Source organism: Peptostreptococcus russellii (genome assembly GCF_900110295.1).
GTDB lineage: Bacteria > Bacillota > Clostridia > Peptostreptococcales > Peptostreptococcaceae > Peptostreptococcus > Peptostreptococcus russellii_A.
Genome location: NZ_FODF01000001.1, coordinates 1 through 230,686 on the forward strand (window position 1 = coordinate 1; position 230,686 = coordinate 230,686).

Here is a 230,686-nt window from a genome sequence, read left to right on the forward strand (position 1 = left end):
TTATAATATTATAAATTCATCAAGTGACGTTTGTCCGTATTTCTTTAAAGTAAATTTAAAATCACTAAAAAAGAGAATTCATTATGTAATTAACTCAATCAAATATAGCTATACCAATGCAGTAGTAGAAGGTAAAAACAATATGATAAAGGTTTTTAAAAGAGTATCCTTCGGATTTAGAAGCTATAGAAATATGAGAGCCAGAATACTTTTAAGAGAACGATTTGAGATAAAATAGGTAGCATAGAAAGTTATCTATGCTACCTATTAATTAGATTAAATTATATGATATTTTTTCATCAACACTATTTGACAAAGAACCTATAAAAAAGCAGATATTTTATCTGCTTTTTTATGTTATTATGAAAGTAAGTAATGAAACTATCAAAGATATATTCAAAATAGGAGGATATTGATGAGAACTTGTAAGGTAGGAAATATAGAAATTGGAAGAGGCATACCCAAAATATGTATTCCAATAGTAGAGAAAAGTAGAGATGAAATAATAAAATACGCTCAAAAAATTAAGAAGCACAATCCAGATATAGTAGAATGGAGAGCAGATTTTTATGAGGAAGTTTTTAATATAGAAGATATGCTAGAAGTTGCCAAAGATTTAAAAAAACAATTAAAAAATATTGCACTTTTGTTTACTATCAGAAGAAAAAATGAAGGTGGAAATTTGGATATTGAATCTGATAAATATCTGTCTTTAGTTAGGGCTATGTCAAAGAGTAAAAACATTGATATTGTAGATGTAGACATCTCTAGCTTAAGAAGAAAAGATAGACATATTATTTATGAAATAAAGGATAGCTCCAAGTTATTAATTTCATATCATAACTTTAAACATACTCCAAGTGTAGAGGCAATGGAGAAGATACTATTAAATATGAATTATTACAAGCCAGATATATATAAACTTGCGGTAATGCCCTTAAATAAATCAGATAATATAAATGTTCTTAAATTGGCAGTAGATGCCGAGCAAAATTTAGAAAGACCGATTGTAATTATATCTATGGGGAAAATGGGAATTGCAAGTAGAATATGTGGCGAAATATTTTCTTCATCTATAAGTTTTGCATCTTTGGAAAAAAGTTCTGCTCCAGGTCAAATAGAGATAGATGAATTGAGAGAAGTTCTAGAGATAATACATAAAAATTATACAGATGACATTTAAGAAAATTTAACTATTAAAGAAAAAAAGCGATTATTAAAATCGCTTTTTTCTTGTGTATTAATCAAATTATTTTTATATAAGAAGAATAGCTGTCAAGTTGGAATGTTTGCATCTCATTCCAACTATAAACGAACTATCATTCGTTAACTATATTATAAATATTCTATATTATATTTAAAAAAATAAGAAATTATAGAAAATAAGGCAAATTAAGTAATTTGAATAGATTATTTATCGTTAAAATATTATAAAAGTTGATAAATGTAAAGTGTTGTCAAAGTAACACTTTATTGTATTTAAATTTTCCTATTTGCTAATAACATATTATACTAGAAAAAATGATGAAATGCAACACTATAAAAGAAAAATCTAATTTTACGATATCGAGTATTAAAAAAATCTATAAATGATTTAATTTTCTAAAAATATGACTAGATTATTATGAAAAGAAAATGAAAATAATAGCAATAAAAAAATAAAAAATGTCCATAAAAAAAGAATCCTAACTAGGATTCTTTTTTTGTATATTTAAAATAAAAGTTATTTTTCTTCAAGATATGCTTGTATTAGTCTAAAGGTATTTTCTGCACCTTCTATATGGCTTCTTTCATATCCATGGGATGCGTATACACCTGGACCGATTAAAGCATGTTTAATATCGTTTCCAGCAATAAGAGTTGCCTCTACATCTGAACCATAGAAAGGATAAATATCTATTGCATATCCGATTTCATATTTTTCTGCCAAGTCAACAAGTCTATTTACTATTTCATAGTTATAAGGACCACCTCTGTCTTTAGCAGCTATTGAAACTTCTTTTTCTGTACAATTAAGACCTTCTCCAACACAGCCCATATCTACAGACCAAGCTTCCTTTACACCTTCAGGGCATGGAGAAGAGCCGCCATGACCTACTTCTTCATAGATTGTAAAGTGCATATATATTTTTCTATCTAGTTGAATTTTATTATCTGAAACATACTTAGCATATCCAAGAAGAACAGCAGCTGAAAGTTTGTCATCTAAGAATCTACTTTTGATATACCCAGATTCAGTTACTCTTGTTCTAGCTTCGAAACAAACATAATCACCAGATTTTATACCTAGTTTTGCAACATCTTCCTTGCTATTTACATCTTCATCTATTACTATCTCCACAGTATCCCAAGTACGTTCTTTATTGTTATATTCGCTATTTACATGAAGAGAAGCATTTTCAAGCTGACAAGTACCTTCATATATTTTACCTTTTCTAGTGATAATTCTTACATTTTCTGTTTCTGCATTGTTTGGGTTCATTCCACCGATATTAGTAAGTTTAAGTCTGCCGTTTGATTTTACAAGATGAACCATAGCTCCTAGTGTATCACAATGTGCTTCAAAAAGAAGAGCATTATCTGCATCTTTTCCGTCAATTTCCGCAACTACACCACCCTTAACTGTTTTTGTAGCTTTAACACCAATTCTTGATAGTTCCTTCATCAGATAATCCATAACCTCTTTACCATATCCTGATGGACTATCGATACTTAGTAAGTTTTTAGCCTGCTCGAGAATATATCCACTATATTCAGTATAGGCATCTTTGTTAAATCCGCTCATATCCTGACCTCCATATAAATTTTGTATTATTTTCAAAAATTCTGTTAAAAAAGAATAATCTAAAAGTAATACAAGTATATAATACTACATATATAGAAAAAAATCAGTAAAAAATGTCCTTTTTTATAAAAATACTAGATACAATTTAATTTTTAGTAGGAATTCCTTTTAATTAATAAAAGCTGTAAAACAGAATTTTAGAATGGAAATAAAAAGCCCTGAGAAATTTTATATTCTCAAGGCTGTAATTTTAATATTTAATTTTCTTTATCATTTTTGCTATCTTTTTTTATTAAAGTGTACTCATTTGTATTTTCCAAATTTACTTTGTCCGATTCATCTTTATGGAAATTATCACATATATCATCTTTTGCTTGCCCATCTTCTGAACATAGGTCATCGCTGTCGCAGTTGCAGTGAGAAGAACAAGTATTTTCAAGGCTATTCTTGTCTACTGCAAAATCTTCTGTTTTGCTACGTTCCATTTTTCCATGTGATGTTTTATCGTTTTCGTCTATTTCAAGATTTAAACTATTTAGAGATTCGTTCATTTCTTTACGATCTAGTATAAATCTATTTCTAGTTCTATTTTTTCCAAGATTAACCCAATTTTCATATTTAAAGGCGTCATTTCTCAGAAAAGCTCTCTTTAATTGGTATAAATTAAGAACCTTTGAAAGAGATGACATTACTAAAATTCCAAGGGCTATACCAACACTCATTATAACAGCTCTTGTTCCAGCTGTAGTAGCTTGTTCGTATTGCTTCTGTATAATATAGTAAACTGTATTATACAAACCTAAACCCGGAACTAGTGGAAGTATACCTGGAATTACAATAATAATCGCTGGTTGTTTTAACTTTCTTGCTAAAAACTCAGCTGAAAGTGAAACAAATGCTGCAGGTATAAATGAGAAAATCAAAGGATTTTCAAACTTTAGAGAACCTTCAACAAACATCAACCATCCTATACCACCTACAACAGATGCAAAGGGAAGTATTTTTCTTTCAACATTAAAGAAAATTGAAAAGCCGCCTGTGGCAAGTGCTGCAAATATAAAATGTTGCCACATAGGGACATCGTACATACTCATCCTATACACCTCCTATTCCAAGTACCAGGGCAACTCCTGATGCTATTGCTGTTACTATTACAAAGACTTCAAATAATCTTGAAGTACCAGAAAGAAGATTTCCAGAAATCAAGTCTCTCATGGATTTTACAAAGGCAACTCCTGGAAGTAGCGGCATAATAGAACCTACAATAAGAGCAGATGCTCTAGGAATTAATCCAAAATGTTTAAAAAGAACACCCATACCTGTTATTACAACAGATGAAAGCAGTATGGAAAACATTATAATAGAACTATATTTAATTGTTTTATCATAAACATAAGTGGCTACCATAGATACAAGTATTGTAAGGAAAAAAGTTTTAGGCTGATTACCACCAAGGGTAGCAGCAAAACTTGCCGAAGCTACTCCTGTACCTAAAAAATATATCCATGTAGGATAAGCCTTTAATTTATCTATTTTATGAAGTTCTTGTATTTCAGCATTAATATCTGGATCGACTTTATTAACAAATTCTCTGGAAAAACTATTTAAAAGAGAAATTTTCTCTAAATTTATACCTCTATTATCGATGGTTTTCATAAAGCAAAGCCCATCAAATTTATCGTCCGAAATAATAATTACAGTTGGAGTAGTAAAGCAATTAATATGATTATATCCTCTGGATTTACATATTCTTATTACACTATCTTCAACCCGGTAAGTTTCAGCGCCGTTTTTTATCAAAAGTTCCCCTAAAAATAGAGCCAACTTTATGGTTTCCATCTTGTATTCCTTATCTTCTAGTCTATTTACCACTTACGTCCTCCTTCCCACTATAGTAATACTTTTTCAGTGTTAATTTAAGAATTTATAAAAAGCAAATGACAATAAAAATTTGTTCATTTGCTTGAATACATAAATACTATACAACAAGTTATATTAAATGTACACCTATATTTAAAAAAATCTAAATCTATTTATTAACACTTAATAAAAATATAATATCTGAAAGTAAAAAATTAATAAATTATTATATATAAGATGAAATAAAAAAATATTAAAGCTATTAAAATAAACTTTTTTAATAAGAATTACCATAAAAAACATCTTGTTTTTAATAGGCATAAACAACAAAAAATAAAAAATCTTTTTTTGTGGTATAATTAATTATTACAGAAAAAGTTCTGTAAAAAGAAGTATCATTTTATATGTATTATTTTTAATACATTAGGTAAAAAATAGGAGGCGAAAATATGAAAAAGAAGTTATCTTTGTTGCTTTCAACTGCTATGTTGGCAAATGTGCTAGCATATACTGGAGTAGAAGTTTTTGCACAGGAAAGTAGTGAAACAACAACAAAACTTACTAGTGATGCAGTTAAGAGGGAAGAAGTCCTTCCAAGTATAATAAAACCGGGTGTGCCGGAAAAAATATATCTTGATATAGACTCATATCAAGATGCTATGGAAAAGATAAAAAAGGACCTAAATACAGATATAGATGTACCAGTCTTAATTGCTTCAGATAGTAGCGAAATCAAGGGAAAATTATTAAAGGGTGTAGGAGTTACTTTATATAAGCTTACAGAAGAAGAATCAAAAAACAAAAGATTCACTCCAGACAGTACAAATTTATTATCAGATAATAAGTATAGTATACCTTCAGAAAATGGAGAGTTTGTCGTTCCTTTCAAGCATGAAAATCTTAAACCAAAGGATAAGATAGGAATATGTATATCATACTCTATCAGAGAAGCAAACAATGAAGTTGTAAATAAAACATATGTTACAGAAGCTACTTATATTGGTGAGAATGCTCAAAAAATAGGAGTTAATGGTAAAGTAGATATTTCAAAGGTACTTGTAGGGCTACCTTCAGATGCAAAGGTTGAGGAAGTTGAAAAGATAGATTCTTCAACAGCAGGTGTTAAGGAACTTAAATTAAAGGTAACTTATGAAAATAAGGAGACTATATTCTCTATACCAGTTACAGTTTCAAATGAAGAAGTTCTAGATTCTAGTCTTAGAATAAGCGGAAATAACAGATATGAAACGAATATAGAATCTGTAAAAAGAAGCTTTAAAGAAAAAAATGTAGAAACTGTTATAGTGGCTTCAGGAAAGAGCTTTGCCGATCCACTTTCAGCAGGACCACTGGCTATGAAATTAAATGCACCTATAATATTCGCTGACCAAAACGGTCTAAATGAAGAAGCTATAAAGTTAATAGATACATTAGGAGCAAAGAATATTATTGTAATAGGTGGAAAAAATACAGTAACAGAAGATGTAGAAAAGCAATTAGAAGGTAAGAATATCAAGAGAATTGCTGGAGATGATAGATATGAAACTTCTAAACTTATAGCTAAAGAGTATGGAGCTTCAAGACATATAATTATTACTGATGGAAAGAAATTTGCCGATGCACTTTCAGCAACTCCTTTATCAAAGAAGATACAGGCTCCAATTTTATTAGTTAATAATGTAAACTCAATTCCAGAATCTATAAATGTTTACAACGATGCATATATAGTTGGAGGAAAGAGTTCAGTAAGTTCTGAAACAGAAAATAGAGTAAAAGAATACATGAAAAACAAGAATGTATATAGAGTATATGGAGCAAATAGATCAGAAACATCTACACAAGTTGCCTCACTTACAAAATTTGATGAAAATATTTTAGTAAATGGAAATAGTTTCCCAGATGCTTTAAGTTCTATAAATCTATTACATACAGGCGGGAAAAATCTTCTTCTTTCAGGGAAAGATAGAGCTGATAAAAATGTAAAAAAACTATTAGCAAATAAGGTAAACTATATAATAGGTGGTTATTCAACAGTATCAAAAGATATTTTAGGTTATTAATAAAAAATAAATTAATAATTTGTTAAATATATTGAAAATATATAAATATATGTAGTATAATTAATACTTAATAAAAAATTTAATTGCATAAAATTATTGAAAAGTGGGTTACTTTTATTTTTAAAAGAACCCACTTTTTTAGTTTGCAAGATGATTTTTCTTTTTTAAAAATCAAAAATAACTCTTAAAAATCAAAAAAATAGCAAAAAATTCATTCCGGTCTTTCTATCAAATAAATATAAAAAAAAGAATGGCTAGATATGCTTTAAAAAAGTTCGAATATATTGATTTTTCAATATATATATGTTAATCTTTAATTAGTAGGATAGAAATAATTATATTTTATAAAAACACTTTAAAATACAAAAATGATATCAGGTATTTATTTGAAAGGGATAATTTAATTATCTTCAATCTAAATTAATATCAATATCTTGGTGAAGGAGGAATCTATATGAAAAATATAAAAAAAATAACGACGGTAATGGTTTCAAGTATAGTTTTATCATCAGGTATTGTTCAGGCGACAGCTATGGCATATGATAATCAGATGGATCATGTTGCAGATATGATTAATCAGTCATCTGAGCTAAAAGTAGTTGGAAATGGGATTCATCAAAGAAAACTTCTAAATAGAAAAAGAATTCAGGAGATAGCTGATGTTTACAGAAATGCAAGCAAAAAAAAGGTAAGTGATGTCGATATAAAAAAATTCGATCTTATACTTGATTTTCCTAACGATGTATCGATTAAACTGGTATCAGACAAAGTCAATGGAATGTACATAGGACAGTGTTCAATAGGTAATAATTCTGAGTATTTTAGCAGTGAAGAAAATATATATGAAAATATTTTAAATATCATCAAAAATACTAATCAGTATGTAGACCTATATAAAACAGGAGAAATAATAAGGGAAGGTGATTATGCAGTTACTTCTGTTGAATTAAGTAAGGCGACCTATCCAAAAGCAGAAAATGTTATAATAACAGGTCCTAAAGGAACACCTGACACACTTTCATCAGCACCTTTATCAGGATTTTTACAAGCTCCAATTCTTGTTACAGATAGCAACAAGTTAAGAGATGAAGTAAAAGCTGAAATCAAAAGATTAGGTGCTAGGAATATATATATAACTTCTGGATTGGATGTTGTTAATCAATCTGTGAGAGATGACCTAGTAGCAGAAGGATATAAAATAGTAGATTTATCCTCAAATGACAGATATCAAACTTCAGAGAAGGTTGCAAGGTTTATAATAGAAAAAAATAGAAGTAATGGTGATGACATAGATAAAACGATTTTAATTAATGGTCAGAATTATGCAGATGCACCTTCAATATCTACATTTGCTTATAGAGAAAAATCACCGATATTACTAACAGACGGTAAAATTCTAAGAAAAGAAACTTTTGAAATAATAAAAAATAAAGAAAATCTTTTAATAGTTGGAGGAAATAAGTCTGTTCCTAAGGCTATGGAAGATAAACTTAATAATAACTATATAAAGATAGGAAGACTAGAAGGTAAGGATAGATATGAAACTTCTCAAAAAATAGTTAGCAGTTTGTTTGTTGATAATAATAAGCTTCTTATATCAGATGGAAAAGACGATTTAGGAGCTGGAATAATGGCTGCAGGCTATTGTTTTGAAAATGATAGACCGCTTTTAATGGTAAAAAAGGGTAATAAAATTAATGAAAATTTTAAAAAGAAAGATTTACTTTATCTTACAAAAAAGGCTTACGAGGATCTAAATTAAAAACTTTAGAAAGTCGTCAGTTTATGTCTTGCTAGTATCTAGTATAAAGATAACATAATAAATAAAAACTGATAAAACGGCTTATTGCAATATTTTGTAGTAGGCTGTTTTTTATATAAAAATAAATAAACGCAAGTTTATTTTTAGTAAACAATTAATTTTTGTTTTTAAACATATCCATTGAAATTATAAAAAAATAAATAGCTAAAGCCATTGAAATAGTTGGCATTAAGATTAAAAATAAAAAAGTAATAAAACAGTTGATTTTTTTAAAAAATGACGTTATAATAAATGTGGTTTATTTTTATTAAACAAATAGTTTAGTCTTTGGTAACTGAAATTCTATATCAAAGAAAAGCAAAATAAAAAGAAATTATAATTTATATAAGTTATATGAAACGGAGGAAAAAACATGGATATAGGTGAGAAAATAAGAAGGCTGAGGACGGAAAAACAATTAACTCAGGAAGAACTTGCAAATAGATGTGAGCTTTCAAAGGGGTTTATTTCTCAGCTAGAAAATGACTTGACCTCGCCATCGATTGCAACTTTAGTGGACATACTGGAGATATTAGGTACTAATCTGAGGGATTTCTTTGCAGATGAAGTAACAGAGAAGATAACCTTTAAAAAGGACGATATGTTTGAAACTGAAGACTTTGAACTAGGTTATACTTTTAAGTGGTTAGTTCCTAATTCACAGAAAAATGACATGGAGCCAGTTCTTGTGAAAATAGAGCCAGGCGGAAGATATAAAGAAGAAAAACCGCATGAAGGAGAAGAATTTGGCTTTGTTTTGAAAGGGACAATATGCCTTTATATAGGTGAGAAGAAACTAAAGGTTCGTAAAGGAGAGAGTTTCTATTATAAACCTAGAAAAAATCATAGTATAACTAATGAAGGGAAGACACCGGCTGAATTAATTTGGATAAGCAGCCCACCGTCTTTCTAATAAAAAAAGGGGTGGAAAATATTGAATAACAAACTTATAGAATTAAAAAATGTTACAAAATCATTTGGAGAAAATACTGTTTTAGACAACTTTAATCTTACAATTAACGAAAATGAGTTTTTAACTCTTTTAGGACCAAGTGGCTGTGGTAAAACAACACTTTTGAGAATAATAGCAGGTTTTGAATTTGCAGATGAAGGAGATGTTTACTTTGGAGGTTATAGAGTAAATAACGTTCCTGCATATCAGAGAAATATTAATACTGTTTTCCAAAAGTATGCACTTTTTCCACATATGGACGTTTACGACAATATTGCATTTGGATTAAAAATAAAGAAGTTAGATAAAAAGACTATTGATGAAAAAGTAAGAAGTATGCTAGAACTGGTATCTCTTTCAGGCTTTGAAAAAAGAGATATAAGTAGCCTTTCAGGTGGTCAGCAACAGAGAGTCGCTATAGCAAGAGCACTTGTAAATGAACCTAAAGTACTTCTTCTTGACGAACCTTTAGGGGCACTTGACTTGAAGTTAAGACAGGAAATGCAAAGTGAATTGAAAAAGATTCAAAAACAACTCGGTATAACATTTGTATTTGTAACTCATGATCAAGAAGAAGCTTTGAGTATGAGTGATACAATAGTAGTTCTGGATAAGGGAGTTATTCAGCAGATAGGAACACCAGTAGATATATACAATGAGCCAGAAAATGCCTTTGTTGCAAACTTTATAGGCGAAAGTAATATAGTAAACGGAATAATGCACAATGATTTTGATGTAGAGTTTTGCGGAAAAAGATTTGAGTGTGTAGACAAGGGTTTTGCAAAAGGTGAAAAGGTCGATGTAGTAATTAGACCTGAAGATATTGCAATGGTCAAAGCAGAAGAAGGAATGTTAAAAGGAGTAGTGAAATCTTCAGTGTTTAAGGGAGTTCACTATGAACTTGAAGTAGAAGAAAATGGAAATACATGGCTTTTACAGAATACCAAGACAGCACCTGTAGGAAGTATGCTGGGAATGTCATTCACGCCAGAAGACATTCATATCATGCACAAAGGAGATGCTTAATATGAAACCAAAAGTAAGAAAGAAAACAGAATCGGATAAAAAAGTAATAAAACTTGCCTATCCCTACACTGTGTGGTCAATAATTTTTATAGTAATACCACTTCTTCTAGTTGTTTATTATAGTTTTACTCAAACATCAGGAGATGGACATGTTAGCTTTACTTTAAACAATTACAAGGAAGTATTCAACCCCTTGTTTTATAAAGTGTTTGTAAGGTCATTTGCCTTATCAGCAATTGCGACGATTGCATGTATATTAATAGGTTATCCAGTTGCATATATAATTTCTAAGATGGACATAAGTAAAGGAGCAACGCTAATACTTTTGTTCATACTTCCTATGTGGATGAACTTTTTACTTAGAACATATGCTTGGATTGCTATATTAGGTAAGAATGGGCTTTTAAATAGCTTTTTAGGCATTTTCGGACTTCATCCTAATTCAATTCTTTATACAAGTTCTGCAGTTTTATTGGGGATGATATATAACTTTTTACCATTTATGGTACTTCCAATTTACACAACATTGCAGAAAATAGATAAAGACCTTGTAAATGCAGCAAGAGACTTAGGTGCCAATGGAGTAACAGTTTTTAGAAAGGTAATACTACCTTTAAGCATGCCTGGAGTTATGAGTGGTGTAACAATGGTATTTATGCCATGTGTAACAACATTTGCTATCTCAAGACTTCTAGGTGGTGGAAAGACTATGCTTGTAGGTGACCTTATTGAGCAGCAGTTTACAACTGTGGGTGATTGGAACTTTGGTTCAGCAGTTTCAATAATAATGATGTTGATAATATTAATTTCCATGGCAGTAATGAACAAGATGGACAAGGAAAGTCTGGAAGGGGGAGATTAAAATTTTAGGTAGGAAAAAAGGATTAAAGATATTTTCAAATATATATCTAGTATTGGTATTTATATTTTTGTATGCCCCTATATTGGCGCTTATAATATTCTCATTTAATGAGTCCAAGTCAATGGGACATTTGACTGGTTTTACATTGAAGTGGTATAAAGAGCTTTTAAGTAATGAAACAATACTTGGAGCACTTTATTACACAATTACAATTGCGATATTAGCTTCAATAATTTCAACTATATTTGGAACAATAACTTCAATAGGACTGTTTAAGATGAGAGGAAAGAAGAAAACAGCAATACTGAATATAAACTATTTACCTGTGTTAAATACAGAAATAGTAACAGGTGTAGCTATAATGAGTTTATTTACATTCTTTAGAATGAACTTTGGATTTAATACAATGTTAATATCTCATATTATGTTTTGTACACCGTATGTAATACTTTCGGTATTGCCGAAATTAAGACAACTTCCAGACAATATAGAAGAAGCAGCTTTAGATTTAGGTGCTACACCTTGGTTTGCAATAAGAAAGGTAGTAATACCACAGATTAGACCTGGAATTATTTCAGGATTTTTGATGGCATTTACAATGTCAATAGATGACTTTGTAATATCTTTCTTCAATACAGGAAATGGTGTAAGCAACCTTTCAATAGAAATATATGGAATGGCTAGAAGAGGAATAAAGCCAGAAATAAATGCGCTTTCAACATTGATGTTTGTAACAGTTATTGTTTTATTACTTCTTGCAAATAGAAAAGATTCTGTAATCAAACATGCAGCAAACGGAATGTAATGGGAGGACAAGTTTATGAAAATAAGAAAAATATTTAAAAAGGCTGTCGTCTTATCTCTTATATTCGGTATGGCGATAACATCTACTGCATGCGGTAATGCAGGACAGGACTCTTCAAAGGTTCTAAATGTTTACAATGTAGGAGATTATATAGATGAAAGCCTTATAGAAGAATTTGAAAAAAAGACAGGAATACCTGTTCAGTATTCAACATACGATACCAATGAAATGATGTATCAGAAGGTTAAAAGTGGAAGTACAAAGTATGACCTTATTTTCCCTTCAGACTATATGGTACAGAAGATGAGTAGAGAAGGTCTTTTGAGAAAAATTAATTTCAATAATATACCAAATTACAAATATATAGACAAGTCATTTTTACATCCTGAGTACGATCCAAAAGATGAGTATTCAGTACCGTATATGTGGGGTACTTTAGGGATTGTCTATAATAAGAAACTTGTAAAAGATAAGGTCGATAGTTGGGATATACTATGGAATCCAGATTATAAGAGAAACATACTAATGTTTGACTCTGTAAGGGATACTATGGGTGTTGCCCTTAAAAAGTTAGGATACAGTATGAATACTGTAAATCCTAAGCAAATAGAAGATGCTAAACAGCTTCTTATAAAACAAAAGCCATTGGTACTAGCCTATGTAAATGATGATGGTAAGGATAGAATGGTAGGAGATGAAGCTGCTATGGGAATATTCTATTCAGGGGACGTTCCTCTTATGAAGGAGGAAAATGAAAATCTTGAATATGTAATTCCAAAAGAAGGAAGTAATAAGTGGACTGATGCGATTTGTATTCCAAAGACAGCGGATAATCAGGAATGGGCAGAAGAATTTATAAATTTCTTATGCGACCCTGATGTAAATGCTCAAAATACAGAATACATAGGATACTCAACTCCTATATCAGCAGGTAGAGCCAAACTTCCTAAAGAAATGAGAGATGACAAGAGTCTATATCCTGATCCAGAGATACTTAAAAAGTGTGAGGCATTTTTGGACTTGGGAGATAAGATAAAGCTTTATGATAAGGCTTGGATACAATTAAAGAGCTATTAAAAACTCTTTATTAGCTATTTATATAGAAGATAGTTTTTTTAATATAAAAGATAAAGAACCTATAAAAGACCAAAGATAAGTCTTAGTGGGTTCTTTTTATTTAATATAAAAAACAAAAGTAACTAAAAATTAAGGTTCATTTAATATATTAGTATAATATTCATATTTCGAAGAAGGGAGTGATGGAGATAGGGAGAGTATCTGCAAGAAAAAGAAAAAAGATAAATAAGGCAAAAAACAATGCAAATTCTACAAGTGGAAATTATAAGAAAAGGCAGAAAAAAAGACCTAGAAAAAAATTGAGGAAATTACCTATTTTAATACTTCTAGTTTTTGCTTTTTTTATATATAGTATTTTTTCAATTGGCAATAAAATATCTCAGAATAAAATAGAAGAACAAAGTCTTTATAAAGAAGAATTCATTTCAAAAATAGAGAAAAACGCTGAAGAAGAATATACAAAAAATGGTGTCTTGCCGTCAATTACAATGGGGCAGGCTATTTTGGAATCTAATTGGGGAAAATCTAGACTAGCCTTAGAGGGTAATAATCTTTTCGGAATAAAAGCTGATAAAAACTGGAAAGGTGAAAGAATAAATTTCACTACAAAAGAAAACTATAAAGATTATATAAAGGCTGATTTTAGAAAGTATTCATCTTGGGATGAAAGCATTTCTGATTACGCAAGTTTTTTAAGGAATAATAAAAGGTATGAAAAACATGGAATGTTCGATAGTAAAGACTATGTCAAACAGGCACAAGCTCTTGAAGATGCAGGATATGCAACTGCAATAAATGAAAAGGGAGAAAAAATTTATGCAGATAGGCTTATTGCTGTAATTGAAAAGTACAATTTAAGAAAATATGATATTGAAGCTATTAATAAGGGATATTAAAGCTAATTTTTATTTATATAGAAATAAAAGCTTTATTTTTTTCATTATATATGATAAAATGTTTAAATGTTGAGTACAGCAGATGATCGCAGGTAGAAATACGTGAGGAAAGTCGGAGCACCATAGAGCAGGGTGCTAGGTAACGCCTAGTGAGAGCAATCTTAAGGATAGTGCAACAGAGAGATACCGCCAGCAATGGTAAGGGTGGAAAGGCGAGGTAAGAGCTCACCAGCATATAGGTGACTATATGGCTATGTAAACCCCACCTGGTGCAAGGCCAAGAACGGATTAAGAGATGTTGCTCGCATCTCCCAGAAGGTAGGCCGCTTGAGTCTATTGGTGACAATAGACCTAGAAAGATGATCGTCTAATACAGAACTCCGCTTACAGCTGTGCTTAATAAAAATAGCTACATTGAATTCAATGTAGCTATTTTTATTATTAAGCTAAAATAAATTACAGTAAAAAGTGATTTAGATATGCTAGTATAAGAAATACAGTAAAATAAATTTATATAGATTTATACTGCTAGATATTGTATAATAGATATGTGTAGAATGCAGTTTTTATGAAACTTAACTAAATAAGGAGTGAAGGTTTTGAATAATTATGGAAAGGGACTGATTCAGTCTGCTGTTGAAGATGTAGATAAAAAATTTATTAAAAATAAATATGAATTAAGCCGAGAATTAAATGATGCTTTAAAGAACAAATACAAAAAAGTAGAAAAGAACGAAGAAAAGTATATTGAACTATTAAGATTCAATATTATATATTATAAATCAATTATAAAAAAGCTTGAGACTATTGTTGATGTATGGATACAGAATGGGGTGATTTCAAGCTCTCAGTCTGTTGAAAAGAATATTGCCAACATAACAAATTCATCAAAGAATTATGTTAATAAGGCGATGAAAGAAGGAATTGACAAGTTAAATGAGAAGGACAGAAAGATATTTATATCTTATGATAAGAGTTCTGGTCTAGAAAGACTTGAAAAGATTGAAAATGATTATAAAATTCTAAACATCTATAAAGATGTTTTGGGTATGGTTATAACAGAAATCTCAAGTGATGTTGAAAAGTACAAAGCAATACTGGATATGAGCGTAAATGAAGCGAAAATAGATATTATGAATGAGATATTTAAGCTAGTAAATGAAATTTTATTTAGCGAAGATCCAAACACTTCAAATTTTGAAGATGAAGCTCTTGTAGGCGACAAGCAAATGAAGACTACAGATGTAGAAGACGCGGACAAGTGTATTAGTTTCAAAAAATACGCATCGATGATAAGCACTCCAGAAGTATTAGTAAAAATAAATGATGCTTTTACAACCGCAACTGAACTTGAAGGTGTAGAGGAAGAGGACGCATATGTATTCTCTACAGATATGAAAGATTATGTTTCTTGCATAGTGCTTCTTCTAGACTATATATCAAAAGAAGATAAGAGATATTTTGAAAATGTCTTTAGAATGTTTGTTATAGGAGAAATAAGTGAGGTCCAGTTTAAGGAACTTTGTGAAAGGTACATAAGAGAAAATTTATTTCTTGATTCTAAGACCTGGTTGGAGTGTCAAAAAAATGTGAAATCCAACTTTAATATGGAAAACAATAAATTTTTTGGAGATAAAAACTTAGAGCATAAGCCTGATGAAGATGATTTGTCTGTTACTCAGAGAATGAATCTTTTGATAAATCTCGATGAAGATACTACAGTTAGGAATGGTATCGAATATGCAAAAGATGGTATAGTTGCAGAAGAAGATGGAGAAAAGATCAGTGGCTTTGCTGAAAAGTTAAAAAAAGGAATTTCGACATTCTCAGATAAACTAAAGATGAATGAAGAATATGATGAAGAAGAGTATGAAGACTATGAGGATGATTACGAAGAAGAATACGATGAAGAATATTATGATGATGAATATGATGAGTTTGATGAAGAATTTATAGAGGAAGAAGAAAATAAAAAAGGTAAATTCACAAGCAAACTAAAGAGCTTTTTCAAGATAAATAATGAAGATGAAGATGAAGATGAAGAAGACGACGATGACGAAGATTATTATGATGAAGAAATAGAAGAAATTGAAATAGATCCGAATCTTTTCAAGGGAGATAAGACTATACAGGATAAAGAAGCCCTTGCAATTTTGAAGATGCGTGAAAAAAGCAGAATCAGAGAAGATGAAATGACTAAAAAGGAATATGACAAGTTGAGAAGAGAAAGGCAACTTGCTGAGGAAATTAATAAGTCAGGTGGGGCAGGATTTATAGAAGATGAGGACATAGTATTTGACGAAGAAGACTATGTATATAAAAAAGAACAAGAAAAGAAGGAAAGAAGACAAACAGATGTAAATAAAGATTTGTTTGATAATACTATCGATGGAAAAAATAATTCTTTTGTAATTGAAGATGGGGAAAGAAACGACAAGGAAAAAGAAGTTAAAAGAATAGAAAGAAACACAGAAAATAATGTGGATGAAGAAGATAATGATGATTTTAAGCCGATATTGGGAAGAACTCAGAGACTTCATGCAGATAAGATTAAACGTGCAACAGATAAAACTACTGTTATTGAACTTGAACATATTGACAGAAGTAAAAAGAAGAATAAAAACTTAGTTGAAAGAGAAGAAACTAGTTTATCAAAAGAAAAAAAGAGTCAAAATGAAGAAAAAAATAGTAGAGTATTAGAACTTGCCAAAAAAGAAAAAGCTTCTAGAGAAGAATCTGATAAAATAAGAGAAATAGAAGATGAAGAACCATGCGATACTGAATCTATGGAAGATGAACTTTTAGATGATGAAGGAAAGGTTTTTGAAGAACTTGAAGCAATGAAGGCAATGAAAACAGAAGGTATATCTGTTGCTCCTATAGATAAAGACAAAAAGGCTAAAGTAGACCTTTCATCATTTGGAAAGAAGAGTAAGTTTGAAGAATCTGATTCAGAGGATAGAGACAGAGAAGCCAGAGAAACTTCTTCTGATTCTGAAAAAAAGGGAACGCTAAAGGATAAATTCAAAAGCTTTGGAGATAATTTTAAGTTAGCTGGAAATGACGACGAAGTGATGTTCTCCAAGAAAAAAATGGTAAGAGATACAGTGATTATAATTGCTATTGTTGTTATTATATTCTTTGCATATGTATTCATTATAAAGGGATTCAAGGTTCCTTCAGTAGATGAAACAAATAAAAATGTAAAGGTAGTTCAAAGTAGCAAAGGAAAGTCAGATAAAAATGATAAAAAGGCTGATTCTCTAAACGAAGATACTTCAAAAGTAGCAAAGAAGACACAGGCTGAAAAAGAGAAAGATGAAGCGGAAAACAAAGCTAGTGAACTTGATAGAGAAGCAGAAAAGTACAAGGGACAAAAGGGTGTTTACTATACAGTTTTCGTCGGTGCCACAAAAGACAAGGATGGTGCTGAATCAGTAGCCTATAATTTTGCACAAAGAGGTGTAAAATCAAAGGTAATAAGAAATGGTGGATATTATATGCTTAAGGTTGGAGAATACTTTGACTATAATCAAGCATATGCGGAGTCTAATAGAATAAGTGCAAAGGGAATTCAAAATTATATTGCTTCAAGAAATAAGTATTATGATTTGAAGATGGCTGCATATCAGACAAGAATTCCGTATCTATCAAATGAGCAGTTAAAAACTGATTATAATGATTTGAAAAATCAAATCTCATCTACAGGCAAAAATGCACAGTATATAACAAATTTAGATGAAATATATGAAGATGCGATGAAAGATAGACAGTAAATAAACGGCATTGGAGGGATCCGGTTTTGCTAAAGCGAGATGAAAAAATAATATTTAGTATAAAATCTGGATTTAGTCTAAACGGTTTAAATGACTACAAGCTAGAAGATAAATGCTTACAATTCACAAACCTTGGGAATATTTATATTTCCAAGGTTGATTGTTTAGAAGAAGAATGTTCAGATTTTATTATGTATGACTTTGATGAACATGGAATAAGTCTATATTCTGAAATTGATAAAGAAAGTATAAATGTTGTTTCTGATTATATACCTTTTACGGTGTGTAAAAATGGAATAGAAAAAAGTGTAGAGCTATCTATATTAATAGTGTTAGACTTTGAAGAATTTTCCGAAATAGACAATCAAATTGAAAATATGATCTTTGATTTTAAACAAGATAATACCATCATGATTCTTGACGGTAGATATGCATACTCAGGTAGGTTTACAGGTGGAGACGAAAATATATTATTTGCCACAGAAAATTTCAATTTCAACTTTGACTTTAATGATGTTGAGGACTTTTCAGAAGAGTATAATAGAATTAAATTTAATGGATATTTCTATATAAATGAAAAACTTAATATAGTGAGAAAAGTATCTTTTGTAGGTAATTTAAGTAATTATAAGTTACCTTTAGGTTTTGAGTTGAAAGTAGAGAGTAATAATAAAATAGGATTTTTACCTTTTGAAGATAGAATGGTAGTTTGTAAAGTTACTGGGAAAATAGCTAATCAAGTTTATGATTCCAAAGAGGTGTTTTTGATAAAGCATAATGAAATGTATATTTTTTATGATAAGATTAAGAAGAAAGAAATCTTGTCTAGAAAAATAAGTAATTATTCAAAATATTTTTTAGGGAATGATGAATACATAATATTTGATGAAGAAAATGTATTTAAAATGGAAATTGGTGCAAAAAGCTTGCATAGAGTTTTTTTAAACAAATTAGCGATTATTACTAATAAAAATATTGGATATACAGATTCTGGCAATCCATTTTTTATTAGTTTAAATAAAGAAACTATAAAAATATCTAATTCAAAAAGTGACAGTGTATTGGAAATTGAGAAAGATCTGATATCCGATATAACTGTAGACGAAGAAGAAAGTATAGAAAATGGAGATCTAGTAAGTACTGAAATAAAATTTGCAGATAGAAAGATAAAAGTGAATTTAAAAAGAAGTCTTATAACAGAGATGACAGAAAATGTATTTTCAGACTATCAGATTTCCCTTTTTGAAAATGCAAGTATAGAAGAGGTTTATGAAAACTGGGTAAAGACAGTTTCGGACATGGTAGTATACAATATATTTGGAGAAGTATATCAGCTATGTTATAGATTTCTAAAACCCTATAGCTTTGAAGAGGACATAGCTGAGTGCATAGAGTTTATAAATAAATATTATGAAGAGATAGAAGAAGAAAAAAAGAAAATTGATAATATAACAGTTCATCTATCGGGAATATTGGAAAAAAACGAACTTAACTATTTTAGATCAATGGGAATAAAAAGCGATCTAGAATGTATGGAAAAAATAAGAAAGATATTTCTAGAAATAAGAAGTAGTATGAATTACGACCTAAATGAAGTAATAAATAAATTTGATACAGTTAATTATCTTATAATGCCGAAAAGTATGGTTGAAGAATTTTGTGAAAGATTAAGCGGGCATGATATGTACATTATAAAATACTTTGCCAAGCAGGGACAAAAATCTCTTGAACACTTTATTCAAGATTTGCTTCCTTTTTATGTAGAAAAAGTAATTGTAACTGTATTTGAAGTATATATGGATTTATATGGAGAATATAGTAAGCTTGAAGAAAAGGAATTAAAATATGAGCTTATGAATAGAATCAAATCAGCACATGTTTTTAAACAGTTTACTGTAGAAAGTGGTTCATCAATTTTGAGAAAAGAAGTGGTGGATGATCTTTACTCATTAGTTAAATTCTCTTCTATGAGGATAGATAGTGAATTTTATTATACAGGTGGGTACAATTAATTAATAGAAGAGAAAGTAGAAAAAAATAAAACTTTTGTGGAAACAATGAGGAAAATGTAGTATTATAGAAAGTATATTCTTTCTTTTAGTATATAGATAAGGATATATTAAAGATTCTTTTATATAGTATAGGGAGATATGAGAATGCTTATAAGTGATATAATGAATAAAGAGTACAGATTATGTGATTTCAATGAAAGGGAGAAAAGTGTAATTTATCGTGAAATAGATCTTGATACACTTTTACTTGAAGGAGCAGAAGAAAATGAAATTATGGAATAAGTTCATTCTCAATTAGATCAAGGGAATGAATTCAGATAAGAGGAGATGATAGATTTTATGAGTACAATCTTATTAGCAGGTGGGGCTGGATATATAGGTAGCCACACAGCTGTAGAATTGTTGAGTTCAGGACATGAAGTAATAATAGTGGATAATTATTCAAATAGCTATCCTGTTGTAATTGATAGAATAGAAGAAATTACTTCAAAGAGACCGAAAGTTTATGTATTGGACACAAGAAGCAAAGAATTTGAAAAAGTATTTATTGAAAATAAAATAGATGCAGTAGTTGACTATGCTGCTTACAAAGCAGTTGGGGATTCTGTAAAGAATCCTTTAAAGTATTATGATAATAATTTATTTTCATTATTAAATACATTAAGTTTAATGAAAAAATATGGAGTTAATAATTTTGTATTTAGTTCATCTGCAACTGTATACGGAAGTGTTCCAGAAGAAGATCTTCCAGTAGATGAAGATTATGGAAGAACAACTACAAATCCATATGGTAATACAAAGCTAATGGGAGAAGAAATCTTAGAAGACCTTGTATATTCAGATAAGGATTTTAATACAATTGTTCTTAGATATTTTAATCCGATTGGTGCTCATAAATCAGGGCTTATTGGAGAAGAAAGTACAGAAATTCCAGCTAATATAATGCCATATTTGACTAAGGTGGCAATAGGTGAGTTACCTTACTTGAGAGTGTTTGGAAATGATTATGATACAGTTGATGGCACTGGTGTAAGAGATTATATACATGTTGTTGATCTTGCAAAGGGGCATGTAAAGGCTTTGGAGAGATTATTAAACAATCATGTTGGTATAGAATACTACAATCTTGGCACAGGTAGAGGATACAGTGTTATGGAGCTTATTGAAACATTTTCAAAGGCTTGTGGAAAAGAGATTCCATACAAGATAGTTGAAAGAAGAGATGGTGATGCTGCGGCTTCTTATGCAGATTCATCAAGAGCTGAAAAAGTTTTGGGATGGAAGGCTGAAAATACATTGGAAGATATGTGTAAAGACTCATGGAAATGGCAAAGTGAAAATCCACATGGATACAACTGTCAAGCATAGTATACATAGCTAGGAGGAAAGATGATAAAAAAATTATTTTCTATTGTTATGATTGTGGCTTTAGTTATTTTGCTTCCAGCATGTGGAAAAGAAAAAAGTCTTAAATCAGATAACAATAAGGTTACTACTAAGAAGGCGGAAATAATGGTATACTTGCCTGAAGGACAGCAACTTGACAATAAATATTATAATGATAAAGAAGTTGCAATAAATTATTTACCAAATAATAAAGGTGCTTTTACAGAAAAAGAGGTAAATGATATTGTAAACAATATCGATAAACATGTAAAAGTATTAGTTATTACAACTGAAAAAACTGGCTTAGAAGGTGTCTTTAAAAAGGTTAAGGACAAACTTCCAGGTGTAATTACAGTAGCAGGTGATATTGGAGAAATGCATAATGATGAACTTTATAGCATATTGAAAAATCCAAAACTCGATGTTGCCTTTACAGTAGAAAACAATAAAAAGGGAGTAGAATCAGCTAAAATAGCAAAGCTAATGGGAGCTGAACAATATATATATTTAAGCAGGACAAAAAGTATAAATCCTGAAGTTAATGAAGATATGCAGGAAGTAAAAGAGTATTGTAATAATAATGGTATGAAGTTTGAAAATATTTCTGTTGATGAAAAAGCTCTATATTCAGATATTATTTCAAAAGTCAAAAAAACTGCAGCTGGGGCGATAAAGAAGACAGCAGTTTTCCCTTCAGATAAGTCTCTTTCTAAAGATGTTTTAGAAGGTGCTTTAAGTGAAGGCTATATGGTTCCTGATATAAATAGCGAAAATGATGGAAGACTTCTGTCAGAAGTGCTAAATATGACAAAAGATTATAAAAAGCTACCGAGAGAAGAGTTTGATTCAAAAGTATCTCAAAAGCTTAAAGAATATAATTTAAATGGAAAAATAGCAGGTATATCAGAAGGAATATACAGTATACCTTCTGAACTTACAATAGAAATAGCAAAGTTTATGTATGAAAAGAATTATATGATAGAAGAGTGCTATAGAGATGTGTCGGTAATTGCTAGAGGAAATAGGAATTTGAAACTTTCTATACTTCCAAAAGATATAGGTTTATCACTAGGTTATGCAAGAAATCTTCTTGTTACACCTAGAATTTATTAATGGAGGTAGACATGAGTAAATTTTTAAAGCGAATAATTACAGTATCTGTGTCAATTGTTTTTTTAACAGTTTTTCTTGTAGGCTGTGGTCAGGAAGAAAATAAGAAAAAAGCTGAAATTCTTGAAGACACAAAAGATGCGGATATAAAGACAATAATAGTAACTCAAAATGATAAAGAAAATAAATCAGCATTTGAAGCTGCCAAGAAGGAAAAGATGGATAATGAGTATAAGAGATTTAATAATTCAAAATATAAGAGTTATGTAGAACATTATATACTTCCTTCTGACTTTGAAGATAATAAAAAAACAGATGAAATGTTTAATAAAATTAAAAAAGATAAAAATGCAAAAATACTTATAGTTTCTGCTAACAAAGCAGGTTTAGCTGAAAAAGTTAAAAAACTAAAAAAAGAAAGAAGAGATATATTAACTATTTCTGCCGATTTAAATGAAGATGATCAAAAGTTGATAAAAGATTTTGATTTAAATTTCAAGACTGGAGATTTTGATCATGGTGAAAGAATTGTGGATTTGGCAAAGTCAATGGGAGCGCAGAGATTTATATACTTTGTAGGAAACAATGATCTTAAAGACAGCAAAAAAATGGAAATATTAGATGGTATGAAAAAAGAAAGCAAGAAGATAGATCTTCCAATAGAGGAAGTGAAGATACCTGATATGAATAATCCCTATGAAGAAAAAGCATTTGTTTCAAATTCTATAGATAGTTTGATAAAAAAATACGGAAGAGACATTAATATATATACTTTTGATAGCAAATTTGATGAAATATTAGCATCTAAAGTTTTTGATGATAAGTTCTTTATAGCAGAGTTTTCTGACAAGAATGTTTCGCCAGAACTGATGAAAGTATATGGATTAAAGTATGTTACTAGACAAGCAAATGATTATGTTTGGATGAATTCTCAAATTGGAGCGTATATTAAATTGAGTTCAGATATGGAAAGAAGGATTGGTGCTAGTGCATATAATCCGGAGTTTTATACAATGAAAATAGCTGCAGATGTTGGAGAAGTATTGAAATCAAAGAAAATGAATGTTAAAAAAGCATATAATTCTGTATTTCTAGAGAATATTTCAAATATGAAGAATAAGACAGGTTGTGGCTTTATCAACAAATATAAGGGTGTAGGAAACTATAAGATTATAGATGTTGATCAAATATTATATTAGAGATTAGTTATAGCGAGAGTTATAAATAAAATAAATTTTTAGGAGTGGTTAAATATGGTTATGATTATACCAGAAGATTACAAGTGTGATCTTGATGTACTAGAGACGCAGAAGGCGATAAAAAAATTAAAAGACTATTTTCAGAAAGAACTTAGTGAAGAATTAAATCTTTTAAGAGTTTCTTCACCATTATTTGTTTTACCTGAATCTGGGACAAATGACAATTTAAATGGGATAGAAACACCTGTAAGTTTCAATGTTCCTTTCCTGAATAAGAAGGCAGAAATAGTTCAGTCACTAGCTAAGTGGAAGAGAGTAGCTATTGAAAGATATAATATACCTATGTATGAAGGTATATATGCTGATATGAATGCTATTAGAAAAGATGAAGAACTTGATAATATACATTCATTTTATGTTGACCAGTGGGACTGGGAATATAAAATAAAGAAAAGTGATAGAAGTTATGAAAAATTAGTATGGATAGTTGAAAAAATATTTGATGTATTTAAGAGAACCGATGAGTATATTATGGGGATATATCCTGAATTTGAACCATTACTTCCTGAAAAGATAACATTTGTATCTACACAGGAATTAGAAGATGAGTGGCCAAACTTAACTCCTAAAGAGAGAGAAAGAAAAATCGTTGAAAGACATAAGGCTGTATTTTTAACAGGAATAGGTAAGTCACTTGAATCTGGAGAAAAACATGACGGAAGATCCCCTGACTATGATGATTGGGATTTAAATGGAGATCTTTTATTCTACAATCCAGTTCTTGATGATGTTCTAGAACTTTCATCTATGGGTATAAGAGTAGATGAAGAAGCTTTAGAAAGACAGCTTGAAATAGCTGGTGCAGAAGACAGAAAGAATTTAGATTATCATAGAGCTCTATTAAATGGTGAGCTTCCATATACTATAGGTGGTGGAATAGGTCAATCTAGAATTTGTATGTTCTTCCTTAGAAAGGCGCATATAGGTGAGGTTCAAGTAGGAATTTGGCCAAAGAGAATGATAAGCGACTGTGCTAAGGCAGGAATACATCTATTATAGAGTATATAAAATAAGTAGCTTCTTTTCATTATGGAAAGAAGTTGCTTGTGTTTTATTTTATAAGCAGAAATTGCTGAACATAAATTTATTTTAAAAGGAAGATGGTGGAAAAATGTATAAATTGGCAGGCACATTATTAAGCGAGGAAGAAATTAAGGCAAAGGTTAAGGAATTAGCAAAAAGGATTGAAAAAGACTATGAAGGTCAAGATATACTTCTTGTAGGAATTTTAAAGGGAGCAAGTGTATTTGTTGCAGACCTTATGAGAGAAATTAAACTTGATGTAAATATAGACTTTATGAGCGTATCAAGTTATGGAAGCGGAACAGTTTCTTCAGGTACAGTAAAGATACTTAAGGACCTTGATGTTGATATAGAAGGAAAGAATGTATTAATAGTAGAAGATATAATAGATTCAGGAGCTACTCTAAGTAATCTATATGATACTTTAATGACTAGAAATCCAAAGAGTTTAAAGTTATGTACACTTTTAGACAAGCCAGAAAGAAGAAAAGTACATATAAAGGTTGATTATGTAGGTTATGAAATAGAAGACAAGTTTATAGTAGGTTATGGAATAGACTATGATGAAAAATACAGAAATCTTCCATATATTGCTATAGTAGAAGAAGTTTAAATACTATAATGAGATTATGACATGGTGCATTTGTAGTTTCACATTTGTTTCCATGTCTTTTTTGTAGCTGAAATTTCAGAATTAAAAAATAAGTGATAATCAAAGACATGATAAAGCTTATATGTAATTGTTTTTAAGGAGTGAAAATATGGACAGAAAAAAATACTTTTTCTTTGATATTGATGGGACTATTGCAGTTGGAATGCCTAGATATGTTCCAAAATCAACTGAAAAAACCTTGAATATATTGAAAGAAGAGGGGCACTTTATAAGCATTGCAACTGGAAGGATGTACTCTATGGCTGTAGATTTTTGTGAAAAGTTTGGAATAAAAAATATGGTTACAGATGGTGGAAACGGAGTAGTTATAGACGGAAAAAAAGAAGTTGAAGCCCTGGATAAAAATATGATGGATAAAATATTAGATGTTTTTGATAAAAGGGATATTCCTTGGAGTATATGTGTAGATGATGAAAGAGTATGGTATACAAAAGACGAAAGATTTCCAAAAGCAATGGAAGGTGTAATAAAGATACCTAATTATATGACTACTAGAATAGATAAAAATCTAGATTTTAGAAAGCTAGATAAAATATATAAGGGATTTGCATATTTAGATATAGAAACAGAAAAAAGAATAAAAGAATTAAAAGATGTAAGTTATACTCGATATCATGATGAATATATTATTCTTGAGGCAGATGATAAATCTAAGGGAATAAAAAAGATAATGGAAAAAATGGGAATAGAAAATAGAGATGTTGTTGTATTTGGAGATAATACAAATGATATAAAAATGTTTAGACCAGAGTGGACTTCAATAGCTATGGGAAACTCTGTAGACAGTTTGAAAAAAGTAGCTGATTATGTTACTACTGATGCAGATAAAGATGGTATAGAAAATGCTTGTAGGCATTTTGGTTGGATAAAATAGTTTTTAGAAATGAAAAATATTTGTATCTAGAGACTAATTTATAAGAGAAAAAGTATATGAAAAAGGTGAGATAATGAAAAAAGTAGCAATAATAGGTGCAGGAGCAGCAGGTAGTATAGCGGCATATTTTGCAGCAAAATCAGGGGCAGATGTTACTATGTATGAAAAAAATAATATAATAGGACGTAAGCTTAGAATAACAGGAAAAGGAAGATGTAATATTACAAATGCATCTGATTTAGAAGATATAATTTCTAATATATATAGAAATGGAAATTTCATGTATAGTGCTCTATATTCTTTTAGCAATGATAATTTGATGGATCTTTTTAAAGAATACGGTTTGAAGCTGAAAATAGAAAGAGGGAATAGAGTTTTCCCTGAAAGTGATAAGGCTTTAGATGTAGTTCTTACAATTGAAAAAATGTTAAAAGACGCTGGTGTAAAAATAGAGTTTAATAAAAAGGTTGAGTCGATAATTATAGAAGATGAAAGAATAAAAGGTATAAAACTAGGAGATGGCAAAAAAATATTTGCAGACTCTGTAGTAATAGCTACAGGCGGTGTAAGTTATCCATTGACAGGTTCTTCAGGTGATGGTTATAAAATGGCAGGCAAGGCAGGGCACAACATAACAAGGCTAAAGCCAGCATTAGCTGGTCTTGAAACGGTTCAATTGCCTAGAAAAGAAATGATAGGTCTAAATTTAAGAAATATAGGGATTAGTCTATATGAAAATAATAAAAAGATATATGAAGATTTTGGTGAACTTGAATTTAGAAATTATGGTATAGATGGACCTACTATAAAGTCGGCAAGTTGCTATGTAGAAGATACACAGAAAAATACTTACTATATAGTTTTGGACTTGAAAGCAGCCTTATCAGAAGAAAAATTAGATCTTAGAATACAGAGAGATTTCAAAAAGTATATGAATAAAAATTTTGAAAATGCTCTGAATGATTTGTTGCCAAAGAGTATGATTGATTTTGTAATATCTTTAAGTGAAATAGATCGATATAAAGCCGTTCACCAGATAACAAAAAAAGAAAGAAGAAAACTTCTTGAAAGCATAAAGAAAATAAGATTTGATATTAAAAAAATAAGACCTATAGAAGAAGCTATTGTAACATCAGGTGGAGTAGAAGTAAAAGAAATTAATCCAGCAACTATGGAATCTAAAAAAATAGAAGGATTATATTTTGCAGGTGAAATAGTAGATATAGATGCTTATACAGGTGGATATAATCTGCAAGCAGCATTTTCAATGGGCTATTTAGCAGGAATTTCTTCGTCTAAGTAGAATATATATTTTAATCTAAATAAAAAAAATTTAAAATAATAAAAATAAGGGTCGAGAATCGACCCTTTAAAAAATTATCAAATAAAGTTTTTTGTCTTAAGCTAATAAATTATTGCTTTAATCCTGTAAAATATCCAATATTATGAATTGCTTTTTACGACATAATTGAATATTTTTTCATTGCCTAAATCAATGCTTCCTGTTTTAACAAATTTTTCTATACAATCTATATCCCACTGAGTTAAGTATTTTGCAGGAATAGATAAGTCGTACCCACAGTTGAGCAAGACTTCATTCAACTTGAAGATACTTGAACAAGAAGCCTTTTGAGTATAATATTTAGAATTATTCTTTCTTTTAGTCATACTCTCGTTCTGTATCTCGATCAAAGTATCTACATACTCTCGATAAGGAAATCTAAACTCAGAAATAGACACATCAATGTCTTCAAGTATATCGAGCATAGCATTATCCTTCAACATATTATTAACAAATTGCTCTGATGTAAGTTTCCCTGAAACAATACCCTTTTGGTATTTACGTAACACTTTCTTTGTTTGAGCATAGATTCTATAACGTGCATCTAAATTCAATTGTAAGAATTTCATCCGAATCACCTCTAATATAAGTATACTACATAATATAGTAAAAATCTATACCCTTAATAAAGTTGTTTGATATAGTCGAATATTTTGAAAATGGTTTTTATTGAAAAAATCATAAATATATAAAAACATAATTTAATATATACTTTTATTATATTATATATAGTATAAATAGAGAAATGATAACTATTATGAAAATGCTACAAAAAACATCTGTAATATAGTATAATTATAGTTATAGATTAATATGGAGGTCAGACTATGAGCGATGTAAAAAGAATGAAAAATCTTGTTGAGATATCAGAGATAGTAACAGGGTCAGATAATTTCTTTGAGATTAAAGATCAGGTAATAAACAAGATGCTTAGTGTTGTTCATCCAACAAAGGCATGTGTAAATTTATTTTATAATAAGGATTATAATTACTCTCATCTTGTATGTTCAGCAACTTTAGATTATATACCTAAGTTATTCCCTAAAAATGAGGAATACGGAGCAAAGGTTGATTTTTCTATTTATCCAGAATATATTCATGAGGCTGTCTTTGAAAAAAAGATAGTTATAGTAAAAAATATATTTAAGGATGAAAGAGCAGCTGGCGAAGAAGATATGGCTAAAAATGAAAACTATATAGGCCGTGTTGTATTGCCTTTTGTAATAAATAATGAAACGGAAGGTTTCATGACTTGTTATCTTCAAAAGGAAGATGATCTTAAACAAGAAGATATAGACTTTATGTCCCAAGTTGCATCACTTATGTCACTTTCAATTTCAACTACAAAGAAGAATAAGGATATTCACAGCCTAGTAAATAAGCTTAGAAACTCTATTGCCAATATAAACAAAGGTTCTATAATGTTGTATTCTTCAAAAGATATATACTATTATATGAAGAAAATGTCATGTGTTATAGCTGACACTACAAATAGTGAATATTCAATGATAAATATATATAATAGAGATCATAATGGCAAGATAGTAGGTCAGGAAGTAAGTATTGCATGTCCTGAAGAAAGTATCAATGGAATAAATGCCATTATGCCTCAAATAACAAATTCAAATAAAATGTTCGCCGTTGTAAAAGATAGTAAAATGAAAATAGCAGATAAAGAAATAAATAATTATATGTTTATGAGATTGGAAATTGATTCAAAAAGTGAACTTATAGTATTTTGTGGAGGAAACTCAGAGTATAGTATAGATGATCAAAATACAATGTCAATTCTATCTAAACAAATAAGAAATAGTATAAGAAGCTATGAATATTATCTGACAGAGGAAAAGCACAAAGAAATAGAAAATGATTTATCTATGTTAAAAAGACAGCAAAGTTTAATTATGAATAGCAGTAGCGATTTAGATGTTTTTTCAGATAATAGAATGTACTTTTTCCATAGGGCTGCGAGACTAGTTGGCGGAGATTTTTATAATGCTATAGATTTAGGAGATAAGATGGTATTTATTGTAGCCGATGTAATGGGACATGGTATTGTTTCAAACTATATTGTTGCTATAATAAAGGGTGCATTTGAAATACTTTCTAGATATTTAGATGATCCTGGAGAAATATTAGAGCAAATGAATGATTATCTGTACAATGAATTTGATAAAATGGGAATTTATTCGACAGCAATAGTAGGGGTTGTTGATAAAAATAATTTAAAACTTTCTATCGCAAACGCAGGTCATTATTTCCCGATAATAATATCAAATGATAATACAGCTAAAAATAATCAAGAAGGAGAAAGAGGTATTCCGGTAGGTATAATAGAAGAAACACACTACAGATCAGTAGAATACAATTTATCTGATGTAAAGGAGATGTGTTTCTTTACAGATGGTATACTTGAAATGAAAAATAAAGACGGTGAAGAGTTTGGAATAGAGGGTTTAACAAACTTTTTATTAGAAAACACTAAAAATAATAAAGAAACAACTCTTGGGAATGTTAGAGAAGAAATAAATAGTTTTGCAGAAAATAAAGAAAAATTAGATGATATCCTTTTGGTTTTTATAAAAAATACAGATGAAATAGAATAAAAAAAGGAAGTAGCAAAAAAATGGGAGGAAAATGTTTTTTTAATTAAGTCTTAAATAGAATCAATGTATTTTTTTTATTGATAAATTTTAGATTAAAAGGTTGGTAGATTAGAAAAAATGAAAAAAATACTAATAGACTTGATTAAAATTTTTTAAAAACGTTTTTTATATTAAAACATACAAAAAAAAGACTAATTTACTTTTGAAAATTAAAAAAGCTTTCAAGTTGATTTTTTTTATTTTTTTTAGTATAATTAAGTCGACAGTTGAAAATTACATAAAGAGGAAATTAGTTACTGAAGTATTTTCAATTAAAATTGTTATCAATAAATATTAAATGGATTGCTCTGAATTTTTAAAAACAATTTATTAGAAAATAAATTGTAGTTTTATTTCGTTAAGCAATTTATTTTATATTGTATACAAGAAACATTATAATTAAACAATTGTAATTCTTAAGGAGGAATTAAATCATGGCTAAATTTATGAAAACAGTTGATGGTAATACAGCCGCTGCTCATGTATCTTATGCATTTACAGACGTAGCTGCTATTTACCCAATCACTCCTTCTTCAACAATGGCAGAAGTTGTTGATGAATGGGCATCACAGGGAAGAAAGAATATCTTCGGACAGGTTGTAAAAGTTGTAGAAATGCAATCTGAAGGTGGTGCAGCTGGTGCATTCCACGGATCATTATCTGCTGGTGCATTAACTTCTACTTACACTGCATCTCAGGGGCTATTATTGATGCTACCAAACATGTACAAATGTGCTGGTGAATTATTACCAGGTGTATTCCATGTTTCAGCTCGTGCTCTTGCATCACAGGCTCTATCAATATTCGGTGACCATCAGGACGTTATGTCAGCTAGAATGACTGGATGTTGTTTACTAGCATCTGGATCAGTTCAGGAAGTTGCTGATATCGCTCCAGTAGCTCACTATGCAGCTATAGAAGGTAAGTTACCATTCATTCACTTCTTTGACGGTTTCAGAACTTCTCATGAAATTCAGAAGGTTGAATTATTCGAAAACGAAGACTACGCTAAGTTATTAAACTTTGACGCAGTTAAGGAATTCAGAGATAGCGCATTATCTCCAAATCACCCATTCACTAAGGGTACAGCTCAGAACCCAGACATTTACTTCCAGACTAGAGAAGCATCTAACAAGTACTATGATGACATGGTTGGCATAGTTGAAAAGTACATGGATAAGATGTCTGAATTAACTGGTAGAAAGCATAGCTTATTTGATTACTATGGTGCAGAAGATGCTAAGTATGTAATGGTAGCTATGGGATCAGTTACAGAAGCTGCAGAAGAACTAATAGACGTATTAAATGGTAGAGGCGGAAAGTACGGTTTAGTTAAGGTTCATCTTTACAGACCATTCTCAGTAGAACATTTCTTAAAGGCAATGCCAAGCACTGTTGAAAGAATAGTTGTATTAGATAGAACTAAGGAACCGGGTGCAAACGGTGAACCTCTATACTTAGACGTAAGAGATATATACTATGGTAAGGAAAATGCTCCTATGATAATAGGTGGTAGATACGGATTAGGATCAAAGGATACTATACCAACTGACTTAATGGCTGCATTCGAAAACTTAACTTCAGATGCTCCAAAGGATAGATTTACTCTAAGCATAGTAGATGATGTAACAAATCATTCTATAACTGCTAAGGAAGAAATCAAGATAGCTCAGCCAGGTACAGTAAGATGTAAGTTCTGGGGTCTTGGTTCAGATGGTACTGTTGGTGCTAATAAGCAGGCTATCAAGATCATTGGTGACAACACTGACAAATATGTTCAGGCTTACTTTGACTATGACTCTAAGAAGTCTGGTGGTGTAACAATGTCACACTTAAGATTTGGTGATACTCCAATAAGATCTACTTATCTATTAGATGAAGCAGATTACATTGCATGTCATAAGCAGTCATACGTATATCAGTATGATGTAATCAAGGGATTAAGAAAGGGTGGTAACTTCGTTCTAAATACTATCTGGACTCCAGAAGAATTAGATACTCATTTACCAGCTGCTCTTAAGAGATATATAGCAAGAAATGATATCCAGTTCTATACTCTAGACGCTGTTAATATAGCTAAGGAAATAGGATTAGGAAATAGAATAAACATGATCTGTCAGTCAGCATTCTTCAAGCTAGCTGAAATAATACCAGAAGAAGATGCTGTTAAGTACTTAAAGGATTCTATAAAGAAGACTTACGGTAAGAAGGGTGACAAGATCGTAAACATGAACTGTGAAGCAGTTGATCAGGGTATACATGCCCTAGTTAAGATAGACGTTCCAGCTTCTTGGGCTGATGCAGTTGATGAAGAAAAGGCTGAAGTTAGTGAACCAGCATTCATCAAGAATATATTAAGACCAATGACAGCTGTTGAAGGTAATAGCTTACCAGTTTCAGCATTCAATGAAAATATAGATGGTCGTTTCCCAGCAGGTACAGCTGCATATGAAAAGAGATGTATAGCTGTTGACGTTCCTGAATGGCAGGTAGACAACTGTATCCAGTGTAACCAGTGTTCAGTAGTATGTCCTCATGCTGCAATAAGACCAATTTTACTTACAGAAGAAGAAGCTGCTAACGCACCTGAAGCATTCGTTACAAAGAAGGCCGTAGGTAAGGGATTAGAAGGATTACAGTACAGAATACAGGTATCTGCTATGGACTGTACAGGATGTGGAAACTGTGCAGACATATGTCCAGCTAAGACTAAGGCATTAGTTATGAAGCCAATGGAAGAACAGAAGGAAGTTCAGGAAGAAAACTGGTACTTTGCAACAGACTTCTCTAAGGTATCTGCTAAGCCAGACGTTATGCCAGCAACTACTATAAAGGGTTCTCAGTTCAGACAGCCACTTCTTGAATTCTCAGGAGCATGTGCTGGTTGTGGAGAAACTGCTTACATGAAGTTAGCTACTCAGTTATTCGGACCAAGAATGATGGTTGCAAATGCAACTGGATGTTCTTCAATATGGGGTGCTTCAGCTCCAGCGACTCCTTACACTTACAACCATGAAGGTAAGGGTCCAGCTTGGGCAAACTCACTATTCGAAGACAATGCTGAATACGGATACGGTATGTACTTAGCTGTTAGTCAGTTAAGAAGCAAGGTTGAAGAATTAGCTAAGGAATTAGCAGAAGTTGTTACAGATGAAGCTGAAAAGGCAGTTGTAACTGAATTTATAGATAATATGTACAACGGTGACACTACTGTAGCTACAAGTGAATCATTCACTAAGTTAGTTGACAAGTACGCTGCAGAAGGTAAATACACTGAACTAGTTAAGGAATTAGTTGAATTAAAGGATTACTTCGTTAAGAGATCTCAGTGGATACTTGGTGGAGACGGTTGGTCATATGACATCGGTTATGGTGGATTAGATCACGTTCTAGCATCAGGAGAAGACGTAAACGTTCTTGTATTTGATACAGAAGTTTACTCTAATACAGGTGGTCAGTCTTCTAAGGCTACTCCAGCAGCAGCTATGGCTAAGTTCGCAGCTTCTGGTAAGAGATCTAAGAAGAAGGATTTAGGTATGATGGCTGCTACATATGGAAACGTATATGTTGCTCAGGTTGCTATAGGTGCAGATAAGAACCAGTTCTTAAAGGCATTAATAGAAGCTGAAAGATACGATGGACCATCTCTAATAATATGCTATGCTCCATGTATCAACCACGGAATTAAGAAGGGTATGGGTAAATCAGTAGAAAACGAAGCTGATGCAGTTAAGTGTGGATACTGGCACCTATACAGATACAACCCACAGCTTAAGGCTGAAGGCAAGAATCCATTTAGCCTTGATTCTAAGGAACCAACTGAATCATTCAGAGAATTCATCATGGGTCAGAACAGATATGCTGCAATAGCTAAGATGTTCCCAGAAGAAAGTGAAGAATTATTCGCAATGGCAGAACAGAATGCTAAGGAAAGATACGAAGGCTATAAGAAAATGGCTGAAGGAAAGTAATTAACTAACTAACTAATGTTTTCATAAACTAGCAATAGTTCATGATATAATAGTTATGATTTGATAAAATGCTCTTGGAGTTTTCTTCGAGAGCATTTTTTTTATAAAAATTAAGAAAAATATTGAAAGATAGTTTATTAGATTTTCATTTTTAGTAAATGAATTTTATAAATTAGTAAATACATTAAAAAGCCAATGTACAAATAAAAATGTACATTGGCTTTTTAGAATTATTCTGTTGCTAATTAAAATACTGCTTAAACTTATATTTGATATTCAATAATACTTCTATATAACTTTGAAATGGGAAGTCCCATTACAGTGTAATAATCCCCAGAAATATTTTTAATTAAAAGTGCACCCATATCCTGAATTCCATATGCGCCTGCTTTATCCATAGGGGAGTCACTTTTTATATAGTCTCTAATAATTTTTTCCATATTATCATCATAATCAAAGAACTCTACCTCAGTGTAGCTTGTAAATGTTTCAAGAGCTGTTTCATTTTTGACCAAACTTACACCTGTATAAACCCTATGCTTAGATCCACAAAGGCTTCTAAGCATTCTATATGCGTCTTCATGGTTATTCGGTTTGCCTAGAATTTCATTTTCGCTTACAACAACAGTATCTGAACCAATAATTATCTTATTCGGATTTTCCTTTGATATGGCATTTGCCTTGTTAAAGGCAAGAGCTGAAGTAAGCAAATCTGCTTTTTCGAACATGCTTTTTTCACTATTAGAGTAAATTATTTCGTTTTCTATTTCTTTTTCATTTATTTCAGAAGCTATAGTTAAAAAATTTATACTGCACATTTCTAGCAGTTCTTTTCTTCTTGGTGACGTACTTGCAAGTATTATTTCCATTTTATCCTCCCGTAATGTTATACAAACTTTCTAAAATTAAAAACATATAACTTAAACATAATATAATCTACATGTGTATATTAATACATATGTAGATAAAAATCAAAGGTAAATCATAAATATAAAAAATAAAAACTATAAAATATAGAAACAATATATACAAAAAGTTTTTTAATAGATTTTTTAATGATTTTTAAAAAAACTTTAAAATGTTGAAATTTTAATGATTTTAGCTATAAAAAAACTCCTTCTATAACAAAAAATGTTGAAATTATGGTATAATGAAACGGACGTCAAATTAAAAATTTTAGGTAAAATATTTTTTAAGGCAAAGGCCTATGGAGGAATTATGCATATTATTTTTAGTAGAAACTTAGTAGAAATGGTTATGTTTTTTTTCATTTACTCATTTTTAGGATGGGTTGTCGAAGTAGCATTTCACGCATTAAAATGTGGGAAATTTATCAATAGAGGAATGCTGGCTGGAGCGGTATGTCCTATATATGGATTTGGAGCAGTAATTATTATTTATCTTTTAGATCCAATAAAAGATAATTTACTCTTATTATTTCTTGGTTCAGCAATACTATGCACAATTTTAGAGTATATAGCAGGTTTGGCATTAGATAAATTGTTCCATAAAAGATGGTGGGACTATTCAAATGTTCCTTTTAATATAGGCGGTTATGTATGTTTACAGTTTTCGGTTTACTGGGGAATAGGTGGAATTATACTAGTTAGAGATATACAGGAGCTAATAAGTAATTTTGTAAATATCTTTAGCACAAAGGTACTTTTAATTGTAGACCTAGTATTTATAATTATGATGATTGTAGATACGCTAGCTACAGTAAGGTCAATAAACAAGATGAATAGAAAGTTAGATCTTTTAAGTGAGCTACAAAATGAGATTCATAAAATGAGTGACTTTATAGGAGAAAATGTTAGTGAAAAAACATTAGAAATAGCAGATAAGAGCCAACCTGTGATAGAAAATCTTGAAATGAAAAAAGCTGAAAGAAAAGCGAAGGCTATAGAAGCTAAGAAAGAAAGAGAAGAAAATACACAGAAGTTTAAAGAGTCTTTATCTAAAAAATTTAAAAATAAAGAAGTTAATATGGAAAGTGCTTCTGCCAATAAGATAAATAAGTTGTCAGAGTCTGTATATGGAGATAATAAGTTCATAAATAAGGATAAGTATACTATTGATGAATTAAAGAAGAAGAAACTTTATATACATAATAAACCAGTAAGTGGAGAAAAGAGACTTTTAAAGGCTTTCCCTAATATTAAAGAAAATAAAAGAAAAGAAGAATTTGATGAAATGCGTGAAAAATCTTTAGATAAAAATGAAGAAGCATAAGTTAGTTGTTTTTTAAAACTTAAACTATAAATTAAATATAGTGTTTTAGTTTATATAAGCAGTGCAATTTATGTCTATAAATCTTGCAAATATCATAAATTTAATATATCATTATTATGTATCTTTTAATAGGAGATGTTAATTTAATTAGTATGACAAAGATATTGCTAATTGATTTAATTTAATAAACAAAGAACAGAAGTAAAGCTTTAGTTTAATAATAAAAAAGAGGTGGACAAATAAGATGGAAAATAAGAAAATACAGCCAATATTATGCGGTGGTGACTTGAACTGCTATAGTGTTGCGAGAGCGTTTCACGAAGAGTATGGAGTTGCTTCAATAGCTTTTGGTAGATACTATTTAGGAGCGACAAATCATAGTAAGTTTATCGATTTTAGAGAAACTCCTGAAATTACTGACGAATCGAAGTTTGTAAAAATTCTACTTGAAGAAGCAGATAAGCATGGCGATGATGAAGTTCTAATTCTTATGGGATGTACAGATGAATATGCAGAGCTTATAATTGATCATAAGGATGAATTAAAAGAAAAGTTTATAGTACCTTACATAGACGCTGACTTGAAAAATAAGCTTGTTGAAAAAGAGTCTTTCTATGAAGTATGTGAAAAGTATGGTTTAGATTATCCTAAGACATACATATACAATAAGGGAGATGAAACTAGAGACTTTGGCTTTAAGTACCCTGTAATAGTAAAGGCTTCAGATAGTATATCATATTTCCAAAATCCATTTGAGGGAATGAATAAAGCTTATGTAGCTCATTCAGAAGAAGAATTTAACAATATAATAAATGAAATATACTCACATGGATATGAAAAGAGCATGATAATACAGGACTTTATACCTGGTGAAGATGATCATATGAGAGTGCTTACTTGTTACTCTGATAGATTTGGTAAGGTGAAGATGATGTGTTTAGGTCATGTTCTTTTAGAAGAACATACTCCTAAGGGGATAGGTAATCATGCTGCAATAATTACAGAGTATGATGAAGAACTATTAAAGAAGTACAAAAACTTCCTTGAAGATATAGGATATGTAGGATTTTCAAATTTCGATATGAAATATGATGACAGAGATGGAAAATATAAAGTATTCGAAATCAATTTAAGGCAAGGAAGAAGTAATTTTTATGTTACTTCATCAGGAAACAATGTTGCAAAATATGTTGTTGATGATAGAGTAAAAGAAAAGGATATGGAACTAAAGATTCAAAAAGATGAATTCTACTGGCATGTAATACCAAATTCAGTAGTATATAAGTATGTAAAGGATAAAGAACTTGTAAATAAGTGCAAGAAGCTTGTAGCAAGTGGAAAGAGTGCACATTCATATGAGTATAAATATGACTTGAGTGGAAACTTCAAGAGAAGTTTATATATCAAGTTATATAGTATAAATCAGATGAAGAAATTTAAAAAATACTGTAAATAGTTTGGAGTAATGAATATGAAAGAGAGTGTAACGGTAGGAGTATTAGGTGGATTAGGACCTATGGCTACAGTATATTTCTATGATATGGTTGTAGAGATGACTGATGCTAAAAAAGACCAAGACCACGTCGATATGATAATAATGAATAGGGCTACGACTCCAGATAGAACTGCCTATATAGTAGGTGAGTCTGAAGATTCTCCTCTTGAGTATCTAATAAGAGATGCTAAGAGACTTGAAGCTGCTGGAGCAGATTTTTTAGTTCTAACTTGTAATACAGCCCATTACTTCCACGAACAAATCAATAACAGTGTGGAAATACCTCTGCTAAATATGATAGAAGAAACAGTTGATTATGCAATAAAAGAAGGTCATTCAAAAATAGGAATCTTGGCGACAACTGGTAATATTAAAATGGAAAACTATCAAAAAATGTGCAGAGAAAAGGGAGTAGATTTCTATGTCCCAGGCAGTGAAATACAGAAAAAAGTAATGAAAATAATATATGAAGATGTTAAGGCTGGTAATAAAGCTGACATGAGTATATTTAATGAGATAGTTGAAGATTTAAAGAAAAATGGATGCGACTGTGCAATACTTGGATGTACAGAGTTATCTATAATTAAAAAAGATGAAAAATTGCCAGATGAGTTTTTTATAGATTCGTCAGAGGTTTTGGCGATGAATACTATAGTAAAGTCAGGGAGAAAACTCAAAGACAGAGTCTAATAAGAGGTGTATAATATGAAACTCAATAAGATAATAGAAGGGCTTGAGTGTGAAATAAGCTCAAGTATTTCAGAACTAGAAGGTTTAGAAATAGAAGATATAGTTTACGATTCTAGAAATGCTAAAGAAAAAACTATATTTGTTGCAATAAAAGGCGAAACAATGGATGGACATAGTTTTATAGCAAATGCTTATGAAAATGGATGTAGAGTATTTGTTGTAGACCAAGATGTTGAAGTAGAGAAAGATGCCGTAAAAATAAAGGTTGAAGATAGTAGAACTGCCTTATCTAAGATGTCATCTAACTTCTTTGGAAACCCATCTGAAAGAATAAAGGTAATAGGTGTTACTGGAACAAAGGGTAAGACTACTATTACTAATTATATAAAGACTGTCCTTTCAGAATCTGGAATGAATACAGGAGTTATAGGTACTAATGGTGTATTCTATAATGATGTAAAGGCAAAGACAGTAAATACTACTCCAGAAAGTTATGAACTTCAAAAAACAATAAAAGAAATGGCAGATGCTGGGGTAGATTGTGTAGCAATGGAAGTTTCTTCAAGCGGACTAATGATGAATAGGGTAAATGATATAAAATTTGATATAGGTGTTTATACAAACTTATCGCCTGATCATATAGGACCTAAAGAACATCCTACATTTGAAGATTACAGATATTGTAAGAGTCTGTTGTTCTCTCTATGCAAGCACGGTATAGCTAATTTAGATGATGACAATGCTTGGTATATGATTGAAAATGCAAAGTGCGACATTGCAACTTTCTCTATACATAAGGATAGTGATCTAAAGGCAGATAATATTAAGCTTACAAGAGATGAAAAGACTCTAGGAGTGGAATTTGATTATATTTATAAGGGAGAAACAAAAACTCATACTCACATATGTTCTCCTGGAGAATTTAGTATTTACAATGCCTTGGCAGTAATATCAGTATGTAAGTATCTAGGTATAGATAAGGAAAAAATGCTAAAATCCCTATCAAATGCAAAAGTTGATGGAAGAGTAGAGGTTTTACCAGTTCTTCCGTATGCAACTGTAGTAGTGGATTATGCTCATAACGGAATGAGTCTTGAAAATGTACTTAATACGCTTTTAATGTATAAACCAAATAGAATGATATCACTATTTGGATCTATTGGCGGAAGATGTGCAATTAGAAGAAAAGAGTTAGGTGATGTTGCAGCTGAACTTTCAGATATAACTGTTATCACAACAGATAACCCTGATGATGAAGATCCTATGGATATAATAAATGACATTGCCAAGTCTTATGAAAACTCAGACTGTGAAATATACAAAATAGTCGATAGAGCAGAAGCTATTTACAAAGCCCTAAGTATTGCTGAAGAAGGCGATATGATCCTTATAACTGGAAAGGGACATGAAAAGTACCAGATAATAAATGGTGAAAGAGTTTTCTATGATGAAAAGGGTGAAGTAATTAAGGCTGGAGAAAGAGTAAGAAAAGAAAAAGGTATAGAGTTATAAAGAAAGTGTATTTGAAAGAATGCATATATAAAATAAAAACAAACTTAAAAGTCTAAATAAAATGGCGGTATAGAATCAATATTATTTTGATTTTATACCGTTGTTTTCAATTAAAAAGATTTGATTGTGTTGACCACTTATTAATATCAAGTTATAATTAATCTGTAGGTATATTTTAAGCATTTACACTTTCAAACATTCAAATAAGGAGGTTTATTATGCAAAATTATATAATAGACGGCGATATAATTTTAAGTGCAGATAACAGAAAGAAATATGCAATATCAATTGGAGTATGTTTAGCTATTATTTTAATTACTTTTTTTATGCCCATAATATCTTTTTATGGACAATCAGTTAGCATTTTTGATATTTTCGGTATAGCGGGTACAGTAGACAGTCTTGCTTCTATAACGGGTACAAGTCAATATATAGGAAATAATTATAGAATGCTAATATTTATCATATTTTTCCTTCCAGTTTTAGTAGTTGGAATCGTATCCTTTATTAATCTTAAAAGGACGAGTAGATTTTATGCAACAGTAACAATAGTGGTATCAGTAGTAGGAGCCATTTATTCATATATATTAAGTATGGTAATTGCTGGAACAGCAGAGACTTTGTCAGCCTTTAGAATGGGACCTGTAGTTGTTCAAGTTATAGCTTATGCATTTATAGCAATATTTACATATATATTTATCAGAGAGCCTATATCAGCCCAAATGAAAGGTAAAATATATTATGGGGACCCTTCAGCTTTTGAAAATATAAGACAATCAAAGAAATCTAATAAGAGAACTCAGAGAAAATCAAGTAATTCAACAGAAAATGGAAGAAATATAAATAGAAGTTCAAAAATGTCAAAATTTGAATTGGAAAATATGAAACTTAAAGATATGCTTTTTTCTATAAAAAGAAATATAGGAGAATATATTTATAGCAATAAAATAGTAGACTCTAATACGGCTATATTAATAGAAAAAGTAGATGATTATTATGAAAAAATAGGTAAAAATATAGTTGAATTATTGAGATCAGACAATAAAAAAATATGTTCTGGATGTGGAAATATTTCTCCTACAGAAAGTAATTTTTGTAGTGAATGTGGAAAAAGATACTTACAAGATCAAAAGTACAGTAGAGAAAAATATATAGACTTTTCCAAAGGATTTATAGATATAAGAGCAAAGAATCAAATTATGGCAAATATAAAGCAAGAAAACCAAAGAATATTAGGAGAGATACAAGAAACTTTTGCAAATATTGGTGATGTAATCTATAAAAGCCAAAGCAATTATGGTGAAAAAATTGCGAAAGATATAGAAGAAATAAAATCAATAGAAAAGAAGATAAAGGAAAATAGAGATGCATATCTAAAAGAAAAGGGCTTGATAATTTGTAGTAACTGTAAAAGTGAAATCAAAAAAGATTCAAAGTTCTGTGATCAGTGTGGAGTAAAAGTAGTTTCAGATGAAGATAAAAAAGACAAAAAAATAAATATCGATAAAAAAACTGAAAAAAATATAGAAATTGAAAAAGAAGAAATAGAAGAAATAAAGGAAGAAGTCAAAGAAAAAACTAAAGAAGAAGTGAAGAAAGAAGTTGAGGAAGATAGCGAGGAATAAAATAGAAGCATTAACAAATAAAAAATAGAAGTAATTCAAATTGCCACAGAGAAATCTGTGGTAATTTTTTTGATTTGCTTAGTAGAAAAAGTCTTTAAGGGCTAATTTAAAGTTTACAATAAAAGATAAGTAGCCTACAATAGATAATAGGTTTAAATAAAATTTTTGAGAGGTTGAAATGAAAAGATACTTAGTTGTATACAATCCAATTGCTGGAAAAAATAATAAAAAAAACTGGGTGGATAAGCTTGTAAAAGAGATAGAAAAAAGTGGAGGTAGAGCAGACCTTGTTACTACGGAATATGCAGGTCATGCAAGGGAAATATCTTATAAATACGCAAAAGATTATGATGTTTTAGTATCTGCTGGTGGAGACGGAACTCTTAATGAGCTTGCAACAGGAATTTTGGAAGCAAAATCAAAAGTTGTTTTAGGAATACTACCAATTGGATCAGGTAATGACTATTATAGAAACTTTGCCAGCCCAAAGGACATTAAAAAGGCAATAGACACAATAATAAATGGCAAAATTAAAATGGTAGATATTGGAAAAGGCAATTCTGGTAGATACTTGTTAAATATAGCTAGTATAGGACTTGATTGTTTAACTGTAAAGAAGGCTAAGAAGTTAAAAAAAATATTTGGTGGTTCTTTAGGATACCTTTTTTCTTTGATTTATTCCATTGTAGTTTTCAAGAAACAAAATTTAAAGATAAATATAGATGATAGAGAAATAGAAGCTAAAAGTGTTTTATATTGTTTTGGCAAAGGTAAGAGCTACGGCGGTGGAATTAGAATAATGCCTTGGGTAGACTCATCAGATGGAGTATTTCATATGGTCAACATTGTTGACGTTAATAAATTTATTTTGATACTGCTTTCTCCATCTATAGCTTTGGGAAAGCATACAGTTTTTAAAAAGTATGTAAAAACCTACAATGCTAAAAAAATAAAAGTTGAATCCGAGAAAACTTATGATTTTAATTTAGATGGAGAAATTTTGGAAAACAGTAATTTTATTGAATATGAGTGTATTGAAAATGCCTTAGGCATACTTGTATAAAAAAAGACCCTATGAAAATTTAAGCACTTAGCTAAGTAAACTTATATATTTTCAAAGGGTTTTATTTATATAGAATTAATTAAGATTTCTAAATGACATATTACTTATTCTCTTGTCATTTCTTCCTGTGATTGCGAAGATAATGTATTCAATTCCTGAAACAAGGAATGTAACTCCTAGAACAAATGCTAGTGATATAGCAGCAACCCAAGGATTTATTATTATACATATTCCACCTATAAGTAAAACAATATTTGCGAGTATTCCTATTATGTAAAGACCTATATTTATATCCTTTAAAATTGAAATAGAAAGGAAGTTGTTTACAGAGTCATATATAAACCAAATTGCAAGAATATAGGCAAATACATTATTCGCAAACATAGGCTTTACTATAAATATTATACCGACTAATGAAAGAAGTATTCCTAAAACTAAAAAAGCATTTGCCTTAAATAAGATAATATTTCTAGTTTTAAAGTAAAGATATATAAAGTGAATACCCTTTACAATAGCAATTATTCCGATAAGGTAACCGAGCATTACAAAAGCTGTAACTGGTCTATTAAATATAAAGACAGAACAGACTATTAGTAATACACCAAGAATTAGTTCAATTAAGTTTCTTTTGTTCATAAAAATACCTCCCTAATATATTAATAATATTATAACATATATACTTTAAAATAAAGAGATATATAAGGAATAATTAAATGAAAAGACTATTCTTTAATATGTGTATAGATTTTAAGTAGGTAAAATAAAAATATTAAAAGATATAATCTATAATTAAACTTTTAAAAATAGAAAAAAACATTTATTATAAAAATTTACTTATGGTATGATAGAATATAAATATAGATGTTATTAAATAGTAATAAGACAGATATAAGAAATGTCTATGAATTTTAAGCTATTATATAGGTTAGAATATATAGCTATGTATTTAAAAATATTTTATTTTCATAGAAAATATATCTTGTATTTAGTAGAGGATTAAAGATATGAAAGTTTTTAAAATAATGATGTATATTATAGAGCTTTTAGGGGTTATTTTGTATTTTATAATAAATTATTTTGCAAATACTAATGTATTAGTTATGAAAGAAGCCTTGTATAGGAATAATATGATTTCAGCATATGATTTGTCAGGAAAGATTTCCTTTATTATGTTGATAGTATTCTTTATATTGGTAGCTGTGAATATGATTTTAATGTCAAGAAGAAGATATAAATGTGTACAAGATATCTATTTTAGTGTTTTGATATTAGTCTCATGTGCAGCTGCAGTAAAATGTTTCAATGTAAGGAACTTATTTACATATTATTATCTTTTAATTACAATGGCTATAATTTTAGCATGTGAGATTGCTAAAATATTTATTAATTTAAAGTATAAAGTATCTAATTGCACTAAAATATAAAATATAGAAATATGCTTACATTAAGAGGTTATCGTATTTGCGATAACCTTTTAAATTTGGATTTTATATATAAATTGAGCATATAATAAAAAGGGGCTATAAGATTGATTTTATAACGTCTTTAAGATATAATAAATAGTGTTGAAAAAAGAGAATTATAGTTTATGTATTTTTTATTAATAAAGTGAAAGATAAAAATAAGCGTAATTATATGAAAGAAATAGATTTTTGGAGGTAATAAATTATGAAATTAGGAATTGTAGGATTGCCAAATGTTGGTAAGAGTACTCTATTTAATGCAATTACACAGGCTGGAGCAGAATCTGCCAACTATCCTTTCTGTACAATAGATCCCAATGTGGGTGTAGTATCTGTACCAGATAGCAGATTAAATAAGCTTAAAGAACTTTATGATTCAAAGAAAATAGTACAGACTGCCATAGAGTTTGTTGATATTGCCGGTCTTGTAAAGGGTGCTTCAAAGGGAGAAGGACTAGGAAATAAGTTCTTATCAAATATCAGAGAAGTAGATGCAATAGTACACGTTGTAAGATGTTTTGAAGATACAAATGTAGTACATGTTGACGGATCTATAGATTCATTAAGAGATATTGAAACTATAAATCTTGAACTTATATTCTCAGATGAGGAAATATTAGATAGAAGAATAACAAAAACTACTAAGGCTTTAAAGGCTGATAAAAAACTTCAGTCAGAGCTTGATATTTTAAACAAAGTAAAGGCAACTCTTGAAGAAGGCAAAAGTATAAGAACTATGGATTTAAGTGAAGATGAATGGGCATTTGTAAAGACTCTAGATCTTTTAAGTTCAAAGCCAGTTATATATGTTGCCAATGTTTCTGAAGATGATCTTGTAAATGATGGCGTTGACAATAAGATGGTAAAGGCTGTTAGAGAATTTGCAGCTACTGAAAACTCTGATGTAGTTGTAGTATCTGCTCAGATAGAAGCTGAAATCGCAGAGTTAGAAACAGAAGAAGAAAAGATGGAATTTCTAGAAACACTAGGCTTAACACAGTCTGGTCTTGACAAGCTTATACAGTCTTCATATCACTTACTAGGATTAATTTCCTTCCTTACTGCTGGACCACAGGAAGTCAGAGCGTGGACAATAAAAAGAGGAATGAAGGCTCCACAGGCAGGTGGTAAGATACATTCAGATATAGAAAGAGGATTCATAAAGGCTGAAACAATTGCCTATGAAGATCTTATAGAACACGGTACGATGTCTGCTGCAAAAGAAAAGGGTCTTGTTAGACTTGAAGGAAAAGATTATGTAGTAAAAGACGGAGATGTAATACTATTTAAGTTTAATGTATAAAATTTAATATAGGAAAAGTATTTAGGTTATAACCTATAAAATGAAAAATTCTTGTCAATTAATATGACAAGAATTTTTTTATTATTATTTAACTTTTTTTCCATCAAGAAAAACTGCTTCTAAATCATAATTTTTATTTAAAACTACTAAATCAGCTTCTCTACCTATTGCTATTTTTCCACAGATATTATCAATTCCAACAGATTTTGCTGGGACAAGAGATGCCATTTGAATAGCTTCAAAAGGTGAAGCAATTCCCCAATTAATTACATTTTTAAGTCCGTCTTTAAGTTTAAGAATAGATCCTGCAAGATTTCCGCTTTCAAGTCTTGCTGTTCCATCTGCAACCTTAACATCAAAATGACCTAGCTTGTAGTCACCGTCTTTCATTCCGCCAGCCATCATACAGTCTGTAATAAGAGCTACACTTTGGCAACCTCTACATTTCATAACAACATCAGCTGCAGCAGGGTGAACGTGATGTCCATCACATATTAGTTCAGCATAAACATTGTCAAGTGTAAGCGCAGCACCAGCAACTCCAGGATTTCTATGATGAAGAGGGCTCATAGCATTGTAAGTATGTACAAAAATATTTGCTCCAGCGTCAACTGCTGATTTAGCCTGATCATAACTTGCATCAGTGTGTCCTATTGCTACATAAACGCCTATTTTTCTTGCTTCTTTTATAAATTCCTCAGAGCCCTCTAATTCTGGAGCAATAGCAATTTTTTTAATAAGACCACCTGAAAGTTCTTGCCATTTTTTTAGCTTTTCTATATCAGGGTTTGAGAAGCAATTAGGATCTTGAGCACCCTTGTATTTTAGTGAAAAGAAAGGACCTTCAAGAAAAATACCTCTTATTTTTGCACCCTTGCAATTATCTTTATTGTCACCTACAACCTTTACAGCTTCATTTAAATTTTCAGTTGTATCAGTAAGCGTAGTTGGTAAAAAAGATGTAACTCCGATTTTTAGAATTTCATCGCTGATAATTTCTAAACCTTTTGCATCTTTGTCCATTATGTCGTGTCCTGAATAACCATGGATATGTGTGTCTACAAATCCAGGTCCAATAATGGAGTCACCGTAATCAATACAATCTTCAAGCTTATCTGAGCTTTCAAGTATAGATTTTATTTTGCCATTATCTATTTCAAGTGCACCGTTTTCAAGGACTCTATCTTCTAGTACGATATATTTAGATTTTATAAACATTCCTCTACCTCCAAACCTTAAATCTCTTGATTTCATTATACAACCCATAAAAAAAAATTACAACATAAAGTGAATATATTTTTCATTTTGTATGAAAATAATAAAAAATAAAAAGAATATAAAATGAAATTCAGATAAAAAGAAATATTTAAGCCTAACTAAGCATGAAAATAGACTGTTTCAAGCAACTTCAAAAAAAGTTTGAAAAAAATAAAAAGTAAAAATTAATTTCAAAAAATGAATAGACCGTACTTTATTACAAGGATATTAATTAGAAATATATTAATAAAAAATATTATAAAAATATAAGTTTTGAAAAGTATGTATATATGTTAAAGAATTAAAATTAATAAATGAAAAAGAAATAATATTAAAGGTATATCTAATTAATATCAGGTATGGGTGAATTCACCTAAGCTAAAATTTATGATATAATAATATAATGGTTAAATGAGACGCATATATAAAAGAAAAATATTTATTTGTTGTTAGAGTTGTTAGAAATATGTGTCTAATAAGATTTAAAAATAAGGAGAATGGTAGTATGTCCGATATTAATGTATTTGACTTGGATAGAGGGGTTACACTTGCTCTTATAAAAAATCCAAAGTTTAAATCTAATTTAATTTCTATATATTTTGCTAGAAATTTAAAAAAAGAAGAGGTTACTAAAATATCTCTATTATGTAATATGATGTCAATAGGGAGCAAGAAGTATCCAACAATGAAAGAAATATCAAGAAAAATGGATGAACTATATGGTTTATCAATGAATATGGGAGTGAGTAAGCATGGTGAAAAATCCCTTACATTTTTCAAGTTTTTAAGTGTATCTGATGACTATTTAGATGAGCCTATTTTTGAAGATGTTATTGATTTTATAAATGAAATCGTAAATAGACCCTTTATAGTAGATGGTGAGTTTAATCCGTCTATGATAGAAATAGAAAAAAATGCACTAAAAGATGAAATAGAAGCTAGAATAAACGATAAAAAATCATATGCCTTGTTGAGATGTATTGAAGAAATGTGTGAAGGTGAACCATATTCAATAGATCAGACTGGTTATGTAGATGATTTGAAATCTATAACAGCAAAGGATATTGCTGATACATATTATGACTTTATCTCTACATCTAATATATATATAAGTATAGAAGGTGATTTTAATGAAGATAGAGTTTTAGAAATATGCAAAAATAAATTTAAGTTTAACAGAGGAAATATAGAAAGTATAAAAAGAGAAGAGATATTTAAAATTCCAGAAAATATTACTTATACTACAGAAATAATGGGTATGCAACAAGGTAAGCTAGTGATGGGCTATAGAACTATGGTCGATTATAAAGACTATAAGAAATATTATAGTCTAATGGTTGGAAATAGTATATTTGGAGGTGGACCTCATTCAAAGCTATTTAACAATGTAAGAGAAAAGGAAAGTATGTGTTATTATGCTCATTCAACTTTGGAAAAGTCAAAAGGTTTAATGCTTGTAAGTTCAGGTATAGAATTAGATCTTTATGAAAAGGCATTGAAACTTGTTACAAAAGAACTCGATGACGTAAAAAATGGCAATTTTAGTGATAAGGATATTGAAAATGCTAAGAAGAGTATATTAAATACATTTAGAGCTTCTCATGACTCCATTTCTGGAGAATCTGATTTTACTTATAATCAATTTATAAGCGATACGAATTTGAAGTTTGAAGAGGTTACAGATTATATATCAGGAGTAAGTAGAGAAGACATTGTAGAAGCAATGAAAAACATAGTAGAAGATACAGTTTATTATATAAAATAAATAGTATTCTAGGTTAGGAGGAAGTCTGTGAAAAAGATTTATAATGATGTTATAAATGAAGAACTTTATTATGAAAAAGCAAAAAATGGACTTGAAGTTTTTTTTATACCCAAGAAGGGTTTTGCAAATAAATATGCAGTATTGGGAGTGGATTTTGGATCAAATGATTTGGAGTTTATTCCGATTGGAGAAACAGAAAGTATTAGGGTAAATGAGGGAATTGCTCATTTCTTAGAACATAAAATGTTTGAACAACCAGATGGAAGTAACGCTTTTGGAAGTTTTGCAGAAAATGGTGCAAATGCAAATGCCTTTACTGGATTTGGAATGACAGCATATTTGTTCTCTGCTACGGAGTCATTCTATCCATCTTTGAAGCATTTAATTGAATATGTTCAGACACCTTATTATACAGATGAAAATGTTAATAAAGAAAAAGGGATAATTGCCCAAGAAATAAAAATGTATGAAGATGATCCGAGTTGGAATGTATACTTGAATTGTTTAAAGGCGATGTATTCTAAACACCATACAAATATTGATATAGCAGGAACAGTAGAAAGTATAAATAAAATAACACCAGAAGAATTATACAAATGCTATAATACTTTTTACAATCCTGCAAATATGAAGTTGTTTATTGTAGGTGATTTAGATGCTAAAATACTTATGGATACAATTAATGAAGTCAATAATTTGGAGATTAATTCAGATGAAAATATAGTAAGGATAACAGAAGAAGAGCCTGAAGAAATAAATAAAAAGTTAATTGTTGAAAAATATACAGTATCTATGCCTATTTTTTACATAGGCTATAAAGATAAGTTTGAAGATTTGGAAGCTAGAGATAGCTTGAAAAGAGAAATAGTTACAGATATTCTTTTCGATATTATTTTCTCTGCAAGTGGTGAACTTTATCAGCAACTTTATAATGAGGAATTAGCAGTTGGAGGAATTTCCGGTGGATATCTTTGTCAAAAGGATTGTGCATATGCAATAGCTGCAGGTGCATCTAGAGATCCTATAGAACTCAAAAAAAGAGTGGATAAATATATAGAAGAACTTAGAAAAACAGGTATAGATGAATATGAATTTGATATAACTAAGAAAAAGAAAATAGGAAAATTTTTAAAGTCTTTTGATTCAATTACATATATAGCGGATAATTTTTTAAATTATATGTTTAGAGGGATAAACTTCCTAGAATATCTAGAAGTTCTTAAAGAAGTTGAAATAGAAGATGTTACAGAAAGACTTGATGAATTTTTCAAAGAGGAAAGTAGCGTCCTTTCAATAGTAGAGCCTAGAGAACAGGAAATCGAAATAAAATAGAAAGAAATTTACGGAGGATATAGTTTGGATAGAGTAGCATTTTCCTTATTTGGGATAGACGTAATGTGGTATGGAATATTCATAGCCATAGGAATGATGTTAGCAGTTGGCATAGCAGTGAAAGAAAGTAAAAGAGTTGGCTTAAAAGAAGAAGATATAATGGATTTAGCCTTGTTTTTAATTCCTTTAGGAGTATTGGGGGCTAGAATTTATTATGTGATATTTAGTTGGGATCAATATTCTGGCAATCTTATGGATATTTTGAATATAAGAGGTGGTGGCTTAGCTATACACGGTGGAATAATAGCAGGAATATTAACTGGATTTGTATTTTCTAGAATCAAGAAGATAGATTTCTTCAAACTTGCAGATACCGTTGTTTTAGGAGTCCCACTTGCTCAATCAATAGGAAGATGGGGAAATTTTGTAAATCAAGAAGCTCATGGTGGACCAACAGACCTTCCATGGGGTATAATGATAGACGGTCAAAAAGTACATCCGACTTTTCTTTATGAGTCAATATGGGATTTACTAATATTTCTTTTTATATTTTTAAGAAGAAAAAAGAAAAAATATGAAGGTAGTATAATAGTTGAATATATAACACTTTATTCATTAGGAAGATTTTTTATAGAAGGTTTGAGAACAGATTCTCTTATGTTAGGTCCTATAAGAATGGCTCAGTTTGTAAGTCTTCTTGGAGTAGTTGTTGGAGTAGTCCTTCATATAATTTTATCAAAAAGGAGTAAAAATGGAATTTAAGCATGTTTCGGTACTTTTAAATGAGTGCATAGATAATTTAAATATAAAAAAAGACGGAATTTATGTAGACTGTACTATGGGTGGTGCAGGGCATAGTAAAGAAATAGCCAAAAGACTTTCAGGGAATGGTAGACTGATCTGCTTTGATCAAGATATAAATGCTATAAATGTAGCTAAGGAAAGACTTGCAGAATTTGGTGATAAGGTAACAATAGTACATAGTAATTTTGAAAATATAAAAGAAGAAATAGAAAAGTTAGGAATAGACGGAATAGATGGAGTTTTAGCAGATCTTGGGGTTTCATCTCATCAACTAGATGAGGCCTCAAGAGGATTTTCCTATATGAATGATGCGGCTCTTGATATGAGAATGGATAACAGATGTAAGTATTCTGCTTGGGATGTTGTCAATGAATACTCAGAGGAAGAACTTCACAGAATTATAAAAGAATATGGAGAGGAAAATTGGGCAAAGAGGATTGCAAAGTTTATAGTTGAAGCAAGAGAGGAAAAATCTATAGACACTACCTATGAACTTGTAGAGATAATAAAGAAAGCAATTCCTAAAAAAGCTAGAATAGATGGCCCCCACCCAGCGAAAAGAACTTTTCAAGCTATAAGAATAGAAGTAAACAATGAGCTTGGAGTTATAAGTAAGATGATAGACGATGCAGTATCTATAATGAATCCAGCTGGTAGAATATGTATAATTACTTTCCACTCACTTGAAGACAGAATTGTAAAGAAGGAATTTAAATATCTTAGTCTAGATTGTATTTGTCCAGCAGAGATGCCATTTTGTCAATGTGATAAAAAAAGTGAAGTGAAGATTATTACTAGAAAGCCTATACTTCCTACCGCAGAGGAAATAGAAGTTAATCCAAGGTCTAGAAGTGCAAAATTAAGGGTGGCAGAAAAAAAGTAAAACTGGTAATATAATATATGTTAAAAAACAGCTTTTAGTAAAAAAATATTGAAAAAAATTGCATTATTTAATAATATATGTATATGTGACTTTTGCAAAATAAGTTATTTAAAAGCGAAAATTAGGAGGAAAAGATGATTAGCTTAACAGTTGAAGAAATATTGAAATCAACAGAAGGCAAATTAATCTGTGGTGATAATAATTATGAGATCAAAAAAATAGTTATAGACAGCAGAGAAGCCGATGAAAGTTCAATGTTTGTAGCTATATTGGGTGAGAGCCAAAATGGACATAAGTATATAAAATCAGCATATGATTTAGGCTGCAGAGCATTTTTGATCAGTGACGAATCTTTTTTAACAGAAGAGTTGGAAGGCTCTTCAGTGATCAAAGTAGAAAATACTGAGATAGGACTTGGGAAAATAGCCAAGTATTATAGAGGTGCATTTGATATCCCAGTAATAGGAGTTACGGGAAGTGTTGGAAAAACAACGACAAGAGATATGATTTATTCTGTTGTTTCAAACAATTTCAAAACTCTAAAAAATGAAAAGAATTTAAATAATCAATTTGGTGTTCCGCTTACACTGTTCAATTTAAATAGAGAGCATGAGTGTGCAGTAATTGAGATGGGTATGTGCGGATTTGGAGAAATAGAATATCTTGTAGATATAGTAAGACCTAAAATAGGTGTAATATCAAATATAGGTATGTCTCACATTGAGCTTCTTGGTTCACAAGAAGGAATATTCAAAGCAAAGATGGAAATAACAACTTACTTTGATGAAGGATCTACCCTTATCGTAAACGGAGATGACAAATTCCTTTCACAAGTTTATAAAGATTATTTAGACGGTGATAAGGAAGGATATACTGTATATTCTTTTGGAAAAAATAAAAATAATACAATTTCTTTAGTGAAGACAGAGGTTTTGGGAGAAGAATCTACTGTGTTTACCGTTAAAATTGAAGGAATTGAAGATCAAATTAAATTTAAAATACCGACAGTTGGAGAACATAATATATATAATGCAATGTCTGCTATACTTGTTGGTATTGCAATGGGAATGAATTTTGATGATATAAGAAGTGGTCTTATGAATTTCACTCCTACAAAAGATAGACAAGATATAATTAAAACTGATAAATACACTATTATCAATGATGTATATAATGCAAGTCCAGATTCTATGATAGCGTCTCTTAAAGTTCTAAAGCTTTACGACACAAGGAGAGTTGCCATATTTGGCGATTGTCTTGAGATGGGAGAATTTGCAGAAGAAGGTCACAGAAAAGTAGGTCTTCAAGCTACAGATAAAGTAGATGTTATAATTACTACAGGAGAAGCAGCAAAGTTTATTGGAATAGAAGCAAAGGAAAGAGGCTTTGATTTAAGCAAGGTATATCACTTTGATACAAAGGAAGAGTTAATAGACTCACTTGATGGTATAGTGAAAGATGGCGATACTATTTTAGTAAAGGCATCAAGGGGTATGAAATTTGAAGATATAGTTAGTCATCTAGAAGGAGGTTGTAAATGCTAGGATTTAAAGAGTTAACACTGACAGCCATAATAGCATTTGTACTAGTAATGGCAATGGGACCTATAGTAGTTCCATTTCTACATAAATTTAAGTTTGGTCAAACGGTAAGAGATGATGGACCACAGTCACATTTAAAGAAAAATGGTACTCCAACAATGGGTGGAGTGATGATGATAATATCAATACTTATAACAACATTATTAAGAGCTAAGCTAAGTACGGAAATACTTATGGCTTTATTATGTATGTTCGGATTTGGTATGGTAGGATTTATAGATGACTTTATAAAGATAAAGATGACTAGATCTTTAGGTCTTACTGCAATCCAAAAAATAGTTTTACAAGTAGCCTTAGCATTAATTATTTCAATGTATAAGTTCAAAACAATAGGAAGTGGAGTTCAATTTGTAGTTCCATTTTCTCAAGCAGGAATAAATATAGGCATTTTCTATATTCCAGTTATGCTTGTAGTAATATTGGGAACAGTTAATGCAGTAAACTTAACAGACGGATTAGATGGTCTAGCTAGTGGTATAACGGCTATAGTTTCTACATTCTTCGTATTATTTGCATTTGTAATAGCTAATAATGCGGGTATATCTCAAATGGCAGCAGCCACTTTAGGAGCTTGTATAGGCTTTATGTGGTTTAACGTTAATCCTGCCAAGGTATTTATGGGGGACACTGGTTCTATGGCACTAGGAGGTGCTGTAACAGCTTTTGCTTTGTTTACAAACTCTGTTCTTATTATACCTATAGTAGGAGGTATATATTTTGCAGAGGCGCTATCTGTTATAATACAGGTACTTTATTACAAGAAAACTAAAAAAAGAATATTTAAAATGGCACCGCTTCATCATCACTATGAACAGTGTGGATGGCCTGAAACAAAGGTAGTATTCATTTTCTGGATAGTATCTGTAGTTTTAGCATGGATTGGTGTAGTGGCAATGTTTTAGGTAAAAATTCGAATAGAGGTGACATATTTTGTTTAGTAAAAGCAAAGTTTTAGTTGTAGGTATGGCAAGATCAGGAATAGCTTCAGCTAAGTATTTATTAAGAAATGGAGCCGAAGTAATAGTAAACGACTCAAAGGAAGAAGAAAAACTTGAAAATGTAAAAAATGAATTTAAGGATTTTGAAAATGTAGAATTTATATTTGGAAGAAATCCTAAAAGTGAAGATATAAAGGATATAGATTTCGCAGTAGTATCTCCAGGAGTTCCTCTTGAATTGGACTATATAGTTGAAATAAAGAATTTAGGAAAAGAAGTAATTAGCGAAATTGAACTTGCCTATAGAGTTGGAAGAGAAAAGAAGATTGATTTTATAGGTATAACAGGAACAAATGGAAAGACGACAACAACTTCAATAGTAGGAGAAATAATAAAAAGTGCTGGGTTTGAAACATATGTAGTTGGAAATATTGGAAGTCCTGTTATACAAGCAGTTGAAGAGGCAGGAAAAGGCGCAGTTATGGTAACTGAGCTTTCTAGTTTTCAGCTTGAAAGTGTATCAGAATTTAAGCCTAGAGTATCTTCAGTACTAAATCTAACTGAAGATCATCTAAATAGACATCATACTATGGAAAACTATGCTAAGGCGAAAATGAATGTCTTTGCAAAACAGGATAAAAACGATGTTTGTGTTTTAAATTATGATGATGAAATAACAAGAGGTATGGCCTTGTCATGTAATGCAAAAGTAATATATTTTTCAAGATTGAAGAAACTAGAAGAAGGTGTCTGTCTAGATGAAGAAAATAACATTTTAGTTAATTTAAATGGAGAGTCTAAGCTAGTAATGAACTCTAAAAAGCTAAGTCTTCCAGGAGGGCATAACCTTGAAAATTGTATGGCAGCTATGGCAATATGTTTAGAGTACGGTGTTGATATAGAAGTAATTAAAAATGTGTTGATGACATTTAAAGCTGTTGAACATAGACTAGAGTATGTAGATACTGTAGAGGGTGTAGTATATGTAAATGATTCAAAGGGAACGAATCCAGATTCTACTATAAAAGCAGTCCAGTCATATGATAAACCGATTATACTGATTGCAGGTGGATATGATAAGGGAAGCGATTTTAATGAATTATTTGAAATTGCAAAGAAGTTTGTAAGAAGTGTAGTAATACTTGGTCAAACAAGCGAGCTTATTGAAAAAACTGCAAAAAAGCACGGCATAGAAGATACTTACATAGTAGAAAATATGTCTGAAGCAGTAAAGAAGTCTCATGAAATTGCCAATAGAGATGAAGTTGTTCTTCTTTCACCAGCATGTGCAAGCTGGGGAATGTATAACAACTATGAAGAAAGAGGCGATGATTTTAAAGAAAATGTTCATAGCTTAAAAAATAACTAAAATCGAAATTAGAAGGGAAAAGATATGAAAGTTATATTATCAGGCGGAGGAACAGGAGGACATGTTTACCCCGCAATTGCAATAGCAAATAAGATAAAAGAAAAAAATCCTGATGCAGAAATACTTTTCGTTGGAACTAGAGAAGGTATAGAATCAGAAATAGTTCCCAAATATGGATATAATATAGAGTTTATAAAAGTTAAAGGATTTAAAAGAAAAATTGATTTTGAAAATGTAAAAAGAGTAGTGATGTTTTTAAAATCTCTTAAATCTTCAAAGAAGATAATAAAGAAATTTGAGCCAGATCTTGTAATAGGTACAGGTGGTTATGTAAGTGGTTCGGTAGTTCTTCAAGCAAGCAAGATGGGAATTAAGTCATGTATCCATGAGCAAAATTCATTCCCAGGAATTACAAATAAAATGCTTTCAAAGAATGTTGATTTTGTAATGACGAGCTTTGAAGATTCTCATAAGAGATTTCCAGAAGCAGCAGCAAAAAAATTGTATCTTACAGGAAACCCTGTTAGAGATGAAATATTAAAGGCTGATAGAAAATCTTCAAGAGAAAAGCTAGCAATCCCTGAAGATAAGAAGATGCTTTTAGTTGCTGGTGGAAGTGGAGGATCAGAAGAAATTAATGATGCTTTAGCATTAGCACTTCCAGAAATGATAGAAAAGGATTTTGCTTTTACAATATCGACTGGTAAAACATACTATGAAAAGTTTGTGAAGCAATACGGAAACTTGAACTTTAAAGAGTATCAAAGGGTAGTTCCGTATCTCGATGCAATGGCTGAAAATCTTGCAGCAGCAGATTTAGTTATAGGAAGCGCAGGAGCTATTTCTATGGCAGAAATGACTGCAGTAGGAATACCTGCTATAATAGTACCAAAGGCATATACTGCTGAGAATCATCAAGAATATAATGCAAAAAGTCTTGAAAGTGCAGGTGGAGGCGTTTGTATAACTGAAAAAGAACTTTCTCCTCAGAAGCTGGAAAGTACAATTTTTGATTTATTATGTGATGAAGAAAAGTTAAGAAAAATGTCTCAGTGCAGCAAAGAATTTGGAAAAAGAGATGCAATAGACTTAATTTACGATAAAATTATGCAAGAATGCTTCTAAAAATACATAAAATAATAAAATAATGAAAAATATTTAAAAATATATTGCAATAGTAGCCTTTTATAGGCTATTATAGAATAGATAGAATGATGTTTATTCGATGGTGGGGGTTATTTATCATTATTGAATAATCGGATATAATAAATTTATAGGAAATAATATTTTTTGATCAGACATAGACTATAGTGTGAATGGGGGTTTATAAATGTTGAACTTTGTAGAAGAGCAAACAGGCTCTGCCAATATTAAAGTTATTGGTGTTGGTGGTGGTGGAAACAATGCTATTAACGTTATGATAAGTTCTGGCGTTAAGGGTGTTGAGTACATAGCGGTAAACACAGACAAACAGGCTTTAGAAGCATCTAAGGCGGAACATATATTACAGATAGGTGAAAAGCTTACTAAGGGATTAGGAGCTGGAGCCAACCCTGAAAAAGGGAAAAAAGCAGCGGAAGAATCAGCAGATGAAATAGCAAATGCTATAGAAGGTGCTGACATGGTATTCGTAACTGCAGGAATGGGCGGTGGAACTGGTACAGGTGCTGCACCAGTAGTAGCTCAGATTGCTAAGGAATCAGGAGCTCTTACAGTTGCTGTTGTTACTAAACCTTTCTCTTTTGAAGGTAGAGTAAGAATGAAGAAGGCTGAAGAAGGAATTATAGAACTTAGAAAGAATGTAGATACTTTAATTACAATACCTAATGACAAAATTCTTCAGATAATAGAAAAGAGAACTACAATAACAGAAGCTTTATCAAAGGCTGATGATATATTAAAGCAAGGTATACAGGCTATTTCAGGTTTAATTTCTGAGGCAGCTCTTATTAACCTTGACTTTGCCGACGTTGAAGCTGTTATGAAGGATCAGGGGCTTGCACATATGGGTATGGGTACTGCTTCTGGTGAAGACAGAGCTTTAGCTGCAGCTAAGCAGGCTATAGAATCTCCATTACTAGAAACTACAATAGATGGCGCTAAGGGTGTATTAATTAACGTAACTGGTGGAAATGATTTAGGATTATTAGAAGTAAGTGAAGCTACTGAAATAATCAAGGAAAAATGTGATCCAGATGCTATGATTATCTTTGGTGCAGCTACTAGAGATGACTTTGGAGACGAAATAGTTATAACAGTAGTTGCTACTGGACTACAGGATGATTCTGATGACATATTCAGCACTCCATTGAGAAGACAGTCATCACAGCCTGTAACTCCTAAGTACAATGAAATACCAAGGGTAAAAGAGCCACAGAAAGTTGAGAAGCCAAGACAGGTAGAAGAAACTTTCTCTAACAGTTTTGACGATACTGTAACAGCAGGAGATGACGATATGGTTATCCCTACTTTCTTAAGAAGAAAGAAGTAAAAATATCAATATAAACAAAAAGGCTCAGCTTATGGTTGAGCCTATTTTATAATTTTTTAAAGTTTAGCTTATAAAATATGCTTATAAATTGAAGTTCAAAATAGAAATTTATTGTTTTAAAAATTCTATTTTTATTTGTTACAAGGACACCGTAATAAATAGATTGTAAAAAGATGAAAGAGGTGAGAAGTATGCTTTGTCCTTATTGTGAATGTAAAGAATCAAAAGTTCTTGATTCAAGACATATAGACTCTGCTTCAATAAGAAGAAGGAGAGAATGTGAAAAATGTAAGAAAAGATTTACAACATATGAAAAAATTGAGATGATTCCTGTAATGGTTATCAAAAAAGATGGAAGAAGAGAGGCTTTTGATAGAGATAAAATAAAGTTTGGACTAATCAGATCATGTGAAAAAAGACCTGTTCCGATATCTAAAATAGATGAGCTTGTTGACTCTATAGATGCAGAAATAAATAAAATGTATGTAGATGAAATAGAATCTACCAAGATAGGTGAAATGGTTATGGATAGATTGAAGGAAGTCGACGAGGTAGCCTATGTAAGATTTGCTTCAGTATATAGACAATTTAAAGATTTAAATACATTTATCAATGAATTGGAAAGCATACTGAATGAAAAAGGAGAGGAACAGGAAGAATAATAACCTTTAAAGTAAAGGGGGCTTATAATGGCTAAAATACTTGTAGTGGATGATGAAAGACATATCCTCGAACTTTTAAAGTTTAATCTTGAAATATCAGGATACGAAGTAATTTTCTCAGATGATGGTAAAGACTGTTTGGAGGTTTTAGAAAGAGAAAAGCCAGATCTAGTTTTATTAGACTGGATGCTTCCTGGTATGAGTGGAATAGATATTTTGAGAAGCATAAGGGAAGATAGAGAAAACTCAAAACTCCCAGTGATTATGCTTACGGCAAAGAATATGGAAGATGATAAGATAGAAGGTTTGGATAATGGAGCAGATGACTATATTACCAAACCATTTAGTATAAAAGAGCTTATGGCGAGAATAAAAACCGTCCTAAGAAGATATAAGGCAAGTGAAGGTATTAGCATTTCTGCTGGAGATATCACCTTGTATACAGACAAAAGAGAAGTATACAAAAATGGTAGAAAAATAGATCTTACTTTGAAGGAATTTGAACTATTGAGACTTTTGATACAAAATAGAGGGAAAGTTCTTACTAGGGAAGAATTATTAGACAAAGTATGGGGATATGAATTTTTCGGTGAAACAAGAACAGTAGATGTCCATATAAGATATCTCAGAAAGAAATTAGACAAGGATAGTTCTGAAGGTAAATGCATAGAAACTATCAGAGGTGTAGGTTATAAATTAGTTTAAACTGAAATAGTATTAAAATGAGTTTGGAAGTGCAAAATGGAAAAAATAAATCATATAATAACATTACTTGTAATACTATCGTGGATAGCTATTGTTTTCTTATACAAGGACATTGTAAATGTAAAAAGATTTATGCACGATGTTATAAATTCACTTAAAAAAGTAAAAAAGATGGAGTTTAATGCCAAATTAAGTTCTTCGTATTATACTGAATTTAACGGTTTTATAGGTGAATATAATGAGATGGTAGATATTCTTGAAAAATACTTTAATCAAGTAGAGGGAAAGAATATACAATTAAACTCCATATTAAAATCAGTATCTAATGGTATACTTGTTGTTGATATTTCTAATAAAGTATTTCTTATAAATGACAAGGCAAAAGAATATCTTGATTGTCCAGCTGATCTTCTAGTAGAGCATAAGTCTATTTATGAAGTAATAAAAGATAAGAAGATATTAGATTTTTTAAGGTACAATATTAGCTCTGATACTAATATTAGTAAGGAAATTAAACTAGAAAATGGCAAAATATACAATATAAAAATAGATCCAATAAGTATGGACAGTAGAAAAACTATACTTATTGCATCTGTAGTTAATATTGAAGATATAACAGAAAGAATAAAATTAGAAAATATGAGAAGAGATTTTGCGGCAAATGTAAGTCATGAACTTAAAACACCGCTTACTTCTATACAGGGCTTTGTTGAAACTTTGAAAGAAAATGATGAGACAATAGAGCCTGAAATGAGAAAAAGATTTTTAGAAATTATAGAGAATGAATCATATAGACTTAGAATACTGATAAACGATATACTTCTTCTTTCTTCAATAGAAGGTGATGAAGGACTTGAGTTTGAATGGGTTGATGTTAAAGAAGTAAATGAAAGGATATTCGGAATTTTAGATAAGAAATCTAAAAAGTATGGAGTAGATTTAATTTGCCAATATAATATGGAGGAAAATAGCCAAGGCGAAATTCTCCTATATACCCAAAAACAGTACTTTAAGGAACTTATTATAAATCTAATGACTAATGGTATAAAGTATAATAAAAGTGGTGGATTTGTAAAAGTAATATATGAAGAAGATGAAAAAAATTATTATATCACTGTGGAAGATAATGGTATAGGTATAGATGAAGAAGAGAAAGAAAGAATTTTTGAAAGGTTTTACAGAGTAAGCAAATCTAGGAACAAAGATATTGAAGGAACTGGTTTGGGACTTGCCATAGTCAAGCATATACTTATTTCTCTTGGAGGAAATATCGAGCTTGACTCTAAAATTGGAGAGGGTTCTTCATTCAGAATTAGTCTTCCCAAAAATATTAACACTACATATTTACACGAAAATAGGGTATAATAGTAAATTGGTTGATTTAATTTAAGAATAAAAAGAAACGGAATATGTTAAGAAAAGGAAGTGATATATTGAGTACAGAAAATAGACCGATTGTTGCTGTAGTTGGAAGACCAAATGTTGGTAAGTCTACAATTTTCAATAAATTGACTGGACAGAAAATATCAATAGTTGAAGATACGCCAGGAGTAACAAGAGATAGAATTTTTGGAGAAGTGGAATGGTTAAATAAGTATTTCACTCTAATAGACACAGGTGGATTGGAGCCTAAATCAGATGATATAATAATCTCTCAAATGAGAGACCAGGCTATGTTGGCAATAGATATGGCACACGTAATACTTTTTATAGTAGATGGAAAGGGCGGACTTACTGCAGCAGATAGAGAGGTTGCAGAGATATTGAGAAAGACAAAGAAACCCGTAATTTTAGTAGTTAATAAAATAGATTCAAGAAATCAGCAAGATAATATTTATGATTTTTATGAACTAGGTTTAGGAACTCCTGTAGCAGTATCTGGAGCAAATGCCATGGGACTTGGAGATCTACTTGATGAAGTAGTTGAAAACTTCCCAGAAGGAATGAACACAGAATACGATGAAGATATAATAAGAGTCGCCATTACTGGTAAACCTAATGCAGGTAAGAGTTCTATATTAAATAATATTCTTGGTGAAGATAGAGTAATAGTATCGCCGATTGCAGGAACAACAAGAGATGCAATAGACACTTACTTTGAAAAGGGAGATAACAAATTCCTTTTAATAGATACAGCAGGAATAAGAAGAAGAAGCAAAGTATATGAGAGGGTTGAAAAATTCTCAGTAATACGTTCTATGAATGCCGTTGATAGAGCAGATGTTGTACTTATAGTAATAGATGCAACTGAAGGCGTAACAGAGCAGGATACAAAGGTTGCTGGTATAGCTCATGATGAAGGTAAGGGATGTATATTTGTAGTCAATAAGTGGGATTTAATAGAAAAAGATAATAAGACTATGACAAACTTTAGAAATAAAATAAGAGAAAAATTCCCATTTATGAATTATGCTCCTATTCTGTTTGTTTCAGCAGTTACAAATCAGAGAATAAACAAGATTTTACAGACTGTTGTAGAAGTATCTCATGAACAAAATAGAACTGTTACAACATCAGTTCTTAATGAAGTTATAGGAGAGGCTGTAATGCTTAATCAGCCACCTTCAGATAAGGGTAGAAGACTTAAGATTTACTATGGAACTCAGACAGGAACAAAGCCTCCTACTTTTACACTGTTTATAAATGATATAAAATTGACTCATTTCTCTTATACTAGATATCTTGAAAATAGACTTAGAGAAAACTTTGGCTTCGAAGGGACTTCTATAAGAGTAGAGTATAAGCAGAAAAGAAGATAAATAAGGGGGAGGCAAAGTGCTTTTATTATATGTTTTAGTAGCAATATTAGCCTATTTAATAGGATGTATATCCAGTGCATATATAATTAGCAAAGCTTTATTTGGAGTAGATATTAGAACACAGGGTTCAAAGAATGCTGGAACTACAAATGCCTTGAGGACATTTGGTTTTAAAGCTGGATTATTAACTTTTTTAGGAGACTATTTTAAGGGAACAATAGCAGTTCTTATTGCAATGTTTATAGCACATAAGGGACATTTAGATGTTGACCTTGCAAAATATATAGCGGCTTTGGCAGTAGTAGCAGGACACAATTGGCCGGTATTTCTAAAATTCAAGGGTGGCAAGGGAGTTGCAACAACATACGGCGCTATGTTGGGTATAGCTCCTCTACCGACTCTTGCAAGTATGTTATTTTTTATAGTTTTAGTTCTTGTAACAAGATACGTTTCAGTTGGATCTATATTTGGAGTGTGTCTTTTCCCAATTCTTATGTATATGAGAAGTGACTATATAGGAATATGGGTTTGTATACTTTTATCTATTTCTGTAATATATAAGCACAAAGAAAATATAAAAAGACTTTTAAAGGGTCAAGAGAGAAGACTGGAATTAAAGAAAAAATAACCGAACGTAATGTAGACGAATAGGTCGTATTTCAAGGGAGGGTTATATATGAAAAAAGTATGTATGCTAGGTGCAGGAAGTTGGTCTACTGCTTTGGCTAAAGTACTTGATGACAATGGACACAATGTCATCATGTGGGCAAGAAGAAGTGAACAGTGTGAGGAAATAAACAAAAATCATACTAATAAAAAGTATTTGGAAGATATTGTTTTAAGTGAAACTATAAAGGCAACTACAGATATTGAAGCTGCTATCAAAGGTGCAGAGTTAATAGTTCTAGGTGTCCCTTCACAACAAGTAAGAAGCATCTGCAAACAAATAAAACCATATATTTCAGAAAATCAGATAGTTGTAAATGTAGCAAAAGGTATAGAAAATAAAACAGGTAAGAGAATTTCTGAAATTTGCTCAGAAGAACTATCAAATAACAAATATTGTATGCTTTCTGGTCCTTCACATGCTGAAGAAGTTTCAAGGGACATACCGACTGCAGTAGTTGCAGCTTCTGAATGTATAAAGACCTCTCAGCTTGTTCAAGATTATTTTATGAATAAAAATTTTAGAGTGTATACTAACAACGACTTAATAGGTGTTGAATTAGGCGGAGCTACAAAGAATATTATAGCTTTTGGTGCAGGTATATTAGATGGTCTAAACTATGGAGATAACTCTAAGGCAGCTCTTATGACTAGAGGTTTAACAGAAATCAGTAGATTTGGAGTTGCAATGGGTGCAGAGTTATCCACATTCTCAGGTTTATCTGGAATAGGGGATCTTATAGTTACATGTACAAGTATGCATTCAAGAAATAGAAGAGCAGGTATTCTGATGGGGAAAGGGTACACGCTTGAAGAAACAAAAGAAGAAATTCAGATGGTAGTAGAGGGTATCACAGCAACGATAGCCGTATATGAAAAATCAGTAGAATTGGGCATAGAAATGCCTATTACTGAATGTATATATAGGGTTATAACTACAGATCTGGATCCAAAAGATGGGGTATATGAATTAATGACTAGGTCAAAAAAACACGAAAACGAATATATCTTCAAAATATAAGATACAATTTTTAAAATAATACATACAATCTCGTAACTTTTTGATATAATAATATATATGTAGTATTATGCTTATTGAAAATTTATAGTTAATCGTATGTTTTTGACTAATACTATGATAGGAGTAGGTGGAAATATGAGTATAGCTAAAAATTTAGATAAGGTAAGACAGAATATAAAGGATGTAGCTCAGAAATGTGGCAGAAAGCCAGAAGAAATTTTATTGCTTGGAGTTACCAAGACAGTGGACATAGATGTTGTTGAAGAAGCAATTGAGTTGGGAATTACTGATGTTGGAGAAAACAAACCTCAGGAGCTTACTAGAAAGTATGAAGCTATTGGGGATAAGGTAAAGTGGCATCAGATAGGTTCTCTTCAGACTAATAAGGTGAAGTATATTATAGATAAAGTTGAACTGATTCATTCATTAGATAGAATCAGTCTTGCTAAAGAAATACAAAAAAGAGCTGAAAAGGAAGATTTAGATATAAATTGTCTTGTTCAGGTGAATGTATCAAAAGAAGAATCAAAGCACGGAATCTATAAGGAAGATGTTGAGAACTTTATTAGGGAATGTTCTTCAAACTATGATAGAATAAAGATAAAGGGATTAATGACAATGGCACCATTTGATGCTAGCAGAGAGGAAATCAGATCGGTTTTCAAAGATTTGAAAGATTTATCTGTAAAGATTTCAGATATGAACATTGATAATGTAGAAATGAAAGAACTTTCAATGGGTATGAGTGGAGATTATGAAATAGCTATAGAAGAAGGAGCAACAATTGTCAGAATAGGTACATCCATTTTTGGAAAGAGAAACTATAACAAATAAAAAGGGACATTGCTAGGAGGTAAATTATGGCAGGTTTTAAAGATAAAATGGGAAAATTAAAAGACTGGATGATAACAGACGACGAAAATGCTGAAGAAGAATACGATGCGTATGAAGAAGAGTATGAAGATTCATATGATGACTATGAAGACAATTATGAAGAATATGATGATGAACCAGAAGATTTAGGAATTTCATATTCATCAAGTTCTACAAGTAGAGTGGCTGACTATCCAGCTCACAATCAGATGAAAGTTTTAATAGTTGAACCAAGGGTTTATGACGATGCTCAGATGATAGCAGATCATTTAAAGATGAGAAAAACTGTAATAGTAAACTTTGAGAAAGTTACACAGCAGAGTACAAAGAAATCCATTTTCAACTTTATGAATGGGGCAGTTTATGTTCTTGATGGAAGTATTCAGGAAGTTTCAAAGTCAATATTCATACTTGCACCTAAGAATGTTGATATAGATTCAAGTATGAAGAAGGAATTAGAAAGTAAAGCAAGCTTCCCTTGGCAAGCTAGATAGTTAACAAGGAGAGAAAAATGAGTATATTAAAAGTTGCATTGCAATATTTAATAAACATCATAGTTTGGGTAATTATAGCAAAGTCCATATTATCCTGGTTTCCTGGAGCACAGGATAGTAAACTTTATACGGTTTTAGATGATTTTACAGAACCAGTTGAAGGTCCTATAAGAATGGTTTTCGGAAAGTATATGTCCGGTCCTTTTGATTTCACTCCGATGATTGCCATTATTTTTCTTATGATTATCGGCGGTTTAGTGTCGAGATTTTTATAGGTGACATATGGATAAACTAAGGGTTACAAATCATATAACTGATGATGATTTAAGAATAAAAATGTATAAAGTTGTTGATATTTGTAATATAGTATTAAAAAACTATGATATAAGACAGACGGAATTTTTGAATCCATTTGAAGTGAAAAATGCAGTTGCTATTGTCAATTCAGAACAGGATTTGTCGTGCAGAGTCGATGGCGGATATGACGGCGCTGAAAGGTCGGTAGTGTCAATATATCCATACTATATGGAAATAGAAGAAGACGATACAGAGATTAGATTTCTGCAAATTGAAGGCAATTTTAAATTTTCATCAGTATCCCATAGGGATTACTTAGGTTCTTTGATGGGATTAGGAATCAAAAGGGAAAAAATAGGTGATATATTAGTACATGACGACTATTGTCAGATAATTACTGATGCAGATATTGCCGATTATATAATTTACAATTTGACCAAAGTTTCTAATAACACTGTTAAGGTAAGAGAGATAGATAGAAATGAGTTAGGGATAGGAAGTAAAAACTTTGAAGAAAAATCTCATACTGTTTCATCTCTTAGGACAGATAATATTATATCCTCAGTGTTTAATATGTCTAGACAGAAGGCAGTTAAGTTGATAGAAGCAGGTTTTGTAACTGTGGATTATGAAAAGATTGAGAAACCGTCATTTATTGTTCCAGAAGGGGCAGTAGTATCAGTTAGGAAAAAAGGTAAATTTATCTTAAGTGAGGTCGGTGACCTGACAAGAAAAGATAAGGTGAAAATAAAAACAAAAAAATTCGTATAGGAAGTGATATTAATGATTACACCAGAAGAAATAAGTGAAAAAGAATTCAAAAAAGGTTTCAGAGGATATAGTGAAGAAGAAGTTGATATATTCCTAGACCAAGTTAAAGAAGATTATGAAGCTTTAGTAAAAGAAAACGAAGCTGTTAAAGAAAAAATATCAATGTATAAAGAACAAGTAAGTAAGTACTCAAGTATTGAGGAAACTTTAAAGGAAACATTGATCACTGCTCAGAGTGCAGCTGAAGACACTACAAGTGCCGCTAATAAGAAGGCTAGAGTAATTGTTCAAGAGGCTGAACTTCAGGCAAAGCAGATAATTGACAATGCAAACAACAAGGTAATAGAAATAAGAAATGAATATGAAGCATTGGTTAAGGAATTCAAGGTATTTAGAATTAAGTTTAAGTCATTACTTGAAGATGAAATGCAGAATGTAGATGATATATTCAGCGATTCAGTACAGGAACATGACGCATTTAACCAAGTTCATAATCCGACAACTTACGAAGCTACAGGCACTATGAGAATGTCTGTACTTGAAGATGTTCAGGAAGAAGAAGAAATTAATACTATGGGAATAAAGACTGCAGAAGATGTTCAGGAAGAAGCTGCTGAAGATACAACAGGTTCTCCAGAAGATATCTTTAAGATAAAATAGTTAAAAGTTTAGAAAATATCCTGCTTTTAAATATTAGAAGTCAGAGTTTAATTCTTAATAGTTTAGTATTAAAAAATTAAAATTTTTTGAAAATAGCAAAAAACTATTGACGATTTGTTTCTTTTAACATATAATCAATAGCAAATGATTTATAAAAGCGATGATGAAGAAAAGTAATATATATTAACCTTCAAGCGAATCGGGTTTGGTGTGAGCCGATAAGGAGCGTATATGTGAATATCACTTCTGAGCAGAAAGCCGAAAGTCTATGACGATTAAGCCTACCGGGTGGTTCCGATAGAGACTAAAGAGTGTCTGAATAAGTATTTTTATATTTTTCAGAAACTAGGGTGGTAACGCGATTTTAACTCGTCCCTTGCATTGCAAGGTGACGAGTTTTTTATTTTATCTGGATTTATTTTAATAGCTAGATACTAGAAAATATAATTTTTATAAAGGAGAAAAATATGGAAAAAGAATTAGTATTCGAAACGCTTTATGATGGCAGTGTATCAGAAGCGGAAGTTGAAACTTTGAAAAGATGGCAAGAAGATAATATTCTTGAAAAAGTTCTTGAAAAAGGTAAGAATGATCCAACATATGTATTTTTTGAAGGACCTCCTACAGCAAATGGAAATCCTGGTATACATCATGTAATATCAAGAACACTTAAAGACTGGGTATGTAGATATAAGACAATGAGTGGTTATAGAGTGCCTAGAAAGGCTGGTTGGGATACTCATGGTCTTCCAGTTGAGCTTCAAGTTGAAAAGGAATTAGGATTATCAGATAAAAAGGCAATAGAAGATTATGGTATAGAAGAATTCTGTGAAAGATGTAGAAATTCTGTATTTACATATGAAAAACAGTGGAGACAGATGACTGAAAGAATGGCATATGCAGTTGACTTAGATAATCCATACATTACACTAGATAATAACTATATAGAAACTCTTTGGTGGATACTTGATAAATTTAATAAGGAAGGTTTATTATACGAAGGACATAAGATACTTCCATATTGCCCAAGATGTGGAACTGGACTTGCTTCACATGAAGTTGCACAGGGATACAAGGAAGTAAAGACTAATACATTAGTTGCTAAGTTTAAGAAGAAGGGTACAGAAAATGAGTACTTCCTAGCATGGACAACTACTCCTTGGACATTACCTTCTAACGTTGCTTTAACTGTAAATCCTGATATAGAATATATAAAGGCTGAGAAAGATGGAGAGTTCTATTACTTAGCTAAGGCACTAGCAGATAAGCACTTAGGTGAAGGCGAATATGAAGTTGTAGAAACAATGAAGGGTAAGGACTTAGAATATCAGGAATACGAACAGTTGATGCCATTTGTTGATGTCGATGGAAAGGCATTTTTCATTACTTGTGGAGACTATGTTACAGTAACAGACGGTACTGGTATAGTACATTCAGCTCCTGCATTTGGTGAAGATGACTATACTATGGGTAGAAAATATTCACTTCCATTTGTTCAACCAGTAGATAGTGAAGGTAAGTTTACTGCTACTCCTTGGGAAGGTAAGTTTGTTATGGAAGAAGGACTTGATGTAGAAATAATCAAGTGGCTTGCAAAAGAAAACAAATTATTCTCTAAGGAAAAGATAGCACATAACTATCCACACTGCTGGAGATGTTCAACACCTCTTGTATACTATGCAAACCCTGGTTGGTACATAGAAATGACTAAGCTTAAAGACAAGCTTATAGAAAATAATAATGGTGTAAACTGGTTCCCAGAATTCGTTGGTCAGGGAAGATTTGGAAACTGGCTAGAAGAGTTAAAGGACTGGGCTATATCAAGAACAAGATACTGGGGTACTCCACTACCTGTATGGAAGTGTGAATGTGGAAATAAGACAACAGTAGGTTCAAGACAGGAATTAGCAGATTTAGCAATAGAAGATGTTGATCCAGAAACAATAGAACTTCATAGACCTCATATAGACAGAGTACATCTTAAATGTTCTGAATGTGGAAAGCCAATGACAAGAGTTACAGAAGTAATAGATTGTTGGTTTGACTCAGGAGCAATGCCATTTGCTCAGTGGCATTTCCCATTTGAACATCAGGACGATTTTGATACTTTATTCCCTGCAGACTACATTGCAGAAGGTATAGACCAAACAAGAGGATGGTTCTACTCACTACTTGCAGTATCAACATTTGTGACAGGAAAATCTCCATACAAAAACGTACTTGTTACAGACTTAGTTCTTGACAAAGATGGAAAGAAAATGTCAAAGTCAAAGGGGAATACTATTAACCCATTTGAAATGTTTGACAAATATGGTGCTGATGCCTTAAGATGGTATCTTCTATATGTATCTCCACCATGGACTCCATTAAGATTTGATGAAGATGGATTAAAGGAAATAATGTCTAAGTTTGTAGGAACTTTAAAGAATACATATAACTTCTTTACACTATATGCAAACACAGATAAACTAAATCCAAGAGACTTCTTTGTTGAATATGATCAGAGACCAGAGTTAGATAGATGGATACTTTCTAAGTTCAATAACTTAAAGAAGGAAATAGAAGAAAATCTTGAAATATTTGAAGTAAATAAGTCAATCAGAAGAATGACAGATTTCTTAAATGATGACTTATCAAACTGGTATATCAGAAGATCTAGAAGAAGATTCTGGGAAACTGAATTAAATGAAGATAAGAAGTCAGTATATAATACTACTTACGAAATACTTACTGAATACTGCAAGCTAATAGCTCCATTTGCACCATATCTATCAGAAGAAATGTATAGAAAGCTAACTGGTGAATATTCAGTTCACTGTGCTGACTATCCAAGATGCAATGAAGCATTAATAGATGAAGCACTTGAAGAAAAGATGGATCTTACAAAGAATCTTGTAACTTTAGGTAGAGCTGCAAGAGAAAATTCAAAGATAAAGGTAAGACAGCCAATTTCTGAAGTACTTATAGATGGTAAGTATGAAGAACTTATATCAGATCTTGTAGAACTTATTAAGGAAGAATTAAATGTTAAGGAAGTGAAGTTTGTAAAGGATCTTAGCGAATATATGAACTTTACACTAAAGCCTAACTTTAAGGTTCTTGGACCAGTTCTAGGAAAGAATGTAAATAAGTTTGGAAAGCTATTATCAACTCTTGATGCACATGAAGTTGTAGCTAAAGTTGAAGCTGGAGAAAAGGTAAAAGTTGACCTTGATGGAAATGATTTTGAATTTGGATATGATGATATCTTAATCAATATTGAATCTAAGCCAGGATTTAATGTTGCAATGGAAAACAATCTATTTGTAATTCTTGAAACAGTTCTAACTGAAGAATTAATTCAGGAAGGTCTTGCAAGAGAATTTGTATCAAAGGTTCAGCAGATGAGAAAGTCAAGTGGATTTGAAGTGCTTGATAATATCAATATTTATTACAGTGGTGATGAAGAAATAGATAAGGCTGTAGCAGCTTTTGATGAATATATTAAAAATGAAACTCTTGCAGTGAAAGTTGAAAAAACAGAAGCTCAAGATATGGAAATACAGAATTTAAACGATCATGAAACAAAAATGAAAGTTGAAAGAGTATAAGCTTTACTAAAAAAAATACCCAGAAAACTCGGTTTTCTGGGTATTTTTAAAAATTAATAAATATAGTTTTTATATAATTTTAAAAGAGTATTTTTTGAGATAGCCTTTATTAAGGAGGAAATATGTTAAAGATAATGTTTGTATGCCATGGAAATATATGTAGATCGCCAATGGCTGAAGCTCTATTTAGAGATATTATAGAAAAAGAAGATTTAAAGGATAAAATATATGTAAACTCATCTGCAACTTCCTATGAAGAAATAAGTAATCCTGTTCATATAGGTACAAAGAAAAAACTTTCAGAAAAGGGCATAAGTACAGATGGATTATATGCAAGTAAATTGAAAAAAGAAGATCTTCAAAATTACGATTATATATTTACAATGGATCAAAATAATATGAACAATATAAAAAGGGAGTTTGGCGAAGTAGATAAGGAAAAAGTTATGAAATTTCTAGATATCACAGATAATCCTAGAGATATTGCAGATCCTTGGTATACTGGGAATTTTGATGAGACCTATGATGATATATTAGATGGTTGTAAAGTTTTAATAGAAAAACTAAAAAAAGAAATATAAAATAAATAAAAAGTCATTTGGTTATATATAGCTAAGTGGCTTTTTTCTATTTCAAACTGTATAAAACTGTTAAAATAACATTATGGCAATATTAAGTTAAATTGAATTATATATATAAATAGAAAATAGTAAAATTATTTTTTAAAATTAAAGTAGTAATTTAATAAAAAAAATCAAGTTTAAAAGAGTATTAAAGTATAAAAAATATATAAAATAAAAAACAAATATAAAAAACAAGAAAAAATTCATATTAAATTCATGTTATAAAACTTTAAAATAAAAATACAATTTTTTATAAATCCCAACTATAAAAAGCAATAGATATACAGACTGTTTATTTAGGGGATTGATTTCTAATTAACATAATTTCAAAAGCATAGTATTATGTTGTAAAAACTTAAAATAAACTTTATAAATATAATAAAATTTATTTTGAATTAAATAAATTAGAAAAAATATAAACAAATCAATTACTTGTGTTAAAAAATAAATAAAAAGAAAATTCAGAATAATAAACTATCATTCCAAATTCAATTTGATGTTATACAATCAATATAAAGAAGGAGCTAGTTTTTAAGGATGTAAGATATTAAGAAGAAGGAGGTTTTCTTTATGACAACGGTACTAGCTATAAACAAAATGATTGGGGATGTAGTTTGGGGTCCGCCGATGTTAATATTGTTATTAGGTACAGGTATTTTACTAAGTTGTTTGACAGGATTTATTGTAATTAGAAAATTTGTCTATATAATGCGAAACACCTTGATGAAAATGTTCAAAAAAAGTGGTCATGGTGAAGGTGAGGTATCCGCATTTCAGGCAGTTTCTACGGCATTGGCTGCAACAGTAGGCACAGGAAATATTGCCGGTGTTGCATTGGCAATAGCAATAGGTGGCCCAGGAGCAGTCTTTTGGATGTGGTTGTCTGCAATATTTGGAATGACAACGAAGTTTTCTGAAGTAATATTGGCGATAACCTATAGAAAGAAAAATCAAGATGGATCTTTTTCAGGTGGACCTATGTACTACATATCAAGAGGTCTAGGTTATAAGTGGTTAGCAGGTCTGTTTGCAACATTTGCAATGATAGCATCATTTGGTATAGGCTGTATGACTCAGTCTAACTCAATAGCAGATGCATTGAAAGCATCCTTTAATGCAAATCCTTTTATTGTTGGTATAGTATTAGCAGTTTTATCAGGAATAGTAATATTAGGTGGTATTCAGAGAATAGGTCAGGTTACAGAAAAGCTTGTTCCTTTTATGGCATTATTTTACATAGTTGGAGCTTTGGCAATTATACTTATAAACGCAAAGCAAATACCTAGTGCTTTTTCAATGATTTTTAGTACAGCTTTTACAGGGCAAGCAGCTACAGGTGGATTCGCTGGTTCTACTATGATGATGGCACTTAGAAATGGTGTATCTCGTGGTGTATTTACAAATGAAGCTGGTCTTGGTAGTGCTCCTATAGCTCATGCAGCAGCAACAACTGACCATCCAGTAAGACAGGGACTATGGGGTGTATTTGAAGTGTTTATGGATACAATAGTTATTTGTACTATGACAGCTTTAGTAGTTTTGGTATCAGGTGTTTGGGATTCTGGTCTTCAAGGTGCAGCCTTAACATCGGCAGCATTTGATGAAGGGTTTAGAGGAGGTAAGTATATAGTATCTATTGGTCTAACGCTATTTGCTTTCTCTACAATACTAGGCTGGTCATACTACGGTGAAAAGTGTACAGAGTATATTTTAGGTAAAAAATTTATAACTCCATATAGATTAGTATATATTTGTCTAGTGTTTGTTGGAGCAATAGGTGGTCTACAGTCAATATGGGCTATATCAGATACTCTAAATGGATTAATGGCAATACCAAACTTAATAGGTCTAGTATTGTTATCAGGAGTTGTAGTAACGATGGTTAAAGATTTCTTTAAGGATCCAGATAGAATTAGAGAAAATGAAAAAGAATATCTTTCAGTTTTACCTGAAAAGTATCAACCAAGAAGTGTAGATAAGTAATAAATATTTATATAAATCGGGTAATATATAAGTTAAGGACAGGAGAATTTATTGATTTTCCTGTCTTTATTTTTATTGTTGAAAGTGTTTTTCTTAAAAACTATAAAAGAATATCTTCAAATATGGTATAATATAACTTAGTATATTATGCAGTTTGGTGGTGATTTTTTGAAAATAAGGGCTTTAGAAGTTACGGAATTAAATGAATATGTAAAAAGAATATTAAATGATGATCCTATTCTAAGCAATATAAAGGTTAAGGGTGAAATTTCAAATTTCAAAATACATTCATCAGGAAATGTGTATTTATCTTTAAAAGATGAAAAATCGAAAATAAATTGCATGATTCATAGAAATAATTTTGATAAAAAATTAGATTTGGACAATGGTAAAAAAATAATAGCAGAAGGATATATATCTTCCTATATAAGAGATGGTGTGTATCAATTATATATAAGAAAGATAGAAATAGAGGGACAGGGAAGACTTTATTTAGAGTTTTTGAAATTAAAGGAAAAACTTCAAAAGGAAGGTCTTTTCAATTTAGAACATAAAAAAAGTATAAAGAGATTTCCCAAGGCAATTGGAGTAATAACATCTCCAACAGGTGCAGTAATAAGGGATATTATAAATGTAGTTAAAAGAAGATATCCTAAAATTGATATAAAATTATATCCAGTCTTGGTACAGGGGGAAAATTCAGCCGATAATCTTGTAGAAGGCTTAGAATTTTTTAATGAAAGTAATAATGTAGATACCATTATAATAGGAAGAGGCGGTGGATCTCTTGAGGAACTTTGGTCTTTTAATGAAGAAAAGTTAGCTAGAGCCATATTTGCATCTGAAATTCCTGTAATATCAGCCGTTGGTCATGAAACAGATTTTACTATATGTGACTTTGTATCTGATATGAGGGCGCCGACTCCATCTGCAGCGGCTGAGATTGCCACACCAAATCTAGAGGATTTGATAGCTACTCAAAACAATATACTTAGAACTATAGAGAGATATGTAAATAATACTATAGTATATAACAGGCAAAGAATAGATTCTGATCTACATAGATTCAAATTATTCTATGAAAGGTCAATGTTTGATGATAGATATATGGAGCTTGACAGATTCAAAGAAAAAATAGATAATTTAATATCTTTGGTAATAAGAGAGGAAAAAGAAAAACTTAATATTTTTTCTAAAGGAATGGCAAATTTAAATCCATTTTCAGTTCTTGAAAGAGGATATACTATTGTTGAAAAAAATGGTTTAGCTATTACAAGTAAAGAAGAAGTTGAGCTTGGGGAAAGGCTGGATCTAATATTAAAAGATGGTAAAATAAAATGTGAAGTTGTTGAAAAATAGGAGATGTTTATGGAAAATACAGAAAAAATGGATCTATCCTATGAAGAGGCAATAACTAGGATGGAAGAAATACTAAAAAAGCTTGAAGTAGGAAATAATAAACTTGAAGAGTCGTTAAAGTTGTATGAAGAGGGTATAAAATTATATAGATACTGTAATGAAGTATTAAATAAGGCGGAACTTAGAGTTACAAAGTTTAACGATGAAAGAGAAGAAATAGAGGTGGAAATATAGTGGATTTTGTTTCAGAACTGAAATCAAAAAGTAAGTTTATAGAAGAAGAAATCAAAAAGTACATGCCCAAAGAAGAAGGATATCAGAAGTCTGTTTTTGAGGCTATGAATTATAGTCTTAATGCAGGTGGAAAAAGACTAAGACCCATCTTGATTATGGAGTCATATAAAGTTTGTGGTGGACAAGATGATATGTATTTACCTTTTTCAGCTGCTATTGAAATGATACACACTTATTCTTTGATACACGATGATCTTCCAGCTTTGGATAATGATGATTTGAGAAGAGGAAAAGCTACAAATCACAAGGTGTTTGGTGAAGCTATGGCTATTCTTGCAGGAGATGCACTTTTGAGTCATGCTTTTGAAACAATGTTGGGTGAAAGTGTAGATTCTGCATATCCTGAAAGAGGTTTAAAAGCAAGCTATGAAATATCTAAGGCTGCTGGGATATATGGAATGATAGCAGGGCAAGTTGTCGATGTAGAAAGTGAAGGTATTAAAATCGATAAAGATAAATTAGATTTTATACATAGAAATAAAACAGCGGCTATGATAGTTGCTTGCATGAGAGCTGGAGCAATGCTTGCAGGAGCAGATAGTGAAAGAGTAGAGGCTCTAACTATATATGGGGAAAAAATAGGATTAGCTTTTCAAATAGTTGATGATATTTTAGACATTGTAGGAGATGAGGCAACTTTAGGTAAGCATGTTGGTAGTGATATAGAAAATGAAAAGTCTACTTATCCAGCTATATTTGGAATTGATAAGTCATGGGATATAGCACAGGGGCTAGTAGATGATGCAAAAAATCAGTTGAAAATTTTTGATAAGAATAATGAGTTTTTATCAGATTTATCAGATTACATAGTAAGAAGAAAATATTAAGTTGGGGGGAAATAATGAGTTACGTTGTGGATTTTTTTGCAAATAAAACACTTTGGGTAAGTGTTTTATCCTGCTTTATAGCTCAGTTCCTAAAAATTTTTACAGGTGAAAAGAAAGTAGAGCTTTCAAGAGCATTTATTTCAGGAGGAATGCCGAGTTCCCATAGTTCATTTGTTTCTTGTATGTCTGTTATGATCGGGATGAAACATGGTTTCAATTCAGATATGTTTGCTGTTGCAGCAGTAATTTCTTGTATCATAATGTATGATGCATCTGGAGTTAGACAGGCAGTTGGAAAACAAGCAACAATAATTAATCAACTAGTTGAGGCTTGGCAAAATAAGAAAACGACTCAACAAGAAAAATTAAAAGAACTTGTTGGTCATACTCCTAAGCAAGTATTCTTTGGTGCTTTACTTGGGATTTTAGTAGGTATAATATTTTATTGATAAGGTGATAGATAATGTATAAATTACTAGAGGGTATTGATTCGCCCCAAGATATAAAAAAATTAAATAATCTTGAACTTAAAGAACTGTCAAAAGAAATGAGAAAATTTTTAGTTAAGAAAGTATCTCAAACAGGAGGTCACTTGGCTTCTAATTTAGGCGTTGTTGAGCTCACACTTGCTCTTCATAAAGTTTTTGATAGTCCAAAAGACAAGATAGTATGGGATGTTGGACATCAGTCATATGTTCACAAAATGATTACAGGTAGAAAAGAACAGTTTGACTCATTAAGACAATTTGATGGAATGTCTGGATTTCCAAAAGAAAGTGAAAGTGAACATGATATATTTGATACTGGGCATAGCTCTACATCAATATCTGTTGCACTTGGACTAGCAGCTGCTAGAGATATAAAAAAGGAAAAGTATCAAGTTATTTCTGTAATTGGAGATGGTGCAATTACAGGTGGAATGGCAGTAGAAGCCCTTAATAATCTTGGCTATATGAAAAAAAATATTATAATAATATTTAATGACAATGAAATGTCTATTGACAAAAATACAGGGGCATTTTCTTCATATATGTCAAAAATAATAAAAAATAGTGATGCTTTAAGTTTTAAAGATAGAGTTGATAAAATAATGAATCTTACATCGATGGGAGGGGCTTTGTCAAGAAAGGCAAATAAGCTAACTGACTCTATTATTACTAGCATATCTCCATCTGAATGTGGATTTATTGACGCATTGGGAGTGAAATATATAGGTCCAATTGATGGACATAATATCGAAGAATTAGTAGATATACTTGAATATGCAAAACACATAGAAGGACCTAAATTTATTCATGTTAAGACAGTTAAGGGTAAAGGCTATAGATTTGCAGAGAGTAGACCTGATGCCTATCATGGAGTTGGAAAGTTTGATTATAGAGAAGGTATAAAGCAGTCTTCAAGTAAATCAATTTCTTCAATAGTAGGAAAAACATTAGTCGAAATGGCTGATGTAAATGATAGAATAGTTGCCATTACAGCAGCTATGCCAACGGGAACGGGTCTTAATATATATGAGAAGTTCCATCCAGATAGATATTTCGATGTTGGAATCGCAGAACAACATGCAGTTACTTTTTCTGCAGGTTTAGCAAAAGCAGGTTTGAAACCATACTTTGCAGTATATTCTACCTTCCTTCAAAGAGCTTATGATCAGCTTATACATGATGTATGTATAACAAAAAAGCCAGTTACTTTTTTAATAGATAGGGCTGGTTTAGTTGGCAATGACGGTGAAACACACCATGGAGAATTTGATTTATCTTATTTAAATCCAATACCAAACATTACGGTAATGGCTCCGTGTGACACAAAAGAAATGGCTGATATGATAAAGCTATCTGAAAGTATGGAATATCCTGTAGCAATCAGATATCCAAGAGGTAGTGAATATTATTTTAATAAAGATAACTATAGCTTTATGAAAGATATTGAAATAGAAAATATTCCAATAAATATGGAGAGTATTTCGGAACCACAGATAATATACAGTGCTTTTGAAGATAATAAAAAGAAAATAGCTGTTTTTACAATAGGTAATATGTTAATTCCAGTAATGGAAGCTGTGGACTCTATTTTGAAGGAAAGAGATGATATTTCTTTTGAAATAGTAAATGCAAGATACTTAAAGCCTATGAATAAGGAAAAGTATAGTGAAATAATTAAAAATGCAGACAAGGTGTATACTGTTGAAGATAATGTTATAACAGGTGGTTTTGGAAGTAATATTGAAAATATAGCAGAGTCTTTTGAATTAGATGCTAAGGTTGAGAAGATAGGTATACCTGATGTATTTGTAACACATGGTAATACAGATATTCTTATGGATGAAATAGGAATGTCAGCAGAGAAATTAAAAGATAGAATAGGGGATTGTTAATGAAAAAGAGAATAGATGTTCTGCTCGTTGATATGGGTTATTTTCAGAGTAGAGAACAAGCAAGAAGACATATAATGGCTGGTAATGTTTTTGTAGACAATCAAAGAGTCGACAAAGCTGGAACTGCCGTAAAGATCGATTCAGAAATAAGAGTAAAGGGAAAACTTATACCATATGTAAGTAGAGGAGGTCTAAAGCTTGAAAAAGCCCTTAAAAACTTTGACCTTACTCTTGATGGAAAAGTATGTATGGATATAGGAGCATCTACTGGAGGCTTTACAGATTGTATGCTTCAAAATGGAGCTAGAAAGGTCTACTCTGTAGATGTTGGATATGGACAACTTGCATGGAAACTTAGAGAAGATAAAAGAGTCGTATGCATGGAAAGACAGAATATAAGATACTTGGACGAGGAACTTCTAGATGAAAAGCCTGATTTTGCTTCAATAGATGTTTCATTTATTTCATTAAGACTTGTTCTTCCTAAAGCATGGGAAATTTTAAACTCAAAAGGAAGAGTAGTAGCTTTGATAAAGCCTCAATTCGAAGCAGGAAGAGAAAAAGTAGGTAAAAAAGGTGTTGTAAGAGAAAAGTCAACACATATAGAAGTAATAGATACTGTTTCACAGATGGCAATTGGAAAGGGATTTAGAATTTTAGATCTAGATTTTTCACCAATAAAAGGTCCTGAAGGTAATATAGAGTATCTTATTTATTTAGAAAAGATAGATGAAAAGCTTGAAGAAGATGCAACAGTAGAAGAGGCGAGAGTATTTATAGAAGATAATAAATGTCTTGAAGGATTTAATAACTCATATGATTCATATTATGAAAAAATAAAGGAATTAGTAGAGGAATCTCATTCTTTAGATAAATAGTCTGGAGGAAGTTATGATACATGAATTATATATTAAAAACTGTGCTCTTGTAGAAGAACTAAGGGTAACTTTTGGGAAAAAACTTAATATACTCACAGGAGAGACAGGTTCGGGAAAATCTATAATTCTTGAAGCTTTGAATCTTTGTTTAGGTGGAAAATACGATAGAAGCTATCTTAGAAAAGGAACTGATTCAGGTGAAGTAGAAACAGTTATTTTTTCAGATAATACAGTTTTTCATGAGATGCTAAAGGATAGAGGTATAGAAGTTGACGATGAAAATATGATTGTAATTTCTAGAAAGCTGTATAGCGATGGAAAAACTGTAACAAAAATAAATGGTAAAAATATTAAAGTGTCTGATTTGAAACTTATTATGGCAAAAATAGTAGATATGCATGGTCAACATCAGAATCAGGCACTTTACAATAGAGAAAATCACCTTGAATTTCTCGACTTATTTGGAAAAGAAGAAATAAAAAAAGAGTATGAGATTTATAAAAAATGCTACAAAGAGTACAATGAAATAAAAAGAAAAATATTTAAACTTAATGACAATAAATCAGATATGGAAGTTCAAAGAGAAAAGGATCTTCTTAAATTTCAAATAAATGAAATAGAGGCTGCCAATCTAAATGTTGATGAATATGAAGAATTGAAATCAAGAAAGGAAATTCTTGAGAATGGTGAGAAGATTTTTTCTTCTCTAAGTGAAACGTATCAATTACTTCATGCTGGTCAGTTTAACTCAGAAGATCAAGTTGGAAATGCAAGTAATTTATTGTCATCTGTTTCCAAATATGATAAGGAAATAGAAAAAATAGAAGAAACAGCAAATAATGTTCTTTATGAAATTCAAGAACTTTCGAGATCTATCCGAGTATATCTTGATGCTATAGACTTCGACCCCAATACACTAAATGAGATACAGGAAAGATTATATGTAATAAATAATCTAAGAAGAAAATACGGTGATACAATAGAAGAAATTCTTGAGTATTATGAAAAGATACAGGAAAGATTAGACGACATAGAGAATAGAGAAGAAAAAAACTTGAAACTTCAGAAGGAACTATCTTTAAAGGCTGATGAATTAAATGTTTGTGCAGAAAATCTATCTAGTGTTAGAAAAGAACTTGCAAAGAAATTAGAGGATAATCTCTTAAAAGAATTATGCACACTAAATATGAAAAATACTAAATTTAAGGTAAACTTCAAAAAAATAGAGTATAATGAAAAGGGAAATGATGATATTGAATTTTTAGTATCATTTAACTTGGGAGAGGATGTAAATCCTCTTTATAAAGTGGCATCTGGTGGAGAAATGTCTAGATTTATGTTGGCATTCAAATCTATATTGTCAGACGTTGATAAAATAGAAACTCTAATTTTTGATGAAATAGATACAGGTATAAGTGGAAGAGCAGCTCAAACAGTAGGAGAAAAACTTTCTGCTATTTCTAAAGAAAAGCAGGTAATATGCATCACGCATTTACCTCAGATAGCATCTTTTGCAGATGAGCATTTTTATATTGAAAAAAATGTTGAGAATAAAAGAACATATACTTCAATAGAAAGGCTAGATAGAAGTTTAAAAAAGAATGAAATCGCTAGGCTTATATCTGGAACTATAATTACAGAAAAAACAGTAGAGCATGCAGATGAGATACTTGAAATTGCAGATGAAATAAAAAAATAGATTTCTTTACAAATATTTAATCGGGGAGGTAATGATGCGAGTAGAAGCAAAAATAAGAAAAGATAGAAAAACTAAAAAACTCGCAAAGAGAATAGCGGCAGGGGAAATTGCTGTTATTAATCATGTTGATATAGATGAAGTTGCAGCAAAGTCTTTAGTCGAAGCAAAAATCAGACTAGTAATCAATGCAGCAGAGTCTATCAGCGGAAGGTATCCTAATGCAGGACCTAATATTTTGGTCAAGGAAAACATATTAATAATTGATAATGTTGGAATGGATGTCTTTGATTCTCTTAATGAGGAGGATGTTATTTTAGTTGAAGATGGAAAAATTTATAGAAATGACGAGTTTATTGGCGAAGGTGAAGTAATGGATGCAGAGCTTGTAAAAATAAAGACCAAGCATGCATATGAGAATATAGGAGCTGAACTTGACAGATTTATAGATAATACTATTGAGTATGCAAAAAAAGAAAAAGGTATGATCTTAGGTGAAGTCGAAATACCTAAAATGGCTACTAAGTACGATGGAAAGCAAGTATTGGTAGTTGTAAGAGGTCATAATTATAAGGCTGACCTTCAAGCAATAATTTCCTATATAGAGGAAGTTAAGCCAGTTCTTGTAGGAGTAGACGGTGGTGCAGATGCACTTTTAGAATTTGGATACAGACCAGATGTTATTGTTGGTGATATGGACAGTGTAACTGATGAAGCTTTGAAGTCAGCTAAGGAAATAGTAGTTCATGCCTACACAGATGGTCGTGCACCAGGGCTAAAAAGAGTTGAGGATTTGGGACTTAAGGCGGTAGTATTTCCATCTCCGGGGACAAGTGAAGATATAGCAATGCTTGCAGCATATGAGTATGGTGCAGAGTTAATAGTAGCCTTGGGAACTCATTCAAATATGATTGACTTTCTGGAAAAGGGAAGAAAGGGAATGGCATCTACATTTTTAGTTAGATTGAAGATTGGTGCTAGACTAATAGACGCAAGAGGTGTAAGTATGCTTTACAAGAGTAGACTAAAACTTAAATATATAGTTGCTCTTGTAATTACAGCTCTTTTCCCAGTATTGATAGTGGCATCTCTATCACCTAAAGTTCAGACTTTTTTACAATTAATACAAATCAAGATGAGATTGATGCTTGGAATGTAGCAAGTCATGTATTAAAATAAATAACAGGAAGGTAAGAAAAATGCATATAAATTTTAAATATTTTATCGTTTCAATTGGTTCTATATTCTTAGCCTTAGGGATAGGAATTCTCATAGGTTCGGGTCTAGGAAATAACGAAACGATGCAAAAGCAAAATGAAGCAATAGTAAAAGATATAGATGAGCAATTTAATGTTTTAAAGACAAAAGATGAAGAACTTATAAAGGAAAATAAGATTTTGAAAGAAAATGCAGATTCTTATAGAAGGTATATTGTGAGCAATCAAGCTATTTTGACTGCAAATAAGCTATCTGGGAAGAATATAGGAATAATATCATTTGACGAGAAAGATGATACAGATGAAGTAGATTCATCCATAACTAGTGCTGGTGGAAATATAGCATTTAAAATAACAATAAAAGAAGCAATCTTTGAAAAGGGAAGTGCTGAAAAAATAAATGAAAAACTTCAAACTAACATATCTAGCAACGCAGAACTTATTAGTTTAATAACAGACTCAATTAAAAATCCAACAGGAAATGCAAGTCTAAATGCACTTTCAGAATTAGGATATGTAAAAGTTGATAAAATGGTTGGACAGTATGAATCAGTAAATAATATAGTATTTATAAATGCTGCAGGAAATAAAATGAAAAATAAGGTAAATGACCTAGAAAAACCTATTGTAGAGATTGTAAAGAATGAAAGACCTGTTGTAGTTGTTGAAAGTAGTGCAAATAGCAATGAAAGTATGGAAGAATTTTCAAAAATGAAAATAGCAACAATAAATAATATTGATCAGGCATCAGGACAAATTTCACTTGTAAATTGTCTTTCAAATGACAAGCTAACTGGAATTTATGGTAAGGATAAAGAGAATAATATAGTTACAATGGCTGTAACTAAGTAATGGAGGATAGACAGATGTTTACTAGTGTAATAATACCGGCATATAATGAAGGAGAGAGGATAAAGGATACTTTAGACAACATAGTCGACATCAATATAATAGATGAAATATTGGTAGTAGATGATGGTTCAAAAGATAATACGGCTCTTGTTCTTAAAAATTACAATAATCCTAAAGTAAAATACCATATACAAAATCCCAATCAGGGAAAAGGTAAAGCTCTAGAAAAAGGATTAGAGATGGTAGATGAAAAAAGCGAGGTAATTGTATTTTTAGACGCTGATGTAGGTAAAACATCATCTGAGGTAACGAAAATAATAAAACCAGTAATAGAAGGAGACTGTGATGTAGCAATAGCTAGATTTAGACCAGCTAAGAAAAAAGGCGGAATGGGCTTTGTAAAGAGACTGGCTAGGGATTCAGTTTATGAGCTTACAGGAGTTGAACTCAATGCTACAATATCTGGACAAAGAGCCTTCAGAAGAGAAGTAATAGAAAGATTTGACAGTATACCCGATGGATATGGAGTAGAAGTTGGTATGACAATAGATATTCTTAAATGGAATTACAAAGTAAAAGAATATATTGTAGATATGACTCATAATGAAACAGGTAGAGATTTAAGCGGTTTTATACATAGAGGTAAACAGTATATACATATAAGAAATATAGTAAACAAAAAAAGAAAAGAGTGGGGGAATTAGCATGTATGATTATTTGATGATATTGATGCTTTTCTGTATAGGAATAGCAGTTACTTTGCTGACAATTCCTATGATATCCAGAATGCTTGCTAGAAATGGTATGTTGAGACCCAATTATAGAGGTGAACAGATACCGGTGAGTATGGGCATATGCTTTATTCCTGCTTTGATAATTAATTCTATAATACTTCTTTACTGTAATGTAGATACAATGAGACTTTTAAAAATATTTATCTTATTGTTTGGTATAATGTCCATGGCTTTTGTAGGTTTTATAGATGATAGTATAGGGAATAGAGATGTTACAGGTTTAAAGGGACACTTTACTGCCTTGCTAAGAGGAAAGTTAACTACTGGTGGATTTAAAGCTGTTTTAGGTGGATTAGTTGGTCTTGTGATATGCGTTTCATTTGATAGAACAATTGCTGGAATAGTTGTAGGAACTCTTGTAGTTGCTCTTTCTACTAACTTGATGAATTTATTAGATTTAAGACCTGGAAGAGCTATAAAAGTATACTTATTTATCTCAATAATACTTTTTATATTTTCGTCAATGTTTGAAAGAGAAATGATAGCACTTATATTACCAGCTGTTATTGCTTATTTTTATTTTGATTTAAAGGCAAAAGCTATGATGGGAGATACTGGATCAAATGTATTGGGAATATCTATAGGTATATTTATTGTAACTTCACATAGTTTAGGAGTTCAGGTTTTTTGGCTTCTTCTATTGATAGTAATACATTTGGTTGCTGAAAAATTCTCTATAACAAAACTTATAGAAAAGAATTTTATACTGAATTATATTGATAAATTGGGAAGGAATTAGAATATGATTAGTAAAAAAATTGGAATAGTTGAAAAGATAAAAAGTGAAAATCCAGCAATACAGGATATTTTTGTAAATATAGATGGCAGTACAGAAAGAGCCTATAATTATATAGGCTTGACAGGAAGAGCCAAAATTGGTGATAAGGTAGCTTTAAATACAACAGCTGTGGAACTAAGTTTGGGAACAGGCGGATTCCATTTTGTAATATTTAATATGGATAATCCTGAGTCGACTTTTACAGAAGGTGGACACATTATGAAGTTAAGATATACACCTATGCAGATAAAGGTAGATTCTGTTGAAGAACAAGGCAGTAAATACCATGATGTATTTAACGACTTTGTATGTCTTGAGAAGATGCCTGTAGCAGTAGGGACACTTCATAGTATATTGCCACCATTTGCAGCGACATTTAAAAAACATTGTCCAGATAAAAAATTGGTATATATAATGACAGATGGTGCTGCATTACCTCTTGCCTTTAGCAAAAATGTAGAAAACCTTAAAGAAAAAGGTTTAATAGATGCCACAATAACATATGGCAATGCTTTTGGTGGAGATTATGAATGTGTAAATATATATACAGCTTTAATAACTGCAAAGGCAATATGTAAGGCAGATTGTGTAATAGTAGCTATGGGACCCGGTATAGCAGGCACAGGAACAAAATATGGTTTTAGTGGCATAAATCAGGGTATGATTATAGATGCAGTAGAAAAGCTAGGTGGAGAGTCTTTTGTAATACCTAGAATAAGTTTTGCTGATCTAAGACCTAGACACATAGGTATATCTCATCATTCAATAACAATTTTGAGTGAGATTACAAATAAATCGACTAATTTAGTCATCAATGCAGGCTATGATGAGTCTAAACTTAGAATCATAAAAGATCAGATTTTATGTAGTAGCATTGGAGAAAAACACAAAGTTTCATTTAAAAACTATGAACATACCAAAGAAGATTTAGAAGAGTTTGATTTAAAAGTAAAGAGTATGGGAAGAAACTTTGAAGAAGATAGAGAATTCTTTGTAGCAGCATCAACTGTTGCAAGTGAAATCTCGAAAGAGCTAAATGACTAGAAGCTGAAAAACATACTAAAAGCCTAAAAACAAAAAACAGTTAAAGTCAAAGCAAAAGAAATTAAAAATGAGGTGTTTTAATATGTATAGTAAAGTAAAAGAGAGTGTAGATTATATTAACAAGAAGATTGAAAAGAAACCAGAAATTGCATTAATTCTAGGTTCAGGATTAGGTGATTTAGCCGAAGAAATAGAAAATCCTACAATAATTTCTTACAAGGATATACCACATTTTAAGGTATCAGAAGTAGTAGGACATAAGAGTCAGCTTGTAATAGGTGATTTTTGTGGAAAGTGCGTTTTAGTAATGCAAGGAAGATTCCATTATTATGAAGGATATTCTCAGGCAGAGATAACTTATCCTATAAGGGTATTTAAAGAAATGGGAATAAATAAGTTGTTGGTAACAAATGCAGCAGGTGGAGCAAATAAGAGTTACAAACCAGGAGATCTTATGATTATAAAGGATCATATAAACTTCAGCGGTTCTAATCCACTTATTGGACCAAATGATGATAGATTTGGTGCAAGATTCCCCGATATGTCAGAAGCCTACTCAAAGGCTGGTAGAAAGCTTATAGGAGAATGTGCAGAAGAATTATCAATAAAGGTTCAGGAAGGCGTATATATGTTCTTCTCTGGACCAAACTATGAAACTCCTGCAGAAGTTAGAATGGCTTCAATACTTGGTGGAGATGCAGTAGGTATGTCAACAGTTCCAGAAGTAATAGTTGCAAATCATAGTAATATGGAAGTATTTGGTATATCTTGTATAACAAATATGGCGGCAGGTATACTTGACCAACCTCTAAACCATGAAGAAGTAATTGAAACTACTACAAGAGTAAAATCTGATTTCTCAGGATTAGTTAAGAAGTTCATAGAAAGAGTATAGTTTTAAATAGTATAGTTTGAAAGGAATGGGCCAGTGAGTAAAAAGAAGACGCAACCTAAAAAACGTAAAAAGAAACTTAGAGTGGGAAGACTACTTATAGTTCTTGTTTTAGTTATAGGTATTGCAGCCGGAATAGGAAATATTTATTACAGAAGTGCTTCAAAGGCAGTAGATCCTAAGTCTCAGAAAACTGTAATAGTAGAAATACCTGAAGGCTCTACGGCTAAAAAAATTGCTGCAATACTAAAAGAAAAAGATTTAATTAAAAATAAAAGAGTCTTTGTGAGCAATGTTAAAAATACTGACAAAGCAGAAAAAGTTAAAGCAGGAAAATATAAATTTTCTCAAAGCATGAATAATGACCAAATTATAGACAAGCTTATAAAAGGGCAAATTTATCAAGATGGTATAAAAGTTACAATACCTGAAGGTAGTGTATCTACTGAGGTGGTAGATGCTCTTGTTAAAAAGGGACTTGGAAAAAGGGAAACATATGTAAAGTTATTTAGAGACCCTAAACAGTTTTCAGATAAATACAAATTCCTTAATGATAAGAGAATAGTTACACTTGAAGGTTTCCTTTACCCTGAAACATACTTTTTCAAAAAAGGTACAAGTGAAAAAGAAGTTTTTGACAAGATGCTAAGTGAGTTCGAAAAAAAGTATAATAGTAAGGTTAAGGCTAGCGTAGAAAAGAATAAACTCAATTTTTATGACACTGTTATAATGGCTTCTATTGTTGAAAAAGAAGCTATTAAAGATAGTGAAAGAGATAGAATAGCAGGTGTATTTTATAATAGACTTGATAAAAAAATGAGATTACAATCAGACGCAGTTCTTCAGTATGCTTTGCCTGAGCGTAAAAGTAGAGTTATGTATAAAGATTTGAAGATAGAATCTCCATACAATCTTTATCTACATGATGGTTTACCACCTACACCTGTAGCAAATCCTGGTATAAAATCCTTGCTGGCGGCTGCAAATCCGGAAAAAACAGACTACTTATATTTTGTAACAGGAACAGATGGAGAGAACTATTATAGCAAGACTTTTGAAGAACACAAAGTACATGCAGATAAGTATCGTAAAGAACTTGATGAACAAGAAAAAGCAAAAAAAGAAAAAGTTAAACAAGAAAAAGAAAAATAACAGACTGAAAATAACGGGGAAAGTTTACTTTCCCTGTTTTTTAGGAAAAAAATAGTTGAGCATTTTGGTCATTAAACGTATAATAAATAGGTTAGTTAATTTTTATAGAAGGTGATAAAATGAGTAATATAGTATATGATGTAGTGGAAGATTATATCAGAGAAACACTTGAACAAAATACAGGACAAATAAGAGAAATGGAATTATATGCTGAAGAAAACAGTGTTCCAATAATACATAAAGAAGTAGCTGAGTTATTAAAGGTTATTTTAAAAATTCATAGACCAAAGAGAATACTTGAAATAGGTTGTGCTATAGGTTATTCATCTATTCTTTTCTCATCTATTTTAGATAATGATGTTGAGATAATCACAACAGAAAGAAATCCAGTAATGCTTGAAAAAGCAGTAGAAAATATAAAAAAAGCAGGATTAGAAGATAAAATAAAGATACTTGTGGGAGATGCACAAGAAACTTTAAAGGATATAGATGGCGAGTTTGACATGATATTTATAGATGCAGCTAAAGGTCAGTACAAGATGTTTTTCGACATGGTTATCGACAAGTTAAAGGTTGATGGTTTGGTCATATCAGATAATATTTTATATAAAGGTATGATTGCAAGTGATGATTTAGTGGTAAGAAGAAAAAAGACGATAGTAAAAAGAATGAGAGATTATCTTGACTATATTTGTCAGTCTGATTATTTAGATACATCTATAATACCTATAGGTGATGGATTAGCAATTAGTTATAAAAAATCAGAAAGTAAATAAAAGAGTTTTAATTTGAAAGGAGAAAAAATGAATAAAGTAGAATTACTAGCTCCTGCAGGAGATTTAGAGAGATTAAAAATTGCTTTTGAGTACGGAGCAGATGCAGTATATCTTGGTGGAGAAAACTTTGGTATGAGAACAGCTGCAAAGAACTTTAGTATAGAAGATATTAAGGAAGGTGCTGACTTTGCACATGAGAGAGGTAAAAAGATATTTGTAACTGTAAATATAATACCTCATAATGAAGATTTTGAAGGTTTTGAAGAATACCTTCTAGATTTGGAAAAGGCTGGAGTTGATGCTCTTATTGCATCAGATCCAGGAGTAATAGATGTAATAAAAGAAACTATTCCGAATATGGAAATACACCTTAGTACACAGGCAAACACAACAAATTATAAGAGTGCAAATTTCTGGTACAAGCAAGGTGTAAAGAGAGTTGTTATAGCTAGAGAGCTTTCATTCAAGGAGATAAAGGAAATAAGAGATAATGTTCCTCAGGATCTTGACATAGAAGCCTTTATGCATGGTGCAATGTGTATATCATATTCAGGAAGATGTCTAATCAGCAATTACATGACTGGAAGAGACGCAAATAGAGGTTCTTGTGCACAATCTTGTAGATGGAAGTATAGTCTTATGGAAGAAAAAAGACCTGGTGAATATTTCCCAGTGTATGAAGATGATAGAGGAACTTTCTTCTTCAACTCAAAAGACCTTTGCATGATTGAATATGTACCAGAACTTATAGAATCAGGTATAACAAGTTTAAAAATAGAAGGAAGAATGAAGACAGCATATTATGTTGCTACTGTCGTTAGAGCATACAGAATGGCTATAGATGAGTATTATAAAGATCCTGAAAATTGGAAGTTTAATCCAATGTGGCTTAAAGAACTAAAAAAAGGTAGTCATAGACACTTTACTACTGGATTTTACAATGACAAGCCTGGAACAGAAGAACAGAACTATGCATCTGCGTCATATGTAAGAAATTATGATTTTGTGGGTATAGTTTTAGAAGATGCAGATGAAAATGGTCTTGTAACAGTAGAACAGAGAAATAAGATGGTTATAGGGGATGAAATAGAAATAATGGGGCCTTATACTGAAACAATGACAACAACAATAACAGAAATGTATAATGAAGATGGAGAAGCAATAGAAGCGGCTCCTCATCCAAGACAGATTGTTAAGATGAAGCTTCCTAAGGAAGTAAAGACAAACTTTATGTTGAGAAAAGCAATAGAAGAAAAATAAATTAATAAAAAGACATTATAATCACGAGATGGTTTATAATGTCTTTTTTTATGCCTATATTAAAAATAGATAGAAAAGTTTATAGCTTGAAAATAAACAATAATAAGGAGGATTTTATTGAGAAGAAAGGGAAGTATAGGCATGGATGTTATTTTTTCTATTATGCTAACTTTAACGATAATAATATTTGTTGAAGCTTCGGTAAAGAATTCAGAAACAATATCCAAAAAAATGGACAATAGGCAGTTTACAAAGAGAATTTTAATAGATGAAGCAGAGAAAGAAAAAGGTATTATTTCCAGCTATGAAGGAGAGTTAGATAATCTAAGTGAAAAAGTAAGTTACAAAGATGGGAAATATGAAATAGAAAAAAACAGGAAAGTTTTAGATGCTAGATTTGGATACATACGTAGTCAAATCACAGTAAAAAATAATGCTACGGTAAAAAAGATTAAGGTATACAGTATTTTAGGAGAAGATGATTAATTTGAAAATTATAGTTTTTAAAAAAAGAAAAGCCTACATATCTATGAATATTTTATCATTGTTTATTTTTATCAGTTTAATATTTTCAAGTATATTTTTAATTGAAAAAAACACAGCGAGTTTTCTAAATGAAAATGCAGAGGCAATAAAGGCTGACTATATTTCAGAGCAAGCACTTAAAGTTGTGGAAATAAATTTTTATAAGGCAATAGAAAATTCTTTTTATGAATCTAGCAATGAAGATGAGTTTTTCTCATTGATGTCTTCTGTTAGTGGAAAAGAGTTTTACAAAGCAAAGGATATGATTTATTATAGTCTTCCCAATGTAGAAATTGAAATTTTAGGCGAAAATCAAAAAAGCCAGATTTCTGATGACAAAAGATATATGGATTTTATTATGCAGATAGTATACAAGGATGATAACTATATAAGAAATTATATAAAAAAAGCAAGAGTATTTAATCCATATAAAAAGATTCAAGCAGGAGATAAAAAACATAAGGATATAAGTTGTGAGGATTTGAAGACACTTTTTAAATATATAAAATAGGAGCTAGTATGAAAAGAAAAGGATATACTCTTTTAGAAATGGTAATTTCAGTTTCCCTTATAGGAATTATAGTTTTAATTTCCATACCTAGATTTAAAAGTAGAAATTTGAAATATGAAGAATTTATATTTGAATTAAAAAGTGATTTGAGGAATATAGGTTTGGCATCAAATAGTCGAAGAAATATTTATAAAATTGTATTTACAAGTCATGGATATAAAATATATAAGGATTCTAATAAAATAAAGTCTAGGAATTGCAAAAAGGGGATGCAAATTTTTAGTATGGAAAATAAAATAATATATTCAAGAAAATCAAGATCAGGTTCTCCTGAAAAAGGAAGAAGCATCTATGTGCTAGACAATAGTTCAAAAAAAATAGAAAGGATAACGATTATGCTTGCAAGCGGAAGAGTAAAATCTTATTCAGAAGACTATAATAGCAATGTGATTAATAAAAATAATAAAATAATTATAAAGGATAGAGAATAAAAAGTAGATTTAAAATTATAGACAAGATAAAGTTTAAAAGAAAACTGGTGATTAACTTTGAAAACAAATAGAGGTAGTATTTTTTTAGAAACAGTAATATATATAAATATATCTATAGTTATTTTATTTTTAATATATTCAATAGTGTACCTTTCTTTGGAAGTATATAGGAAAAATATGGCTATGTGTGAAATGAAAGAGATTTCTGAGGTGGTAGAGGATAGAATAAGATATGAAATTAAAAACTCTATGGGGATAGATTCTATAAAAACACTTTCTTTGGAAACATCAGATCAAGAATATACTAAAAATGGTTATAGCAAGGTAAGTAAAATATTATATACTTCTAACAAAATAGATGATATTAAAAATGACAATGTATTAAATTGGGGAGAAAGAAAAAATATATCTATAAAAAGAAATAATATCTATGTTGGAAGGTTAGGTGAATACCAAATAGGCAATTATGTGAAAAATCTATATGTAAAAGAAAAAAATATTAACAAAAAAACAGTAATATGCTTTATAATAGTATATAAAATAGAAAAATATAAATATGTAAGTAGTTTTTATGTATATATTTAATAGAATACATTTGTTTTTGAAGTAATTTAAGATTAGAATTGCAAATAGCTTATAATTGACTTGTAAAAATCTTCAAAAAGTGGTATGATAATAAAAGAAGATATTTTATGTGGGATGTGAGGCATTATATTGGCTCACATTTTTTATGCAAATTTTTTATAAGGCTTGAAGTTATTTTTCAAGCCATTTACAATTGAATATATGGAGGTGTTAGTTATGAAAAAAAATACTGCACAGAGAGTTGAAGAACTTGCTCAGCCGATAATTGATGAGCTGGGATACGAACTGGTAGATGTAGAATTTGTAAAAGAAGCAGGAATGCACTACTTGAGAGTAATACTTGATGATGAGAATGGCATAGGATTAGATGAATGCGAAAAAGTGAGTAGATTATTAAGTCCACAACTTGATGAAAAGAACTTTATAGAAGAAAATTACTTTTTAGAAGTATGTTCACCAGGAATTGATAGGGTGTTAAAGAGAGATAAGGAATTTTCAAAGTATGCTGGAAAGCAAGTGGATGTTAAATTATATAAAAATGATGAAGAACTAAAGACTAAACAATTCGAAGCCACTTTATCAGGTTTAGATGAAGATGGGAATGTAGTCTTATTAGTAGATGGAAACGAAAAGAAATTAACTAGAAAAGAAATAGCACAGATACGTCTGTCAGTTGTATTTTAAGTAATGGAGGAAGAAAAATGAATACAGAATTTATTCAAGCTCTTGATGAACTTGTAAAAGATAGGGGAATAGACAGAGATGTTTTATTAGAAACAATAGAACAAGCATTAATATCAGCATACAAGAAAAACTTCGGATCAGCTCAGAATGTTAGAGTAGACCTTGACAGAGAAAATGGAGAAATCAAGGTGTATTCTCAGAGAACAGTTGTTGATGAATCAGATCTTTATGACAATTTCCTTGAAATAGAACTTGATGAGGCAAGAGCAATTAGTCCGAACTATGAGCTTGGAGATATAGTAGAACATGAAGTAACTCCTAGAGATTTCGGAAGAATAGCAGCTCAAACAGCTAAGCAGATAGTTGTTCAGAAGATAAGAGAAGCTGAAAGAGAAAAAACTTACAATGAATTTGTTGAAAAACAAGATGAGCTTGTTACTGGAGAAATTTCAAGAATATCTCACAGAGATGACAAGCAAATAGTATTTGCTCAGGTAGGAAAAGGAGAAGGAATACTTCTTCAAAGTGAACAGATACCTGGTGAAGAATACACTATAGGAAAGATGATGAAATTCTACGTAGTAGAGGTAAATAAGACAAATAAGAATCCTCAGATTGTTTTATCAAGAAGCAACTACGGACTTGTTAAGAGATTATTTGAAATGGAAGTTCCTGAAATACAGGCAGGTATAGTGCAGATAAAGTCTATATCAAGAGAAGCTGGTTCAAGAACAAAGATGGCTGTTAAGTCAGTAGATCCTAAAATCGATCCAATCGGTGCTTGTGTAGGTACTCAGGGGTCAAGAGTAAGAAACATAGTTGAAGAATTAGGCGATGAAAAAATAGATATAGTAAAATATAGTGATGATATTAGTGAATTTGTAGAAGCTGCACTTAGTCCATCTAAGGTTACTGAAGTATTTGTAAATGAAAAGGAAAAGTCAGCAGTTGTTATAGTTCCAGACTATCAGCTATCACTTGCAATAGGTAAGGAAGGTCAAAATGCTAGACTTGCTGCAAGACTTACTAACTGGAAGATAGATATCAAGCCAGAGTCAGATTTCAGTGACTCAGATAGAGAAAAACTTCTTGCAAAGATTGCAGAAGATGATAAGACTTTAGAAGAAGAAAAAGAAGCAGCAATATTAGAAGCAGAAGCTATGGCTGCTGTGCAAGAAGCTGAAGTTGAACTTGATGAAATAGAAGAAAACATAGAAAATCTTGAAGAATTTGTCGATGAAGCAATAGATGAATTAATCGAAGAAGACTTTGAAGATGAAGAAAACTTTGATGATGAAGACTTTGAAGTTGAAGATTCAAAGGACGAAGAGTAATATATTTATAGGAGGTCTTAAATGAATAAAGTAAAAAAGACACCTCAAAGAAAATGTATTGCCTGCCAAGAAAGAGGAGACAAAAAAAGTTTAATTAGAATTGTAAAGAACAAGGAAAATGAAATTTTTCTTGATGAGTCTGGAAGAGCTAATGGAAGAGGCGCTTATGTATGTGCCAATTCAGAATGCCTTACAAAAGCTATAAAAAGTAAGGCTCTCAATAGAGCTTTTAAGATGAATGTTGAAGATGAAGTTTACAATCATTTAATAGATGAACTAGAAACAATGAAAAAGACTGAAGAAAGCGAGTAAGGATTATGGATAATAAAAAGATATATTCATGGCTAGGACTTGCAATGAGGTCAGGAAATCTTGTATCAGGCGATGATACAACTTTGAGAGAGGTAAAAAAGAAGCGTGTAAAGCTTGTTATAATAGCAAGTGACGCATCTAAAAATACGAAGAAATTATTTACAGATAAATGCAGCTTTAGAAGTATAGCACACTATGAATTCGGTGAGAAAAACGAACTGGGAAGAGCTATCGGAAAGAGCCCGAGAGCTGTATTGGGAATAGTTGATGAGAATATTGCAAAACAGATTAAAAATCTGCTTGAAAGTCAGTGTTCACAGTAGGGCTTATATTTAGGAGGTGTTGTTTATGTCTAGAACTAGCATAAAGCATATAGCCGAAGATTATAACATGAGTGAAAAAGAACTTATGGGAAAAATTAATGACTTTGGTATTGAGACAATTGATAACGAATATGTAGAAGGAGAAAATCTTGAACTTCTAGTAGAGATGTTAAATGAAGAAATAAGAGAAGCAAAGGGAAATGTAATTGAAGTAGACAATAAGATTACAGTACAGGATTTATCTACTAAACTTGGTAAATCTGCTTCTGAAATAATAATGCAGCTTATGAAAATGGGTACAATGGCTACAATTAACCAGGAAATAAGCTTTGATATAGCAGCATTAATATGTAATGAATTAGGCTATACATTAATTAAGAATGAAAGTTCAGAAATAGAAGAACTTGAAATAGAAGCTTTAATGGATATAGAAGAAGATGATGAAAAGGACCTTATGCCAAGACCACCCGTTGTTACTGTTATGGGACACGTTGACCATGGTAAGACATCTCTTCTTGATGCAATAAGAGATTCAAATGTTACATCAGGAGAAGCAGGCGGAATAACTCAGCATATAGGTGCTTCTGAAGTAATGATAAACGGACAAAAGATAGTTCTTCTTGATACACCAGGGCATGAAGCCTTTACATCAATGAGAGCTAGAGGTGCACAGGTTACAGATATAGCTATACTTGTTGTTGCAGCTGATGATGGTATAATGCCTCAGACAGTAGAAGCTATAAATCACGCTAAGGCAGCTAATGTACCAATAATAGTTGCTATAAATAAGATAGACAAGCCTGGAGCAAGTCCTGATAAGGTAAAGCAGGAGTTGGCAGATCAGGGGCTTTTAGTTGAAGACTGGGGTGGAGATGTAATCTCTGTAGAAGTTTCAGCTAAGAAGAGAATAAATATAGAAAACCTTCTTGAAATGGTTCTTCTTGTTGCAGAAGTAGAAGAACTAAAGGCTAATCCAAATAAGAGAGCTGTCGGAACAGTTATAGAAGCCGAACTTGACAAGGGAAGAGGTCCAGTTGCCACAGTTCTTGTACAGGGTGGTACTCTAAGAGTTGGAGATCCTATTGTTGCTGGTGTTGCAAGTGGTAAGGTAAGAGCCATGATTAACTACAAGGGTAAGAGAGTTAAGCAGGCAGGTCCTTCAACAGCAGTTGAAATACTAGGTTTATCTGATGTTCCATCTGGTGGAGATCAGTTCGTAGAAGTTCCAAGTGATAAGACTGCAAGATTGATTGCTGAAAAGAGACAAGAAATGCAGAGAGAAGAAATGCTAAAGGCAAGTTCAAAAATTTCACTTGACGACTTATTTGAACAAATGAGCGAAGGTAAAGTAAAGGATCTTAATATAGTAATAAAGGCTGATGTACAGGGATCTGTACAGGCAGTAAAGCAGAGTTTGGAAAGATTATCAAATGATGAAGTACAGATTAAGGTAATACATGGTGGCGTTGGTGCTATCACTGAATCAGATGTTTTATTGGCATCTGCATCAAATGCTATCATAATAGGGTTTAATGTTAGACCGGTTGCTGGAGCTGAGCAGTTAGCTGAAAAGGAAACAGTTGATATTAGAACATATACAATAATATACAAGGCAATAGAAGATATGAAGGCTGCTATGAGTGGTATGCTTGACCCAGAATATGTTGATGAAGATACTGGTAAGGTAGAAATAAGAGAAACATATAAGATTTCTGGAATAGGTACTATAGCAGGTGCATATGTTATTTCAGGAAAGATATACAGAAACTGTAAGGTTAGAATTGTTAGAGATGGTATAATTATACATGAGGGAGAACTTGCATCACTTAGAAGATTTAAAGATGATGTCAAGGAAGTTGCTCAGGGATTTGAATGTGGTCTAGGTATTGTGAACTACAATGATATTAAGGTTGGAGATATAGTCGAAGGCTATATTACAAAGGAAGTTGAAAGAACAATAGACTAATTACATTTCTATTTTAATTAAGAAAGAGGTGTATTTAAATGGCTTCAAATAGAATAAAGAGAATAAGTGAAGAGGTTAAAAAAGTTATAAGTACAATGCTTATAAACGGAATTAAGGATCCAAGAATAACATCTATGATAAGTGTTACAGAAGTAGAGGTTACCAATGACCTAAGATATGCTTTTGTATATATCAGTATGTTGGCTGGAGATAAAGAAGAATCTCTTGCAGGACTTAATAGTGCAAGAGGATACATAAGAAGAGAAGTAGGAAAAGCTGTCAAATTGAGATACGTTCCAGAAATAATCTTCAAGATAGATGACTCCATAGAAAAGGGAATGTATATGGATGAACTAATAAAGAGTGTAAACTCTAAAAATGATTAGTTTTAATAAACTAGAGATATTATAGTGAGATAATTTATATTTTGCTGTATAATAGATGATGTCAGTATTTCTTACTGACATCATTTTTATTTTTATGAAGAGGATGTGATTTAATGAATAGATTTACTAAAGAAATTGATAAGATACTTGAGTATATACAGTCAAACGACGATAAATTCTTAGTATCATCTCATGTAAGTCCAGACGGAGATAATATAGGGTCTTCCCTTTCAATATACAGTTTTTTGAAAAAATTAGGTAAAGATGTTGTCTATGTATTAGATGATGAATATCCTAAGAATTTATCATTTTTATACGATGAAAATATAAAAATGACTTCTAAAGATATAGATCAAAAAGAAAAATATACTGTAATTGCATTAGATGCAGGCGATTATTCGAGAATATGCGTTGATGATAAAATATTAGAAAATGCAAAAGGAATAATATGCATAGATCATCATATAACAAATGGAGATTATGGATTTTTAAAATATGTAGACACAGAAGAGTCATCTACTTGTGAGCTAGTATATAATATAATTATGAGATATGAATGTATAACAGACAATAAGATTATAGATGAGAATATAGCTACATATCTTTATACGGGACTTATAACTGATACAGGTAATTTCCAGTATTCAAATACGAGAGAATCCTCTTTTATAATGGCTGCAGAATTGATGTCTAGAGGGGCAAAAAAGAATTTAATTGTAGAAAAATTATTCCAAAATAACTCAGTTAATTTTTATAAGCTTCTAGGAGAGGCTCTAAATGGTCTTGAAATTATACAGTCACAGATATGTATAATAGCTGTTGCAAAAGAGTCTATGGACAAGTATGAAGTGGAATACGGTGATATAGATGCTATTACTCCATATACAAGAGATATAGAAGGGGTAGAACTTGGAATATTTGTAAAAGAAAAAGAAATTGGAGAAATAAAGGTAAGTTTCCGCTCAAAGAATTATGTAGATTGTTCTAAACTTGCATCTGAGTTTTCTGGTGGAGGTCATAAGAGGGCAGCTGGTTGTACAATAAAAGACTTAGATGTAGAATTAGCAAAGAAAATGCTTATAGAAAAGGCTATAGGGTATTTAAAATAAAGAGTATAAATAAAGTTTTAGAAGGAAGGAATTTAATGGATAGAATCTTTAATATAAATAAACCGACTGGAATGACTTCTCATGATGTTGTCTACAAGGTCAGAAAAATACTTAAAACAAAAAAAGTAGGTCATACAGGAACGCTTGATCCAGATGCACAGGGAGTCTTGCCTATATGCGTAGGAAGGGCAACTAAAATTAGCGACCTTATACTTAATAAAGAAAAAGAGTATATATGTGAATTGATTCTTGGAATTGAAACTGACACCTATGATAGCTCAGGTGAAATTTTAAAAGAATGTGATGTGAGGCATATTAAAGAAGAAGATGTCAAAAAGGCAATCGATTCACAATTAGGAGATATAATGCAGTATCCTCCAATCTATTCTGCTTTAAAAGTCAATGGGAAGAAAATGTGTGATCTTGCAAGAAGTGGTCGAGCCGATGAAATAGAGATTAAGGCAAGACCAGTAAGGATAAACTTTATAGAAATACTAAATATGGATATACCTAAAGTTAAAATAAGAGTTAGTTGTAGCAAGGGCACATATGTAAGAAGTATTTGCCATGATATAGGAGCTGTATTAGGTGTTGGTGCTTCTATGTCATATCTTCAGAGAACAAAGAGTGGAATATTCGATATAGAAAGAGCAATAACTCTTGAAGAATTAGAGAAATATAGGGATGAAAACAGACTAATGGAAGTTAGTTATTCAGTAGAAGAAGTTTTAATGGAGTTTCCTTACTTGATTCTACATGAAAATGCAGTGAAATATTATTCAAATGGTGGTAAAATAGAAGAAAGAAGGTTTATAGAAGGAAACTATAAAGATTCTTTATCTAAAAGGGTAAGAGTATATTCCAATGAAAAGGAATTTATAGGTGTTGGAATATTAAATAAAGAAGATAAAGATTTAATGGTAAAGAGTGAAAAAATATTCAAATTAGGATAATGGTGATATTATGAAAGTATACAAAAACTTGGATGATATAGATTTTCCTTTTGATACTTGTGTCACTATAGGAAATTTTGACGGTGTTCATAAGGGTCATCAGACATTGATAAATAAAACGATAAAATATTCCAGGGAAAATAATTTAAAAAGTGTAGTTTTTACATTCTCTAATCATCCAGTTAATTATTTCAAACCTGGACACGTAAAAAATATTATTTCGTATAAAGAAAAGTATGAAGTTATAGAAAGAATGGGTGTTGATATATATATTTCAATACCATTTGATGAAAGTATGACTCAGATATCTGCAGAAGATTATGTAAGTAAGATTCTTGTAGAAAAGCTTCATGTAAAGAAGATTGTTATAGGTCATGATTTTACTTTTGCAAGACAAAGAGAAGGTAACCCAGAAGTTTTAAAAGAATTGGCGAAAAAGAATAATTTTGATGTTGAAGTGGTAGATCCTGTTATTATGGAAGGCAGAAGGATAAGTTCTACTGATATAAGAAGGGCTATTACAGAAGGCGATGTAGTAGAGGCAGAAGAGCTTTTAGGGAGATATTTTGCAGTAGAAGGAGAAGTTATTAAAGGAAGACAAATTGGGAGAAAACTTGGATTTCCAACTGCAAATATTCAATATGATAATAATATGGTGATACCTCAAATAGGTATATATGCGACTTTTGCTGTTATAGATGGCGAAGTTTATTGTGGTGCCACTAGTATTGGTACTAACCCTACTGTAAATGGCAAAAATTTAAGCATTGAGACTTATATTTTAGACTTTGATGAAAATATCTATGGAAAAGATATGAGGGTTGAATTTATTGAAAAAATGAGAGATGAGATAAAATTTGACGGTGTGGAAGGTCTAAAACTGCAACTTGAAAAAGATACAAAATATGTAAAAGAAAATTATTTCGAGATTTTGAATAAAAATAATAATATTTCAGGTGATTATAAAGTAGTAATAGAAAATATTAGAAAGCAAATCGAGTCAAAAAAGTAAAATTATTTTCTTGAAGAGAAAAGATAACTATGTTATAATGATTAAGGTTGAAACCTAAGCTCAGCTTTCGAGTCTCCATTCAAAGCTTAGCTTTAGGCGATTATAAATTTTAGGAGGAAAAAATGATAAACAAAGAACAAATAATCAAGGATTTTGGAAGAAAAGAAGGAGATACTGGTTCTCCAGAAGTACAGATAGCTTTATTAACAGCTAGAATTAACGAATTAAATGAACATTTAAAGGTTCACAAGAAGGATCACCATTCAAGAAGAGGTCTTTTAAAGATGGTTGGTAGAAGAAGAAATCTATTAACTTACTTAAAGAGACATGATCTTGAAGGATACAGAGCTTTAATAGCTAAGTTAGGACTAAGAAAATAATTCTTTTTAAGCAGATATGATTTATTTCATATCTGCTTTGTTTTATAATTTATGAAAAAGCTTTTGTTATCATTTTCCATATAAATCTATTTTTATATTGTAAAATGTGATAAAATGTTTTTATAGTGTGTTGAATAAAAATCCCACTAATGATGCTTTTAAATAATAAGAGAGACATGAAAAATTCTGTAAATAATATCCCTATCTAATAAATAGAGCTATTATTTACAGAAAAATTTCAAGGTCTTGAGGCTAATTATTAGTTGGATAAAGACACATTGATATTAGAACTATTTTATAAAAGATAGAAGAAGTTAGGAGGTACTACTTTGGACATAAAATTAATATGTGACAGTTTATGTGATATTCCTGAAGAAATTCAGAAAAAGGAATACCTTGAGGTTATCCCTTTGACTCTTATAATGGATGGCAAGGAATATAAAGATGGTGTCGATATAACAAAGGAAGAATTTTATGATGTCGTTTTAAAGTCTGGAGAAATTCCAAAGACTTCTCAAGCAACATATATGCAGTTCAAAGAAGCTTTCGAAGCCGGAGTTAAAGAAGGTAAGGACATACTTTGTTTGACTGGTGCGTCATCTGCGACCGGTACATTCCAAAGTGCAATGTTAGCAAAAGGTGATATGGAAGAAGGAAATATCCATGTATTTGATACAGAAAACTTATCTCTTGGTGCAGGTCAGTTTGTAATTCGTGCGTGTGATATGTTAGAAGAAGGATTAAGTGTTGAAGAAACAGTTGAAAAATTAGATTCTTTAAGAGATAGCGTGAGTATATTATTTGCTCCAGCATCTTTTGATTTTCTTAAAAAGAGTGGAAGAGTTCCACTTACAACTGCAATAATCGGAAATATGCTTAACATAAAACCTATTTTCAAAATGGAAAGAGGTAAAATAAGCTTAGTAACAAAGGTAAGGGGTATAAAGAAGCTTGTTTCAAAGCTTGTTGAACTTACAATTGAAAACAATAGTGAGAGCCTATCAGATCTTACGGTTACTATGGGGCATGGATGCAATTTAGATGACTTTGAAAAGCTTAAAAAAGAAGTAGACGATAAGTTAAAAGACAAAGTAAAGAAAATAATGATTACAAAGGGTGGAGTTTGCATATGCTCACATACAGGCCCAGATATAATTGCAATCAGTTATTCAAAGTAATACAAACAAGGAGGAAGCTATGTTCGAACATAGAATATTTGAAACAGAATTAGCTGGTAGAAAACTATCAGTTGAAATAGGAAAGATTTGTGAAATGACAAATGGTAACTGTATTATAAGATACGGTGACACAATGCTAATGGTAAATGTAACAAAGTCAGCAGAACCGAGAGATGGGGTTGACTTTTTCCCTCTTAGCGTTGATTTTGAAGAAAAGTTATATTCAGTAGGTAAAATACCTGGTGGATTCTTAAAGAGAGAAGGGAAACCATCAGAAAAGGCTATACTTACATCAAGACTTATAGATAGACCTTTGAGACCACTTTTCCCAGAAGGATTTAGAAACGATGTACAGGTAGTAGCTACAGTATTATCTGTGGATCAAGATTGTACTCCTGATATTGTTGCAATGATAGGATCTTCTATATCTTTATCAATATCTGATATTCCTTTTAATGGACCAACAGGATCAGTTCTTGTAGGACGTGTAGACGGTGAATTTGTTGCAAATCCAAATCAGGAACAAAGAGAAAACAGTGATTTACACCTTGTAGTATCTGGTACTAAAGATGCCATCATGATGGTTGAAGCCGGTGCTGAAGAAGTGGACGAAAGTGTTGTTCTTGAAGGTATATTATTTGCACATGAAGAAATAAAGAAGATAGTTGCATTTATTGAAGATATAGTAGATGAAGTAGGTCATGAAAAGTGTCAGGTAGAACTTCACTTACCATCAGAAGAAATGACAAAGCTTGTAAATGATTTTGCAAGAGAAAAGATGCGTGAAGCAGTAAAGACTCCTGAAAAGATGGAAAGAACAGCAAAGATGGATGCAGTAAGTGCTGAAACTCTTGAACATTTTGAAGCTGAGCTTGAAAACTTTGAAGAAGTAGCTGGAGATATAGAAGATGTACTTCATGATATCATCAAGGATGAAGTTAGAAGTCTTATAGTTGATGACAATGTAAGACCAGATAATAGAGCTCTTGATGAAATAAGACCTATATGGTGTGAAACAGGTATGATACCAAGAACTCATGGTTCTTCAATATTTACTAGAGGTCAGACTCAGGTACTTAATGTAACTACTTTAGGTGCTTTGGGAGATGTTCAGAAGCTTGATGGATTAGATGAAGAAGAAGCAAAGAGATATATGCATCACTATAACTTCCCATCATATTCAGTTGGTGAAACAAGACCTTCAAGAGGACCTGGAAGAAGAGAAATAGGACATGGTGCACTTGCCGAAAGAGCCTTGTTACCAGTAATACCTTCACAGGAAGACTTCCCATATGCAATAAGACTTGTATCTGAAGTACTTAGCTCAAACGGTTCAACTTCACAGGCATCAGTATGTGCATCAACATTATCACTATTAGATGCTGGTGTTCCTATAAGAGATATGGTTGCCGGTATAGCAATGGGACTTATAAAGCACCACGATAAGGTGGCAGTTCTTTCAGACATACAGGGCATGGAAGACCATCTTGGAGATATGGACTTTAAGGTTGCAGGTACTGAACATGGTGTAACTGCTATACAGATGGACATAAAGATAGACGGTATAGATGAAGCTGTACTTAGACAGGCGTTAAAGCAGGCTAAGGAAGGTAGAATGCATATACTTGGAGAAATGAAGAAGGTAATATCTGAACCAAAGGATGAATTATCACCTTACGCTCCAAAGATTGTAAAGATGACAATTAATCCAGATAAGATAAGAGATGTAATAGGACCTGGTGGAAAGATGATCAATAAGATAATCGATGAAACTGGTGTTAAGATAGACATTGAACAGACTGGTCAGGTTTATATAGTAGGTGTTGAATCTGATATGATAGCTAAGGCTAAGGGAATAATAGAAGGCATTGTTGCAGAAGCTGAACCAGGAAAGATATATAAAGGTACTGTAACAAGAATAGAAAAGTTCGGTGCATTTGTGGAAATACTTCCAGGAAAGCAGGGACTTTTACATATTTCACAGATATCAAACAACAGAGTAAACAAGGTTGAAGATGTACTTGCTATAGGTGATGTTATTGATGTATTAGTAACTGAAATAGATGACAAGGATAGAATAAATCTTTCTGTAAAGGCAATATCAAATAAATAATACAATATTTATAAATACAGCACTGGAGTTAATATATTTCAGTGCTGTTCTTTTGTAAAGGATAATTTTAATTAAAGAGTATTTTTTAAGCCAGCTTTTGGACAGTTCTAAAAACTGGCTTGTAATTTTTGAAAAAACTATAAGTTTAAATTAAGAAAAATGTGATATTCTGTGGTATAATAGTAAAATATGCAAATTATTGAAGTGCTTTTAATAAATAATAAATTAAGTGCTTATAGATAAAATATACATATAAAATATAGTAAAAAGGGGTGAGTGTTATAGAGTATAGAAGATTGAAAAACGGATTGAGAATAGTTGCAGAGGAAATTCCTTATGTAAGATCTGTTTCTCTTGGAGTTTGGATAAATGTTGGTTCAAGAATGGAAGACAAGTCAAATTATGGAATTGCACATTTTATTGAACATATGCTTTTTAAGGGGACTAAAAATAGGACTTCAAGACAAATTTCAAATGACATAGACTACTACGGTGGAAATATAAATGCATTCACTACAGAAGATCATACTTGTTATCATGTTAAGATGCCGTCAAATCATATAGATATAGGTATAGATGTTTTAGCAGACATGATAAATAACTCTGAATTTGATGAAGAAAATATTGAAAAAGAAAAAACAGTTATTATAGAAGAGATAAAAATGTATCAAGATTCATCTGAAGATTATTTATATGATGAACTTTTGATGAGAACTTTTGACAACAAGGGTGTAGGAAGAAATGTTTTGGGAACTAAAGAGTCTGTATCTGAAATAAGCAGAGATAAGATAGTAGATTTCTTTGAAAAGTACTATGTTCCAAATAATGCAGTAATAGTTTTAAGTGGAAATTTTGTTTTAGATGATATACTTAAAAAAATCGAAGGTGGTTTCAAAACTTGGAAAAAGAAAGATTTGATACTAAAAAGAGAAGGGCAAGAGTTTAAAGCAGTAAGGTTTATAGAGGATAAAGATGATGAACAAGTAAATCTTGCAATGATTTTTGAATGTCCAGATGATTCTATTGATAAAGAGTTTTATGCAGTTAAACTTCTTGGAAATATACTTGGGAATACTCCAAGTTCTAGACTGTTTCAGCATATAAGAGAAGAAAAAGGCTTGTCTTATAGCATATATTCTTCAGATAGTTTTTATGTAGGATATGGAGAGTTTGGAATATTTTCAAGCATGGCATCTGAAAATCTTAGAGAAGTCTATGATTCTATTATTTATGAAATTGAAAATCTAAAGAATAATTATATTACAGAGGAAGAGCTTGTTTTTGCAAAAGAGCAGTATAAGGGCATGGTAATAATGAATCTTGAAGACACAGAAGATAGAATGATGCTAATTGGTGAATATGAAGTAGAAAATAGAAGGCTTAGAAATATAGAAGAGGTAATACAATGTGTAGATAGCATTGACCTTGATTATATGAAAACAATGATAGATAGAATTTTCAGCAAAGAAATGTCTGTAGGCATTACAGGCAAATCAGTAAAAACAATAATGAAATAGAGGTGGTCTAATGGCTAGAAAAACAAATTCAAGAAACCCAGGCAAAAGACCAACTAAGGGAAGAAAACCAGTAAAAAGAAAAGTAGAGAAAAGAAGAGGGTTGAGATTTAATTCTGAATACCATAATATAATAGTTATTTTTCTAGGTATGTTCTTTGCCTACGGTTTGTATTCAAATTCAGGAGCAGTGCTTCCAAAGGTAATACAAATGGTATTTAAAGGATTATTTGGTGGTCTTGCAATATTGCTTCCAATTGTAATGATTGTAATTGGAGTACTGGGATTTGTAGATGGAAATGAAAAAATTGATAGATTTAGAAAAACTAAGATGTTCTATGTTGCAATAGTATTTCTTATAATATACTATGGTCTAATCAATTATGCTCAGATACCATCAGATAGTATGCTTAGTGCTGATGTATTACAGGATACTATTAAGATGGGGGTAACAAGAGAGGGTATAGGATTAATACCTTCATTTATAACTTATTATCTGACTCATATATTGGGACTTGTGGGCGCATGGCTTTTAACTATATTTGCAACAATAATATCTGTACTTTACATATTCAAAATATCTATGCAAGATATTATGACTATGCTAAAAAATCCTAAGAGTGGGAAGGAAAGTATATTCTCAAAGATTAAATTTTTCAAGAAAAAGAATGCAAATGCTGAAGATGTAGATGATGCTACAATAGTAAGCAAAACAGGATTCTTTGATATGTTTAAAAGTAAACTTGGAAAGAATGAAAGTCAGAGTGAAGATGAAGAAGATGATGGAGATAAGACTATAAAAATTGTAGGATTTAATAAAGCTGAAGATGACTATCTTGAAATACTTGAGGGAACTCAGGGCTTGTCTGATTTGGAGATACTTCAAAAATTACAAAATGAAGAACCAGATTTAGGAGTTTTGCCAGAAGAAGATGAAGAGTTTAATAAGACTGATCCAGCAGAGACACTATTTGATGATCACGAATTTAGTACTCATGAAATAGTGTCAGAAGATGATTTGGCAAAAACAATGCCCAATAGTAATTTAAGCGGTATTTCAGATTTAAAGAAAAAATCCCAAATGTCATCAAGTGGATTGATTTCAGACGTAAGTGAAGCTATGTCTTCTGATGAAAATGAACATTTGAAATATATGAATTATAAAAAGCCACCAGTTTCTCTTTTGAATAGGGTGGTCAATAAGAATGATAAGAGATCTAAGCAAAAAGTGCTTGAAAATGCAAGACAGCTTGAACAGACTTTAAAAGATTTCGGAGTTGATGCTTCGATTAATCAAGTAACAGTAGGTCCTACTATTACAAGATATGAAATACAGCCTAGACCTGGAGTAAAGGTAAGTAAAATAGTAAATCTTACAGATGATATAGCTCTAAGTCTTGCGGCTAAGAGTATAAGAATGGAAGCACCTATACCAGGAAAAAGTGCAATTGGTATAGAAGTACCAAATGATGAACCACAGATGGTAAGTGCAAGAGAGATTATAGAAAGTCCTGAGTTTAACAACTTTAAGTCACCTTTAGCTATGGGACTAGGAAAGGATGTTTCAGGTAAAATAATTATAGGGGATATATCAAAGATGCCACATTTATTGATTGCAGGATCAACAGGTTCTGGTAAATCAGTATGTGTAAATACTTTGATAACAAGTATATTATATAAGGCAAAACCAGATGAAGTAAAGCTTATGCTTATAGATCCAAAGGTTGTTGAACTTGCAAACTATAATGGAATACCTCATCTTATGATTCCAGTTGTTACAGATCCTAAAAAGGCTGCCAATGCACTTTGTTGGGCTGTAACAGAGATGAATAGAAGATACAAGTTATTTGCAGAGGCTCAAGTAAAGGATATTTCAAGTTATAATGATAAAACAGATAATCCGCTTCCTAAGATTGTAATAATAATAGATGAGCTTGCCGATCTTATGATGGCAAGTGCTAATGAAGTGGAAGATTATATATGTAGACTTGCACAGATGGCTAGAGCAGCAGGAATGCATTTGATTGTAGCGACTCAGAGACCATCCGTAGATGTTATTACAGGTGTTATAAAGGCTAATATACCTTCTAGAATAGCATTTGCAGTTTCATCTCAGACTGACTCTAGAACAATAATAGACATGGGTGGAGCCGAAAAACTTTTAGGTAAGGGTGACATGTTATTTTATCCACTAGGTGCTTCCAAACCGAGAAGATTACAGGGAGCCTTTATATCTGAAGAAGAGTCAGACAAGGTAATAGAATATGTTAAAAAAGAAGCTGGAGATACAGGTGGAGCCAATTATATAGAAGAAATAGAAGAATCTATATCTAATATAGGAAGCATAAAATCAGATGATACTGATGAATTTCTTTATGATGCAATAGAGTTTGTTGTAAATAACGGGCAGGCTTCTGCATCTATGCTTCAAAGAAAGTTTAAAATAGGATTTAATAGAGCTGCTAGATTAATAGATGATATGGAGGAAAGAGGCATTGTTGGTCCAAGTGAAGGAAGCAAGCCTAGAAAAGTTCTAATATCAAAGGAACAGCTCTCACAATTACAGTAATGGAGGAAATAAAATTTTGAAAATAGCATTAGAATCATTAGGGTGTTCCAAAAACTTAGTAGACGCAGAAATTATGCTAGGAATGCTTAATAAAGATGGACATCAGCTTGTAGGTGATTGCCAAGATGCAGATGTCGTAATAGTAAATACTTGTGGGTTTATAGAAGATGCAAAGCAAGAATCTATAGATTCTATAGTGAGATATGCTGAACTAAAAAATGAAGGTATAATAAAGTATCTTCTAGTTTCAGGATGTTTAGCTCAAAGATACACAGAAGAATTGTTAGAATCAATTCCAGAAATAGATGCCATTGTGGGTACAGGAAGTTATGATAAAATAACAGAAGTAGTAGATAATCTTCCTGAAGACAAGGAAAAAGTAATAAGAATGGATGATATAAACTTTAGTTTTGATGAAACTCTTCCAAGATATGTTTCTACACCTCCATATCTAGCATATTTAAAAATAGGAGAAGGTTGTGATAACAATTGCACTTACTGTATCATACCAAAGTTGAGAGGAAAGTATAGAAGTAGAGATATAGAAGAGCTTATTAAAGAAGCAAAAACTTTAAAAGAAAATGGAGTAAAAGAACTTGTAGTAATAGCTCAGGATACAACAGTCTATGGAAGAGATCTTTATGGAAAGCCTGCTTTGGCAGAGCTTCTTGAAAGATTAGCAAAACTAGAATTTGATTGGATAAGAGTTCTTTACTCATATCCTGAAGGAATATCCGAAGAAATAGTAGATGTAGTGGCTAAGTATGATAATATATGTAGCTATTTTGATATCCCAATGCAACACGCAAGCAATAGAATACTTAAACTGATGAATAGAAAGACTTCTAGGGAAGAATTAAAGTCTAAGGTTGAAATGATAAGAAGTAAAATATCTGATGCCGTAATTAGAACTACATTTATAGTAGGTTTTCCTGGAGAAACGGATGAAGATTTTGAAGAGTTAATGGAATTTGTAGAGGAAATGCAGCTTGACAGAATGGGTGCATTTAAGTATTCAAGAGAAGAAGGAACTCCAGCGGATCTTCTTCCTAATCATGTTGATGAAGATACGAAAAAGGAAAGACTAGAAAGATTGATGATGTTACAGCAAGGAATTTCAGAAGAAAGAAATCAAGAAAACCTAGGTAAAACATTAAAGGTTTTAATTGAGGATAGAGTAGATGAGATTTTATTTATAGGAAGATCACAGAAGGATGCAGAGGACATAGATAGTGTCGTATATGTAGAAACAAGCGAAGATCTTCAAATCGGAGAAATGGTTGATGTAACAGTAGAAATAGCATATGAATATGACTTAAAGGGCAAGCTTGCCCAATAATATAATAAAGGACTGCCTAAAATTTATTTTGGCAGTCCTTTAGTTTTATACAAAAGCTAAAGATATTTGATAAAGAAAAACTTTATGAGTATAATTTTATTATTTATAAAAATACAAAATTATACCTATTAAAAGTGAAGTGTGATAAACTATATATAGAGCATAGAAATTTTAAAATTAAAATTAAGGAGGGTTTTTATGAATCTACCTAACAAATTGACTGTTTTCAGAATGTGTATGGTACCATTGTTGGTGCTTTTTATGTATTTGCCAATACCTGGTAAATATTTAATCTCTCTGATTATATTTGTAGTTGCGGCCATAACGGATGCACTAGATGGTAATATAGCGAGAAGAAATAACATGGTAACTGACTTTGGAAAATTTATGGACCCACTTGCAGATAAGCTACTTGTAATAGCAGCTCTTATTTGCCTTATAGAAGTAGGTTTGGTACCTGGATGGATAGTTCTTATAATAGTTGCTAGAGAGCTTGCTGTGAGTATCATGAGAGCTATTGCAGCAGCAGATGGCAATGTTATAGCAGCTGGAAATAGCGGAAAAATAAAAACAGTAGTGCAGATGATATCTATAATTCTTTTATTATTTGGTGCACATATAGATTCTTCAGGAGTAATTATGGCTGGAAAGGTGCTTATTTATATAGCAGCAGCACTTACAGTATATTCTGGATATGAATATTTTGCCAATAACAAATATTTATTTGAAGATAGATAATTTTAAATATTATTCGGTGAGCTTTTCCTCACCGAATAATTGTGTTTTATAAAAATAATGTAAAATATGTTTAAAAAAACTGTAAATAGACTATTAATATATGAGAGAAGTAAATAGGAAATCTACAAGAATAAAGAACGTTTGTTCTTGACTCTTTCAAATTCCTATTGTATAATATAAAATATAAAGAACGTATGTTTATGTTTTGAAACATGGAAAGGGAGAGAATATGGCAATAGATCAGAATAAAATGGATGCTTTAAATGAAGCACTTGGTAAAATTGAAAAAGAATTCGGAAAAGGTTCAGTAATGAAGCTTGGAGAGACAAGCTCACTTGAAATAGATTCAATATCAACAGGATCAATAGGTCTTGATATAGCATTGGGTATAGGAGGACTTCCTAGAGGAAGAATAGTTGAAATATACGGTCCTGAATCATCAGGTAAGACAACAGTTGCTCTTCATTGTATCGCAGAAGCACAGAGAAGAGATGGTATAGCTGCTTTTATAGATGCAGAACACGCACTTGATCCAGTATATGCAAGAGCATTAGGTGTTGATATAGACAATTTAGTAATATCACAGCCGGATACAGGAGAACAGGCTCTAGATATAGCAGAATCTCTAATAAGATCTGGTGCAATAGATATATTAGTAGTTGACTCTGTTGCAGCCTTAGTTCCTAAGGCAGAAATAGAAGGCGATATGGGAGATTCTCATGTTGGTCTTCAGGCTAGACTAATGTCTCAGGCACTTAGAAAGCTTACTGGATCCATTAAGAAATCAAACTGTGTTGTAGTATTTATAAATCAGCTTAGAGAAAAGGTTGGAGTAATGTTTGGTAATCCAGAAACAACTACAGGAGGTAGAGCTCTTAAGTTCTTCTCAAGTATGAGATTGGAAGTAAGAAGAGTAGAAACAATCAAGCAAGGAGACAAGATGCTTGGTAGTAGAACTAGAGTTAAGGTTGTAAAAAATAAGGTAGCGCCTCCATTTAAGCAAGTTGAGTTTGATATAATGTATGGAACAGGTATATCAAAGACTGGAGATCTTCTGGATGTAGCGGCTGGAATAGATGTAGTAAAGAAGGCTGGTGCATGGTATAGCTATAAAGACGAAAAGATGGGTCAAGGAAGAGAAAATTCAAAGAACTTCTTAGAAGAAAATGAAGATATAGCAAGAGAAATAGATGCTAAGGTTAGAGAGTATTATGGATTGGAATTTGACGAATCTGCATTTGCTCCAAAAGCAGAAGTGACAGCTGAAAAAAAGCCAGTAGAAGAGAAGAAAAAATAGCAATAGAAAAATAAAATAATTGAATTGTAAACTATAGAATAAATGTATGGAAAATCAGTATGGAAAAGGAAAGTTTTCTTTTTTCATACTATTTTTTTATTTTGAAAATAATATATAGTCCTTTAAAAAGTTCATATACTAACAGTTACGACTATTTTATATTATCAACAATGTGTTTATATAATTGACATAAGTCTTAAAAAATAATAAAATAAGTATATAGGATTACCCTATAAATAAATTTATGATTTTTTACAAAAGCTAGAGAGTATTTTACATAAAGTACTTATAACAGAAAATGAACTTTGAAAACAGAATAACACAAAGGAGGTGGACACCATTATAGTATATATTATATTGACAGCAGTTCTTGCTATTGTAATAGGACTATTAATTGGTTATGTTATCAGAAAAAACATCTCTGAAGCGAAGATTGGACAAGCAGAAAATCTTGCGAAAGAAATTGTCGAAAAAGCAAACAGAGATTCTGAAACAGTAAAGAAAGAAAAACTTCTTGAAGCTAAAGAAGAAATTCATAGATTACGTACTGAAGGCGAAAATGAAAACAGAGAAAGAAGATTGGAAGTACAGAAATATGAAAAGAGAGTGTTGCAGAAAGAGGAGAATCTAGATAGAAAGATTCAATCATTAGAACAGAAAGAAAACGATCTATCTAGAAAGAATGAAGTTGTAACACAAAAAGAGAAAGAAGTAGAAGAATTAAAGGAACAACAATTACAGAAGTTAGAAAGCATCTCAGGATTTACAACAGAAGAAGCGAAAGAAATTATTTTATCTAATGCAGAGAGAGATGTAAGAAGAGAAATGTCCCTTATGATTAAGGAGAAGGAAGCTCAGGCGAAGGAAGAAGCCGATAAGAGAGCAAGAGAAATTATAGGATATGCTATACAGAAGTGTTCAGCAGATCATGTAGCAGAAACAACAGTATCAGTAGTCAATCTACCTAACGATGAAATGAAGGGTAGAATAATCGGTAGAGAAGGTAGAAATATAAGAGCCTTAGAAACACTTACAGGAATTGATTTAATAATCGATGATACTCCTGAAGCTGTAATACTATCAGGATTTGATCCAATAAGAAGAGACGTTGCAAGAATTGCACTTGAAAATCTTATAAGCGATGGTAGAATTCATCCAGCAAGAATAGAAGAAATGGTTGAAAAAGCAAAGAAGGAAGTACAGAGTATTATTAAAGAAGCTGGTGAACAGGCTATGTTTGATACAGGTGTACACGGACTACATCCTGAACTTGTGAAATTACTAGGAAGATTAAAGTATAGAACAAGTTATGGACAAAATGTGCTAAAGCATTCTATTGAGGTGTCTATTTTGGCAGGTATAATGGCTGAAGAAATAGGTGCAGATGTTAAACTTGCAAAGAGAGCAGGTCTTGTTCATGATATAGGAAAGGCTGTAGACCACGAAGTACAGGGTACACATATAGAAATTGGTATGGAATTGTTGAAGAAGTACAAGGAATCAAAGGATGTTATACACGCAATGAGTACACATCATGGAGATTATGAGCCACAGACAGTTGAGGCAGTGCTTGTAACGGCTGCAGATGCAGTTTCAGCAGCTAGACCAGGAGCTAGAAGAGAAACTCTTGAGGCATATATTAAGAGACTTGAAAAGCTAGAGGAAATTACTAATTCATATGAAGGTGTAGACAAGTCATTTGCTATTCAGGCTGGTAGAGAAGTTAGAATTATGGTTAAGCCTGAGGAAATAAACGATGAAGAAATACATCTACTTGCTAGAGATATGACTAAGAGAATTGAGGAAGAACTTGATTATCCAGGTCAGATAAAGGTAAGTATTATAAGAGAAACGAGAGCTACGGATTACGCTAAGTAAATGTAGATAAGTAAATGAAAGCCCCAAAAGTATAAATACTTTTGGGGCTTTTTTTGTTTCAAATATATAAAAATTGGAAAAATATGATAGTATAAGGTATATAGTTTATGACAAATTATAATATATTAATATAGACGAAAATTTAGAAGGACTATTTTTATAAATAGTTACATAAGGGAGGAAGTTATGAATTTAAAATATATCTATCATAGTAGTTTTTATTTGGAATTAGAAGAATGTGCATTTATCTTTGACTATTACAAGGGGGATATACCTGATATAGACAAAGACAAGAAACTGTATGTATTCTCTAGCCATAGACACAATGATCACTATAATGAAAAAATATTTGATATTTTTGCCGATTACAATGTAAGCTATATTCTTTCAGATGATATAAAGGTTAAGGATAAATATAAGTTAGAAAATATAATATATTTATCTTCAGAAGATGAGTGTCAAATAGATGATATAAAGGTAAGGACTCTTGAAAGTACAGATGAAGGAGTTGCTTTTATAGTAACAGCAGAAGAAAAAACAATATATCATAGTGGAGATTTAAACTGGTGGACATGGAAGGGATTTGAAAGTGAAGAAGAATTTAATTCCATGACAGAAAGGTTTAAGAGGGAGATAGCAAAGATAAAAGGTTTAGAAATTGATCTTGCTATGGCAGTTCTTGATTATAGACAAAAAGAAAGGTATGACTGGGGACTTGTATATCTTCTTGAAAATACTAATATAAAGTATATTGCTCCTATGCATTGTTGGGAAAAATATGAGTTTATAGACAAGTTTAGAGAAGAACATAAAGATTTATTAAAAGATACTGTTTTGATAAATACAGATAAAATATCTAAAGAAGGTTATTTAATATAATTGTATTTAAAATTAGATTTTAGGAAGTTTGGAATATAGACTAAATAACAAAATTTTAAGAAGTTTGTAATGTCAGTGTAATTATTATATAATAATTATGCTGATATTTTTATTAAGCAAAATAAAAATAAGATATAATAAAAAATACGTTAAAAATAAATAAAATATAAGGGAATAATTAAATAAAATAAAAAACTAAAAATATATATAATTTAAAAATGGAAGGAGGTAATTATGAAAAATTTTATAGAATTTCTTGAGTCAATAGAGATTAGTAAAGAATCTTTGACAAAAGGTTTTGAAGAATTAATTATAGATAGAACTATATTAAAAAAGAAAAGCGGAATATGTGTTTTTTATTTGAGCTCCAAGTCTGTCGTTCTTCACGAAAGACTAGAAAATATAAGAAAAGAAATGGAAAAGAAACTTTGTCCTCCTATTGATTCAATCAAAGTTATTTTAAAAATAGAAGGATATGAGAAAAAGCCTTTAAAGAAGGTCATAAAAAAGTATTGGCCTAATATATTTTATCTTATCAAACAAAATTGCCCTTCTGTTTTGGCATATAGTAACGATTTGGAACATCTGTGTATCGATGATTTATTGAAAATAAAAGCTCCAAACGAATTTATTTTCAATAGACTTAAAGAAAAAGAACTAGATGAAAAAATTAAAACAATGATATTTGAGGAGTTGGGAATAGAAGTAAATGTTATTCTTGAAAAAGCTAAAGAGAATAAGCATGAAGAAGATGAAATAAAGAAAATAATAAGAGCACAAGAAATGGAAACTATGAAAATAATCTCTAAACTTGAGCTTGAAAATAATAAAAAAGAAATTGTAGAAGATGAAAAGTATGTTGTAGAATTTGAAGTAGATCCAGATATTATTTATGGTGAAAATGTATCGGCATTTTATAAGGATATAGAAGAAATAGATGAAAACAGCAGAACCGTTGCAATAATTGGAGAGATTTTTGATATTGATACAAAGGAACTTAGAAATGGTAAAACTTTGTATAGTATGTTTGTTACAGATTATAGCTCTGCAATCTCTTGCAAGGTATATCTTGATGATAGAACAAGAGAGAAGGTAATTTCTGAAACAAAACCTGGAACATATGTAAAGATTAAGGGAGATATATTATTCAATTCATATTCAGATGAACTTGAACTAAACGTTACAGGTATTAAAAGGGAAAAAAGAGTTGTGAGAAAAGATGAAGCTGATGAAAAAAGAGTAGAGTTACACCTCCACACCCAGATGTCTGCAATGGATTCAGTCGTACCTGTGAAAAAAGTTATAAACACAGCTATTGAATGGGGACATAAGGCTATTGCAATTACTGATCATGGAGTTGTTCAAGCCTTTCCAGATGCTATGAATGCATCTAAGGGAAAGGATATAAAGATACTTTATGGAGTGGAAGCCTATCTTGTAGATGACGATCAGGAGATAATAGCAGATGCTAACGATTTAGACTTTAATCAGAAATTCGTAGTTTTTGATATAGAAACCACTGGATTTTCTCCTATAAATGATAATATTACTGAAATAGGAGCCGTGCTTGTTGAAAATGGTACAATTGTTGAGAATTTCTCTACTTTTGTAAATCCTGAAATGGATATTTCTTATGAAATTCAAGGTTTAACAAGAATAACGAATGAGATGGTAGAAGATGCTCCTAAAATAGATGAGGCTTTAAAAAAGTTTATGGATTTTGCAGAAGGAGCAGTTTTAGTGGCACATAATGCAGATTTTGACACAGGTTTTATTTCTGAAAAATGCAAACTTGTAGGGATAGATTACAATCATGCTAAAATAGATACTCTTATGCTAGCTAGAGTTCTTCTTAAAAATATTAAGAAATTTAGTCTAGATAAGGTATGTAAGGAATTAAATATTAATTTATCTGGACATCATAGAGCTGTAAATGATGCAGCTGCCACAGCTGAAGTATTTATTAACTTTATAGAAAGGTTTAAAAAAGACGGCGCAGAGAAACTTTCTGATGTTAATAAAATATATGGTAAAGTGGACTATACAAAGTTGAGACCAACACATGCTATTATTTTTGCTAAAAATCAAGATGGTTTAAAGAGTCTTTATGAAATGATATCAGATTCTCATATAGAACATTTTTATAAAACACCTAGAATATTAAAAAGTATTCTTTTGAAAAAAAGAGAAAATTTAATAATCGGTAGTGCTTGTTCAAGTGGAGAACTATATAATGCAGTTCAGAGAAATAAAAGTGAAAAAGAAATTGAAAATATATTAAAACTATATGATTATATTGAAGTTCAGCCACTGGGAAATAATGAATACATGATAAAAAATGGCGATGTAAAGGATAAAGACGAACTTATAAAGATAAATATGAAGCTAATAGAGTTAGGGGAAAAGTATAATAAACCTGTAGTTGCAACAGGAGATGTTCATACAATGGAGCCGTATGAGTATATTTATAGAGATATTTTAAAGTACTCACAAGGTTTTTCAAAGTTGGATTCAAATAGTAGTTTATACTTTAGAACAACTAGCGAAATGTTAGATGAATTTTACTACTTGCCAGAAGAGAAATCAAGAGAAATAGTAATAGAAAATCCTAATAAAATAGTTGATATGATTGGAGATGTTAAGCCTATCCCAGATGAAACTTATCCACCGGTTATTGAAGGCTCAGAAGAAGAGTTGAGGAATATGTGCTACAAGAAGGCTAGAAGAATTTATGGAGATGATTTGCCTGAAATTGTCGAGGCAAGACTAGAGAGAGAACTAAACTCTATTATAGGGAATGGATATGCAGTTATGTATATAATTGCCAATAAATTGGTAGCAAAATCTCTCTCTGATGGATACTTAGTTGGATCGAGAGGTTCGGTAGGATCTTCTTTTGCAGCTACAATGAGTGACATCACCGAAGTAAATCCTCTTCCAGCACACTATATATGTCCGAATCCAGATTGCAAACATAGTCACTTTTTTGCAGTAGGTGAATGGGGATCTGGTATAGACCTTCCTGCTAAAAAATGTGAGAAATGTGGAAGTGAGATGATAAGAGATGGGCATGATATACCATTTGAAGTTTTCTTAGGATTTGAAGGTGATAAAGAACCCGATATAGATCTTAATTTCTCGGGGATATACCAGCCAGTAATTCATAAATATACTGAAGAATTATTCGGTGAAGGATATACATATAGAGCAGGAACAATAGGTACTGTAAAAGATAAAACAGCATTTGGATATGTAAAAAAATTCTCTGAGGAAAATAATTTATTTTTCTCAAAAACAAAAATGAGTTGGTTATCTCAGGGATGTACGGGCGTAAAAAAGACTTCTGGCCAACATCCAGGTGGTGTAATGGTAATACCAGATTATAAAGACGTACATGATTTTACACCAATTCAGTATCCAGCAAATGATAGCACTTCAGGAGTAAAAACAACTCACTTTGATTACCATTCAATAAGTGGTAGAATATTGAAGCTAGATATACTAGGACACGACGGTCCTACAATTATTAGAATGTTGGAGGATATGATAGGAATAAAAATAACGGATATTCCTTTGGATGATAAAGAAACAATGTCTATTTTTACATCTACAGAGGCTTTAGGTGTTACTGAAGAAGAAATAGGTACTCCAGTAGGAAGTCTTGCTGTTCCGGAATTTGGAACAAAGTTTACAAGGCAGATGCTTATTGACACAAAGCCTACTACCTTTGCAGAGCTTGTGAGAATTTCTGGTCTTTCTCATGGTACTGATGTTTGGGTTAATAATGCTCAAGATTTGGTAAGGGGAAATGTAGTTGGATTAAAGGAAGTTATATCTACTAGAGACGATATAATGAACTATCTTATATTCAGTGGACTGGAAGCTAAAATGGCCTTTACTATAATGGAAAATGTAAGAAAAGGAAGAGGTTTAAAACCTGAATTTGAAAAAGCTATGAGAGCTAATAATGTTCCGGATTGGTATATAAATTCGTGTAAAAAAATAAAATACATGTTTCCAAAAGCTCATGCAGTTGCCTATGTAATGACCTCTTTTAGAATAGCATATTGCAAAGTTCATCATCCTGAGGCATTTTATGCAACCTACTTTACGACAAAGGTTGAAGATTTTGATATAAGTCTTTGTACAAGTGGAATAGATGCTGTAAAAAAGAGAATGCGAGAGATAGAAGAACTTGGTAACAAAGCTACAGCAAAAGAACATAATCAGTATACTATTTTAGAGGTTGTAGTAGAAATGTATGCAAGAAAAATAGAGTTTTTAAATGTCGATTTATATAAATCTCATGCCTATGAGTTCCAAATTGCAGAGAAGGGGAAGATTCTTCCTCCAATGGTTTCTCTTCAAGGTATGGGGCTAAATGCTGCAGAGAGTATAGTGGAAGAAAGAAAAAATGGAGAATTCCTTTCAAAAGAAGATCTTTTGAAGAGAACTAAAATATCAAAAACAGTAGTTGAAAAACTGACTGAACATGGTACTCTTGCAAATATGAGTGAGAAAAATCAGGTTTCTTTCTTCTAGAAGTAAAGAAATTAGAGAGAGTAAGTTTTTAGTATTGTTTAAAATTTTTTAAAAAAGGTGGAAGAGATATGAGTAGAAAGTTAAAAGTTAATTTATTTAGTTTGGGGACAATATTTTTTTGGTCTCTAGCATTTCCGTTTTCAAAGCTTGCAATGGAGCATTTTACACCCTATACCCTAGGGTTTTTAAGGGTTTTGATTGCATCTGTAACACTTTTGATTATAGGAAAATTCGCCGGAAATAGATCTCCTAAAAAAAGAGACCTGCTATGGTTTTTACTATCTGGTGCGTGTGGATTTGGATTTTACTTATTTGCATTTAATAAAGGAATTCAAACTTTGACATCTGCTTCTTCAAGTATAGTAATAGCGATGACACCTGTGTTTACAGCTGTAGCTGCAAATTATATTTATAAAGAAAAGCTTAATATCATAGGTTGGGTAACGCTTATAACGGCTTTTTCTGGGGTAGTAATAATGATGCTTTGGGATGGAGTATTATCCATAAATGAAGGTATCTTTTGGACTTTGGGAGCGTCTATTTTATTTTGTATATACAATTTATTAAATAGAAAACTTTCAACATTAGGATACAAGGCTATAGAAATAGTTACTTATAGTATGATGGCATCGGTTTTAGTTCTTTCACCTTTTGCATTAAAGGGAGCAAAAGAAGTTGCAACAGCTGATATTAGTCAATTGACAGTATTGCTTATACTTGGTATATTTAGCAGTGCGATTGCATATTATTTATGGAGTTTGGCACTTTCAATAACAGATAATATAAGTGATGTTACAAATTATAGTTTTGTAACACCTTTTGGAGCAACTATACTGGGATCTCTTATTTTAAAGGAAGTTCCTGGCATTGGAACTTTAATAGGTGGGGCGATTATTATATTAAGTATAATAATTTTCAGTAAAAAAGGGAAAAAAGCTTTCAACCCAAATCAAATAGAAAAATTAAAAGATGACTTTGAAAACTGATAAATTTAAGAGAAAAAAGAAAAAATATATAGATTTAATAAATACTTTAAAAAAATTAAATATATAATTATATTATTAAGATTTATATAAAATAAAACAATAATAAAACAATTCAAATCAAGCATTATTAAGCTATGATATAGACAAATTAAGTCATAACGTGATATAATTAATTGGATAATTATTAATATAATAAAATTATATGATAAATTGGAGGAATAAGTATGGTAACAGCAAGTGATTTTAGAAAAGGTGTAACATTCGAAAAGGATGGACAGCCTTGTCTAGTAGTTGATTTCCAGCACGTTAAGCCTGGAAAGGGTGCTGCGTTCGTAAGAACTAAGTACAAGAATTTATTAACAGGAGCAATAAGAGAAGAAGCTTTCAATCCAAGTGATAAGTTCCCAAAAGCTAATATAGAAACTAAGCAGATGCAGTATTTATATAACGATGGTGAACTATACTATTTCATGGATGAAGAAACTTATGATCAGATACCTCTAAACTATGAACAGGTTGAAGATGCTATAAAGTTCATGAAGGAAAATGAAGTTGCTACAATAAGATTCTATCAGGGATCTCCATTCCAGGTTGAAGGACCTAACTTCGTAGAATTAGAAGTTACTGAAACTGAACCAGGTATAAAGGGAGACACAGCAAGTAATGTTACAAAGGCTGCTACAGTTGAAACAGGAGCTGTAATTCAGGTACCTTTATTTATTAACGTTGGAGACAAGGTTAAGATAGATACTAGAACAAGTGAATATCTATCTAGAGTAAACTAGTTTAAAAATAAAAATACCTGTTGATACACAGGTATTTTTATTTTTAGAGATGTACTATAAAAGAATATCTATTTGAAGAGAAGTCTCTTCTCTTCAGTTAGGTGTTCTAATTATTTTTTAATTAAGGAGTGGTGAGAGTGTCATCGTTTGAACATGCAATTAACGACAATATAAAAGAATTTGAGAAAAAAATAGGTTATACTTTTAAGAACAAGGAATATATACAAATAGCACTTACACATTCGTCTTTTGCCAATGAACATAAACAGTTTAAATACAACGAAAGATTAGAGTTTTTAGGTGATTCAGTTTTGGGTCTAGTAGTGAGCGATTATCTGTTTAATGTAAGAAAAGATCTTCCAGAAGGAAAATTGACAAAATTCAGAGCAAATGTGGTTTGTGAAGAATCTCTTAGCAGAGTAGCTAGAAAACTTGATATTGGAAAGTTTTTATTTCTAGGTAAGGGAGAAAAAATCTGCGGAGGAAGAAATAGAGACTCTATACTTGCAGATGCTACAGAAGCTATAATTGCAGCAATATATCTTGATGGTGGTCTTGAACATGCTGAAAAATTTATATTGCTAAACCTAAGAGATATAATATCAAATACGATAGATGGAAATATCTTCAGAGACTATAAGACAATTTTGCAAGAAATAATACAAAAAAAGAGTGGAAAGGTTTCTTACAGACTTGTAAGTGAACACGGTCCTGATCATAATAAGGAATTTGAAATGGTAGTAAAAAGTGGTCAGACAGTTTTAGGAAGTGGAAGAGGAAGAAATAAAAAAGAAGCAGAAAAAGAAGCAGCTAAGAATGCACTTATAAATATGGGAGAAGAAATATAAAATGAAGAAGAAAATAATACCTATTTTCGTGCCTCATCAAGGTTGTCCTCATGACTGCATATTTTGCAATCAGAAAAAAATAACTGGAGTATCTACAGATATGACAGGAGAAAAAGCAAGAAATATCATTGAAGACAGTTTGAAAACAATAGATAGAGATGCAGAAGTAGAGATAGCTTTCTTCGGTGGAAGTTTTACAGCAATTGATAAGGATAAACAAATAGAACTTTTGTCAGTTGCAAAAGAATACAAGGACAGAGGACTTGTAAAAGATATTAGAATGTCTACAAGACCTGATTGTATAGACGAGGAAGAACTTGAACTTATAAAAACTTATGGAGCTACTATTATAGAACTAGGAGTTCAATCAATGGACGAAAAGGTTCTAATGGAAAGTTTAAGAGGGCATGAAAGAGATGTAGTGTACAAAAGCTCCAAACTGATAAAGGACTTTGGTTTTAGGCTTGGTCTTCAGATGATGATAGGTCTTCCTACAGACTCTGAAGATAAGTGTATATATACAGCTAGAGAGTTTATAAAGATAAAACCAGATTTTGTAAGAATATATCCAACTTTGGTTATCAAAGATACTGGTCTTGAAAATGCCTATAATGAAGGATATTATAAGGCTTTTACTCTTGAGGAAAGTATAGATATAGTAAAGAAATTAATAGTTCTTTATGAAATAAACGAAATAGGAATAATAAGAGTTGGTCTTCAGGCAACTGATGATATACAGTTGGGAATAGATGTTATTACCGGTCCTTATCATCCAGCTTTTAGAGAGCTTGTAAAGTCAAGAATGATAAGGGATTATCTTGAAAGTATACTGCCAAAAGATTTTAAGACACTAGTAATCTATACAAGTAACGAAAATATATCAACAGTAGTTGGAAATAAAAGATCAAATAGAATCTTTATAAATAAGAGTTACAATGCTAAATTTAAAACAAAAGTAGATGAAAGCTTAAAAGATTCTATAAAAATAGAAGTAGATGATAAAGTTATCAAAATAATAACATTTAAAGAAATGATATTGGAACTTGAAAAAATATACGGCTTGTGTTAACCGAAAGGAGAAAGAATGTATTTAAAAAAGCTATCATTAAAGGGATTTAAGTCCTTTCCGATAAAAACAGAGATATTCTTTGAACAAGGAATTACTGCGATAGTGGGTCCGAATGGTAGTGGAAAAAGTAATATTTCAGATGCTATAAGATGGGTTCTTGGAGAACAAAGCATAAAAAGTCTAAGAGGAGAAAAGATGGAAGATGTAATATTCTCTGGAACAGATAGCAAGAAACAACTGAACTACTGTGAAGTATCCTTGACATTAGATAATACACTTGGAGAAATAGATCTAGATTCAGATGAGATGATTGTAAAGAGAAGAGCTTACAGAACAGGAGAATCTGAATACTTTATAAATGGGAAGGCTTGTAGATTAAGAGATGTAAAAGAAACTCTTATGGATACAGGTATAGGTAAAGATGGATATTCGATTATAGAGCAGGGAAAGGTAGAAGAAATTTTAAGTAACAATCCAGTCAATAGGAGAAAAGTATTTGATGAAGCTTGTGGAATAGCTAAATACAGATATAGAAAAAATGAGGCTGAGAAAAATCTTAAAAAGAGTAGTGAAAATCTATCTAGAATAGTCGATATATTTACAGAAATAGAAAAACAGATTGGACCACTGGAAAAACAACAGGAAAAGGCTAAGAAGTATTTAAAAATAAGTGAAGAATTAAAAAAGTTTGAAGTAAATGATATTATTAAGCAAAATGAAGACTATGAAAATGCAATAAATGACTTAGTTTTTCAAACTAATGAAGTAACTAAGGAAATAGAAGTATTGGAAAAGGAAAAGGTTGAATTAGAAAAGGAAATTTCGGAATTAGAAAAAGACATAAATTCTATAGAGATATATACAGATAAGTTAAATTCTGAAATGATGGAGCTCAATAATTTAATTAATAGTAATAAGACAGATGCTGAAATAACAGCTGAAAAAATTAAAAATAACAAGCAAGAAATTGATAGAAAAAAAGAAGAAACAGAGATATTAAAGAAAAAGTTGCTCCTAGCAAATAGAGAGTTTAAAAAAGCTAATGATAAAACTAATGAAAATTCATATATAATAGAAGAATATGAAAAACAGCTTGGAAATAGTTTTGAGAACAAAAGAAATACGGAATTAAAATTAAATGAAATAAATAAAGAAATAGACGAAAATAAAGAAAAATCTGTTGAAATTCTTAAAAACAGAGAAGATATTTCAAATAGTATTACAAAACTTACTGCTAATATTGAAAATATGATGACTAAAAAGTCGGAAATAGAAGGAAATATATCCTCTATTAAAAATTCTATAATCAAATTAGAAAATGAAATATCAGATAAGAAACAAAAAGAAGAAAAACTTATAGAAGAAATTGATAAAGAAGAAAAGAAAGTAATTTCATTTAATGAAAAAATAGAGAGAATAAATACAGATGCAGCAAGATTTAATGAAAACTATCAAAAACACAATATGCAGATAGGTTCATTAAATGCCAAGAGAAATACCTACATGGATATGGAAAATCATCATGAAGGATTTAATAGAGGTGTTAGGGAAATTCTTAAAAATAAAAATATCGAAGGCATACACGGTGCATTTGGAGAGCTTATAAAAGTTCCTCAAAAATATGAAAAGGCAATAGAAGCATCATTAGGTGCTGCTATCCAAAATGTTGTAGTAGAAAATGAAAATATAGCTAAAGAGTCTATTTCTTATTTGAAAAAGAATAATTTAGGAAGAGTTACCTTCTTGCCGATGAATATAATCAAGGCTACTAGATTTGATGTAAAAACAATGAAATCTACTGTAAAAGCAATAGGAATTGCTTCTGAACTTGTGAATTTTGATAATAGGTATAAGAATATAGTAGATAATCTTTTAGGAAGAGTAGTTGTAATAGAAAATATAGATCAAGCTATTTTATTTGCAAAAGATACACAGCATAGATATAAAATAGTAACTTTAGAAGGAGAGATACTAAACCCTGGCGGTTCAATGACCGGAGGAAGCCTAAAGTCTAGCGGTAATATTCTTTCAAGAAAGAGAATAATAGATGAGTTAGCAGAGGAAATAAATCAGAAAACTGTAATATTGAAGGATATGCTGATTTCAATAGAAGATTTAAAAACATCAAAGCAGAATACTAAGATTGATAGAGAAAAAAGCTTTAATAATAAAGCTCAACTTGAAAAAGAAAGAATAACTATTAATACCGAACTAAAAATGCTTGTTGAATCTCTTGAAAAAAGCAAGAATAGTTTATCGAAAAGCAAGAGCTTAATAGAAAATACAGATGAAGATATAGCAAAAAGTAAGCAAGTATGTGATCTTCATAAGGAAAAACTAAAAGAACTTGAAACTAAGGAAGGTGAGAAAGAATCTAACTTAGAGCTTCTTTTAGAAAAAAAACTTAAATTAAAGGGTGAGTATGAAGAAGCAGTTAGAACTTATAATGATAAAAATCTTGAACTTACAAGATTAAAGGCTTCTTTTGAAAATGAACTTACAGAGCTAGAAAGAATATCTTCAGAAATAAAGGATGGAAATAAAAAGATAGAAGATATTTCCAAAACAATAGAAGAAAAGAAAAAAGAGCTAGAAATACTTGCTGAATTAGAAGAAAAGTATAAGTTAGAAATAGAAGAAAATAGCAAAAAATATTCTCTTCTAGAAGAAAAGATGAAAGAAAAGAAAGAAAGTAAAGAAGTTATAAAAGAAAAGTTTGAAGAAAAGAAGTCTATTTTAAGGAATAAGGATAGAAAACTTTTAGAAAGCAATGAAGAAAAGTTTAAATTGGATTCAAAATTAGAAAGAAATAAAAATTCCAGGGATAACTTGCTTTCTAATCTTTTTGAAAAGTACGAATTAACATATGTTCAAGCTTTGGAGTTTAAAGACACTACTATAAGTATAGATCGAAAAAGAATAGAAAAACTGAAAAGAGCTATAAAGGAGTTAGGAAATGTCAATATAGATTCCATAGATGAATATGGAGAAGTGAAGGAAAGACATGATTACTACAAGGAACAAAAAGAAGATCTTGAGCAGTCAATAATCTCATTAAATGAATTAATAGACGATCTTGTAAGTAATATGGAGAAGGAATTTGTTGAAAAGTTTAAAGTTATTAATCAGAACTTTAAGAAAGTATACCAAAAACTATTTGGTGGTGGTAATGCAGAACTTAGACTAACAGATATGAAGAATGTTCTTGCATGTGATATTGATATTACAGCACAACCACCTGGAAAGAAGATGAAAAACTTGTCATTGCTTTCAGGTGGAGAAAAGGCATTAACAGCAATTTGTATACTGTTTGCTATACTTATATCAAAACCTACTCCATTTTGTATCCTAGACGAGATTGAAGCACCTCTGGATGATGTAAATGTATATAGATTTGGTGAGTATTTAAGAGAATTAAGCAAAGATACTCAATTTATAGCAGTTACTCATAGAAGAGGAACTATGGAAGTCGCTGATTATATATACGGAGTAACAATGCAGGAAAAAGGTGTATCATCAGTTATTAGCTTGAAGCTAAAGGAAGCTACTGAAATAATTGAAAAGTAGCGAATAAACTACTATTCTAAGTAATGAGACAGGAGGAAGTATGTTTAAATTTTGGAAGAAAGACAAAAAAGAAGAGGAAAAGTTAACAAAAGAAGTTGACCAAACCATAGAGAAAGTTGAAGAAAAGGAAGATGCTGATAAAGTAGTAGAAGAATTTCTAGAAGATATTGAATCAAAGGAAAAAGCAAAAGAAGAGAATATTTTAAATGAAGAGATAGAAGAAATAAAAAAAGAAACTTCTGAAATAGAAAGAGAAGCAGAAGAAATGTTCGAAAAAGATTTAGATCTAGAAGAGCTAGAAAATAGAGGGAATGATAAGCCACAAATGGAGAAAAAAGGTTTATTTTCTAGGCTTTTGGAAGGTCTTTCAAAAACAAAAGATAATATTACAGGAAGAATAGACAGCATACTTAATTCCTACACTAAGATAGATGAGGATCTTCTTGAAGAACTTGAAGAAATTCTTATTACTGCAGATGTTGGTGTAAATACTACTATGGTAATAATAGATAAATTAAGAGAACTTATAAAAGAAAGAGGGATAAAAGATCCTTCAGAAGTTAGAGGACTTTTAAAGGAGATAGTAGAAGAAATTTTAAGTGAAGGAAATAGTAAGCTAGATATAGAGCCTGCACCAGCTGTAATAGTAATGGTAGGAGTTAATGGCGTTGGTAAGACTACAACTATAGGGAAATTAGCTCTAAGATACAAAGCTGAAGGTAAGAAAGTAATGTTAGCTGCAGCAGATACATTTAGAGCGGCGGCATCAGAACAGCTAGATATTTGGGCTAAAAGAGTAGGTGTAGATATCATTAAACATGGAGAGGGAGCTGACCCTGGAGCAGTAGTATTTGATGCTATTAAGGCATCTCAAGCAAGAGGAGTAGATCTTCTTATATGCGATACAGCAGGTAGACTTCATAATAAGGCTAATCTTATGAATGAGCTTGGAAAGATATTTAAAATTCTTGATAGAGAATACCCAGAAGCTAAAAGAGAAGTTCTTCTTGTAGTAGATGCCACAACAGGTCAAAATGCGGTATCACAGGCAAAAACTTTCAAAGAGGTTGCCAATATTACAGGTATAGCGCTTACGAAACTTGATGGAACTGCAAAGGGTGGAGTAGTATTAGCTGTGAAATCTGAAGTAGATGTACCAGTAAAGTTGATAGGTGTTGGAGAAAGAGCTGAAGATCTTCAAGATTTTGATCCAATTGCTTTTACAGAAGCTCTATTTGGAGAAGAATAATAGTAAATAGATCAAATAGTTTGCGCCGTAGAATGTATTATGTAGCTTTCTACGGTGCAATTTAAAAGCTTTAAAAAATATTTTTATAAAGATATTTACTGTAAGGTAAAAAAACCTTACAGATGTGAAAAAAACTGTTGACTTTTTACTGTTGATGTTATATTATATTATTTGTGTAAAGGACAAAGCCTTTACAGGGAGGAGGAACTATGAATATTGATAAGATGGTAGAAATTGAAATTTTATATTCACAGTATGCTTCTCTGTTGACAAAAAAGCAAAGAGAAATAGTTTCCATGTATTATGAAGAAGATTATTCTTTGGGTGAAATTAGTCAGATCTTAGATATTTCAAGGCAAAGTGTTTATGATAGCTTGAAAAGATCTGAAAAAGCACTTAATGATTATGAAAAGAAATTAGGAATGGTAGAAAAGCTTCACAAAGTAGAAGATTTGCTAAATAAACTAGAGGACAAAATTCATGGTTTTTCAAAGGATTTTGACAAGTGTAATGCTGAAGATTCAACTCAGCTTGAGTATTTAATAGAAGAAATTAGGGAGTTGTTATAATGATATTTGAAGGATTATCAGATAAATTACAAAATGCCTTTGGAAAGTTAAAATCTAAAGGAAAGTTGACTGAAGCAGATGTTAAAAGTGCAATGAGAGAAGTTAAAATGGCACTTCTTGAAGCTGACGTTAACTATAAAGTTGTAAAAGACTTTGTTAAAAAGGTACAAGAGAGATGTGTTGGTGAAGATGTAATGAAGAGTCTGACACCAGGACAAATGGTTATAAAAATAGTAAACGAAGAATTGACTTCACTAATGGGAGATGTTCAAAGTAAGATTACAATAGCACCGAATCCACCAACTATAGTTATGATGGTAGGTCTTCAGGGTGCAGGTAAGACTACAACATCAGGTAAATTGGGAGGATATCTTAAAAAGCAGGGGAAATCACCTTTATTGGTTGCCTGTGACGTTTATAGACCAGCTGCAATCAAGCAGCTTCAAGTAGTTGGAGAAAAGCTTGATTTACCAGTATTTGCAATGGGAGATAAGGAATCACCTGTAAATATTGCAAAAGCTGCTGTAGAACATGCAAAGAAGAATTCTAATGATATAGTAATAATAGATACAGCAGGTAGACTTCATGTTGATGAAGTTTTGATGCAGGAACTTAAGGATATTAAGACTGAAGTAAATCCTCAAGAGATACTTTTAGTAGTAGACTCAATGACTGGACAGGATGCTGTAAATGTTTCAGAAAGTTTTAATGAAACATTAGGAATTGATGGTATAGTTCTTACAAAGCTTGATGGTGATACTCGTGGTGGTGCAGCCCTATCTATTAGAGCCGTAACTCAAAAGCCTATAAAGTTTATAGGTATGGGAGAAAAACTTGATAATCTTGAACCATTCCACCCAGATAGAATGGCATCTAGAATATTAGGTATGGGTGATGTTCTTAGTTTAATTGAAAAGGCACAAGATGCACTTGATGAAGAAAAAACTAGAGCATTAGAAGAAAAGCTTCGTAAAAGCGAAATGGATTTTGAAGATTTCTTGACTCAATTAGAGCAAGTACAGAATCTAGGACCTTTAGATAAACTGTTAGAGTTAGTTCCTGGAATGGGAAGCATTAAGGGACAACTTGGAAATATAGATACCAATGGTAAAGAAATAAAGAGAACTAAGGCTATAATACAGTCTATGACAATTGAAGAGAGAAGAAATCCTCAGATAATCAATGGTTCTAGAAAAAAGAGAATTGCAAAGGGGAGTGGTACTTCTGTACAGGATATAAACAGACTTATAAAGCAATTCAATGAAATGAAAAAGATGATGAAGATGTTCCAATCTGGAGGAATGATGAATAAGATGAAGAAGGGTGGTTTCCCTAAACTTCCTAATTTACCTTTCTAAAGAGAATGTTGAATTTGTCTTTAATAGAGTAAATATATTATTTACAAAATAAAAAAGTTATGATATAATTTCTGAGTGTTTTGTTTAGATATTCTAGAAAAGTTCTTAGGAATTATCTAATAAATAAATTAAAATGAAAACTAATTAAATTTTGGAGGTATTAGAAATGGCAGTTAAAATAAGATTAAAGAGAATGGGTACTCATAAGAGACCTTTTTACAGAGTAGTAGTAGCAGATGCTAGAGCACCAAGAAACGGTAGATTTATAGAAGAGATAGGATACTACAATCCACTAACTGAACCAAAGCAGGTTAAGATAGACGAAGAAAAGGCTGTTAAGTGGTTAGTAACTGGTGCTCAGCCAACAGAAGTTGTTAAGAAGTTATTCGCATCAAATGGTATAACAGAAAAGTTCGAAGCTGCAAAGATGTCTAAGTAATCCTTTTTGGAGATGATTAATATGAAGGAGCTAATTGAAGGCATAGCTAAAGCTCTTGTTGACAACCCAGATGAAGTGGTTGTAGAGGAAATTGTAGACGGGAAGGATATTTTACTAAAGCTGAAGGTTGCAGATTCAGAAATGGGTAAAGTAATTGGCAAAAAAGGTAGAATAGCCAAGTCTATGAGAACTGTTTTAAAGTCAGTTTCCAACAAGAAGAAAGTAAATGTAACTTTAGAAATAGTAGAGGATTAGGCATTGCCTAGTCCTTTTTGGTTTTTAAACAAAAATGCTATTCTTTATAGAACATTAGCAGTTGTATAAAAAGGATATTGTAGTTTTAGAGGAGAAAATAATGGAAAAGAAATTAGAATATTTTAAAATAGGTAAAATAGTAACTACAAGAGGTTTAAAGGGAGACTTAAAGATATATTCTCACACAGATGAAATTGAGAGATTTCTTGAGCTAGACTATTTTTACATTGGAAAAGACAGAGAAACAAAATACTATATTGAAAAAGCATCTGTAATAGCTGCTAATATGGCAGTTATTAAGATAAAAGGTTTTGATACAGTAGAGTCAGTACAAAAGTTTATATCAAAATTTATGTTTGTAGATAGAGATAATAGCTATGAACTATATGATGATGAAATGTTTATAGTAGATATGATAGGTATGGAAGTAAGAAAAGATACAGGAGAAATAATAGGAGAGTTAATAGATGTGTTGCAATATACTGCCAACGATGTATATGTTGTAAAGTCTGAGGATGGAAAAGAATATCTTATTCCAGCTACATATGAAATAGTTCCAGAAATTAATCAAGAAGAAAATTATATGATAGTAAAGCCTATTGTAGGACTTTTGGATTAGGTGAAGAAATGAAGATAAGTGTAATGACACTTTTCCCTGAAATATTTGAATCATATTTAGGGGAAAGCATGATGAAAAGAGCGATAGATAAGGATATATTAGATGTTGATCTTTACAATATAAGGGATTTCTCTGAAAACAAGCATAAGAAGGTTGATGATTATCCATTTGGTGGAGGAGCAGGTATGGTAATGACTCCACAGCCAATTTACTCTACATATAAGAAAATACTGGAAGATAATAACATTGAAAAAGCTAGAGTAATATACCTTTCGCCTAAGGGAAAAACCTTTGATCAAAAAATGGCAAAATCTTTGGCAAAAGAAGATAATATAGTATTTTTGTGTGGTCATTATGAGGGTATAGATCAAAGAATAATTGATATGATAGTTACAGATGAAGTATCAATAGGAGACTATGTTCTTACTGGAGGTGAACTTCCAGCTCTTGTAATGATAGATTCTATTTCGAGGTTAATACCCGGAGTTTTAAACAGAACTGAGAGCTTTGAAGATGAAAGTTTTGAAAATAATCTTTTGGAATATCCACAGTATACAAGACCTAGAGAATTCGAAGGTCTAGAGGTGCCAGAGGTTATACTTTCCGGTAATCATGGTAAAATAGATGAATGGAGACTAAAAGAAGCAGAAGTTTTAACTGAGAAAAGAAGACCTGACTTGTGGAAGTTATATAAAAGCAAAAAAATGGAAGAAGAAAGGCTTAAAAAAAGGAAAAAGAGAAGAAGACGTTAAAATAGAAAATTATATTATTTTAAGTTTTTAGGATATGGCATGATTTTCTAATACAAATTTATAGTTCAATATATCAAAGGCAGTTGCTATGGATATAGCAACTGCCTTTTAAGTATAAATATTATAGAAGGGGAGTTAATTATTTATACTATTAAGCTTTTCCATTCTTCCTCTTTAAATCCTACAAAAACCTTATTTTCACTAACAAGAATAGGTCTTTTTACAAGCATTCCATCACTTGCAAGTAGTTCTAGCTTTTCATCAAGACTCATATCATTTAATTTATCTTTTAGAGAAAGCTCCCTATAAAGTACACCACTTGTATTGAAAAATTTTTTTATGTCAAGTCCGCTCATTTCATACCATTTCTTAAGTTCTTCTTTAGTAGGATTATTGAGTTTAATATCTCTATCCTCAAATTCAAACTTATTATCATTAAGCCACTTTTTAGCCTTTCTACAAGTTGAACATTTTGGATAATTAACAAATAACATATATTTCCTCCAATTAAATTATTCTATATTATTATGATACCACTTAAACAGTAGATTAATCAGTAATATATAAAGAAAAAAATTAAAAAGCTTTTATAGTAAAATACAGTTTATTTAAATAGTGAAAAAGTAAATATACCTATATAATTAGACCAAATCAGTACTATAACTGTAGATAGTGTATTTTAAACTTAAAATAAATAGAAAAAAGAATAAACTTCAATTGGGAAAAAGAAATGGAAGAACTTATTAAAGATGGTGAAGGAAAATGATTTATATATAAAAACCGACCTAGAAAATCCAGATCGGTTTGTTTTATAATTATTATTATTTCATTATTGCCTTGTGATAAGTTTTTTTACCCTTACGTATTATAACCTTGTCTTCAAGCATTTCCTTGCTTATTTGAAGTCCAAAATCATCAACGTTTTCGTCATTAATATATAGACCACCTTGCTTGATTAATCTTCTAACTTCACTCTTTGAAGGAGCTAGTTCACATTCAAGGATTAGATCCATAACATTTATAGCACCGTCTACAAGAACTTCTTCTGAGATTTCAGTAGTAGGCATATGTGTATCATCACTTCCGCCTGCAAATAGAGCCTTAGAAGCTGTTTCTGCCTTCTTAGCCTCTTCTTCTCCATGAACAAGAGCAGTAAGTTCGTATGCAAGTATTTCTTTTGCAGTATTTAGCTGAGAACCTTCCCATGATTTCATTTTATCAATTTCATCTAATGGAAGGAATGTAAGCATCTTTATGCACTTAAGTACATCTGCATCAGCAACATTTCTCCAGTACTGATAGAATTCAAATGGAGAAGTTTTCTCAGGATCAAGCCAAACTGCACCATTTGCTGTTTTACCCATCTTCTTGCCTTCAGAGTTAAGCAAAAGAGTAATAGTCATAGCATAGGCATCTTCACCTAATTTTCTACGAATAAGCTCTGTACCACCAAGCATATTTGACCACTGGTCATCTCCACCGAACTGCATATTACATCCGTACTCTTTATATAAATGATAGAAGTCATATGACTGCATCAACATGTAGTTAAATTCAAGGAAAGATAGTCCCTTTTCAAGTCTCTGCTTGTAACATTCTGCTCTAAGCATATTGTTAACAGAGAAGTGTGGTCCTATTTCTCTTATCATTTCAATATAGTTAAGCTTTAATAGCCAATCTGCATTGTTAACCATTATAGCCTTTCCCTCACCGAACTCAATAAATCTCTCCATCTGTTTCTTGAAACAATCACAGTTGTGCTGAATTGTTTCAGGAGTCATCATATTTCTCATATCTGTACGACCTGATGGATCACCGATATACCCAGTACCTCCACCTACAAGTACGACAGGTGTGTTACCAGCCATCTGAAGTCTCTTCATTAGGCATAATGCCATAAAGTGACCAACATGAAGTGAATCGGCAGTTGGATCAAAACCTATATAGAAAGTGGCTCTACCTGTATTGACTAATTCTTTGATTTTTTCTTCGTCTGTAACCTGTGCGATTAATCCACGGGCTACTAATTCTTCGTAAATTCCCATTTTCGACACCTCTTTCAATTTTTTTGGTAATATCGTTACCATATTTTATTATAATAAAAGGATTAGTTTGAATGCTTTCAATCTTATCCTTAGATATCGTTAAAATTTATATAAAACTAACTACTATTATACACTATATAATTAAAAAATAAAAGTAAAAAAGCCCTTTTTTTAAGGCTGGAAATAGTGTATAATTTATGAATGCAATAATTGTTATATATGTTAATTTTTTTGATAAAAATATTGACAATACAGTAGATTAAGGGTATAATTTAATAGTTATTGAAATACGGGCGTACCTCTGTTACAAAGGTCAAGTTTTAAGTACGTCTAGGACTAGGAGGAAAAAATATGAACGAATTAATTAAGGCAATTGAAGCTGAACAGGTAAAGAATGATGTTCCTAACTTTGGACCAGGGGACACAGTAAAAGTACACGTTAAGATCATTGAAGGAAAGAGAGAAAGAATCCAGATATTCGAAGGTGTTGTTATAAAGAGACAGAATGGTGGAATCAGAGAAACTTTCACAGTTAGAAAGAACTCTTTCGGTGTAGGTGTTGAAAGAACTTTCCCAGTTCATTCACCAAAGGTAGAAAAGATCGAAGTTACTAGACACGGTAAGGTTAGAAGAGCTAAGATCAACTACATAAGAGGTAGAGTTGGTAAGGCTGCTAAGATCAAAGAAGCTAGAAACGTTAGATAATCTAGTTGAATATCGTTTAGAAGGATGTCTCTTTGGACATCCTTTTTTTTTTAAACATAGAGATATTAAAGTTCGAAAGGAGGACAAATATGAGTTATAACGAAGAATATTTAAGAGATGACAATTTGAATATCAACTGGTATCCAGGTCATATGAAAAAAACAAAGGAACTTGTACAAAAGAATCTGAAATTAGTAGACGTTGTAATAGAACTTTTGGATGCAAGAATTCCATTTAGTAGTAAAAATCCTGACATTGACAGGCTTGTAGGAGATAAACCTAGAATGGTTCTTTTAAATAAGGCTGACCTTTGTAAAAAGGAAGATTTAGATTTATGGATAGCCTATTATGCTAAAAAGGGGATTAAGGCTATAACTATAAATTCTATGACAGGTGCGGGAGTTAATAAAATAGCTGGCGAATGTAAGAATCTTACAAAGGATATGAGAGAAAAGTTTTCTGAGCAAGGAAGAAAAGCAAGAGGAATAAGATTGATGATAGTAGGTGTTCCAAATGTTGGTAAGTCTTCTCTTATAAATAAGCTTTCAGGAAGAAGAAGTGCACAGACTGGTGATAGACCTGGTGTTACTAAGGGTAAACAGTGGGTTAAAATAAGAGGTAATATGGAGCTACTTGATACTCCAGGTATTTTATGGCCTAAATTTGAAGATCAGGATGTAGCATTAAACTTAGCCTTTACAAGAGCTATTAAAGACGAAATTTTAGATATAGAAACACTAGGCTTAAAGTTAATAGAAAAACTAAGTGACATAGCAGCTGATGAGATGATGACTAGATATAAGTTAGATGAACTAGGTCCTATGGGAATTGATACAATGGAAGCAATCGGTAGAAAAAGAGGTTTCCTGATGGGAAATAGAGAGATTGATTATACAAGAGTTGCAACTACAGTATTAAATGAATTCAGAGAAGGTAAAATAGGGAAAATAGCTCTTGAAAAGCCAGAAGATGTAAAATAAACTATAAATAATAACATAAGCATAACAAACTTTAAGTTTTTTTATAGAAAACCTTATATATTTCAAATTAATATTAAGTATAGATACTTATTAAGAAAATATTAAAAAAATCATAAGGTAATTATGTATGATATAAAAAGAGAAACATAAAAAAATATAAAAAAAGTAAAGAATTGATAATGCTTAATATAAAAATTTAATTTGTGATATAATATAATCTGTACGAAAAATATTTACATATTCGTACAGATTTTTTATTTTAAAATTGAAATGTTAGTTAAGAAAGTATAAAAATTATTAAAGTTATTTATAAAATAGAATGATTAACCTACTATAATAAAAACTTTAAAACATTTAATTGACTTTTTAATTTAAATTTGAGAATAATGGAGATAGTTATGTTAAAAGATTATGCAATAGAAGATGTGTCCAAGATGAAAATAAAGGACATTAAAGAAATTTCAGATCAGATCACAGAAGATGAACATCTTGAGTTTTTAAGAATATTTCAATCCGATTCAAGAAAATCCGTTCAAAATATTTGTACAAGAGTAGAAAAGAAGATTCAAAAGTTAATTCTTGAAGATGAGAGATTAGAGAGAATTAATAGTTATGAAGAAAGTGCCTATAATGAAGGTTATATGTATATAGGTGGAGTGGATGAAGCAGGCAGAGGACCACTAGCAGGTCCAGTAGTTGCAGCAGTTGTTGTATTTGATAGGAATACAAAGATAAGATGGATAAACGATTCTAAGAAACTTTCAGAAGCAAAAAGAAATGAATTATATAAAATTATTATAGAAAATGCAAAAGATTATGGAATAGGTATAGCAGACAATAAAGAAATTGATAATCTGAATATACTTAATGCTACTTACCTTGCAATGAAAAGAGCAGTAGCAAATTTAAAGCAAAGACCAGATTGTCTTTTAAATGATGCAGTTACTATTCCAGGACTAGCTATGAAGCAAATTCCTATAGTAAAGGGAGATGCAAAGTCTATATCGATTGCAGCAGCTAGTATATTGGCAAAGGTTACCAGAGACACTATGATGTATGAGTATGATGAGAAATATCCTGGATATGGATTTGCATCTAATAAGGGCTATGGCACAAGTGAGCATTACAGTGGAATAGAGGCAAATGGAATTACAGATATTCATAGACATAGTTTTCTTAAAAATATTAAATATTAATCAGTAAAGCGAGGTTTTAAAAATGAATTATGAAGATGTTTTAAAAAATGCTAGAGAAAAATTTAATGGATCATGTAGAGTTTGTAAGGTATGTGATGGAGTTGCATGTAGAGGCGAAGTTCCAGGAATGGGTGGTAAAGGAACAGGAAACGCATTTATGGAAAATGTTAGAGCTTTAGATAAGGTAAAGCTTAATATGAGAACTATTCATGATGTAACAGATCCAGATACATCTCTAGAACTATTTGGAGAAAAGCTATCTTTACCAGTAATGGCAGCACCTATAACAGGTACTACACTTAATATGGGGGGCTTAGTTACTGAAAGAGAATATATAGAACCTGTAGTTTTAGGATGTAGAAACAAGGAAACTTTTGCTATGGTTGGAGATACTGCCATACCACAGTTTTTACTAGATAACTTGGATGTAATGAAAGAAAATAAGGCAAAGGGAATAGTCTTTATTAAGCCTTGGGAAAATAAAAATATAATAGCTAAGATTAAGGATGCAGAATCTGCAGGTGCAGTGGCTGTAGGTGTGGATATAGATGCTTGTGGATTAGTTACTTTAAATATACATGGAACTCCTGTGCAGGCAAAAAATGTAGAAGAAATAAAAGAACTTGTAAAGTCTACTAAGCTTCCATTTATATTAAAGGGGATAATGACTCCAGATGAAGCCGAAATGGCTGTTCAGGCAGGTGTATATGGTATAGTTGTATCAAATCATGGTGGTAGAGTTCAGGACTGGACACCAGGTACAGCAGACGTTTTAGAAGACATAGCAAAGACTGTAAACAAAAGAATAAAAGTATTTGTAGACGGTGGAATAAGAACGGGAGTAGATGTTTTAAAAATGCTTGCATTAGGTGCTGACGCTTGCTTAATTGGTAGACCTTTCGTAACAGCATCTTTTGGAGGAGAAACAGAAGGTGTAGAACTTTATATAGAAAAGTTAAAATCAGAACTAAAAGGGGCAATGACACTTACAGGTTGTAAGGATCTAAACTCAATTAGTCAAAGAGTAATATATGGAAAATAAAAGTAAATTATAGTCAGATAGCTAAATCTACTTAATAAATAAAATGTTTAAATATGTGCGATAGATGATATAAATATAATAAGACTTGTCTATCGCATATTTTTTATAAATTTATACAGATTTTATACAATATAATATCTTTTTAGATGATATATTATTATAAATATACATACAAAATAAATATATTTTACTATATAAGACATATAGACATAGTTTAAAAGAGAAATATAGGAGGTAAAAAAATGAGATTTGAACACTTTAATTTCAATGTTTTAGATTTGGAAAAAAGTCTTAAATTCTATGATGAAGCGCTAGGGTTAAAGCCTGTTAGAGAAAAGAATGCAGAAGATGGCAGTTTCAAACTAGTCTATCTTGGAGATGGACAAACAGATTTTCAGCTAGAACTAACTTGGTTAAGAGATAGAGAAGAAGCATATAATCTAGGAGAGTGCGAGTATCATCTGGCTCTTAATACTGATAAATATGATGAGATGTTTAAGAAACATACAGATATGGGTATAGTTGCCTTTGTAAATGAAAAGATGGGAATATATTTTATAACAGATCCTGATGGATATTGGATAGAAATACTTCCAGAAAAAAGATAGTAAATAATAAAAAGCGACCTTATGGGGTCGCTTTTTTATTGTGAAAATTAAAGTGAATTTTAGAGTAGGTATTTGAAATGTTGAACTAAAAGTTAATTTTAAAAGATTTGTTTAAAGTATCTATTTAAAATCTAAAATGTCTATATTAGATTAAAAGAATAATTTAATATAGAGGAGTTTTTTATGAATAATAAGGAGATAGGGAAAATAGGAGAAGATTCGGTAGCCTATTATATTGATAAAATAGGTTGCAATATATTAGAGAGAAATTACAGAATTGAAAGCGGCGAAATAGATATTATTTTTCTAGAGGAAAATTGTCTAGTTTTTGGAGAGGTAAAAACTAGACAAACAAGAGCATATGGAAGACCTTGTGAGGCTGTAAATGAAAGAAAAAGAAATAAAATAATATCGGTGGCAAAACATTATGTCATAAGTGAAAATAAATTCAATATGGATATAAGATTCGATGTTTTTGAGGTATATTTTAAAGAAAGAAAAATACACCATATTAGAAATGCATATTATGCTACTTAGTTTTGAGACTGTATTTAGAAAGAATTTAAATAATTTTTGCTATTTTAAGTAAGATTATTTGTAAAAATGGTTATTAGTTAAGAATATACTTGAGGTGAAATTATTTGATGGACAAAAGGAGGATATTATGATAAATAAAACAAAGTCAGGCATTTTAAATGGAGTAACTGGATATCTAATTGATATAGAAGTTGATATTTCACAGGGAATGCCATATTTTAGTATAGTTGGTCTTGCAGGTACTGAGGTTAAGGAATCTAAAGAAAGGGTGAGATCTGCTATTACAAATAGTGGCTATTTATTCCCTATGAAAAGAATAGTAGTCAATCTATCTCCAGCGGACTTAAGAAAGGACGCATCTTATTTGGATCTTGGAATATGTATCGGTATGTTAAGATCCAAGTTAAATCAAGACAAGGATTATTTTAAAAAGACTGCTTTTTTAGGGGAGCTTTCCTTAGATGGAACAGTAAAAAAAATGAGTGGAATAATATCAATAGCTATATCACTTTCTAAAATGGGAATAGAAAACTTGTATATACCATATAATAATTACATGGAATGTAGTCAACTGGAATCTATAAATATTATTCCAATAAAGTCTGTTAAAGATTGTATAAAAGTAGTTAATATGGATAAGATTTCTTTTGAAAAATATATGAAGAATATTAAGGAAGAAATAAATAATAATGTATATAAAAATAAAGAAAGTAAAAATAAAGAAAATATAGCAGAAGAAGATTTTATGTTTATTAAGGGAAATAAAATTGCAAAAAGATGTGCAGAAATAGCTGTAGCAGGTGGTCATAATCTTCTTATGATAGGTCCTCCAGGCACTGGAAAAACTATGATAGCAAGAGCTGTTAAAACCATACTTCCAGAGGTAGACAAGGAAGAGTCTTTGGAGATAACACAAATATATAGTTCAGCATCTATGTTAAGGGAAAATTCGACTATGGTATCAAAAAGACCATTTAGAAGTCCTCACCATTCTTCAACGATGATTTCAATTATTGGCGGAGGAGCAAGTGCAAGTTTAGGAGAGATTACTTTAGCTCATAAGGGTGTACTATTTATGGATGAACTTCCAGAATTTCCTAAAAAAACAATAGAGGCTCTTAGACAACCACTAGAAGATAGAGAAATAAATATTTCCAGAATTAATAGGAATGTAATTTATCCTGCAGATTTTATTTTTTTAGCAACAATGAATCCATGTAAATGTGGATACTATAATAGTAAAAAAACTTGTACATGTTCACCATCTGAAGTTGATAGATATAGAAATAAAATATCTGGTCCTATTTTAGATAGAATAGATCTATTTTGTGAAGTTGGAGAAATAGATTTTGATGAATATAGCAAGATGAACAGTTTTGAAGAAAGTTCCAATGAAATAAAGAAAAGAGTAGACTGGGCTAGAAAAATACAAAAAAATAGATTTTCGAATTTAGATATTAGTACAAATGCTCAAATGTCATCAAAAGAAATTGAAAGTTTTTGCAAGCTTTCTAGCTCTGGAGAAGAAATAGCTGGTATATTTTTTAATAAGTTTCATTTAAGCAATAGAAGCTATATAAGGATTTTAAAACTAGCTAGAACAATAGCTGATTTATCTGGAAAAGAAAATATAGATGACAAGGATATAGTAGAAGCTTTTGCATATAGAAAAACTTATTATAAATATTTTTCTAGGGAGGGATATTAATGTATAGAGAGTTTTACCTTTGGGCAAATTCATCGCTTCATATGTCGGCAAAAGTGATGAAAAGAGTAAGAGAAAGATTAGCAGATAAAATAACAAATTTTAATGAAGTAGTCTATGAGGAGATATTAAGAGAATCTATAATGGATAAACATGTAATGGAAAGGTTTAGAAAGTTTCCTTACAATAAAGAAGATATTTATGAAAAAGAATTACTAATGAAGAAAATGAATGTATCATACATTACAATAGATGACAGTGATTATCCAGAAAAATTAAAAGAAATATATGATCCGCCATATATTCTATACTATATGGGCAACATTGAACTTCTGAAAGATATTTCTTTTGCCGTGGTCGGGTCAAGAAAAGCAACAGATTACGGTAAAAACGTTGCAAAAATAATAGTTAGTGATTTAGCAGAAAAAGGATTTGTTATAGTAAGTGGAATGGCTAGAGGAATTGATTCTTGTGCTCATAATTTCTGTATGAAAGCTCAAATGCCAACGATTGCAGTAATGGGGACTTCAATTGAAAAATCATACCCTAAAGGTTCTGTAAAGCTAAAAAAAGAAATAATAGAAAGTGGAGGTTTGGTTTTATCAGAGTATTTTATAGGGGCGAAAACAGAAGCGGTATACTTTGCAATGAGAAATAGAATAATAAGTGCCTTATCAGAAGGAGTTTTAGTTGTTGAAGCTGCTGAAAAGAGTGGGGCTTTAATTACTGTAGATTGTGCTCTTCAGCAAAATAGAAACGTTTATGCAATTCCAGGAAGTATATTTTCTGAAAATAGTAGAGCTTGTAATAATATAATTTCAGAAGGGGCAAAATTAGTCCAAAAAAGCGAGGATATTTTGGAAGATTTTGAGTCAATTTTATATAATAAAATTCTACTAAATAAAAATAATAATAAAAAAATTTATAAAAATAGTGGAAAAACAACTAGCACTTGTGTTAATATAAGGTTTGATGATATAGATAGGGAGAATATTTCAAAAGAAGAAATATTTATCATTAAAATATTACAATCAAAAGGTGTGTTGGATATAGATGAACTATCTGTTATAACACGGTATGAATTGACCGACCTGATATATTATGTTAACAAGCTTATTTTAAAGGGCTTCGTTGTTGAGGCGGGATTTAACAGATACGCACCGAATATAATAAGATAACTGGAGGTGTTGCCTGTGCCAAAGGCATTAGTAATAGTTGAGTCTCCTGCAAAAGCAAAAACAATAGAAAAATTTCTTGGTAAAAGCCATTATGTGGTAAAAGCATCAGTTGGCCATATCAGAGATTTACCGAAAAGCAGATTAGGTGTCGATATAGATAATAACTTTGAACCTGAATATATCAATATCAGAGGTAAAGGCGACGTAATAAAAGAACTCAGAAAAGAAGCAAAAAAATCTAAAAGAGTATATCTTGCAACTGACCCCGATAGAGAAGGTGAGGCTATTTCATGGCATTTAACTTATATATTGGGTATGGATGTAGATTCAGAGTGTAGAATAGAGTTTAATGAGATTACAAAAGATACTATAAAAAAATCGATTAAAAACCCTAGAAAGATTAACAAGGATCTTGTTGATGCACAGCAGGCTAGAAGAGTTCTGGATAGATTACTTGGTTATCAGATAAGTCCTATATTATGGCAAAAGGTCAGAAGGGGACTTAGTGCAGGTAGAGTACAGTCTGTAACAACAAAAATTATTTGTGACAGAGAAAAAGAAATTGAAGATTTTATTCCTGTAGAGTATTGGACTCTAGATTTAATTTCAAGTAAAGATGGAGAGAACATTACTTTTTCTTTTTATGGAAAAAATGGAGAAAAAATAGATCTTTCTACTGAAGAACAGGTAAATGAAATATTAGAAGCTATAAAAGACAAGAAAATGGATATTGTCGACATAGATACGAAGAAGAGAAAGCGTTCAGCTGTTAAACCTTTCACTACTTCTGTTTTGCAACAGGAAGCAGTAAATAAATTAGGATTTACTACAAAAAAGACAATGAAGATAGCTCAGGAATTATATGAAGGTGTGGATGTATCTGGAGAAGGGACTGTAGGTCTTATCTCATATATAAGAACAGATTCACAGAGAATTTCCGATGAAGCAAAAGCTGCTGTTGATGGATTTATAGAAGAAGTATATGGAGATAATTACCTATTCAAAGGAAAGAAAAAGGCATCTAAATCAAAGAAAAATACACAAGATGCTCATGAAGCAATCAGACCTACGTCTGTAATGAGACAGCCAGACAGTATAAGAGATTCGCTTTCAAATGATCAATATAAATTGTATAATCTGATATGGAGAAGATTTGTAGCAAGTCAAATGTCAGATGCAGTTTATGAAACACTAACAATAAAAGCAAATATAGAAGAGTATATATTTACAGCAACTGGATCAAAGCAAATATTTGATGGTTACACAAAAGTATACAATTTCTCAGATAGGGAAGATAGATTACTTCCTGACATAAAGGTAGCAGACAAATTAGATATAGAGAAAACTGAACCTATACAGCACTTTACACAACCACCTGCTAGATATACAGAAGCAAGTTTGGTAAAGACATTAGAAGAGCTTGGAATAGGTAGACCTTCAACATATGCACCTACTATTGCAACTATATTTAATAGAGGTTATGTTGAAAAAGAAGGTGCTGCAATAAAACCGACAGAATTGGGTACTATTGTAACAGAAATTTTAGAGGATAACTTTGAAATGCTTACAGATGTAGATTTTACTGCTAAGTTGGAAGATAGACTAGACGAAATAGCAGAGGGAGATCTAGAATGGAAGAAGGTTGTTGAAGAATCATACAGACCATTAGAATCATCTATAAAAGAAGCAATAGATAAAATTGAAAAAATCAACATGGATATCGAAACAGATGAAATTTGTGATGTTTGTGGAGCAAACATGGTAATAAAACATGGTAGATTTGGGAAATTTATGGCATGTAAAAATTATCCTGAATGTAAGAATACTAAGCCTATAGTAGAAAAAATAGGTGTAAAGTGTCCAAAATGCAAAGATGGAGATGTAATTATACGTAAAACTAAAAAAGGAAGACAGTTTTATGGTTGCAGTAATTATCCTGAATGTGATTTCGTTGAATGGAAGAGACCAACTGGGGAAAATTGTAAAGAATGTGGATCCTATATGGTAGAGAAGGTTACTAAAAAGGAAAAGAAAGATATATGCTCGAACAGTGAGTGCCCAACGAATAAAAAGTAAAAAAACGGGTTTTTACCCGTTTTTTTAAGTGTGAAATAAGAATTTAAATAAGTCATACTATAATAAAAATTATGCAAATAAGTAAAATTATTTAAAAACTTTCTAACTTTATAGAAAATTAGTATTTTATTTCAAAATTACGAAAATTACAAAGATTATAAAAAATATATTGAAATTATTTAGAAAGTGTGTTAATCTTTGTATGTAGAATATTGTTGGAAAGGTATGTTTATTGCAAATATTCGAGACTTTTATTATATATTATGAAAAAATTAATTAGGAGGTAAAAAATGACTAGCGAATTATTAAAAAATACAAGAAGAATCAATAGAACGCTTCAAACCAACGCTGGAACGGCTGTATCCTTTAATCAGCTTACAAGTGTTTTAGGTGAAGTTTTAGACTCAAATGTTTATGTGGTTAGAGTAAGAGGGAAGGTTTTAGGATGGCACTTAGTGAATCCTGAAGATAGTTCTGTTGTACGTGACGAAGAAAAGAATCAGGCAATGTTCCCAGAAGAATATGTTGAAAGTTTATTAACTATTACAGAAACAAGAGAAAACATAACAAACGATGAAACATTAAAGTTATTCCCATCAGAAAAGGACAGATTAGAAAAATATACAATTGTTGTTCCAATTTGGGGAAGTGGAGAAAGATTAGGAACACTTATTCTTTCAAGATATGACAGGCCATATACAGATAATGACATAGTTGTTGCTGAATACTCAGCTACAGTTATAGGTCTTGAAATATTAAGATCAATAAGCGAAGAAATGGAAGAAGAAATGAGAAAGAAGGCTGTAGTACAGATGGCTATCGGAACTTTATCATTCTCAGAATTAGAAGCTATTGAACATATTTTTAGAGAGCTTGATGGAACAGAAGGTTTATTAGTAGCAAGTAAGATTGCTGACAAGGTTGGAATCACTCGTTCAGTAATAGTAAATGCATTAAGAAAATTTGAAAGTGCAGGAGTAATCGAGTCAAGATCATTAGGTATGAAGGGGACTCATATTAGAATATTAAATGACAAGTTATTAGATGAACTAAACAAGAACAAAACAAACTAGTTGATATAAATCAAAGGACTGCATTTTTTGCAGTCCTTATTTTTTGGAGGAATAGATTATGCCTTTAGCTGATAAATATAGACCAAAGTCAATAGAAGATGTTGTAGGTCAGAAACACATAATTGGAAAAGATAAAGTTATTAATAATATGATAGAAAAAAAGTTTTTCCCAAATATGATATTTTTTGGTCCACCAGGTGTAGGTAAAACAACTGTGGCAGAGATAGTATCAAAAGTAGCAGATAAAAAATTCTTTAAGATAAATGCTACAAATTCATCTTTGGATGATATAAAAAAGATAATTGCAGAAATAGGTACTTTGGGTACAGATAACGGAATACTTTTGTATATAGATGAAATTCAAAGTTTTAATAAAAGACAACAGCAGTCTATTTTAGAATTTATAGAAAGTGGAAAAATTACATTAATAGCAAGTACTACGGAAAACCCATATCATTATATTTATAAGGCTATATTAAGTAGAAGTATTGTTATGGAGTTTAAAACAATATCTAAAACAGACATAATAGATGGGCTAGTAAAATTAGTTGATAGATATAATGAAGATAGTATTGCAAAGTTGAAACTAGATGAAAAAGCAAGAGGAGCTATTGCAGATGTATCGGGTGGTGATATGCGTTCGGCTATAAATATACTTGAACTTGCTATCAATGAATCAAAACTTGATTCAGATGGAAATTTGTTGATAGATCAAACTGTAATCGACAAATTAAATATAGCAACAGTTTATAACTTTGATATGGATGGTGATGTTCACTACAATCTATTGAGCGCCTTTCAAAAATCTATAAGAGGAAGTGATCCTGATGCCGCTATTTATTACCTTGCAAGATTGATAAAAGGTGGGGATCTAATAAGTATATGTAGAAGGCTGCTTGTAATTGCATCTGAAGACATAGGTATGGCATATCCGAATGCAATTACTATAGTAAAGTCTTGTGTGGACTCTGCAATGCAATTGGGATTTCCTGAAGCTAGAATAGTATTGGCACAAGCTACAATTGTTTTGGCAAGCTCACCAAAATCAAACTCTTCATACATGGCAATTAATTCTGCTCTTGATGATATAGATAGTATGGTTCAAGATGATATACCAGATCATTTAAAGGATAGTCATTATTCAGGAGCTTCGAAAATGTCATATGGAGTAGATTATTTATATCCACATAACTATCCAAATAATTATGTAAAACAGGACTATCTTCCTGAGAATATGAAAAGTAAAAAGTATTATAAAGCTCAAGATAACAAATTTGAAAATAGCATAAAAAAATATATGGAGGCTCTTAAAGGCTCAAGGTAAGTTTATTTTACATAATAAAGATAAAGAAAACATTTTTCAAAAGAAGTGAACAAATGATAAGAAAATAAGTGAATAAATTATAAGATTGTTTTTGAAATATTTTGTTAATCTTATAAATTAATCTTGACATTTTTACTCGGATATAATAATATTAACTTATAGTTAATTCATAGTTGTTTACTAGGAATTAATTTTATAAAGGAGTGATGGATTTGAAACTTTCCACTAAAGGAAAATACGGATTGAAGGCTATGTTTGAATTGGCTTTAAGCTCCAATGGTGAACCTGTTTCCTTAAAGTATATAGCTAAGAAACAGGGAATGTCAGACCAGTACCTTGAGCAGATATTTTCTATCTTGAAAAAAGCGGAACTTGTAAAAAGTGTTCGTGGGGCACAGGGTGGATATTATATTTCTAAAGAAGCAAGCGAGATAACAGTAGCTGATATACTGAAAGTATTAGAGGGAGATATGGCATTTACAGAATGTTTACTAGATAAAGATTTATGCGGGAACTTTGATTCTTGTGCGACGAAGTATGTGTGGGCAAAGATAAAAGAAAGCATAGAAGAGGTAACTAACTCTATATCACTTCAGGATATGATAGACGATTACAAATCAAATTTTAAATATAGAGATGACGACATTATTAAGGATATGAAGAAGAATAAATAGATTTCTTAAATCAGAAAATGAGTTTGACTCTAAGTTCGAATTTGTACACAATATATTTTATCGATCAAAAAAAGAGCTTGTAAGCTCTTTTTTTACTTTAAAGTTAATAAATAGAAATGTAAATAATATTTTTAAACAGTAATTCGATATTAAAAATATTGCCAATTTTTATAGATTGCATTTTGAAGTGTGATAAATTAAACTAATTTTAAGAGGTGTTTGTTGCAAAATAAGTTTTAAATAATAACTTGAATAAAATGATAGATTTTAAAGATAGATGCTTTAATTAGTAAAATAATATATAAAGGAGAAGATGTAACTTGGAAAATAAGAGAGTGCTACTTGGAATGAGTGGCGGAGTAGATAGTACAGTAGCTGCTTACCTATTAAGGGAAGAAGGCTATGAAGTAGTAGGAGCAACAATGAAGCTATGGGTTCCTGAAAATGTAGAAAATACAGCCATAGTAGATGCAAAGAAGATGGCGGATAAACTAGGTTTGGAACACCATGTAATAGACTTAGAAGATAAATTTAAAAGTACTGTTGTAAAACATTTTATAGATGGATATTATGAAGGTAGTACACCAAATCCATGTATATTTTGTAACAAACATATTAAGTTCGATTTAATGTTTGATGTTGCAGATGAACTGGGATGTCAGTATATAGCAACAGGTCACTATTGTAGAATTATTAAAAATGAAGAAACAAGTAAATATGAACTTATAAAAGCAGTTACGGATAAAAAAGATCAGTCATATATGATGTATAACCTTAACCAAGAGAAACTTTCTAGGATACTATTTCCTATAGGAGAATATGACAAGTCTGAAATAAGAGAGATAGCTGAAAAGGTGGGACTTGAAGTCTATAATAAACCAGACAGTCAAGATATATGTTTTATACCTGATGGAGATTATGAAAAATTTCTTGAAAAATATTCTGGTAGAAAAGATAAGAAGGGTAAGTTTGTAGATTCAAAAGGCAATGAAATAGGAAATCATCAAGGTATAACTAGATATACAATTGGTCAGAGAAAGGGCTTAGGCATAACTTTTGGAAAGCCAGTATATGTTATAGATATAAATGGAAAAGATAATACTGTCACATTAGGTGAAAATAATGATCTTTTTAAAAATGAATTAATAGCAAGAGATGTAAATTTCCTAGACTTTTCAGTAAAAGAATTGGATAAGCCTTTGGAAGTCCAAGCAAAAATCAGATATTCTTCAAGTCTATCAGATGCATTAGTTACAAAGATAGATAACAATAGAGTAAAAGTTGTATTTAAAGACTCTCAAAGAGCAATAACAAAGGGGCAAAGCGTCGTTTTCTATGAAGGAAATAAACTAATTGGTGGTGGCGTTATAGAATAGTATTTTAAATAACCTCAAAATTCCTCCAAGTTGAAGAATAAAGACTTGGAGGTGAATTATTTTAAATAAAATTTATATTATAGATATTACAATTAACAAGTATTTGAAATAAAGTACAAAGATGAAAAAATAAAGAATTTATAGAAAAAAATTAAACTTAACTTTACTGAAAAAACCATAGTTTTATAGGCATAAAAGTTATTTAAATAAAGAAAATAGAAAATTTAAAAAGGTTTAGCATAAAAAAACATCTCTCAGTATGATAAAAAAGAATAATATAAACTTGACAATTTTACTAGGGTATAATAAAATTATTTCAGAATGAAATCCGAGTTAAATGGTATGGATTGATTTAACGGGATATTTAAGAGGTGATGTTAATATGAAACTTTCCACCAAGGGTAAGTACGGTTTAAAGGCTATTTTTGAATTGGCGCTAAGTGATGGTTCCGAACCGGTACCCCTAAAACTTATAGCAAGTAAACAAAATATTTCTGATCAATATCTTGAGCAGATTTTTTCAGTTTTAAAAAAGGCTGGACTTGTTAAAAGTGTAAGAGGAGCTCGAGGTGGCTACTATTTAAATTCAAGTCCCTCGGATATTACAGTAGGTAATGTTTTGAGAGTTCTTGAAGGTGATATGAAACTAACAGAATGTCAACTAGATGAAGATTTATGTGAAAACTCAGATTCATGTGCCACTAAGGTGGTATGGACAAAACTTCAAAAATCTTTAGAAGATGTTGTAGATTCTATTACGCTTCAGGATATGCTTGACGACTACAATTCAAAATCGAAAAAGCTGGAAAATGATATAACGGACAGGTTGTGTAAATAGCTTTTATTTAAATGATAGCAAATCATTATTTTAAAAAATATAAAAATGGAGATGAAAAGTTATGGAAAACAGAAAAATATATATGGATTATTCAGCAACTACACCAGTGAAAAAGGAAGTATTAGATGAAATGCTTCCATACTTTACAGAGCATTTTGGAAATGCATCTAGTCACTATTCATTTGGTGAAGAAGCTAAGGCAGGTCTTGAAAAGGCAAGAGAGCAGGTTGCGAGTTTAATAAATGCGGAAGCTTCAGAAATATACTTTACTGCAGGTGGCTCTGAAAGTGATAACTGGGCAATAGAAGGAGCAGCTTTAAAGTTAAAGGAAAAGGGAAATCATATAATAACATCAAAAATCGAACATCATGCAGTTCTTCACACATGTGAATATCTTGAAAAGAGACATGGATTTGAAGTTACATATCTTGATGTAGATGAAGACGGTAAGATAAGCCTTGATGAGCTTGAAAAGGCTATAAAAGATACAACAGTTTTGATAACTATAATGTTTGCAAATAATGAAATAGGAACTGTAGAGCCAATTAAGGAAATTGCAGAAATAGCAAAGAAACACAAGGTGCTATTCCATACAGATGCAGTTCAAGCATTAGCAAATATAAACATAGATGTAAAAGACTTAGGAATAGACATGATGAGTATGTCAAGTCATAAGATATATGGTCCTAAGGGAATAGGTGCTTTATACATTAGAAAGGGAGTAGTAATTGACAACCTTATTCATGGTGGAGCACAAGAAAGAAAGAAAAGAGCTGGTACAGAAAATATACCTGCAATTGTAGGTTTCGGTAAGGCTTGTGAGCTTGCAGAAAAGAACTTTGATAATCATGTTAAGCATCTTACAACTCTAAGAGATAAACTAATAAACGGAATTGAAGAAGCTATACCATACATGAGAGTAAATGGTCATAGAACTGATAGACTTCCAGGAAATGCAAACTTTGCATTTAAGTATATAGAAGGAGAAGGTATGCTTTTACTTCTTGATCATGTAGGAATAGCAGGTTCAAGTGGATCAGCATGTACATCAGGGTCTCTAGATCCATCACACGTTCTACTTGCAATAGGTCTACCTCATGAAATAGCACATGGTTCACTAAGACTTACAGTAGGCGACTTTACAACAGAAGAAGATATAGATTATATAATAGAACAACTTCCTATGATTGTTGAAAGATTGAGAAGTATGTCTCCACTTTATGATGAAGCAAAGGCAAATGGAGAAGTAAAATAAATAGAAATTAATAAGAAGATTAATCGGAGGAAAACAATGCAATATAGTAAAAAAGTAATGGATCATTTTATGAATCCTAGAAATATGGGAACAATAGAAGGTGCAAGTGGGGTAGGAGAAGTTGGAAACCCACAGTGCGGAGATATAATGAAGATATATCTAGATATAGACGATGAAGGTATAATCAAAGATGTTAAGTTTAAGACTTTTGGATGTGGTTCAGCCATAGCAAGTTCTTCAATGGCTACAGAAATGATAAAGGGAAAGACTATACACGAAGCATTAGAACTTACTAATAAGGCTGTTGCAGAAGCATTAGATGGTCTTCCACCAGTAAAGATGCACTGTTCGGTGTTAGCTGAGCAAGCAGTTAAGTCAGCACTTTTAGATTATGCAAAGAAGAATAATATAGTAATACCTGAACTAGAAAACTATGAATTTGATGATGCTCACGAGCATGAACATGAGGAAGAATAATAGATATTAGTTTATAAGAGAATCAAAGAAACTAAGTAACTTTGGTTCTCTTTTATTTTTTAATAAGCAAAACTATATTACATAAAAATGAAAAGATATTTTTCTTATTTTTTTCTATAAAAAATATTTGCAAGTTTTTTCAAAAATAAAGAAAAAATTCTATTTTTTATTTGCAAAATATCTTTTTATTTAGTAAAATGATATGTAGATAAATAAATGCAATGAAGAGAAGTAGTAGCTGGAAATGTATTTTCAGAGAGTGAACGTTAGCTGTGAGTTCATATTGTCAGCCAGTGAAGCAGTCTTGGAGCAGGTACTTTGAAATTAAGTAGGAGTATTCGTTCGCTGCGTTAAAGCAAATGAGATGTCGTTTTTACGATAATTAGGGTGGTACCGCGGAAATTCGCCCCTGTATTTATACAGGGGCTTTTTATTGTTATTAAAAAGAATTTTATTTATATTGGAGGTAAAATAAATGGAAAAACTAGGTTTAAATGAAATTAGAAGAAGATTCACAGAGTTCTTCAGAACAAAGGATCACTATATTGCAAAGTCACATTCACTAATACCAAGTAATGACAAGTCATTACTTCTTATAAATTCAGGAATGGCTCCACTAAAAAATTATTTTTCAGGTGTTGAGACTCCTCCTAAAAAGAGAATGTCAACTGTTCAAAAATGTATAAGAACAGGAGATATAGATAATGTTGGTGTAACAGCAAGACATGCTACTTTCTTTGAAATGATGGGAAATTTCTCTTTTGGAGACTACTTCAAGAAAGAAGCTATTACTTGGGCTTGGGAATTCATTACAGAATGGCTTGAAATCCCAGAAGATAAAGTTTGGGTAACAGTATATGAAAGTGATGATGAAGCTTATGATTTATGGAAGAATATGATAGGCTTTCCAGAAGAAAGAATAGTTAGACTAGGTAAGGAAGATAACTTCTGGGAAATAGGTTTAGGACCTTGTGGACCATGTTCAGAGATATATTTTGATAAAGGAGAAAAATATGGCTGTGGATGTGAAGATTGTAAGCCAGGTTGTGACTGTGATAGATTCTTAGAATTTTGGAATCTTGTGTTTACACAGTTTGATAAGCAAGAAGATGGAAGCTATGGAGATCTTGAAAATAAGAATATAGATACAGGTATGGGACTTGAAAGAATGGCTTGTATAATGCAAGACGTAGATAATATATTCGAAGTAGATACTATACAAAGTGTTTTAAAGAAGGTTACTGAAATAGCAAATATAGAATACGGAAAAGATTCAGTTACTGATAAGTCTGTAAGAATAGTTACAGATCATATAAGATCAGTTGCATTTATGATTGGTGATGGAATACTTCCTTCAAATGAAGGTAGAGGATATGTTTTAAGAAGACTTCTTAGAAGAGCTGCAAGACATGGAAAACTTTTAGGAATAGAAGGACCATTCCTAAATCAACTTCTTGATATAGTTATTGAAACTTGTGGAGAAGCTTATCCAGAATTAGTAGAAAAAGAAAGCTACATAAGAAAAGTAATAGGTATAGAAGAAGAAAAGTTTGCTGAAACATTACAGCAAGGTTTAGATATACTTCATTCATATACAGAAGAAGTTAAAAAAGAGGGAAATAACATGATATCAGGAGAACAAGCATTTAAGCTTTATGATACATATGGATTCCCTCTAGATCTTACAAAGGAAATACTTATGGATGAAGGGCTAACTCTTGATGAAGAAGGATTTACAAAGGAAATGCAGATGCAGAAAGAAAGAGCAAGAGCTGCAAGAGGTAATAGAGAAGGAGACGCATGGAAGGAAGATCCACTAACTCTATTAGATGATGCTAAAAGTAAGTTTGACGGATATCATGATTTAGAAAAAAATGCCAAGATAAAGGCAATAGTCTTAGATGATGAAGTAGTAGAAGAGATAAATGAAGGTGATGAAGCTATTTTAGTTCTTGATGAAACAACATTCTATCCAAATGGCGGTGGTCAGGTAGGAGATAAGGGACAGATAGTTTCAGACATAGGAGTATTTGAAGTTAAAGACACTGTAAAGGGTGCAGGAAGCAGTATAAAGCATATTGGTACAGTGGCAAGTGGAACATTCAAGAATAGCGATGCTGTTGAAACAAGAGTAAATAAGACTCTTAGAATGGATGCAGGAAGAAACCATACTGCTACACACTTACTTCACAAGGCTTTAAAGCTTGTGCTAGGAGAACATGTAAATCAGGCAGGATCACTTGTTGAACCAGAAAGATTGAGATTTGATATAACTCACTTTGAACCAATGACTAAGGAAGAAATTGCTAAGGTAGAAAGAATTGTCAACGAATTTATCTTAGATGCAAGTCCTATAACTGCAGAAGTTATGAATATAAATGATGCAAAGAAAATGGGTGCAATGGCATTATTTGGAGAAAAGTATGGTGATGAAGTAAGAGTTGTAAAGATGGGTGACTGCTCAATTGAACTTTGTGGTGGTACACACCTTAATAATACTTCAGAAGTAGGTATGTTTAAAATTTTATCTGAAAGTGGAGTAGCTGCTGGTGTAAGAAGAATAGAGGCTATTACTGGAAGAGCAGTATATGAATATATACTTAAGAAAGACAATTTAATATCAGAAGTAGCAGAACTTCTTAAAGCAAGAGAAGATAATATACTAAATAAGGCTCAGACAATGGTAGAAGAAACTAAGAGTCTTGAAAAGGAATTACATGATATAAAATCCAAGTTAAGTATGCAAGATGCAGACTCAGTTCTTGATTCAAAAGTTAAAGTAAATGGTGTAAACCTTGTAACTAATAAGTATGAAGGTATGGATATGGATACATTAAGAGAAGCTGCAGATGCATTAAGGGATAAACTTGAAAATGGTGTAGTAGTTCTTGCAAATGTATGTGATGGAAAGATAAACTTCGTTGCAACAGCAAGTAAAGAAGCTATAAGCAAGGGTGCTCATGCAGGGAATCTTGTCAGAGAAGTCGCAAAGATTGCTGGCGGTAAAGGTGGCGGAAGACCTAATATGGCACAAGCAGGAGCAAGCGATGAATCTAAAATAGATGAAGCACTTGCACATGCAAATGAAGTATTAAAATCTCAAGTAAAATAATAATATTGTTACAAAGGCTCTCTAAGGCTGACTATAAGCCATAGAGAGCTTTTTATTTATTAGATTACTTGATAATTTCCATAAATTAATGTAAAATCTAATGTAAGCAATTTAAAATTGTTAAGTGGATAGGGAGGTAATTGTTATGGAAAACAATATGGATTACACTGTAAAGTTTGAAGGAATAAATGATGACAAAATGGATGTAGCAGAAACAATAAGCTATGTTTATGATGCGTTATTAGAAAAGGGATACAATCCGGTTAACCAGATAATAGGGTATTTATTATCAGGTGATTCTAGTTATATAACTAGCTATAAAAATGCAAGAACAGCAATAAAAAGATTCGAAAGAGATGAAATTCTTGAAGAAGTAATTTCAAAGTATCTAAATATCGAGGAGTAGGAAAATGTCAAAGAGAATTATAACTTTTATAATATCTCTCATGCTTGTTTTTTCATCGGGATTTTCAATATTCGCTAAAGACAAATCTGCTAACGATCTTATGTTCGCCACTGAAATGGAAATGTCAAAAGGAGAAAAAGATAAATTAGCAGATTCTGCTACGGCTAAAAACGGAGGCAAGGTAATAGTAATAGATATTAATAGAACCAGCCTTGAAAATTTTGAAAATATTAAATTTCTAAGAAACAAGATGGAAAAAGAGGGATATATAGGCCTTATGAATATCAGAGGTGATAAAGGCTATGATGATAGAAGAAATTATGCGACCTTTGGAGCTACAGGAAGAGCAGATATAAATAGCGATATTCCAATAGACTTTAAAATGGCAAACAAAAAAAACATAGGAATTTATGAAGCGGCAACTGGACAAAAAGCAGAAGCTATAAATCTTATGAATATTAACGACTTAGATCTTTTTAATCAAACAAAGGGTGATTATAAATCTAAATTAGGTTATCTTGGTGATACACTTGTTTCAGACGGAAAGAAGATATCAGTTCTTGGAAATAGTGATTATTATGATAATGAAGGCAATTATGTTAAAAATAGAGATTTTTGTTTGAGCGTAATGGATAGCAAGGGAAGAATTGGATCAGGTGAAATTGATAAAATAAATTATTCAAATGTTAATTTTCCATTTGGAATATCTTCTGACTACAATAAATTAAAAGAAAAGACAGATGAACTTTATAAAGACTCAGATCTTCTATTTGTCGATTTGGGTGATACATATAGACTGGATATGTATAAGACAAATCTTAATGAAAAGACATATAAAAAAATGAAGTTTGCTATATATAATAAGGTAAGTGATTATATTGAACACGTTTTCGATATAGCAGGGCCAAATGATACTATATATGTTATGTCAAGTTTTCCAAGTAAATTAGATTACTCTAATAACAGAAGACTTGCACCAGTAGTAAGGTTTGATATGTCTCAAAAATCAAGAGGCTTGCTTCAGTCTTCAACAACGAGAAGAGATGGAGTAATAGCCAATATGGATATAGGTGTTGATATCCTAAATAGATTTGGAATTAAGAACAAGGAAATGGTAGGGAAAGTTCTTACTGAAAAGAAAATGGATGGAAATTTAAACTATATTTTTAAGGAATATAAAAAGATAGTAGCAGTTTCCTCTATAAGAATGAGCATAATAAATATTTATGTAACATTTATATCTGTTTCTTGGGTAGTTGCAGCACTTGCTTTATGGCAGAAGAATAGACTTCCAGCAAAATATAGAAATAAAATTTTGTTGATGCTTAAAGAATTAGTTAAATTTGGGCTAATAATGCCATTGGCATTTTTAACAGCTCCAATTTTACATCCATCATCAGAACTTCAAATAGCCTTGGTTATTATTGCGGTTTCAATAATATATTACTTGATAGCAAGCAAGCTATTTAAGGGCGATGATATAATGCAGATAGGATTCTATTCTCTGGTGATGATATTGTTAATAACAATAGATTCAGCAATTTCAACACCTTTGATGCAGAGCAATATAATGAGTTATGACCCTATGATAGGTGCAAGATACTATGGAGTAGGTAATGAATATGAAGGTGTAACAATAGGAAGTGCAATTCTTGGATTTGCAGTTCTTCATGAGAAAAAGAATTTCCCTAAATGGCTTACAGCATTATTGCTTGCAGTAATATTATTTATTTCTGCATCTCCTGGTATGGGGGCAAATGTAGGTGGAGCTATATCAGAGTGTATTGCGTATTTAGCTTTTGTTCTATTGATATTTGGCGTAAAGATAGACTTTAAGAGAATGATAGGAATACTTGTAGCTACAGTTCTTTTAGTCGCAGCTTTTGCTACTGCAGATATTTTACTTGGTATGCAGTCTCACCTAGGAAATTTTGTAGAGCAGATTAGGATAAATGGTCCAATGGAAGTAGTCTATGTATTTGCAAGAAAAATAGCTATGAATGTACAGCTTGCTCAGACAACTGTTTGGGTAAACATACTTTTAGTAGGTCTTGTGATACTTGCTATTACAATATTTAGACCAAATAGAAATTTCTCATTAATGAAGAAAAAATACCCTATTATATATGATGGATTTTTAGCTACAATAGTTGGATGCCTTGTAACACTGCTAGTAAATGATTCAGGTATCATAGCAGCTGCTACAGATTCGATTTACTTGCTAATACCTATCCTTATAATATTGATAAATAAAGGAGTAAAAAATAAAATATGCTAAGTGGCAGAATAATGGGTTTAGATGTAGGCGACAGAACAATAGGAGTTGCTGTTAGTGATCTAATGGGAATAACAGCACAAGGTGTTACTACAATTAGAAGAGAAAGTAAAAAGAAAGATATTGAAGAATTAAAGAAGCTAATAAAAGAGCACAATGTAAAGTATATTGTTTCTGGACTTCCTAAAAATATGAATGGTACAATAGGACCTCAGTCAGAAAAAGTAATAAAATTCTGTGATATTTTGAAAGAAGAAACAGGAATGGAAATAGATTACTGGGATGAAAGACTTACAACAGTTTCAGCAGAAAAAATGCTTATTGATGGAGATGTAAGTAGAAAAAACAGAAAAAAAGTAATAGATAAATTAGCAGCTGTTTTGATACTGCAAAATTATCTTGATTTTAAGAAGTTTTAGTATGAAAAGAAGGTGTTTTTAACACCTTCTTTTTTATTTACAAAAACAAAAAAAGAATATAATTTACAGTATTGACATAAAATAAAATATGGTCTATATTTATATTATGTATTATCAATTGAAAAGGGTGATTTTATTATGGAAAACACGATGTCAATTTTAAAAGAAAAGCTTAAAGCAACAGGATTCAAGATTACACCTCAGAGAAGAGCAATAATAGAGGTATTAATTGAGAATGAAAACTCACATTTAAGCAGTGAAGAAATATACGACAAAGTAAGGGTTAACTGTCCTGAAATTGGTTTGGCTACGGTGTATAGAACAATGCAGCTTTTAGATGATATAAATGGAATATCAAAGCTTAATTTAGATGATGGTTGCATAAGATACGAGTTAAATCTTGAAGGTGAAGATACACATCACCATCATCATTTAATATGTAAAGAATGTGGTTCTATAACAGAAGTTAAAGAGGACCTACTTGAAGAAATAGAAAGTAAGGTAGAAGACAGATATAATTTCAGAATAAAAGACCATGATTTGAAGTTTTATGGCTTATGTGAATCATGTGCAAGCAAAGGGAAGTAGTGTAAAAATATGGGAAACTGGAGTTTTCCATATTTTTTTATTCAAATTTTATAATTTAATTTATATAAGTAGAGCATTTAATATTATCAAATATACTAAATAAATTAGTATGAAAGTTAATTCAACTAAAAAAGTCGACCACGTGGACGACTTTTTAGTATATGTGCTCTAAAAAATTATGAATTATATATTTAGCTTTTTTAAAAAACTTACTAATATTAAAATTGATAGTATAATAATAACAAGGTATTCTACTAAATTACATAAAAAACTACCAACTCTTAAATTAGCTAGACTAAAGTATTTTTTAGAGAAAGGATAAAAAATAGGTATTCCTCTTTTTGTTATAATATCGCACAAAAGATGTGAGATTAAAGCTGTGCTAGCTATAATTGCCAAATCCTTAATATGTAGGCTATATTCTATATACTTAAGTATACTAAAAATTAGTACAACAATAAGAGCAGAATGAGTAAGCGAACGATGATTTGTAATAGGAAATAGTGCAATTAAAAATGAAAGTACAACAATTCCAGCATTGACATTGTATATTAGTAGGGTCGTAGAGATAAGCAACATCACAAGGGTTAGGATAATAGACCGAGTGTGATTCACGGTAATCTTTTTTTCAATAAATGAAATTGCTATAAGCGAGAGGACCACTCCTATATATACGCTTTTTTCTGTCTTTGTATATAAGTAAAAACAAGCAATAAGCATAGTAAATATCAATGTACTATGTATTTTTTTTGTTGTTTTCTTGCTAACTAATTTATCTAAAACTTTGGAATTTGGTTCATCAATGTCTGGAGCTACAGATAGAAAGGCTGCTGTAGCTACTGTAATAGGATTAAGGCTCAAACCCATTAAAAGAGATATCTCTACAGCTGATAAAGTTCCAATAATTAAATGTGCTTTACTTTTCATCTCTCCTCCTTTAAATGTATATTTTTTTCATAATATCATTAATTAATATTATAAGTCAATCATGTCTTGCTTTTATAAAAAATAAAAATAATTTTTAATTGAATAAATAAGTGTAAAAATAAAAAATAATGGTATAAATATAAGCATAAAGAAAGATATAATGAAATAGAATAGTTATGAAAATAAAAACGTAAAAGAAAAACATTTTTATAAACAAATTATAAGTTTTTAGGTATAAAAATCATATTTAGTAAAAAAAATATTTATTTTTAGGAAATATGTGGTATTATAGTAATAACGGTATTTTGTGTTCGTGATTAAAAAATAAATGAAAGAAGAGGAGTAAGAAAGTTTGGCAAAAAATAATAATGATAAAATAAAAGTTATACCACTAGGCGGGTTAAATGAAATCGGAAAAAATATGACCGTAATAGAGTATAGGGATGAGATTATTGTAATTGATGCCGGTCTATGTTTTCCAGAAGACGAGTTGCTAGGGATAGACATAGTAATACCGGATATTACATATCTTGTAAAGAACGTAGATAAGGTTAAGGGTATCTTTATCACACATGGTCATGAGGATCATATTGGTGCGATACCATACTTATTAAAGAAGCTTAATGTTCCAGTATACGGATCAGCATTGAGCATTGAGCTTATAAGAGTAAAGTTGAAAGAACATAGGATAACAAATGCAAAATTAAACATTGTTAAACCTAAACAGCAAATTAAACTAAAGAACATGAGTGTTGAGTTCATCAGAGTAAACCACAGTATACCAGATGCTTATTCAATAGCAGTCCATACAAATCAGGGAGTAATTTATCATACAGGAGATTTTAAGATAGATTTAACTCCTATAGATGGAGAACAGATGGACATACATAGAATCTGTGAGATTAGCGACAAAGAAGGTATATTGTTGATGATGGCGGATAGTACAAATGCAGATAAGCCTGGAATGACTATGTCAGAGAAAAGCGTAGGAGCAGGTCTTGAAGATTTGTTTAAGAAGGCTCAAGATAGTAGAATTATAGTAGCTACATTTGCATCTAATATACATAGACTTCAGCAAATAGCCGATGTTGCAAAGATGTATAATAGAAAAGTTGCTGTATCAGGAAGATCTATGGTTAATATTGTAGGTGTAGCAAAAGAACTTGGCTATTTAAACACAGATGAACATATAATTGATTTAAACGACATACACAAATACAAAGATAATGAATTGGTAATAATCACGACGGGATCACAGGGTGAACCGATGTCAGCCCTTGCAAGAATGGCTAATTCTGAACACAAAAAAGTTGAGATAAAAAAAGGTGATTTAGTAATAATCTCAGCTCATCCTATTCCAGGAAATGAAAAAACTGTATCAAAGGTAATTAATTTCTTGTTAGAAAAGGGTGCCGATGTTGTATCAAGTGATATAGCAGATATACATGTTTCAGGACACGCTAGAAGAGATGAACTTAAGTTAATGCAAGCTTTTGCAAAACCTAGATTTTTCTTACCTATTCACGGTGAGTACAAAATGTTAAAGAGACATTCAGAACTTGCTAATGAAGTTGGTATGAAGGAAGAAGATATTTTTATAATATCTAATGGTGAAATACTTGAGCTTGATAGAAAATCTGCCAGAAAGGCAGGCAGAGTTCCATCAGGAAGAATTTTGGTAGATGGACTAGGTGTAGGAGATGTAGGAAATATAGTTTTAAGAGATAGAAAGCATTTATCTGAAGATGGTCTAATGACAATAGTTGTTACTCTATCAAAGGAAGACGGAAGTATTTTAGCAGGACCAGATATTATATCGAGAGGTTTTGTATATGTAAGAGAATCAGAAGGTCTTATGGAAGGTGCAAAGGAAATTGTTCTTAAGATATTTGAAACATGTGATAGTAAGAAAATCAAAGAATGGGCATATATCAAGAATAATATAAAAGAAGAGTTAAAAGAGTACCTTTATATTAAGACTAAGAGAAATCCAATGATTCTACCAATACTTATGGAAGTTTAATAAAAAGGGAGGATTTTCCTCCCTTTTTATTTTTAAGATTAAGTATAAATTAATGTAAAGAACATAATATATATGTAAATTAATTATAGGAGGTAAAAAAGTGAGTTTTGACTTTTTAAACAGCGTTTCCGATTTTTTAATATCCTTATTAGCGATATTATTTGCAATATCTATACATGAATTTGGTCATGCATTTGTTGCACATTTAAATGGAGACGACACAGCTAAAAATGCAGGAAGAATGACTATTAATCCTGTGAATCATATAGATCCTTTTGGTATGATTATGATGTTTTTAGTTCATTTTGGATGGGCTAAACCAGTTCCTGTAAATCCTTATAATTTCAAAAATGAAAAAATAGGAAATTTAACGGTATCTTTTGCGGGGATATTTTTCAATCTAATATCAGCGATTGTATTTGCATTGATAAACAAATATGTTCCAATGGTTTCAATAAAGGCAGTTACATATTCTCTAGTTATGTACAATATAGGTTTTGCTGCATTCAATATTTTGCCTATACCACCTTTAGATGGTTGGAATATAATAGCTACATTTTTACCTAGAGAAACAGTAAATAAGATATATGAATACTCAAGATATACTACAATACTATTTATAGTACTTATAATGACAAATGCCTTTAGTTTTATATTAAATCCTATATATGGATTTTTCTATAGAATAGTAATGCTGTTCTTATAAGCAGGAGGGAAATATGGAGTATAGTATTCAGACAAAGAAGTATGAAGGACCTATGGAACTACTTCTGGATCTTATTAAAAGAAATAAAATAGATATATCTGATATATCCATTGTTGAAATAACTGAGCAATATGTAGACTACGTAGATAATATGGATGAAATGAACCTTGATTTTGCCAGTGATTTTATAGATATGGCAGCTAGACTTTTGGAAATAAAGTCAAGGTATATTCTTTATTTAAAGTATAACTCGGAAGACGAGGAAGATCCTAGAAAAGAACTTGTTCAAAAAATAGAAGAATATAAAAAGTTTAGGGAAATAACTGATAGTCTAAGAGATAATATTAAAGAGTATGATAATAGATTTTATAGAGAAAAAGAAGAGTACTTAGATGAAGATGACGAACTTGATTTATCTGATATAACAATAGATGAAATAGCAAAAATTGCTTTAAAGATATTTAGGACAATAGACGATAATGAAAAGTCAGAAGAATTTCTTGATAAAAATGAAAAATTAAAAAGTATTGTAAGGCAAAAAAATATAAGTGTAGAATCTAGAATCGACTCAATAAGAGAAAAAATAAAAATAGAGAGTAAGGTTAAGTTTTCAGATATACTTGAATCAAAAGAAAAAAGAGAAGTTATAGCAAGTTTTTTAGCTGTTTTAGAATTAATAAAGATGAAAGAAATAGTTATAAGGCAAGAAGGTGTTTATCAGGATATAATAATAAGGAAAAAAGATGAAAATGAAGATATTATTATTAACGATAAAGCAGATAAAGAGTATGAGAAGCTAGAAAAAAAAGCTTCTAGAAGAATGGAAAGAAAATTTAAAAGTCAGCAATAAAGAAAAAGATATTTAAGTTATAAGTGGAAAAAATATATAAGAAAAAGACTAATAATAGGAATAAAAGATAAAAAAGTAAATATTTATATTAGACAAAAACAAACTAATACATTGGAAATCTTTTTACATTCAAAAAAAGAAAAATGTAAAGGTGGTGTAAAAATGGAAAATAACAATCTTAAAAGAAGTGATATAAAAAATATAATTGAAGCAATTATGTTTTCCTATGGAGAGCCAGTAAGTATAAGGGACTTAAACCTTGCAATCAATGAAGAGTTGTCACCAAAAGAAATAGAAATTATGTTAAATATTCTAATTGGTGAATATAAAGAGGCAAATCGTGGTATACAAATAATAAGATTGGGCGATAAATACCAAATGTGTTCAAATCCGGAGTATGCAGACTTCATAAAAAAGATTATGGAGCCTTCTAAAAAGAAGTCATTGAGTCAAGCCACACTTGAAACATTGATTATAATAGCATATAAGCAACCTATTACAAGAACTGAAATAGAAACTATCAGAGGGGTAAAGTGTGATAGAGTTGTAAATACTTTACTAGAAAATAACCTTGTATATGAAGCAGGAAGACTGGACAAAATTGGAAAACCCATAATATATAAAACGACCGATGAATTTTTAAAGCTTTTGGAAATAGAATCATTGGAAGATTTGCCCGATAAAGAACAAATTTCTTTAAAATAATTTTTTTGTATTTAAATAAAATGTTTCAAATGTATATATTAAAAAAAATACATATTTTTTATAATTAAGTTGCCTATTAATAAAAAAAATATGATATAATATTATGTGTATGAAAAAATTTACTACATTTAATGCTATTGTGTAGGTCTTTAAATATTTTCTAATCATATTTTTAATAAATAAAATATGGTAGATATATTTATCTGCTTGTTAAAAGGAGTAGGAGGATAATTATGGAAGATAAGGAATTAGCATTACTTTTGCTTGAGAATTTTAACATATTCGACAACACGATAAAGAACGTAACAGGTTCAGGGATGAAGAAGATTCAGAAGTTTACAACTAAGCAATTTTTTACACTTGAACAGATGAAGAAATATGATAAGATTGAGCTAAAGAACCTAAGTAAGGATTTATATGTATCGACATCAAGTCTATGCATATTATTAAACAAGTTAGTAGATTGTGAGTATGTTTTTAGAGAGGAAGATCCTAAGGACAGAAGAAATACTTTCTACGGTTTAACTGAAATGGGTAGAGAAGTACTTGCAGAGGAAGAAGATAGAATTGCTTCTGTATTAGTTAAGAACATGAATGGTTTTGATGAAAAATTTAAGAAAAACCTTGAAAAGAGTTTAATGGTGCTTATTAAAGCAGCTGAAAAATTATCATAAGGATCATGTTGAAAGGTCGGTATGTATTTTTACATACCGACCTTTTATTATATAAAAATATGATTACATTTTAAAGATATAGCCATCTACAACATTTTGATGGGGCTATAAAAGTAATAAGTATAAAATCTAATTTTTAAATTATAAATCTACGACCTTACTAAGAACGGATGCAATAGAATCATTTATTACTAAATCAGCCTTTTTGTCCATAGCAGTAGAAGTTTTATTGATCAATACTAAATGCTTACCATGGAAATAATCTAAAAAGCCCGCAGCTGGATAGACTACAAGTGATGTTCCACCGACAATGAGCATATCAGCTTCTGAGATAGCCTTTATAGACTGAACTATAGTATCTTCGTCTAAAGACTCCTCATAAAGAACAACGTCTGGTTTAACGCGAGAGCCACAGATAGGACAAGTAGGAATATCGCCTTTAAGAGTTAGAAATTCCTTGAGATTAAACTTTTCTTTACAATTTTCACAAGTATTTGAGTGTATGCTACCATGTAGTTCATAAACATTCTTGCTTCCTGCAGCTTGATGAAGACCATCTATATTTTGAGTAACAATAGCTCTAAGTTTACCTTCTTTTTCAAGTTTTGCAAGAGCTAAATGAGCTTTGTTTGGTTTTGCATTTTCATAAACCATATTTTCCTTATAGAATTTAAAGAAATCTTTAGGGTGATGAAGATAAAAACTATGAGAAACAAGTTGCTCAGGAGAAAAGTGTTTGTTCAAGTTTTTATTAAAAAGTCCATCTGAGCTTCTAAAATCAGGTATATTAGATTCAGTTGAAACTCCAGCCCCACCAAAGAATACGATATTATCAGATTCATCGATATATTTTTTAAAAAGATCTATTTTTTCATTATTCATTTGAATACCTCCTTTTTAATAATTATAACACAGTATAAATTTTATTGAGACACTGGACTTATAAAGTCGTTACTTTTAGAATATGTAATGAAAGTAATAAATAAAAAACAAAATAAAAATACCGCCATAAAGACGGTATAAAAATTTAATATATAAGTGTTTAGGAAACTGTTCCTATTTTACTAAATATTGAAGTTTTCTGATTAAGTTTTTGAAAAACAAGTACTCCTATAATTGTAACAACTACCTGACCTGCAAATACGCTTAGTCCAGTAATTAGAAGTGGTGCTTTAACTACAAAATAAAGCTCTCCACCTACAAATATTCCACAAAGCACAGAATATATAAGGGCATTAATATAAGCATTCTTTATAAAGTAGCTTATAGAGTATGAAATTACACAAATTCCAACTCCAACGAAAACGTCTACTAGTCCAAGCTGGCTAAATAAGTTTGCAATTAATACTCCGAAAGTTACACCAGGAATGTACTTTCTGTCAAAAAATGGCAACACAGCCATAACCTCACTAAATCTAAACTGTATGGCACCGTAGCTTAGTGGGTTTATTAAAGTTAAAACCACATAGATGGCACATACTAGAGCATTTGCCACCAAATCCTTTACATTTAATTGTTTCATATAAATTCCTCCTAGTTTTATTTATTGACAGGATGGTTTCGAACTGTCATATATTAACTATTAAAATAGACAAATATCATTATACACAATTTTGAAAGAAAAAGAAAGCATATAAGAATTTTTATAAAAAGAAAAAAGATTCTAAAAATATTTTTATGGAAATAACTAAAGAATAAATAAAATATATAGGAAAAAGTTGTATAATGAATATTATCAATATAAATTTTAAAAAATAAAATTATTTATATAAGGATAAATAGTTACAGTAAAAAGGTAAAAGTTACAAGGAACAATTTTTATAATACTTGAAAGCAGATTAATCTTATTAAGATTGCCTATAAGCTAAAGAGGTGTGTAACTTTTTTGTAACTTTTAATAAAAAATATTTACAAGGTTGTAATTATTTGTTATAATAAGTTTATTAAATTTGCATGAGGAGGGATAGATTTGAAAACGAAATTAGCATTATCGGCGTTAGCGATACTTCCTGTTTTAGGTGGAGTTGCTTCTGCAGATAGTTTTGGAATAATAAATTATGAATTTGTTAATATAAGAGTAAACCCAAGTATGAATGATGGAGTAAAATTCGTTCTAAAAAAGGGAGAGAAGGTACAGATCCTATCTGAGAAAGATGGATGGGTAAATATCAAGTCAGGAAATAAGTCGGGATGGGTACAAAGTGCGGCTGTTTCAAAGGAAGAAGAAAAGACAAGTAATATTAAGAAGTCATCAAAGTCAACTGTTATGTATGTAGACAATGATGCTCTTAATTTAAGGACTTCACCAAGTACAAATAGTAAAATATTAACTGTTCTAAAAAGAGGAGATAAGGTAACTGTATTACAGGAAAGTGTAGGTTGGTCAAAAGTAAACTTTAACGGACAAGAAGGTTATGTTTCTACAAAGTTTTTAGCAGCTGGAAACGCATCGACTTCATCTGTAAAGATTGTAAAGTCAAACACACTTAATGTTAGAAAAGAAGCAAATGTTACAAGTGAAAAAGTAGTATCACTTAAAAAGGGTGATAAGGTAAAGTTTCTTTCAGAAAACTCTGGATGGACAAAGGTAGATTATAACGGAAAAGTAGGTTATGTTTCATCATACTATCTTGAAGATGGTGTGGATGATGTAGATGATAGCAATACAGATAGCGATATAGAAATAGAAGACACTAATAACGATGATAAGACTTCTATAAAGGGAACTGTTGAATACAAGGATATGGGAATAAGTTTATCAGATTTTGCTGATATGCAGCTTTCTATGTCACTAAATGTTAGTTCGCTTTCTGGATGGAGTAAGGTTCAAAAGAATGAGTTGATGAAATATATGGACCCTAATAATTTCACTGATGAGGATGGAATGATGCAGTTTGCATTAGTAGATAGATATACAGATGATATAACTCCAGCACAACTTAATAGCTATCTAAGTACAGTCTGCAAGCCAGGAAATGTATTTTACAATCAAGGAGCAGCGTTTATTAATGCAGCTAAGAAGAACAATATAAACGTTCTATATCTTGTTGCTCATTCAATGATTGAAACAGGAAATGGTACTTCAAAGCTTGCAAATGGTGTTAAGTATAATGGAAAGACTGTTTACAATTTCTTCGGAATTGGCGCAGTAGATGGGAATGCTCTTGCCGGTGGTGCAGCAACTGCATACAAGAATGGATGGACAAGCGTTGCATCTGGAATAGACGGGGCTGCAAAGTGGATTTCTGATAAGTATATACACAACAGTCAGTTTAAACAAAATACTTTATATGGTATGAAATGGTCGAAGGATTATATATGGCATCAGTATGCAAGTGATATAACTTGGCCTAGTAAAATAGGAGCTAAGATGAACAGTATAGCTAGATTTTCAGACAAAACTGGATCTATTAGTTACTTAGTTCCAAAATATAGATAAATTTAAAGAAAGTAGATAATAAATTCTTTATATTAATATAAAATAAAGGAAATAGTTAGCTATCAAATTAGTAGCTAGCTATTTTTTTATATGACTTAAAAAATAAAAAAATAAGTTATTTGACAAGTGTTATTTTAATCATTATAATTCTATGTAAGTGCTTTTTTGTTAAAAAATCAATAAGAGGTGAAGTAAGTGGAAGATTTAGAAATTAATAAAGATAATAGTGTTGAGAAAGAAGAACAATTTAGTGATGCAAATTTTAATGAATCTAGAGAAGTAATTAATGAAATAGTTGTAGAGTTGTTCAATAATATAATGATGATTGAAGAAAAAGCTGTAAGAATGAGGGGAATATCTAATCTTACAATGAGTGAAATTCATGCCATTGACGCAATAGGAATAGGCGATGGAAAGATGATGTCTGAGGTAGCTGAGCAACTTCACATTACAATGGGTACACTGACTTCAACTATGACAAAACTAGAGAAAAAAGGTTATGCAAAAAGAACTAAAGACCCTACTGACAGAAGAGTAGTTTTAGCGTCTTTGACAAGGAAAGGTGAGTTAGCCTATAAGATTCATAAAAACTTTCATGATGAAATGGTAGACAGGGTGATTTTGGATCTTAATCTTCATGAAGATAAGGTTCTTATAAAATCACTTAGAAATATTAATGAATTTTTTTTAAAAGAATATTTAGAGGATTAATAGTTTTAGAGACTAAGGAGAATACAGAGTATTCTCCTTTTTATATGCAAAGATAACTATATATTAGAATGCTTTTAAATCATCTTCAACGGATGTATATTACTTTTAATAAAGTAATATTTAAAAATAAAGATTAGATTAATAAAAATAAAGGGGTAAATTAACAAAATAATTTAAGATATATCTTTTATTGCTGTTTTAACCAATAAATAAAACTTTATGATAGTTAAAAATCTTTATAAAGTTATTATTGTATGGTATAATTATGGGATGTATAGAAATATTATTTGAATAGGAGGTAGGGGTAACCCAAGAAATTATGAGTAAAGAATTAGCTGAGTTATTATTCCCAGATATTGATAAAACAATAGAATATTATGAAGAACTATATCCAAAAAGAGAGCTGGAAAAAAAGGCAAAGGTTACTAGATTGGGACCAAGTCCAACTGGATTTATACATTTAGGAAACTTATATGGTGCTCTTGTAGATGAAAGAATGGCACATTTAAGTGGTGGACCAATGCTTCTTAGAATAGAAGATACAGACCACAAGAGAAAGGTAGAAGGATCAGAGGAGCTTATTATAAACTCACTGAAGTTCTTTGGTATAGAGTTTGATGAAGGTGTTACTCTTGACGGCGAAAAAGGAATTTACGGTCCTTATAGACAGAGTGACAGAAAAGAAATATATCAGACAGCTGCAAAATATCTTACAGAAAAAGGATTTGCATATCCTTCTTTCATAACTGAGGAAGAAATGGCAAAACTTAGAGAGCAGCAAGAAAAAGAAGGTGTGAACACTGGATATTACGGAAAGTGGGCTACAGACAGAAATCTTACTTTAGAACAGATAAAAGAAAAGATTGATGCTAATGAACCATGGACATTGAGACTTAAGTCAAGTGGAGATCCCGAAGTAGCAATGAAGTTTAAAGATGGTATACGTGGTGAGATAACTGTTAGACAGAATAATCTTGATGTTGTAATTTTAAAGAACAATGGAATACCTACATATCATTTTGCTCACGTTGTTGATGATCATTTTATGAGAATAACAGATGTTGTAAGAGGTGAAGAATGGCTTTCTACTTTACCAATACATTTAGAACTATTCTATGTAATGGGATGGAAGAGACCTAACTACAATCATACTGCTCATCTTATGAAGATAGAAGATAGTGGAAAGAAGAGAAAGCTTTCAAAGAGAAAAGATCCAGAACTTTCTTTAGAATACTATATGAGAGATGGTTATTTCCCAGAAGCTGTAACTGAATATCTTATGACTTTAATGAATTCAAATTATGAAGAATGGAGAATGAAAAATCCAGATGCAGCATATACTGATTTCAACTTTAAGACAAAGAATATGAGTTCTTCAGGGGCTTTATTTGATTTAAATAAGCTAAATGATATATCAAAGGATGTTCTAGTAAAGATGTCTGTAGAAAAAATAATGGACTTTATGCTTGACTGGTCATCTAAGTTTAATAAGGATGCTCATGAAAAGCTTACAAAGTATCATGACGATTTAATAAAGCTTCTTTCAATAGGAAGGGGTGGGAAGAAACCTAGAAAGGATCTTATGAATTGCACTCAGATAATGGATTTTATAGGATATTATTTTGATGAAGGTTTCGAACACAGAGATTCACTTCCAGAAAGAGTTTCTAAAGAAGATGCTAAAAATATAGTTACAGAGTATCTTAAAATGTATAATCAGGAAGATACAAATGAAGAGTGGTTTGAAAAGATAAAAGAAATAACAGATAAAAATGGATTTACATCAAACAATAAAGAGTTTAAAAAGAATCCAGAAGCCTTCAAGGGAAATGTTACAGACGTATCAACAGCAGTTAGACTAGCAGTAGTTGGTAGAACTCAGTCACCTGACTTATGGAGCATACAGCAAATAATGGGTGAAGAAAGAGTTAAGGCAAGAATTAGAAAGTTTCTTGAAACATTATAATTTATAAATAGAAAAAATGACATAAATAAATATGTAGAAAAGAAGAGTTCATATTTTTGGCTCTTCTTTTTTATATTTATTATATTATAGAGTTAACTATCGATCTATTTTTACATTGTAGATACTTTTAAAATAACTTTTAAAAAATTATGTAAGAAGTTTGCATTTTTTAATTTTATAATCATTAAATAATATCCATATATTAGAAAATACGTACAAAAACTTTACAAATGAACAATAAAATTCAATAAACAAAAACAAAATACGAACAATAAATAGGCAAAATAGGTTGTATAATTCGATAAAAAGGCTTTTTTAAGGGGTATTTATAAAAAAAATAAAAAAAAATACGAATTTACTATTGCAATATTTTACAAATACGAATAAAATAGAGATGTAAGGTAAAAAACATACGAATTTTTTATTTTTAGAATATTATTATATAGGGAGCTGATATCATGGAAAAATTAGAGCAATTATATGAAGGAAAAGCAAAGAAGGTATTTAAAACAGATGACAAGGACTATTTAATAGTATCATATAAAGATGATGCAACTGCATTTAACGGTCTTAAGAAGGGTACAATAATGGGTAAGGGCGTTATAAACAATCTTATGTCTAATCAGTTATTCCAGTACCTAGCTGAAAATGGAATAGAAACTCACTACGTAAAGACTTTAAATGACAGAGAAACTGTAGTGAAGGCTGTAGAAATAGTTCCACTAGAAGTAATAGTAAGAAACGTTGCAGCAGGAAGTTTTTCTAAGAGATTAGGTGTTGAAGAAGGTGTAGTATTCGAACAGCCTACAGTAGAGTTTTCTTATAAGAATGATGATTTAGGAGATCCACTAATTAATGATTCATTTGCGATCGCTCTAAAACTAGCAACTCAGGACGAAATAGATAAGATAAAATCAATGGCTTTAAAGGTAAATGAATTACTAAAAGCATATTTTTTAGAAAATAATATAAAATTAATAGATTTTAAGTTGGAGTTTGGTAGATTCCATGGGGACATAATATTAGCTGATGAAATATCTCCAGATACTTGCCGTCTTTGGGATAAGGAAACAAATACAAAGCTTGATAAGGACAGATTCAGAAGAGATATGGGCGATGTAGAGGGTGCATATCTTGAAGTAAGAAACCGTCTAGGATTTTAGGAGAGCATATGAGAGACGATATAATGACTGGTTTAAAAGAAGAGTGCGGAGTATTTGGTGCATATGATTTTGACGGCGAAGATATAGCATCATATATATACTATGGTTTATTTGCATTACAACACAGAGGGCAGGAAAATGCTGGTATATCTGTAACTAAGACAGCTGAAGATTGTAGAAATGTAACTTTTCATAAGGGACAAGGTCTTGTTAACGAAGTATTTGATAAAAAGACACTAAATTCTTTAAAGGGGAATTTAGGAGTTGGACATGTTAGATACTCTACAGCAGGTGGTCTTGGTATAGAATGTGCTCAACCTTTTGTTATACATTATATAAAGGGTATTCTTTCAATGGCACATAATGGTAATTTAACAAATGGTGCAGAACTTAAGAATGAGCTTGCTATGACAGGAGCGATATTTCAGACAACTACAGATTCTGAGGTAATAGCTTATCTTATAGCTAGAGAAAGATTACATACTTTATGTATAGAAGATGCTGTAAAGAGCGCAACTCAGAAGCTTCAGGGGGCATTTTCATTAGTAGTTTCTAGTCCAGCTAAGCTTATAGGTGCTAGAGATAGATTTGGATTTAGACCACTATGTATTGGTAAAAAAGATAATACTTATTTCCTAAGTTCTGAATCAGCAGCTTTAGACACAATAGGAGCTGAATTTATAAGAGATGTAGAGCCTGGAGAAATTGTTACTATAAAGGATGGAAAAATAGAATCAGACTATTTTGCAGAATCAAAAGAAAAGGCTAGATGTATATTTGAATATATTTATTTTGCAAGAACAGACAGCTGTATTGATGGTCAAAGCGTTTATTCTTCAAGAGTAAGAGCAGGGGAACTTTTAGCTGAAAACTATCCAGTAGATGCAGATCTTGTAGTAGGAGTACCTGAATCAGGTCTTGCAGCGGCAGTAGGCTATTCTCAAAAATCAGGAATACCATATGGTATGGCATTTTATAAGAACAGTTATGTGGGAAGAACATTTATAAAACCTAAGCAAAATGAGAGAACAGCAGGGGTAAAGGTTAAGCTTAATGTTATTACAGAAGTAGTAAAAGGTAAGAGAGTAGTAATGGTAGACGACTCTATAGTAAGGGGTACAACTATAAGAAATATAGTAAAGATGCTTAAAGAAGCAGGTGCTTTAGAGGTTCATGTTAGAGTGAGTTCTCCACCTTTTAGACATCCTTGTTATTATGGAACAGATGTACCAAGTAGAGATAATTTAGTTGCTGTAAATCATACAATTGAAGAAATAAGAGAAAGTATTGATGCAGATTCACTAGGATATCTTGATGAAAAAGATTTGCCAGAGCTATGTCCAGGATTAGAATTTTGTGACGCATGCTTTACAGGCAAATACAAGGGAGGAATTCCTTCAGACCCATCAAAGAGCGGTTGTTGTTCCTCAAAGTTAGTTTAAATTACAAATAAAAATAAAATATATTTTAAACCACCTAATTATTAAGTTATTAGGTGGTTTTTTATTATAGAAAAAAATATAGTAATTGTATAGTTAAGTCAAAAAAACTATAGCTAGATATATATTTTTAAAAAAATTTATTATATACATATTATATGATAATATATGGATATAGATAAGTAGGAGGTAGACTATGAAAAAGTTAATACTTGCTGGCGGAGGACATGGCCATATAAATATTTTAAAAGAGCTTATAAAAAATCCTTTGAATGATTATGAAATAATTTTAATAACTGACTATAAAAGGCAATACTATTCAGGAATGCTTCCTGGATTTATAGAGGGGATCTATACAGAAGATGAGATATCTTTCGACGTTGAAGATCTATGTAAAAAAGCAGGCGTTAAATATATAAATGAAAAAATAGTGAAAATAAGTGCAGAGGAAAAGTCTGTAACAACAATTCCTTTAAATAATGAAAAACTAAGCGATATTTTAGAAGGTGAGAACAAGAGAATGTATAAATTTGATTTTATATCTATGAATCTTGGATCATATGCCAAAAATACCTATCAAATAGCAAATAGTGCAAGTTATGTAAAGCCAATTTTTAGCGTGGTCGAATTTATGAAGAAAATTGATAGAGATATAGATAAGGAAAAAACAAAAAAGAAGAAAATGATTATTGTAGGTGGTGGTGCATCTGGAATTGAATTATCATATGCTTTTAGAGAAAGATATCCTAACTTTGAAATAGAAGTGTTTTCAAATAGTGATATTTTGCATAGATTTAATAAAAATACAAGAAAAAAGGCTAAAAAAGAACTTGTGCAAAAGAAAGTACTACTGCATACATATGAGCCTATAAAATCGGTTTCTAGCAAAGAAATCCTTACTAGTAGGGATAAGTATCAATATGATTATTTAATTGTTTCAAATGGTGTTACAGGGACTCCAATTGAATTTGAAGGTTATGAAGTAACAGATGAAAACTTTTTAAAGGTAGAAAATGATTTATGTGCAGATGAAAATAGTATAGCTATGGGGGATATGGTTTTTCTAAAAAAATACCCAAAAACTCCAAAAGCTGGGGTATTTGCTATTAGACAAGCACCTATTTTATATAAAAATCTTAGAAATATGTTGGATGGTATAAATGAAAGAGTGGAATATACTCCACAAAAAAAGTACTTACAGTTACTTAATTGCGGTTCTAGAAATGCAATTTTAAATTATGGAAAAAGATATTCTTTTAAAGGGAAAATTCCTTGGAAGATAAAAGACTATATAGATAGAGAATACATGAAAATATAATTTAATAAAAATCCCCTAACTTTAAAAAGAAAGGGGATTTTTTATATATTTTTATATATTAGTTTTAAAAATTACTTAATTACTGAGTTTATAAAATTTTTACTAATTGAATCGTTTCCACCAATGATATTTATATTTTTTATACTAGAATTTTGCAATAATTTGGATGTTGAAATATCATTTTCATTCACAAGAATTAGAGGCATATTAGTTTTTGGAATAATGGCACCTGATACAAGAGCATCAATACCTGTTACACCATTAGCAATATGTATAGATTTTGCATTGGGATATGCTAAGTTAGCTATCATTCTTGAAGTTTCATATCTATTCTCTCCAGCAATTCTGTTTGTTTTGAATTTGTTTAATGAATTTTCTACATTCCTGCTTACTGAGTTTGTTCCACCTATTATATGAACTTTTTTGATACTTTTAGTATTCATAAAATCAATGGCAGATTTATCTATTTTTTCTGGACTTGTAAGTATTACAGGTGCATTTACTTTAGTTGAAAAGTTTGCAACAGAAAGCCCATCTGCAATATTTGTTCCATCAACGACAAAGACTTCATCATATTTTGAGTCTTTGTACATCTGTTCGGCAAGTTTTATAGAAGTTTTATATCTATCTTCACCTGCAATTCTATTTACCTTTATTCCATTATTTTCAAGTTCCTTAACAACGTTTTCTCCTATAGAATTTTCTCCACCAACTATATCTACAGAACTTGTATTTAGTCTCTTTAACTCATCGAGAACGGATTTATCCAGAAAATCTTTACCTGAAAGTAGAATAGGAGAATCCAATCTCTTTGCATGAACAGGAGAAATAAGTGAATCCGCTAGTTGTGTTGATGAAACTAGAATCACTTTATCTGCATTTTTAAAATATTTTTTAGAAATTTCAGTAGCTGTATGAATTCTCGTTTTACCTTCAACACGAGAAATAGTTTTATCTTTACTATTTACTGAATTTGAATTGCCTGATGAGCTATGAGAAGGCGTTTCTATAAAAATCTTTTGCATTTCGTTGCTTTCAAATAACTTAGCATGTTCAGGATTACGAGATATAAGCTTTACAGTTACAATATTTTTTTCAGTATCCATATTATCTTTAAATGCCGCTTCGTCAAGTTTAATTAATGAATTAGGTAATTTAACCGCTTCTAAAAGACAACTTTTAAAAGCTCCATATTCTATTTCTTCTATGCCTTCTTCAAGTATAAGTTTTTTAGTATGTCTGAACTTTACATTTTCTTCAAATGCGAGTTTTCCAATCTTTTTTACACTTCCAGGGATTTTAATCTCTTTACATCTTTGTCCTGAAAATGCTTTATATTCAATAGTTTCAACACTAGATGGAATATGAAGTTCTGTAAGAGGAGCGCCAACGAATGCAGATTTTCCTATTCTCTTTACAGTATCAGGTATTTCAATATTCTTAAGATATATATTTCTTGAAAGAATACCATCAGGTATTTCGTCCATTCCTCTAGAGAACTTTATATTTTCTATAAGGTTAAGAGAGAAACATCCTGAACCCATCTTTGTTACTGAATCTGGAATTTTAAGATCCTTAAGTTGGTTTGCGTTGAAAGCTGAGTCTCCTATAGTTGTTAGAGACGAAGGAAGATCAACGTGGCTTAAATTATTTTGCCTAAAGGCACTATCCTCAATAACTTCTACTTTATCTGGTATTTTTACAGTTTTAAGTCCAAGTGGAGAAGATACGTCATCTGTTCTGTAAACAACACCTTCTGTAGTCATAAAGGCTTCTTTTCCTATAGCAGTAACAGGTTTTCCATCAGGAGTAGTGTCTGGTATTATAAGGAATTTATTAACCTTATACTTTTCAGCGCCTAATTTAGAATATCCTGTAATTTTAGAGCCTTCGTATGTGAAGTCATCTTTAGTCCATTTCATTTCTTCTTTTATTTCAAGACTTTTTATTGAATTTTTAAGTTCAGAAAGAGCATTATCTACATCAGTCTGTTCAGCATCGTCATTTTCAAATATCTTTTGAGCCTCAGCAAGAGCAGTCTTAAATTTGCTCCAGCTTTCTGCAGTATAAAGTTTTTCATTATAATCTCTGATATCCTTAATCTCATTTTCAAGACTTGTTTTTATAACATTAGCAGGCGAAAGATTCTTAATAGCATCATTAAGTTTCTTATTTGCATTGTCTATTTCTTTTTGATTAGAAGCTTCATTTTTAAATACTTTTTTTGCTTTATTAAGAACTTCATTCATTTTATTCCATGATTTTTCTTTGTATTCTTCAGGAATCAAGTTTAAAACAGATCTTATAGTAGAGAATAAAGGCTCTCTATTTATATTACTAGATACAAGGATAAACTTCTGGTATTCACTTGAGTACATATATGTGTCAGAAGTAAGATGCTTAGGATTTCTTGTATATAAATATACTTGTCCCTTTCCATCTTTTCCAGGATTATCCTTAAATACATAGTGTTTAATCTTAAACACACTATAAGGAATATGAACTTCCTCAAGCTTGTTATTCATAAAACTGTAGTTATCAATTTGAATTTTGGAAACATCATCGCTAATTTCAAGTTCAGAAATTTTATTGTTTTTAAAGGCTTCACTTCCTATTTTTAAAACAGATGCAGGAATATAAAGCTTTGTTATATCATTGTTTGCGAAAGCAAAAGTATCAATGGCAAATACACCATCTGGAATATGAAGCTCTGTAAGTTTATTATCTGCAAAAGCACTTGAATCAATGATAAATTTACTGTATCCATCTTTCATTTCAGGTAGAGTAAGTTTTTCAATTCCGAGATTGTTGAATGACTCTTTTCCTATACCCCTTATTTTCTTAATAACAGTTTTATCATTTTCTTTGATTTTAACTTCATAAGGTATTACAAGATGTTTTTCAGTCTTGATTTTTTCATGACCCTTCTTAGAAAGACCTGTTATAGCAAAGTAAGTAGGAGAATCTAATATTGTAGAAGGAATGTCTCCGTATGTGAAATCTTCAGAAGCCCATACTGATGATTCAGTATCAGATTTTGCAGCAATCTTGATTTTAACTGTAGTACTATTTGGATCAGAAGGGTTTATATTTGTTTCCAGCTCATTGGATTCATTAATATCAAATCTATCCAAGTTCCACTGAGGTTTTTCCTTAGAATCAACGATAGTATTTCCGTCTTTGTATGTTGTTGTTCCATAAGAGAATGGTATCTTCTTTAGCTTTTCTTCTAAATCTTTTTTAGAAATATTTTTATCTACCTTTAAAATACCAAGATCAACTACACTATTTTCAATTAAAAAAGATGTCTTAGTTATGAAAACTTCTCTGCTAGTTGGAACATGAAGAGGGGAATTGACTGAATTTATATTTCCCTCCATGATTTTAACTGGAGCACCTGCTTTAGAAATATTTAGCTTAACTTTTGGAGAATACTTAAGTGCTGAAGAACCAAGAAGTTCAAACTTTTCTCCAATATTCAATGTTCCTTCGAGGTTAGAACAGTTTTTAAAAGCGTCTCTATCTATTGAAAGAAGTGAATCTGGGAAGTTGAATTCAGTTAGACTTTTACAATTAGTAAAAGAATTGAACCCGATTTTTTTAAGTCCTTCATTGGCAACTATTGTTTTTACAGTAGAAGCTACGAAAGCAAGGTTATCAACTTCTTCTAATTCTTTGTTGAAGGTTACAGAGTCAATTTTGCTTTTAGAAAATGCCTGTTTACCTATTTTTTCAACAGTTACACCATCGATTTTTTCAGGAATAACTACGTCTTTATCAGTACCATTATACTTAGTAATAGTTTTTGTATCTTTATTAAAAATAAAGTTTGAAGCATCGGTTTCTTTATTTGTAGATACTGGATTTAATTTTATATTTATTTTTATTCTATCCAGTCCGCAAGTATCGCATCCTTCAAAATGTCCTGAAATGGTATTAGATTTGGATAAATTAAAATCATCAAGTTCCCATACAAGTGTATATGGTAAAGTAGAAAAGTCGTTTGTAGTGGAACCTATTTTGAAAGGAATTTTTTCAAGTTCTTTTTTCAACTCTTCTTTATTGATACTTTCTTTAACATCAATAGTTCCTAAATCTACTGAATAATTATCTTGATTACTTCCCTTAAAAGCACCTGAAGAAAGAAAAACATCTCTTGTATTAGGTAGGGAAATAGGAAGGTTAATATCATACAAATTATTTTCGTAGATAGCAATAGGAATACCCTTGTTAGCTATAGTAATCTTCATATTATTGCAACCTTTGAAAGCAGAGGTAAGGACTTTTTCAAGATTTTCCCCTAAAATTATTTCTCGTGAGATTTTAGTGCAATTTAAAAAAGCATATTTTCCTATGGATACTAAAGAATTTGGAAAATTTATATTTTCCAGGTTGGAGCAGTTAGAAAAAGCCCCATCACCAATTTTTTCTAGACCTTCGTTAAGAGCTACTGTTTTTACAGTAGAAAGTCCAAAAGCCCCATCACCAATTTCTTTCAATTCTTTGTTGAAGGTTACAGAGTCAATTTGGCTTTTAGAAAATGCCTGTCTACCTATTTTTTCAACAGCTACACCGTCAATTTTTTCAGGTATGACTACATCTTTGTCAGTACCTTTGTATTTTTTGATAGTTTTTATTCCTTTATCGAATTCAAAACTATCTTCAGATGTTTCAGCTTGTTCTGAAACAAGTTCATCTGTTATTTGTGAAAGATTTTCTTCAGCAGCAAATGAACCGACTGGCATCATTGAAATTGTTAACAATAATGACAGCAACGTTGTTGTAATTTTTTTCATTTTAATCCCCCTAATAATAAATTTTTTGAAAAAGTTAGAAAATATATATGATCTTCATAAATATTATAGTATATCTAAAATATAATAGGTGTATTTACATATAAATATACTTATATATAGAATAATTAAATGACATAACACTATAAAATAGAGATATTCTATATAATGATTATTTAATATTAAAAAAATAATAATCTTATCTATATAATTTGACATTTTACTCTGCTATAAATAAAATGATAAAATTGACTATATATCTAAAAATAGGTTATAATAAAGTTTAGTGTAAAATTAGACTAGGTACAGTAAAGAGAGGTAAAGCAATGATTTTGATTTTAGCAGAGAAACCTTCTGTAGCTAAAACTATAGCCTCTTTTTTAGATGCAAAAGCTAGGAAAGATGGTTACTTTGAAGGCAATGGTTACATAGTTACTTATGCAATAGGTCATCTTATATCGCTATATGATATGAAAGACTATGACAAAGAAAAGTATTCTGGATCTTGGAAGATGGAAAATTATCCATTTATACCAGCAGATAGGTTTAGATTTAAAGTAGATAAAAGTAAAAAGAAACAATTTAATATAGTAAAAAGTCTTATTAAGAGAAATGATATTGAGTATATTGTAAATGCTACGGATAATGATAGAGAGGGAGAACTTATATCTTTCCTTATTCTTATGATGGCTAAAAATAAAAAGCCTGTTAAACGTATACTTGTGAATGAGTGGACTCCAGAAGATATTACAAGAGGGATGTCTTCCCTGAAGTCAAATGAAGAAATGCGCAATATGCAGGCAGCAGGGTATACTAGACTTCTTACAGACTGGCTTATAGGAATTAATTTTACATGCATTGCTACATTAAAGTATGGAAATGGGAAAATGCTTAATATAGGAAGAGTTATTCTTCCAACTGTAAAATTAGTTTATGATAGAGATATGGAAATAAAGAATTTTGTTCCCAAAATCTACTATGAAGTAGAGGGAAAGTTTATGTCAAAAAATGGAGAATATATAGGTAAGTATCAAAAAGGCAAGGAGAATAGATTTGATACAATTGAAGATGCAAGAGCCTTAGTAGAAAGTATTAATTCTAAAAAGGCTATTATAAAATCTAAAAAAGTAACAAAATCAAAGGAGTTTTCTCCAAAACTTTTCTCACTTACATCACTGCAGGGATATATAACTTCTAAGTACGCTTCATTTACTTCAGATAAGGTTTTAAGTGTCTGTCAAAGTTTGTATGAAGGTAAGGGGAAAGGTGGTTTTATTACATATCCAAGAACGGATTCAATGTATTTGGAAGATAGTTTAGCAGGTAAAGTTGAGAAAACACTTAATATACTTAAAAATGGTCATCCATGTTCTGAAGAAATAAAGTTCTCTAAAAGCAAGAGAGTATTTGACTCATCTAAGGTAGAAAGTCATAGTGCAATTATACCTACATATATAGTTCCGAATTCTTTATCAGGGGATGAAAAAATAGTATACGAAGCAATTAGAGATAGATTTCTTTCTAATTTTATGCCTCCAGCAGAGTATGAAAATACAGAGATAAAAACAGATGCAGCAGGCAATGAATTTATTTCAAAAGGGAAGGTTCTTGTAAAAAAAGGATATCTTGCACTTGAAAATAAGGAAAGCAAGAGCAATCTCTTACCTAAAGTTGAAAAAGGAGAGGAAGTAGATATTATTGAAATTAAACCTGTTGAAAAAACTACTTCCCCACCTAAGTCATATACAGAAGATACTCTTCTAAAGGCAATGAAAAATTGTGGTAAAAATGTTCCAGAAGATGATACGACAGTTCTTTCTGGTTATTCGATAGGAACTTCTGCTACTAGGGCAGATGTATTGAAAAAAATTAGACAGGTAGGCTATGTTAATAAAAAGGGAAAGAGTTATTATATTACAGATTTGGGTATTAATCTTGTTGAGATTTTTCCTGTAAAGACACTTTTTGATGTTGATTTTACGGGTAAACTAGAAAAAAATCTTTTAGATATACAAAAGGGAACATTTAATAGAAAAGAATATTTAAATATGATTTGCAAGTTTGTATATGAAAATGTAAACAATATTAAGATGGGACCTGATGCAGCCATCAATACAGAAAAAATAGTATACAATCCAAAAACAAAGAAATTTGTGAAGGAAAGTGCTATGAAGATGAAGAGTAAATATTCAAACAAAATATCTACTGCATCAAGTGGTATAAAAAAAGAAACAGAAAATAATAAAAGTAGTAAGAGTAAAAAAAATATAGATGAAAAAACGGGACTTGAAATAATAGCAAGATGTCCTGAATGTGGTAAAAATATATTGGAGTCTAAGAAGGCATTTGCTTGTGAAAACTACAAAGAATGTGGATTTACCGTATGGAAGAATGATAAATTCTTGGCTTCTATGAAGAAAAAACCTAACAAAACTTTTATTAGGGCTTTATCTAGCAAAAAAATAGGAAAATTAAATGCTTTAACAGATTCAAGAGGGAATAAGTTTGATGCTAAATTTACCTATGTTATAGATGAGGGAAAAAGGCTAAGTCTTCGTATTTTGACCGACTAAATAAACTATGATATAATATTTCTGAAAAATTAAGGAGGAAGTATGGCTGAAAATAAATTAGCAGGAACAGGTTGTCAAGCACCTATTCCTGATGGAGATAAAAAAACACTTAAAGAAATAGAAAAAAGTATTACTAAAAGATATAGAAAGAAAATATGGTCGAAATTTATTAAGGCTATAAAAACATATAATCTTGTACAAGAAGGAGATAAAATAGCAGTTGCTATTTCTGGAGGTAAGGATAGTATTCTAATGGCAAAGATGTTCCAAGAGCTTCATAGACACTCTCCAGTTAACTTTGAAGTTGTTTATATAGCAATGGATCCAGGTTATCATGACAGTATTAGAAAGTTACTTGAAGAAAACTGTGAATATTTAGATATACCTATAGTTACCTTTGAATCACAAATTTTTGAAGTTGCAGATAGAATAGCAAGTGATTATCCGTGTTATATGTGCGCAAGAATGAGAAGAGGAGCTCTTTATGGAAAGGCGGAAGAATTAGGTTGTAATAAGTTGGCTTTAGGACATCATTTCGATGACGTAATAGAGACCACAATGTTGAATCTACTGTGTTCAGGCAACTTTAAAACTATGCTTCCTAGACTTCAATCTACTAATTTTAGTAATATAGAGCTTATAAGACCACTTTATTATATTAGAGAAGAAGACATAATAAAATGGATCAAATACACAGGTATATGGCCTTTAAATTGTGCTTGTATGGTCGCTGCAAAGAAAACAGGAAATAAAAGGTTTGAGATAAAAGATTTGATAAAAGATTTATCAAAGGACTTTGTTAATGTTGAAAAATCGATATTTAGAGCGGCTGAAAATGTGAATGTAGATTCTATATTAGGTTGGCAAATAGATGGAGAGAAACATAGTTTTATGGAAAGATTTACAGATGATATTAGCTTTGAAGAGGCAATGAGCAATAGAAAAGAAAATAAGTAATAGATAAAAATGATTTGTGAAGTTCAGTTTTGCAAGTAAATCTTTGACAATCATTATAGATGGAGGAAAAAATGAATTATTTTGAAGATGAATATGTAGTAGTTGATCTTGAAACAACAGGTTTAAGTCCATATAATGGCGATGAAATAATAGAAATTGGAGTAACAGAGATAAAAAAGGATAATATAAAACTTAATTACTCAAAGCTTATAAAACCTAGAGGTATAATTTCATCTACAATTACAAATATAACAAACATTAGCAATGAAATGGTTGAGAATGCAGAATCAATAGAAAAAGTACTACCTAGATTTAGGGACTATATTGGAGATAGAACAATGATTGCCCATAATGCAAAGTTTGATGTAGGTTTTTTAAATCATTATCTTGAAAAAATGAATCTTGAACCTATAAGAAATTACATATGCACAATGGAAATGTTAAAGAAGAACAGAAGTTATGGTGGTAAAAATAAGAAACTTGCTACTGCATGTGATTATTACGGTATAGTCAATGAAAATGCACATAGAGCGGATTCTGATACACTAGCAACTGCTAAGTTATTTCTAATTATAAGAGAACAGATATAATAAATACTAGATTGATTCTGATGTATAGGATATAATGTTTTTAAGGAATAATTTAAAATTGTATGGGAGGTAGCATGTCAGATAAGAATGATAATAATAAAATAAGACGAAGAACTATTTCCTCTACCGGTTCTAATCAAGCTGATAATAAAATTAATAATTCAAAAAGATATAGAGAAGATTCTTATGAAAGAGATATAAATAGACAAAGAGATTCTTATAGAAATTCAAATGATGGAGAATATTCATCTAGAGATAATGAAGATATAAAAATGTATAATCCAAGAAGATCTACAAGAGAATCTAGAGTAAAAGTCATAAGAGAATCTTCCTATAGAAACGATGATAAAGACTTGAAAATGTATAATCCTAAGAGAGCACAGAGAAAGTCTTCTGTATCAGATGAAAGATCAGAATCATCGCCTAAGAAAGGCAAGATAAGAATTAAAAAGCAGGCAAGTAGTGGCTCAGGTGGAAGATATAGTTCACAAAATGATGGTAAAAATAGATATAATGATAGAAATAAGGTCATTAGATTTAATCCGTCAGATATAGATGATGATTATGATGATGAAGAATATTATTATGAAGAAGTCCCAATAAGAAAAAAAAGAAAAAGAGCAAATAAATTATTTAAGAGAATAATAACTACTATTTTGATACTTTTTATTGTTGCAGGTTCAGCAGGGCTTCTTTATGTAAGAAGTATAATATCGGATATGCCTGTTCTTACTAAAAAGATGGTTTATGAAAGTTATATAAATAAGGATCCAGTTCCTCTTTCAGAGATACCTAAGACCTTACAAAATGCTGTAGTGGCTGTTGAAGATCAGAGATTCTATAAACATGGAGGAATTGATGGAAGATCTGTAATAAGATCTTTTGTAAACAATCTTACAAGTGATATGATTCAAGGCGGAAGTACTATAGATATGCAGCTTTCAAAGAATCTTTTGACTAGTAATGAAAGAACGATTAAGCGAAAAATACAAGATATGTATAATGCTATCATGCTTAATAAGATAATGACAAAAGATGAAATTTTGGAAGCCTATCTTAACAATATATATATGGGAAAATCTGCCTATGGAGTTCAGGCAGGCGCTCATCTTTATTTTGGAAAAGATGTATCTAAGTTGAATTTTGGACAGTGCACAATGCTTGCCGGTATAACTAATAATCCAAAGTTATATCAAGATTATGAACAAGCTAAAAAAAGACAGGCTGTAGTTCTATATAAGATGTACAAGCTAGGTTACATAAAGGAATATGTATACAAGGCTCAGCTTTATAGGGATACACCATTTAAGTCTGAAATAGATAAGTAATATTGAGAACCTACATATATGTAGGTTCTTTTTTAATATTATCCTAAAATAGGAGTGTAGAATTTCTACACTCCTATTTTAGGATAATATATTGAGATTGCGTGAAATAACTTTATAAATCTAATTTATAATCTTCATCTTTTATCCAAGATTTTTGCTTCATTATCTTGGCAACTAGAAGAGAAATTACTGCTGGAAGTATAAAGTGTAGAAGTATTATCTCTACAAATAAAATTGACTTATCCACACTTCCAGACATAGTTTGCCAAGTCATAAGCTGACCAACAAGACCAGAAGTACCCATACCAGCACCAGCGGGATTATTCTTCATTTTAAATATAACCGTAGATATAGGACCTAAAATAGCACTTGCAATAATTGGAGGAATCCAAATTATAGGCTTTTTCATTATGTTAGAAACTTGCAACATTGATGTTCCAATACTTTGTGCCAAAAGTCCATTCCAACCATTTACCTTGAAACTAATAACAGCAAAACCAATCATTTGAGCTGAACAACCTACTGTAGATGCACCTGCTGCAATTCCAGATAAACCTAGAATAATAGATATAGCAGCAGAACTTATAGGAAGTGTCAAAATCATACCCATAACTACTGATACAACTATTCCCATAAAGAAAGGTTGAAGTTCCGTAGAAACTTTTATAAAGTCTCCAAGAGACTGCATAGCATTAAATAAGTGAGGTCCAATTAGATATGCAATAATAGAACCAGAAATTATAGTCATAAATGGAGTTATTATTATATCTACTTTTGTTTTTCCAGATACAAGTCTGCCGATTTCAGAACCTATAACAACAGCTATAAAAGCTCCTAGAGGATCTCCTGGTCCTGAGACTATAATTTGTCCACTTTGAGAAATCATATTGCCATTAAAAAAGGCAGAACCAAATGCACCGATAAACCCTGTTACACCAGAGGCTAGTATTACTAATTTAGGTGAATTAAGTGCGTGTGAAACACCTATACCTATAACAGGTCCAGTAAGTGAAGTGGCGATAGTTGCAATTGTAATTAGAAAAATAGATATGTTTCCAGAAAGGCTCATACCTATTTGTTTTATTATTAGACCGATTATCAGGGTGCAAAAAAGCCCTAAAGCCATTCCATTTAGACCTACAATGAAATATCTATGGAATAGTTTCCACAGTATATTATTTTTTTCTTTTGACATTTTGTCCTCCTTTTATTTTCAATGTGTAATGTCAATTATTTTGAACTTTGGAAATAATATATGTCTTGACATATGTATGTATAATATTATATATCAATATATCTTTTTATTCAATTTAAAATTTATTATTTTAGGATTCTATAAAAAATTATTTACTATTTATAAAAAAAATTATATTTCTATATGTTTGATTAAAGTAATACTTTGTTATATAATTTTTTATATATTCAAGGAGGTATAATAAGATGGATTTTGAAGATATAAAATATGAAAGAATAGATTATAATGAAAGTAAAGAAAAAATAGAAGAGCTTACAAAACTAATGGATAAAAGCAATTCTTTTAAAGAATTTGAGAAATACATGAATGAAGTAAATAAAATTAGAAAGCATATTTTGACAATGAATACTGTCTCCAGCATAAGATTTTCTATAAATACAAAAGATAAGTTTTATAAAAATGAGAATGCTTACTGGGATGAAACTTCTCCTTTATTTTCAGATTTAGATATGCTTTTCTATAGAAGTATACTAAACTCTAATTTTGAAAAAGAAATAGTAGAAAAGTATGGAAAGCAATTTTATAGATATATAGAAACTCTTGTAAATTCTTTTTCAAAAGACATAATTCCTATGCTTCAAAAGGAAAATAAATTGATGTCTGAGTATACTGAACTTTTGGCTTCAGCTTCAATAAACTTTGATGGAAAAATATGTAATCTTTCTGATATGTATTCTTATATGGGAGTAGAGAATGAAGAAATAAGAAAAAACGCAATTAGATTACATACGAAGTTCTTTGAAGATAATGAGGAAGAGTTTGACAGTATATTTGATAAACTTGTGAAAATAAGAGATGAAATGGCAAAGAAAATGGGCTTTGAGAATTTTATAGAGTTAGGTTATCTTAGAATGAATAGAACAGACTATGATGAATCTATGGTGGAAATATTTAGGGAAAATATATACAATAAATATCTTCCAATAGTAGAAAATCTTTATCTGGAGCAGGCAAAGAGAATAAATGCAGAAAAAATAGATTACTATAATGAGATGTTAGAATTTGTAGATGGAAATGCTAGGCTTCAAGGAGATGGAGATTATATTATGTCTCAGGGTAGAAAAATGTATAAAGAAATGTCCCAAGAAACAGGAGAATTTATAGATTTTCTTATGGAAAATAATTTATTTGACGTTCAGGCTAGAGAGGGTAAGGCTATGGGAGGATATTGTACGATAATTCACGATTATAACGAGCCTTTTATATTTGGGAATTTTAATGGAACGGTAGATGATGTAGATGTTTTGACTCACGAAGCGGGACACGCCTTTCAAGTATATATGTCTAGAGAATTAGACATGCCGGAACTTATATTCCCGACTTTAGATAGTTGTGAAATATTTTCTATGAGTATGGAATTTTTTACTTATCCATGGATGGAATTATTTTTTGGCGATGACGCTGAAAAATATAAAAAATATCATTATGACTCAGCTCTTAAATTTTTGCCATATGGAATACTAGTAGATCATTTCCAGCATGAAATATATAGGAATCCAAAAATGAGCCCAAAAGAAAGAAAAGAAGTTTGGAGGAAATTGGAGAAAAGATATTTACCTTACAGAGATTATTCTGATTTAGAATTTTTAGAAAGAGGTGGATATTGGTTTAGACAAGGACATATATTTAAGAATCCTTTTTATTATATTGATTACGTTCTTGCTCAAGAATGCGCTTTGCAATTTAAAAATTTAATGGAAATAAATAGACAGGACGCATGGAATAGATACATTAAAATAAGTAGTTTAGGTGGAAAGTATTCATTTATAGAATTAGTTGAAAAGGCAGGACTTAAAAATCCATTTAAATAAAGAAATAAAAAAGCTTGGAGATTTTTTTCTCCAAGCCTTTAATTATTAATTATAAGTTTTTGTTGTCTTTTAACAATACATCGTGTGCTCCACCTTCTACAATAGAAGTTGAAGAAACTAATGTTAACTTAGCCTTTTTCTGTAATTCTGGTATTGAAAGAGCTCCACAGTTACACATAGTAGATCTAACCTTTGATAAAGTAAGATTTACATTGTCCTTTAAAGAACCTGCATATGGAACATATGAGTCAACACCTTCTTCAAATGAAAGTTTCTTGTCTCCACCTAGGTCGTATCTCTGCCAGTTTCTAGCTCTTGCAGATCCTTCTCCCCAGTATTCCTTCATATAAGCACCATTTATATTAACCTTATTAGTAGGAGATTCATCAAATCTTGAGAAGTATCTTCCTAACATTATAAAGTCAGAACCCATTGCTAATGCAAGAGTAATGTGATGATCATAAACGATACCTCCGTCAGAGCAAATTGGAACATAAACTCCAGTTTCTTCAAAGTATTCATCTCTAGCCTTAGCTACATCTATTACTGAAGTAGCCTGTCCACGACCAATACCCTTTTGTTCTCTTGTTATACAGATAGATCCTCCACCGATACCTACCTTAACGAAGTCAGCACCAGCTTCTGCAAGGAATCTAAATCCTTCCTTATCTACAACGTTACCAGCACCTATTTTTACAGTATCACCGTATTCTTTTCTTACCCAAGCTATTGTTCTAGCCTGCCATTCAGAGAAACCTTCTGAAGAGTCTATACAAAGAATATCAACACCAGCTTCTAATAGAGCAGGTATTCTTTCTTCATAATCTCTAGTATTGATACCAGCACCTACAACGTATCTCTTCTTAGCATCATGTAATTCATAAGGATTTTCCTTGTGAGAGTCATAATCCTTTCTAAATACCATATAAAGAAGTTTTCCGTCATCATCAAGCACTGGTAAAGAGTTTAATTTGTTGTCCCAGATTATATTGTTAGCTTCCTTTAGAGTAACATCCTTAGGAGCAAAAACAACTTTTTCTATTGGAGTCATAAATTCACGAACCTTAGTTTCACGGTCCATTCTACTTACTCTGTAATCACGACTTGCAACTATACCTAAAAGTTTACCATGACTAGTACCGTCATCAGTAATAGCTACAGTTGAGTGACCTGTTTTAGCCTTTAAGTCAAGTATATCCTGTAGGGTATTTTCAGGAGTAAGGTTTGAATCACTTACTACAAAACCTGCCTTGTGAGCCTTTACTCTAGCAATCATTGCTGCTTGGTTCTCAATTGTCTGTGAACCGTATATAAAAGATATACCACCTTCCTTAGCTAGTGCAACAGCCATTTTATCATCAGAAACAGCCTGCATAACGGCAGAAACCAATGGTATATTCATCTTAATTGAAGGTTCTTCACCTTTCTTAAATTTTACGACTGGAGTTTCCAAACTTACGTTAGCTGGTATACATTCAGCTGAAGAGTAGCCTGGAACTAATAAATACTCACTAAATGTTCTAGATGGAGTATCAAAATAAAAAGCCATAATTTCATCTCCTTTTTTAACCAAAATATGTATAATTTACATTATATCAAATTTATTCAAAAAATTTAATATTATATAAACAGTTAAAGAAAATTTTAACACCAAATCTGAAAAAAGTCTACAAAAATCTTAAAAAATTTAAAAATTCGGGTGATATGTCGAACAAAAATATAAATTTTAACTGTAAAATATGGAAAAAGAGAAATATATGATATATAATATATGATGAAGTATAATATAAGAATTTTTAAGGTAATATTTGAATTAATGAAAGGAAATTTTATGGAGTTACTAAAGAATAAGATTTTAACTGATGGAATAGTTAATGATGAAGAGGTTTTGAAGGTGGATAACTTTCTTAATCATCAGATAGACGTTACTCTTTTAAATGAGATAGGAAAAGAGTTTAAAAGAAGATTTTCTGATGTGAAGGTAGATAAGATTCTTACAGTTGAGTCTTCAGGTATTGCTATAGCAGTTATAGCAGCACAGTATTTTGACAATGTGCCTGTCGTATTTGCTAAAAAGCAGGAATCAAGAAATCTTGATCCAGAAATATATAAATCTAAAGTATATTCTTTTACAAAGAACAAAGAATATGAGATTATGGTATCTAAGAGATATATATCAAAAGGTGAAAAGGTTCTTATAATGGATGATTTTCTTGCCAAAGGAGGAGCTGCACTAGGAATGATCGATGTAATTGAACAGGCAGGTGCAGAGCTTGTGGGTGTAGGAATAGTAATAGAAAAATCATATCAAGATGGAAGTGCCATTTTAGAAGAAAAGGGTGTAAGAGTTGAATCTCTTGCACGTATTGAATCTTTAAAGGATAAAACAATAAGATTCAAATAAAACTATTAAGTGTTTTAGACTATAATTTAAATTTAATTTGGGGGTATATTTATGAGATTTTTTATCGATACAGCTAATATTGAAGAAATAAAGGAAGCTAATGAACTCGGAGTTGTCTGTGGAGTTACAACTAATCCTTCTCTTATAGCAAAAGAAGGAAGAGATTTTACAGAAGTAGTAAATGAAATAGTAAAAATAGTAGACGGTCCAATAAGTGCAGAAGTTTTAAGTATGGATCATGAAGGTATGATAAAGGAAGCTGAAAAGCTTGCAAAGATTCATGAAAACATAGTAATTAAGATACCTATGTGTGCAGAAGGTTTAAAGGCTGTAAAGGCTTTATCTGATAAGGGAATAAAGACAAATGTTACATTGATATTCTCTGCAAGCCAGGCTTTATTAGCAGCTAGAGCAGGAGCATCATATGTTAGTCCATTTGTTGGTAGACTAGATGATATATCATTTGACGGACTTTCTCTAATTGCAGAAATAACTGAAATATTTGCGGCAAACTATATACCAACAGAAATTATAGTTGCAAGTGTAAGAAATCCTCTACACGTTATAGAATCAGCTAAGATGGGTGCAGATATAGCAACAGTACCATTTAAGGTAATAATGCAGATGATCAAACATCCGCTAACTGATAGAGGTATAGAAGCATTTAATAAAGATGCTGAAAAAGCTTCACTTAATATAAAGTAAAAATATAAAACTAAATGATAGGGTGATATATGCGTAAAATTTATATTTTACGCATATATATTATTATAGAAAATATTTATTGAAAAGGAAAGAAAATGAAACAATTACACGAATTACAAAATGGAACAGACGTAAGAGGAGTAGCTTATAAAGATGAAAATAGTAATCTTGATATTACTCTATCAGAAGTAGAAGTAAGACTTATAGCAAAGGGTTTTGCAACATGGCTTACAGATAAGTTAAAGAAAAAGAACATAAAGATAGCAATAGGTATGGATTCAAGAGTTACAGGTCCAACTTTTAGAAAAGCATGTAGAGAAGATTTAGTAAGTGTAGGAGTAGACGTTTTAGATTGTTCATTGGCTACTACGCCAGCTATGTTTATGTCTACAATAATGGATGGATATAATTGTGATGGTGCTATTATGTTTACTGCTAGCCATATGCCATACATATACAATGGTATGAAGATGTTTACAAAGAATGGATGTCTAGAAAAAACTGATTTAAAGGAAGTTCTTGATATAAGTATGTCAGGAAACTTTATATCTTCAGAAAACAAGGGAAATGTAGTAGAAAAAAATCTTATAGAGGACTATTCTGAAGTATTGGTCGACAAAATAAGAAAAGGAGTTTCATCGGAAGAAAACTATGACAAGCCTTTACTAGGAATGAAGATAGTAGTAGACGCTGGAAATGGTTCAGGTGGATTCTTTGCAGAGAAAGTTCTAGGTGAGTTAGGAGCAAATACAGAAGCTAGTCAATTCTTAGAACCAGACGGAATGTTCCCAAATCATATACCTAATCCAGAAAATAAGGAAGCTATGAAAAGTATTTCAGAAGCTACAGTAAAGAATAAGGCAGATCTAGGTATAATATTTGATACAGATGTAGATAGAGCAGCTATAGTATCTTCTGAAGGACAGGCAATCAATAAAAATGCTTTAATAGCAGTAATATCAAAGATTATTCTTGAAGAAAAGCCAGGAAGTACAATAGTAACAGACTCCGTAACTTCTAATGGACTTGCAGAGTTTATTGAAAAAAATGGCGGCATACATCATAGATTTAAGAGAGGATACAAAAATGTAATCAATGAATCTATTAGATTAAATGATGAGGGAATAGAGTCTTCTCTTGCAATAGAGACATCTGGTCATGCTGCACTAAAAGAAAATTATTTCCTAGACGATGGTGCATATCTTGTTTCAAAGATACTTGTAAAGGCAGCAAAACTACATTCTGAAGGAAAGAATATAGCAGATAGTATATCAGATTTAAAGGAAGCTCATGAAGGTGCTGAATACAGAATAAAAATAAATAAAGATGAATTTAAATCATATGCTAATAATATAATAGAAGATTTGAAAGAATTTGCTAATAAGGTGGATTCTTGGACAGAGGTTGAAAAGAACTATGAAGGAGTAAGGTTTAATTGCAATGGAGAGAATGAAAAAGGCTGGTTCCTTTTAAGAGTATCTCTTCACGAACCATTATTAGTTCTTAATATTGAGTCAGATATAGAAGGCGGATGTGAGAATATTTATTCTATATTGAAAGATTTTCTTTCTAAATATGAATTGTCGCTATAAAAATTAAAAATATGAGAACTCTAAAAGCTAAAAGTTTTTAGGGTTCTTTTTTATTGCAGTTAATTTGTTGTAGTTAAAAAGTATCCTTAAAATTAAGAATAGAAGTATTTGCAAGTGTAAATGCTTGAAATAAAAGTTATCTAGAATTATTAACATAAATAATAAGTTTAAGCATGGCTTTAAAGAAACAAAAAAATTACGAATATATTTTTTCAATAACAATTAGTAACAGTTAGACATAAGTTTTTCTAATTATTGTAACAATTCTGTAAAGATATTAACGGCCTTGTAATCACAAAGTTTCAGAATATGTGGTATGATATAAATATAGAGATAAATAATATAAATTTTAAAGAAAAGGAAGTGATATTATGAAGAAGAATTTATTTGCTATAATGGTGGTACTTGCTGGTGCGTTATCAATAAGCCCTTTAAGTATTGCACTTGAAAATACGGAAAAAGAAGATAATCTACCAGACGTTATGTATGTTTCTAATCAAAATACGGAGGTTGATGGTTCGCTGACTGAAGATAGCAATAACAATGAGAATGTAAATACTGATTCTAATATTGCTAACGACAAGTTTGCTAAGTCTGATGAAGAAATAAGAAATTCTTCAGATAAAATTGGAAATACAAATCAAAATATGCAGAATGAAAAAAAGTATACTGTAAGAAACAATGAGAATATAAACACTAGTGATAGAAATTCTCAGAGACAAGTTTCTCAAGCAAGACCTTACAGTTCAAATAAGACAAATCAGTATTCAGCAACTGAAAATACAACTGTTAATCAAAATGTAAATAGTAATGCTGAAAACAAGTCTCTTAATAGAGATGAGGCACTTCAAATTTTAAAGGACAAGAATAACAAGTGTGATTACGACTATATGGGTGATGAAAATACATTCAATGTTCTAAAAGAAAAAGGTCAAGAAGGTTATGTATTCGTACCTGATGTACAGACTGACTTAGGTCTTTTTGTAAATAAGAACACAAAGGAAGTTTATACTTTCCATCCATCAGGAAGTTTAGATATTTACTAAGAGACATATAATTTAGCTATATAAAAATAAAAATACAGTAAGAGCTGTATAAATATCCATTTATGAAATAAAGCACTCAGGCTTGTATTTTGGCTGTGGGTGCTTTTTCTAATAGTCTTATTGAATGTAATATAATTTTATGCTATTATAAAATGTGAGTAAAAATATTTATAATTATGTAAATTAATTAAAGTATTACTAATATAAACATAAAGTAAGGAAGGAAAAGAATATGTGCGGATTTGTTGGATTTTTTGATAATAACGAAAACAAAGATGTCATTTTAGAAAAAATGATGAATAGAATCATTCATAGAGGCCCAGATATGGGAGGAAAGTTCTATGATGACGATGCAGCCCTTGGTTTTAGAAGACTAAGTATACTAGACTTATCTGAAGCTGGAGCTCAGCCACTATACAGTGCAGATGGAAATAAGGTAATGGTTTTTAATGGAGAAATATATAATTATCAAGATATAAAAGATGATTTGATCTCAAAAGGCTATGAATTTAGAAGTAACACAGATAGTGAAGTTTTAATACACGGCTATACAGAATATGGTGAAGACTTGGTCAACAAACTTAGAGGTATGTTTGCCTTCTGTATATGGGATAAAAAGGGAAAAAAGGCTTTTGGAGCAAGAGATCATTTTGGTATAAAACCATATTATTTCTATAATTACAAGCAAAATGGAAAAGAAAGTTTAATGATTGCCTCTGAAATAAAGAGTTTTCTTGATCATCCAGATTTTAAAAAGGAAGTTAATGAAAAGGCTTTAAAGCCATATTTAACTTTCCAGTATTCTTCACAGAAGGATGAAACATTCTTTAAGGGAGTACAGAGATTACAACCAGGACATTATTTCACTTTCCAAGATGGAAAAATGGAAATAAAGAAATATTGGGATGTAAACTTCAATGACCAACACAATAGCGTTGAAGAAAATATAAAGAAGATAGAAGATGTTGTAGAAGAATCTGTTAGACTTCATAACCATGCAGATGTTCCAATAGGATCATTTTTGTCTGGAGGTATAGATTCAAGTTATATTACAGCTTGTTTGATGCCAGATAAAACTTTCTCTATAGGATTTGAGCAGGAAAAGTTTGACGAATCAAATCTTGCAGCAGAGCTTTCAAAAATATTAGGAATAGAAAATGTTAGAGAAACAATAGATGGAGACGATTGTTTAGGTATGCTTCCAGAAATACAGTATCATATGGATGAACCTCAGGCAAATCCATCAACTCTTCCTCTTTATTTCTTATCAAAACTTGCACATGATAATGGTGTAACAGTAATATTATCAGGTGAAGGTGCAGATGAAATATTTGGTGGATATGAATGGTACGATATAGATGCTGGGCAGAAGAAACTAAAGAAACTTCCAGGATTTATAGTTAAGGGTGCAGCCGCAGTAGCAAAGCATCTTCCACAGTTCCACGGGAGAACAACTCTTTTGAGAGCAGGTAGACCCGTAGAAGAAACATTCATAGGGGAAGCTATGATATTTGAGGAAGACGAAGCTAAGGATATATTAAAACCTAAGTTCCATAAATCTAGAACAGTAAGAGAAATAACTCAGCCTGTTTACGATATGGTTAAGGGAAAAGACGATGTTACTAAGAAGCAACTTATAGATATCAAGCTTTTCATGGAAGGAGATATTCTTCAGAAGGCAGATAAGATGAGTATGGCACATTCACTTGAACTTAGAGTTCCATTCCTTGATAAAGAAGTTATGAAGGTTGGAGAAGGCATAGGTTCAGATCAAAAGATATGTAATGGAACTACAAAATACATACTTAGAAAGGCAGCTGAAAAGAAGCTTCCTGAAGATTGGTCAAAGAGGAAGAAAAAGGGATTCCCAGTTCCTATAAAGCTATGGTTTAAAGAAGAAAAATTCTATAAAATGGCTAAGGAATATTTCAATGCTGACTTTGCAGGAGAATTCTTTGACATAGAAAAGATAAATAAGCTATTAGACGATCACTATAATGACGTAACAAACAATGCAAGAAAGATATATACTATATTAGTGTTCCTTGTATGGTATAAGAGATACTTTATAGATGAAAACAGCAGTGCAAAATAGACTGTAAATTTAAGTTCGCCTAAAATGGAGTGAGGATTATGAACAAAAAGAAAATAATTACGATAATAGCGATTCCACTACTTTTAGGAACTTTGTATTCTGGTCTTAAATGTGGATTTATAAATCCAATGGTAAAAGGATTAGATGTTCATATATTAGGTGGTACTTTTATCACTAATATTAATAAATATGTAATAAAGGTAGGAGATAAAGTCGGGCTATCAGCAGGAGATTATGTTGTTGTTCCGGCTTTCTCCAAAAAACCAAATTTAAAATTTGCAATATTAGATGACAATGGAGTATTGAGTATAAAGGGCAATGATGTAATAGCAGAAAAAGAAGGTATTTCTTCTGTAGGAATTCTAAATAAAAATAGAGTTCTTAGAAAAGTTACAATAATGGTTGTAAATCCAAAGATAAATAATATGGACATAAAACTTAGCAATCCAATAAAGTATTATGGAGATATTGCAAAGATTGAGAGTACAGTAAAGATAGATGATTTTAAAAAACTAGAAAAAGGATATAAACTCAACTATTCTACAAGTAACCCGAATATATTGAAAATTAATGGAGATACTGTTGAAGCTGTCGGATTAGGTGAAGCAAAGTTAATTAGTAAGTATGATAGAAAAGAAATTCAAACGAGTTTTAATATACTTCCTAGAGTAGATAGTATAGAAATTAAAAAAAGGTATGAGTTAGAAGAGGGGCAATCAGTTGATATAAGTCCCAAGATTAAAACAAGTCCTAAGGATTCGCGTGTAGATGTGAAGTACAGGGTTCTTGATAAAAGCAACTATAAGAAATTCAATGAAAAAATATTTGATAACAATAAAGTCAAGAAATTTGGAGACAGTGGATTAGAAGAAAGTAAGGGAATTGATATAAGCAAAGATGGAGAAATAAAGGCTTATAGAGAAGGAAACTACCTTGTAGAGGTGTCTTCTGGAGAAATTAAGAAAAGGACTATTGTAGATGTTAGAGAGAGATCATTTAAAAATATAGAAGTTGAAAATCTTCAATACATTTTTAATAGGGAAAAATCTCTTTTAGAAGTTGAATTGGGATGGGATTATAATGATAGAGTAGAAAGATATAGAGTTTATGTGAAGCCAAAAGATGGAGAGTTTTCTTTATTCACAACATTCTTGACTGGAAAGAACACAATAACAAATGGAAATAGAATTTCTGAGATTATTAAACTGGATATAGATAAAAACAAAGACTATGACTATCAGATTTATGTAGCCGGATTTAATGGCGAAGAAGAAACGAAAAGAAGCAATATTATTAGAATTAGCAACAATACTACAACTGACTTCCAAAAGAAGAAAGTTAAAAAGATGAAGTATAAGGTTGATAGAGAAAATAGCACTATAGCATTTTTATGGACTCCAATAGAAGAAAATGAAAACTGTACATATAGGATATACTCGAAAGACCTTGATTACAAAGACTCTAAGTACAAATTAGTAGCTAAAAATATAAAAAATACTTCTACTATTATAAAAATTAGAGAAAGCGCTATCAATAATAATTATTATATAGTTGCAATAAATCCTGATGGCCAGATTTCAGGCTTTAGTGAGCCTGTAAAAATTAAAGAGAACTTCTCAGATTAAATAATATGGAGATGATGAAATGAGTATAATAGGTAATATAAATCGGCCTAAGTTTAGACCTACGAAATCGGATAAGCTAATAATGAAATACATGCTGGACAATATAGATGAAATACCGTATATGCAAATATCTACAATGGCACAGAAAATAGGAACAGGAGAAGCTACAATTACAAGATGCGTAAAAAAGTTAGGTTGTAATGGCTTTCAAGAGTTTAAGTTGGGACTTGCAAAGGAAATTACAATAAGAGAACAGAACAATATCTTGGATAGTAGTATAAAACAAAATGAGCCAGCTACTGAGACTGCATCAAAACTTATGTCTGCAGACATGAAGGTTTTGGAAGAAACATTAAAAATAGTTAAAAGCAGTGATATTGAAAAAGCTGCAAAAATGATTCTTTCAGCAGGTAAGGTTTGCTTTATAGGAATTGGTTTTTCTGGTATAGTATCACTAGACTCAAGTTATAAATTTATGAGAATTGGTATTGACTGTACAAGTTATGATAATAATCATATGATGGTAATGATGGCATCAATTATAAGAGAAGGCGATTTAGTTGTTGCGATTTCAAATTCAGGAGAAACTTCCGAAATATTAAATACAGTCAAAATTGCTAAAGAAAATGGTTCGAAAGTTATTGCTATAACAGGTAATCAGCAGTCATCTTTGTGTAAGCTAGCTGATTTATGTGTTTATCACTATTCTGATGAAAGTCTTTTGGAGACTGGTTCTATGCCTACTAAGATAGCTCAGTTATTTGCAGTTGAGTTAATATATACAGAAGTAGTGAAATATAATATTATAGAATCTACAAATAATAAACTAAGAACAACAGACGCTATAAAGAAGCTAGATATAGAATATCGCAAATAAATTTATTATATTGACAAAAAGTTATAAAATTGATATACTCATATACATATTGAATTGAATATTAAAACTAAGAAGAGAAGAGTAGCTATTTATCAATTATTCAGCGAGCCGAAGTTGGTGTGAGTTCGGTATAAAATAAATAATGAAGAACATCTCGGAGTTTCTGACCGAACGATTTTTATTTAGTAGGCTCAGACGGGTGGAACCGTTAAAATCCTCTAAGAGACCGTTAATCGGTAATTAGGGTGGTACCGCGATTATTTACACACATCGTCCCTTTGTTTGGGACGATGTGTGTTTTTTTATTTTATTATAAATGAATATTTATTTTTCAGGAGGAATTATGCAGAAAGAATTTTTAGAAGTTAAAAAGCTATATAGAAATAGCGAAGAATTTATAGGGAAAACAGTTCATGTAGCTGGATGGATGAGAACATCAAGAATATCTAAAAAGTTTGGATTTATAGAATTGAACGATGGTTCATTCTTTAAGAATATACAGGTTGTACTTGATGAAGAGAAGTTAGACAACTTTAAGGAATTATCAAAGCTTCCTATTTCATCATCTTTACTAATAGAAGGTGAATTAGTAAAGGTTGATAATCCTAAGAATCCAATAGAAATACAGGCTACAAAGATTGAAATAGAAGGAGTATCAGATTCTTCTTATCCATTACAAAAGAAAAGACATACTTTGGAATATCTTAGAACAATAGCTCATCTAAGACCAAGAAGTAATACATTCTCAGCAGTATTTAGAGTGAGATCAGTAGTTGCATATGCAATACACAAGTTCTTCCAAGAAAGAAACTTTGTTTATGCACATACACCATTAATAACAGGTAGTGATGCAGAAGGTGCAGGAGAAATGTTTAGAATAACAACTCTTGATATGAAGAACCCTCCACTCACTGAAGATGGCAAGATCGATTATTCACAGGATTTCTTTGGAAAGGAAACAAACCTTACTGTATCTGGTCAGTTAAATGGTGAAATAATGGCGCTTGCCTTCAGAAATATATATACATTTGGTCCAACATTTAGAGCAGAAAATTCATATACAGCAAGACATGCTTCAGAATTTTGGATGGTAGAGCCAGAAATAGTATTTGCAGATCTTGAAGACAATATGGATTTAGCAGAGGATATGATAAAATACATAATCACTTATGTTCTTGAAAATTGTCCTGAAGAAATGGAATTCTTCAATAAGTTTATGGACAAAGGTTTACTTGAAAGATTAGATAAGCTTGTAAACTCAGAGTTTGTAAGAATTACTTATACAAAGGCAGTAGAACTTTTACAGGAATCAGGGCACAAGTTTGACTATCCTGTAGAATGGGGATGTGATCTTCAGACTGAACACGAAAGATATATTACAGAACAGATATACAAAGCCCCAGTATTTGTAACTGACTATCCAAAGGACATCAAGGCATTCTATATGAGAATGAACGATGATGGGAAGACTGTAAGAGCCATGGACCTTTTAGTTCCAGGAGTAGGAGAAATAATAGGTGGTTCTCAGAGAGAAGAAAGATATGATGTTCTTATGAGCAAGATAAAAGAAATGGGTCTAAAGGAAGAAGATTATTGGTGGTATCTTGAACTTAGAAAGTTCGGTACAGCTACACATTCTGGATTTGGACTAGGATTTGAAAGAATTATAATGTATTTAACAGGAGTTTCAAATATAAGAGATGTTATACCATTCCCAAGAACACCAAAGAATGCAGATTTCTAAACAATAATTGATAATATTTTTTAAATACAGCATCTAAAAGAAATATCTTTAGATGCTGTAATTTTTTCAATTTAACAATATCATTTTAAAAATAAGAAGGAAGGAAAAAGCATTTATCTAGATTTATAATGATAGATATCGTATAATGGATGTAGGAGAATAAGTTTAGGTGGTGGTATATTTGAAAGAGATAAAAGAATCTAAAATAAGAATAAAAAGAGACAAGAAAAAGAAGGACGATTACGATACATTAGGTATAACAAGAGAACTAGAAAAATCTTTGAGAATAGATGATGAAGTAGAGAAAGAAAAGCATAGGGTAAAGGAAAAAGTTAGAAGGAAAATAACTAAAAATGTTATTGCAGTGTTTGGAGTGTTGGTAGCAATATCCATAGTTGGATTTTTTGTTTGGCTAAATGATACTTATAAAACTAATGAATATGCTGCACACTATATGATTTCTACACCTCATGTAGAAGTTGAAAATGAAAAAAATGGAACATTAGTGTTTAAGCCAAAGTCAGGAGCAAGCAAGACAGGTGTTATAATATATCCTGGACAGAAGATAGAGCCTAAATCATATGCTAGACTGTCTAATATGATAGCAAATAGCAAGTATACAGTATATGTTCCTAAGTTGAGATTTAATTTTTCTTCATTTTCATCAAATCTTGCAAGCAAGATAATAAAAGAAAATCCAGAAATAACAAAATGGTATTTAGTGGCACATTCTACTAGTGGTGATGTGGCTCTTAATGAGGCTGCAAATCAAAAGAAAATTTTAGGAGTTGTGTTTTTAGGAACATATCCTAGTGGAGATGATTTGAAGCTTATAAACAAACCAGTTCTTTCAATATGGGGAACGAAGGATGGAATACTTGATTTTACTAAGTTTAATGAATATAAGAATAATATGCCTTCAAATGCACATTTTTATGAAATAGTTGGTGGAAACAATACTAATTTTGCTGACATAGAGACGATACCAAATGATAATAAGTCTATAATAAGTGCAGAAGAACAGCAGATGCAGGCTGCAAATGAAATAGTAAGCTTTATAAAGGGGTCAGAAGAACAGATTAAAAATTAGGAGAGAGCTATGAGTGAAAAGTATATTATGGCACTTGATGCCGGAACAACAAGCTGTAGAGCAATTCTATTTAAAAAAGACGGTACTATACATAAAATTTCCCAAAAGGAGTTTAACCAATATTATCCAAAATCTGCTTGGGTAGAACATGATGCAATGGAAATATGGGGTACTATGATGGGAGTTATGAGAGAGGTAATAGAGATGTCTTTCATATCTCCCCAAGATATATCCTGTCTTGGAATTACAAATCAGAGAGAGACGACTGTAGTATGGAATAAACATACAGGTAAACCAGTATATAATGCTATTGTGTGGCAGTGCAGAAGAACTGCGGATTATTGTGAGGAACTAGAAAAAATGGGTTATTCCGAAATGATAAAATCAAAAACAGGTCTTAAAATAGACGCCTATTTTTCTGCAACTAAAATAAAGTGGATTTTGGACAATGTTAAGGGTGCAAGAGAAGAAGCGGAAAAAGGAAATCTTCTTTTTGGTACTATAGACACTTGGATTATATGGAATCTTACAAGAGGTAAGTCTCATGTAACTGATTATACAAATGCTTCAAGAACAATGCTATTTAATCTTAATAGTCTTCAGTGGGATGATGAACTGATAGAGCTATTTGATATACCAAAGTCAATGCTTCCAGAGGTATTGCCATCTAGTGGTATTTTGGGACATACAGACAAAAAAATGCTTGCAGGAGCCGAAATAGCTATTTCAGGATGTGCTGGAGATCAACAAGCATCTATGTTTGGACAAGCTTGTTTTGACCTTGGAGATGTGAAAAACACTTATGGAACAGGTTGCTTTGTTATGATGAATACTGGAGATAGACCTATTTATTCAAACTACGGTCTTCTTACGACTATTGCATGGGGAATAGGAGACAGGATAGAGTATGCCCTTGAAGGGAGTATATTTATTGCTGGCTCTCTGATACAGTGGCTTAGGGATGAATTGAAAATGATAGATACATCTGAAGATAGCGAGTATTATTCAATGAAAGTAAAGGATAATAATGGAGTATATATAGTTCCTGCATTTACAGGACTTGGTGCTCCATATTGGGATATGTACGCCAGAGGAACAATAGTAGGTCTTACTAGATCATCTAAGAAGGAACATATTATAAGAGCGTCCTTAGAAGCAATAGCATATCAAAGTAAAGATGTAATAATGGCAATGAATGATGATTCAAAAATTAATATAAATAAACTTAAGGTAGACGGTGGTGCTAGCAATAATGGTTTCTTAATGCAATTCCAGTCTAATATACTGAATATAGATGTCTACAAGTCAAAGCTTTCAGAGAGTACAGCTCTTGGAGCAGCTTTTCTTGCAGGATTAGGTATAGGTATGTATAAAGATAAAGATGAAATCAAGAGCATCTGTTCATATGACAAAGTATATAGAGCAGATGATGATAGAGAAAAATACGAAAATTACTATAAAAATTGGAAAAAAGCAGTAGGGAGATCATTTAGCTGGGCAAAATAAGCAATAAGGTGGTGATATATTTGGTTAGAAATAAACATTACCATAGACACTATGCTTTAGCTGAAAAATATTGGAAAGATCTTTTAGGTGATTATATTACTCTAGCAAGAGTTCCTAATGATTTTCTAAAGGAAGATAATTGCAAATTCAATATGATTCAGAAGAGTGTAAAGAAATCGGTATATAACGATATATTAATATATTGTGATGAAAATAATCTTTCTCTTGAAGCGGTATTAGATACTATTTATGGTATAGTTCTTCAGAGATTTACATATGAAGATGATGTTGTTTTTGGAAAAGGCCATACTCTAATGCCAATTAGGATAAGGACTAAAAATCCAAAAGAAAAATTTGTCGATTTGTGTAGAAAAGTAATGATACAGTCAGAAGAATCAAAGGAATACGATTATTTCATGCTTTCTCAAGAAGGTTATAAAAATGCTCTCAATGACAAATTAGTCAATACGGGTTTTATAGTAAATATACTTGGAGAGAAGAAGACAAAATCTGAGCAATTAAAAAGAATAGATATGTATATGAAAATAACTGTTTCAAATGGTCTTAGAATAAAGTTCATGTACAAATCATGTTTCTATGATAAAAGAACTGCAAGAAGTGTAGTTTACTTATTTAAATATATTTTAAGACAAGTTATTTACGACAAAGATATAAAACTTGATGAAATTCAGAATATGAAAAAGGAACATAAAGAAAACTTTTCTCATATGTTCGATAAAAATAGATTTGATTTCGATATTAATATTGATTATGTAGAACTATTAAAAAATCAAGTTAAAAAGACTCCTGACAGAATTGCGATTTCTGATCATGAAGCCAATATAACATATAGTGAAATGGACAGAATAACGGATAAAATAGCAGCTTATTTGAATCATATCGGTATAGGAGAAGGTGATACAGTAGCAGTTCTTCAGCAGAGAAACAAAAATGTAGTTCTATCTGCAATAGCTACTTTAAAGGCAGGGGCAATTTTCTTTCCTATAGATAGAACTAATCCAGATGAAAGATTAGGTTACCTTCTAGAAGATGGAGAAGCTAAAATTATATTGGCATGTAAATCAATGATGCCGAGGATAAATAAGAGATTTCCTGATTATAAGGTATTGAGTATAGAAAATGAAGACCTTATAAATCATGATTATGAAATAACAGGCAAGATATACCCAGAAAATGAAGCCTACAGAATATCTACTTCAGGCACTACAGGCAGACCGAAATGTATAAGCATAAGACATGATAGTCTGATGAACATGTGTTATTATTCTATAAATTATGTTAAAGCAAATAAAAATGATAGGTGTGGAGTTTATTTAAGTTTCAGTTTTGATGCAATAATGAAACAAATTTTTCCATATCTTTTGGTGGGTGCTTGTGTAGACATACTTCCAGAATACGCAAGAATAAATGAAAAAGAAGTAGAAGGATATTGCCTGAGAAAAGGGGTTACAATTCTTGCCCTACCAGCAATAATGGGTAAACTCTTTATGATGAATTGCCCATGTCCAGGACTAAGGGTTCTTCAAGTTGGTGGAGATAAATTTAAGGGCTATGTTAAGCGTGACTATGAAATATATAATGAATACGGTCCTGCTGAATTTACAGTTTTATGCACTCAGTTTAATGTAGATAAATATTATGACTTGGTACCTGTAGGCAAACCTATATATAATACAGAAGCATACATACTTGACAAGAACAATAATGTTTGTGCAATAGGTGTTCCCGGAGAACTATGTCTATCTGGAATACAGATTTCTAATGGATATTTAAATAGAAAAGAGCAAAATGATATTGTATTTGTAGACAATCCTTTTGCCCATAATAAATATACTCAGAAAATGTATAGAACAGGTGATTTAGCAAAGTGGATTGATGAAGATGGAACTATAGCTATACTCGGAAGAATGGACTCACAGATAAAAATAAATGGTATTAGAATAGAAATTTTTGAAATTGAAAATATGATAAATATGATACCTGAGATAAAAAATAGTGTAGTTGCCAAAAGAGAAGATGAAAATGGAGATAAGTACCTAGATGCCTATTTTGTTCCATATGATGATTATTATGATCCAGAGAAAGTAAGAAAATTCTTAGAAGATAATCTTCCTCCTCATATGATTCCTAAAAATATAACAAGATTATGTGTTATGCCAGTAACTCCTATTGGGAAAGTAGACAAAAAGGCATTACCAATAGTAGACTCAAACTAACCGTTTTATATTTAGAATTAATATGAGATATATCCACTATAAATTTAAAATATATTGAAATTAAAAACCCTCTATAAGGATATTGAATTAATATTTCAAATCTATATCCTGTTATAGAGGGTTTATTTTATATTTATAAACTTGTTTCTATTAATTTGTCAAGAAGTTCAGAATAGCTAATTCCTCTTGCATTGGCGCTCTTAGGTATTAGACTTGTTTCAGTCATTCCTGGAAGAGTATTAAGTTCAAGAAGATATATATCATCATCTTCTGTAATGATATAATCAACTCTTACATATCCCTTACAATTAAATGCTTCCCAACACATTTTAGAGCTTTGCTTAAGTTTCTTGTCAAGGTTTTCTGGCAATTCAACAGGAACTTCTTGTGCTCCATTAGTAGTAGAGTATTTTGCTTCATAATCAAAGAACTCATTGTCAGAAGTTATTCTAATAGTAGGGAATATCTCTCCATTTAATATAAATGAAGTGTGTTCTACACCCTTAACATATTTTTCTATCATTACTATTTCATCATATTTTAAACCTTCTTCTACGGCGTACTTAACATCTTCTTTCTTTTTTACACAAAATGTTGCAACACTAGAACCACCAGAATTAGGCTTGATAAATACAGGGTAGCCCATTTTGTCTATTGCATCATAATCAATTTCTTCTACGCTTTTTACTGTAAGCCAATCTGCAGTAAGTATTCCATTAGCTCTTGCAATTGTCTTTGTAAAATTCTTATCCATAAGAACAGCACTTGTAAGAGTATCACATCCACAGTATTTGATTCCCATAGCTTCAAGTATAGCTTGGATACGTCCATCTTCTCCAAACTTACCATGAAGACCTATAAGAGCAAGATCAGTATCAGCATCCAGTTTAAAAGCATCTGTCATCTCATCTATTTTAAAATCAACAACATCGTATTTGTTTCTATCTAGATTTTTTAGTATTGCTTTTCCCGAGTTTAAAGATACTTCTCTTTCTGAAGAAATACCTCCGTATATAACTGCAACTTTCATAATTTATGCCTCCTAAATGTGAATAAATCTATAAATTAAAATTTTTAGACTAAAATCTACATACATAATTATATACATAATAAGTCAATTAATGCAAGAAAAATTTAAAAAAATAAGTAAAAACTTTCTTAAATATCTTTAAGGCATATGTTCGTAGGTTTAAGATGGCTTTTAAATTAAAATATTAAAAAACAGTCTTTGCATGATATAAAAGCATATAAAAATCATTATAAAAAATTTCAAATTCAGATAAAAAACAATAAAAATTTCAATTAAACAATTTGTATAAATTGGCAAGAAGAAAGTATTTTTTAATATTTATAAATTTAATATATCAGAAAATTTTTTATAGTATTTTCTCCAAGTATAGAGTGAAATATTTTTATTAGACAAAAATAAGCTAAGTGAATTTCCATTTATGATTTTTAAAGGGTTTCTTTTCTGGGTAAGTTAGACTTAAGAAAGAAAATAAATATTTACTAACTAGTATAATCTTAAAAAAATTTTAAAAAGAAAAATGTAGATATTTCAGTGCCTTTGGCCCTATGCTTGATAATGAACAGATAAAATGGTAAAATAATAATATTGTAGTTAAATATTAGGAGGATTTCAGATGAATGTTGAAATTATTTCTGTAGGGACAGAACTATTATTGGGAGATATCTTAAATACAAATGCACAATATCTTTCAAAAGAACTTGCAAATTTAGGTTTAAATGTGTATAAACAAGTAACTGTTGGAGATAATATAGATAGACTAGTAAATTGTTTTAAAGATGCTTTTGAAATATCTGGAGCGGATATGGTGATTACTACTGGTGGACTTGGGCCAACAGGAGATGATATTACTAAAGAAGCAGCAGCCAAATATTTTGGACAAGAACTTATTTTAGATGAAAAGTCATGGGAAGAAATAAAGGAAAAATGTGCAAAATTTAGTGGTGGTATGGATAAAATACCAGAAAATAACATCAAACAAGCGATGTTTCCTAAGGAAGCGGATATTATAAAAAATGATCATGGAACAGCCCCAGGTGCTTTATTTAAAAAAGATTCTAAAAAAATTCTAGTAATGCCTGGACCACCTAGAGAAATGAAGGCGATGTTTGTAGAACAAGTGCTTCCAATACTACAGGGAAATTCCAATGTAATACTGAAATCAAAATACATAAGATTTTTTGGAATAGGAGAATCAGCTCTTGAAATAGAGTTAAAACAAATTCTCGAAGAACAAACAAATCCTACAGTGGCTCTTTATGCTAAAGATGCAGAAGTTATGATAAGAGTTACTGCAGGTGCAGACTCAGCTGAAGAATGTGATAAACTTCTTGATAGTAAAATAAAAGAAATATCTGATATATGCGGAAAGTATATATACCTAATAGGAGACGATACTATTTCATCATCTCAAACTGAAATGGACAAAGTTGTTGCAAAACTTCTTGTAGAAAAAGATCTCACTATATCAGTTGCAGAATCGTGTACAGGAGGATTAGTGGCGTCTAACCTAATAAACTACCCTGGAATATCTAAAGTTCTTCTTGAAGGCTGTGTAACGTATTCAAACGAAGCTAAAATGATGAGACTTGGAGTAAAGAAAGAAACACTGGACAAGTATGGTGCAGTAAGTAGTCAGACAGCCAAGGAGATGGCCGAAGGGATAGCGAAATCTTTGAACTCAGATATAGGCGTTTCTACTACAGGTATAGCTGGACCAGATGGTGGAAGCGATGAAAAACCAGTGGGACTAGTATATTTTGGTATATACTATAAGGGAGAAACTTTTTCAGTGAGAAGGATATTTAGCGGAGATAGAATAAAAGTAAGGGAAAGAGCTGCAAGGGAAGCTCTAAATCAAGTTCGACTTTTACTTTTAAAAAATAAAGAACGATAATTGGAGGTAATATGATAAAGCATATTTTTTGTGACCTGGATGGAACACTTTATAGAGATGGTATAACAGAGAAAGATAAGGAATCAATTCGTCTAGCTCAAGAAAACGGAATAATGTTCCATATAGCAACAGGAAGAGTGTACAGTCATACTGTCTCAATAATTGAAGAAGCTGATGTAAAAGGCTACTCAATATGCGAAAATGGATCATTTATTTATAATAATGATGGAGAGTGTATCTATAGAGGAACACTTGATGATATGCAGATAAATAAGATAATTAATCTGTATAACAGTCTTGATTATATTGAAAAAAACGATGATATTATATATTTCAAGTACGATGGGAAGATTATTGTAGCCGTTGATGGTTCAGCTGTTGAATATTTTTCAAGAGGCTACACAGTAGAAAGTGACATATTAGAGAGAGATACTTATAATTCGGCAGTAGGTAATATAGGTATTCTTTCAAATAACCATGAAAAGCTAGAAAAGCTTGTAGAAGATTTTAAGGCGCATTTTGGAAGTGATTTTGATATTTATATTTCAGGACCAACAACTATGAATATTGTTCCAAGGGGCGTATCGAAGTTAGAAGCAATTAGAATAGTTTGTAAGAGACTAGGAGCTTCTCTTGATGAAATAATGACTATAGGAGATTCACCTAATGACATATGCATGCTAAGAAATATAAAGATGAGTTTTGCTATGTCAGATTCAAAAGATAGTGTGAAATCTGAAGCTGGATTTGAAACACCATCTGTAGCAGATGCTGTTAAAATGGCAATAGATTTTAACAACGAAATGGCGGGAGTTTAAATAATTAAGACATTGGATACATAATCAATTGTATTTGTATTTTAAGATAGGTGGTTGAATAAAATGTTTTTTAATTTTAATTTGAATGACTTGTATAGAAAAGAAAATAGCAAAAAGCTTATAATTCTCGGAGTGATACTTCTTGCAATAGGCGCTAACTGCATTTCTAGGAAAACTATGGGACTTCGTGTTTTTTCATGGGGAATTGCCATAGCATTTTTATATGGTGCTTGGATTTGTCTTAAAGAAGTAAATCAGTTGAGAAGTTACGCATCGAAAAAAGAAATAAATAGATTTAGAATAACGGGGATAATACTTTTAGTAGTTGCTATTTTACTAGCTGTATTTCCAGTTCAGGTAAATATATTGCTTTCTATGGCTGCAGGTATATATATACTTATATATGAATTTTTAAGCTATAGAAGAAATAGAAGATATGCTTATTATAGTGTAGGACCATGGAAGGTTACGAAGATAGTTATAGGAATATTATTGCTGGTATCTCCGCTTTTCCTTACTAGATTTTTAGTTGTAATACTTTCTATGATTTCTATTATATTTGGTATAAACTTCTTAACCGCTGGATTGGGTATGAGAAGTAATAATGAGAGGTTTTAAATGGAAGAATTTAAGCATAAGATTGAAAACAAAAGATACCATACATGGAACTATTATTTGAGACAAAAGTTTGGATGTAAGGTTTTTAAAGTTTCAATCAATGCAGGGTTTACATGCCCTAATATAGACGGAAAAATTGGATATGGAGGTTGTACATATTGCAGCAAAGAAGGTTCAGGAGACTTTGCTGGAAACCCTAAAGATAACCTTGTAAAACAGTTTTATGATATTCGTGAAATGATGAGTAAAAAGTGGAAAGATGCTAAATATATAGGTTATTTTCAGGCATTTACCAATACATATGCTCCAGTTGATGTTTTAAGAGAAAAGTTTGAAACTATACTAGAACAGGAAGATGTAGTAGGCTTATCTATTTCTACAAGACCCGATTGTATAGAAGATGATGTACTTGAGTATCTTGCGGAATTGAATACTAGAACAAATCTTTGGGTAGAACTGGGTCTTCAAAGTGTCCATGAATCCACATCTAAAATAATAAATAGAGGGCACGATTTCAAAGTTTTTGAAGATTGTGTGGAAAGACTAAGAAAACATAATATAGATGTTGTAGTTCACATTATAGATGGTTTACCTGGTGAAACTCATGACATGATGATTGAAACTGCAAAGACTGTGTCTAAGATGGATATTCAAGGTATAAAGATACATCTTTTACACGTAATAAAAGATACACCTATGGCAAATATGTTGGAAAAGGGCAATATGAAACTTTTAGAAAAAGATGAGTATGTAAATATTGTATGTGACCAGCTTGAAATACTTCCACAGGAAATAGTAATTCATAGACTTACAGGTGATGGAAAGAAAGAAAACTTAGTAGGTCCTTTATGGAGTTTAAAAAAATGGGAAGTTTTAAATGCTATAGATGACGAATTAAAAAGAAGAAATAGTTGGCAAGGAAAATACTATAAATAGCTTTTTCTTTTTGTTATTTTAAAGAAAATAATTATTTATTGAAAATGAAATTTAAAAAAACTGTATAATTTGAGTTTCTTAAGAATTTATTAAGCTAAAATTTATAAAAATATAATGTTGAAACTATTGAAAAATCATGCTTTACATATTACAATCATATTAGAGACTGAAATCTCATTATATTTTGAAATGAAGGTGATGGACAATGATGATGAAGACGCATATAATTATCTCTAAATCATTATTAGACAATATAGACGATAATAAACAGTTTTTTTTAAATAACAAAAGTTTTATATATGGTAATATAAAACCAGATATTTTCTCTAAATATAAATTGCAAAAGCATTATTTAGATGAATCATATGACATGGTAAGAAGCAAAATCGAGTATTTAAGCAACTTGGATCTAGATACACTCGAGAAGTACTATACAAAAAATGAATTTTCTCAAGAAATGGGAGTTGTATGTCATTTTTTAGCAGACTTTTTTTGTGTTGCTCACAGTGAAAGATGGGAGTTTAAACACAGTTTGAAGATTCATGTAAAGTACGAGAATGGTCTTACCAAGGTCGCTAAGGACTACAATTTGAAAAATGATAGAAGACAGTATGTCGATGATGTAGATTCTTTCTTTGAAAAGCTGTATCGTGAATATAAAAATAATGGTAACTTTGAAGAGAATGATTTAAAATATGCAGCGTATATATGTAATACTGTTACAAATTATGTTCTAGAAAGGATTTTAGACAATACTATAAAATCTCACACAGTAGCATAAGATGAAAGTTTAAGGAGGATTTTTATCCTCCTTTTAAATTAATATAGGTATAAATATCTTTCTTAAAAAAGAGGTGATTATATGATGCAATATATTGAACATATACTATATCTAGCTAAGGACTACTGGTTGCTATCAATTACACTGGGTTTTTTAGCAGCCTTTATAGAGAGTTTTATTCCAGCACTTCCATTGATGGCTATAGCTGCTATTAATGCTGCTATTAATGGTTTTATAGTAGGTTTTATAACTTCATGGTTAGGATCATGTGTTGGTACAATAGCTGTTTTTTTTGTTATAAAAAAAGTATTTGATACTGAATTTTTTCAAAAACATTGGTTGCTCAAGGCAAAAGATAAGCTAGATGGTATGATAAAAAAGGTGCAAAACTCTGAATTTAAAGCACTTTTTGTTTTTTATGCAATACCTGTTCTTCCAAGCTCACTTCTTACCCTTGCATCTGCAATGTGTGAGATAGAGTACAAGGTTTTTATTCCACCTATGATGTTTGGTAAGTTCCTTATGATGTTCTGGGTAAGCTATGTAGGTAGCGATATTACTGGATTTTTAAAAAATCCGCTAAAGATAGCAGTTGTTTTGGCTATGACTGTAGGATCTTATATTATAGCTAACAAGATGAAAAAGGATATGGAAACACATGAAGATGCTGCTATGATAGAATACAAAAGAATAAAATACAAAAGAAGAATTAAAAAAGAAAATGATAAAATGCTAGTAAAGCACACAAATGAAAATAAATTAACTCCAAAATATGTTCCAGATTTTTTTATGGATTTAATAAGAAGATTATTGGAGTTTTTTAAGAGGTAGAGAGGTAAATATGGCAAAACAAAAATATTATGCAGTAAAGAATGGAAAGATAAAAGGTGTTTATTTAACATGGAAGGATTGCCAGTCTATGGTAATAGGTTATCCTAATGCTGTATATAAATCTTTTGAAGATCCACATGAAGCGATGGATTTTTTAGTAGGGGAAAAAACTTCAGTTAGAAAAGATAAAAAGCTTGATAAAGTAGAAAATATAGACGATGAAGTTTTGGATAAAGATAGAGATGAAAATTATGAATTTACTATAGATAAAGATACGATAGAAGCATATGTAGACGGAAGTTTTGATGCAAGTCAAAAAAAATATGGTTCTGGTGGAGTTTTGATAAAAAACGGAAAAGTTATAGATAGTTTTTCTAAAGAAGGTAAAAATTTAGATAGTGTATCTATGAGAAATGTAGCTGGTGAAATAGAAGCATCTATGTATGCAATGGAATATTGTGTAGATAATGGTTATTCAAAGCTTGTTTTGTATTTTGATTACAATGGAATCGAAAAGTGGTGCACTGGAGAATGGAAAGCAAATAAAAAAGGAACAAAAGATTATAAGAAATTTTACGATGAAATAAGTGATAAACTTGAAGTAAAGTTCGTAAAAGTAAAAGCACACACTGGCGTTGAATATAATGAAATGGCAGACAAGTTGGCAAAAGAATCTATTTTTGGTAAATAAGTTGAAAAATAATTAGATTTAGGGCGTAAATAACTAGCTTAAATCAAAATTTTTAAAAATTTGTTAAAAATATTAAAAAATTAATTGATAAAAGTGTCATAATTTGATATTATAATAGTAGTGGTGAAATTATGACACTGTTTTGTGTTATAAAACAAATTTTGAACGAAAGGATGGTGAAAATATTGAAAGATATAATTATAAAGATTACTAGTTTTTTTAGTCGTGCAATAAGATACTTCGTATTTTCAACATTGTTGTCGTTCAGCGTATGCATAGTTCTTATAATAGCCAATTTCTTTATGGGAGTAAGGGTATCAGTAGGTTTCTACTTTATGCTTACAGCTTTATTTGACTTGGCGCTGACTGCTTTACTATGTATCTACAACAGTCACAAAATGTTTATTCCAATTAATAAGCCTCTCATTAAGAAACTTGAAAGAGAAAAGGTTGAGAGAGCGAGAAGGGCAAAAAGAGAAAAGAGAAGAGGCAGAAACGCTTCTTAAATATAAGGCACAGCTTAGGTTGTGCTTTTTTTATTTTTAAAATAAGAAAAAATATTATTTTGTTAGCAAATACTTATTGTGTATAAGTTATTTTTGTCTAGTTCTAATAGTTTCATATAATTATTTCTATTATACAATTTTAAATCATTAAAAATTTAATATTTTTTGAAAACAGAAGAAATAGAATAATCAGAGTTTAAACTTAAAAGAACGTATGTTCTAAAATAAAACATGTTAAATATAACTAACGGATTTTGTTAAATATGTTAAATATATTGTAAACATATGTTCTTAAAATGAAAAATAAATGCGAACGTTTGTTTTATCACGGATTATATCTTTTTTAAATACGCTATCTAAAAAGTTTTTATTATGAGAAAGCTTGATAGAATATTATATTTGATATTTCGATAAAAGATGTCAATGTATTAAAAATAAATAAAAATTAATCTTATAACAGAGAAGATAAGTAGCTTGCCCTTAAAAAGCTCCAAGAGTCTATATAAGACATTTAATTATCTGTACAGTGCATTTCATCGAATAGCTAAAAAAACTTGTTAAAATCCTTGTAGAGCTTTTAAAAGTGTCTTTTAATTTTATATCTTTTAAAAATAATAGCTATTTTGAAAAAATATATTTATAAGTTTTTATTTAAACTTTAATTTTTAATATTTGTAAAAAAACAGAAAAAAAGAATTTAATTAAAAGAAAAGTATTATAAAAACACAAAAAAATAAAAAAATATTCCTTATAGACTAATATATAGATATTTTTTATTTAAGAACTTTAATTTTGGGGAATAATTGTAGTAAGGAAAAAGTATAGGTTAAAGTATGAATGTATTGATTACAGCTAGTTTAATATGGTATAATTATTACCGTTAAAGTGTTTTTAAGCGAATACTTTTTATACTTAACCATATTGAAAATAAAAGGGTAAATTGCTTAAAAACATTCCGAATTTTAAGAAAGGAGAGTCTATGAATAAATATTTTGTTTTAAAATGTTTATCTACATAGAAAAAAATGGATGAACTTTTTCAAAAGAAACAAGAAAATGATAATAGTTGCGTCGACGGTTTTAGCTGTTTTGATGATAGCGACAGGAGTATTAGCTTCACAAGCTTATTCAGATAAAATAGCAAAAAATGTAATTGTAGCAGGTGTTAATATAGGTGACTTGAATAAAAAAGAGGCTTTGAATACACTTAAAAAAGAAGGTAAGTTCAAAAATATCACTTTGAAATACAAGGATCAAAAATGGACTGTTCCTGAAAGTGATATTAATCTAAAGATAGATTTCAATAAGACTGTGGAAGATGCATACAAATATAATAAGGGAAATGGATTTTTTACTGATCTTGGAAGAACTTTAAAATCAGACTTTGGGCATGAAAATAAAATAAACTTGTCTATGGAATATGATAAAAAAGCTCTTGAAAATAAAATGAATGAAATAAAAGGAAAGTTAGACAGTCCAGTAAAGAATGCTACTGTAGATATAGTAGATGAAAAGGTTAAGATTATTCCAGAAGAATCAGGGAGAGATATGAATGTATATTCTTCCCTTAACAAAACTGTAAATAATTTAAAGAAAAATATCTTTGAAACTGAACTTGTTGTGAAATTAAATCCAGCAAGTTTAAAAGCTGCAGAGTTAAAGGGCATAGATACTCTATTAGGTTCTTATGAAACAACTTATGGTGGGATGGAAAATAGAGATTACAATATAAAAAAATCTACTATTGAATCAGGTGGAATGCTTTTAAAACCAGGTGAAGAGTATTCTTTTAATGGAATTACTGGAGAAAAGACTATAGAAAACGGCTATAAAAGTGCTCCCATAATAGAAAGTGGTAAACTAGTTCCAGGAATTGGTGGAGGAGTATGTCAGACTTCTTCTACAATTTTTAATACTGCACTTCTTTCTGGTATGGAAATAACAAATAGAAGAAACCATACAATTCCTTCAGACTATGTAAGTTTAGGAAGAGATGCAATGGTAGTAGACGGAAATCCAGGGCAAGATTTTAAATTTAAGAATCCATTTAAGCATCCTGTTTACATTAAAAACTATGTATCAGGGAACAAAATTGGTTCACAGATTTTTGGATTTAAAGAAGATAAGCAAAATATAAAAATAAGTACAGAGATGCTGGGTTCATTTGGAGGTGGAAGTAAGACTATAACAGATCCATCACTTCCAGCAGGTAAGAGAGTAGTTGAAAAGCCTGCAAGATCTGGATACAATGTAGTAACATATAGAAGCTATTTAGATGAAAATGGTAAAATTATAAAGACTGAAAAGGTAGCCAATAGCAGTTATCCATCTCAAACAGGTATTATAAGAGTAGGTGCTGCTGTTAAAAAAACACCGACGCCAAGTGCTAAACCTTCAAAACAGGCTAAACCAGCAGTTAATCCTCAGCAACAAGCTCCACAAGGGGCTACTCAGCAAACACAAGCTAGATAGTTTTTTAAATTAAATGCTTTTAGCAGAATTTGTTAAAAATCAACAACTTTGTTAAAAATAGCAGTATAAAAAATAGAAAATGAAAAATAATATTTTTATATTTAAGTAAATTAAAAAAAGATATGAGATAAAAAGCCTAATTTTAGGCTTTTTATTTTTGTAAAAATTGCATAATTTTTTGCAAAATCAAATAAGATGGTATAAAATATAAAAGAGATATTTATAGAATTTGGAGGAGAATATGAGCCAGGTTAGAGATAGGTTGCGTGAGCACCCAAGTTTAAGAGTTGGAACAATGGTATTAGGACTAGTCATTTCATCAATAGGTGTAAATGGTTTTTTAAGACAAGCACACCTTTTAAGTGGTGGAGTTACAGGATTCGCTACTGCGATTAACTATTTGACGGGACTAAATGTAGGTCTTATGACTTTTATACTTAATATTCCAATATTTGTTTTAGGTTTTATATACCTAAAGAAAGATTTTTGTATTTTAAGTTTGATCAACATGGTGATTTATTCACTGATTTTAGGACTTACTCAGGATATAGGTCATTTTATACCTGTAGACGATAAGTTTCTGCAAACAATATACGGAGGCTTTATGAATGGTCTTGGTATAGGTCTAGTATTTAGAGCTAGAGCATCTACTGGAGGAACTGATATAATAGCAGCAATTCTTAAAATAAAAAAGAATTTAGAAGTTAAAAATACAAGTTTTGCTGCAAATGTAGTGGTTGTTCTTTGTGGAAGTATGATATTTGGATTGGACTTAGGACTATATACATTGATAGGATTCTATGTAAGCTCACTTGCACTTGGATTTATTAAAGATGCAATGAACTACCAAAAGGCTCTTATTATAATATCTAATAAACCAAAAGAAATAGCAGATGATATTATGAAAGAACTAATAAGAGGTGTTACTTTCCTTCATGCAGAGGGAGCATACACAGGAGAAAGTAAGAAATTGATATATACAATCGTATCTTCTAACGAGATACCAAAAATAAAGGAAATAGCTTTTAAACATGATCCGAAGGCATTTGTTACCATTAATGAAGTTAATGAAGTTAAGGGGCGAGGGTTTAAATCAAAAGACTTATAAAAAAATTAAGACCAGCATATAAAAGCTGGTCTTATTTTTTTTAGTAATGGACTTGATTTAAAAAGATATAATAATAAAGAGATAATAAATATATTATATCTTATGCTATTTAAGAAAATTTTAAAAAACAAAAAAATAAAGTAGGAGTTGTAATGTTTAAAAATTTCTTTACTGTAATAAGCATATAAAAAATTGCTATATGCTTACTATATGATAAAAAAAAGTAATAAACATTAATAATATTTATTAGAGAAGTAATATGTACAGCAAACATTTATATACCTTAGCGGCAAAATTTATGGTACAATAGATATATATGACATTTTGTTTACACAAATTTAAGAATGGAGGGAATTTATTTGAGCTTATCAAAGAACTATGTAGAACTTTATAGCAACTATTTTAAAGAAATAGATGATATAAAGAAAAGTTTAAAATTGTTCAAAACAAAGAAGAATAATGCTCTGAAAAAAGGTATTTTTGCTTCTGATGAAGAAGTATACAAACTAGAAACTCAATTACTGGGTGAACCTTCAGATAAGATAGAGAAACTTATAGAAGAAAAAAAAGCAGATAACGAATACGTAGAGTTACAAAAAGAAGAAATATCAAAGAATAAAAACTTAGCTGACGTACTTAATATATTAGAAGACTCAGAAAATGATAGATTAGAAAAAGCAAGAGAAAATGATATGGTACAGATATACAGATTCAAAAATGGAGATATGTATATTGGTAGACTTTTAGATGGAAAGATGACAGGCATTGGTTCATATATATTCTCGCCAGATAGTGATGAAAATGATGGAACAATAAATACTGAATATATAGGTAATTTCTTAAATGGAATAAGAGATGGTAAAGGTGTTTTTACCTTTTCAAATGGAAATGAATATATAGGTAACTTCAAAAGTAATAAGAGTAATGGTGTTGGAAGAATGAAGTACAACAACGGTGATGAGTACTTAGGAAATTGGGTTGACGGTAAGAAAGATGGACTTGGAATTTACACATGGAAAGATGGATATATCTATATGGGAGATTTTAAGGACAGCAAAATGGACGGAGTAGGTTCGTGTTTCAACTCAAAAGGTGAACTTGTATACGATGGAGAATGGAAAAGAGGTCAGATACACGGAAATGGAAGGTATATCTGGAACAAAAACAAGTGGTATGAAGGAGAGTTTCAGCAGGGACAGAAGCATGGAACAGGAACTTTCTACTTAAATAATGAACCAGTTTATACAGGAACATGGAAGTATGACAAACCATCTATTTTTGATAAAAGCTTTGATGAAATTTTTGCGAATTTCTAAAATATACTTAGGAGGCAGTTAAATGGATAAATTGATTTTGAAATCATGTAAGTTTTATGGCTATCATGGTTCAGCCGACGGTGAAAGATTGTTCGGACAACCTTTTGTAGTCGACATTGAACTATATTTGGCTAGTAACATTGCAGGAGAGACGGATTCATTTAAGGACGCTGTTGACTACGGAAGAGTTTATGATATAATTGAAGACTATGTTGAAAACAAGTCTTTTTCCTTAGTAGAATGTCTTGCAGAAGAAATTGCAAAAGCAGTTTTTAAAGAGTTTGATATTATTAGAGGACTTAAGTTAGCTATTAAAAAGCCACAAGCAAAACTTGTTGGTAAGTATGAGTATGTAGCTATAGAAATAGAAAGATTCAGAGACTAAAGTCAAGAGGTTTCATGTTATTCATTTAGGAAGCATGAAACCTTATCAATTTTATGTGATTATTTGTTAAATAGAATTGTTGAAGTAATGTTTATTTTATTTTTTAGAGCATATTATAAGGAGTTTTTAATAGAACAAAGTTTTAAAAAAATATAAAATTAATGCTTTTAAACAGTGTGATTATAATACAATTAGAAAAAAAATAAAAATAATTGGAAAATAAAAAAGGAGTTTCGAAACTTTTGTCGAAGTATATATACTATAGCCTTGACAAATATTTTGTTTAGTGTGACAATATAATGTTGTCGGTAATAAAGGATGATATTAATGGATGATTTGAAAGATGTAATTGAAGAAATTAAGGTCAGAAATGATATTTCAGAAGTGATTTCTGATTATATTCAACTTAGACCTTCGGGGTCTAATTATAAGGGCTTATGTCCTTTTCATAATGAAAAGACACCTTCATTTCATGTAAGTACATCTAAACAGATATACAAGTGTTTTGGATGCGGTGAAGGTGGAGATGTTATTTCCTTTATAATGAAAGTAGAAAATCTTGAGTTTATGGACGCGGTGAAATTTTTAGCCAATAGATGTGGTATAGAAATCAATACAAATATTGATGAAAATACAAAGAAGAAGTTGGAAAAGATAAAAAGGTTTCAAGAAATCCACGTAGTAGCGGCAAGATTTTTTTATATTAATCTAATGCAAAAAAATAATACGGGATACAAGTATCTTATTAAAAGAGGGCTTGATGAAAAAACTATAAAAAGTTTTGGACTAGGTTATTCTCTTGATTCTTGGGATTCATTGAAGAATTTTTTGCTAAAGAGTGGATATTCTATTGAGGAAATAAAGGAATGTGGACTTGTAGGTCAAAGTAAAAAGAATAACAATTATTTTGATAAATTTAGGAACAGGGTCATGTTTCCTATTTTTGACTACAAGGGAAATGTAATAGGGTTTGGCGGTAGAGTTTTAGATGATTCTTTACCAAAGTATCTTAATTCAGAAGATACAATAATATTTAATAAGAGATATAATTTGTATGGTCTTAACTTTGCTAGGAAACATATAGGTAACAGTAGAACCCTTATTCTAGTAGAGGGATATATGGACTTAATATCCATGTATCAATACGGTGTTAAAAATGTAGTTGCAACGCTAGGAACAGCACTTACAGATGCACAGGGACAACTTATTAAAAAGTTTGCAGATAATGTAGTTCTTTCTTATGATTCTGACCAAGCTGGAATAAATGCTTCTCTTAGGGCTATAAATATATTAGAGAAGTGCAATTTAAAGGCAAAGGTATTAGATTTAGGAAAAAGTAAGGATCCAGATGAATTTGTAAGGGCAAATGGACTTGATGAAATGTTGAAAAAAGTGGAAAATGCAAGTGATGCATTAAAGTTTAGGTTGGATACACTCTATTCTTCTCATGATCAATCTAATCCTGAGGAAACAATGGAATTTCTTCAGAAGGCTGTAAATATACTTAGTTATATAAAAAGTCCCATAGAACTTGATTTTTATATTAAGTATCTATCAGAGCTTACTAAGACTGCTCCAGAAGTAATAAGATCAGAACTGAATTTAACTGGAAAAAGAAAAACATCAAAAGAAAAATTTAAAAAACAAGAATTTGTTAAAATAAAAAAAGAAAAAGATGTTGAAGATGGAAACATTTTTATTGAGAGAAATCTGATAAAGGCCATGATGGTAAGTAAGAAAGCTAGAGAAATAATACCACTAAAGGTAGGTATAGATCAGATTATTGACGAAAGTGATAAAAAAGTGTATTCTAAAGTTTTAGCATCAAACAAAATGGGCATGATAAGAATAGAAGACTTAAATGATACTTCTTTAGATGTCGATTACTTGAGAAAGCTTGATGCTGTAGATTTGTCAGAAATAAATCTTGATGACGTACACGAAATAAATAAAATAGTTAATCAACTTTTGAAACTTAATTCAAAAGAAAAAATAAATAAACTATCTAAGAGACAAAAAGTTCTCGAAGATAGGAGAAAGACAATAGAAGATAATACAGAGGAAGCAAAAGAGGTAGATTTGGAAATTATGAAAATAGCTTTAGAGATAGTATCTGAAAACAAAAAATTGAAATCATTTTAGGGGGGAGGTTAATTATGTCTGAGAAGAAGAAAAAGGTGGTTATAAATAAGGTAGCCCAGAAAAAACTTTTTGAAAAAGGTAAAAAAGAAGGGACTGTTACACTTATGGATATCATGGAAGCATTTCAGGATAGCGAAATAGATAAGGACGTAGCAGAAAATCTTTATGAAACACTAGGGAGTCTTGGGATAGAGGTTGTCGATGGAAAAGAAGCTAAGGCAAACATAGATTTAACTGAACCCGACGATTTAGACATTAAGTCAATTGACAAAGAAGAAAAACCAGAAGAGGAAGAATCTGATGGAAAGAAGAACAGCAAAACTGCTGAAATTGCTGTACCAAAAGGGGTTAGTATAGATGACCCTGTAAGAATGTATCTTAAGGAAATCGGTAAGATACCATTGTTAAAGCCACATGAAGAAGTCGAATACGCAAAGAGAATGGCTGAAGGCGATGAATATGCAAAGGAAAAGCTTATAGAGGCTAACCTTAGACTTGTTGTTAGTATTGCCAAGAGATATGTAGGTAGAGGAATGCTATTCCTAGACCTTATACAGGAAGGTAACCTAGGTCTTATAAAGGCTGTTGAGAAGTTTGACTACACAAAGGGCTATAAGTTTTCAACTTATGCAACATGGTGGATTAGACAGGCAATTACAAGAGCTATAGCAGACCAAGCTAGAACAATAAGAATACCTGTTCATATGGTTGAAACTATAAACAAGTTAATAAGAGTATCTAGACAGCTACTACAGCAGCTAGGAAGAGATCCAAAGCCTGAAGAAATTGCAAAAGAAATGAATATGACTGAAGAAAAGGTAAGAGAAATCATGAAGATTGCTCAGGATCCAGTTTCTCTTGAAACTCCAATAGGTGAGGAAGAAGATTCACATCTTGGAGATTTTATTCCAGATGAAGATGCTCCAGCACCAGCTGAAGCAGCAGCTTATTCACTACTTAGAGAACAGATAGCAGTAGTGCTTGAAACTCTAAATGAAAGAGAACAGAAGGTACTAAGACTAAGATTTGGTCTTGATGATGGAAAGACAAGAACACTTGAAGAAGTTGGTAAGGAGTTCGATGTTACAAGAGAAAGAATCAGACAGATAGAAGCAAAGGCTCTTAGAAAGTTAAGACATCCAAGCAGATCTAAGCTAGTAAGAGACTTTTTAGATTAAAAATATTAAATGTTTAGTCAGGTATATGCTTGTTTTGTTACAGGCATATACCTTTTTACAGTTAAAAACGATGGAGGAAATATGAAACTGACAAAGCGTTTGGAAAAAATAGCATCTTTAGTAAGTGAGGATATTGTCCTTGCAGATGTTGGGACTGATCATGGTTATATACCTGTTTTTCTTTTAGAAAATAAAATAGTAAAAAGAGCCATTCTTTCAGATATAAATAAAGGTCCCTTAAATAATGCAAGAGAAGAAATTGAAAAAAGAAAACTTGAAGAATTCACAGAACTTAGGTTAGGTGGTGGAGTAAGTATTCTGCAAGCTAATGAAGTAGATGAGATTATTATTGCAGGTATGGGTGGCATACTTATTTCTGAGATTATTAGAGATGGATTTGAAGTATGTAAAGCAGCAGGCAAATTGATACTTCAACCTATGCAGGCTCCAGAAGAGCTTAGAAAATATCTTTATGAAAATAATTTCGAAATTATTGATGAACATATAGTCAATGAAGATTTTAGAATATATGAAATAATAGAAGCGAGATATAGTGACAAAACAATCGATGATGTAGATGAAATATATTACGAATTTCCTAAAAAATTGGTTGAAAGAAAAGATCCTCTTATGAAGGAACTTATTATAAAAAAAATAAATCAATGTCAATCAATACTAGAAAAAATAGGAAATGTTCAAGGAGAAGCTATAGAGTCAAGGAGAAATGAAGTTCGTGAAAGAATAGATGCTTTAGAAGTTCTTATAGATAAAATGGAGGATTAGCAATGATTTTAAATGATATTTTAAAAACTGTAGAAAGTAAGTATCCTTTATCACTTCAATACAATTGGGATAACTCTGGGTTAAATATTGGAGACGAAGATCAAGAAGTAAAAAAAATAATGCTTACTTTAGATGTAACTGAAAAAACAGTAGACGAAGCAATTGAAAAAAATGTAGACCTTATAATTTCACATCATCCTTTCTTGTTTAGTAAGATAAATAAAGTTAACAAGAAAGATATAAAGGGAAAGCTTATATATAAGTTAATAAGTAATTCAATATCTGTTTATTGTATGCATACAAGCTATGACTTGGCATTCGACGGCTTAAATGATTATTTTATGAAACTTATTGATGCGAAAACAGAAGAAATTTTAGATGTAGAAGGTAGATTAGATTCTTATTTGGAAGGTAGAAACTATGGTTTAGGAAGAACAGGTAAACTAAATCAAGCGATGAAAATAGAGGATTTTATAAATCATTTAAAAGAAAAGTTGAAAATTCAACATTTAAGATATGTTGGTCAAGATAATATAGAAATAAGTACAATTGCAGTGGTAACAGGAGCCGGAGCAGAATTTTTTCAAAAGGCTAAAGATATAGGGATAGATTTGCTTGTAACAGGTGATATGAAATATCATCAAGCAATGGACGCAATGGAGATTAATATGCCAGTAGTTGATTGTGGTCATTATGGAAGCGAGCATATATTTGCAGACTCACTTATTGATTTCTTAGAAAGTAATTTAAGTGAAGTTGATGTTATAAAAAGTGAAAATATAGTAAATCCTTTTAAAGAAATATAATATTATAATAGAATATTTTTATATTAGCTATAAATAATATCTCTTTACTAATTAAAATAAAAAACAAAGCTAGTTTTAAGATTTTAAATCTTTTAATAAAATGAGAGATGTTTTATTAGAAAAAAATTATTGGGAAAAATATTGAAAATAGAAAAAACTTTATGTTTTTATATGAAAAGTGTTGACAAGCTGATATATATATAATATTATAGACACATAATAATTAATCCATTGAAGAGAAAGAGTAGCTTACGAAATTCTTTTATAGAGAGTCGATGATGGTGGAATATCGGCAAAGTAGAGTGAGTGAATGGGTCTCAGAGGAGTGAATCGAAATAATAGTAGACTTCACCGTGGGCTGCACGTTATAGCGGATAGGGAATCATGTCGTTCCTGAATTAGAGATGTACAACTGTATTTTATTATAGTTTTATAGTTGTATAAATTAGGTGGCAACGCGAATTGATACTTCGTCCTATATATAGGGCGGAGTTTTTTTATACCCAATTATTTCTCGATGTTGATAATTATTATAAGGCAGTAGTCAATAATATTTAAAAAAAACGGAGGAATTAAAATGAGAAATTCAAAGACTAAGAAGATGATTTTAAACGCAATTTTATTGGGGATAGGACTTATTTTACATCAAATATTTCCTGCAATTGGCGGAGGTATAACACCTGATATATCTTTAGTAATGCTATTCTGTATTATGGTAATAAACAAAGATGATTACAAATCTTGTTTGCTAGCAGGTATTGTTGCAGGTTTATTTGCAGCCATGACAACAAAGTTCCCAGGAGGACAGATTCCAAACGTAATAGACAAATTTGTTACAGTAAATGTTATGTATCTTGTAATGAAGCTTCTGTTCTTAAATCCATTTATTGAAAAGTTGGAAAAAAAGGGAAATCAGATTGTAATAGTAGTTATGACATTTATAGGAACGATAGTAAGTGGTTTAGTGTTCTTATCTACAGCATCAATAGTAGTTGGATTACCAGCAGGATTAACTCAGTTATTTGTTGCAGTAGTATTGCCAGCAACAGTAATTAATATTATAACAGCTGTGATTCTTTATAATATAATAGCTGTATCTCTAAAAAGAACAAGCTATCAAATTGGATAAGTAAAAGATCTTCCCAATACTTTTTAGATGAAGCGGAGTTTCTTTATTAGAAGTATTAATATAGGAAATAGTTATAAAACTCCAACTTGATTTTGTAGCTAAGTTGAAGTCAAAGAAATTTTAAATAATAATATAATAATTTTAAGTAAATAATATCGCTAGTGCGATTTTATAAAATATAATATATAAAAAGCTTACCTAAAAACAGAGCAGGATTACCTGCTTTGTTTTATTTTTAAAAATTAATTGTTTCAATAGAGTTATTATATAATTCACTTTAAAAATAAAAGTTAAGTTATAAGCTTTAGAAGAAAAATAGGATTACCAAGTTTAAAAAGTTATTGATTTGAAAAATTACATATACTAATTTTGTAAAATAAAAAGAGAGCAGATTATGTCTGCTCTCAGGTGCTTAGTAACCGTACAAGTAATTTTTTATATTTATTTAAAAGAGAAATATAACTATGAGAAACTATTTATATGAAGAGGAAAAGTCATGAAAACAACTTTAAAATATAAATAGTAAAAAAATCTAAGCACCTATTTAAAGTTTATTATAGTAGAAAATTATTTTTTAGTCAATAGCTATATTAAGAAAGTTTGAAATTTACAGTTAACTTTAATTATAAATATATATTATTGATATTTCATAAAAAAGCTGCATTTATAAAATACTAGTATAAAAGGCATACCCTAAGGGTATGCCTTTTTATTTTAATATTTAGCTAAACATATAAATATGTTTCCAAATTAATGTCCTATTAGGAAACTATTATTAAACATCTTATTCATAGGATGTCCTAATCTGTTTATAGGTCCCTTGAATAAAATACTTGCGACCAAAGGTATAATCATAAAGATTAAAAGCGCACGAATATCATGCATTAGGTTTGGAAGATAAATTCCTCCAATTGCCTCTCTACAAGCATCTATACCATAAGTAAATGGTATGACACTATTGATTGCCTTAAAGAAGTCTGGAGTCATTTGTATAGGGAAGGTACCGCCGGATCCACCAATCTGAATTACCAGAAGGAATACGCAGAGACCTTTTCCCACCGTTCCAAATAAAGACACCAGAGAGTAAATAATAATAGTAAACACAATACTGCAGAACACCAGTATAGCCCCAAAAAGGAAAGCATGTTTAGCTGTGATCCCTAATATAAAGAAATCACCAAGCGTAATAATTACTGATTGTATTATTGCTAGAGTAAGGAATAATAAAAGTCTTCCGAAGTATTCGTCGACAGCTCTATTTTTTCCTCTGACTTTTGTTGAAAGAACGGCTACAAGTACAAGACCACCAACCCATGCAGCAAGAACGCTGTAGAAAGGTGCCATCGCAGAACCGTAATTTTCTATCTTATAAATCTTATTTTCTTTAAGACTTACAGGATCTTTCAAGAAGTCGACTCTATCTAATATATTCGATTTGACTACATTATTAAAGTCTTTAAAGTCCTTATTATTTTGAATTTCATCAATATTTTCTATAGAATCTTTAACTTGTTCTTTAAGAAGTCTAATAGAATCCTGTGTAAGAGCTGTAGTTGATTTCAAGGTATTTGTAACAGATGTTGCATCTGAAAGCAGAGCATTAATATTAGGGTATATTCTATTAGCATCGTCCATTACCTTATTTAAATCATTTGTTACATTTACAGAACTTTTGTGTATCTTATTTACAGGATCCGCAATCTTAGTATCAAAATCTGATAGCAAGTCAGCAACTCGCCTATTTACAGAATCTGATAGATTTACTATCTTGCTAAGTGAATCAGTTGACATATCATGTCCTGATTCTAACAATCTTAAAGAATCTGAAGTTGTATTGTTTAAATCTTCTAATGTTTTTATAATATCTTTTAAAGAAGAAATTGTTACGTTTAGTAAAGCTGAATTTCTTCTATTTATACTAGTTAAAACATCAACCATTCCTTCTAGCATATTGATTGAACTAACTGTTTTTGATTTCATTCTCAACATAAGGGCAGTTGCATCTTCATTTACAATAGTACCCTTATCTGAAACTGTATTTGCAAGGTCAGCTGTTTGACCTAAAATATCACTAGTAAGCTCTAAATCCTTTTTCAAATCTGGAACTACATTGTTAAATGAGCTATTGGCATCATTAAGAGTAGTTTTTATATCCGAATTTAGTTTTTTAGAGTCGTTTATAGTAGTTTGTATATTAGGCATTGTTTTTTTAGATGTATCAAGAGTTTTACTTAGGTCGTTTAAAGTTTTATCTCCTGTCCTTGAAAGTTTATCTAAATTATCAAGCTGTTGATCAAGACGAGTAAGAGTTTTCTTCATCTTATCAAGTTTAGGGTCCATATCTCCCATAACATTTGCAACTCCACCAAGTGCACTCAAGGATACCTTGCTGACTGTTTCCACCAGAGCTTCATTTATTTTCTGTTGGATTGTATCAGCACCCTTGTCGGTTATCTTTGGTGCTATGGCATTAAGCTTTTCATTTACAGTATAGTCAATAGTTGCTTTTTTTACATCTTCCTTAGTAACAGAAACTAAGTCCTTACTAAAATCCTTAGGTATGAGAATTATGGCGTAATATTCACCTGATTTTAATCCTGTTTCAGCTCTTTGCTTACTTACGAATTGCCAATCGAGGGCTGCATTTTCCTTTAAATTATCGACAACCTTATCTCCAAGTTTGAGACTTTGATTTTTGAACTCAGTTCCAACGTCTTGATTTACAATGGCAACTTTAAGATATTTTGCATTTCCGTATGGATCCCAGAATGCCTTTATGTTAAACCATGCGTATAAAGAAGGAACTATTGTCAGTCCTAAAATAATTACTAGAACAGCAGTATTTCTCAATATTTCCATTACATCTCTTTTATAGATATTAAAAACAATTCTAGGGTCTAGAAGATATTTTTCTTTCCAACTTTTAGGATCGAATTTAAATCGTCTTCTTTTAGAATTTTTTATTCTAGACCTAAATCTATTGTTATGATGTTTTGTAGTGTTTGTGTCTTTATCTTTATCTATATTTTCTTCGTTATTTCCTTTGGTATTTAAAGTTTCGTTCTTTTCGACATTATTATTATCAATTCTGTCATCTTTTTTCATCGCATCACCTTCAAATATATTTTTTTGCATTTAGAAAAATTAATTTTATTTTTCTAAAATAAAATAATAATTAATCTTATCACTACCTATAAGATTATATTATAAGTTAGCATTAAAGTAAAGTAAAAGAAATTAGAATTCTTTTCTATTTAGAAATAATAGATAAATAAGAAATATAAATAAAAAATAATAATCTTCTATACTTTAAAGAAGAAAAAATTCCTCTAGCTACTTAAATATCTACTATATTTAAAATAACTTATATACTAATATGGTAACATATCTATCTTGAAAAAAAAATACTAAAATATTGATTAAATGATAAAAGATAGACTATAATGATAAGGAAAGAAAAAATTTAGGAGGTGCAAAATATGTATAATTTTGAATTTCAAGTAGACACAAAAGTTTTATTCGGTGAAGGTCAGATAAAACTTTTAGGTAAGGAGATAGCAAAGTATACTAAAAAGCTACTACTAGTATATGGTGGAGGGAGCATAAAGAGAAATGGTATTTATGATTCTGTAATCGAACAGTTAGAAAGCAATAATATAGAATACTTTGAGCTTGCAAATGTAGACCCAAATCCAAGAATAGAGTCTGTGAGAGAGGGCGTTAAATTATGTAAGGAACATTCAATTGGAGGAGTATTGGCAATTGGTGGCGGTAGCTCTATAGATTGTTCTAAAGTAATATCAGCAGGAGCGCTTTATGATGGGGATCCTTGGGACTTGGTACTTGATGCATCTCTTGTGACAAAATCACTACCTGTATTTACAGTCTTAACACTTGCAGCAACAGGTTCTGAGATGAATGGAAACGCAGTTATATCAAATATGTTAACTAATGAAAAGCTAGGAACTCGTGGCAAATGTTTAGTACCAAGAGTTTCTGTTTTAGATCCAACATATACTTATACTGTGCCTAAAAAACATACTGCAGCAGGTACAGCAGATATTTTAAGTCATACATTTGAAAACTACTTTACTAATGTAGAAGGTGGATATATGCATGCTAGAATGGCTGAAGCAATTTTGAAAACTTGTTTTCATTATGGACCAATTGCATGTGAACAAGGAGATAACTATGAAGCTAGAGCAAATCTTATGTGGGCATCTAGCTGGGCTATAAATGGTTTAATATCAGAAGGTGCTGCTAATAACTGGTCAGTTCATGCAATGGAACATGAGCTAAGTGCTTTTTATGATGTAACACATGGAGAAGGATTAGCTGTCTTAACACCGCATTGGATGAGATATGTATTAAATAAAGATACTGTAGACAAATTTGTTGAATACGGAGTAAATGTTTGGGGAATAGATTCATCAAAAGATAAGTTTGAAATAGCTAATGAAGCTATAGACAAGACAGAAGAATTCTTTGTAAAGGAACTTAATATACCAGCAAATCTTAGAGAACTAGGAATAGGAAGAGAAAACTTTGAAAAGATGGCTAAAAAGGCTGTAAAGGGAAGTTCTATTAAGGGATTTGTTGAGCTTAAAGCAGAAGATGTTGAAAAGATATATGAAAGTGCATTATAATTTATAAAAAGCTTTTACAATTAATTAGAATAGATACTATATTTTTAATATAGGTATAAAATCTTTAAAAAGGCTTGACAATTAATAAATATCATATATACTTGTATGTATAAGTTAAGTAATTAAATAAAAGATAGAGGAGCGAGGATTATCAGTAACTGTTTTCATGGATTAAAGCGTCCACAGTGAAAGGAGTTTTCGCCGAAGCGTATAATTAGCTTTATAATTATATTTGCTGGGGGTGCGTAGAATATGCGTATCACTGTCACAAGCGTAATCTTGTGTTGGGCTATCATGAGTGTGCAAATGTATGCCTCGGAGCCCTGTTCCGAGGCATTTAATTTTGAATCTGCTATTTGGTTCAAAGTAGTTGGCCCCCATAGTTGGATCTATCTGACAAAGATTTTTTATTTATTACTAAATATAAAACAATGAGGAGGGTTCTATAATGAACAGAAGAAGTTTTAAGGTAGCGTTAACAACGCTAATGTTATTTGCTATGACGGCTGTGCCAATATTTGCAGAAGATATTGACAAGATTGCACAGGCAAATGCTCAAAAGTTTGGTATTATTACTATTATTCCGCCACTATTGGCAATCGTACTTGCATTTATTACAAAGAATGTTGTAATATCTTTGTTTTTAGGTGTAATGTCTGGTACATTTATATTACAAATGACAACTAATCAGAATGTATTATCATCTTTGATATTATCTTTCCTTGATTTTATACAAAGAGCGCTTAATTCCTTGGCAGATCCATGGAATGCGGGTATAATTTTACAGGTATTATGTATAGGTGGTGTTATTAACCTAGTTGGGAAAATGGGTGGTGCAAAGGCTATAGCTGAAGCACTTGCAAATAAGGCTAACTCTTCAAAGAGTGCACAGATAATTTCTTGGTTATTAGGGATACTTGTATTCTTTGATGACTATGCAAACTCATTGATAGTTGGACCTATAATGAGACCAGTATTTGATAAGATGAATATTTCAAGAGAAAAGCTTGCATTCGTAATAGATGCAACAGCAGCTCCTATAGCAGGACTTGCAATTATATCTACTTGGATAGGCTTGGAAGTAGGATTAATCCATGAAGCATTTAGTAGTATAGGGGTAAATGTAGATGCTTTTGGTATTTTCCTTAGAACAATACCTTTTAGATTTTACAATATATTGATATTGGTGTTTGTTTTATTAAGTGCATTAATGGTAAGAGAATTTGGACCAATGAGAAAGGCTGAATATGTATCTTTTAGAAAAGATAATATAACAACTGATGAATTAGATCAGGGTGTTGAAGAATTAGATGATATGGCACCAAAGGATGGAGTAAAGTTAAGTATATGGAATGCAATTATTCCAATAGGTGTTTTGATAATTACTGCTTTAATGTCTTTCTATTACAGTGGACACAAGGCAATAATGGCTGGAGACGATGCAGCTTTAATAGCAGCTGTAAGTGCAAGTCCATTTTCATTTGATACAATAAGAGAGTGTTTCTCTGCATCTGATGCATCTGTGGCATTATTCCAGTCTGCATTATTTGCTTCTATAGTAGCTATTCTTATGGCAAAGTTTAAGAAGATATATACAATATCAGAATCAATAGAAGTTTGGATAGATGGTATGAAGACTTTAATGATAACAGGTGTTATATTAATACTTGCATGGTCATTAAGTTCAGTTATAAAAGAAGTTGGAACTGCTAAGTTCTTAATTCATTATTTATCTGGATCAATTCCAGCATTCTTGTTACCAAGCATAATATTTGTTCTTGGTGCTATAATTTCATTCTCAACAGGTACTGCTTATGGTACTATGGGAATATTGATGCCGCTTGCTATACCACTTGCGCATTCAATATCACCTGATATGGGATATGTAGTAGTTTCTACATCAGCTGTACTTACTGGAGCTATATTTGGAGACCATTGTTCACCAATATCAGATACAACTATATTATCATCAATGGGTGCAGGTTGTAATCATATAGACCACGTAAAGACTCAGATGCCATATTCATTGTTTATTGCAGCTATTACAGTTGTATTTGGATACATACCAGCAGGATTTGGTTTACCAGTAGTAATAGTGCTTCCAGTTGCTATAATAGCAGTTGCTCTAGGACTTAGAATTATAGGAAAGAGAACTGATGTTAGAGATGAAGCTTTTGAAGCTAAGTTGAGCAAGGATGGAATTCACTTCTAATTTTTAAGGTAGCTAGAGTATTTCTCAAATAAAGAAATACTACATATAAATATTTTCACAATTATAAAGGCGAATAGTATGCTGAAAAACAGTTGCTATTCGCCTTTTTACTATATAAATTTATTTTTTAATCAGATTTGAATCCTATACCAAGTCTTTATGCTTAAGCAAAAATTCTTTCATGGCTTGTGTAAGCAAGTCACTTTTTTTATGACTTGTATTTTCACATAGTCTGCTAAAGTCGTCCCATGTACTTTCATCAACTACAGAGCTAATTCTTTTTTTACTTTTTATAATATCGTCCTCTACTTCAATAGAAGACTGTTTAAATTGCGTATTTGCTTCAATTATATCCAAATCCTTCACTTGAAGATACCAATCATAAACTTCACACAATTTATCCATATCTTCTTGTGTAATATTTACTTTTGAATTTCGCCCTTTTACTGTTCTTTTAGTAGAGCTTGTCTTTTTACTTTTAGGGTTAGAAGATTTTGTAGTTGATTTTTTAGGAGCTTTAACACTACTTTTCTTTGCTGATGTTTTGCTGCTTTTTTTAGTAGTAGTTTTACTTGCTGTTTTAGAAGTTGTTTTCTTGTTTTTACTTACGGTAGCAGATTTTTGCGACTTTTTCTTTTCTAGAGATTCCTTACTGCTATTTTTACTTGATGTGCTTTTTCTTTTCTTAGAAGTGCTTTTCCTTTTTTCGTCTTCTGGAAGAAGTTCCTCAAAAGCAACTTGTGTGTCTGCCATATTTCTTCTCCTTACTTTAATAATGTTATAGAAAGTATTATATCATAGTTGATAGAAAGTGTAAAAATAATGACTTCATTTAATAAAAGAAATTTAATTTTTTTATATTGTAAAACATCTGAAATAATAATTATATTGTAACAATAAATAATTGAAATAAAAACTTAATATGTGGTATTATATTATATGTAGTAGGTTTTAATATTACTACATACCGTATTTGAAAATATATTTTAATATGCGTATTGAATTGAATAAGGAGATGATTGAATGAAAGTATTGATAGTTGAAGATAATAAGACACTTCAAGAAGATATGAAGAAAGAGCTATCTAAAAACTTTGATATAGAAACTTGTTTTGATGGTGAGGAAGGGTTATACCTAATATCTCAGGGCATATATGACCTTGTAATATTGGATTTAATGCTTCCTGGTATGGATGGCATAACTATATTAAAGGAAGTAAGAAAAGCTGGTATAGACACTCCTATACTTATTTTAACAGCTAAGGAATCTCTTGACGATAAGATGGAGGCGTTTACATTAGGTGCCAATGATTACCTAACAAAGCCTTTTTATATGGATGAATTAGTTGCCAGAGTTTTTGCAATTCTTAGAACAAATGGAAGAATAAAAGATAATAAATATCTTGAGTTTAAAGATTTGAAAATAGATTCTGAAAAGAATACAGTATATGTAAATGGGGAAGAATTAGAGCTTCAAAATAAGCAGTTTAAATTGCTAGAGTACTTTGTTCTAAACAAGGGATCTATTCTTTTGAAAGAACAGATTTATGATAGAATTTGGGGAATAGATTCAGATGCGACTATTGAAATAGTAGAAGTTTATGTAAGTAATTTGAGAAAGAAACTTTCTAAGTTTGGATATGATAAATTTATTAAGACAAAGAGAAAGGTCGGATATATATTAGATGATAAACAATAATGTATTTATCAAGACTAAGAAAAGATTGATTATTAATATAATGCTTGTCGTTGAAATATTTATGATACTTATGAGTTTTTTTATTTACAACTACTTCAAGTTGAGTATCTATAACACAATTGACAGGTCTTTATTAGATGAATTTCATTTTGTAAATAATCAGTTCAATAGAGAGTCGATAATGGAGCCTATTGTTCTTCAGGATCCTAAAGATATAGTTTATATATATGAAGG

At 30.8% G+C, this 230,686-nt stretch carries 192 protein-coding genes, 1 other RNA gene, 1 riboswitch and 4 other annotated features (1 of these 198 cut by a window edge); of the genes, 175 read left to right on the plus strand and 18 right to left on the minus strand.

Features of this window, described 5'->3' with window-relative positions; genetic code table 11:
• A partial coding sequence (locus BMY82_RS00005; RefSeq protein ID WP_144019704.1) for a transposase occupies nt 1–238 on the plus strand: 238 nt, incomplete at its 5' end.
• Nucleotides 239–415: 177 nt separating this feature from the next.
• Nucleotides 416–1,183, plus strand: a complete 768-nt coding sequence (aroD, locus tag BMY82_RS00010) for a type I 3-dehydroquinate dehydratase (RefSeq protein WP_091972780.1) — start codon at nt 416–418, stop codon at nt 1,181–1,183.
• A gap of 540 nt (nt 1,184–1,723) precedes the next feature.
• Here the strand turns inward: aroD and BMY82_RS00015 are convergent.
• The 3 genes from BMY82_RS00015 to BMY82_RS00025 form a co-directional block, all read right to left on the minus strand.
• Nucleotides 1,724–2,785 carry a M42 family metallopeptidase gene (locus tag BMY82_RS00015; protein ID WP_091972782.1) on the minus strand — a complete coding sequence of 354 codons (1,062 nt, stop codon included), beginning with the start codon at nt 2,783–2,785 and terminating at the stop codon, nt 1,724–1,726.
• A 257-nt stretch (nt 2,786–3,042) separates the two neighbouring features.
• Nucleotides 3,043–3,879, minus strand: coding sequence for a threonine/serine exporter family protein (locus BMY82_RS00020; protein WP_242938872.1), 837 nt, complete (start codon nt 3,877–3,879; stop codon nt 3,043–3,045).
• Between the two features lies 1 nt (nt 3,880).
• Nucleotides 3,881–4,657 carry a threonine/serine exporter family protein gene (locus BMY82_RS00025; RefSeq protein WP_091972785.1) on the minus strand — a complete coding sequence of 259 codons (777 nt, stop codon included), beginning with the start codon at nt 4,655–4,657 and terminating at the stop codon, nt 3,881–3,883.
• A 437-nt stretch (nt 4,658–5,094) separates the two neighbouring features.
• On the opposite strand from BMY82_RS00025, the gene BMY82_RS00030 reads away from it, so the two are divergent.
• The 19 genes from BMY82_RS00030 (at nt 5,095) to BMY82_RS00115 (ending at nt 27,540) form a co-directional block, all read left to right on the plus strand.
• Entirely contained in the window at nt 5,095–6,705 is a 1,611-nt protein-coding gene (locus tag BMY82_RS00030) for a cell wall-binding repeat-containing protein (protein WP_091972788.1), read from the plus strand.
• Nucleotides 6,706–7,159: 454 nt separating this feature from the next.
• On the plus strand, nt 7,160–8,467 hold the full coding sequence (locus BMY82_RS00035; protein WP_091972791.1) for a cell wall-binding repeat-containing protein: 1,308 nt from the start codon (nt 7,160–7,162) through the stop codon (nt 8,465–8,467).
• A gap of 412 nt (nt 8,468–8,879) precedes the next feature.
• Nucleotides 8,880–9,419 carry a helix-turn-helix domain-containing protein gene (locus tag BMY82_RS00040; protein WP_091972794.1) on the plus strand — a complete coding sequence of 180 codons (540 nt, stop codon included), beginning with the start codon at nt 8,880–8,882 and terminating at the stop codon, nt 9,417–9,419.
• Nucleotides 9,420–9,440: 21 nt separating this feature from the next.
• Nucleotides 9,441–10,484, plus strand: a complete 1,044-nt coding sequence (potA, locus tag BMY82_RS00045; RefSeq protein ID WP_091972797.1) for a spermidine/putrescine ABC transporter ATP-binding protein — start codon at nt 9,441–9,443, stop codon at nt 10,482–10,484.
• 1 nt (nt 10,485) lies between these two features.
• Entirely contained in the window at nt 10,486–11,346 is an 861-nt protein-coding gene (locus BMY82_RS00050) for an ABC transporter permease (protein WP_091972801.1), read from the plus strand.
• Nucleotides 11,347–11,467: 121 nt separating this feature from the next.
• A complete protein-coding gene (locus tag BMY82_RS00055; RefSeq protein ID WP_304205583.1) occupies nt 11,468–12,151 on the plus strand; it encodes an ABC transporter permease in 684 nt (227 codons plus the stop codon).
• Between the two features lie 15 nt (nt 12,152–12,166).
• The gene (locus BMY82_RS00060) at nt 12,167–13,228 is read left to right on the plus strand and encodes an ABC transporter substrate-binding protein (RefSeq protein ID WP_091972809.1); all 1,062 of its coding nucleotides are present in this window, start codon (nt 12,167–12,169) and stop codon (nt 13,226–13,228) included.
• Between the two features lie 182 nt (nt 13,229–13,410).
• Nucleotides 13,411–14,124, plus strand: coding sequence for a glycoside hydrolase family 73 protein (locus BMY82_RS00065; protein ID WP_091972812.1), 714 nt, complete (start codon nt 13,411–13,413; stop codon nt 14,122–14,124).
• Nucleotides 14,125–14,194: 70 nt separating this feature from the next.
• Nucleotides 14,195–14,527: RNase P RNA component class A (gene rnpB, locus BMY82_RS00070), an RNA gene on the plus strand.
• Nucleotides 14,528–14,723: 196 nt separating this feature from the next.
• The gene (locus BMY82_RS00075; RefSeq protein WP_091972815.1) at nt 14,724–17,900 is read left to right on the plus strand and encodes an SPOR domain-containing protein; all 3,177 of its coding nucleotides are present in this window, start codon (nt 14,724–14,726) and stop codon (nt 17,898–17,900) included.
• Between the two features lie 26 nt (nt 17,901–17,926).
• Complete coding sequence (locus BMY82_RS00080; protein WP_091972818.1) at nt 17,927–19,912, plus strand: hypothetical protein; 1,986 nt, start codon at nt 17,927–17,929, stop codon at nt 19,910–19,912.
• A gap of 144 nt (nt 19,913–20,056) precedes the next feature.
• The gene (locus BMY82_RS09415; protein ID WP_180366687.1) at nt 20,057–20,194 is read left to right on the plus strand and encodes a hypothetical protein; all 138 of its coding nucleotides are present in this window, start codon (nt 20,057–20,059) and stop codon (nt 20,192–20,194) included.
• Between the two features lie 45 nt (nt 20,195–20,239).
• On the plus strand, nt 20,240–21,280 hold the full coding sequence (gene galE, locus BMY82_RS00085; protein WP_242938873.1) for a UDP-glucose 4-epimerase GalE: 1,041 nt from the start codon (nt 20,240–20,242) through the stop codon (nt 21,278–21,280).
• Between the two features lie 21 nt (nt 21,281–21,301).
• Complete coding sequence (locus BMY82_RS00090) at nt 21,302–22,411, plus strand: DUF3798 domain-containing protein (RefSeq protein WP_091972824.1); 1,110 nt, start codon at nt 21,302–21,304, stop codon at nt 22,409–22,411.
• Between the two features lie 11 nt (nt 22,412–22,422).
• Nucleotides 22,423–23,607, plus strand: a complete 1,185-nt coding sequence (locus BMY82_RS00095; protein ID WP_180366688.1) for a DUF3798 domain-containing protein — start codon at nt 22,423–22,425, stop codon at nt 23,605–23,607.
• A gap of 54 nt (nt 23,608–23,661) precedes the next feature.
• Nucleotides 23,662–24,666, plus strand: a complete 1,005-nt coding sequence (gene asnA, locus BMY82_RS00100) for an aspartate--ammonia ligase (protein WP_091972829.1) — start codon at nt 23,662–23,664, stop codon at nt 24,664–24,666.
• Between the two features lie 112 nt (nt 24,667–24,778).
• Nucleotides 24,779–25,303, plus strand: a complete 525-nt coding sequence (gene hpt / locus BMY82_RS00105; protein WP_091972832.1) for a hypoxanthine phosphoribosyltransferase — start codon at nt 24,779–24,781, stop codon at nt 25,301–25,303.
• A 148-nt stretch (nt 25,304–25,451) separates the two neighbouring features.
• On the plus strand, nt 25,452–26,237 hold the full coding sequence (locus BMY82_RS00110; RefSeq protein WP_091972836.1) for an HAD-IIB family hydrolase: 786 nt from the start codon (nt 25,452–25,454) through the stop codon (nt 26,235–26,237).
• A gap of 73 nt (nt 26,238–26,310) precedes the next feature.
• The gene (locus BMY82_RS00115; RefSeq protein WP_091972839.1) at nt 26,311–27,540 is read left to right on the plus strand and encodes a BaiN/RdsA family NAD(P)/FAD-dependent oxidoreductase; all 1,230 of its coding nucleotides are present in this window, start codon (nt 26,311–26,313) and stop codon (nt 27,538–27,540) included.
• 140 nt (nt 27,541–27,680) lie between these two features.
• Here BMY82_RS00115 and BMY82_RS00120 read toward each other — a convergent pair whose 3' ends face one another.
• The gene (locus BMY82_RS00120; protein ID WP_091972843.1) at nt 27,681–28,148 is read right to left on the minus strand and encodes a hypothetical protein; all 468 of its coding nucleotides are present in this window, start codon (nt 28,146–28,148) and stop codon (nt 27,681–27,683) included.
• A gap of 258 nt (nt 28,149–28,406) precedes the next feature.
• Here BMY82_RS00120 and BMY82_RS00125 point away from each other — a divergent pair, with 258 nt between their 5' ends.
• Both BMY82_RS00125 and nifJ read left to right on the plus strand, forming a co-directional pair.
• A complete protein-coding gene (locus tag BMY82_RS00125; protein WP_091972845.1) occupies nt 28,407–30,185 on the plus strand; it encodes a GAF domain-containing SpoIIE family protein phosphatase in 1,779 nt (592 codons plus the stop codon).
• A 473-nt stretch (nt 30,186–30,658) separates the two neighbouring features.
• Complete coding sequence (gene nifJ / locus BMY82_RS00130) at nt 30,659–34,195, plus strand: pyruvate:ferredoxin (flavodoxin) oxidoreductase (RefSeq protein WP_091972848.1); 3,537 nt, start codon at nt 30,659–30,661, stop codon at nt 34,193–34,195.
• Nucleotides 34,196–34,458: 263 nt separating this feature from the next.
• Here nifJ and BMY82_RS00135 read toward each other — a convergent pair whose 3' ends face one another.
• Nucleotides 34,459–35,064, minus strand: coding sequence for a Maf family protein (locus tag BMY82_RS00135; protein WP_091972851.1), 606 nt, complete (start codon nt 35,062–35,064; stop codon nt 34,459–34,461).
• A gap of 349 nt (nt 35,065–35,413) precedes the next feature.
• On the opposite strand from BMY82_RS00135, the gene BMY82_RS00140 reads away from it, so the two are divergent.
• From BMY82_RS00140 to BMY82_RS00165, 6 genes are all read left to right on the plus strand, one after another.
• Nucleotides 35,414–36,427, plus strand: a complete 1,014-nt coding sequence (locus BMY82_RS00140) for a putative ABC transporter permease (protein ID WP_180366689.1) — start codon at nt 35,414–35,416, stop codon at nt 36,425–36,427.
• A gap of 244 nt (nt 36,428–36,671) precedes the next feature.
• Nucleotides 36,672–37,883: a carboxylate--amine ligase gene (locus tag BMY82_RS00145; protein WP_091972856.1), complete on the plus strand. Its 1,212-nt coding sequence runs from the start codon at nt 36,672–36,674 to the stop codon at nt 37,881–37,883.
• A 15-nt stretch (nt 37,884–37,898) separates the two neighbouring features.
• Complete coding sequence (locus tag BMY82_RS00150; protein WP_091972859.1) at nt 37,899–38,612, plus strand: cysteate racemase; 714 nt, start codon at nt 37,899–37,901, stop codon at nt 38,610–38,612.
• Between the two features lie 15 nt (nt 38,613–38,627).
• Nucleotides 38,628–40,124 (plus strand): UDP-N-acetylmuramoyl-L-alanyl-D-glutamate--2,6-diaminopimelate ligase, encoded by a 1,497-nt coding sequence (locus tag BMY82_RS00155; protein WP_091972863.1) that lies wholly within the window; start codon nt 38,628–38,630, stop codon nt 40,122–40,124.
• Between the two features lie 218 nt (nt 40,125–40,342).
• A complete protein-coding gene (locus tag BMY82_RS09420; protein ID WP_091972866.1) occupies nt 40,343–41,749 on the plus strand; it encodes a hypothetical protein in 1,407 nt (468 codons plus the stop codon).
• Between the two features lie 178 nt (nt 41,750–41,927).
• Nucleotides 41,928–42,812 carry a diacylglycerol/lipid kinase family protein gene (locus BMY82_RS00165; RefSeq protein ID WP_091972869.1) on the plus strand — a complete coding sequence of 295 codons (885 nt, stop codon included), beginning with the start codon at nt 41,928–41,930 and terminating at the stop codon, nt 42,810–42,812.
• Between the two features lie 75 nt (nt 42,813–42,887).
• Here the strand turns inward: BMY82_RS00165 and BMY82_RS00170 are convergent, their stop codons facing one another.
• A complete protein-coding gene (locus BMY82_RS00170) occupies nt 42,888–43,448 on the minus strand; it encodes an HdeD family acid-resistance protein (RefSeq protein WP_091972872.1) in 561 nt (186 codons plus the stop codon).
• A 368-nt stretch (nt 43,449–43,816) separates the two neighbouring features.
• On the opposite strand from BMY82_RS00170, the gene BMY82_RS00175 reads away from it, so the two are divergent.
• A complete protein-coding gene (locus tag BMY82_RS00175) occupies nt 43,817–44,236 on the plus strand; it encodes a hypothetical protein (RefSeq protein ID WP_091972875.1) in 420 nt (139 codons plus the stop codon).
• 244 nt (nt 44,237–44,480) lie between these two features.
• Complete coding sequence (gene ychF, locus BMY82_RS00180) at nt 44,481–45,578, plus strand: redox-regulated ATPase YchF (RefSeq protein ID WP_091972879.1); 1,098 nt, start codon at nt 44,481–44,483, stop codon at nt 45,576–45,578.
• A gap of 84 nt (nt 45,579–45,662) precedes the next feature.
• Here the strand turns inward: ychF and nagA are convergent, their stop codons facing one another.
• Entirely contained in the window at nt 45,663–46,796 is a 1,134-nt protein-coding gene (nagA, locus tag BMY82_RS00185) for an N-acetylglucosamine-6-phosphate deacetylase (protein ID WP_091972882.1), read from the minus strand.
• A gap of 544 nt (nt 46,797–47,340) precedes the next feature.
• Between nagA and yfmF the strand changes: the two genes are divergently transcribed.
• From yfmF to trmD, 75 genes are all read left to right on the plus strand, one after another.
• On the plus strand, nt 47,341–48,600 hold the full coding sequence (gene yfmF / locus BMY82_RS00190) for an EF-P 5-aminopentanol modification-associated protein YfmF (RefSeq protein WP_091972885.1): 1,260 nt from the start codon (nt 47,341–47,343) through the stop codon (nt 48,598–48,600).
• A gap of 27 nt (nt 48,601–48,627) precedes the next feature.
• On the plus strand, nt 48,628–49,932 hold the full coding sequence (gene yfmH, locus BMY82_RS00195) for an EF-P 5-aminopentanol modification-associated protein YfmH (RefSeq protein ID WP_091972888.1): 1,305 nt from the start codon (nt 48,628–48,630) through the stop codon (nt 49,930–49,932).
• Nucleotides 49,933–49,956: 24 nt separating this feature from the next.
• On the plus strand, nt 49,957–50,694 hold the full coding sequence (gene lgt / locus BMY82_RS00200; RefSeq protein WP_091972891.1) for a prolipoprotein diacylglyceryl transferase: 738 nt from the start codon (nt 49,957–49,959) through the stop codon (nt 50,692–50,694).
• A complete protein-coding gene (rsmH, locus tag BMY82_RS00205; RefSeq protein ID WP_091972894.1) occupies nt 50,684–51,619 on the plus strand; it encodes a 16S rRNA (cytosine(1402)-N(4))-methyltransferase RsmH in 936 nt (311 codons plus the stop codon). The genes lgt and rsmH overlap by 11 nt, the downstream gene beginning before the upstream one ends.
• Nucleotides 51,620–51,753: 134 nt before the next feature.
• Nucleotides 51,754–53,163, plus strand: a complete 1,410-nt coding sequence (locus BMY82_RS00210; RefSeq protein WP_091972897.1) for a UDP-N-acetylmuramoyl-tripeptide--D-alanyl-D-alanine ligase — start codon at nt 51,754–51,756, stop codon at nt 53,161–53,163.
• Complete coding sequence (gene mraY / locus BMY82_RS00215) at nt 53,157–54,122, plus strand: phospho-N-acetylmuramoyl-pentapeptide-transferase (protein ID WP_091972900.1); 966 nt, start codon at nt 53,157–53,159, stop codon at nt 54,120–54,122. Before BMY82_RS00210 ends, mraY begins: the two co-directional genes overlap by 7 nt.
• Nucleotides 54,123–54,150: 28 nt before the next feature.
• Nucleotides 54,151–55,527 (plus strand): UDP-N-acetylmuramoyl-L-alanine--D-glutamate ligase, encoded by a 1,377-nt coding sequence (gene murD / locus BMY82_RS00220; RefSeq protein WP_091972903.1) that lies wholly within the window; start codon nt 54,151–54,153, stop codon nt 55,525–55,527.
• A 24-nt stretch (nt 55,528–55,551) separates the two neighbouring features.
• Entirely contained in the window at nt 55,552–56,652 is a 1,101-nt protein-coding gene (gene murG, locus BMY82_RS00225) for an undecaprenyldiphospho-muramoylpentapeptide beta-N-acetylglucosaminyltransferase (RefSeq protein ID WP_091972906.1), read from the plus strand.
• 205 nt (nt 56,653–56,857) lie between these two features.
• The gene (gene ftsZ / locus BMY82_RS00230) at nt 56,858–58,018 is read left to right on the plus strand and encodes a cell division protein FtsZ (RefSeq protein WP_091972926.1); all 1,161 of its coding nucleotides are present in this window, start codon (nt 56,858–56,860) and stop codon (nt 58,016–58,018) included.
• 191 nt (nt 58,019–58,209) lie between these two features.
• Nucleotides 58,210–58,680, plus strand: a complete 471-nt coding sequence (gene nrdR / locus BMY82_RS00235) for a transcriptional regulator NrdR (protein ID WP_091972929.1) — start codon at nt 58,210–58,212, stop codon at nt 58,678–58,680.
• Nucleotides 58,681–58,707: 27 nt separating this feature from the next.
• Nucleotides 58,708–59,385: a response regulator transcription factor gene (locus BMY82_RS00240; protein ID WP_091972932.1), complete on the plus strand. Its 678-nt coding sequence runs from the start codon at nt 58,708–58,710 to the stop codon at nt 59,383–59,385.
• Nucleotides 59,386–59,421: 36 nt separating this feature from the next.
• The gene (locus BMY82_RS00245; protein WP_091972935.1) at nt 59,422–60,750 is read left to right on the plus strand and encodes an ATP-binding protein; all 1,329 of its coding nucleotides are present in this window, start codon (nt 59,422–59,424) and stop codon (nt 60,748–60,750) included.
• A gap of 44 nt (nt 60,751–60,794) precedes the next feature.
• Nucleotides 60,795–62,144 (plus strand): ribosome biogenesis GTPase Der, encoded by a 1,350-nt coding sequence (der, locus tag BMY82_RS00250; protein WP_091972940.1) that lies wholly within the window; start codon nt 60,795–60,797, stop codon nt 62,142–62,144.
• A gap of 16 nt (nt 62,145–62,160) precedes the next feature.
• Nucleotides 62,161–62,772 carry a glycerol-3-phosphate 1-O-acyltransferase PlsY gene (gene plsY / locus BMY82_RS00255; protein ID WP_091972943.1) on the plus strand — a complete coding sequence of 204 codons (612 nt, stop codon included), beginning with the start codon at nt 62,161–62,163 and terminating at the stop codon, nt 62,770–62,772.
• Nucleotides 62,773–62,820: 48 nt separating this feature from the next.
• Entirely contained in the window at nt 62,821–63,831 is a 1,011-nt protein-coding gene (locus BMY82_RS00260; protein WP_091972946.1) for an NAD(P)H-dependent glycerol-3-phosphate dehydrogenase, read from the plus strand.
• A 135-nt stretch (nt 63,832–63,966) separates the two neighbouring features.
• Complete coding sequence (locus tag BMY82_RS00265) at nt 63,967–64,665, plus strand: YggS family pyridoxal phosphate-dependent enzyme (RefSeq protein WP_242938874.1); 699 nt, start codon at nt 63,967–63,969, stop codon at nt 64,663–64,665.
• A gap of 26 nt (nt 64,666–64,691) precedes the next feature.
• Nucleotides 64,692–65,198: a cell division protein SepF gene (locus BMY82_RS00270; protein ID WP_091972949.1), complete on the plus strand. Its 507-nt coding sequence runs from the start codon at nt 64,692–64,694 to the stop codon at nt 65,196–65,198.
• A gap of 17 nt (nt 65,199–65,215) precedes the next feature.
• Nucleotides 65,216–65,473, plus strand: a complete 258-nt coding sequence (locus BMY82_RS00275) for a YggT family protein (protein WP_091972952.1) — start codon at nt 65,216–65,218, stop codon at nt 65,471–65,473.
• Nucleotides 65,474–65,480: 7 nt separating this feature from the next.
• Nucleotides 65,481–66,266 (plus strand): YlmH family RNA-binding protein, encoded by a 786-nt coding sequence (locus BMY82_RS00280; protein WP_091972955.1) that lies wholly within the window; start codon nt 65,481–65,483, stop codon nt 66,264–66,266.
• A gap of 12 nt (nt 66,267–66,278) precedes the next feature.
• Nucleotides 66,279–66,926, plus strand: coding sequence for a DivIVA domain-containing protein (locus tag BMY82_RS00285; protein ID WP_091972958.1), 648 nt, complete (start codon nt 66,279–66,281; stop codon nt 66,924–66,926).
• A gap of 151 nt (nt 66,927–67,077) precedes the next feature.
• Nucleotides 67,078–67,306: a binding site (T-box leader), on the plus strand.
• Between the two features lie 87 nt (nt 67,307–67,393).
• The gene (gene ileS, locus BMY82_RS00290) at nt 67,394–70,516 is read left to right on the plus strand and encodes an isoleucine--tRNA ligase (protein ID WP_091972961.1); all 3,123 of its coding nucleotides are present in this window, start codon (nt 67,394–67,396) and stop codon (nt 70,514–70,516) included.
• Between the two features lie 122 nt (nt 70,517–70,638).
• A complete protein-coding gene (locus tag BMY82_RS00295; RefSeq protein ID WP_091972964.1) occupies nt 70,639–71,097 on the plus strand; it encodes a low molecular weight protein-tyrosine-phosphatase in 459 nt (152 codons plus the stop codon).
• A gap of 612 nt (nt 71,098–71,709) precedes the next feature.
• Nucleotides 71,710–73,122 (plus strand): alanine/glycine:cation symporter family protein, encoded by a 1,413-nt coding sequence (locus tag BMY82_RS00300; protein WP_091972966.1) that lies wholly within the window; start codon nt 71,710–71,712, stop codon nt 73,120–73,122.
• A 168-nt stretch (nt 73,123–73,290) separates the two neighbouring features.
• Nucleotides 73,291–74,481 carry an exodeoxyribonuclease VII large subunit gene (gene xseA / locus BMY82_RS00305; protein WP_091972970.1) on the plus strand — a complete coding sequence of 397 codons (1,191 nt, stop codon included), beginning with the start codon at nt 73,291–73,293 and terminating at the stop codon, nt 74,479–74,481.
• Between the two features lie 9 nt (nt 74,482–74,490).
• Nucleotides 74,491–74,715, plus strand: coding sequence for an exodeoxyribonuclease VII small subunit (gene xseB / locus BMY82_RS00310; protein ID WP_242938875.1), 225 nt, complete (start codon nt 74,491–74,493; stop codon nt 74,713–74,715).
• The gene (locus tag BMY82_RS00315) at nt 74,715–75,602 is read left to right on the plus strand and encodes a polyprenyl synthetase family protein (protein ID WP_091972974.1); all 888 of its coding nucleotides are present in this window, start codon (nt 74,715–74,717) and stop codon (nt 75,600–75,602) included. The genes xseB and BMY82_RS00315 overlap by 1 nt, the downstream gene beginning before the upstream one ends.
• A 14-nt stretch (nt 75,603–75,616) precedes the next feature.
• Nucleotides 75,617–76,051: a divergent PAP2 family protein gene (locus BMY82_RS00320; protein ID WP_091972977.1), complete on the plus strand. Its 435-nt coding sequence runs from the start codon at nt 75,617–75,619 to the stop codon at nt 76,049–76,051.
• Nucleotides 76,052–76,065: 14 nt separating this feature from the next.
• Nucleotides 76,066–77,982 (plus strand): 1-deoxy-D-xylulose-5-phosphate synthase, encoded by a 1,917-nt coding sequence (dxs, locus tag BMY82_RS00325; RefSeq protein WP_091972980.1) that lies wholly within the window; start codon nt 76,066–76,068, stop codon nt 77,980–77,982.
• Complete coding sequence (locus tag BMY82_RS00330; protein ID WP_091972985.1) at nt 77,982–78,860, plus strand: TlyA family RNA methyltransferase; 879 nt, start codon at nt 77,982–77,984, stop codon at nt 78,858–78,860. Before dxs ends, BMY82_RS00330 begins: the two co-directional genes overlap by 1 nt.
• 13 nt (nt 78,861–78,873) lie before the next feature.
• Nucleotides 78,874–80,559, plus strand: a complete 1,686-nt coding sequence (gene recN, locus BMY82_RS00335) for a DNA repair protein RecN (protein WP_091972988.1) — start codon at nt 78,874–78,876, stop codon at nt 80,557–80,559.
• 34 nt (nt 80,560–80,593) lie between these two features.
• A complete protein-coding gene (gene steA / locus BMY82_RS00340) occupies nt 80,594–81,715 on the plus strand; it encodes a putative cytokinetic ring protein SteA (RefSeq protein WP_091972991.1) in 1,122 nt (373 codons plus the stop codon).
• A gap of 40 nt (nt 81,716–81,755) precedes the next feature.
• Nucleotides 81,756–82,625, plus strand: a complete 870-nt coding sequence (locus BMY82_RS00345; protein WP_091972994.1) for a copper transporter — start codon at nt 81,756–81,758, stop codon at nt 82,623–82,625.
• A gap of 14 nt (nt 82,626–82,639) precedes the next feature.
• Nucleotides 82,640–83,329 carry a glycosyltransferase family 2 protein gene (locus BMY82_RS00350; RefSeq protein ID WP_091972997.1) on the plus strand — a complete coding sequence of 230 codons (690 nt, stop codon included), beginning with the start codon at nt 82,640–82,642 and terminating at the stop codon, nt 83,327–83,329.
• Nucleotide 83,330: 1 nt separating this feature from the next.
• On the plus strand, nt 83,331–84,158 hold the full coding sequence (locus BMY82_RS00355) for an MraY family glycosyltransferase (RefSeq protein WP_091973001.1): 828 nt from the start codon (nt 83,331–83,333) through the stop codon (nt 84,156–84,158).
• Between the two features lie 3 nt (nt 84,159–84,161).
• Nucleotides 84,162–85,241: a DUF3866 family protein gene (locus BMY82_RS00360; RefSeq protein ID WP_091973004.1), complete on the plus strand. Its 1,080-nt coding sequence runs from the start codon at nt 84,162–84,164 to the stop codon at nt 85,239–85,241.
• Between the two features lie 82 nt (nt 85,242–85,323).
• Nucleotides 85,324–86,136 carry a purine-nucleoside phosphorylase gene (locus tag BMY82_RS00365; protein WP_091973008.1) on the plus strand — a complete coding sequence of 271 codons (813 nt, stop codon included), beginning with the start codon at nt 85,324–85,326 and terminating at the stop codon, nt 86,134–86,136.
• A gap of 33 nt (nt 86,137–86,169) precedes the next feature.
• Nucleotides 86,170–87,285, plus strand: a complete 1,116-nt coding sequence (mltG, locus tag BMY82_RS00370) for an endolytic transglycosylase MltG (RefSeq protein ID WP_091973011.1) — start codon at nt 86,170–86,172, stop codon at nt 87,283–87,285.
• Nucleotides 87,286–87,404: 119 nt separating this feature from the next.
• Nucleotides 87,405–88,061, plus strand: a complete 657-nt coding sequence (locus BMY82_RS00375; RefSeq protein ID WP_091973014.1) for an O-methyltransferase — start codon at nt 87,405–87,407, stop codon at nt 88,059–88,061.
• Nucleotides 88,062–88,088: 27 nt separating this feature from the next.
• A complete protein-coding gene (locus BMY82_RS00380; RefSeq protein ID WP_091973017.1) occupies nt 88,089–89,321 on the plus strand; it encodes a peptidase U32 family protein in 1,233 nt (410 codons plus the stop codon).
• Nucleotides 89,322–89,438: 117 nt separating this feature from the next.
• A complete protein-coding gene (locus BMY82_RS00385) occupies nt 89,439–89,807 on the plus strand; it encodes a hypothetical protein (protein ID WP_091973020.1) in 369 nt (122 codons plus the stop codon).
• Nucleotides 89,800–90,357: a hypothetical protein gene (locus tag BMY82_RS00390; protein WP_091973024.1), complete on the plus strand. Its 558-nt coding sequence runs from the start codon at nt 89,800–89,802 to the stop codon at nt 90,355–90,357. Before BMY82_RS00385 ends, BMY82_RS00390 begins: the two co-directional genes overlap by 8 nt.
• An 8-nt stretch (nt 90,358–90,365) precedes the next feature.
• Nucleotides 90,366–90,848 carry a type II secretion system protein gene (locus BMY82_RS00395; protein WP_091973027.1) on the plus strand — a complete coding sequence of 161 codons (483 nt, stop codon included), beginning with the start codon at nt 90,366–90,368 and terminating at the stop codon, nt 90,846–90,848.
• A gap of 177 nt (nt 90,849–91,025) precedes the next feature.
• The gene (locus tag BMY82_RS00400) at nt 91,026–91,433 is read left to right on the plus strand and encodes a hypothetical protein (RefSeq protein WP_180366690.1); all 408 of its coding nucleotides are present in this window, start codon (nt 91,026–91,028) and stop codon (nt 91,431–91,433) included.
• 216 nt (nt 91,434–91,649) lie between these two features.
• Nucleotides 91,650–92,117, plus strand: coding sequence for a ribosome maturation factor RimP (gene rimP, locus BMY82_RS00405; RefSeq protein WP_091973033.1), 468 nt, complete (start codon nt 91,650–91,652; stop codon nt 92,115–92,117).
• A 17-nt stretch (nt 92,118–92,134) separates the two neighbouring features.
• The gene (gene nusA / locus BMY82_RS00410) at nt 92,135–93,451 is read left to right on the plus strand and encodes a transcription termination factor NusA (RefSeq protein WP_091973035.1); all 1,317 of its coding nucleotides are present in this window, start codon (nt 92,135–92,137) and stop codon (nt 93,449–93,451) included.
• A gap of 21 nt (nt 93,452–93,472) precedes the next feature.
• Nucleotides 93,473–93,763 (plus strand): RNase P modulator RnpM, encoded by a 291-nt coding sequence (gene rnpM / locus BMY82_RS00415; protein ID WP_091973039.1) that lies wholly within the window; start codon nt 93,473–93,475, stop codon nt 93,761–93,763.
• Between the two features lie 5 nt (nt 93,764–93,768).
• Nucleotides 93,769–94,086 (plus strand): L7Ae/L30e/S12e/Gadd45 family ribosomal protein, encoded by a 318-nt coding sequence (locus tag BMY82_RS00420; protein WP_091973042.1) that lies wholly within the window; start codon nt 93,769–93,771, stop codon nt 94,084–94,086.
• A 25-nt stretch (nt 94,087–94,111) separates the two neighbouring features.
• Nucleotides 94,112–96,052 (plus strand): translation initiation factor IF-2, encoded by a 1,941-nt coding sequence (gene infB / locus BMY82_RS00425; RefSeq protein ID WP_091973046.1) that lies wholly within the window; start codon nt 94,112–94,114, stop codon nt 96,050–96,052.
• 38 nt (nt 96,053–96,090) lie between these two features.
• Nucleotides 96,091–96,438, plus strand: coding sequence for a 30S ribosome-binding factor RbfA (gene rbfA, locus BMY82_RS00430; RefSeq protein WP_091973049.1), 348 nt, complete (start codon nt 96,091–96,093; stop codon nt 96,436–96,438).
• 113 nt (nt 96,439–96,551) lie between these two features.
• Complete coding sequence (locus BMY82_RS00435) at nt 96,552–97,547, plus strand: DHH family phosphoesterase (RefSeq protein WP_091973052.1); 996 nt, start codon at nt 96,552–96,554, stop codon at nt 97,545–97,547.
• 35 nt (nt 97,548–97,582) lie between these two features.
• Nucleotides 97,583–98,500 (plus strand): tRNA pseudouridine(55) synthase TruB, encoded by a 918-nt coding sequence (gene truB / locus BMY82_RS00440; protein WP_091973698.1) that lies wholly within the window; start codon nt 97,583–97,585, stop codon nt 98,498–98,500.
• A gap of 10 nt (nt 98,501–98,510) precedes the next feature.
• Nucleotides 98,511–99,512, plus strand: coding sequence for a bifunctional riboflavin kinase/FAD synthetase (locus BMY82_RS00445; RefSeq protein ID WP_091973056.1), 1,002 nt, complete (start codon nt 98,511–98,513; stop codon nt 99,510–99,512).
• Nucleotides 99,513–99,634: 122 nt separating this feature from the next.
• Nucleotides 99,635–99,892 (plus strand): 30S ribosomal protein S15, encoded by a 258-nt coding sequence (gene rpsO, locus BMY82_RS00450; protein WP_091973059.1) that lies wholly within the window; start codon nt 99,635–99,637, stop codon nt 99,890–99,892.
• Nucleotides 99,893–100,221: 329 nt separating this feature from the next.
• On the plus strand, nt 100,222–101,070 hold the full coding sequence (locus BMY82_RS00455; protein WP_091973062.1) for a DegV family protein: 849 nt from the start codon (nt 100,222–100,224) through the stop codon (nt 101,068–101,070).
• A gap of 19 nt (nt 101,071–101,089) precedes the next feature.
• Nucleotides 101,090–103,183 carry a polyribonucleotide nucleotidyltransferase gene (gene pnp / locus BMY82_RS00460; protein ID WP_091973065.1) on the plus strand — a complete coding sequence of 698 codons (2,094 nt, stop codon included), beginning with the start codon at nt 101,090–101,092 and terminating at the stop codon, nt 103,181–103,183.
• A 272-nt stretch (nt 103,184–103,455) separates the two neighbouring features.
• On the plus strand, nt 103,456–104,700 hold the full coding sequence (locus BMY82_RS00465; RefSeq protein WP_091973068.1) for a M16 family metallopeptidase: 1,245 nt from the start codon (nt 103,456–103,458) through the stop codon (nt 104,698–104,700).
• A gap of 10 nt (nt 104,701–104,710) precedes the next feature.
• Nucleotides 104,711–107,266, plus strand: coding sequence for an FtsK/SpoIIIE family DNA translocase (locus BMY82_RS00470; RefSeq protein ID WP_091973071.1), 2,556 nt, complete (start codon nt 104,711–104,713; stop codon nt 107,264–107,266).
• Between the two features lie 13 nt (nt 107,267–107,279).
• Nucleotides 107,280–108,605: a 30S ribosomal protein S12 methylthiotransferase RimO gene (rimO, locus tag BMY82_RS00475; RefSeq protein WP_180366695.1), complete on the plus strand. Its 1,326-nt coding sequence runs from the start codon at nt 107,280–107,282 to the stop codon at nt 108,603–108,605.
• A gap of 198 nt (nt 108,606–108,803) precedes the next feature.
• Nucleotides 108,804–109,343 carry a CDP-diacylglycerol--glycerol-3-phosphate 3-phosphatidyltransferase gene (gene pgsA, locus BMY82_RS00480; RefSeq protein WP_091973077.1) on the plus strand — a complete coding sequence of 180 codons (540 nt, stop codon included), beginning with the start codon at nt 108,804–108,806 and terminating at the stop codon, nt 109,341–109,343.
• 229 nt (nt 109,344–109,572) lie between these two features.
• Complete coding sequence (gene recA / locus BMY82_RS00485) at nt 109,573–110,640, plus strand: recombinase RecA (RefSeq protein ID WP_091973080.1); 1,068 nt, start codon at nt 109,573–109,575, stop codon at nt 110,638–110,640.
• A 339-nt stretch (nt 110,641–110,979) separates the two neighbouring features.
• Complete coding sequence (gene rny, locus BMY82_RS00490; protein WP_420330367.1) at nt 110,980–112,518, plus strand: ribonuclease Y; 1,539 nt, start codon at nt 110,980–110,982, stop codon at nt 112,516–112,518.
• A 186-nt stretch (nt 112,519–112,704) separates the two neighbouring features.
• Complete coding sequence (locus tag BMY82_RS00495; protein WP_091973086.1) at nt 112,705–113,397, plus strand: MBL fold metallo-hydrolase; 693 nt, start codon at nt 112,705–112,707, stop codon at nt 113,395–113,397.
• A gap of 234 nt (nt 113,398–113,631) precedes the next feature.
• Entirely contained in the window at nt 113,632–117,939 is a 4,308-nt protein-coding gene (locus tag BMY82_RS00500) for a PolC-type DNA polymerase III (RefSeq protein ID WP_091973089.1), read from the plus strand.
• 68 nt (nt 117,940–118,007) lie between these two features.
• The gene (locus tag BMY82_RS00505) at nt 118,008–118,925 is read left to right on the plus strand and encodes a DMT family transporter (protein WP_091973092.1); all 918 of its coding nucleotides are present in this window, start codon (nt 118,008–118,010) and stop codon (nt 118,923–118,925) included.
• A 224-nt stretch (nt 118,926–119,149) separates the two neighbouring features.
• Entirely contained in the window at nt 119,150–119,710 is a 561-nt protein-coding gene (gene efp, locus BMY82_RS00510; protein ID WP_091973095.1) for an elongation factor P, read from the plus strand.
• Nucleotides 119,711–119,847: 137 nt separating this feature from the next.
• Nucleotides 119,848–120,558: a ribonuclease III gene (gene rnc / locus BMY82_RS00515; RefSeq protein ID WP_091973098.1), complete on the plus strand. Its 711-nt coding sequence runs from the start codon at nt 119,848–119,850 to the stop codon at nt 120,556–120,558.
• 1 nt (nt 120,559) lies between these two features.
• Nucleotides 120,560–121,627: an elongator complex protein 3 gene (locus BMY82_RS00520; protein WP_091973103.1), complete on the plus strand. Its 1,068-nt coding sequence runs from the start codon at nt 120,560–120,562 to the stop codon at nt 121,625–121,627.
• A 15-nt stretch (nt 121,628–121,642) separates the two neighbouring features.
• A complete protein-coding gene (smc, locus tag BMY82_RS00525) occupies nt 121,643–125,194 on the plus strand; it encodes a chromosome segregation protein SMC (RefSeq protein ID WP_091973109.1) in 3,552 nt (1,183 codons plus the stop codon).
• Between the two features lie 40 nt (nt 125,195–125,234).
• Complete coding sequence (ftsY, locus tag BMY82_RS00530; RefSeq protein WP_091973112.1) at nt 125,235–126,443, plus strand: signal recognition particle-docking protein FtsY; 1,209 nt, start codon at nt 125,235–125,237, stop codon at nt 126,441–126,443.
• Between the two features lie 209 nt (nt 126,444–126,652).
• Entirely contained in the window at nt 126,653–127,012 is a 360-nt protein-coding gene (ylxM, locus tag BMY82_RS00535; RefSeq protein WP_091973115.1) for a YlxM family DNA-binding protein, read from the plus strand.
• Nucleotides 127,012–128,370, plus strand: a complete 1,359-nt coding sequence (gene ffh, locus BMY82_RS00540) for a signal recognition particle protein (protein ID WP_091973118.1) — start codon at nt 127,012–127,014, stop codon at nt 128,368–128,370. Before ylxM ends, ffh begins: the two co-directional genes overlap by 1 nt.
• A gap of 166 nt (nt 128,371–128,536) precedes the next feature.
• Complete coding sequence (rpsP, locus tag BMY82_RS00545) at nt 128,537–128,809, plus strand: 30S ribosomal protein S16 (RefSeq protein WP_091973121.1); 273 nt, start codon at nt 128,537–128,539, stop codon at nt 128,807–128,809.
• Nucleotides 128,810–128,830: 21 nt separating this feature from the next.
• Nucleotides 128,831–129,064 (plus strand): KH domain-containing protein, encoded by a 234-nt coding sequence (locus BMY82_RS00550; RefSeq protein WP_091973124.1) that lies wholly within the window; start codon nt 128,831–128,833, stop codon nt 129,062–129,064.
• Nucleotides 129,065–129,164: 100 nt separating this feature from the next.
• The gene (gene rimM, locus BMY82_RS00555; protein WP_091973127.1) at nt 129,165–129,683 is read left to right on the plus strand and encodes a ribosome maturation factor RimM; all 519 of its coding nucleotides are present in this window, start codon (nt 129,165–129,167) and stop codon (nt 129,681–129,683) included.
• A gap of 8 nt (nt 129,684–129,691) precedes the next feature.
• Nucleotides 129,692–130,435 (plus strand): tRNA (guanosine(37)-N1)-methyltransferase TrmD, encoded by a 744-nt coding sequence (gene trmD / locus BMY82_RS00560; protein ID WP_091973130.1) that lies wholly within the window; start codon nt 129,692–129,694, stop codon nt 130,433–130,435.
• A gap of 143 nt (nt 130,436–130,578) precedes the next feature.
• Here the strand turns inward: trmD and BMY82_RS00565 are convergent, their stop codons facing one another.
• Nucleotides 130,579–130,929, minus strand: coding sequence for an arsenate reductase family protein (locus tag BMY82_RS00565; RefSeq protein WP_091973133.1), 351 nt, complete (start codon nt 130,927–130,929; stop codon nt 130,579–130,581).
• Between the two features lie 327 nt (nt 130,930–131,256).
• On the minus strand, nt 131,257–132,480 hold the full coding sequence (gene tyrS, locus BMY82_RS00570) for a tyrosine--tRNA ligase (protein WP_091973136.1): 1,224 nt from the start codon (nt 132,478–132,480) through the stop codon (nt 131,257–131,259).
• A 351-nt stretch (nt 132,481–132,831) separates the two neighbouring features.
• On the opposite strand from tyrS, the gene rplS reads away from it, so the two are divergent.
• The 21 genes from rplS (at nt 132,832) to BMY82_RS00675 (ending at nt 156,324) form a co-directional block, all read left to right on the plus strand.
• Complete coding sequence (gene rplS, locus BMY82_RS00575) at nt 132,832–133,185, plus strand: 50S ribosomal protein L19 (RefSeq protein ID WP_091973139.1); 354 nt, start codon at nt 132,832–132,834, stop codon at nt 133,183–133,185.
• 89 nt (nt 133,186–133,274) lie between these two features.
• Complete coding sequence (ylqF, locus tag BMY82_RS00580) at nt 133,275–134,165, plus strand: ribosome biogenesis GTPase YlqF (protein WP_091973142.1); 891 nt, start codon at nt 133,275–133,277, stop codon at nt 134,163–134,165.
• A 398-nt stretch (nt 134,166–134,563) separates the two neighbouring features.
• Nucleotides 134,564–135,361: a ribonuclease HII gene (locus BMY82_RS00585; protein WP_091973144.1), complete on the plus strand. Its 798-nt coding sequence runs from the start codon at nt 134,564–134,566 to the stop codon at nt 135,359–135,361.
• A 22-nt stretch (nt 135,362–135,383) separates the two neighbouring features.
• Entirely contained in the window at nt 135,384–136,403 is a 1,020-nt protein-coding gene (locus BMY82_RS00590) for an alpha-hydroxy-acid oxidizing protein (protein WP_091973147.1), read from the plus strand.
• Between the two features lie 242 nt (nt 136,404–136,645).
• The gene (locus BMY82_RS00595) at nt 136,646–137,011 is read left to right on the plus strand and encodes a VOC family protein (RefSeq protein ID WP_091973150.1); all 366 of its coding nucleotides are present in this window, start codon (nt 136,646–136,648) and stop codon (nt 137,009–137,011) included.
• A gap of 183 nt (nt 137,012–137,194) precedes the next feature.
• A complete protein-coding gene (locus tag BMY82_RS00600) occupies nt 137,195–137,548 on the plus strand; it encodes a YraN family protein (protein WP_091973153.1) in 354 nt (117 codons plus the stop codon).
• Nucleotides 137,549–137,675: 127 nt separating this feature from the next.
• Complete coding sequence (locus BMY82_RS00605) at nt 137,676–139,256, plus strand: YifB family Mg chelatase-like AAA ATPase (protein ID WP_091973156.1); 1,581 nt, start codon at nt 137,676–137,678, stop codon at nt 139,254–139,256.
• Nucleotides 139,256–140,431: a DNA-processing protein DprA gene (dprA, locus tag BMY82_RS00610; protein ID WP_091973159.1), complete on the plus strand. Its 1,176-nt coding sequence runs from the start codon at nt 139,256–139,258 to the stop codon at nt 140,429–140,431. Before BMY82_RS00605 ends, dprA begins: the two co-directional genes overlap by 1 nt.
• Nucleotides 140,432–140,446: 15 nt before the next feature.
• Entirely contained in the window at nt 140,447–142,507 is a 2,061-nt protein-coding gene (gene topA, locus BMY82_RS00615) for a type I DNA topoisomerase (RefSeq protein WP_091973162.1), read from the plus strand.
• Between the two features lie 290 nt (nt 142,508–142,797).
• A complete protein-coding gene (gene codY / locus BMY82_RS00620; RefSeq protein ID WP_091973166.1) occupies nt 142,798–143,580 on the plus strand; it encodes a GTP-sensing pleiotropic transcriptional regulator CodY in 783 nt (260 codons plus the stop codon).
• A gap of 58 nt (nt 143,581–143,638) precedes the next feature.
• Nucleotides 143,639–144,904 carry a replication-associated recombination protein A gene (locus tag BMY82_RS00625; RefSeq protein ID WP_091973170.1) on the plus strand — a complete coding sequence of 422 codons (1,266 nt, stop codon included), beginning with the start codon at nt 143,639–143,641 and terminating at the stop codon, nt 144,902–144,904.
• Nucleotides 144,905–145,116: 212 nt separating this feature from the next.
• A complete protein-coding gene (locus BMY82_RS00630; protein ID WP_091973173.1) occupies nt 145,117–145,578 on the plus strand; it encodes an RrF2 family transcriptional regulator in 462 nt (153 codons plus the stop codon).
• 320 nt (nt 145,579–145,898) lie between these two features.
• Nucleotides 145,899–146,954, plus strand: a complete 1,056-nt coding sequence (gene mnmA, locus BMY82_RS00635; RefSeq protein WP_091973176.1) for a tRNA 2-thiouridine(34) synthase MnmA — start codon at nt 145,899–145,901, stop codon at nt 146,952–146,954.
• Between the two features lie 382 nt (nt 146,955–147,336).
• Nucleotides 147,337–147,792 (plus strand): RrF2 family transcriptional regulator, encoded by a 456-nt coding sequence (locus tag BMY82_RS00640; RefSeq protein ID WP_091973178.1) that lies wholly within the window; start codon nt 147,337–147,339, stop codon nt 147,790–147,792.
• Nucleotides 147,793–147,853: 61 nt separating this feature from the next.
• Nucleotides 147,854–149,047 (plus strand): cysteine desulfurase NifS, encoded by a 1,194-nt coding sequence (gene nifS, locus BMY82_RS00645; RefSeq protein ID WP_091973199.1) that lies wholly within the window; start codon nt 147,854–147,856, stop codon nt 149,045–149,047.
• A gap of 36 nt (nt 149,048–149,083) precedes the next feature.
• Nucleotides 149,084–149,524: a Fe-S cluster assembly scaffold protein NifU gene (nifU, locus tag BMY82_RS00650; protein ID WP_091973202.1), complete on the plus strand. Its 441-nt coding sequence runs from the start codon at nt 149,084–149,086 to the stop codon at nt 149,522–149,524.
• Nucleotides 149,525–149,736: 212 nt separating this feature from the next.
• Nucleotides 149,737–149,938, plus strand: a binding site (T-box leader).
• 61 nt (nt 149,939–149,999) lie between these two features.
• Entirely contained in the window at nt 150,000–152,636 is a 2,637-nt protein-coding gene (alaS, locus tag BMY82_RS00655; RefSeq protein ID WP_091973205.1) for an alanine--tRNA ligase, read from the plus strand.
• A gap of 145 nt (nt 152,637–152,781) precedes the next feature.
• A complete protein-coding gene (locus BMY82_RS00660; RefSeq protein ID WP_091973210.1) occupies nt 152,782–153,042 on the plus strand; it encodes an IreB family regulatory phosphoprotein in 261 nt (86 codons plus the stop codon).
• Between the two features lie 4 nt (nt 153,043–153,046).
• Entirely contained in the window at nt 153,047–155,320 is a 2,274-nt protein-coding gene (locus tag BMY82_RS00665; RefSeq protein WP_091973213.1) for a hypothetical protein, read from the plus strand.
• Nucleotides 155,314–155,736, plus strand: a complete 423-nt coding sequence (ruvX, locus tag BMY82_RS00670; RefSeq protein WP_091973216.1) for a Holliday junction resolvase RuvX — start codon at nt 155,314–155,316, stop codon at nt 155,734–155,736. Before BMY82_RS00665 ends, ruvX begins: the two co-directional genes overlap by 7 nt.
• A 138-nt stretch (nt 155,737–155,874) precedes the next feature.
• The gene (locus BMY82_RS00675; protein ID WP_091973219.1) at nt 155,875–156,324 is read left to right on the plus strand and encodes a Fur family transcriptional regulator; all 450 of its coding nucleotides are present in this window, start codon (nt 155,875–155,877) and stop codon (nt 156,322–156,324) included.
• Between the two features lie 183 nt (nt 156,325–156,507).
• On the opposite strand, the gene BMY82_RS00680 is transcribed toward BMY82_RS00675, so the two are convergent.
• Nucleotides 156,508–157,251 (minus strand): metal-dependent hydrolase, encoded by a 744-nt coding sequence (locus BMY82_RS00680; RefSeq protein WP_091973241.1) that lies wholly within the window; start codon nt 157,249–157,251, stop codon nt 156,508–156,510.
• Between the two features lie 352 nt (nt 157,252–157,603).
• On the opposite strand from BMY82_RS00680, the gene BMY82_RS00685 reads away from it, so the two are divergent.
• The 5 genes from BMY82_RS00685 (at nt 157,604) to BMY82_RS00705 (ending at nt 162,209) form a co-directional block, all read left to right on the plus strand.
• Nucleotides 157,604–159,274, plus strand: a complete 1,671-nt coding sequence (locus BMY82_RS00685) for a ribonuclease J (protein WP_091973244.1) — start codon at nt 157,604–157,606, stop codon at nt 159,272–159,274.
• Nucleotides 159,275–159,374: 100 nt separating this feature from the next.
• Entirely contained in the window at nt 159,375–159,980 is a 606-nt protein-coding gene (locus BMY82_RS00690) for a site-2 protease family protein (RefSeq protein ID WP_091973247.1), read from the plus strand.
• A gap of 13 nt (nt 159,981–159,993) precedes the next feature.
• Nucleotides 159,994–160,830, plus strand: a complete 837-nt coding sequence (locus BMY82_RS00695) for a segregation and condensation protein A (protein WP_091973250.1) — start codon at nt 159,994–159,996, stop codon at nt 160,828–160,830.
• Nucleotides 160,831–160,992: 162 nt separating this feature from the next.
• Nucleotides 160,993–161,535, plus strand: a complete 543-nt coding sequence (scpB, locus tag BMY82_RS00700) for an SMC-Scp complex subunit ScpB (protein WP_091973253.1) — start codon at nt 160,993–160,995, stop codon at nt 161,533–161,535.
• Nucleotides 161,536–161,768: 233 nt separating this feature from the next.
• A complete protein-coding gene (locus BMY82_RS00705) occupies nt 161,769–162,209 on the plus strand; it encodes a MarR family winged helix-turn-helix transcriptional regulator (protein ID WP_091973258.1) in 441 nt (146 codons plus the stop codon).
• 141 nt (nt 162,210–162,350) lie between these two features.
• On the opposite strand, the gene BMY82_RS00710 is transcribed toward BMY82_RS00705, so the two are convergent.
• The gene (locus BMY82_RS00710; RefSeq protein WP_091973263.1) at nt 162,351–163,091 is read right to left on the minus strand and encodes an NAD-dependent protein deacylase; all 741 of its coding nucleotides are present in this window, start codon (nt 163,089–163,091) and stop codon (nt 162,351–162,353) included.
• Nucleotides 163,092–163,251: 160 nt separating this feature from the next.
• Nucleotides 163,252–163,731: a QueT transporter family protein gene (locus BMY82_RS00715; RefSeq protein ID WP_091973268.1), complete on the minus strand. Its 480-nt coding sequence runs from the start codon at nt 163,729–163,731 to the stop codon at nt 163,252–163,254.
• A 447-nt stretch (nt 163,732–164,178) separates the two neighbouring features.
• On the opposite strand from BMY82_RS00715, the gene BMY82_RS00720 reads away from it, so the two are divergent.
• From BMY82_RS00720 to BMY82_RS00745, 6 genes are all read left to right on the plus strand, one after another.
• Nucleotides 164,179–165,648, plus strand: coding sequence for an SH3 domain-containing protein (locus tag BMY82_RS00720; protein WP_091973272.1), 1,470 nt, complete (start codon nt 164,179–164,181; stop codon nt 165,646–165,648).
• A 195-nt stretch (nt 165,649–165,843) separates the two neighbouring features.
• Nucleotides 165,844–166,359, plus strand: a complete 516-nt coding sequence (locus BMY82_RS00725) for a MarR family winged helix-turn-helix transcriptional regulator (protein ID WP_091973275.1) — start codon at nt 165,844–165,846, stop codon at nt 166,357–166,359.
• 319 nt (nt 166,360–166,678) lie between these two features.
• Nucleotides 166,679–168,325, plus strand: a complete 1,647-nt coding sequence (gene gltX / locus BMY82_RS00730) for a glutamate--tRNA ligase (RefSeq protein ID WP_091973278.1) — start codon at nt 166,679–166,681, stop codon at nt 168,323–168,325.
• Between the two features lie 458 nt (nt 168,326–168,783).
• Nucleotides 168,784–169,488, plus strand: coding sequence for a phosphoribosylaminoimidazolesuccinocarboxamide synthase (gene purC, locus BMY82_RS00735; protein ID WP_091973282.1), 705 nt, complete (start codon nt 168,784–168,786; stop codon nt 169,486–169,488).
• 8 nt (nt 169,489–169,496) lie between these two features.
• Nucleotides 169,497–170,930, plus strand: a complete 1,434-nt coding sequence (gene purF / locus BMY82_RS00740) for an amidophosphoribosyltransferase (protein WP_091973286.1) — start codon at nt 169,497–169,499, stop codon at nt 170,928–170,930.
• 193 nt (nt 170,931–171,123) lie between these two features.
• Nucleotides 171,124–172,245 (plus strand): FAD-dependent oxidoreductase, encoded by a 1,122-nt coding sequence (locus tag BMY82_RS00745; RefSeq protein WP_091973290.1) that lies wholly within the window; start codon nt 171,124–171,126, stop codon nt 172,243–172,245.
• A gap of 71 nt (nt 172,246–172,316) precedes the next feature.
• On the opposite strand, the gene BMY82_RS00750 is transcribed toward BMY82_RS00745, so the two are convergent.
• A complete protein-coding gene (locus BMY82_RS00750; RefSeq protein ID WP_091973293.1) occupies nt 172,317–177,041 on the minus strand; it encodes a leucine-rich repeat protein in 4,725 nt (1,574 codons plus the stop codon).
• Between the two features lie 323 nt (nt 177,042–177,364).
• On the opposite strand from BMY82_RS00750, the gene BMY82_RS00755 reads away from it, so the two are divergent.
• The 4 genes from BMY82_RS00755 to BMY82_RS00770 all read left to right on the plus strand — a co-directional run bounded on the left by BMY82_RS00755 (nt 177,365) and on the right by BMY82_RS00770 (nt 182,486).
• Nucleotides 177,365–179,611, plus strand: coding sequence for a type IA DNA topoisomerase (locus BMY82_RS00755; protein WP_091973298.1), 2,247 nt, complete (start codon nt 177,365–177,367; stop codon nt 179,609–179,611).
• A 42-nt stretch (nt 179,612–179,653) separates the two neighbouring features.
• Nucleotides 179,654–180,568 carry a tRNA 2-thiocytidine biosynthesis TtcA family protein gene (locus BMY82_RS00760; RefSeq protein WP_091973301.1) on the plus strand — a complete coding sequence of 305 codons (915 nt, stop codon included), beginning with the start codon at nt 179,654–179,656 and terminating at the stop codon, nt 180,566–180,568.
• Nucleotides 180,569–180,639: 71 nt separating this feature from the next.
• Entirely contained in the window at nt 180,640–181,158 is a 519-nt protein-coding gene (locus BMY82_RS00765) for a 3'-5' exonuclease (RefSeq protein ID WP_091973306.1), read from the plus strand.
• A 74-nt stretch (nt 181,159–181,232) separates the two neighbouring features.
• Nucleotides 181,233–182,486, plus strand: coding sequence for a biosynthetic peptidoglycan transglycosylase (locus BMY82_RS00770; protein WP_242938876.1), 1,254 nt, complete (start codon nt 181,233–181,235; stop codon nt 182,484–182,486).
• 112 nt (nt 182,487–182,598) lie between these two features.
• Here BMY82_RS00770 and BMY82_RS00775 read toward each other — a convergent pair whose 3' ends face one another.
• Nucleotides 182,599–183,681, minus strand: coding sequence for a PTS sugar transporter subunit IIC (locus BMY82_RS00775; protein ID WP_091973312.1), 1,083 nt, complete (start codon nt 183,679–183,681; stop codon nt 182,599–182,601).
• A gap of 245 nt (nt 183,682–183,926) precedes the next feature.
• On the opposite strand from BMY82_RS00775, the gene BMY82_RS00780 reads away from it, so the two are divergent.
• Nucleotides 183,927–185,552: a M3 family oligoendopeptidase gene (locus tag BMY82_RS00780; protein ID WP_091973314.1), complete on the plus strand. Its 1,626-nt coding sequence runs from the start codon at nt 183,927–183,929 to the stop codon at nt 185,550–185,552.
• Between the two features lie 49 nt (nt 185,553–185,601).
• Here BMY82_RS00780 and BMY82_RS00785 read toward each other — a convergent pair whose 3' ends face one another.
• Nucleotides 185,602–187,101 (minus strand): IMP dehydrogenase, encoded by a 1,500-nt coding sequence (locus BMY82_RS00785; RefSeq protein ID WP_091973317.1) that lies wholly within the window; start codon nt 187,099–187,101, stop codon nt 185,602–185,604.
• 282 nt (nt 187,102–187,383) lie between these two features.
• Here BMY82_RS00785 and BMY82_RS00790 point away from each other — a divergent pair, with 282 nt between their 5' ends.
• The 11 genes from BMY82_RS00790 to BMY82_RS00840 all read left to right on the plus strand — a co-directional run bounded on the left by BMY82_RS00790 (nt 187,384) and on the right by BMY82_RS00840 (nt 202,473).
• Nucleotides 187,384–187,956 (plus strand): xanthine phosphoribosyltransferase, encoded by a 573-nt coding sequence (locus BMY82_RS00790; RefSeq protein ID WP_091973704.1) that lies wholly within the window; start codon nt 187,384–187,386, stop codon nt 187,954–187,956.
• Nucleotides 187,957–188,007: 51 nt separating this feature from the next.
• On the plus strand, nt 188,008–188,661 hold the full coding sequence (fsa, locus tag BMY82_RS00795) for a fructose-6-phosphate aldolase (RefSeq protein WP_091973320.1): 654 nt from the start codon (nt 188,008–188,010) through the stop codon (nt 188,659–188,661).
• Nucleotides 188,662–188,756: 95 nt separating this feature from the next.
• Nucleotides 188,757–190,253 carry a phosphohexomutase domain-containing protein gene (locus tag BMY82_RS00800; RefSeq protein ID WP_091973322.1) on the plus strand — a complete coding sequence of 499 codons (1,497 nt, stop codon included), beginning with the start codon at nt 188,757–188,759 and terminating at the stop codon, nt 190,251–190,253.
• Nucleotides 190,254–190,624: 371 nt separating this feature from the next.
• Nucleotides 190,625–191,299, plus strand: a complete 675-nt coding sequence (locus tag BMY82_RS00805) for a hypothetical protein (protein ID WP_091973325.1) — start codon at nt 190,625–190,627, stop codon at nt 191,297–191,299.
• Between the two features lie 232 nt (nt 191,300–191,531).
• Nucleotides 191,532–193,394, plus strand: a complete 1,863-nt coding sequence (gene asnB, locus BMY82_RS00810) for an asparagine synthase (glutamine-hydrolyzing) (protein WP_091973328.1) — start codon at nt 191,532–191,534, stop codon at nt 193,392–193,394.
• A gap of 38 nt (nt 193,395–193,432) precedes the next feature.
• Nucleotides 193,433–195,019 carry a fibronectin type III domain-containing protein gene (locus tag BMY82_RS00815; RefSeq protein WP_091973331.1) on the plus strand — a complete coding sequence of 529 codons (1,587 nt, stop codon included), beginning with the start codon at nt 193,433–193,435 and terminating at the stop codon, nt 195,017–195,019.
• A 19-nt stretch (nt 195,020–195,038) separates the two neighbouring features.
• Complete coding sequence (locus BMY82_RS00820; RefSeq protein WP_091973334.1) at nt 195,039–195,896, plus strand: MurR/RpiR family transcriptional regulator; 858 nt, start codon at nt 195,039–195,041, stop codon at nt 195,894–195,896.
• 60 nt (nt 195,897–195,956) lie between these two features.
• Nucleotides 195,957–196,177: a binding site (T-box leader), on the plus strand.
• A 62-nt stretch (nt 196,178–196,239) separates the two neighbouring features.
• Entirely contained in the window at nt 196,240–197,640 is a 1,401-nt protein-coding gene (gene asnS / locus BMY82_RS00825; RefSeq protein ID WP_091973337.1) for an asparagine--tRNA ligase, read from the plus strand.
• A gap of 181 nt (nt 197,641–197,821) precedes the next feature.
• Nucleotides 197,822–198,730, plus strand: a complete 909-nt coding sequence (locus BMY82_RS00830; RefSeq protein WP_091973340.1) for an alpha/beta hydrolase — start codon at nt 197,822–197,824, stop codon at nt 198,728–198,730.
• A 9-nt stretch (nt 198,731–198,739) separates the two neighbouring features.
• On the plus strand, nt 198,740–200,236 hold the full coding sequence (gene glpK, locus BMY82_RS00835; protein WP_091973343.1) for a glycerol kinase GlpK: 1,497 nt from the start codon (nt 198,740–198,742) through the stop codon (nt 200,234–200,236).
• Between the two features lie 20 nt (nt 200,237–200,256).
• Nucleotides 200,257–202,473 carry an AMP-binding protein gene (locus tag BMY82_RS00840; RefSeq protein ID WP_091973346.1) on the plus strand — a complete coding sequence of 739 codons (2,217 nt, stop codon included), beginning with the start codon at nt 200,257–200,259 and terminating at the stop codon, nt 202,471–202,473.
• Nucleotides 202,474–202,606: 133 nt separating this feature from the next.
• Here BMY82_RS00840 and BMY82_RS00845 read toward each other — a convergent pair whose 3' ends face one another.
• The gene (locus tag BMY82_RS00845) at nt 202,607–203,503 is read right to left on the minus strand and encodes a D-alanine--D-alanine ligase (protein WP_091973349.1); all 897 of its coding nucleotides are present in this window, start codon (nt 203,501–203,503) and stop codon (nt 202,607–202,609) included.
• Nucleotides 203,504–204,116: 613 nt separating this feature from the next.
• Between BMY82_RS00845 and BMY82_RS00850 the strand changes: the two genes are divergently transcribed.
• The 17 genes from BMY82_RS00850 (at nt 204,117) to BMY82_RS00930 (ending at nt 221,896) form a co-directional block, all read left to right on the plus strand.
• The gene (locus BMY82_RS00850) at nt 204,117–205,397 is read left to right on the plus strand and encodes a competence/damage-inducible protein A (protein ID WP_091973352.1); all 1,281 of its coding nucleotides are present in this window, start codon (nt 204,117–204,119) and stop codon (nt 205,395–205,397) included.
• 11 nt (nt 205,398–205,408) lie between these two features.
• The gene (locus BMY82_RS00855) at nt 205,409–206,215 is read left to right on the plus strand and encodes an HAD family hydrolase (RefSeq protein ID WP_091973355.1); all 807 of its coding nucleotides are present in this window, start codon (nt 205,409–205,411) and stop codon (nt 206,213–206,215) included.
• 63 nt (nt 206,216–206,278) lie between these two features.
• Nucleotides 206,279–206,833, plus strand: coding sequence for a DUF308 domain-containing protein (locus BMY82_RS00860; RefSeq protein ID WP_091973358.1), 555 nt, complete (start codon nt 206,279–206,281; stop codon nt 206,831–206,833).
• Entirely contained in the window at nt 206,834–207,769 is a 936-nt protein-coding gene (locus tag BMY82_RS00865; protein WP_091973361.1) for a tRNA modification radical SAM protein MnmL/YtqA, read from the plus strand. It begins immediately after the preceding gene.
• A 205-nt stretch (nt 207,770–207,974) separates the two neighbouring features.
• Entirely contained in the window at nt 207,975–208,550 is a 576-nt protein-coding gene (locus tag BMY82_RS00870) for a zinc dependent phospholipase C family protein (RefSeq protein WP_091973366.1), read from the plus strand.
• An 81-nt stretch (nt 208,551–208,631) separates the two neighbouring features.
• A complete protein-coding gene (locus tag BMY82_RS00875; RefSeq protein ID WP_242938877.1) occupies nt 208,632–209,381 on the plus strand; it encodes a TVP38/TMEM64 family protein in 750 nt (249 codons plus the stop codon).
• Nucleotides 209,382–209,391: 10 nt separating this feature from the next.
• Nucleotides 209,392–210,072 (plus strand): ribonuclease H1 domain-containing protein, encoded by a 681-nt coding sequence (locus BMY82_RS00880; protein ID WP_091973369.1) that lies wholly within the window; start codon nt 209,392–209,394, stop codon nt 210,070–210,072.
• Nucleotides 210,073–210,257: 185 nt separating this feature from the next.
• Nucleotides 210,258–210,578, plus strand: coding sequence for a hypothetical protein (locus BMY82_RS00885; RefSeq protein WP_091973372.1), 321 nt, complete (start codon nt 210,258–210,260; stop codon nt 210,576–210,578).
• Between the two features lie 1,055 nt (nt 210,579–211,633).
• The gene (locus BMY82_RS00890; protein ID WP_242938878.1) at nt 211,634–213,049 is read left to right on the plus strand and encodes a VanW family protein; all 1,416 of its coding nucleotides are present in this window, start codon (nt 211,634–211,636) and stop codon (nt 213,047–213,049) included.
• A gap of 241 nt (nt 213,050–213,290) precedes the next feature.
• A complete protein-coding gene (locus BMY82_RS00895) occupies nt 213,291–214,157 on the plus strand; it encodes a YitT family protein (RefSeq protein ID WP_091973378.1) in 867 nt (288 codons plus the stop codon).
• 359 nt (nt 214,158–214,516) lie between these two features.
• Nucleotides 214,517–215,473 carry an MORN repeat-containing protein gene (locus tag BMY82_RS00900; RefSeq protein ID WP_091973381.1) on the plus strand — a complete coding sequence of 319 codons (957 nt, stop codon included), beginning with the start codon at nt 214,517–214,519 and terminating at the stop codon, nt 215,471–215,473.
• A gap of 22 nt (nt 215,474–215,495) precedes the next feature.
• Nucleotides 215,496–215,858, plus strand: coding sequence for a dihydroneopterin aldolase (gene folB, locus BMY82_RS00905; RefSeq protein ID WP_091973384.1), 363 nt, complete (start codon nt 215,496–215,498; stop codon nt 215,856–215,858).
• Nucleotides 215,859–216,185: 327 nt separating this feature from the next.
• Entirely contained in the window at nt 216,186–218,000 is a 1,815-nt protein-coding gene (gene dnaG, locus BMY82_RS00910; RefSeq protein WP_091973387.1) for a DNA primase, read from the plus strand.
• A 14-nt stretch (nt 218,001–218,014) separates the two neighbouring features.
• The gene (gene rpoD, locus BMY82_RS00915) at nt 218,015–219,178 is read left to right on the plus strand and encodes an RNA polymerase sigma factor RpoD (RefSeq protein ID WP_091973390.1); all 1,164 of its coding nucleotides are present in this window, start codon (nt 218,015–218,017) and stop codon (nt 219,176–219,178) included.
• A gap of 81 nt (nt 219,179–219,259) precedes the next feature.
• Nucleotides 219,260–219,961: a tRNA (adenine(22)-N(1))-methyltransferase gene (locus BMY82_RS00920; protein ID WP_091973393.1), complete on the plus strand. Its 702-nt coding sequence runs from the start codon at nt 219,260–219,262 to the stop codon at nt 219,959–219,961.
• Nucleotides 219,962–219,963: 2 nt separating this feature from the next.
• Nucleotides 219,964–220,767, plus strand: a complete 804-nt coding sequence (locus tag BMY82_RS00925; protein ID WP_091973412.1) for a Nif3-like dinuclear metal center hexameric protein — start codon at nt 219,964–219,966, stop codon at nt 220,765–220,767.
• 222 nt (nt 220,768–220,989) lie between these two features.
• Nucleotides 220,990–221,248: a binding site (T-box leader), on the plus strand.
• Nucleotides 221,249–221,344: 96 nt separating this feature from the next.
• Nucleotides 221,345–221,896, plus strand: coding sequence for a tryptophan transporter (locus tag BMY82_RS00930; protein ID WP_091973415.1), 552 nt, complete (start codon nt 221,345–221,347; stop codon nt 221,894–221,896).
• A 750-nt stretch (nt 221,897–222,646) separates the two neighbouring features.
• Here the strand turns inward: BMY82_RS00930 and BMY82_RS00935 are convergent.
• A complete protein-coding gene (locus tag BMY82_RS00935) occupies nt 222,647–225,001 on the minus strand; it encodes a YhgE/Pip domain-containing protein (RefSeq protein ID WP_180366691.1) in 2,355 nt (784 codons plus the stop codon).
• A 374-nt stretch (nt 225,002–225,375) separates the two neighbouring features.
• Between BMY82_RS00935 and BMY82_RS00940 the strand changes: the two genes are divergently transcribed.
• Together BMY82_RS00940 and BMY82_RS00950 are read left to right on the plus strand one after the other, a co-directional pair.
• Nucleotides 225,376–226,542 (plus strand): iron-containing alcohol dehydrogenase, encoded by a 1,167-nt coding sequence (locus BMY82_RS00940; RefSeq protein ID WP_091973421.1) that lies wholly within the window; start codon nt 225,376–225,378, stop codon nt 226,540–226,542.
• Between the two features lie 126 nt (nt 226,543–226,668).
• Nucleotides 226,669–226,842, plus strand: a riboswitch (Lysine riboswitch).
• Nucleotides 226,843–226,990: 148 nt separating this feature from the next.
• On the plus strand, nt 226,991–228,754 hold the full coding sequence (locus BMY82_RS00950) for a Na+/H+ antiporter NhaC family protein (RefSeq protein WP_091973426.1): 1,764 nt from the start codon (nt 226,991–226,993) through the stop codon (nt 228,752–228,754).
• A 144-nt stretch (nt 228,755–228,898) separates the two neighbouring features.
• On the opposite strand, the gene BMY82_RS00955 is transcribed toward BMY82_RS00950, so the two are convergent.
• Nucleotides 228,899–229,507: a hypothetical protein gene (locus tag BMY82_RS00955; protein ID WP_091973429.1), complete on the minus strand. Its 609-nt coding sequence runs from the start codon at nt 229,505–229,507 to the stop codon at nt 228,899–228,901.
• A gap of 270 nt (nt 229,508–229,777) precedes the next feature.
• Here BMY82_RS00955 and BMY82_RS00960 point away from each other — a divergent pair, with 270 nt between their 5' ends.
• Both BMY82_RS00960 and BMY82_RS00965 read left to right on the plus strand, forming a co-directional pair.
• On the plus strand, nt 229,778–230,452 hold the full coding sequence (locus BMY82_RS00960) for a response regulator transcription factor (RefSeq protein ID WP_091973432.1): 675 nt from the start codon (nt 229,778–229,780) through the stop codon (nt 230,450–230,452).
• Nucleotides 230,439–230,686, plus strand: the beginning of a protein-coding gene (locus BMY82_RS00965) for a sensor histidine kinase (RefSeq protein WP_091973435.1). Its footprint extends 994 nt past the window's final position; only the first 248 of its 1,242 coding nucleotides appear in the window; its start codon is at nt 230,439–230,441; its stop codon lies beyond the right edge, outside the window. The genes BMY82_RS00960 and BMY82_RS00965 overlap by 14 nt, the downstream gene beginning before the upstream one ends.

What these genes read in the sequence shown, in the direction of transcription:
- BMY82_RS00550 (WP_091973124.1), top strand. Translation starts at nt 128,831, where the DNA reads ATGAAGGAGCTAATTGAAGGCATAGCTAAAGCTCTTGTTGACAACCCA.
- BMY82_RS00145 (WP_091972856.1), top strand. Translation starts at nt 36,672, where the DNA reads ATGGAAAATAAGAAAATACAGCCAATATTATGCGGTGGTGACTTGAAC.
- BMY82_RS00760 (WP_091973301.1), top strand. Translation starts at nt 179,654, where the DNA reads ATGGCTGAAAATAAATTAGCAGGAACAGGTTGTCAAGCACCTATTCCT.
- BMY82_RS00055 (WP_304205583.1), top strand. Translation starts at nt 11,468, where the DNA reads ATGGGACATTTGACTGGTTTTACATTGAAGTGGTATAAAGAGCTTTTA.
- rnpM (WP_091973039.1), top strand. Translation starts at nt 93,473, where the DNA reads ATGAATAAAGTAAAAAAGACACCTCAAAGAAAATGTATTGCCTGCCAA.
- BMY82_RS00355 (WP_091973001.1), top strand. Translation starts at nt 83,331, where the DNA reads ATGTATGATTATTTGATGATATTGATGCTTTTCTGTATAGGAATAGCA.
- dprA (WP_091973159.1), top strand. Translation starts at nt 139,256, where the DNA reads ATGTATAGAGAGTTTTACCTTTGGGCAAATTCATCGCTTCATATGTCG.
- BMY82_RS00445 (WP_091973056.1), top strand. Translation starts at nt 98,511, where the DNA reads ATGAAAGTATACAAAAACTTGGATGATATAGATTTTCCTTTTGATACT.
- BMY82_RS00665 (WP_091973213.1), top strand. Translation starts at nt 153,047, where the DNA reads ATGTCAAAGAGAATTATAACTTTTATAATATCTCTCATGCTTGTTTTT.
- BMY82_RS00950 (WP_091973426.1), top strand. Translation starts at nt 226,991, where the DNA reads ATGAACAGAAGAAGTTTTAAGGTAGCGTTAACAACGCTAATGTTATTT.
- aroD (WP_091972780.1), top strand. Translation starts at nt 416, where the DNA reads ATGAGAACTTGTAAGGTAGGAAATATAGAAATTGGAAGAGGCATACCC.
- BMY82_RS00750 (WP_091973293.1), bottom strand. Translation starts at nt 177,041, where the DNA reads ATGAAAAAAATTACAACAACGTTGCTGTCATTATTGTTAACAATTTCA.
- nusA (WP_091973035.1), top strand. Translation starts at nt 92,135, where the DNA reads ATGAATACAGAATTTATTCAAGCTCTTGATGAACTTGTAAAAGATAGG.
- BMY82_RS00120 (WP_091972843.1), bottom strand. Translation starts at nt 28,148, where the DNA reads ATGAAATTCTTACAATTGAATTTAGATGCACGTTATAGAATCTATGCT.
- ruvX (WP_091973216.1), top strand. Translation starts at nt 155,314, where the DNA reads ATGCTAAGTGGCAGAATAATGGGTTTAGATGTAGGCGACAGAACAATA.
- purF (WP_091973286.1), top strand. Translation starts at nt 169,497, where the DNA reads ATGAGAGACGATATAATGACTGGTTTAAAAGAAGAGTGCGGAGTATTT.
- recN (WP_091972988.1), top strand. Translation starts at nt 78,874, where the DNA reads ATGATACATGAATTATATATTAAAAACTGTGCTCTTGTAGAAGAACTA.
- BMY82_RS00660 (WP_091973210.1), top strand. Translation starts at nt 152,782, where the DNA reads ATGGAAAACAATATGGATTACACTGTAAAGTTTGAAGGAATAAATGAT.
- BMY82_RS00755 (WP_091973298.1), top strand. Translation starts at nt 177,365, where the DNA reads ATGATTTTGATTTTAGCAGAGAAACCTTCTGTAGCTAAAACTATAGCC.
- BMY82_RS00360 (WP_091973004.1), top strand. Translation starts at nt 84,162, where the DNA reads ATGATTAGTAAAAAAATTGGAATAGTTGAAAAGATAAAAAGTGAAAAT.
- BMY82_RS00500 (WP_091973089.1), top strand. Translation starts at nt 113,632, where the DNA reads ATGAAAAATTTTATAGAATTTCTTGAGTCAATAGAGATTAGTAAAGAA.
- rpsO (WP_091973059.1), top strand. Translation starts at nt 99,635, where the DNA reads ATGATAAACAAAGAACAAATAATCAAGGATTTTGGAAGAAAAGAAGGA.
- BMY82_RS00600 (WP_091973153.1), top strand. Translation starts at nt 137,195, where the DNA reads ATGAATAATAAGGAGATAGGGAAAATAGGAGAAGATTCGGTAGCCTAT.
- galE (WP_242938873.1), top strand. Translation starts at nt 20,240, where the DNA reads ATGATAGATTTTATGAGTACAATCTTATTAGCAGGTGGGGCTGGATAT.
- BMY82_RS09415 (WP_180366687.1), top strand. Translation starts at nt 20,057, where the DNA reads ATGCTTATAAGTGATATAATGAATAAAGAGTACAGATTATGTGATTTC.
- BMY82_RS00800 (WP_091973322.1), top strand. Translation starts at nt 188,757, where the DNA reads ATGAAACAATTACACGAATTACAAAATGGAACAGACGTAAGAGGAGTA.
- nifJ (WP_091972848.1), top strand. Translation starts at nt 30,659, where the DNA reads ATGGCTAAATTTATGAAAACAGTTGATGGTAATACAGCCGCTGCTCAT.
- ylxM (WP_091973115.1), top strand. Translation starts at nt 126,653, where the DNA reads ATGAATATTGATAAGATGGTAGAAATTGAAATTTTATATTCACAGTAT.
- BMY82_RS00605 (WP_091973156.1), top strand. Translation starts at nt 137,676, where the DNA reads ATGATAAATAAAACAAAGTCAGGCATTTTAAATGGAGTAACTGGATAT.
- rbfA (WP_091973049.1), top strand. Translation starts at nt 96,091, where the DNA reads ATGGCTTCAAATAGAATAAAGAGAATAAGTGAAGAGGTTAAAAAAGTT.
- folB (WP_091973384.1), top strand. Translation starts at nt 215,496, where the DNA reads ATGGATAAATTGATTTTGAAATCATGTAAGTTTTATGGCTATCATGGT.
- BMY82_RS00170 (WP_091972872.1), bottom strand. Translation starts at nt 43,448, where the DNA reads ATGAACAAAAGAAACTTAATTGAACTAATTCTTGGTGTATTACTAATA.
- asnA (WP_091972829.1), top strand. Translation starts at nt 23,662, where the DNA reads ATGGTTATGATTATACCAGAAGATTACAAGTGTGATCTTGATGTACTA.
- BMY82_RS00265 (WP_242938874.1), top strand. Translation starts at nt 63,967, where the DNA reads ATGAGTATAGCTAAAAATTTAGATAAGGTAAGACAGAATATAAAGGAT.
- asnS (WP_091973337.1), top strand. Translation starts at nt 196,240, where the DNA reads ATGCAGAAAGAATTTTTAGAAGTTAAAAAGCTATATAGAAATAGCGAA.
- BMY82_RS00745 (WP_091973290.1), top strand. Translation starts at nt 171,124, where the DNA reads ATGAAAAAGTTAATACTTGCTGGCGGAGGACATGGCCATATAAATATT.
- fsa (WP_091973320.1), top strand. Translation starts at nt 188,008, where the DNA reads ATGAGATTTTTTATCGATACAGCTAATATTGAAGAAATAAAGGAAGCT.
- BMY82_RS00935 (WP_180366691.1), bottom strand. Translation starts at nt 225,001, where the DNA reads ATGAAAAAAGATGACAGAATTGATAATAATAATGTCGAAAAGAACGAA.
- BMY82_RS00870 (WP_091973366.1), top strand. Translation starts at nt 207,975, where the DNA reads ATGATGATGAAGACGCATATAATTATCTCTAAATCATTATTAGACAAT.
- pgsA (WP_091973077.1), top strand. Translation starts at nt 108,804, where the DNA reads ATGAATCTACCTAACAAATTGACTGTTTTCAGAATGTGTATGGTACCA.
- BMY82_RS00400 (WP_180366690.1), top strand. Translation starts at nt 91,026, where the DNA reads ATGGCTATGTGTGAAATGAAAGAGATTTCTGAGGTGGTAGAGGATAGA.
- infB (WP_091973046.1), top strand. Translation starts at nt 94,112, where the DNA reads ATGTCTAGAACTAGCATAAAGCATATAGCCGAAGATTATAACATGAGT.
- steA (WP_091972991.1), top strand. Translation starts at nt 80,594, where the DNA reads ATGCGAGTAGAAGCAAAAATAAGAAAAGATAGAAAAACTAAAAAACTC.
- rsmH (WP_091972894.1), top strand. Translation starts at nt 50,684, where the DNA reads ATGGAATTTAAGCATGTTTCGGTACTTTTAAATGAGTGCATAGATAAT.
- alaS (WP_091973205.1), top strand. Translation starts at nt 150,000, where the DNA reads ATGGAAAAACTAGGTTTAAATGAAATTAGAAGAAGATTCACAGAGTTC.
- nifU (WP_091973202.1), top strand. Translation starts at nt 149,084, where the DNA reads ATGCAATATAGTAAAAAAGTAATGGATCATTTTATGAATCCTAGAAAT.
- BMY82_RS00815 (WP_091973331.1), top strand. Translation starts at nt 193,433, where the DNA reads ATGAACAAAAAGAAAATAATTACGATAATAGCGATTCCACTACTTTTA.
- BMY82_RS00880 (WP_091973369.1), top strand. Translation starts at nt 209,392, where the DNA reads ATGGCAAAACAAAAATATTATGCAGTAAAGAATGGAAAGATAAAAGGT.
- BMY82_RS00060 (WP_091972809.1), top strand. Translation starts at nt 12,167, where the DNA reads ATGAAAATAAGAAAAATATTTAAAAAGGCTGTCGTCTTATCTCTTATA.
- BMY82_RS00875 (WP_242938877.1), top strand. Translation starts at nt 208,632, where the DNA reads ATGATGCAATATATTGAACATATACTATATCTAGCTAAGGACTACTGG.
- BMY82_RS00365 (WP_091973008.1), top strand. Translation starts at nt 85,324, where the DNA reads ATGTATAGTAAAGTAAAAGAGAGTGTAGATTATATTAACAAGAAGATT.
- BMY82_RS00280 (WP_091972955.1), top strand. Translation starts at nt 65,481, where the DNA reads ATGGATAAACTAAGGGTTACAAATCATATAACTGATGATGATTTAAGA.
- nrdR (WP_091972929.1), top strand. Translation starts at nt 58,210, where the DNA reads ATGCTTTGTCCTTATTGTGAATGTAAAGAATCAAAAGTTCTTGATTCA.
- BMY82_RS00150 (WP_091972859.1), top strand. Translation starts at nt 37,899, where the DNA reads ATGAAAGAGAGTGTAACGGTAGGAGTATTAGGTGGATTAGGACCTATG.
- truB (WP_091973698.1), top strand. Translation starts at nt 97,583, where the DNA reads ATGGATAGAATCTTTAATATAAATAAACCGACTGGAATGACTTCTCAT.
- ftsY (WP_091973112.1), top strand. Translation starts at nt 125,235, where the DNA reads ATGTTTAAATTTTGGAAGAAAGACAAAAAAGAAGAGGAAAAGTTAACA.
- rimM (WP_091973127.1), top strand. Translation starts at nt 129,165, where the DNA reads ATGGAAAAGAAATTAGAATATTTTAAAATAGGTAAAATAGTAACTACA.
- BMY82_RS00390 (WP_091973024.1), top strand. Translation starts at nt 89,800, where the DNA reads ATGATTAATTTGAAAATTATAGTTTTTAAAAAAAGAAAAGCCTACATA.
- BMY82_RS00245 (WP_091972935.1), top strand. Translation starts at nt 59,422, where the DNA reads ATGGAAAAAATAAATCATATAATAACATTACTTGTAATACTATCGTGG.
- BMY82_RS00715 (WP_091973268.1), bottom strand. Translation starts at nt 163,731, where the DNA reads ATGAAACAATTAAATGTAAAGGATTTGGTGGCAAATGCTCTAGTATGT.
- BMY82_RS00785 (WP_091973317.1), bottom strand. Translation starts at nt 187,101, where the DNA reads ATGGCTTTTTATTTTGATACTCCATCTAGAACATTTAGTGAGTATTTA.
- BMY82_RS00155 (WP_091972863.1), top strand. Translation starts at nt 38,628, where the DNA reads ATGAAACTCAATAAGATAATAGAAGGGCTTGAGTGTGAAATAAGCTCA.
- BMY82_RS00960 (WP_091973432.1), top strand. Translation starts at nt 229,778, where the DNA reads ATGAAAGTATTGATAGTTGAAGATAATAAGACACTTCAAGAAGATATG.
- BMY82_RS00035 (WP_091972791.1), top strand. Translation starts at nt 7,160, where the DNA reads ATGAAAAATATAAAAAAAATAACGACGGTAATGGTTTCAAGTATAGTT.
- BMY82_RS00890 (WP_242938878.1), top strand. Translation starts at nt 211,634, where the DNA reads ATGATAATAGTTGCGTCGACGGTTTTAGCTGTTTTGATGATAGCGACA.
- BMY82_RS00855 (WP_091973355.1), top strand. Translation starts at nt 205,409, where the DNA reads ATGATAAAGCATATTTTTTGTGACCTGGATGGAACACTTTATAGAGAT.
- BMY82_RS00095 (WP_180366688.1), top strand. Translation starts at nt 22,423, where the DNA reads ATGAGTAAATTTTTAAAGCGAATAATTACAGTATCTGTGTCAATTGTT.
- BMY82_RS00930 (WP_091973415.1), top strand. Translation starts at nt 221,345, where the DNA reads ATGAGAAATTCAAAGACTAAGAAGATGATTTTAAACGCAATTTTATTG.
- BMY82_RS00585 (WP_091973144.1), top strand. Translation starts at nt 134,564, where the DNA reads ATGTTAAAAGATTATGCAATAGAAGATGTGTCCAAGATGAAAATAAAG.
- BMY82_RS00705 (WP_091973258.1), top strand. Translation starts at nt 161,769, where the DNA reads ATGGAAGATAAGGAATTAGCATTACTTTTGCTTGAGAATTTTAACATA.
- BMY82_RS00050 (WP_091972801.1), top strand. Translation starts at nt 10,486, where the DNA reads ATGAAACCAAAAGTAAGAAAGAAAACAGAATCGGATAAAAAAGTAATA.
- codY (WP_091973166.1), top strand. Translation starts at nt 142,798, where the DNA reads ATGACTAGCGAATTATTAAAAAATACAAGAAGAATCAATAGAACGCTT.
- BMY82_RS00175 (WP_091972875.1), top strand. Translation starts at nt 43,817, where the DNA reads ATGAAAGTTTTTAAAATAATGATGTATATTATAGAGCTTTTAGGGGTT.
- BMY82_RS00350 (WP_091972997.1), top strand. Translation starts at nt 82,640, where the DNA reads ATGTTTACTAGTGTAATAATACCGGCATATAATGAAGGAGAGAGGATA.
- BMY82_RS00115 (WP_091972839.1), top strand. Translation starts at nt 26,311, where the DNA reads ATGAAAAAAGTAGCAATAATAGGTGCAGGAGCAGCAGGTAGTATAGCG.
- BMY82_RS00065 (WP_091972812.1), top strand. Translation starts at nt 13,411, where the DNA reads ATGGAGATAGGGAGAGTATCTGCAAGAAAAAGAAAAAAGATAAATAAG.
- BMY82_RS00210 (WP_091972897.1), top strand. Translation starts at nt 51,754, where the DNA reads ATGATTAGCTTAACAGTTGAAGAAATATTGAAATCAACAGAAGGCAAA.
- BMY82_RS00260 (WP_091972946.1), top strand. Translation starts at nt 62,821, where the DNA reads ATGAAAAAAGTATGTATGCTAGGTGCAGGAAGTTGGTCTACTGCTTTG.
- BMY82_RS00895 (WP_091973378.1), top strand. Translation starts at nt 213,291, where the DNA reads ATGAGCCAGGTTAGAGATAGGTTGCGTGAGCACCCAAGTTTAAGAGTT.
- BMY82_RS00495 (WP_091973086.1), top strand. Translation starts at nt 112,705, where the DNA reads ATGAATTTAAAATATATCTATCATAGTAGTTTTTATTTGGAATTAGAA.
- BMY82_RS00320 (WP_091972977.1), top strand. Translation starts at nt 75,617, where the DNA reads ATGAGTTACGTTGTGGATTTTTTTGCAAATAAAACACTTTGGGTAAGT.
- purC (WP_091973282.1), top strand. Translation starts at nt 168,784, where the DNA reads ATGGAAAAATTAGAGCAATTATATGAAGGAAAAGCAAAGAAGGTATTT.
- BMY82_RS00275 (WP_091972952.1), top strand. Translation starts at nt 65,216, where the DNA reads ATGAGTATATTAAAAGTTGCATTGCAATATTTAATAAACATCATAGTT.
- BMY82_RS09420 (WP_091972866.1), top strand. Translation starts at nt 40,343, where the DNA reads ATGCAAAATTATATAATAGACGGCGATATAATTTTAAGTGCAGATAAC.
- BMY82_RS00680 (WP_091973241.1), bottom strand. Translation starts at nt 157,251, where the DNA reads ATGAAAAGTAAAGCACATTTAATTATTGGAACTTTATCAGCTGTAGAG.
- BMY82_RS00240 (WP_091972932.1), top strand. Translation starts at nt 58,708, where the DNA reads ATGGCTAAAATACTTGTAGTGGATGATGAAAGACATATCCTCGAACTT.
- BMY82_RS00140 (WP_180366689.1), top strand. Translation starts at nt 35,414, where the DNA reads ATGCATATTATTTTTAGTAGAAACTTAGTAGAAATGGTTATGTTTTTT.
- BMY82_RS00420 (WP_091973042.1), top strand. Translation starts at nt 93,769, where the DNA reads ATGGATAATAAAAAGATATATTCATGGCTAGGACTTGCAATGAGGTCA.
- BMY82_RS00770 (WP_242938876.1), top strand. Translation starts at nt 181,233, where the DNA reads ATGTCAGATAAGAATGATAATAATAAAATAAGACGAAGAACTATTTCC.
- BMY82_RS00845 (WP_091973349.1), bottom strand. Translation starts at nt 203,503, where the DNA reads ATGAAAGTTGCAGTTATATACGGAGGTATTTCTTCAGAAAGAGAAGTA.
- BMY82_RS00860 (WP_091973358.1), top strand. Translation starts at nt 206,279, where the DNA reads ATGTTTTTTAATTTTAATTTGAATGACTTGTATAGAAAAGAAAATAGC.
- hpt (WP_091972832.1), top strand. Translation starts at nt 24,779, where the DNA reads ATGTATAAATTGGCAGGCACATTATTAAGCGAGGAAGAAATTAAGGCA.
- BMY82_RS00925 (WP_091973412.1), top strand. Translation starts at nt 219,964, where the DNA reads ATGATTTTAAATGATATTTTAAAAACTGTAGAAAGTAAGTATCCTTTA.
- smc (WP_091973109.1), top strand. Translation starts at nt 121,643, where the DNA reads ATGTATTTAAAAAAGCTATCATTAAAGGGATTTAAGTCCTTTCCGATA.
- BMY82_RS00710 (WP_091973263.1), bottom strand. Translation starts at nt 163,091, where the DNA reads ATGAATAATGAAAAAATAGATCTTTTTAAAAAATATATCGATGAATCT.
- ffh (WP_091973118.1), top strand. Translation starts at nt 127,012, where the DNA reads ATGATATTTGAAGGATTATCAGATAAATTACAAAATGCCTTTGGAAAG.
- BMY82_RS00765 (WP_091973306.1), top strand. Translation starts at nt 180,640, where the DNA reads ATGAATTATTTTGAAGATGAATATGTAGTAGTTGATCTTGAAACAACA.
- BMY82_RS00595 (WP_091973150.1), top strand. Translation starts at nt 136,646, where the DNA reads ATGAGATTTGAACACTTTAATTTCAATGTTTTAGATTTGGAAAAAAGT.
- mraY (WP_091972900.1), top strand. Translation starts at nt 53,157, where the DNA reads ATGCTAGGATTTAAAGAGTTAACACTGACAGCCATAATAGCATTTGTA.
- der (WP_091972940.1), top strand. Translation starts at nt 60,795, where the DNA reads ATGTTAAGAAAAGGAAGTGATATATTGAGTACAGAAAATAGACCGATT.
- rpoD (WP_091973390.1), top strand. Translation starts at nt 218,015, where the DNA reads ATGTCTGAGAAGAAGAAAAAGGTGGTTATAAATAAGGTAGCCCAGAAA.
- xseB (WP_242938875.1), top strand. Translation starts at nt 74,491, where the DNA reads ATGGAAAATACAGAAAAAATGGATCTATCCTATGAAGAGGCAATAACT.
- asnB (WP_091973328.1), top strand. Translation starts at nt 191,532, where the DNA reads ATGTGCGGATTTGTTGGATTTTTTGATAATAACGAAAACAAAGATGTC.
- rpsP (WP_091973121.1), top strand. Translation starts at nt 128,537, where the DNA reads ATGGCAGTTAAAATAAGATTAAAGAGAATGGGTACTCATAAGAGACCT.
- pnp (WP_091973065.1), top strand. Translation starts at nt 101,090, where the DNA reads ATGTTCGAACATAGAATATTTGAAACAGAATTAGCTGGTAGAAAACTA.
- BMY82_RS00850 (WP_091973352.1), top strand. Translation starts at nt 204,117, where the DNA reads ATGAATGTTGAAATTATTTCTGTAGGGACAGAACTATTATTGGGAGAT.
- efp (WP_091973095.1), top strand. Translation starts at nt 119,150, where the DNA reads ATGGTAACAGCAAGTGATTTTAGAAAAGGTGTAACATTCGAAAAGGAT.
- dnaG (WP_091973387.1), top strand. Translation starts at nt 216,186, where the DNA reads ATGGATGATTTGAAAGATGTAATTGAAGAAATTAAGGTCAGAAATGAT.
- BMY82_RS00520 (WP_091973103.1), top strand. Translation starts at nt 120,560, where the DNA reads ATGAAGAAGAAAATAATACCTATTTTCGTGCCTCATCAAGGTTGTCCT.
- BMY82_RS00695 (WP_091973250.1), top strand. Translation starts at nt 159,994, where the DNA reads ATGGAGTATAGTATTCAGACAAAGAAGTATGAAGGACCTATGGAACTA.
- glpK (WP_091973343.1), top strand. Translation starts at nt 198,740, where the DNA reads ATGAGTGAAAAGTATATTATGGCACTTGATGCCGGAACAACAAGCTGT.
- BMY82_RS00015 (WP_091972782.1), bottom strand. Translation starts at nt 2,785, where the DNA reads ATGAGCGGATTTAACAAAGATGCCTATACTGAATATAGTGGATATATT.
- BMY82_RS00790 (WP_091973704.1), top strand. Translation starts at nt 187,384, where the DNA reads ATGGAGTTACTAAAGAATAAGATTTTAACTGATGGAATAGTTAATGAT.
- scpB (WP_091973253.1), top strand. Translation starts at nt 160,993, where the DNA reads ATGGAAAATAACAATCTTAAAAGAAGTGATATAAAAAATATAATTGAA.
- rimP (WP_091973033.1), top strand. Translation starts at nt 91,650, where the DNA reads ATGAAAAAAAATACTGCACAGAGAGTTGAAGAACTTGCTCAGCCGATA.
- BMY82_RS00090 (WP_091972824.1), top strand. Translation starts at nt 21,302, where the DNA reads ATGATAAAAAAATTATTTTCTATTGTTATGATTGTGGCTTTAGTTATT.
- rplS (WP_091973139.1), top strand. Translation starts at nt 132,832, where the DNA reads ATGAACGAATTAATTAAGGCAATTGAAGCTGAACAGGTAAAGAATGAT.
- BMY82_RS00040 (WP_091972794.1), top strand. Translation starts at nt 8,880, where the DNA reads ATGGATATAGGTGAGAAAATAAGAAGGCTGAGGACGGAAAAACAATTA.
- BMY82_RS00940 (WP_091973421.1), top strand. Translation starts at nt 225,376, where the DNA reads ATGTATAATTTTGAATTTCAAGTAGACACAAAAGTTTTATTCGGTGAA.
- BMY82_RS00775 (WP_091973312.1), bottom strand. Translation starts at nt 183,681, where the DNA reads ATGTCAAAAGAAAAAAATAATATACTGTGGAAACTATTCCATAGATAT.
- BMY82_RS00805 (WP_091973325.1), top strand. Translation starts at nt 190,625, where the DNA reads ATGAAGAAGAATTTATTTGCTATAATGGTGGTACTTGCTGGTGCGTTA.
- tyrS (WP_091973136.1), bottom strand. Translation starts at nt 132,480, where the DNA reads ATGGGAATTTACGAAGAATTAGTAGCCCGTGGATTAATCGCACAGGTT.
- BMY82_RS00135 (WP_091972851.1), bottom strand. Translation starts at nt 35,064, where the DNA reads ATGGAAATAATACTTGCAAGTACGTCACCAAGAAGAAAAGAACTGCTA.
- BMY82_RS00470 (WP_091973071.1), top strand. Translation starts at nt 104,711, where the DNA reads ATGGCTAGAAAAACAAATTCAAGAAACCCAGGCAAAAGACCAACTAAG.
- BMY82_RS00295 (WP_091972964.1), top strand. Translation starts at nt 70,639, where the DNA reads ATGTTAAAGATAATGTTTGTATGCCATGGAAATATATGTAGATCGCCA.
- BMY82_RS00030 (WP_091972788.1), top strand. Translation starts at nt 5,095, where the DNA reads ATGAAAAAGAAGTTATCTTTGTTGCTTTCAACTGCTATGTTGGCAAAT.
- BMY82_RS00625 (WP_091973170.1), top strand. Translation starts at nt 143,639, where the DNA reads ATGCCTTTAGCTGATAAATATAGACCAAAGTCAATAGAAGATGTTGTA.
- yfmF (WP_091972885.1), top strand. Translation starts at nt 47,341, where the DNA reads ATGTCCGATATTAATGTATTTGACTTGGATAGAGGGGTTACACTTGCT.
- BMY82_RS00330 (WP_091972985.1), top strand. Translation starts at nt 77,982, where the DNA reads ATGAAAAAGAGAATAGATGTTCTGCTCGTTGATATGGGTTATTTTCAG.
- nagA (WP_091972882.1), bottom strand. Translation starts at nt 46,796, where the DNA reads ATGTTTATAAAATCTAAATATATCGTACTAGAAGATAGAGTCCTTGAA.
- nifS (WP_091973199.1), top strand. Translation starts at nt 147,854, where the DNA reads ATGGAAAACAGAAAAATATATATGGATTATTCAGCAACTACACCAGTG.
- BMY82_RS00125 (WP_091972845.1), top strand. Translation starts at nt 28,407, where the DNA reads ATGAGCGATGTAAAAAGAATGAAAAATCTTGTTGAGATATCAGAGATA.
- BMY82_RS00505 (WP_091973092.1), top strand. Translation starts at nt 118,008, where the DNA reads ATGAGTAGAAAGTTAAAAGTTAATTTATTTAGTTTGGGGACAATATTT.
- BMY82_RS00675 (WP_091973219.1), top strand. Translation starts at nt 155,875, where the DNA reads ATGGAAAACACGATGTCAATTTTAAAAGAAAAGCTTAAAGCAACAGGA.
- ychF (WP_091972879.1), top strand. Translation starts at nt 44,481, where the DNA reads ATGAAATTAGGAATTGTAGGATTGCCAAATGTTGGTAAGAGTACTCTA.
- recA (WP_091973080.1), top strand. Translation starts at nt 109,573, where the DNA reads ATGGCAATAGATCAGAATAAAATGGATGCTTTAAATGAAGCACTTGGT.
- trmD (WP_091973130.1), top strand. Translation starts at nt 129,692, where the DNA reads ATGAAGATAAGTGTAATGACACTTTTCCCTGAAATATTTGAATCATAT.
- murG (WP_091972906.1), top strand. Translation starts at nt 55,552, where the DNA reads ATGAAAGTTATATTATCAGGCGGAGGAACAGGAGGACATGTTTACCCC.
- BMY82_RS00300 (WP_091972966.1), top strand. Translation starts at nt 71,710, where the DNA reads ATGACAACGGTACTAGCTATAAACAAAATGATTGGGGATGTAGTTTGG.
- gltX (WP_091973278.1), top strand. Translation starts at nt 166,679, where the DNA reads ATGAGTAAAGAATTAGCTGAGTTATTATTCCCAGATATTGATAAAACA.
- BMY82_RS00380 (WP_091973017.1), top strand. Translation starts at nt 88,089, where the DNA reads ATGAATAAAGTAGAATTACTAGCTCCTGCAGGAGATTTAGAGAGATTA.
- BMY82_RS00865 (WP_091973361.1), top strand. Translation starts at nt 206,834, where the DNA reads ATGGAAGAATTTAAGCATAAGATTGAAAACAAAAGATACCATACATGG.
- ylqF (WP_091973142.1), top strand. Translation starts at nt 133,275, where the DNA reads ATGAGTTATAACGAAGAATATTTAAGAGATGACAATTTGAATATCAAC.
- ileS (WP_091972961.1), top strand. Translation starts at nt 67,394, where the DNA reads ATGGAAAAAGAATTAGTATTCGAAACGCTTTATGATGGCAGTGTATCA.
- BMY82_RS00375 (WP_091973014.1), top strand. Translation starts at nt 87,405, where the DNA reads ATGAGTAATATAGTATATGATGTAGTGGAAGATTATATCAGAGAAACA.
- BMY82_RS00395 (WP_091973027.1), top strand. Translation starts at nt 90,366, where the DNA reads ATGAAAAGAAAAGGATATACTCTTTTAGAAATGGTAATTTCAGTTTCC.
- BMY82_RS00820 (WP_091973334.1), top strand. Translation starts at nt 195,039, where the DNA reads ATGAGTATAATAGGTAATATAAATCGGCCTAAGTTTAGACCTACGAAA.
- BMY82_RS00110 (WP_091972836.1), top strand. Translation starts at nt 25,452, where the DNA reads ATGGACAGAAAAAAATACTTTTTCTTTGATATTGATGGGACTATTGCA.
- BMY82_RS00955 (WP_091973429.1), bottom strand. Translation starts at nt 229,507, where the DNA reads ATGGCAGACACACAAGTTGCTTTTGAGGAACTTCTTCCAGAAGACGAA.
- BMY82_RS00285 (WP_091972958.1), top strand. Translation starts at nt 66,279, where the DNA reads ATGATTACACCAGAAGAAATAAGTGAAAAAGAATTCAAAAAAGGTTTC.
- BMY82_RS00590 (WP_091973147.1), top strand. Translation starts at nt 135,384, where the DNA reads ATGAATTATGAAGATGTTTTAAAAAATGCTAGAGAAAAATTTAATGGA.
- BMY82_RS00345 (WP_091972994.1), top strand. Translation starts at nt 81,756, where the DNA reads ATGCATATAAATTTTAAATATTTTATCGTTTCAATTGGTTCTATATTC.
- BMY82_RS00640 (WP_091973178.1), top strand. Translation starts at nt 147,337, where the DNA reads ATGAAACTTTCCACCAAGGGTAAGTACGGTTTAAAGGCTATTTTTGAA.
- BMY82_RS00020 (WP_242938872.1), bottom strand. Translation starts at nt 3,879, where the DNA reads ATGAGTATGTACGATGTCCCTATGTGGCAACATTTTATATTTGCAGCA.
- BMY82_RS00270 (WP_091972949.1), top strand. Translation starts at nt 64,692, where the DNA reads ATGGCAGGTTTTAAAGATAAAATGGGAAAATTAAAAGACTGGATGATA.
- BMY82_RS00165 (WP_091972869.1), top strand. Translation starts at nt 41,928, where the DNA reads ATGAAAAGATACTTAGTTGTATACAATCCAATTGCTGGAAAAAATAAT.
- BMY82_RS00435 (WP_091973052.1), top strand. Translation starts at nt 96,552, where the DNA reads ATGAATAGATTTACTAAAGAAATTGATAAGATACTTGAGTATATACAG.
- BMY82_RS00565 (WP_091973133.1), bottom strand. Translation starts at nt 130,929, where the DNA reads ATGTTATTTGTTAATTATCCAAAATGTTCAACTTGTAGAAAGGCTAAA.
- BMY82_RS00920 (WP_091973393.1), top strand. Translation starts at nt 219,260, where the DNA reads ATGAAACTGACAAAGCGTTTGGAAAAAATAGCATCTTTAGTAAGTGAG.
- dxs (WP_091972980.1), top strand. Translation starts at nt 76,066, where the DNA reads ATGTATAAATTACTAGAGGGTATTGATTCGCCCCAAGATATAAAAAAA.
- BMY82_RS00780 (WP_091973314.1), top strand. Translation starts at nt 183,927, where the DNA reads ATGGATTTTGAAGATATAAAATATGAAAGAATAGATTATAATGAAAGT.
- ftsZ (WP_091972926.1), top strand. Translation starts at nt 56,858, where the DNA reads ATGTTGAACTTTGTAGAAGAGCAAACAGGCTCTGCCAATATTAAAGTT.